The organism is Vibrio japonicus, assembly GCF_024582835.1.
GTDB lineage: Bacteria > Pseudomonadota > Gammaproteobacteria > Enterobacterales > Vibrionaceae > Vibrio > Vibrio japonicus.
Genome location: NZ_CP102096.1, coordinates 1153433 through 1384118, shown reverse-complemented (window position 1 = coordinate 1384118; position 230686 = coordinate 1153433). Strand labels below are relative to the sequence as shown.

At 44.2% G+C, this 230686-nt stretch carries 207 protein-coding genes, 2 tRNA genes, 2 pseudogenes, 1 riboswitch and 1 other annotated feature (2 of these 213 cut by a window edge); of the genes and pseudogenes, 93 read left to right on the top strand and 118 right to left on the bottom strand.

Translation table 11 applies throughout. The annotated features are described in order from the left end of the window. Positions 1-88 carry the 3' end of a DUF2955 domain-containing protein gene (locus NP165_RS06560; protein WP_257085515.1) on the top strand. Its footprint begins 923 nt before the window's first position, so 88 of the gene's 1011 nt are visible here — the last part of the coding sequence; its start codon lies beyond the left edge, outside the window; the stop codon is at positions 86-88. Between the two features lie 57 nt (positions 89-145). Here the strand turns inward: NP165_RS06560 and NP165_RS06555 are convergent, their stop codons facing one another. The 3 genes from NP165_RS06555 to NP165_RS06545 are packed head-to-tail and all read right to left on the bottom strand — an operon-like array spanning position 146 to position 3424. After that, a complete protein-coding gene (locus NP165_RS06555; RefSeq protein WP_257085514.1) occupies positions 146-1864 on the bottom strand; it encodes a response regulator in 1719 nt (572 codons plus the stop codon). 5 nt (positions 1865-1869) lie between these two features. Further along, positions 1870-3057, bottom strand: coding sequence for an FIST signal transduction protein (locus NP165_RS06550; protein ID WP_257085513.1), 1188 nt, complete (start codon positions 3055-3057; stop codon positions 1870-1872). Between the two features lie 4 nt (positions 3058-3061). Beyond that, positions 3062-3424, bottom strand: a complete 363-nt coding sequence (locus NP165_RS06545; protein WP_257085606.1) for a hypothetical protein — start codon at positions 3422-3424, stop codon at positions 3062-3064. A 258-nt stretch (positions 3425-3682) separates the two neighbouring features. On the opposite strand from NP165_RS06545, the gene ccoN reads away from it, so the two are divergent. The 11 genes from ccoN to ttcA all read left to right on the top strand — a co-directional run bounded on the left by ccoN (position 3683) and on the right by ttcA (position 13698). Beyond that, positions 3683-5110, top strand: coding sequence for a cytochrome-c oxidase, cbb3-type subunit I (ccoN, locus tag NP165_RS06540; RefSeq protein WP_257085512.1), 1428 nt, complete (start codon positions 3683-3685; stop codon positions 5108-5110). Between the two features lie 13 nt (positions 5111-5123). Then, positions 5124-5744: a cytochrome-c oxidase, cbb3-type subunit II gene (gene ccoO / locus NP165_RS06535; RefSeq protein WP_257085511.1), complete on the top strand. Its 621-nt coding sequence runs from the start codon at positions 5124-5126 to the stop codon at positions 5742-5744. Between the two features lie 16 nt (positions 5745-5760). After that, complete coding sequence (locus NP165_RS06530; protein WP_257085510.1) at positions 5761-5937, top strand: cbb3-type cytochrome oxidase subunit 3; 177 nt, start codon at positions 5761-5763, stop codon at positions 5935-5937. After that, a complete protein-coding gene (gene ccoP / locus NP165_RS06525) occupies positions 5934-6914 on the top strand; it encodes a cytochrome-c oxidase, cbb3-type subunit III (protein ID WP_257085509.1) in 981 nt (326 codons plus the stop codon). Before NP165_RS06530 ends, ccoP begins: the two co-directional genes overlap by 4 nt. 87 nt (positions 6915-7001) lie before the next feature. Beyond that, a complete protein-coding gene (locus NP165_RS06520; protein ID WP_257085508.1) occupies positions 7002-7481 on the top strand; it encodes a FixH family protein in 480 nt (159 codons plus the stop codon). Positions 7482-7490: 9 nt separating this feature from the next. After that, positions 7491-9863 carry a heavy metal translocating P-type ATPase gene (locus tag NP165_RS06515; protein ID WP_257085507.1) on the top strand — a complete coding sequence of 791 codons (2373 nt, stop codon included), beginning with the start codon at positions 7491-7493 and terminating at the stop codon, positions 9861-9863. After that, positions 9864-10028, top strand: a complete 165-nt coding sequence (ccoS, locus tag NP165_RS06510; RefSeq protein WP_257085506.1) for a cbb3-type cytochrome oxidase assembly protein CcoS — start codon at positions 9864-9866, stop codon at positions 10026-10028. Continuing rightward, entirely contained in the window at positions 10025-10699 is a 675-nt protein-coding gene (locus NP165_RS06505; RefSeq protein WP_257085505.1) for a sulfite exporter TauE/SafE family protein, read from the top strand. The genes ccoS and NP165_RS06505 overlap by 4 nt, the downstream gene beginning before the upstream one ends. Positions 10700-10786: 87 nt before the next feature. Then, a complete protein-coding gene (gene fnr, locus NP165_RS06500) occupies positions 10787-11536 on the top strand; it encodes a fumarate/nitrate reduction transcriptional regulator Fnr (protein WP_257085504.1) in 750 nt (249 codons plus the stop codon). 128 nt (positions 11537-11664) lie between these two features. Further along, positions 11665-12612, top strand: coding sequence for a universal stress protein UspE (uspE, locus tag NP165_RS06495; protein WP_257085503.1), 948 nt, complete (start codon positions 11665-11667; stop codon positions 12610-12612). 153 nt (positions 12613-12765) lie between these two features. Then, the gene (gene ttcA / locus NP165_RS06490) at positions 12766-13698 is read left to right on the top strand and encodes a tRNA 2-thiocytidine(32) synthetase TtcA (RefSeq protein WP_257085502.1); all 933 of its coding nucleotides are present in this window, start codon (positions 12766-12768) and stop codon (positions 13696-13698) included. 53 nt (positions 13699-13751) lie between these two features. Here ttcA and NP165_RS06485 read toward each other — a convergent pair whose 3' ends face one another. The 6 genes from NP165_RS06485 to NP165_RS06460 all read right to left on the bottom strand — a co-directional run bounded on the left by NP165_RS06485 (position 13752) and on the right by NP165_RS06460 (position 19601). Continuing rightward, a complete protein-coding gene (locus tag NP165_RS06485; protein ID WP_257085501.1) occupies positions 13752-14633 on the bottom strand; it encodes a hypothetical protein in 882 nt (293 codons plus the stop codon). After that, entirely contained in the window at positions 14623-17016 is a 2394-nt protein-coding gene (locus NP165_RS06480; RefSeq protein ID WP_306439758.1) for a fimbria/pilus outer membrane usher protein, read from the bottom strand. Before NP165_RS06480 ends, NP165_RS06485 begins: the two co-directional genes overlap by 11 nt. 77 nt (positions 17017-17093) lie before the next feature. Continuing rightward, on the bottom strand, positions 17094-17756 hold the full coding sequence (locus tag NP165_RS06475) for a fimbrial biogenesis chaperone (protein ID WP_257085499.1): 663 nt from the start codon (positions 17754-17756) through the stop codon (positions 17094-17096). Between the two features lie 3 nt (positions 17757-17759). Beyond that, entirely contained in the window at positions 17760-18479 is a 720-nt protein-coding gene (locus NP165_RS06470) for a fimbrial biogenesis chaperone (RefSeq protein ID WP_257085498.1), read from the bottom strand. A 46-nt stretch (positions 18480-18525) separates the two neighbouring features. After that, positions 18526-19026 carry a hypothetical protein gene (locus NP165_RS06465; RefSeq protein WP_257085497.1) on the bottom strand — a complete coding sequence of 167 codons (501 nt, stop codon included), beginning with the start codon at positions 19024-19026 and terminating at the stop codon, positions 18526-18528. Positions 19027-19094: 68 nt separating this feature from the next. After that, complete coding sequence (locus tag NP165_RS06460) at positions 19095-19601, bottom strand: hypothetical protein (protein WP_257085496.1); 507 nt, start codon at positions 19599-19601, stop codon at positions 19095-19097. A gap of 286 nt (positions 19602-19887) precedes the next feature. On the opposite strand from NP165_RS06460, the gene NP165_RS06455 reads away from it, so the two are divergent. Then, positions 19888-20535 carry a helix-turn-helix transcriptional regulator gene (locus tag NP165_RS06455; RefSeq protein WP_257085495.1) on the top strand — a complete coding sequence of 216 codons (648 nt, stop codon included), beginning with the start codon at positions 19888-19890 and terminating at the stop codon, positions 20533-20535. Positions 20536-20608: 73 nt separating this feature from the next. On the opposite strand, the gene NP165_RS06450 is transcribed toward NP165_RS06455, so the two are convergent. From NP165_RS06450 to NP165_RS06440, 3 genes are read right to left on the bottom strand one after another with little or no spacing between them, the layout of a single operon-like run. Further along, entirely contained in the window at positions 20609-21268 is a 660-nt protein-coding gene (locus NP165_RS06450) for a DUF2987 domain-containing protein (protein WP_257085494.1), read from the bottom strand. Between the two features lie 13 nt (positions 21269-21281). After that, the gene (locus NP165_RS06445) at positions 21282-22133 is read right to left on the bottom strand and encodes a glucosaminidase domain-containing protein (protein ID WP_257085493.1); all 852 of its coding nucleotides are present in this window, start codon (positions 22131-22133) and stop codon (positions 21282-21284) included. Further along, positions 22102-22911 carry a DUF2189 domain-containing protein gene (locus NP165_RS06440; protein WP_257085492.1) on the bottom strand — a complete coding sequence of 270 codons (810 nt, stop codon included), beginning with the start codon at positions 22909-22911 and terminating at the stop codon, positions 22102-22104. The genes NP165_RS06445 and NP165_RS06440 overlap by 32 nt, the downstream gene beginning before the upstream one ends. 379 nt (positions 22912-23290) lie before the next feature. On the opposite strand from NP165_RS06440, the gene potA reads away from it, so the two are divergent. The 5 genes from potA to NP165_RS06415 all read left to right on the top strand — a co-directional run bounded on the left by potA (position 23291) and on the right by NP165_RS06415 (position 28376). After that, positions 23291-24424, top strand: a complete 1134-nt coding sequence (gene potA / locus NP165_RS06435) for a spermidine/putrescine ABC transporter ATP-binding protein PotA (protein WP_257085491.1) — start codon at positions 23291-23293, stop codon at positions 24422-24424. Next, a complete protein-coding gene (potB, locus tag NP165_RS06430) occupies positions 24405-25265 on the top strand; it encodes a spermidine/putrescine ABC transporter permease PotB (RefSeq protein ID WP_257085490.1) in 861 nt (286 codons plus the stop codon). The genes potA and potB overlap by 20 nt, the downstream gene beginning before the upstream one ends. After that, complete coding sequence (gene potC / locus NP165_RS06425; protein ID WP_257085489.1) at positions 25265-26035, top strand: spermidine/putrescine ABC transporter permease PotC; 771 nt, start codon at positions 25265-25267, stop codon at positions 26033-26035. The genes potB and potC overlap by 1 nt, the downstream gene beginning before the upstream one ends. A 95-nt stretch (positions 26036-26130) precedes the next feature. Further along, positions 26131-27165 carry an extracellular solute-binding protein gene (locus NP165_RS06420; protein ID WP_257085488.1) on the top strand — a complete coding sequence of 345 codons (1035 nt, stop codon included), beginning with the start codon at positions 26131-26133 and terminating at the stop codon, positions 27163-27165. 173 nt (positions 27166-27338) lie between these two features. Then, positions 27339-28376: an extracellular solute-binding protein gene (locus tag NP165_RS06415; RefSeq protein WP_257085487.1), complete on the top strand. Its 1038-nt coding sequence runs from the start codon at positions 27339-27341 to the stop codon at positions 28374-28376. Between the two features lie 65 nt (positions 28377-28441). Here the strand turns inward: NP165_RS06415 and cobB are convergent, their stop codons facing one another. From cobB to NP165_RS06365, 10 genes are all read right to left on the bottom strand, one after another. After that, entirely contained in the window at positions 28442-29185 is a 744-nt protein-coding gene (cobB, locus tag NP165_RS06410) for a Sir2 family NAD+-dependent deacetylase (RefSeq protein WP_257085486.1), read from the bottom strand. Positions 29186-29396: 211 nt separating this feature from the next. Further along, positions 29397-29813, bottom strand: coding sequence for a hypothetical protein (locus NP165_RS06405; RefSeq protein ID WP_257085485.1), 417 nt, complete (start codon positions 29811-29813; stop codon positions 29397-29399). Next, positions 29797-30840 carry a formate dehydrogenase subunit gamma gene (locus NP165_RS06400; protein ID WP_257085484.1) on the bottom strand — a complete coding sequence of 348 codons (1044 nt, stop codon included), beginning with the start codon at positions 30838-30840 and terminating at the stop codon, positions 29797-29799. The genes NP165_RS06405 and NP165_RS06400 overlap by 17 nt, the downstream gene beginning before the upstream one ends. Before the next feature lie 14 nt (positions 30841-30854). Next, the gene (gene fdh3B / locus NP165_RS06395) at positions 30855-31463 is read right to left on the bottom strand and encodes a formate dehydrogenase FDH3 subunit beta (protein WP_257085483.1); all 609 of its coding nucleotides are present in this window, start codon (positions 31461-31463) and stop codon (positions 30855-30857) included. Positions 31464-31474: 11 nt separating this feature from the next. Further along, positions 31475-34330, bottom strand: coding sequence for a formate dehydrogenase subunit alpha (locus NP165_RS06390; protein WP_257085482.1), 2856 nt, complete (start codon positions 34328-34330; stop codon positions 31475-31477). A gap of 10 nt (positions 34331-34340) precedes the next feature. Then, a complete protein-coding gene (locus NP165_RS06385) occupies positions 34341-34538 on the bottom strand; it encodes a twin-arginine translocation signal domain-containing protein (RefSeq protein ID WP_257085481.1) in 198 nt (65 codons plus the stop codon). Positions 34539-34599: 61 nt separating this feature from the next. Then, entirely contained in the window at positions 34600-35235 is a 636-nt protein-coding gene (locus NP165_RS06380; RefSeq protein WP_257085480.1) for a TorD/DmsD family molecular chaperone, read from the bottom strand. An 8-nt stretch (positions 35236-35243) separates the two neighbouring features. Then, a complete protein-coding gene (locus tag NP165_RS06375) occupies positions 35244-36905 on the bottom strand; it encodes a 4Fe-4S binding protein (RefSeq protein WP_257085479.1) in 1662 nt (553 codons plus the stop codon). Between the two features lie 183 nt (positions 36906-37088). After that, positions 37089-37607, bottom strand: coding sequence for a DUF3306 domain-containing protein (locus NP165_RS06370; RefSeq protein ID WP_257085477.1), 519 nt, complete (start codon positions 37605-37607; stop codon positions 37089-37091). After that, the gene (locus tag NP165_RS06365) at positions 37597-38061 is read right to left on the bottom strand and encodes a DUF3305 domain-containing protein (protein WP_257085476.1); all 465 of its coding nucleotides are present in this window, start codon (positions 38059-38061) and stop codon (positions 37597-37599) included. The genes NP165_RS06370 and NP165_RS06365 overlap by 11 nt, the downstream gene beginning before the upstream one ends. Positions 38062-38252: 191 nt before the next feature. Between NP165_RS06365 and NP165_RS06360 the strand changes: the two genes are divergently transcribed. Beyond that, a complete protein-coding gene (locus NP165_RS06360; protein WP_257085475.1) occupies positions 38253-39083 on the top strand; it encodes a formate dehydrogenase accessory sulfurtransferase FdhD in 831 nt (276 codons plus the stop codon). Positions 39084-39186: 103 nt separating this feature from the next. Here NP165_RS06360 and NP165_RS06355 read toward each other — a convergent pair whose 3' ends face one another. The 3 genes from NP165_RS06355 to NP165_RS06345 all read right to left on the bottom strand — a co-directional run bounded on the left by NP165_RS06355 (position 39187) and on the right by NP165_RS06345 (position 44339). Continuing rightward, entirely contained in the window at positions 39187-40779 is a 1593-nt protein-coding gene (locus NP165_RS06355) for an ABC-F family ATPase (RefSeq protein ID WP_257085474.1), read from the bottom strand. 94 nt (positions 40780-40873) lie between these two features. Further along, a complete protein-coding gene (locus NP165_RS06350) occupies positions 40874-42901 on the bottom strand; it encodes a sensor histidine kinase (RefSeq protein WP_257085473.1) in 2028 nt (675 codons plus the stop codon). Next, positions 42891-44339, bottom strand: coding sequence for a sigma-54-dependent transcriptional regulator (locus NP165_RS06345; protein ID WP_257085472.1), 1449 nt, complete (start codon positions 44337-44339; stop codon positions 42891-42893). Before NP165_RS06345 ends, NP165_RS06350 begins: the two co-directional genes overlap by 11 nt. A gap of 259 nt (positions 44340-44598) precedes the next feature. On the opposite strand from NP165_RS06345, the gene NP165_RS06340 reads away from it, so the two are divergent. The 7 genes from NP165_RS06340 (at position 44599) to NP165_RS06310 (ending at position 52251) form a co-directional block, all read left to right on the top strand. Beyond that, a complete protein-coding gene (locus tag NP165_RS06340; RefSeq protein ID WP_257085554.1) occupies positions 44599-45417 on the top strand; it encodes an ABC transporter substrate-binding protein in 819 nt (272 codons plus the stop codon). Between the two features lie 6 nt (positions 45418-45423). Next, the gene (locus NP165_RS06335) at positions 45424-46122 is read left to right on the top strand and encodes an ABC transporter permease (RefSeq protein WP_257085471.1); all 699 of its coding nucleotides are present in this window, start codon (positions 45424-45426) and stop codon (positions 46120-46122) included. A 7-nt stretch (positions 46123-46129) separates the two neighbouring features. Next, positions 46130-46846, top strand: coding sequence for an energy-coupling factor ABC transporter ATP-binding protein (locus tag NP165_RS06330; RefSeq protein ID WP_257085470.1), 717 nt, complete (start codon positions 46130-46132; stop codon positions 46844-46846). Beyond that, on the top strand, positions 46824-47411 hold the full coding sequence (gene mobA, locus NP165_RS06325) for a molybdenum cofactor guanylyltransferase MobA (RefSeq protein ID WP_257085469.1): 588 nt from the start codon (positions 46824-46826) through the stop codon (positions 47409-47411). Before NP165_RS06330 ends, mobA begins: the two co-directional genes overlap by 23 nt. Beyond that, the gene (locus NP165_RS06320; protein ID WP_257085468.1) at positions 47408-49189 is read left to right on the top strand and encodes a bifunctional molybdopterin-guanine dinucleotide biosynthesis adaptor protein MobB/molybdopterin molybdotransferase MoeA; all 1782 of its coding nucleotides are present in this window, start codon (positions 47408-47410) and stop codon (positions 49187-49189) included. The genes mobA and NP165_RS06320 overlap by 4 nt, the downstream gene beginning before the upstream one ends. 59 nt (positions 49190-49248) lie before the next feature. Then, positions 49249-49515 carry a DUF2960 domain-containing protein gene (locus tag NP165_RS06315; RefSeq protein ID WP_257085467.1) on the top strand — a complete coding sequence of 89 codons (267 nt, stop codon included), beginning with the start codon at positions 49249-49251 and terminating at the stop codon, positions 49513-49515. A gap of 261 nt (positions 49516-49776) precedes the next feature. Beyond that, entirely contained in the window at positions 49777-52251 is a 2475-nt protein-coding gene (locus tag NP165_RS06310) for a putative bifunctional diguanylate cyclase/phosphodiesterase (RefSeq protein WP_257085466.1), read from the top strand. Positions 52252-52331: 80 nt separating this feature from the next. Here the strand turns inward: NP165_RS06310 and nagK are convergent, their stop codons facing one another. After that, a complete protein-coding gene (gene nagK, locus NP165_RS06305) occupies positions 52332-53240 on the bottom strand; it encodes an N-acetylglucosamine kinase (RefSeq protein ID WP_257085465.1) in 909 nt (302 codons plus the stop codon). A 152-nt stretch (positions 53241-53392) separates the two neighbouring features. Beyond that, a complete protein-coding gene (locus NP165_RS06300; RefSeq protein ID WP_257085464.1) occupies positions 53393-54130 on the bottom strand; it encodes a tRNA-uridine aminocarboxypropyltransferase in 738 nt (245 codons plus the stop codon). Between the two features lie 148 nt (positions 54131-54278). On the opposite strand from NP165_RS06300, the gene NP165_RS06295 reads away from it, so the two are divergent. Next, positions 54279-55067, top strand: coding sequence for a sterol desaturase family protein (locus NP165_RS06295; RefSeq protein ID WP_257085463.1), 789 nt, complete (start codon positions 54279-54281; stop codon positions 55065-55067). Between the two features lie 30 nt (positions 55068-55097). Here the strand turns inward: NP165_RS06295 and NP165_RS06290 are convergent, their stop codons facing one another. Continuing rightward, the gene (locus NP165_RS06290) at positions 55098-57131 is read right to left on the bottom strand and encodes a methyl-accepting chemotaxis protein (RefSeq protein ID WP_257085462.1); all 2034 of its coding nucleotides are present in this window, start codon (positions 57129-57131) and stop codon (positions 55098-55100) included. A gap of 142 nt (positions 57132-57273) precedes the next feature. On the opposite strand from NP165_RS06290, the gene NP165_RS06285 reads away from it, so the two are divergent. Further along, positions 57274-57798, top strand: coding sequence for an NlpC/P60 family protein (locus NP165_RS06285; RefSeq protein WP_257085553.1), 525 nt, complete (start codon positions 57274-57276; stop codon positions 57796-57798). Here NP165_RS06285 and NP165_RS06280 read toward each other — a convergent pair. Continuing rightward, the gene (locus NP165_RS06280) at positions 57795-58139 is read right to left on the bottom strand and encodes a DUF3802 family protein (protein ID WP_257085461.1); all 345 of its coding nucleotides are present in this window, start codon (positions 58137-58139) and stop codon (positions 57795-57797) included. The two genes, NP165_RS06285 and NP165_RS06280, sit on opposite strands and share 4 nt — an antisense overlap. A gap of 323 nt (positions 58140-58462) precedes the next feature. On the opposite strand from NP165_RS06280, the gene NP165_RS06275 reads away from it, so the two are divergent. Next, entirely contained in the window at positions 58463-59329 is an 867-nt protein-coding gene (locus tag NP165_RS06275; RefSeq protein ID WP_257085460.1) for a fructosamine kinase family protein, read from the top strand. Between the two features lie 123 nt (positions 59330-59452). Further along, a complete protein-coding gene (locus NP165_RS06270) occupies positions 59453-59656 on the top strand; it encodes a CPXCG motif-containing cysteine-rich protein (protein WP_257085459.1) in 204 nt (67 codons plus the stop codon). A gap of 71 nt (positions 59657-59727) precedes the next feature. Here NP165_RS06270 and NP165_RS06265 read toward each other — a convergent pair whose 3' ends face one another. Beyond that, on the bottom strand, positions 59728-60342 hold the full coding sequence (locus NP165_RS06265; RefSeq protein ID WP_257085458.1) for a riboflavin synthase subunit alpha: 615 nt from the start codon (positions 60340-60342) through the stop codon (positions 59728-59730). Between the two features lie 78 nt (positions 60343-60420). Here NP165_RS06265 and NP165_RS06260 point away from each other — a divergent pair, with 78 nt between their 5' ends. Continuing rightward, positions 60421-61875 (top strand): MATE family efflux transporter, encoded by a 1455-nt coding sequence (locus NP165_RS06260; protein WP_503169886.1) that lies wholly within the window; start codon positions 60421-60423, stop codon positions 61873-61875. A 107-nt stretch (positions 61876-61982) separates the two neighbouring features. Next, entirely contained in the window at positions 61983-62978 is a 996-nt protein-coding gene (locus tag NP165_RS06255) for a DUF3080 domain-containing protein (RefSeq protein WP_257085456.1), read from the top strand. A gap of 3 nt (positions 62979-62981) precedes the next feature. Here the strand turns inward: NP165_RS06255 and NP165_RS06250 are convergent, their stop codons facing one another. Then, the gene (locus NP165_RS06250; protein WP_257085455.1) at positions 62982-63833 is read right to left on the bottom strand and encodes a DNA ligase; all 852 of its coding nucleotides are present in this window, start codon (positions 63831-63833) and stop codon (positions 62982-62984) included. Positions 63834-64165: 332 nt separating this feature from the next. Here NP165_RS06250 and NP165_RS06245 point away from each other — a divergent pair. Beyond that, positions 64166-64242 (top strand) — tRNA-Val (locus NP165_RS06245). A 30-nt stretch (positions 64243-64272) separates the two neighbouring features. After that, positions 64273-64349 (top strand) — tRNA-Val (locus NP165_RS06240). Between the two features lie 552 nt (positions 64350-64901). Here the strand turns inward: NP165_RS06240 and NP165_RS06235 are convergent. The 6 genes from NP165_RS06235 to iolB all read right to left on the bottom strand — a co-directional run bounded on the left by NP165_RS06235 (position 64902) and on the right by iolB (position 71329). Further along, positions 64902-66416: a CoA-acylating methylmalonate-semialdehyde dehydrogenase gene (locus NP165_RS06235; RefSeq protein WP_257085454.1), complete on the bottom strand. Its 1515-nt coding sequence runs from the start codon at positions 66414-66416 to the stop codon at positions 64902-64904. A gap of 838 nt (positions 66417-67254) precedes the next feature. Continuing rightward, positions 67255-67473: a hypothetical protein gene (locus NP165_RS06230; RefSeq protein ID WP_257085453.1), complete on the bottom strand. Its 219-nt coding sequence runs from the start codon at positions 67471-67473 to the stop codon at positions 67255-67257. A gap of 10 nt (positions 67474-67483) precedes the next feature. Further along, positions 67484-67648 (bottom strand): hypothetical protein, encoded by a 165-nt coding sequence (locus tag NP165_RS06225; RefSeq protein WP_257085452.1) that lies wholly within the window; start codon positions 67646-67648, stop codon positions 67484-67486. Between the two features lie 543 nt (positions 67649-68191). Further along, entirely contained in the window at positions 68192-69361 is a 1170-nt protein-coding gene (locus NP165_RS06220; protein WP_257085451.1) for an iron-containing alcohol dehydrogenase, read from the bottom strand. A gap of 508 nt (positions 69362-69869) precedes the next feature. Beyond that, complete coding sequence (locus tag NP165_RS06215) at positions 69870-70325, bottom strand: methylglyoxal synthase (protein ID WP_257085450.1); 456 nt, start codon at positions 70323-70325, stop codon at positions 69870-69872. A 179-nt stretch (positions 70326-70504) separates the two neighbouring features. Continuing rightward, entirely contained in the window at positions 70505-71329 is an 825-nt protein-coding gene (gene iolB, locus NP165_RS06210) for a 5-deoxy-glucuronate isomerase (RefSeq protein ID WP_257085449.1), read from the bottom strand. 812 nt (positions 71330-72141) lie between these two features. On the opposite strand from iolB, the gene NP165_RS06205 reads away from it, so the two are divergent. The 3 genes from NP165_RS06205 to NP165_RS06195 all read left to right on the top strand — a co-directional run bounded on the left by NP165_RS06205 (position 72142) and on the right by NP165_RS06195 (position 75851). Continuing rightward, entirely contained in the window at positions 72142-73164 is a 1023-nt protein-coding gene (locus NP165_RS06205; protein WP_257085448.1) for a Gfo/Idh/MocA family protein, read from the top strand. A gap of 156 nt (positions 73165-73320) precedes the next feature. After that, the gene (locus NP165_RS06200) at positions 73321-74796 is read left to right on the top strand and encodes a sugar porter family MFS transporter (RefSeq protein WP_257085447.1); all 1476 of its coding nucleotides are present in this window, start codon (positions 73321-73323) and stop codon (positions 74794-74796) included. 149 nt (positions 74797-74945) lie between these two features. After that, positions 74946-75851: a sugar phosphate isomerase/epimerase family protein gene (locus NP165_RS06195; RefSeq protein WP_257085446.1), complete on the top strand. Its 906-nt coding sequence runs from the start codon at positions 74946-74948 to the stop codon at positions 75849-75851. A 63-nt stretch (positions 75852-75914) separates the two neighbouring features. Here the strand turns inward: NP165_RS06195 and NP165_RS06190 are convergent, their stop codons facing one another. After that, positions 75915-76934 (bottom strand): LacI family DNA-binding transcriptional regulator, encoded by a 1020-nt coding sequence (locus NP165_RS06190; RefSeq protein ID WP_257085445.1) that lies wholly within the window; start codon positions 76932-76934, stop codon positions 75915-75917. Between the two features lie 243 nt (positions 76935-77177). On the opposite strand from NP165_RS06190, the gene NP165_RS06185 reads away from it, so the two are divergent. The 6 genes and pseudogenes from NP165_RS06185 to NP165_RS06160 all read left to right on the top strand — a co-directional run bounded on the left by NP165_RS06185 (position 77178) and on the right by NP165_RS06160 (position 86088). Further along, a complete protein-coding gene (locus NP165_RS06185; protein WP_257085444.1) occupies positions 77178-78116 on the top strand; it encodes a sugar phosphate isomerase/epimerase family protein in 939 nt (312 codons plus the stop codon). Between the two features lie 255 nt (positions 78117-78371). Next, positions 78372-80279 (top strand): bifunctional 5-dehydro-2-deoxygluconokinase/5-dehydro-2-deoxyphosphogluconate aldolase, encoded by a 1908-nt coding sequence (locus NP165_RS06180; protein WP_257085443.1) that lies wholly within the window; start codon positions 78372-78374, stop codon positions 80277-80279. Between the two features lie 142 nt (positions 80280-80421). Further along, positions 80422-80661, top strand: a pseudogene (locus NP165_RS06175) (butanol dehydrogenase); the annotation flags it as partial. A gap of 324 nt (positions 80662-80985) precedes the next feature. Then, complete coding sequence (gene iolD, locus NP165_RS06170; RefSeq protein WP_257085441.1) at positions 80986-82917, top strand: 3D-(3,5/4)-trihydroxycyclohexane-1,2-dione acylhydrolase (decyclizing); 1932 nt, start codon at positions 80986-80988, stop codon at positions 82915-82917. Positions 82918-83325: 408 nt separating this feature from the next. Then, positions 83326-85233 carry a bifunctional 5-dehydro-2-deoxygluconokinase/5-dehydro-2-deoxyphosphogluconate aldolase gene (locus NP165_RS06165; protein WP_503169885.1) on the top strand — a complete coding sequence of 636 codons (1908 nt, stop codon included), beginning with the start codon at positions 83326-83328 and terminating at the stop codon, positions 85231-85233. Between the two features lie 114 nt (positions 85234-85347). Next, entirely contained in the window at positions 85348-86088 is a 741-nt protein-coding gene (locus NP165_RS06160) for a sulfite exporter TauE/SafE family protein (RefSeq protein ID WP_257085440.1), read from the top strand. Between the two features lie 99 nt (positions 86089-86187). Here NP165_RS06160 and NP165_RS06155 read toward each other — a convergent pair whose 3' ends face one another. Then, a complete protein-coding gene (locus NP165_RS06155) occupies positions 86188-87528 on the bottom strand; it encodes a GntP family permease (protein ID WP_257085439.1) in 1341 nt (446 codons plus the stop codon). 421 nt (positions 87529-87949) lie between these two features. Between NP165_RS06155 and NP165_RS06150 the strand changes: the two genes are divergently transcribed. Continuing rightward, a complete protein-coding gene (locus tag NP165_RS06150) occupies positions 87950-88792 on the top strand; it encodes a MurR/RpiR family transcriptional regulator (protein ID WP_257085438.1) in 843 nt (280 codons plus the stop codon). 76 nt (positions 88793-88868) lie between these two features. On the opposite strand, the gene NP165_RS06145 is transcribed toward NP165_RS06150, so the two are convergent. The 11 genes and pseudogenes from NP165_RS06145 to NP165_RS06095 all read right to left on the bottom strand — a co-directional run bounded on the left by NP165_RS06145 (position 88869) and on the right by NP165_RS06095 (position 98833). Further along, a complete protein-coding gene (locus tag NP165_RS06145) occupies positions 88869-89756 on the bottom strand; it encodes a DMT family transporter (protein WP_257085437.1) in 888 nt (295 codons plus the stop codon). A 38-nt stretch (positions 89757-89794) separates the two neighbouring features. Beyond that, positions 89795-90646 carry a MurR/RpiR family transcriptional regulator gene (locus NP165_RS06140; protein WP_257085436.1) on the bottom strand — a complete coding sequence of 284 codons (852 nt, stop codon included), beginning with the start codon at positions 90644-90646 and terminating at the stop codon, positions 89795-89797. A 282-nt stretch (positions 90647-90928) separates the two neighbouring features. Next, positions 90929-91597, bottom strand: a complete 669-nt coding sequence (locus tag NP165_RS06135; protein WP_257085435.1) for an HAD-IA family hydrolase — start codon at positions 91595-91597, stop codon at positions 90929-90931. 531 nt (positions 91598-92128) lie between these two features. After that, the gene (gene thiE, locus NP165_RS06130; RefSeq protein WP_257085434.1) at positions 92129-92749 is read right to left on the bottom strand and encodes a thiamine phosphate synthase; all 621 of its coding nucleotides are present in this window, start codon (positions 92747-92749) and stop codon (positions 92129-92131) included. Positions 92750-92803: 54 nt separating this feature from the next. Further along, on the bottom strand, positions 92804-93589 hold the full coding sequence (gene thiM / locus NP165_RS06125; protein WP_257085433.1) for a hydroxyethylthiazole kinase: 786 nt from the start codon (positions 93587-93589) through the stop codon (positions 92804-92806). Between the two features lie 12 nt (positions 93590-93601). Next, on the bottom strand, positions 93602-94267 hold the full coding sequence (gene tenA, locus NP165_RS06120) for a thiaminase II (protein WP_257085432.1): 666 nt from the start codon (positions 94265-94267) through the stop codon (positions 93602-93604). Between the two features lie 21 nt (positions 94268-94288). Beyond that, positions 94289-95203 (bottom strand): ABC transporter substrate-binding protein, encoded by a 915-nt coding sequence (locus NP165_RS06115; protein WP_257085551.1) that lies wholly within the window; start codon positions 95201-95203, stop codon positions 94289-94291. 72 nt (positions 95204-95275) lie between these two features. Continuing rightward, positions 95276-96001: pseudogene (locus NP165_RS06110) on the bottom strand (ABC transporter permease); the annotation flags it as partial. A 70-nt stretch (positions 96002-96071) separates the two neighbouring features. Next, positions 96072-96833, bottom strand: coding sequence for an ABC transporter ATP-binding protein (locus NP165_RS06105; RefSeq protein ID WP_257085430.1), 762 nt, complete (start codon positions 96831-96833; stop codon positions 96072-96074). Beyond that, positions 96820-97683 carry a bifunctional hydroxymethylpyrimidine kinase/phosphomethylpyrimidine kinase gene (gene thiD, locus NP165_RS06100; RefSeq protein WP_257085429.1) on the bottom strand — a complete coding sequence of 288 codons (864 nt, stop codon included), beginning with the start codon at positions 97681-97683 and terminating at the stop codon, positions 96820-96822. The genes NP165_RS06105 and thiD overlap by 14 nt, the downstream gene beginning before the upstream one ends. A gap of 121 nt (positions 97684-97804) precedes the next feature. Further along, positions 97805-97914, bottom strand: a riboswitch (TPP riboswitch). Between the two features lie 88 nt (positions 97915-98002). Then, the gene (locus NP165_RS06095; protein ID WP_257085428.1) at positions 98003-98833 is read right to left on the bottom strand and encodes an alpha/beta hydrolase; all 831 of its coding nucleotides are present in this window, start codon (positions 98831-98833) and stop codon (positions 98003-98005) included. 457 nt (positions 98834-99290) lie between these two features. Between NP165_RS06095 and NP165_RS06090 the strand changes: the two genes are divergently transcribed. Beyond that, the gene (locus NP165_RS06090; protein ID WP_257085427.1) at positions 99291-99485 is read left to right on the top strand and encodes a DUF2986 domain-containing protein; all 195 of its coding nucleotides are present in this window, start codon (positions 99291-99293) and stop codon (positions 99483-99485) included. Here the strand turns inward: NP165_RS06090 and NP165_RS06085 are convergent. After that, on the bottom strand, positions 99465-99947 hold the full coding sequence (locus NP165_RS06085; protein ID WP_257085550.1) for a LabA-like NYN domain-containing protein: 483 nt from the start codon (positions 99945-99947) through the stop codon (positions 99465-99467). The two genes, NP165_RS06090 and NP165_RS06085, sit on opposite strands and share 21 nt — an antisense overlap. Positions 99948-100338: 391 nt before the next feature. Here NP165_RS06085 and NP165_RS06080 point away from each other — a divergent pair, with 391 nt between their 5' ends. Both NP165_RS06080 and NP165_RS06075 read left to right on the top strand, forming a co-directional pair. Continuing rightward, a complete protein-coding gene (locus NP165_RS06080) occupies positions 100339-101883 on the top strand; it encodes a methyl-accepting chemotaxis protein (protein ID WP_257085426.1) in 1545 nt (514 codons plus the stop codon). Between the two features lie 382 nt (positions 101884-102265). After that, on the top strand, positions 102266-103300 hold the full coding sequence (locus NP165_RS06075) for a GGDEF domain-containing protein (protein WP_257085425.1): 1035 nt from the start codon (positions 102266-102268) through the stop codon (positions 103298-103300). Positions 103301-103344: 44 nt separating this feature from the next. Here NP165_RS06075 and NP165_RS06070 read toward each other — a convergent pair whose 3' ends face one another. The 3 genes from NP165_RS06070 to NP165_RS06060 all read right to left on the bottom strand — a co-directional run bounded on the left by NP165_RS06070 (position 103345) and on the right by NP165_RS06060 (position 106408). Next, positions 103345-104013 carry a DUF2726 domain-containing protein gene (locus NP165_RS06070; protein ID WP_257085424.1) on the bottom strand — a complete coding sequence of 223 codons (669 nt, stop codon included), beginning with the start codon at positions 104011-104013 and terminating at the stop codon, positions 103345-103347. Positions 104014-104102: 89 nt separating this feature from the next. Continuing rightward, the gene (locus NP165_RS06065; protein ID WP_257085423.1) at positions 104103-104792 is read right to left on the bottom strand and encodes a response regulator; all 690 of its coding nucleotides are present in this window, start codon (positions 104790-104792) and stop codon (positions 104103-104105) included. Next, positions 104789-106408: an ATP-binding protein gene (locus NP165_RS06060; protein ID WP_257085422.1), complete on the bottom strand. Its 1620-nt coding sequence runs from the start codon at positions 106406-106408 to the stop codon at positions 104789-104791. The genes NP165_RS06065 and NP165_RS06060 overlap by 4 nt, the downstream gene beginning before the upstream one ends. A 330-nt stretch (positions 106409-106738) precedes the next feature. Between NP165_RS06060 and NP165_RS06055 the strand changes: the two genes are divergently transcribed. After that, on the top strand, positions 106739-106963 hold the full coding sequence (locus NP165_RS06055; RefSeq protein ID WP_257085421.1) for a hypothetical protein: 225 nt from the start codon (positions 106739-106741) through the stop codon (positions 106961-106963). A 91-nt stretch (positions 106964-107054) separates the two neighbouring features. Here the strand turns inward: NP165_RS06055 and NP165_RS06050 are convergent, their stop codons facing one another. The 3 genes from NP165_RS06050 to NP165_RS06040 all read right to left on the bottom strand — a co-directional run bounded on the left by NP165_RS06050 (position 107055) and on the right by NP165_RS06040 (position 109863). Next, entirely contained in the window at positions 107055-107831 is a 777-nt protein-coding gene (locus NP165_RS06050) for an MBL fold metallo-hydrolase (protein WP_257085420.1), read from the bottom strand. A gap of 102 nt (positions 107832-107933) precedes the next feature. After that, positions 107934-108887, bottom strand: coding sequence for a lactate/malate family dehydrogenase (locus tag NP165_RS06045; RefSeq protein ID WP_257085419.1), 954 nt, complete (start codon positions 108885-108887; stop codon positions 107934-107936). A 103-nt stretch (positions 108888-108990) separates the two neighbouring features. Then, positions 108991-109863 carry a DMT family transporter gene (locus NP165_RS06040; RefSeq protein ID WP_257085418.1) on the bottom strand — a complete coding sequence of 291 codons (873 nt, stop codon included), beginning with the start codon at positions 109861-109863 and terminating at the stop codon, positions 108991-108993. A 142-nt stretch (positions 109864-110005) separates the two neighbouring features. On the opposite strand from NP165_RS06040, the gene NP165_RS06035 reads away from it, so the two are divergent. From NP165_RS06035 to NP165_RS06025, 3 genes are all read left to right on the top strand, one after another. Next, positions 110006-110707 carry a glycerophosphodiester phosphodiesterase family protein gene (locus NP165_RS06035; protein ID WP_257085417.1) on the top strand — a complete coding sequence of 234 codons (702 nt, stop codon included), beginning with the start codon at positions 110006-110008 and terminating at the stop codon, positions 110705-110707. Positions 110708-111008: 301 nt separating this feature from the next. After that, entirely contained in the window at positions 111009-111404 is a 396-nt protein-coding gene (locus NP165_RS06030; RefSeq protein ID WP_257085416.1) for a hypothetical protein, read from the top strand. A gap of 183 nt (positions 111405-111587) precedes the next feature. Next, a complete protein-coding gene (locus NP165_RS06025) occupies positions 111588-112691 on the top strand; it encodes a phosphoribosylaminoimidazolesuccinocarboxamide synthase (protein ID WP_257085415.1) in 1104 nt (367 codons plus the stop codon). 108 nt (positions 112692-112799) lie between these two features. Here the strand turns inward: NP165_RS06025 and NP165_RS06020 are convergent, their stop codons facing one another. From NP165_RS06020 to gyrA, 3 genes are all read right to left on the bottom strand, one after another. Then, positions 112800-114683 (bottom strand): methyl-accepting chemotaxis protein, encoded by a 1884-nt coding sequence (locus tag NP165_RS06020; protein ID WP_257085414.1) that lies wholly within the window; start codon positions 114681-114683, stop codon positions 112800-112802. Positions 114684-114838: 155 nt separating this feature from the next. After that, on the bottom strand, positions 114839-116665 hold the full coding sequence (locus NP165_RS06015) for a putative bifunctional diguanylate cyclase/phosphodiesterase (RefSeq protein WP_257085413.1): 1827 nt from the start codon (positions 116663-116665) through the stop codon (positions 114839-114841). Between the two features lie 200 nt (positions 116666-116865). Further along, positions 116866-119505, bottom strand: coding sequence for a DNA topoisomerase (ATP-hydrolyzing) subunit A (gyrA, locus tag NP165_RS06010; protein ID WP_257085412.1), 2640 nt, complete (start codon positions 119503-119505; stop codon positions 116866-116868). Between the two features lie 286 nt (positions 119506-119791). Here gyrA and ubiG point away from each other — a divergent pair, with 286 nt between their 5' ends. The 4 genes from ubiG to yfaE all read left to right on the top strand — a co-directional run bounded on the left by ubiG (position 119792) and on the right by yfaE (position 124751). Continuing rightward, entirely contained in the window at positions 119792-120499 is a 708-nt protein-coding gene (ubiG, locus tag NP165_RS06005) for a bifunctional 2-polyprenyl-6-hydroxyphenol methylase/3-demethylubiquinol 3-O-methyltransferase UbiG (protein ID WP_257085411.1), read from the top strand. Between the two features lie 469 nt (positions 120500-120968). After that, complete coding sequence (gene nrdA, locus NP165_RS06000) at positions 120969-123251, top strand: class 1a ribonucleoside-diphosphate reductase subunit alpha (RefSeq protein ID WP_257085410.1); 2283 nt, start codon at positions 120969-120971, stop codon at positions 123249-123251. An 88-nt stretch (positions 123252-123339) separates the two neighbouring features. Next, positions 123340-124473 carry a class Ia ribonucleoside-diphosphate reductase subunit beta gene (nrdB, locus tag NP165_RS05995; protein WP_257085409.1) on the top strand — a complete coding sequence of 378 codons (1134 nt, stop codon included), beginning with the start codon at positions 123340-123342 and terminating at the stop codon, positions 124471-124473. Continuing rightward, positions 124473-124751: a class I ribonucleotide reductase maintenance protein YfaE gene (gene yfaE, locus NP165_RS05990; protein WP_257085408.1), complete on the top strand. Its 279-nt coding sequence runs from the start codon at positions 124473-124475 to the stop codon at positions 124749-124751. Before nrdB ends, yfaE begins: the two co-directional genes overlap by 1 nt. 79 nt (positions 124752-124830) lie before the next feature. On the opposite strand, the gene NP165_RS05985 is transcribed toward yfaE, so the two are convergent. Further along, positions 124831-125094, bottom strand: a complete 264-nt coding sequence (locus NP165_RS05985; RefSeq protein WP_257085407.1) for a hypothetical protein — start codon at positions 125092-125094, stop codon at positions 124831-124833. Positions 125095-125337: 243 nt separating this feature from the next. Beyond that, the gene (locus NP165_RS05980) at positions 125338-126579 is read right to left on the bottom strand and encodes a CinA family nicotinamide mononucleotide deamidase-related protein (RefSeq protein ID WP_257085406.1); all 1242 of its coding nucleotides are present in this window, start codon (positions 126577-126579) and stop codon (positions 125338-125340) included. 166 nt (positions 126580-126745) lie between these two features. Here NP165_RS05980 and NP165_RS05975 point away from each other — a divergent pair, with 166 nt between their 5' ends. After that, entirely contained in the window at positions 126746-127636 is an 891-nt protein-coding gene (locus NP165_RS05975) for a DUF3943 domain-containing protein (protein WP_257085405.1), read from the top strand. A 190-nt stretch (positions 127637-127826) separates the two neighbouring features. Then, a complete protein-coding gene (locus NP165_RS05970) occupies positions 127827-128339 on the top strand; it encodes a glycine cleavage system transcriptional repressor (RefSeq protein WP_257085404.1) in 513 nt (170 codons plus the stop codon). 75 nt (positions 128340-128414) lie between these two features. Here NP165_RS05970 and nspC read toward each other — a convergent pair whose 3' ends face one another. From nspC to NP165_RS05955, 3 genes are all read right to left on the bottom strand, one after another. Continuing rightward, the gene (gene nspC / locus NP165_RS05965) at positions 128415-129548 is read right to left on the bottom strand and encodes a carboxynorspermidine decarboxylase (RefSeq protein ID WP_257085403.1); all 1134 of its coding nucleotides are present in this window, start codon (positions 129546-129548) and stop codon (positions 128415-128417) included. 113 nt (positions 129549-129661) lie between these two features. Further along, on the bottom strand, positions 129662-130915 hold the full coding sequence (locus NP165_RS05960) for a carboxynorspermidine synthase (protein ID WP_257085402.1): 1254 nt from the start codon (positions 130913-130915) through the stop codon (positions 129662-129664). A 15-nt stretch (positions 130916-130930) separates the two neighbouring features. Continuing rightward, entirely contained in the window at positions 130931-133819 is a 2889-nt protein-coding gene (locus NP165_RS05955; protein WP_257085401.1) for a pyridoxal phosphate-dependent class III aminotransferase, read from the bottom strand. A 104-nt stretch (positions 133820-133923) separates the two neighbouring features. Here NP165_RS05955 and NP165_RS05950 point away from each other — a divergent pair, with 104 nt between their 5' ends. Then, positions 133924-134157, top strand: coding sequence for a hypothetical protein (locus NP165_RS05950; RefSeq protein ID WP_257085400.1), 234 nt, complete (start codon positions 133924-133926; stop codon positions 134155-134157). A gap of 193 nt (positions 134158-134350) precedes the next feature. Here NP165_RS05950 and NP165_RS05945 read toward each other — a convergent pair whose 3' ends face one another. From NP165_RS05945 to NP165_RS05920, 6 genes are all read right to left on the bottom strand, one after another. Further along, on the bottom strand, positions 134351-135160 hold the full coding sequence (locus tag NP165_RS05945) for a hypothetical protein (RefSeq protein ID WP_257085399.1): 810 nt from the start codon (positions 135158-135160) through the stop codon (positions 134351-134353). A 310-nt stretch (positions 135161-135470) separates the two neighbouring features. Next, a complete protein-coding gene (gene nhaA, locus NP165_RS05940; protein WP_257085398.1) occupies positions 135471-136658 on the bottom strand; it encodes a Na+/H+ antiporter NhaA in 1188 nt (395 codons plus the stop codon). Positions 136659-136913: 255 nt separating this feature from the next. Then, positions 136914-138041 (bottom strand): lipocalin-like domain-containing protein, encoded by a 1128-nt coding sequence (locus tag NP165_RS05935; protein ID WP_257085397.1) that lies wholly within the window; start codon positions 138039-138041, stop codon positions 136914-136916. Further along, complete coding sequence (locus tag NP165_RS05930; protein ID WP_257085396.1) at positions 138042-140492, bottom strand: FtsX-like permease family protein; 2451 nt, start codon at positions 140490-140492, stop codon at positions 138042-138044. It lies immediately after the preceding gene. Continuing rightward, positions 140473-141144: an ABC transporter ATP-binding protein gene (locus NP165_RS05925; RefSeq protein ID WP_257085395.1), complete on the bottom strand. Its 672-nt coding sequence runs from the start codon at positions 141142-141144 to the stop codon at positions 140473-140475. The genes NP165_RS05930 and NP165_RS05925 overlap by 20 nt, the downstream gene beginning before the upstream one ends. A gap of 123 nt (positions 141145-141267) precedes the next feature. After that, positions 141268-142638: an MATE family efflux transporter gene (locus tag NP165_RS05920; protein ID WP_257085394.1), complete on the bottom strand. Its 1371-nt coding sequence runs from the start codon at positions 142636-142638 to the stop codon at positions 141268-141270. 106 nt (positions 142639-142744) lie between these two features. On the opposite strand from NP165_RS05920, the gene NP165_RS05915 reads away from it, so the two are divergent. After that, positions 142745-144178 (top strand): DUF2867 domain-containing protein, encoded by a 1434-nt coding sequence (locus NP165_RS05915; protein ID WP_257085393.1) that lies wholly within the window; start codon positions 142745-142747, stop codon positions 144176-144178. A 19-nt stretch (positions 144179-144197) separates the two neighbouring features. Here NP165_RS05915 and NP165_RS05910 read toward each other — a convergent pair whose 3' ends face one another. The 3 genes from NP165_RS05910 to rsuA form a co-directional block, all read right to left on the bottom strand. Beyond that, a complete protein-coding gene (locus NP165_RS05910) occupies positions 144198-144857 on the bottom strand; it encodes a DUF2913 family protein (RefSeq protein WP_257085392.1) in 660 nt (219 codons plus the stop codon). After that, positions 144857-146062, bottom strand: a complete 1206-nt coding sequence (locus NP165_RS05905) for a Bcr/CflA family multidrug efflux MFS transporter (protein WP_257085391.1) — start codon at positions 146060-146062, stop codon at positions 144857-144859. The genes NP165_RS05910 and NP165_RS05905 overlap by 1 nt, the downstream gene beginning before the upstream one ends. A gap of 160 nt (positions 146063-146222) precedes the next feature. Next, positions 146223-146924 carry a 16S rRNA pseudouridine(516) synthase RsuA gene (rsuA, locus tag NP165_RS05900; RefSeq protein WP_257085390.1) on the bottom strand — a complete coding sequence of 234 codons (702 nt, stop codon included), beginning with the start codon at positions 146922-146924 and terminating at the stop codon, positions 146223-146225. Positions 146925-146997: 73 nt separating this feature from the next. Between rsuA and radD the strand changes: the two genes are divergently transcribed. The 7 genes from radD to NP165_RS05865 all read left to right on the top strand — a co-directional run bounded on the left by radD (position 146998) and on the right by NP165_RS05865 (position 155321). Then, positions 146998-148740: a DNA repair helicase RadD gene (gene radD / locus NP165_RS05895; protein ID WP_257085549.1), complete on the top strand. Its 1743-nt coding sequence runs from the start codon at positions 146998-147000 to the stop codon at positions 148738-148740. A 70-nt stretch (positions 148741-148810) separates the two neighbouring features. Continuing rightward, a complete protein-coding gene (locus NP165_RS05890; RefSeq protein WP_371133696.1) occupies positions 148811-149212 on the top strand; it encodes a PepSY domain-containing protein in 402 nt (133 codons plus the stop codon). A gap of 4 nt (positions 149213-149216) precedes the next feature. Continuing rightward, positions 149217-149876: a response regulator transcription factor gene (locus NP165_RS05885; protein WP_257085389.1), complete on the top strand. Its 660-nt coding sequence runs from the start codon at positions 149217-149219 to the stop codon at positions 149874-149876. Next, the gene (locus NP165_RS05880) at positions 149866-151212 is read left to right on the top strand and encodes an ATP-binding protein (protein WP_257085388.1); all 1347 of its coding nucleotides are present in this window, start codon (positions 149866-149868) and stop codon (positions 151210-151212) included. The genes NP165_RS05885 and NP165_RS05880 overlap by 11 nt, the downstream gene beginning before the upstream one ends. A gap of 281 nt (positions 151213-151493) precedes the next feature. Beyond that, the gene (gene rplY, locus NP165_RS05875; protein ID WP_257085387.1) at positions 151494-151772 is read left to right on the top strand and encodes a 50S ribosomal protein L25; all 279 of its coding nucleotides are present in this window, start codon (positions 151494-151496) and stop codon (positions 151770-151772) included. A gap of 495 nt (positions 151773-152267) precedes the next feature. Then, positions 152268-153902: a methyl-accepting chemotaxis protein gene (locus NP165_RS05870; protein ID WP_257085386.1), complete on the top strand. Its 1635-nt coding sequence runs from the start codon at positions 152268-152270 to the stop codon at positions 153900-153902. A gap of 363 nt (positions 153903-154265) precedes the next feature. Then, a complete protein-coding gene (locus NP165_RS05865; protein ID WP_257085384.1) occupies positions 154266-155321 on the top strand; it encodes a formylglycine-generating enzyme family protein in 1056 nt (351 codons plus the stop codon). A gap of 55 nt (positions 155322-155376) precedes the next feature. Here the strand turns inward: NP165_RS05865 and NP165_RS05860 are convergent, their stop codons facing one another. The 14 genes from NP165_RS05860 to NP165_RS05795 all read right to left on the bottom strand — a co-directional run bounded on the left by NP165_RS05860 (position 155377) and on the right by NP165_RS05795 (position 170761). Then, entirely contained in the window at positions 155377-157854 is a 2478-nt protein-coding gene (locus tag NP165_RS05860) for a LysM peptidoglycan-binding domain-containing protein (RefSeq protein ID WP_257085383.1), read from the bottom strand. After that, positions 157854-158447 carry a DUF4123 domain-containing protein gene (locus NP165_RS05855; RefSeq protein WP_257085382.1) on the bottom strand — a complete coding sequence of 198 codons (594 nt, stop codon included), beginning with the start codon at positions 158445-158447 and terminating at the stop codon, positions 157854-157856. The genes NP165_RS05860 and NP165_RS05855 overlap by 1 nt, the downstream gene beginning before the upstream one ends. Beyond that, complete coding sequence (locus tag NP165_RS05850) at positions 158429-160687, bottom strand: type VI secretion system Vgr family protein (RefSeq protein ID WP_257085381.1); 2259 nt, start codon at positions 160685-160687, stop codon at positions 158429-158431. The genes NP165_RS05855 and NP165_RS05850 overlap by 19 nt, the downstream gene beginning before the upstream one ends. Before the next feature lie 447 nt (positions 160688-161134). Beyond that, complete coding sequence (locus NP165_RS05845; protein WP_257085380.1) at positions 161135-161482, bottom strand: PilZ domain-containing protein; 348 nt, start codon at positions 161480-161482, stop codon at positions 161135-161137. 208 nt (positions 161483-161690) lie between these two features. Beyond that, entirely contained in the window at positions 161691-163103 is a 1413-nt protein-coding gene (locus tag NP165_RS05840; RefSeq protein WP_257085379.1) for a basic amino acid/polyamine antiporter, read from the bottom strand. Between the two features lie 359 nt (positions 163104-163462). Beyond that, entirely contained in the window at positions 163463-163687 is a 225-nt protein-coding gene (locus NP165_RS05835) for a hypothetical protein (RefSeq protein ID WP_257085378.1), read from the bottom strand. Positions 163688-163768: 81 nt separating this feature from the next. Further along, a complete protein-coding gene (locus tag NP165_RS05830) occupies positions 163769-164371 on the bottom strand; it encodes a 2OG-Fe(II) oxygenase (protein ID WP_257085377.1) in 603 nt (200 codons plus the stop codon). 109 nt (positions 164372-164480) lie between these two features. Next, positions 164481-164819 (bottom strand): DOPA 4,5-dioxygenase family protein, encoded by a 339-nt coding sequence (locus NP165_RS05825; RefSeq protein ID WP_257085376.1) that lies wholly within the window; start codon positions 164817-164819, stop codon positions 164481-164483. Positions 164820-164875: 56 nt separating this feature from the next. Further along, positions 164876-165514 (bottom strand): response regulator transcription factor, encoded by a 639-nt coding sequence (locus tag NP165_RS05820; RefSeq protein WP_257085375.1) that lies wholly within the window; start codon positions 165512-165514, stop codon positions 164876-164878. After that, the gene (locus tag NP165_RS05815) at positions 165507-166862 is read right to left on the bottom strand and encodes a cache domain-containing protein (RefSeq protein WP_257085374.1); all 1356 of its coding nucleotides are present in this window, start codon (positions 166860-166862) and stop codon (positions 165507-165509) included. The genes NP165_RS05820 and NP165_RS05815 overlap by 8 nt, the downstream gene beginning before the upstream one ends. A gap of 89 nt (positions 166863-166951) precedes the next feature. Next, positions 166952-168235 carry a TRAP transporter large permease gene (locus NP165_RS05810; protein ID WP_257085373.1) on the bottom strand — a complete coding sequence of 428 codons (1284 nt, stop codon included), beginning with the start codon at positions 168233-168235 and terminating at the stop codon, positions 166952-166954. Between the two features lie 9 nt (positions 168236-168244). Beyond that, positions 168245-168784 (bottom strand): TRAP transporter small permease subunit, encoded by a 540-nt coding sequence (locus NP165_RS05805; RefSeq protein WP_257085372.1) that lies wholly within the window; start codon positions 168782-168784, stop codon positions 168245-168247. Positions 168785-168896: 112 nt separating this feature from the next. After that, positions 168897-169994 carry a TRAP transporter substrate-binding protein gene (locus NP165_RS05800; RefSeq protein WP_257085371.1) on the bottom strand — a complete coding sequence of 366 codons (1098 nt, stop codon included), beginning with the start codon at positions 169992-169994 and terminating at the stop codon, positions 168897-168899. 395 nt (positions 169995-170389) lie between these two features. Further along, positions 170390-170761, bottom strand: coding sequence for a MarR family transcriptional regulator (locus tag NP165_RS05795; RefSeq protein WP_257085370.1), 372 nt, complete (start codon positions 170759-170761; stop codon positions 170390-170392). 218 nt (positions 170762-170979) lie between these two features. Between NP165_RS05795 and NP165_RS05790 the strand changes: the two genes are divergently transcribed. After that, positions 170980-171648, top strand: a complete 669-nt coding sequence (locus NP165_RS05790) for a DUF2982 domain-containing protein (protein ID WP_257085369.1) — start codon at positions 170980-170982, stop codon at positions 171646-171648. Between the two features lie 82 nt (positions 171649-171730). Here NP165_RS05790 and NP165_RS05785 read toward each other — a convergent pair whose 3' ends face one another. The 17 genes from NP165_RS05785 to NP165_RS05705 form a co-directional block, all read right to left on the bottom strand. Further along, entirely contained in the window at positions 171731-172387 is a 657-nt protein-coding gene (locus tag NP165_RS05785) for an MBL fold metallo-hydrolase (protein WP_257085368.1), read from the bottom strand. A 128-nt stretch (positions 172388-172515) separates the two neighbouring features. Next, entirely contained in the window at positions 172516-173058 is a 543-nt protein-coding gene (gene mepK, locus NP165_RS05780; protein WP_257085367.1) for a peptidoglycan L,D-endopeptidase MepK, read from the bottom strand. Positions 173059-173237: 179 nt separating this feature from the next. Then, positions 173238-174791 carry a L,D-transpeptidase family protein gene (locus tag NP165_RS05775; RefSeq protein ID WP_257085366.1) on the bottom strand — a complete coding sequence of 518 codons (1554 nt, stop codon included), beginning with the start codon at positions 174789-174791 and terminating at the stop codon, positions 173238-173240. Between the two features lie 269 nt (positions 174792-175060). After that, positions 175061-176152, bottom strand: coding sequence for a DUF1513 domain-containing protein (locus tag NP165_RS05770; RefSeq protein WP_257085365.1), 1092 nt, complete (start codon positions 176150-176152; stop codon positions 175061-175063). Continuing rightward, the gene (locus tag NP165_RS05765; protein ID WP_257085364.1) at positions 176133-177158 is read right to left on the bottom strand and encodes an imelysin family protein; all 1026 of its coding nucleotides are present in this window, start codon (positions 177156-177158) and stop codon (positions 176133-176135) included. The genes NP165_RS05770 and NP165_RS05765 overlap by 20 nt, the downstream gene beginning before the upstream one ends. Positions 177159-177167: 9 nt before the next feature. Further along, positions 177168-178556, bottom strand: coding sequence for a di-heme oxidoreductase family protein (locus tag NP165_RS05760; RefSeq protein ID WP_257085363.1), 1389 nt, complete (start codon positions 178554-178556; stop codon positions 177168-177170). 114 nt (positions 178557-178670) lie between these two features. Beyond that, positions 178671-179933 (bottom strand): imelysin family protein, encoded by a 1263-nt coding sequence (locus NP165_RS05755; RefSeq protein ID WP_257085362.1) that lies wholly within the window; start codon positions 179931-179933, stop codon positions 178671-178673. Positions 179934-180100: 167 nt separating this feature from the next. Beyond that, positions 180101-180697 (bottom strand): GTP cyclohydrolase II, encoded by a 597-nt coding sequence (locus tag NP165_RS05750; RefSeq protein WP_257085361.1) that lies wholly within the window; start codon positions 180695-180697, stop codon positions 180101-180103. 198 nt (positions 180698-180895) lie between these two features. After that, positions 180896-181072 (bottom strand): hypothetical protein, encoded by a 177-nt coding sequence (locus NP165_RS05745; RefSeq protein ID WP_257085360.1) that lies wholly within the window; start codon positions 181070-181072, stop codon positions 180896-180898. Between the two features lie 257 nt (positions 181073-181329). After that, complete coding sequence (locus NP165_RS05740; protein ID WP_257085359.1) at positions 181330-181803, bottom strand: DUF2947 domain-containing protein; 474 nt, start codon at positions 181801-181803, stop codon at positions 181330-181332. 25 nt (positions 181804-181828) lie between these two features. After that, on the bottom strand, positions 181829-182416 hold the full coding sequence (locus NP165_RS05735; protein ID WP_257085358.1) for an HD domain-containing protein: 588 nt from the start codon (positions 182414-182416) through the stop codon (positions 181829-181831). A gap of 1 nt (position 182417) precedes the next feature. Continuing rightward, positions 182418-182996 carry a ribosomal protein S5-alanine N-acetyltransferase gene (rimJ, locus tag NP165_RS05730; protein WP_257085357.1) on the bottom strand — a complete coding sequence of 193 codons (579 nt, stop codon included), beginning with the start codon at positions 182994-182996 and terminating at the stop codon, positions 182418-182420. After that, positions 182997-184541, bottom strand: a complete 1545-nt coding sequence (gene tyrR, locus NP165_RS05725; protein ID WP_257085356.1) for a transcriptional regulator TyrR — start codon at positions 184539-184541, stop codon at positions 182997-182999. Between the two features lie 104 nt (positions 184542-184645). Then, entirely contained in the window at positions 184646-185698 is a 1053-nt protein-coding gene (locus tag NP165_RS05720) for a YcjF family protein (protein ID WP_257085355.1), read from the bottom strand. After that, positions 185695-187071: a YcjX family GTP-binding protein gene (locus tag NP165_RS05715; RefSeq protein ID WP_257085354.1), complete on the bottom strand. Its 1377-nt coding sequence runs from the start codon at positions 187069-187071 to the stop codon at positions 185695-185697. The genes NP165_RS05720 and NP165_RS05715 overlap by 4 nt, the downstream gene beginning before the upstream one ends. Positions 187072-187191: 120 nt before the next feature. Continuing rightward, positions 187192-187377 carry a hypothetical protein gene (locus NP165_RS05710; protein ID WP_257085353.1) on the bottom strand — a complete coding sequence of 62 codons (186 nt, stop codon included), beginning with the start codon at positions 187375-187377 and terminating at the stop codon, positions 187192-187194. Positions 187378-187492: 115 nt separating this feature from the next. Then, positions 187493-189016 (bottom strand): fumarate hydratase, encoded by a 1524-nt coding sequence (locus tag NP165_RS05705; protein ID WP_257085352.1) that lies wholly within the window; start codon positions 189014-189016, stop codon positions 187493-187495. Between the two features lie 192 nt (positions 189017-189208). On the opposite strand from NP165_RS05705, the gene pabB reads away from it, so the two are divergent. The 4 genes from pabB (at position 189209) to NP165_RS05685 (ending at position 194266) form a co-directional block, all read left to right on the top strand. Continuing rightward, a complete protein-coding gene (gene pabB, locus NP165_RS05700) occupies positions 189209-190576 on the top strand; it encodes an aminodeoxychorismate synthase component 1 (RefSeq protein WP_257085351.1) in 1368 nt (455 codons plus the stop codon). A 99-nt stretch (positions 190577-190675) separates the two neighbouring features. After that, on the top strand, positions 190676-191281 hold the full coding sequence (locus NP165_RS05695; protein ID WP_257085350.1) for a CoA pyrophosphatase: 606 nt from the start codon (positions 190676-190678) through the stop codon (positions 191279-191281). A gap of 283 nt (positions 191282-191564) precedes the next feature. Then, positions 191565-192818 carry an aromatic amino acid transport family protein gene (locus tag NP165_RS05690; RefSeq protein WP_257085349.1) on the top strand — a complete coding sequence of 418 codons (1254 nt, stop codon included), beginning with the start codon at positions 191565-191567 and terminating at the stop codon, positions 192816-192818. An 86-nt stretch (positions 192819-192904) separates the two neighbouring features. Further along, positions 192905-194266: an L-serine ammonia-lyase gene (locus NP165_RS05685; RefSeq protein WP_257085348.1), complete on the top strand. Its 1362-nt coding sequence runs from the start codon at positions 192905-192907 to the stop codon at positions 194264-194266. 82 nt (positions 194267-194348) lie between these two features. On the opposite strand, the gene NP165_RS05680 is transcribed toward NP165_RS05685, so the two are convergent. Further along, a complete protein-coding gene (locus NP165_RS05680) occupies positions 194349-195503 on the bottom strand; it encodes an amino acid permease (RefSeq protein WP_257085347.1) in 1155 nt (384 codons plus the stop codon). Positions 195504-195546: 43 nt separating this feature from the next. Here NP165_RS05680 and NP165_RS05675 point away from each other — a divergent pair, with 43 nt between their 5' ends. After that, positions 195547-195771, top strand: a complete 225-nt coding sequence (locus NP165_RS05675; protein WP_257085346.1) for a hypothetical protein — start codon at positions 195547-195549, stop codon at positions 195769-195771. A 274-nt stretch (positions 195772-196045) separates the two neighbouring features. Here NP165_RS05675 and queD read toward each other — a convergent pair whose 3' ends face one another. Continuing rightward, complete coding sequence (queD, locus tag NP165_RS05670; protein ID WP_257085345.1) at positions 196046-196408, bottom strand: 6-carboxytetrahydropterin synthase QueD; 363 nt, start codon at positions 196406-196408, stop codon at positions 196046-196048. Positions 196409-196703: 295 nt separating this feature from the next. Between queD and NP165_RS05665 the strand changes: the two genes are divergently transcribed. From NP165_RS05665 to NP165_RS05650, 4 genes are all read left to right on the top strand, one after another. Continuing rightward, a complete protein-coding gene (locus NP165_RS05665; protein WP_257085344.1) occupies positions 196704-198317 on the top strand; it encodes a methyl-accepting chemotaxis protein in 1614 nt (537 codons plus the stop codon). Between the two features lie 180 nt (positions 198318-198497). After that, positions 198498-199898 carry an asparagine--tRNA ligase gene (gene asnS / locus NP165_RS05660; protein WP_257085343.1) on the top strand — a complete coding sequence of 467 codons (1401 nt, stop codon included), beginning with the start codon at positions 198498-198500 and terminating at the stop codon, positions 199896-199898. A 120-nt stretch (positions 199899-200018) separates the two neighbouring features. After that, positions 200019-200258 carry a hypothetical protein gene (locus tag NP165_RS05655; protein WP_257085342.1) on the top strand — a complete coding sequence of 80 codons (240 nt, stop codon included), beginning with the start codon at positions 200019-200021 and terminating at the stop codon, positions 200256-200258. Between the two features lie 109 nt (positions 200259-200367). Then, complete coding sequence (locus tag NP165_RS05650) at positions 200368-200559, top strand: hypothetical protein (protein WP_257085341.1); 192 nt, start codon at positions 200368-200370, stop codon at positions 200557-200559. 48 nt (positions 200560-200607) lie between these two features. On the opposite strand, the gene NP165_RS05645 is transcribed toward NP165_RS05650, so the two are convergent. From NP165_RS05645 to NP165_RS05635, 3 genes are all read right to left on the bottom strand, one after another. After that, positions 200608-200817, bottom strand: coding sequence for a hypothetical protein (locus NP165_RS05645; protein ID WP_257085340.1), 210 nt, complete (start codon positions 200815-200817; stop codon positions 200608-200610). A 69-nt stretch (positions 200818-200886) separates the two neighbouring features. Continuing rightward, positions 200887-202299: an aminotransferase-like domain-containing protein gene (locus NP165_RS05640; protein WP_257085339.1), complete on the bottom strand. Its 1413-nt coding sequence runs from the start codon at positions 202297-202299 to the stop codon at positions 200887-200889. 210 nt (positions 202300-202509) lie between these two features. Continuing rightward, positions 202510-203979 (bottom strand): vWA domain-containing protein, encoded by a 1470-nt coding sequence (locus NP165_RS05635; protein ID WP_257085338.1) that lies wholly within the window; start codon positions 203977-203979, stop codon positions 202510-202512. A gap of 361 nt (positions 203980-204340) precedes the next feature. Here NP165_RS05635 and NP165_RS05630 point away from each other — a divergent pair, with 361 nt between their 5' ends. Beyond that, entirely contained in the window at positions 204341-205531 is a 1191-nt protein-coding gene (locus NP165_RS05630; RefSeq protein WP_257085337.1) for an amino acid aminotransferase, read from the top strand. A 99-nt stretch (positions 205532-205630) separates the two neighbouring features. Here the strand turns inward: NP165_RS05630 and NP165_RS05625 are convergent, their stop codons facing one another. Both NP165_RS05625 and NP165_RS05620 read right to left on the bottom strand, forming a co-directional pair. Next, positions 205631-206008, bottom strand: coding sequence for a transporter (locus NP165_RS05625; protein ID WP_257085336.1), 378 nt, complete (start codon positions 206006-206008; stop codon positions 205631-205633). A 205-nt stretch (positions 206009-206213) separates the two neighbouring features. Then, entirely contained in the window at positions 206214-208559 is a 2346-nt protein-coding gene (locus tag NP165_RS05620; RefSeq protein WP_257085335.1) for a helicase-related protein, read from the bottom strand. Between the two features lie 154 nt (positions 208560-208713). Here NP165_RS05620 and NP165_RS05615 point away from each other — a divergent pair, with 154 nt between their 5' ends. The 4 genes from NP165_RS05615 (at position 208714) to NP165_RS05600 (ending at position 212423) form a co-directional block, all read left to right on the top strand. Beyond that, complete coding sequence (locus NP165_RS05615) at positions 208714-210402, top strand: NAD-dependent malic enzyme (protein WP_257085334.1); 1689 nt, start codon at positions 208714-208716, stop codon at positions 210400-210402. Positions 210403-210453: 51 nt separating this feature from the next. Then, entirely contained in the window at positions 210454-210783 is a 330-nt protein-coding gene (locus tag NP165_RS05610; protein ID WP_257085333.1) for a DUF3392 domain-containing protein, read from the top strand. Continuing rightward, on the top strand, positions 210756-211520 hold the full coding sequence (locus tag NP165_RS05605) for a SanA/YdcF family protein (RefSeq protein ID WP_371133694.1): 765 nt from the start codon (positions 210756-210758) through the stop codon (positions 211518-211520). Before NP165_RS05610 ends, NP165_RS05605 begins: the two co-directional genes overlap by 28 nt. A gap of 78 nt (positions 211521-211598) precedes the next feature. After that, positions 211599-212423 carry a DUF2797 domain-containing protein gene (locus NP165_RS05600; protein WP_257085332.1) on the top strand — a complete coding sequence of 275 codons (825 nt, stop codon included), beginning with the start codon at positions 211599-211601 and terminating at the stop codon, positions 212421-212423. A gap of 33 nt (positions 212424-212456) precedes the next feature. Here the strand turns inward: NP165_RS05600 and NP165_RS05595 are convergent, their stop codons facing one another. Together NP165_RS05595 and NP165_RS05590 are read right to left on the bottom strand one after the other, a co-directional pair. Next, a complete protein-coding gene (locus tag NP165_RS05595; RefSeq protein ID WP_257085331.1) occupies positions 212457-213692 on the bottom strand; it encodes a cysteine desulfurase-like protein in 1236 nt (411 codons plus the stop codon). Then, positions 213676-214335, bottom strand: a complete 660-nt coding sequence (locus NP165_RS05590; RefSeq protein ID WP_257085330.1) for a 2OG-Fe dioxygenase family protein — start codon at positions 214333-214335, stop codon at positions 213676-213678. Before NP165_RS05590 ends, NP165_RS05595 begins: the two co-directional genes overlap by 17 nt. A gap of 380 nt (positions 214336-214715) precedes the next feature. Between NP165_RS05590 and trxB the strand changes: the two genes are divergently transcribed. The 3 genes from trxB to cydC all read left to right on the top strand — a co-directional run bounded on the left by trxB (position 214716) and on the right by cydC (position 219292). Beyond that, entirely contained in the window at positions 214716-215678 is a 963-nt protein-coding gene (gene trxB, locus NP165_RS05585; RefSeq protein ID WP_257085329.1) for a thioredoxin-disulfide reductase, read from the top strand. A gap of 112 nt (positions 215679-215790) precedes the next feature. Next, positions 215791-217578, top strand: coding sequence for a heme ABC transporter permease/ATP-binding protein CydD (cydD, locus tag NP165_RS05580; protein ID WP_257085328.1), 1788 nt, complete (start codon positions 215791-215793; stop codon positions 217576-217578). Further along, the gene (gene cydC, locus NP165_RS05575) at positions 217571-219292 is read left to right on the top strand and encodes a heme ABC transporter ATP-binding protein/permease CydC (RefSeq protein WP_257085327.1); all 1722 of its coding nucleotides are present in this window, start codon (positions 217571-217573) and stop codon (positions 219290-219292) included. Before cydD ends, cydC begins: the two co-directional genes overlap by 8 nt. Positions 219293-219411: 119 nt before the next feature. Here cydC and rluB read toward each other — a convergent pair whose 3' ends face one another. From rluB to rnm, 3 genes are all read right to left on the bottom strand, one after another. Further along, complete coding sequence (gene rluB / locus NP165_RS05570; protein WP_257085326.1) at positions 219412-220350, bottom strand: 23S rRNA pseudouridine(2605) synthase RluB; 939 nt, start codon at positions 220348-220350, stop codon at positions 219412-219414. Positions 220351-220456: 106 nt separating this feature from the next. Beyond that, positions 220457-221077, bottom strand: a complete 621-nt coding sequence (locus NP165_RS05565; RefSeq protein ID WP_257085325.1) for an L-threonylcarbamoyladenylate synthase — start codon at positions 221075-221077, stop codon at positions 220457-220459. Positions 221078-221150: 73 nt separating this feature from the next. Further along, positions 221151-222011 (bottom strand): RNase RNM, encoded by an 861-nt coding sequence (rnm, locus tag NP165_RS05560; RefSeq protein ID WP_257085324.1) that lies wholly within the window; start codon positions 222009-222011, stop codon positions 221151-221153. A gap of 82 nt (positions 222012-222093) precedes the next feature. On the opposite strand from rnm, the gene trpL2 reads away from it, so the two are divergent. The 7 genes from trpL2 (at position 222094) to trpA (ending at position 229091) form a co-directional block, all read left to right on the top strand. Further along, a complete protein-coding gene (gene trpL2 / locus NP165_RS05555; RefSeq protein WP_257085323.1) occupies positions 222094-222219 on the top strand; it encodes a tryptophan operon leader peptide in 126 nt (41 codons plus the stop codon). Further along, positions 222166-222269: a sequence feature (Trp leader region), on the top strand. It overlaps the preceding gene by 54 nt. 127 nt (positions 222270-222396) lie before the next feature. After that, complete coding sequence (locus NP165_RS05550) at positions 222397-223959, top strand: anthranilate synthase component 1 (protein WP_257085322.1); 1563 nt, start codon at positions 222397-222399, stop codon at positions 223957-223959. Positions 223960-223964: 5 nt separating this feature from the next. Next, positions 223965-224558, top strand: a complete 594-nt coding sequence (locus tag NP165_RS05545) for an aminodeoxychorismate/anthranilate synthase component II (protein WP_257085321.1) — start codon at positions 223965-223967, stop codon at positions 224556-224558. Between the two features lie 9 nt (positions 224559-224567). Further along, complete coding sequence (gene trpD, locus NP165_RS05540) at positions 224568-225566, top strand: anthranilate phosphoribosyltransferase (protein WP_257085320.1); 999 nt, start codon at positions 224568-224570, stop codon at positions 225564-225566. 40 nt (positions 225567-225606) lie between these two features. Then, positions 225607-227034, top strand: a complete 1428-nt coding sequence (gene trpCF, locus NP165_RS05535) for a bifunctional indole-3-glycerol-phosphate synthase TrpC/phosphoribosylanthranilate isomerase TrpF (RefSeq protein ID WP_257085319.1) — start codon at positions 225607-225609, stop codon at positions 227032-227034. Positions 227035-227094: 60 nt separating this feature from the next. After that, positions 227095-228285, top strand: a complete 1191-nt coding sequence (trpB, locus tag NP165_RS05530; RefSeq protein ID WP_257085318.1) for a tryptophan synthase subunit beta — start codon at positions 227095-227097, stop codon at positions 228283-228285. Further along, positions 228285-229091: a tryptophan synthase subunit alpha gene (gene trpA, locus NP165_RS05525; protein ID WP_257085317.1), complete on the top strand. Its 807-nt coding sequence runs from the start codon at positions 228285-228287 to the stop codon at positions 229089-229091. The genes trpB and trpA overlap by 1 nt, the downstream gene beginning before the upstream one ends. Positions 229092-229149: 58 nt before the next feature. Here trpA and NP165_RS05520 read toward each other — a convergent pair whose 3' ends face one another. Beyond that, entirely contained in the window at positions 229150-229284 is a 135-nt protein-coding gene (locus NP165_RS05520; RefSeq protein ID WP_257085316.1) for a hypothetical protein, read from the bottom strand. Positions 229285-229306: 22 nt separating this feature from the next. Between NP165_RS05520 and NP165_RS05515 the strand changes: the two genes are divergently transcribed. Together NP165_RS05515 and NP165_RS05510 are read left to right on the top strand one after the other, a co-directional pair. Continuing rightward, positions 229307-229609, top strand: coding sequence for a hypothetical protein (locus tag NP165_RS05515; protein ID WP_257085315.1), 303 nt, complete (start codon positions 229307-229309; stop codon positions 229607-229609). 494 nt (positions 229610-230103) lie between these two features. Next, on the top strand, positions 230104-230686 hold the start of the coding sequence (locus NP165_RS05510) for a dicarboxylate/amino acid:cation symporter (protein ID WP_257085314.1). Its footprint extends 674 nt past the window's final position; 583 of the gene's 1257 nt are visible here — the first part of the coding sequence; its start codon is at positions 230104-230106; the stop codon falls past the right edge of the window.

Genomic DNA, 230686 nt, shown 5'->3' with positions numbered 1-230686 from the left:
GGTACTATTAACAGCAATGGTAATGTGGGTCGTCCACCATTGGATTCGTGTGACCCTAATCAAACGCCACCAACACGAACTCGGCTAGAATTCTTAAATAAAACACAAATAGAAGCGGTTGTATTTTACCAATACTGGCGTTTGATTAGTAAATTAGAACCGTTTCTATTGCGCTTTGTATCTCTGCACTTCGAATCGGTTTGGATACAAAAGCATTCATGCCTGCATCTAAACAAGTTTGCTTATCTTGATCCATTGCGTGCGCTGTCAGCGCAATAATAGGTGTTTTAGTACAAAACTGTCTAATTTTACGCGTTGCGGTAATCCCATCCATAACGGGCATTGACACATCCATAAAAATCAGATCAACGTGGTGCATATTCTCTTTTAAATAGTCTACAGATTCTTCACCATTACTGAGCATGACTACCTTATGCCCTAACTTCTCCAAAAGTAACTTGATGACCATCTGATTGGTTTCTGTATCCTCGACAACGAGAATCTTTAGACTTGAAGTTGGAACATTAACGATGTTGTTTGCAATATGTTCTTCATTTAGCTCTGATTTAACAGACACAGGAAGCTTAATAGAAAATGTCGAACCTTCACCTAAAGAGCTCTCTAATGCGATCTCCCCGTTCATTAGTTCTACGAGATGCTTTGAAATTGTCAGCCCTAGCCCACTACCGCCATATTTTCGAGTGATAGAATCATCAGCTTGCTTGAATTGAGAAAACACGGCCTGCAATCGTGATTCGTCTATACCAATACCTGTGTCTTGAACGGTGATGGTCAAGTTCGAGTTAACTAGCTGCGCTTTTAAACTGACAGATCCTGATTCGGTAAATTTAACCGCATTACCAAGCAAGTTGAAAACAATTTGCATGACTCTTGCCGGATCTAGATGGAACAGCATATCTTTTTCGAACTCGATTGATGTGGAAAAGTCGAGCCCTTTGGCAGTGGATAAATGGTGGAAGTGTTCAAGAATATAAGTGAATTCGGAATGAAGGTTTACCCAACGAAGTTTGACTTGAAAACCGCCACTTTCGATGCGAGAGAGCTCTAATATGTCGTTGATAAGAACTAACAAGTGTTCAGCAGACGATTCCATTTGCTCTAATATATCTAGCTGAGTCGTCAGTTTTTTATCTTGAGATAACACATCAATATAACCAAGAACTGCGTTTAAAGGTGTTCTCAGTTCATGACTCATCATAGCGAGAAAGCGAGATTTCGACTTGTTTGCTTGTTCTGCTTTCAGTTGCGCTTGCTTTAGCTGCTGAGTTCTTACTTCAACCAGCTGTTGGAGTTGCTCTTTATGTTCGATATCCGTCAAGGCACGCTCTATTAGAGGACGAAATTTTGATAGGGTTTCACTCGAACTTAAGCTAAATTTTCCCGCTTTATCACCTACGAGAAGTATGATTGATTCTGTGACTGTCGTTTTAACTCCTGTAAGCAAGGCAGATTTAATCGCGGCTTTTTGAGGTTGCTCAAGGTTTGAAAACTCCGTCAGCTTCGCTGGTTCAAATAGAATAATCGACTCACCTTTCAGTGCTCGTTCAAATTTACTAGAGTTGAACCATCCCGCATTATCAAAAACGCTATTCGAGCTGAGTATTGTTCTAAAGGCTTTCTCATCAACGTTTTTACTAAGAACAATGAAATCCGTAAACTCGATATAAAGTGATAGAACTTTGTTCAGTTCGTGGAAGATCTGCTGTTTATTGGACGCGCTAGTAATACTTGAAATTGCATCGAGTATAGAACGGTTTTCGGAAACGAGCCGAGCTTCTCGTTCTTGGCTCTGTTTCAGTTCTATCAATGCTTCGCAAAGTTGTTCTTTAATTTTTAAGCACATAGCTTCTATTTAGATGAGTAAAACGTTACGGATGAAATCATTAAATTACCATGACCATTTTCGCCATTGATAAAACGGCCTTGCTCGCCAAAAGTAAACGGGCATATAAATGGCGTATCTTTCATTTCCTGCTTTATGATTCGATATACTTCGTGGATATCATCGCCCAGATATTTCATTGCGCCTGCGCATATAATGCATATTGCGCCAGAAACCTGAAAGTTGTTAATGGATTGTCTCTTCGCTTCTTTGATAACGCGCGCAGGACGAGAAATTAATTCCCTTTTATCTCCAGACATTAGCGTTACTTTATCGCCAACTTGTATGTCTGTGAATAAATGAATTCCACCATTTGGATTCACGTCAACTGGATGAGACAATTTGTAGTAAGGTTGGTCATACAATGAACCGGCAATTCTACCTAGTGGGTACTGTGTAACAAACTCAAATTTCAAACGCTTAGGTAATTTTTCGTTTACATGATTGTGTATCCATTGTCGATAAACGTCTTGAGCTGGAGAACCGTCGATTTCAAGCAACTCCCTTCCCGCTGCTTTTGTAACGGTTCCTTTTAGCAAGGTTGGCGAATAACCAGCACTAAATCCGGATGCCAAAGGTTTCGAGGGGAAAAGCAACTGAATAGCAAACCCTCGATTGGTTGAAGCGTCTTCGTTAAAAATAGACCATTGACCTTTGATTGCATTATCCGCTGCAGATGCGCCCATAATGGGGATTGGAGTCTGAAAAACGTTATCAATGTGGCGAATTAACGACTCTTCGAATCCCGGAGTACTATGCACAATCGCAAAACTGGGAACTTCTCCCTCTCTCCCTGCTTTATGTAGCGCAATGTTTATCGCTTTTCGGACCATGTCGCCTGATAACTCATCTTCTGAAAAGTTAATCAAACCTGAACCGTAAGCATCGGAATGACTGTCATAAATCGCAATGACACCTACTACACTACCAAAGTGAACGCCGCGCTCCGTTATTATACCTTTCGATGAGGAGCAACCAAGAATAGAGACATCAGGAAGTAGTCGGCTAAAAAGCTTGCTGAGTTTTTTCGCACTATATTCCTGAGTAAAATAGCAAATCACGCTAACGAGATTGGTCCTGTCCATGCCTTCAATGAGCTCTTCTATCGCTGCTTTCTCACTGGGCTCGAAGGATATGTGAGTTTTAAAGTCCATCTATTTACTTACTAAAGTTGAATGTTTTTGACTCGCCTGCATTTGAAGTAAACTTAACCATCATTTCTTTTTGAGTTTCTGGAAAATAAATGATCCAAGAATGCCCATTTCTTTCTATTGATGAATGACTAGATAAAGCATCTATTTCCCATGAGTCGTCTTCTGAAATAATGGAAATCGACCCTTCGCTTAAAGACGCTATAAATTGAGACTTTTCTATATGAAAAACACATTCATTTCCTAAGCGACAGCTGATATTTTCAGCAAAATCGTGATTAACCGTCCTCCAGAAAAACGCTGCTAAAAGTAGGGTTAACATGATGATTATTTGAACAAAACGACCCCGAGTGAGTTTCTGAGCTGCCATTGGTTGTGTTTCTCCGTGTAACAAACTTCAAAGTTTTAAAATAAAAGGTCAAAACCTGAACAAGTGTAAGGTTACTACTCTGTCATTGATTTGTTAAATGCAGTATAGTTGGCGGCTGAAAATGCCACTTTTTTTAAAAACCGACAAGACTATTTAACCGACTGAATTCGATTTTATTTTCTTTAGGTTTTGGGTGGCATTACGACATGTGTCGTGTTGGAAGTAAAGTGTAGTTAATTAGAAATTGGAAGCATGCAAATGAGCCAAGAAAAGCAGCTTGAACAAAACTACAACTATACGGTCGTTCGTCAATTTACCCTAGTGACCATTCTTTGGGGTATTGTCGGTATGGCTGTTGGTGTTTTGATTGCCGCTCAATTAGTTTGGCCACAGCTAAACTTTGATACGCCGTGGTTGACGTATAGTCGCTTACGTCCTCTGCATACTAATGCGGTTATTTTTGCGTTTGGTACAAGTGCTCTGTTCGCAACGTCTTACTACGTTGTGCAGCGTACCTGTCAAACTCGTCTATTTGGTGGCCCTCTTGTCGCCTTCACCTTTTGGGGCTGGCAAGCAATTATCCTAGCCGCAGCGATTACGTTACCTTTGGGTTATACCTCTGGTAAAGAATACGCTGAACTTGAATGGCCAATCGATATTGCTATTGCGGTTGTTTGGGTTTCTTATGCGATTGTGTTCTTCGGAACGCTTGTTAAGCGTAAGACGTCTCACATCTACGTAGCAAACTGGTTCTTCGGTGCCTTTATCATTACTGTTGCGGTTCTTCATATCGTAAACAGCATGGCAATTCCTGTTTCAATGGGTAAATCGTACTCGATTTATGCAGGTGCAGTGGATGCGATGGTACAGTGGTGGTACGGACACAACGCAGTAGGTTTCCTACTGACGGCTGGTTTCCTAGGTATGATGTACTACTTCGTTCCTAAGCAAGCTGAACGTCCTGTTTATTCTTACCGTCTGTCTATCGTTCACTTCTGGGCTCTTATCTCTCTATACATCTGGGCAGGTCCTCACCACCTACACTATACTGCACTTCCAGATTGGACGCAGTCGATCGGTATGGTTATGTCTCTTGTTCTATTCGCTCCTTCTTGGGGTGGTATGATCAACGGTATCATGACGCTATCAGGTGCGTGGCATAAACTTCGTTATGACCCTATCCTTCGTTTCCTAATCGTATCACTATCGTTCTACGGTATGTCTACGTTTGAAGGCCCAATGATGTCTATTAAGACAGTAAACGCGCTGTCTCACTACACAGACTGGACAGTTGGTCACGTACACTCAGGCGCGTTAGGTTGGGTTGCAATGGTATCTATCGGTTCGGTATACCACTTAATCCCACGTCTATTTGGTCAAGAGCGTATGTTCTCTGTTGGCCTAGTCAATGTACACTTCTGGCTAGCGACCATCGGTACAGTTCTTTACATCGTAGCGATGTGGATCTCTGGTGTAATGCAAGGTCTAATGTGGCGTGCGGTTAACTCAGACGGTACTCTGACTTACAGCTTCGTAGAGTCTGTTGAAGCGTCTTACCCATTCTACTTTGTACGTTTCCTAGGTGGTTTCATCTTCCTAAGTGGTATGTTCCTAATGGCATACAACACGTACAAGACTGTAACTGCGCCAAAAGCTAGTCTTAAAGCAATTCAGCAGCCGGCATAAGGAGATTTAAAGAATGAGTTCTAATTCTAACAATCGCCACGAAATTGTTGAACGCAATGTCGGTTTGCTAGCGATTCTAATTGTTTTTGCAATCAGTTTAGGTGCTTTGGTAGAGATCACTCCGTTGATTTTCCAAAAGCAAACGACTGAAGCAGTTGAAAACTTGCGCCCTTACACTGCGCTTGAAATGGAAGGTCGTGATATCTACACCCGTGAAGGTTGTAACGTGTGTCACAGCCAGATGATTCGTCCATTCCGTTCTGAAACGGAACGATACGGTCACTACTCTGTTGCTGGTGAAAGTGTATACGAGCACCCATTCCTATGGGGTTCTAAGCGTACAGGTCCTGACCTAGCACGCGTTGGTGGACGTTACTCTGACGAGTGGCACCGTGTTCACCTAATGGATCCTCGCGAACTAGTTCCTGAGTCAAACATGCCTGGTTTCCCATGGCTGGCTGACAACGTTCTAGACGGCAAGCACACAGAGAAGAAACTGCGTGTTTTCCGTGATCAGTTTGGTGTTCCATACACTGATGAGCAAATCGCAAACGCGTCTAAAGATGTAGAAGGTAAAACAGAGATGGATGCCATCATTGCTTACCTTCAGTCTCTTGGTCACGCAATGAAGTAATTAAAGGGGTGAAATTATGGATATCGGTACTATTCACAGTATTTGGACCATAGTTCTGTTCGTTAGCTTTCTGGGTGTAGTGTGGTGGGCTTACGGCAAGAGTCGCAAATCTCGCTTTGACGAAGCTGCAAACCTTGTTTTTGCTGATGAGGAAAATACGCCCAAAAAAGAACAAGGAGTGACTAAGCAATGACTACATTTTGGAGTCTTTGGATAATCATCATTACAGTCGGTACTCTTGTCGGCTGTGCAGCGCTGCTCGTTTGGTGCCTTAAAGATAAAACAGGCGTTGAAGAAAGTGCAGATATGGGCCACGAATACGATGGTATTCGTGAGTTGAACAACCCGCTTCCTAAATGGTGGACTTACCTTTTCGTTAGTACGTTTGTTTTCGCAGCGGTTTATTTGACTCTGTACCCAGGTTTGGGCAACTTTAAAGGTGTGTTAGGTTGGTCGAGTTCAGATCAAACGGTCACGACTTTAGAAGAGTCAAAAGCATCGATTGCAAAGGCTCAAAGCAATAAAGAACTTAACCAGTTCGCAAAAGAGCTAGATGATGCTGACGCTTACTTTGGTGAAGCCTTTAAGAGCCTTGCTTACGTAAACGGTTCAAGCGAACTTCGTCCGATCCCTGAGATCGCGGCAGACTCTGAAGCAGTAAAAGTAGGTCAACGTTTGTTCCTACAAAACTGTTCACAGTGTCACGGTTCGGATGCTCGTGGTCAGAAAGGCTTCCCTAACCTGACTGACGATGCATGGCTATACGGCGGTGAACCTGCAGCAATCGTAACTACTGTTATGCACGGCCGTATCGGTCAGATGCCATCTTGGAAAGATGCTCTGGGCGAACAAGGCGTGAAAGAAGTGGTTAGCTACACACTTAGCCTTTCTGGTCGTAGTGTAAATGCACGTGAAGCTGATGCAGGTAAAGCTCGCTTTGTTGTGTGTGCAGCTTGTCATGGTACAGACGGTAAAGGTAACCCAGCTGTGGGTGCACCTGACCTAACTGACCAAGACTGGTTGTTCGGCAGCTCGCGCGCAGAAGTAACTGAAACAGTAATGAACGGTCGTTCAGGCGTAATGCCAGCTTGGAAAGATATTCTAGGTGAAGACAAAGTTCAGCTTGTTGCAGCTTACGTTTGGAGTTTAAGTAACTCTGATAATAAGTAACTTTTCAATAACAGCCCCTTTTTAAGGGGCTGTCTTTCCTTTACAGTTAAAGCCCTATTTTTCATCTTACAAATTGAGAACTTTTTTATGGTAAAGCCTTGGTATAAGCAGTTTTGGCCGTGGTTTCTAATTATCCTACCACTGACTGTCGTTGTATGGACCGTTATCACTGTCGTGATTTTCTCTCAGAATTCAGTGTCACTTGTTACTGAGGATTACTATAAAAAAGGCAAAGGCATCAACGTCGACATCACAAAAATCAACGTTGCGAAAGAATTAAATCTGAGTGCTGCGGTTTCTTCTGACGGTAACAGTATCGTTATTGAGTTCAATAAAGGTCAGTTGGAGCACTACCCAGCCATTACTGCAATGTTTGCGCACCGTACTCTTCCAGACCGTGATTTTTCTAAATTGATTACATCCGACGCTAAAGGTACCTACCGTTTAACACTGGATCATGAACTACAAGGACCTTGGTTTATTGAACTGACACCTCATGATAAAAAATGGCTAGTTCAGGGACGAGTTACCTTCCCTTCATCTTCTCCTGTTCAACTATCAAATTAATCGTAAGCTATGTGTAAGTCGTGTTATCACTGCGGTGAAGAAGTACCAGTCAACACGGATTTTAAAGTTGAAATCCTTGGTGAAGTTCGGGGCATGTGTTGTCCCGGGTGTGAAACGGTGGCACAAACTATTGTAGATAGTGGTCTTGTCTCCTATTACCAATACCGGACTGCGCCGGCAGAAAAAGCCGATCTGGTTCCTGAGCAGCTTCAGGCGTTAATCCACTATGACAATGAAGAAGTTCAGTCAGAGTTCGTAAGAAACTCAGATGAACGCTCGGAAGTGACATTGTCACTAGATGGTGTATCTTGTGCCGCTTGTGCCTGGCTGATTGAAAAACAAGTTTCCCAGAAGCCGGGGGTGTTATCGATTCGTGTTAACACGACAACAAACCGAGCCATTCTCGCTTGGGATAAAAGTAAAACAAGGCTAAGCGAGCTACTCTCGTCTATCCACCAACTCGGTTACACCGCAGCCCCTTTTGAAGCTGATAAGCAAGAGGCGTCTTATCATCAGCAGATGAAGCAGTATCTTTATCGTTTAGGCATCGCTGGACTAGCGACCATGCAGGTGATGATGTTGGCTGTGGCGCTGTATCTGGAGGTATTTGGCGATCTCGAACCTGAATTCAAAAACTACTTCCGCTGGGTGAGTTTGATTTTTGCCACACCAGTCATGCTCTACTCTGCTCTGCCATTCTATATTAACGCTTGGCGCAGTCTTCGCAGCCGAACGCTGGGAATGGATGTGCCCGTATCACTTGCGATGATCTTTGCCTACTTTGCCAGTTTGGTCGCCACGGTGACGGAACAAGGCGAAGTTTTCTTTGAATCGATTTCCATGTTTGCTTTCTTCTTATTGGTTGGACGTTTCTTGGAAATGCGTGCAAGAAGAAAAGCGGCGGCGGCGAGTGGTAACCTACTGAAACTCATTCCCGCCATTGCTACAAAGCTAGATGGCGAACAAGTGCCAGTGAAGACTCTTACACTGGGCGATCAGATCCGAGTGTTACCCGGTGAACATATTCCCGCAGATGGCAAAATCATCTCTGGGCGTGTACACATCGATGAGTCCATGTTGACTGGCGAATCTGTTCCAGTAGTGAAAACGATTGATGACCACGTTTATGCTGGGACATTGAATGGAGAAGAGTCCTTCGAGCTTGAAGTTACCTCGTCTAAAGCGGATTCGATGATTTCTAACATTGTTCGCCTTCAAGATGAAGCTCAGCTATCCAAACCTAAAATTGCAGAAATTGCGGATGTTGTAGCGCGCTACTTCGTAGCCATTATTCTTGTGATTTCGGCTGGGACTTGGTTCTTCTGGCATCAGACTCGCCCTGATGACGCGTTTTGGATTATGCTTTCCGTTTTGGTCGCGACTTGCCCTTGTGCACTGTCTCTGGCAACACCTACGGCGCTCACTTGTGCGACATCTCGTATGGGCAACTACGGTATTTTGCTGCGAAAAAGTCATGTGTTTGAAACCTTGTGTAAAGTTAACCACCTTATCATTGATAAGACAGGCACACTGACACACGGTGACATCGTTATTAGTAACGTAGCTACACCATCTATCTACTCAGAAGAGAAGAGCCTTGCTATTGCCGCTGCATTGGAATCTCACGCCAACCACCCAATTGCACGAGCATTTAAAACGTACTCAGACCAACAGGTGTCGGTGAATGATGTTGAAAATATCATTGGCTCGGGCATTCAAGGTGTGTATGAAGGTAAAGTTGCCAAAATTGGCAGTTCTTCGTTTGTTTTAGGCAAAGGTGCCACTGCTGAACCTAATTCAGTCTACTTGTCAATCGACGATGTCCATATCGCAACCTTCAAGTATCAAGATCCTATCCGAAAAGAAGCAAAATCGTTTATTGAGCGATTTAAGCAAGAAGGCATCAAAGTCACTCTACTTACTGGTGATTCTCAGATGAACGCCGATAGTGTTGCTTCTGAAATTGGTATCGACAAGGTCGTAGCAGCAGCTAAGCCGCAAGATAAACTGAACTACTTAAAGAATGTCGATATCAGCGATGTCACTATGATGATTGGTGACGGCATCAACGATGCCCCAACATTAGCCGGCGCTCATTTATCAATAGCGATGGGTGGTGGCGCCGATGTTGCTAAAGCATCCGCAGACATGGTGCTCTTGGGTGATCACTTAGAACGTATTTTGGATGCAAGAAAACTTGCCCTACAAACGCGTAAGATTATCCGTGAAAACCTAGCTTGGTCTTTGGGGTACAATGTTTTCATTCTTCCACTTGCTGTTGCTGGGTTAGTCGCCCCTTATTTTGCTGTTGTGGGTATGTCTGCAAGCTCGATTATTGTAGTATCTAACTCTCTTCGTTTGCTTAAGGAACAAGGTAAATAGATGGAAAGTTTGTATATTCTCATCCCTATTGCGATCGTGCTTGTTTGCGTCGCGGCTGCCATTTTCCTCTGGGCGGTAAAAAGTGAACAATTCGAAGACTTAGAACGACAAGGCCACAACATTTTGTTCGATGAAGACGAGCAAAAAGAGAAAGATAAAAAATGACACCAGACTGGATTGGCGCGTTTTTTATTGGCCTTGTGGGTGCAGGCCACTGCATGGGAATGTGCGGTGGTATTGCCTCAATGCTGACCATGGGACAAGCCAATCCATCCAAACTGACTCCTTTATTCTATAACTTAGGTCGTCTATCAAGTTATGCTCTCATAGGTGGTATGGTCGGTGGTGCTGTATCTTCTATTTCAGAAGTAAGCCAGCTTAATAATGTTTTAGTTTGGCTAAGAATTACCGCTGCTGTGTTTATGATTCTGCTAGCCTGTTATATCGGTCGTTGGTGGCATGGGCTGCTTTATATAGAAAAGCTGGGGCAAGTCATCTGGCGAGGTATTTCACCTGCAGGCCGTTCACTCCTACCATTAAGACGCCCTGTTTATGCTATTCCTTTTGGATTCATTTGGGGCTGGTTACCGTGCGGCCTTGTTTATTCAACGCTCACTTGGTCTGCCGTGTCGGGCAATGCGTTAAACGGTGCTTCAGTCATGTTAGCGTTTGGGCTTGGCACCTTACCTGCCATGTTACTCGTAGGCCACTCCGCTGGCTCTTTATATAAGCTCCAAAACAATACGATGTTTCGTCATGTAGCAGCGACCGCTTTATTGCTTTATGGCCTGTATACCGGTTATGGCGCAATTTCCATCTTATCAATAACTTATTAGGGTGCTTTTGTGCCCTTTTTTTTGCACTACCCTTTAAGTCTAAGGGGTGCTAAAATATTGATGTATATCAAATAGTGAAAGGTTGTTATGATTTCTGAAAAACCTGCAACAAAGCGTATCCAATCGGGTGGCTGTGCTATCCATTGCCAAGACTGTAGTATCAGTCAGCTTTGTATTCCATTTACTCTTAACGAGTCAGAATTAGATCAACTCGATCAAATTATTGAGCGCAAGAAGCCAATCCAGAAAGGGCAAGAGCTCTTCAAGGCGGGTGATGAGCTTAAATCACTTTATGCCATTCGTTCTGGAACGATAAAAAGTTACACCATCACAGAACAAGGTGATGAGCAGATAACTGCTTTCCACCTCGCTGGAGATTTGGTTGGTTTTGACGCCATTACCGAAGATACTCACCCAAGTTTTGCTCAGGCATTGGAAACCGCTATGGTTTGTGAGATTCCTTATGAAACTCTCGATGACTTATCAGGTAGAATGCCAAAACTTCGCCAGCAGATCATGCGTTTGATGAGTAACGAAATCAAAGGCGATCAAGAGATGATCCTCCTGCTATCGAAAAAGAACGCAGAAGAACGCCTTGCAGCATTTTTGTATAACCTTTCTACTCGTATTTCTCAACGTGGCTTTAGTCCTCGTGAATTCCGATTGACCATGACTCGTGGCGATATTGGTAACTACTTAGGCCTTACTGTTGAAACCATTTCTCGTCTTCTTGGCCGCTTTCAGAAAGCTGAGATCCTGAGTGTCAAAGGTAAATACATTACAATTATTGACCATAGCGCCCTGATGGAATTAGCTGGCGTATCTTCAGAATCTTAGTAACATCAATGATGTAGCTCATATTGAGCTACATCATACTTCTCAGTTCCCCTCGCACATTTTCCTAAAACTCTTTCCAGAACTAAGCTACAGTAATCGTAAGCCCTCCTCATGTTTAAGGAGCAAATATGAGTATCTATAATAAAATCTTAGTTGTTGCTGACATTAATAAAGATGAACAGCCCGCTTTAGCCCGTGCAATGCAGCTTGCCGCCCAAAGTCGCTCACCTAGCCACGTCACATTTTTCCTCTCTATTTATGATTTTTCCTACGACATGACTTCTATGCTCTCGGTTGATGAGCGTGATGCAATGCGTCGTGGAGTGATTGGTCAAAGAGAAAAATGGATGCAGAAAATTGCATCAGAGTATCTGGTAGAGGGTGTGAATTTCGAAGTCCGTGTGGTTTGGCATAACCGTCCATATGAGGCGATTATTGCGGAAGTATTTTCTGGCGAGCATGACATCCTTATTAAGGGCACAAGGAAACATGATGTGCTTGAGTCAGTTATCTTTACACCTACCGACTGGCATCTACTGCGTAAGTGTCCTTGCCCTGTACTTCTTGTAAAGAATGCCAAATGGCCTGAAAACTCAAGTATTATTGCTTCGGTTCATGTCGGCTCTGAAAACGAAACGCATCTTGGTCTAAACGATAGTATGGTGGAACAATTGAAAAGCCTAACCGAGCGTTTAGGTGCAACCCCATACTTGGTCAATGCCTACCCTGTCACTCCAGCCAATATCACTATAGAACTGCCTGAGTTTGACCCCGCTACATATACTGATGCTGTCCGTGGTCATCACTTAACTGCAATGAAAGCGCTACGCCAAAAACATGGTTATGACGACGAGCAAACCATCGTCGAGCAAGGTCTCCCAGAAGATGTGATTCCTGAAGTTGCTGAGCGCGTGAATGCGGCGATGGTTATCATTGGTACGACTGGTAGAACAGGGCTTTCAGCGGTGTTTATTGGTAACACAGCGGAACATGTCATTGATAAGATCAATTGCGACGTTCTGGCATTAAAACCTCAAGGGTATATCAGCCCTCTCGATCCAAAAACGGCTATCTAAAGTTTAGCACTATAAATCTTCTAACAAATCCCTGCTACTTTTCGTAGAGCAGGGATTTTTATTAACTTCGTCGATTAGATCTGGTATCTGCGCTATTTATCCGTATCATACGCACTTCATTTTGTTTTGAAGACTGATTAAGACCGCAAGCTAATGACAGAGCAAATTCAAGAGCGTACTAAAGCTCAACAATACAACTTTAACAAGCTACAAAAACGCATTCGTCGCAATACAGGCCAAGCTATCCAAGACTTCAATATGATTGAAGATGGCGATCGCATCATGGTGTGTTTATCTGGCGGCAAAGATAGCTTCACGATGCTTGATATTCTGATGAGTTTGCAAAAGAGTGCTCCTATCTCTTTCTCCATTGTTGCGGTAAACCTTGATCAGAAACAGCCAGGATTCCCAGAGCATGTTCTTCCTGAATATCTGGAAACACTCGGTGTTGAATACAAGATCGTAGAAGAAGACACATACTCCATCGTGTTAGATAAGGTTCCAGAAGGCAAAACAACATGTTCTCTATGTTCTCGTTTACGCCGTGGCATTTTGTATCGCACAGCTAAGGAGCTTGGAGCAACAAAAATCGCGCTAGGGCACCACCGTGATGATATTCTGGAAACACTTTTCCTAAATATGTTCCACGGCGGCAAGATGAAAGGCATGCCACCTAAACTCGTTTCAGACAATGGTGAACATGTTGTGATTCGCCCACTGGCATACTGCCGTGAGAAAGACATCATTAAGTACTCAGAAATGCGCGAGTACCCTATTATTCCATGTAACTTATGTGGTTCTCAGCCAAACCTACAGCGTCAGAACATTAAGCAAATGTTGAACGATTGGGACAAGCGATTCCCTGGACGTATCGAGACAATGTTCCGAGCGATGCAAAATGTGGTTCCTAGCCACCTAGCCGACTTTGAATTGTTTGACTTTAAGTCCATTGACAAAGACTCTGGTGTAATTAATGGCGGTGATATCGGCTTCGACAAAGAAGAAATGCCAAAGCAAGATATACAAGATGAAGATTTGGTCCAAGAGTTTGACCCAAGCCTTCAGTTAAGTGTGACCAACATTTAACTCAGTGAATAGAATCAAAAGGGTCGCTACAAGTGCGACCCTTTGTGTTTGTGCTAATGTTGATTTGTTATGTGTGGCTCTATGGATATTTGTAACTCGTCTCTGTAAATGCCTGCTGGTTTATTCTGCGTATCACCAACGACAAACTTTATAGGGATTGAACGGCCAGATTCAGAATAAATACCATCCCAAAATGCAATAGCGTTGTTGATATCTATATTTTTGTTGTTTAGATACATTCGATAATTAATATCCCACCGTTTTTCCTGCGACTGGTGACGCAAGGCACCCAGGTTCATAGACTCCACAGACACCCTATAGTGAGTATTACTTTCGACCCAAAGTTTTGGCCCCATGTCGATGGATTTGTTGCTGGATAGCTCCCCAAGGTCCAACTCATAATGTCTTTGGGATAAACCATAAAATTGTATTTTGGTGCTTGGAGGTACGACAACCTTCACTTCTTCAGAAGTCAGTAACGTGCTCGTCGCAACATCGTTACTCTTAAGTGACACCTCCAGTTCACCAATAAATGTACCAGCTTTCATCCACTGATTACTCGGATATTTCAATTGGATAGTAGCCTCAGGTTTTTCTGTTGTTAGCGTCATATCCCATTGGTTCGCTCGCTGATATCCGATCTTGCTATGCCATTCAAACCGCAACATATTACGGTGTTCATTAGCTAAAAAATTTGCTCTATTACGCGTACCAATTTTAAGGTCAAATTGACACTCTTCCCCAGTTATATCTGCTTTTAAACGATAAGTTTGTACCAACGCGATTTTACTGGCTGAAAATACATCATAGTTTGATGGCACAGAAAGTGGCTCAATACTCAGCCTGTTTAAATGACACATTGCATGCGTAGAGAGTGAAACAAGGGTTAGTAACGTGGGTAGAATACATCGAGTAATCATCGTGTTAATCCACATATAAATCTCCGAGCATAATAAGTACGTCGCTACCTTCATCTAGCGTTATGTTTATAGCCTGTTGTTCATTTGTGTCTAAAGCAAGCCGGTATTGCCCAGGCCGAACGCCTGATAAAGCAAATCGCCCTGTTCGACTGGTAAAGAATTCGACGGGTGCTTGTTCTTCTTCACCTAAATACCACGCTGTTCCTGCGATTAGGGGGATCGGCTCATTTGTCGTTCGATAACGTAATGTACCCATTACTGTAAGAACGGAGTCTGAGCCTATTTTCAGCCTGAAGCCTTGCTTGTATCCAGGGTTCAGCCAAAAAGCGCCATCTCCTAAGTCATATCCCGGCCTTAAATTTTCGACGTCATAACCGACTATCTGGCCGTTATAGGCAACTAAATCAGGCAGCAAAATACTTTGGTTTGAAGTTAGGAATACTCTCGCATTTTGGCTGTTTTGTTCGGGATCTATCGCAATGTTATTGCCAGACAAACTTGCGTGTTTTTCTATGATCGCAAACGCGTCTCCGACTGGCCGCCCTACCGAAAATGAACGTCCAGAAAACGCCAATGCACTTGCAACTTCTAAGCGGGTATTATGTGTCTGTGCGCCCTCGTCGATATCTTCGACTCTTGTATTGTGGTCAAACAACGCACGGAAGCGATTTCCGGTGTATGTCGCCCCAGCATTGACATTGCTATCTGTACTTTCATCGGTATTCATAGACGCATATGCGGATATACCACCTGCACTTCCAACATCATTTTGGTAGGAAACATCTAATGTTCCCTGCTTTCTCTCACTAGAGTAGCGTCCTACTGAACGTATATTTTGACCAAGAGGCCAATTCAACGTAAATGAAGTAGCAAAATCATCATCACCATCGAGATACTTTTTGTAGTTGACTCTTGTGCTCCAACTCACCGGGGTATCAAACAAATAACCCGTTAAGCTTGGACTGACTGACCAGTAATCGTTAGTTGAGACCACACCCGAACTAAAAGTGGTATTTATAGAGGCTCTAAGCGATGGACCTACCGACACCGAACCAAATAACGCTACATAATGGTTAGTTAAGTTTACGGGATAATTTGTTGAACCATATTCACTAATACCTACAAAGTCCGGTGTTTGCTGCTCGTATATCAAACTCATTTGTGGTGAAGCTTGACCGCTATCTTCGAATGCAGCGTCAAACGCAAAGCGATAAGCATGGCCTGACTTTAAGTCAGGATGTTGACTTTGTGTCACAGAGAGTTCAGTAACCCCAAAAGGGAAGGCGTAGACAACTGAACTACCATATTGATACACATCCTCCCTACTTTGAGCATTCACCCCAATCGTCATAGAAGATGTCAGCCCGAAATCTAAATACCCATGGACGATCTTCTGATCGGTGAGATAATCGTTTTGATTATTGTTAATTTCCTTGGGGACGCCGACCATTAAGCTATATTCGTATTCCCCACTATCAAGCAACCCATTTCCTGTCGCTACAGAGAAATTAATCCGTTCCTCTTTACCTGTTGAGTCCGAGATGATTAGCTCGATTTCGTTGTTGCCTTGCGCAATCGGGATATCATTGAGGCTATAGCTACCCGCATTTAACGTCAGGCGTTGGACAACGATACCATCGACGACGACATTGACGTCTGAAGTCCGTGTTAATACAAAAGATCTTGCCGCTTTGGGTCTAACATTCTTCGTCGGTATTAAGCTGAAATCTCGTGTTAGGCCAATACCCAATATATCAGCGCCATCTTGAAAAGATTTACCCGCGTTATACATATCCCCTAGGACCAAGCGTGTTCCCTGGTTGGGAATATCAAAATTCAAACGAGTTCCTTCACGGAAATACAGTGAATTTTCACCGACTGTATGATGGTAGGACGACTCATACTCCAAGCTTGCTGCGCCAAAGTTAACCGCTGACTCTAATCGATGGTGATATTCACGTTGTGTTTTCTTACTTTGTGCTCTTGCCTCGTTACCGGACAAGTTTACGTTTATATAACCACTAATAAGTTCTGGCTCTAAATAGTTAGAGCTAGAATCTGCGGGGATTAAACTGATGTTTTGTGTAAGAGCAAGATGAGACGGGATAGAGATGACACATTCGAATGTTGAATAGTCAAAAGTAAAACCCAAACCGATAGACTCAAAATCACTCTGGGAAAGCGTTTCTTGGGGTTGTCGTTGTTCAAGTCTCGTCAATGCTTCTCGGGAAAGCACCGATTTTAATACTTCAATCGTTGATTCTTTCGGGAGTAAGATGTCATTATCCGCTGTAATCGTAATATTGACATCACCGACAACTCTATCACTTACTCTTAGTAATGTGGTTAACTCGATATCACGTCCTGTTGCGTTTATTTGAGACTGACTGGCCTGTATGGATGTTACACAGAACCACAGAGTTAAAAGGGAAAGGTATGTATACTTCAAAATTAACTTCTAACCTAAATTGTCTTTTACTGCTCATATCCAACATATTCCCCACTAGATAAATCCTCTAAGTTTGGAATATGGAAAGTACTTCTGGGAGGAAGAAACATTTCTTTCAGGTTGAGTTTGAGTTTTTGATGTTGATGAGCCGATGAAAACTCTAATAGACTCGAATATGTGTACTTACTGCCTTGATTCTCTAACGTAGCGGCCCCTTCATTATCTATGTTCAATACTATGCTTGGCTTATTTTGGTCGGAAGAAACATGCAGCAGCGCGTTATAGTGGATCTGTAACGCTATTCCAGTGCTGCTATCACTGGAATATAAGCTTGGTTGAGTAAAACGGACGAAGTAACTCTTTGACTCAGGGAGTTGTTCAGCCCCAATCCACTGAACGCGAAATACTTGCGTAGCGCCGGGCGTGAGTATCGCTGCTGGAGGAAGTACAATAAGGCTTTCGTCTTTAGGCTCTTTGGTGCCGTAGCTGCCATCCTTTTTAAACGCCAACTGTAAGAGACTTGTTTCTAACGGTAGTTTCTGAGTCGTATTGTTAACAACGGTAATTTGAGCAGAGCGACCGCTATTAACACTGTATTCAAGCACTGACGGAGAGAGGATAATTGAATATGTCGGATAGCTTGTTGTTAATAATGTCAGCCCAAGAATGAAAATCTTAAGTAATGCCATTATTTATTCCAGTGAATCCACTTCAATCGACAATGAACTTAGATCAAACCCTTCCAATGGTTTCATAGTAAAAATGCGTTTCTTTTGTGGTTGAACTAGCGTGCCGTCAATCAGCTTTCCGATCTCACTGCCTTTGAGACTTACCGATTGAACACCATCACTCACTTTCCAGTTTGTTTTATTAATCCGGCCATAGCTGTTGCCTGAATTGGTGACTTCAATGTGCCACGCTTCACCCTGAGCCTCTATATTTGTCACGGTTAAGTGTGGGTTGGTATTCTTAGGTTTAATGTTTATAAGAGTATTGAATTGCAGCAGTAGACCAACGTTTGCTTGCTCAGAGCTTGCTCTGTCTACTTGGACTTGTTTGACCGAAACGCGGTATGATTTGGACTCGTCTATTGCGGGCTCACCTAAATATCGAACCATAACGGATTGGGATCTTCCGGGTTCAATGACTGCTGTGACAGGTACAACCAACAGATCTGCGTCCGCTGGCTCAATTGTTTCATTACCGTACTCATCCATAACCATAGAAAATGGCAGTAATTCAACAGTAAGTGATTGAGTAGTCGTATTATCTACCCTCATTACCATCTGGGCTTTCTTCCCAAATGGTTCCATTTCAGACACCATAGGCTCTACACGATACGCATGTACAGACAAGCTACAACATATTGAAATTAAGCAACAAATGGTTCTGAACACGTTTTTAATCCTCATAAAGTTAATATGGAGACCAAATATGGCCTCCATTTATAAAGCTAAATTAGTTAGCAGTGATATTCATTGTGATCGTGTCAGAGTAACCGCCTGCCCAAGGTGCAGTGTCTACGTTGGTTACTTCAAGAACTGCTGCAACACCACTAGCAAGATCTAAAGAACCTGGGTAAGACATTGCACTTGATTCTAGGTTATTCGTGCCATTGCCACCTGGAGTCGTAAACTCAAGTGATGGAAGCCCAGTAGGTGTAAACGTCGCTTTGTAGCTTAGTGAGTAATCATCTGGGATACCGTCGTCTGCTTCTAATCCACCTTGGCTGCTAATCATGGTTACTTTAGCGCCATTAAAATCATTACATTTCATCGTCAAATTAGCAGTAGCGGTTTGCTGTGTAGACGGATTTTTAAGATCAAGAAGTAACTGATTACTGCTGATTTCACACACTGAAGGGTTCAGTGCTCGTACCTGAATAGACGTTGAATTCGCATACGCTTGCATCGCGAAAGTGCTCGATACCAAAACTGCGCAAACGGTTAACTGTTTCATAAAATTTCCTTAGATTGTTATAAATAGCTTACATACCGCCATAGACGTGAAATCATGCAAGTGTGATCTTATCTGCTGAAGTCGTTGATTGAAGGAAGCACATCAATCTCGACAACATCCTTGTATTCCCCTGCGTAGAGCAAAGGCCTTTCCAGCGTTACGTTAATTTCTCCTCTGATGGAAAATGGAGTAACGCCAGAGCTTTCAATAAGACGTGGAGTGGATAATTCTCGGCTTAAGAAATACGTATTAATTCCTAAATCGGGAATGACCAATCCTAAAGAGTAAGGTGCAACAGTTTGATCCGGAGAATGACTCATTCGTAACCCCCCATGTTTTGCAGACAGTGCAATTCTGAGTGGCTGATTGCAAAACAGATCAAATGAAATCGCGCTTGACAAATTTCTAGCCGAAAGTTCCAGAGCACTACCGTTCACTAATTCCATAGTGCAACGCGTCTTAATATGCCCTGAAATACCTATCGACAAGTTATTTGCCTGAACCTTAGCTGGAAATAATAAGTAAATACTCAATATTAAAGCTACTAAGTAATCTTTTTTACTTAATTGTTTCATTCCATACACTTCAGGTCTTACTGATTCGTTCGTAACTATACGTATTGATAAAAAATAGAAGTATGAAATAAGGAGTAATCAAGAAATAAGTATTAGAAAAAGTAGTACCGCATTACGATAAAAATCAACTTACTATTTACTAAATAAAAATTATAATTAGTTGAATTTTTGTGATTGAGTCCATTTCTATCGATAAATTATAATATTTGTATCAATTTAGATACACAATCGCAGATAAAATGCGGTGTATAATCCAACTCCCTACACTATCGTGCTGAGGTCCTAAATGGGAATTAAGCCAAAGACTTACAAAAACAAATGGCATATTCTTTTAGATGACAAAAACAGTTTTCACGCTCAACTTATAATACGAGAGCTAAGAAAAAACGAAAATTTAATCGTCACCAAGGGAAATGCCAATAATATTGACAAAATAGTTGATAAAAACAATGTTGATATAGTTTTACTGTCATTTACTTGTTTAAAAACTGGAAAGCACATAAACGACATATATTCAAATGGCCAAGGTGTTAGCTTAATTGTCTATGGAATACCTAGACAGATTAGTTATGAAGAACTGTCGTCTTGGGTGTGCATGAAAGGGATGATTTACGAAGACGCACCTATTGAGCACTTAATTAAGTGTATAGAGGCAGTAACTGCGGGGGGACTGTGGCTTCCTAGGCGTTTAATGGAACGGATGCTGGATCAATTAAGGCCTTATATACTTTCTCAACCGGATGGAGTGAGTGATTTAACAAAGCGAGAGAAGCAAATACTTAATTGCTTAGTTCACGGACACTCAAATTTAGAGATTGCAGATCGGCTACACATTGCTGAAAGCACCGTCAAAACACATCTGTATAAATTGTACAAAAAACTAAACGTCAGTAGCCGAAGAGAGGCGATACAAGTTGCAAAACAACATCAGTAATGAAACGTCGCTGATTCTTGGTTTTTCGTCAATGGAATTAGCAAGGCATACAAATGCCTTGCTCTATTTGAGGTTACTTTCCTTTTGGTAAGTACGGTAGAACTCGTGCTGTTTCTTGAGGCAATCGAATAAACCCACCCTCGCCAATCTCAGCTAAAGAAATTTGAACCTTACCGTCCACGATCTGTTTAACGTCGCCATTAGAAAACTGAATGGTTGAATTAAGTTTGTTCGCAAATTCTAGCGTGACACCTTCTACACTAGGGGTAAACCAGCTTGCAAACATGCCACCAAGATCTTCAAGCATGGCCTGCATTTGTGGCATCAATTTTTCAATTTCTTGGTAACCGACTTCACCTTTAAACGGTTCTATGGTCATCACCACCATAGAAAAATCACAACGTCGATCTTGTGGAGTTTGAACAAATACTAAAGGGTTTGCCTGACGCAAATTATTGTCTAACGGAACAATTAGCTCATTGTAATCTGAAGATTTCAGCTCTTCATAATGCTCTTCTTTTTCCATCCACGCTTTATCAATGGGACAAAGCTGCTTAGTATCGGCGTCTAAAAAAAAGAATCCGATTTTTACGTCATCGTGCCCTTCTTTTACATTTTGCTTCATGTGTGTATAGAGTTTGCTATACGTAAACATGTATTCTTGAGCGTAAACAGGGACAGCCGCTGTCGTTGCTAGGGCGGCTGTTAGAATAGCTAACGAGAGTTTCTTCATTGAATTTATAATCTTATTGTTTAGGAATTGGGCTTTCTATAAGCGTTCTATTATGGCGAATCATCGTTTTGATGTCGTTGACGTATGCCTCACCTCGCTCAGAGTATTTGAGCAAACCATTGGTTAAATGCAAAGCGGCTTCCATATCAATCAGGCTATCTCCGTTTACGTAACGTTGATAACGAGTTTCGCGTAACGCTTTATAGGCATCGTTTCGGTTTACATTCATGAAATAGCCATTAATCGATTCTTGAACCGCTGAAAATTTGGCAACCTCATGATCCATTCCTGACCTTCTTTTACGAGGCACTAACCCGCACCCTTTCACATAACACCACTGGCCAAAATAGTTATTGCCTTGTGTTGCGAATCGAGAGGTTCCCCAAGCAGACTCATTCGCCGCTTGAATAAGAACCAAGGCCGGAGGCAGCACATCCACTCTATGCAACATGGTGTCCAACCAAGCTTCATCAACACCTTGCTCTGGCAATTCCACGTTGTACAGATTACCCAAGTACCTAGCGTAGTTGGTTTGTTCTTGCGTCAATGGACCTTGTGAAAACGCAGAAGACATTGCCTCTAATCGCTGTCGTTCCTTCATTACGCGTTGATTCTCTAGTGCTATTCCTGGCTTTAGGTAGTCAAAAAAGGCCCGTTTCTTTTGCTGCGCGTTTTCAATCAAAGCAAAGTTTGGCGCTTTACCGACATCTGAGGCAGCGATTCCACTTATTGTGGAGCCAGTTGGATGGCCAATTGAATCAAAATTTTTCTTGTACTCAAAAAAAGCAAAGCTGGCAATAACGCCAGCTATAACTAATACGATGAACTCAATTTTATGCATCGAAAATTTGTGAATTCTTGTCATTGTTACTGTCGTTATCATCTTTATGGTTGTCGGAGGCGATAACTCTTAGCTTAATACCGAACATATTGCGGTAAATTACGCCTTTTACATGGAAGAAAAACGGCAATACAAAAATGAGTCCTATACCATAAAACATCATGCCAACAACAAACATCAGTGATACCAGCGCATAAATACCCGCAAGCGCAAATATCTTCTTATTTACTGCGCGAAGTGAAAGAAGCAATGATTGCATTGGTGGCACTTTTTTCTCACAAATCAGTAGAATAGAGTTACTGAATGCAAGCGATAGATACAGTGATAGAAACGGAAGTATCATCCCTGCGATTCCCTGAAGCAGCAAACTGAATAAGGTCGCAAGAATGACTGGAATCGTAAATTGAAGCCCCTTGGTGATATGGCGAGATTTCGTCGTTAAGCCTGCTGCATGACTCATCGCCATTAAACTAATGCCCGCATAAATAGGCGCGCTTATCACTTCGTAACTAAAGTTTGCGATCATGATGGCGCTGATAATATTCGGATCAAAGGCCTCTGGACTGGTGAAAGCATCAATAATCGCTAAAGGATCACCAAGCTGCATTTTGAGTGCGATGTAGAAGATCGCGAGCTGAATGGCGATTAAAGCCACAATAGCAGGAGAAAATGAAAGGAAGTTTTTGATGGTATGATTCCAAGCTTCTTTAAGGACATCACCTACTTTCAGTTCATAGTTTCCTGAAAGTGCACTCTCGACACTCCCGCCTAAATTAAAGTCTTTCTCTATGTCATTATTCATTATTGAATCCAGCGCTTAGTAACCACACTAAGCAAGCTTATTGATTAAATGTCACGTTGTAGTTGAGTGACATTATACTTAAACGTTTCCAAGTCTAAAATCAGATCTCGATTATTACCTCACTTTCTTGTCCATGTGATTAATAGTTGAACAAAAACACGTGATTGATAAGGTATAGAATCTTAACTCAGATATGGAATTTACGTGCGATTTGCGTCTACATCCGTTGTAGAACGAGTATGGTAAGAAATGTTTACTTTTACCTGCAAAATTTTTTCTGTTTCAAGTTAAGAAAATACTTTGAATTCACTATTTTGGTGATTATGATGCGCGCCTCTATTTTATATAACTGCGGGTCAATCACCAACCTTTGACCAATGTGGGAGAAAAACAGACGTTGAACGCTAAACAACAGGCAGGAAAACCAGTTATTCGTCTAACTGGCATCAGCAAAAGTTTTGATGGTAAGGAAATCATCTCTAATCTTAACCTTGATGTGAACCATGGTGAATTCCTTACCATTCTTGGCCCATCAGGTTGTGGAAAAACCACCGTTTTAAGAATGATTGCTGGTTTCGAGACCGTCGATCAGGGTGACATCATCCTTGATGACCAGAATGTAACGGATATTCCTGCTGAACATAGGCACGTCAACACAGTTTTTCAAAGCTACGCGCTATTCCCGCACATGACAGTGTTTGACAACGTTGCTTTTGGTCTGCGTATGCAGAAAGTCCCAGCTGCAGACATTGAACCACGTGTGATGGAAGCCTTGCGCATGGTCCGCTTGGAAAAAATGGCGCAGCGTAAACCGCATCAGCTTTCTGGTGGTCAGCAACAGCGTATTGCGATTGCACGCGCAGTCGTTAATAAGCCAAAAGTTCTTCTACTTGATGAGTCGCTATCTGCATTGGATTACAAACTCCGCAAACAGATGCAAATTGAGCTAAAACAGCTACAGCGTCAGTTAGGTATCACGTTTATCTTTGTTACTCACGACCAGGAAGAAGCACTCTCTATGTCTGACCGCATTATCGTGATGCGTGATGGTGTTATTGAGCAAGATGGCTCTCCACGTGAAATCTACGAAGATCCAAAGAACCTGTTTGTCGCCCGCTTCATCGGCGAAATTAATGTGTTCAACGCGACGATGATCGACCGTATAGATGAAAAACGCATTCGCGCTGAGCTTGAAGGCGTTGAGTCCGTTGTTTACTACGACAAAGAAGCGCGAGCGGGTGATAAGCTGCAAGTACTGCTTCGTCCAGAAGACCTAAGAATTGAAGAGATTAAAGAATCTGAACAGAAAGGCATTGTTGGCCATGTTACAGAACGTACCTATAAAGGTATGACTCTGGATTCAGTCATCGAGCTAGAGTCAGGCATGCGTGTGATGGTGAGCGAATTCTTTAACGAAGACGATCCTGATGTTGACCACTCTCTTGGTCAAAAGGTGGCGGTCACTTGGGTTGAAAGCTGGGAGGTAGTCCTAAATGATCAACAAGAAGTTTAATCTTCAGAACACAATCATTGCTGTGGTCGTTGGTTGGCTGACGCTTTTTGTTCTTGTTCCAAACCTGATGATCATTGGCACCAGTTTCCTCACTCGTGATGAAGCGAATCTGATTGAATTAACGTTCACGTTTGATAATTATCTGCGATTACTCGATCCCCTGTATGCAAAAGTGCTTATCCACTCTTTCTACATGGCGATTGTCGCAACCGTATTGTGTTTAGTGATTGGCTACCCGTTTGCCTACATCGTGGCAAAAATGCCGAGAAAGTGGCAACCAATCATGCTGTTTTTGGTGATTGTGCCTTTTTGGACTAACTCACTGATTCGTACTTACGGACTGAAAATTGTGTTGGGTACACAGGGGATTTTAAACAAGTCTCTAATGGCGATGGAAATCATCGATAAACCCATCCGCCTGATGTACACAGAAACCGCAGTGATGATCGGTTTAGTCTACATTCTGTTGCCATTTATGATTCTTCCATTGTACTCGGCTATAGAAAAACTGGACCACACCTATGTGGAAGCCGCAAAAGATTTAGGTGCAAACAAGTTCCAGATCTTTACTAAAGTCACGTTGCCTCTAACGATGCCGGGCATTATCGGCGGTTGTTTATTGGTATTGTTGCCAGCACTCGGTATGTTCTACATCTCTGACCTATTGGGTGGAGCGAAGAACCTTCTGATTGGTAACGTGATTAAGAGCCAAGTGCTCAACGCCCGAGATTGGCCATTTGGTGCGGCTACCAGTATCGCCCTCACGATAGCGATGGCCATTATGCTTTACGCCTATTACCGAGCGGGCAAACTGTTGAACAAGAAAGTGGAGCTAGACTAATGGGACGTACAGTTAGATTTAGCTTTATGACATTGGTGTATGCATTTTTGTATTTACCAATCATTGTATTAATTGTGAACTCATTTAACGCCAACAAGTTTGGTATGAAATGGGGTGGTTTCACGACCAAGTGGTATGAAACCTTACTGAACAATGACAGCTTAATGCAAGCGGCATGGCATTCGTTGAATGTTGCGGTATTTTCAGCAACAGCAGCTACAATTATCGGTAGCTTTACGGCAGTTGCCCTATTCCGTTATACGTTTAAAGGTAAAGGTGCAGTAAACGGTATGCTTTTCGTGGTGATGATGTCACCAGATATCGTTATGGCGATTTCATTACTTGCGCTGTTCCTTGTGCTAGGTGCTCAGCTGGGTTTCTTTACATTGTTGATTGCCCATATCACCTTCTGTTTACCTTTCGTTGTGGTTACGGTTTACAGTCGTTTAAATGGTTTTGACGTAAAAATGTTGGAAGCCGCGAAAGACTTAGGCGCGAGTGAATGGGTTATCTTAAAACAGATCATTCTTCCACTGGCGAAGCCGGCTGTTGCAGCTGGATGGTTATTAAGCTTTACCCTTTCACTGGATGACGTAATCATCAGTTCATTCGTGACAGGTCCAACTTATGAAATTTTACCATTGAAGATTTACTCAATGGTGAAGGTAGGCATATCACCAGAGGTGAACGCGCTTGCCACTGTCATGTTGGTTGTTTCATTAATTCTGGTCGTGCTTTCTCAATTGCTAGCCAAAGAAAAAGTGAAATAAAACCTGCATGAAATACACGAAACAGAATGGCTTAAGTCATTCTGTTTTACTATCTACGCTCAAGATGAGCAACGTTTGGTTTGGAGCTAACGTCAATGAAAAAATGGGCTACTTTATTAGCTGGTAGTGCATGTGCGCTTTCTCTGTTCTCTGGTTCAGTTACAGCAGAAGAAAACAAAGAATTAGTATTTATGAACTGGGGGCCTTACATCAACAGTAATATCCTAGAACAATTTACTAAAGAAACTGGCATCAAAGTTATTTACTCGACTTACGAGTCGAACGAAACGCTGTATGCAAAGCTAAAAACACATAATGAAGGTTATGATCTTGTTGTGCCATCGACCTACTTTGTTGCAAAGATGCGTGACGAAGGCATGCTACAAAAAATCGATAAATCTAAGCTATCAAACTTCAATAACCTTGATACGAACTACTTAGACAAACCGTTCGATCCAAACAACGATTACTCTATTCCACATGTTGTCGCAATCACTGGTCTGGCAGTAAACACGGATATGTATGATCCAAATGACTTCCAGAGCTGGGCCGATTTGTGGAACCCTGAACTTAAAGGCCAGCTAATGCTGATGGATGATACTCGTGAAGTCTTCCATATTGCATTGCGCAAGCTAGGCTACTCTGGTAACTCTACCGATCCTAAACAAATCGACGAAGCATATGCAGAGCTACAAAAACTAATGCCAAACGTATTGGTGTTTAACTCGGATAACCCGGGTGCACCTTACATGTCTGGCGAAGTCGGCGTAGGTATGCTTTGGAACGGTAGCGCAGCAGCAGCACAAAAAGAAGGTCTGAATTTAAAACTGATCTTCCCTAAAGAAGGTGGTATCGGCTGGGTTGATAACTTTGCGATTTCTTCTGGTGCGAAAAACGTAGATGCTGCACACAAGATGATCGACTTTTTGGTACGCCCAGAAATTGCTGAGCAGATTTCTGCAGACACGGGCTACTTAACTGCAGTTGCTGAGTCTAATGCTAAGTTTAAAGATGTTGCTCCTCTGTTCCCTTCTCAAGAAGATCTTGACCGTGTTGAGTGGCAAGATGCAGTGGGCGATTTAACCGTGAAGTATGAAGATTACTTCTTGAAACTTAAAGCTGGTCAATAAAACGACCCCACTTTAAAAATAGGCAGCATTCGCTGCCTATTTTGTTTGTTGACTGATATACTTTAGTTTTTGTATAGCTTGTCTTTCGACAAGCACTTAACCCACTGCTTAATCAGAATATTTCGTCCCGATTGATGCTCTGATGGCTAGGCAAAAACAAAAACGGAAAAGTAATGAAAAGTAAATTCTATGCAAGCGCACTGTGCGCAGCGACTCTAATCGCTTCACCTGCAATGGCTGCTGATCAAGAACTCTACTTCTACAACTGGTCTGAATACATCCCAAATGAAGTTCTTGAAGACTTTACAAAAGAAACTGACATCAAGGTTATCTACTCAACTTATGAGTCTAACGAAAGCATGTACGCAAAGCTTAAGACTCAAGGTTCTGGCTACGATTTAGTAGTACCGTCTACGTATTTCGTATCGAAGATGCGCAAAGAAGGCATGCTTCAGCAAATCGATAAGAGCAAACTTTCACACTTTGCCGATCTAGACACAAACTTCCTGAACAAGCCGTTTGACCCTAACAACAACTTCTCTATTCCATACATTTGGGGTGCAACAGGCATTGGTATTAACTCAGACATGCTAGATAAATCATCTGTAACCAAATGGGATGATTTCTGGGATAGCAAATGGGAAGGTCAGCTAATGATGATGGATGACTCCCGTGAAGTGTTCCACATCGCACTGACAAAGCTGGGTTATTCACCAAACACGACCAACCCAGATGAAATTAAAGCGGCATATGAAGAACTAAAAAAGCTAATGCCAAACGTATTGGTCTTCAACTCAGACTTCCCAGCTAACCCGTACCTAGCGGGTGAAGTTTCTCTGGGTATGCTTTGGAACGGTTCTGCTTACATGGCTCGCCAAGAAGGTGCTTCAATCGACATCGTCTGGCCAGAAAAAGGCGCCATCTTTTGGATGGACAGCTTAGCCATTCCAGCTGAAGCGAAGAACGTTGAAGCGGCGCATAAGATGATAAACTTCCTTCTACGCCCTGAAAATGCCGCTAAAATCGCTTTAGAGATTGGTTACCCTACTCCAGTAGCTTCAGCAGTTAAGTTGCTACCAAAAGAGTTCGCAAACGATCCAAGCATTTTCCCACCGCAATCCGTTATGGATAGCGGCACATGGCAAGATGAAGTTGGCGAAGCGAGCGTAATTTACGATGAGTACTTCCAAAAGCTTAAAGTGAACAACTAATCTGTTATTTGAGCATAAACGAAGAAAGCGGCATGAAGCCGCTTTCTTTTTGCCTATTAGTAATGCTAAGCCGTGGCAGTCTGAGAATCTGGATTTTGCAGCGCCAGTATTTCATCAACCAGCTTAGGAACCTGCTCGCTTGCTCTACCATAGCGTTTTTCTACAAATTCACTCTCTATTGCGCTTGGCTCGAGATTTATTTCTATCGTATGTGCCCCACGCGCCCTAGCATCATGAACAAACCCCGCCGCGGGGTAAACAACCCCAGAAGTCCCGATAGAAATAAACAAATCTGCTTTTTCCAACGCTTCGTAGATGTCTCCCATGCGCAGTGGCATTTCACCAAACCAAACTACATGTGGGCGTAATTGAGATGGGATTTGGCAGCAGTGACAAAGATCACCAGTTTTTATCTCGCCCAGCTCTTCAATCACTTGGTTCGATTCACTACAGCGAGCTTTAAGCAATTCACCATGCATGTGAATGACATTGTGACTGCCTCCTCGCTCATGGAGGTTATCAATATTTTGAGTGATGATGGTTACTGTGCCTTCCAACTCATTCTCTAAACGCCCCAAAGCGATGTGTGCAGCATTCGGTTCAATGTGGGGCTCTTGAAGTTTTAGGCGACGCTGGTTATAAAAATCTTGAACTAAATCGGGATCACGAGCGAAGCCTTCTGGTGTCGCAACATCTTCAATACGGTGATTCTCCCAAAGCCCGTCCTGAGTCCTGAAAGTTTGTATTCCTGATTCTGCTGATATACCAGCACCTGTCAATACAACTACATTACGATACGGAAACTTCATACTACGTCCTTGTTTAAATCCTTTTGTCTTAGCTTAGCATTTGGTAAATAACATCAGAAGACATAAGGATTAGACAATGGTCTAAAGCACGTATTCATTAATTACGTAATGTGAACTTGCACAGGGCCATCAGGGTGAGAAACATTGAAAGTTACGCATTTAAAAAGTCTTCAAACAAAAAAATAGCCCTGAACTTTCAGGGCTATCTTAGTTAAAGGTTTGGACCTTTCGAGAAGGTAAACGGTTGGTTGTCTTTGAGCTTTGTCATCCCTTGATACATTCGAATAAACCAAGTGAATATCGCGAATAAACCTAGCAGCATACCAACATAAGGAATGTAATAGGCGATGCTGTCTAGCATACTGTTCTTATACCAGTAATCGTTAACCCCTACTAACACGCCATTAGAGGTTGCGACAGTAATAATCAATACGACAAAATAGGTTAAATTTAGGAAGAAGGTACGAATCAAGCCGTAGTAATGCGAATCTAAGACCTCTCCATCTTCACCTTTATCCAGCCGATAACCTGCGTAAACAATAGCAATGACACCAGATATCAGACACGTAAAAGGCGTCAAACAGCTGAGTATATACGCAACCCAAACACCTTTATGAGGTTTGTTCATTCTTTTGAGCTCCTTGTGCTTCTTCCGCTGGTGCCTCACCGCGTTCCTTCGCCATCACTTCCTCATACCAAAGGTCGTGGTGTTCTTTGGCCCACGTTTCGTCGACTTCACCTGTTACCATTCCTTCAAGTGCGCCTTCCATCCCAAACAAACCAATGTAGATATGGAAAATGAAACCACAAATGAGGATGAGCGCCGCTAGCATATGGATCAGGTTAGACAGCTCCATGTCGCCTCGTGTTTGCCCAAAGATTGGGAAATCTAGAACCAAACCACTCGCCGCGACCACGCTACCTACGACGATAAGTAGCCAGTAGAGCGCCTTTTCACCGGCATTCGAGAAACCCGCCGATGGGTGCGACCCTTTGTGCTTACCTACCATGCCGCCGAGTTTCATAAACCAAACGAAATCGACTTTTGTGAACACTGATTTACGCCACCACTTCAACAAAACACAGACCAGCAGCACACCGAATATCGGACCCATATAGTTATGGTACTGCTTAGCGAGCATGATGATAAAACCCCATAGATCCGTTGGAATGTAAGGTTTAAGAAAATGCTTGCCGTAAACCAACATCAGACCACTGAAACCTAAGGTTAAAAAGGTGAAAGCCATACTCCAGTGCATTGCTCTATCCAGACGAGACCAACGCTTTATACGCTTTCCTGTCCTTGGGGCACTTAACATAATTGGCCCCATGAAAATATAAGCAAGACCGACCATAGCAATGCTTCCGAAGATTGCGATAGCCCCTGCTGGTGACATCCACTTCTCTTTCAAAATGTACCAAGCTTCACCCGGCTGGCGAATCAATACACCGTGCTCTGGAAATTGGGAGGTCGTGTAGCCCTCTTCGCCCTGGCGCACTTGACGCCAATAATCCGCTCCGGCCAATTGCGTGATTTCTCGTTGTGCAACATCAGACTCATTTTGCTCACCATACGCTGGCAACGATAAAGCAAATAGCAATGCTGCCATGAATGACAGCATTGTGAGAGATGCACGTTTAAATAATGAAAACATGACTCTCTCCAGTATTAGCTTTTCGTTGCGTCATATGACAAGTCATTACCGTCTGTCCAACCTGCGCCTTCAGCACCGCGCTCTACCACACGCTGACGGAAAATGTCTGAGACTTTATCCGCGTCACCCGCTAACAGCGCTTTCGTTGAACATAGAGAGGCACACATCGGTAACTTACCTTCTGCAATGCGGTTCGCACCGTACTTTTGTTTCTCCTCTAAACTACCCGGCTCGGTTTCAGGGCCGCCGGCGCAGAAAGTGCATTTATCCATTTTGCCTCTTTCACCGAAAGACGCTTGCTTAGGAAACTGCGGCGCACCAAACGGACAAGCAAATAGGCAGTAACCACACCCAATACACAGATCTTTGTTGTGCAGGACAATGCCATCTTCAGTATGTTCAAAACAGTCAGCAGGGCAAACCGCCATACAAGGCGCGTCGGTACAGTGCATACACGCAACAGAGATAGAATTCTCACCTGCCTCACCATCGTTGAGTGTTACCACGCGGCGACGCTGAATGCCCCACTCTAGTGCATCATCATTTTCGTTCTTACATGCAGTGACACAGCCGTTACATTCGATGCAGCGCTTGGTGTCACAAAGAAATTTCATTCTAGCCATCAGTAGACTCCTTACGCTTTGCGAATGTTACATAGGGTGACTTTGGTTTCCTGCATTTGCGTGACAGGGTCATAACCATAAGTCGTTGCAATGTTAGCAGATTCACCAAGTACATACGGGTCTGTGCCTTCAGGGTACTTGCCGCGAAGATCTTCACCTTGGAATTTTCCACCGAAGTGGAATGGAATAAATGCCATTCCCGGTTTCACGCGGCGTGTGACCATTGCTTTAACGTGAATACGGCCTTTCTCCGCACCTTCAACCCAAACCATGTCACCATCTTGGAAGCCGAGATCGTTCGCGTCTTTCGGGTTGACTTCGACAAACATCTCTTGTTGCAGCTCAGCCAGCCAAGGGTTTGAACGAGTTTCGTCACCGCCACCCTCATACTCAACTAAGCGACCAGACGTCAGTATGATTGGATACTCACCAGATTTATCTTGATCCTGAATCGATTTGTACATGGTTGGTAAGCGATAGATAGACTCGCTGTCATCCCATGTTGGGTAATCCGCAACCAAATCACGGCGTGGTGTGTACAGTGGCTCGCGGTGCAGTGGCACTCTGTCTGGGAATGTCCAGACGATTGCGCGTGCTTTCGCGTTACCAAATGGATTACACCCGTGTTTGATTGCCACACGCTGGATACCACCTGAAAGGTCGGTTTTCCAGTTTTTACCTTCTGCCGCTGCTTTTTCTTCTTCGGTTAAGTCATCCCACCAACCTAGATGTTTGAGTAGCTTGTCGCTGAACTCTGGGTAGCCATCTTCGATTTCACTGCCGAGTGAGTAGCTATCTTCTGCCAGCAAGTTATTGCCTTCGAACTCAACACCAAAACGCGCGCGGAACGTACCGCCACCTTTTGCCACAGGTTTAGACGTATCATAAAGAATGTGTGTACCTGGGTGCTTCATTTCAGGCGTGCCCCAACATGGCCAAGGCATTCCGTATGTATCTCCATGAGCAGGGCCACCTTCCGCTTCAAGCGTAGTTTTGTGGAAGGTATGCCAGTTTTGTTGGTGTTCTTTCAAACGTTCTGGACTTTGGCCGGTATAACCGATGGTCCACATTCCTTTGTTGAATTCACGAGTAATGTCTTCAATGAGTGGCTGGTTATTTTCGACCTTTATGTGTTTAAACAACTGCTCTGAGAAACCAAGCTTCTTAGACAGCAGATACATAATTTCGTGGTCCGGTTTGGAATCAAACAGTGGTTGCACGACTTGATCACGCCACTGAAGTGAGCGGTTTGACGCCGTCACACTGCCGTAGGTTTCAAATTGAGTTGTCGCAGGCAACAGATACACACCATCGGTACGGTCGTTCATTACCGCAGCCACGGTAGGATACGGGTCAACGATGACCATCATATCCAGCTTTTGCATCGCCTTTTTCATTTCAACGCCACGCGTCTGAGAGTTCACCGCGTGACCCCAGTAGAACATGGCGCGAATGTTATCGTTCTGCTCGATGTTGTCTTTGTTTTCTAAAACACCATCAATCCAACGTGACACTGGAATACCCATATTGTTCATTGGCTTTTGGCCACGGTATTCATTTTGATCGAAGCGGTCCTTGATCCACTCAAAATCGACATCCCAGACACCTGCCCAGTGTTTCCATGAGCCGTCCGCAAGTCCGTAGTAGCCAGGAAGTGTATGTGATAGTACGCCAAGGTCAGTCGCGCCTTGTACGTTGTCGTGTCCACGGAAGATGTTTGCACCACCGCCAGACTTACCCATGTTACCGAGCGCCAATTCAAGCACACAGTAGGCACGAGTGTTGTTGTTACCCGTGGTGTGCTGAGTACCACCCATACACCAAACCACGCAGCCCGGACGGTTGTCAGATAGGATTTTTGCCGTTTTGTAGACTTCTTCTTCGGCTACGCCAGTGACACGCTCCACTTCCTCAGGGTTCCATTTCGCAACTTCTTCGCGAATTTCATCCATACCGAATACACGTTGCTGGATAAATTCTTTATCTTCCCAGTTGTTTTTGAACACATGCCATAGAAGACCCCAAATGAATGCCACATCAGAACCAGGACGCAAAGAAACGTAGTAGTCAGATTTTGCTGCGGTACGTGTGCGGCGCGGATCTGCAACGACGATCTTACAGCTGTTTTTCTCTTTCGCGATTAAGATATGCTGCATGGCAACTGGGTGCGCTTCTGCTGGGTTTGAACCGATGAAAAGCATCGATTTGCAATTGTGCATATCATTAAAAGAGTTGGTCATCGCGCCGTAACCCCAGGTGTTTGCTACCCCTGCCACGGTGGTTGAGTGACAAATACGTGCTTGGTGGTCAACGTTATTGGTACCCCAAAGTGAGGCCATTTTGCGAAACAGATACGCTTGTTCATTACTGTGCTTCGCACTTCCTAGCCAGTAAACGGAATCTGGGCCTGACTCTTTTCGAATTTCGAGCGTTTTATTACCGATTTCTTCAATCGCTTGATCCCAAGACAGCTTTTTCCACTTTCCGTTTTCAAGCTTCATTGGGTATTTAAGACGACGCTCACCATGACCATGTTCACGCAGAGCCGCACCTTTAGCACAGTGTCCACCAGCATTAAATGGGTGATCAAATGCCGGTTCTTGCCCTGTCCAAACACCATTTTGAACTTCGGCGTAGATACCACAACCCACGGAACAGTGAGAACAGATCGTACGTTTGATCTCTGTTTTTGCATCAGGATCCACCGCTTTAGCTTCCGCTTTTTTGATCATTCCTGGAGAAAATAGAGTCGCACCAGCAACCGCTCCACCAGCAGCAAGCGAGGTGTTTTTCATAAATGAGCGGCGTGATATACCCAGCTGATTTTGCTCTTTGCTCACACTATCTGAGCGTTTCGTTAATTTCATTATTTAGCTCCTATAGTGACTCGTAATAATCGCGGATATGTTGGGTTTCTCTGTAACCCGTCTGCTTAGGTTTTTGTACCGTTTCTGTTGTTTCCGTCGCATTAGCTACTTGAGCGGTCCCCGCGACAACAGCGCCGCCAATTGCAGCAGTCGTCAAACCTTTCAAAAGCTCTCTACGGCTTGTATCTACCTTGTTTTTATCTTTCATATTGCTTCCTTACCTTCACGGTATGTGGAGAATCAAAACTCCAAATTTCGACGCGACGTTGTTATTGCTGAGACTGGTCGTACTCAGTGACGTTTTTCACATCAATTTTTCTTTTGTTTTTATTGCTATAAGTATTTTCACTAAAGCGAACCTGCTCTAGCGATAAATAGGTCGTCGTGAATTGAGCAACAGCTCGATAGAAATTAGCGTGTTCAGCTTGCTTAATCTGCTCGACTAACTTTTCAAACCAAGCTGCAATGTGGTGGTTAAAAAATGCTTGCTGCCGCTTTTCGTCTTCACTTGAGATTAACGCCATCACTTCACAAAGCGCGGCGATATGATCTTCCGGTTCTTTAACCCCTTCTTCACGTTGGAATCCAAGTCGTTCAAGATCGTGGCGGATGTCAGCAAGTGGCTTTTCCATAAGCGAGCCAGTACGATGCCATGAAGCAAATGGAACCACTTCGCCTCGGCCAATGCCTATAAACAAATCTTGATATTCGTCTTCGAGCGCATCCAACTTGGCATTTTGTGCGGCTTCAATAAGCCCTTGCCAAGCGCGTTGCATGTCACTTGGGGCGTCTTCTGTTTCAATGTCGGACAGAAAATCGAGTAGCTCTTGATCAGGGCACTTTCGATACAAGGTAGAAAGCAGAAAATAAATTTCAGCGCGTAACGTTTGTTGTTGATTTTCCACGGTCACTCCTAGTATTTCAGTTGCTTCATTGGGTCTTCCGCCATCGACTCAAACATGTCGATCACACGGCAGTCTTCACACATTGCAATTCGGTTAATGGCTGACTCGTCCTGGAAATGTGAGTGACCGCGTAACTTAGATTGAAGCATGTCAATCATGGATTGCGGTGCAAAAGGTTTGTGGCAACGAATGCACTCCGCCGCTTTTTCTTCATGAAGAACAACCGCGTTTTGGCGTGCCTGAGTATTCCAGTTCATACGAGTCGTCAGCGTTAATGCGTTTTCAGGACACGCCTTCTCACATAAGCCACATTGAACACAATCTTGTTCTATAAATTTCAGAGATGGTGAGTGACCGTCTGTATACAGTGCTCGTGTAGGACAAACACTGACGCAGCTCATGCACAAGGTGCAATCTTGACTGCTACAAGAAACGTTACCAAACGGTGCATTCTCAGGAAGAGGCGCAATAGTTTCTGCAGGGATTCGTTTAGTGGCTAGGGCGTCCAGAGCAGTCAACAAACGCTTACGTTTATTACCGCCTAATTCACCCACAGACAAATCAAAAGACTCAGTGCAAAGCGTTGGAAGCCCTTCTCGAAGCGACTCAACATAAAGGATATCAATCGTCTCATTGGCAATACCAAGCTGACTAAGAAGCTCTTGCGCCATAGACACTTCACTATTCAGAACTCGTAAAATAGTCGGTGGCATATAGCTGCTTGCAGCAAACAAAACCTGTGTTGCGCCATTTACGAGGGCGGCAAACCAAGAATCCATCCCTACCGATGGAAGTTCTTCCACAACAATCGGGATAACGTTATCTGGCAACGTTTTTAGCGCGCTTACATTGTGTGACTCATGGCGAGAGCTACAGAACATGATGATGGGATCAACACCGCCAGCTTTGAAGTAATTTGCCAGAGTCCGTTCGATGAATTTTTGGGTATCTTGTGGGTTGGGTAATGCGTAATGAATCGCTTCTGTCGGGCATGATGTGGCGCAAGTACCGACGCCTTGGCAAAGATATGGGTTAATCTCAATTCGATGACCAATTTTATCGTTGCCTTCACTCGATAATGCACCGGCTGGACAAGACTCAACACATCGTTCGCAACCTTTTACGCCACGAGAACTGTGCGCACAAAGATCGGTATCTAAACGGAAAAATTTGGGCTTATCAAATGTCCCCATCAGAGTCGGTATCTCTTCAAGAGCATCGGCCAGTTTTGGATGACCGCGCCCTACCGGATAATAACCCGGTACCGGAACTTCCTCTGTCATACAACTATTCAGACAAAGGTCGAGAACGATATCAAAGCAGTCATGATTGAGTGCAACGTTAGCTAGATTGGTTGAAATACCGTTATTTTCAACAAGGACTTCGAACGTTCCCAAGAAACCGGAAATTTGAATACTATTCGCAAAATAGAGGTTAGTGTGCTTTCCGCTTTCCCCATCGGTAGAAAGTAGCGTAAGGCTGTTCATCTGAGATAGCTGGTCAGCCGCGCTTTCAATAATGGCTGTAGGGCCAACAATGATGGTATTTCCGCCGCTTTCATAGCTAACCGTTGGAGGAATAAGGTTTGTCAGTTCGATCGTGTTTGCAAACGCATAAAAGCGAGCTTTACCATTCGATGACTTTGATTCTTGTAATAGTTGTTTAAGCATTGCTCTGTTCCATGTAGAACGCCATATTCACTGATATGACTAAAGCAATTGATATACCAACTTTTTTATCTTTTAATATCAGCTAGTTAATTACACAACTAACGATTAAAGCTCAAATAAAAAGAGAGTGAGACAAATTGTCGCACTCTCCCAATTGATGATTTGGTCAAAATGTACCTACATCTAATATGGTCTATTTTGTCCCATATCATCGGTAGTATCCGTTTCAGATTGAGGCTCTTCAGCTTGATGAGCGTCAATCACATCATCTGATTCAACAGACTCGATCGAAGTCTGCGCATCTTCTTCTGTCTCTTCTTCCGGTTGATTCATCCAATCTCTTAGCTTCGCAGCAACCTCACTCGATAAGCTCTTCACCGACTTATAATCATGGTCATAGTCATTGAGCCTATCGACTTCACTAAACTCTCCAGAGAGAAAGAGTTTTCTCAATGCCGCTTTCTTAATTGCAGATTCAGCCTCAGACGCCAATAACGCCGCAACAGAAGTCTCGTCATCTGCTGTCTGTTCTACACCTTCGGCCGCCTCTTTATCGTCAAGTGCAGCGCTGAGTGCTTCATCAGGCTTGGCATCCAGTTCGGTTCCTTGAGCATCTTGCTCCGAAGAGACAGTCTCTGGAGTATCGTCACTCTCACCATCAAGTTTGCGTTTAGACCAACGACTTATAAAGCTACTTTCCACTTGAACGCCCCGCTCCTTTTCGTTTTTTCTTTCTGGTCTCTAACAATTCACCATGACGGCCGATAAAAGCCTCCATCCACGCTTGAATGGGTAGTGGCATATCATTGGACAATACAAGGTAGTCACCATCCATATATTGACCGGCCGCACTTTGAGAAGCGGTAAGCGTGACAATCTTAGGATGCTGCTCATCTTCAACTATATCAACCACCAAAAATAGCTTCGGTTGTTGAGAGCTGAGATTGAATCGGTAATCGGTGCGTTCGTCTCGATGCAATTGCAACGTTGCTACTCGCTCATTAAACGAATCGGGCTGTAAATTAAAACCGGTCAACTGCCACTGAGTGGTCAGCCAGACTCCGGTGGTGATTTCATGAGATACCAGTCCGCATTCCATTGACCAGAACTCTTCACTCTTCACCAATTTTTGGTAAGCAGTTTGTTGATTTGACATGTTTTTCCTGCCTTGGTCTATACTCTTCTTCATACCAAGCAATATCTATACCTAGTATAGGCTCAATCTAGCTAAAGTTTGAGTCAAGCAGCACTCTTGCCGCATAAAAATAGGACACATCTGAATTAAGGAATAGTATTTGCTACTTATATGTTCCAGAAATAATAAACAAAAGATTTATAGGACGTCTCGTGGTGAAACCTAACATAATCAAAACCAGTGAAAATCCTCAACAGACTATCGAAGTGGAAGTCTATGATGAATATGGAGAAAGGCTCGTAAAGCAAATCGCGTGTGAGCGACCTCTTACCGTGATGTTGAACTGGAAAGAAGTGGTGACCCTCATGACGATTGGCTCTCGGCCAGAATCCTTAGTGTTGGGCTATTTGAAGAATCAGAGCTTTCTACACGACCCAACGTTGCTTGAGTCAGTGATCATTGATTGGGAAACCCATACCGCCGCGGTCATTACCAAAGAAAATACCGAACAAGTCGAGAGTGCGTTAAAGAAAAAGACGGTTACGTCTGGGTGCGGTCAAGGCACTATGTATGGCAATGTCATGAAGCAGCTAGAGAATTACCAAGTTCCGCAAGTGGCGCTCAAACAGTCTGAAATCTACTCCGCACTCGAAGCGCTTACCCATTACAACGATACGTATAAAAAAGCAGGAGCAGTTCATGGCTGCGCCGTCTGTAAAGCAGATGAGGTGCTCTCTTTCGTCGAAGATGTAGGTCGACACAACGCGGTTGATACGTTGGCCGGAGAAATGTGGATCAATGGCGAATCTGGCGAAGATAAAATTTTCTACACAACTGGACGCCTGACGTCTGAAATGGTGATTAAAGTTGCTCAAATGGGTATTCCGGTTTTATTGTCACGTTCCGGTGTTACCCAAATGGGACTGGATTTAGCGCGTCAGTTTGGCATTACGACAATTGCTCGTGCGAAAGGGCTTCGCTTCCAAGTGTTTACTGGCGCTGAAAAGATTGAATTTGATGTGAAAGGCAGTATGCAGGATTAAAGCGCATACTTCCGTTAGAACAGCTCGTTATAGCGCGATAAAATATAGAAACGATAAAAAAGAGCCTCGATTAAGGCTCTTTTTGTTATTTGTAACGCTTGGTTTAACCGTCAATACCGCGAGTTTTCAGGTATTCTGCATACGTACCACGGAAGTCATGGATCTTGCCATCACGAATCTCAAGAATACGTGTTGCTAGTGAGTCTACGAATACACGGTCATGAGATACGAAGAACAATGTACCTTTGTACTGCTCTAGTGCCGTGTTTAGTGATTCGATAGATTCCATATCCATGTGGTTAGTCGGTTCGTCCATTAGCAGCATGTTTGGTTTTTGCATCATTAGCTTACCAAGCAGCATACGACCCTGCTCACCACCAGACAGAACTTTGACTGACTTCTTAATGTCGTCTTGACCAAATAGCATACGACCAAGGAAGCTACGTAGCACTTGCTCATCATCGCCTTCTTGACGCCATTGACCCATCCAATCCATCAGTTTCAAGTCTTCTTCAAAGTCATGCGCATGATCTTGCGCGTAGTAACCGATGTTTGAGTTTTCTGACCACTTGTATGAACCTGTACGTGGCTCAAGAACGCCAGCCAATGTGTTAAGCAGCGTTGTCTTACCGACGCCGTTCTCACCGATAATGGCAACACGCTCACCGACTTCAAAAATCGCATTAAAGTCAGCAAACAGATCATTTTCAAAACCTTGGCTTAGGTTTTCAATTTCTAGCGCGTTACGGAATAGCTCTTTCGATTGCTCAAAACGAATAAATGGGTTTTGACGACTAGACGCTTTAACTTCATCGAGTTGGATCTTATCAATCTGTTTTGCACGCGATGTTGCTTGTTTTGCCTTTGATGCGTTTGCAGAGAAACGCGCGACGAAAGTTTGTAACTCAGCAATTTGTGCTTTCTTCTTCGCGTTGTCGGAAAGTAGACGCTCACGCGCTTGGCTCGCCGCAGTCATGTACTCGTCGTAGTTACCTGGGTAAACACGAAGTTCGCCGTAATCTAGGTCAGCCATGTGCGTACACACAGAGTTTAGGAAGTGACGGTCGTGCGAGATGATGATCATCGTACAGTTACGCTGGTTAAGCGTTTCTTCTAGCCAGCGGATGGTGTCCATGTCCAAGTTGTTGGTTGGTTCGTCAAGCAGCATGATGTGCGGGTCAGCAAATAGAACCTGAGCAAGAAGAACACGCAGTTTCCAACCCGGTGCAACTTCACTCATCAGGCCGTAGTGTTGCTCTTCAGGAATACCTACTGCAAGTAGCAGTTCACCCGCTTTTGAATCAGCCATGTAGCCGTCCATTTCAGCGAATTGCACTTCAAGGTCAGCGACCTTCATGCCATCTTCTTCGCTCATTTCAGGCAGCGAGTAGATGCGGTCACGCTCTTGCTTTACTTCCCATAGCTCTTTGTAACCCATGATAACGGTATCGATTACCGTGAATTCTTCATAAGCGAACTGGTTCTGGTTTAGTTTCGCCACGCGTTCATTTGGGTCGTAGCTGACGTTACCGCCCGTTGGGTCTAGCTCGCCACTTAGGATTTTCATAAAGGTCGACTTACCACATCCGTTAGCACCAATCAGACCGTAGCGGTTACCTTCACCAAATTTTACCGAGATATTTTCAAACAGTGGCTTAGCACCAAATTGCTGCGTGATATTGTTAGTGGAAATCAAAGTCTTTACCTATTAATTATGAAAATCCGCGCCACACTACTGATAACAGCCTCTAACTTCAAGTGTTGTTTTGAGTTAAAGGCTGCTTTGAGGATTAGAGGTTAGTAATTTTCAATTCTGATTCAGCACGTTGGGGAAGATAAACACTAAAAGTACTGCCTTGCCCCCATTCTGATTCCACTTTGATTTCGCCACCAGTTTGGCTAAGGATACTCTGAGACACAGACAACCCTAACCCTGTTCCTTCCCGTTTGGTGGTATAAAAAGGAGAGAAGATACGTTTCAGGTTTTCAGGCTTAATGCCACAACCTTCATCTTGAACATGGACTATTGCCCCAACGTTAATGCCGTTTTCAGTCCAGTCTTCCGTTCTTACCGTGAGTTTGCCCTCGCCTTGCATGGAATGAATGCCATTCATTTGTAAGTTGACCAATATCTGAAGAAGGTGATGTCTATTCACTTCCACTGAGCTTTTCGCCTGCAAATCCGTGACAAACTCAACCGCACGTTTCTTAGTTCCGGTTTTTACTAATGTAATGCTTTCTTCGACGATTGGGTTCACATGTTGCCATGTCACTTCATCTTGCACGCCGCCCTGACGACTGTATTGCAATAAACTGCGGGTGATGTTTCTAATTCGGTCGATTTGAGCATGAATGGCGTTGATTTCATCTTGTACTCTCTCGGCTTCATCTGCGAGTTCAAACTGAATCAATTCAATATTGCCAAGTATCACCGCACTAGGGTTGTTGATCTCGTGCGCAATACCAGCCGTCAGTTCACCCAGCGCCGCGAGTTTCTCATTCACGATCAACTTGTCGCGTGTCTGATTGAGAAGCTGGATATGAAGTTCCAGTTCTTCTGTTTTTTCCTTGAGACTAGCGGTTCGGTGTTCAACTTTCCCTTCTAACGCCACTGCAGCTTGTTCCAGTTCATTTTTTTGCTTTCTTAGCAAATCCAGCATCTGATCGAACTGTTTAGCCAGCTGAGCCAGCTCATGGTCATCATCCAAGTTTAATGGGCCAATTCGTGTCTCTTTGCCCAATTGGATCATTTTCACTACCCTGTGAATATGCTCAATGGGGTTAAACAAATCTCTCGAGCCGCGATAAACAAGAAATCCAGAGATAAGCAACAGCGCTAACGTGGTAATAAAGATTTCAACAATATTCGTCATGTAAGTTTTTACAAATGGCCAAAGCAAATAGCCGGTGTAAAGCATCCCTATGACGTTGTTATATTGATCATGAATGGGCTGATAGGCGGTGATGTACCAGGCGTCGTAGACATAAGCGCGATTCACCCACTCTTTATCTGCCCCTAAAACACTTCGGTTTACTTCTGATGACACTCGCGTCCCTATAGCTCGGCCGCTATGATCATCACTATCAAGGGGCACATTGGTGCTTACGCGCAAATCATCAAGAAAAACAGTCAACGTGCCCACTGGGCGTAAGGCATCGTCTTTAGACGGGTAAATCAAATCTCGAATCTGATCGACAAGGGTGGTGCTGTTATTTAATAGCAGTCCTCCATCGAGGAAGCCAATAATGTCATTTTGTTGATTGTATATCGCCACAACAGTACGACTGACAAGCCCGCGTCCTTCAACGCGTTGAGTATTATAGATGGGTATCTGCGCCCGCTTAGCTAAATCGTCCCCAAATTCTTTCAGTTCATCTTGGCTTAACACATCAAAGAAAGACTCCTTGCGCGTTAAATCTAAGTAATGGGATGTATCTATCCCTTGTTCTACCCGATGAAAACGCAAGAAATCCAAATTGTAGTTGCTTTTTTGCGCTGAGACCCAAGCTTGAAAATCGTCAAATTCAGAAGCCCTATTCAGCCTATCGACGAAGTCATAAGAACCCGCGAATGCTTTGACATGAATAGCCTGCTTATTCTGAATTAACTCGACACTGTTTTCTGCTACGTCTAACCGTTCAGACACATCAAGCAACGTACTTTGCCAAGTGTAATGAATCGACCAGTAGACTGTGATACCGATGAGCGCAACTAAGGTTAAGAAAATGGGCGCTGAAGTCAGTATCATCAGCCGGTAGCGAACCATGGTTTTAAATCGATGCCGCCACTTGGACCATAAAGCCCCGTTACTTGGCATAACTTGAATCCCCGGTTTCCCAATCTTTGAACTTTCTCTCTAACGTTTTTCGTGCCACACCAAGGTCTCGTGCGGCGGCAGATTTGTTACCATCATGAAAATCCACCAGCTGAAGAATGTGCGCCCTTTCGACCTCTTTTAATGACCAGTCATTGGGGTAACCATTTTGTTGCTCTGAGTCTTGGGGAAGACCCAGTATTTCACTACCGGTTGAAACCGTTACGGAAATACTCTTCTGAGAAGTTGTGCCGTTAATATCTCTCCAGTGGTGCGCTGGCGGCTTTCCAAGCAGAATGCAGCGCTCAATCAAGTTCTTTAGTTCCCGCACGTTACCCGGCCATTCGTACTCATTTATCGCACTCATATCCTCATGCGCCCACTTAGGTTCCGGAACACCAAGCTCCGCAGCGAGCATACGCGTGAAGAATGGAACAAGTTCAATCAAATCGGCCAGTCGCTCTCGAAGTGGAACCACATCAATTTTTAGGACGTTAAGACGATAAAAAAGATCCCGCCTAAAGTTTCCCTTCTCAACTTCTTGCTCAAGGTTCCTGTTGGTCGCTGCCACAACACGCACGTCAATATTTATCTCTTGCTCGCTGCCTACCGGACGAATAGTACGCTGTTCTAACACACGCAACAGTGCTGATTGCATGGAAATCGGCATCTCACCGATTTCGTCTAAAAACAAGGTGCCGCCGTTGGCAACGCGAAACAGACCTTCACGATTTTTTTTCGCTCCGGTAAATGCCCCTGAAGTATGGCCGAATAGTTCACTTTCAAGTAATTCAGGCGCAATAGCACCACAGTTAACTGGCACAAACGGTCCTTTTCGTTGGCTGGCGTCATGGACTCCGCGAGCCACTAACTCTTTGCCCGTGCCAGATTCTCCTTCGATTAGCACCGACGCTCGTGAAGGCGCGAATTGAGCAATCAGTTGTTTGAGTTGCTTGGTACGCTCGGAGCTTCCAACGATATCTGTCTTAATATGGCGTTTAAAATCATGTCGCAGTGCGTATTGATGCCTCTCGGAAAGACGCTTATCCATACACCTTTGCACCGCTTGAAGCATTTGATTCAAATTAAAAGGCTTAAGGATAAAGTCCGATGCACCCAGCTTTAAGGCAGAAATCGCGGTTTCCAGATCGGCGTAACCAGTCATAAATATGACATCGGCTTTTCGGTCATCATCGTTGAAGGCTTCTTCCCATTCTACCCCCGTTCGCCCAGGCAAATTAATGTCCAAGATGATCAAATCATAATGATGCGCCAATCTCAGTATTTCTGCCTCTTCAATGCTTCCCGCGGTATCGACTCTTGAGAACCACTTGCTTAACGCCTTATTAAGAATGGTTTGCATCCCTAGCTCATCATCGACAACGAGAACAGAAAATGCTTGATATTGTGACACTTTATTAGGATCTAAGATTGGCGACATAGTGACTCGGTATAATTTGTTGCAACTAGGACAGAGTGTACCAAGTATTATGCAATTGAGTGATAGAAATGTGCGACATTTTGTCGCTCCTCAAAGTTTTTATTGTGTAAACCCTTGGTGGTTCGTTTGAATGGAATCACAGATTATTGGCACTAAGATTGCTATATATGCTCGTGCGTTTATAAAAACGGACCTGAATGTCGGAGTATTTGGAATCGACATCACTGAGCAATTACCTCATAAATGGAACAATAATTATATGAAAGCAATCACTTTTACTCTTACAACAGCGTCTTTGGCTTTAGTCAGTTATTCTGCATTCGCAGCGGAAGACAATTCACAAGTTCGCTTGGCTACGACGACGAGCACTTACCACTCTGGCCTTCTCGATTACCTACTGCCTGAGTTTGAAAAAGATACCGGTTACAAAGTCAATGTTATCGCTACAGGTACAGGTAAAGCGCTTAAAATGGGTGAAAATGGCGACGTTGACCTAGTGATGACGCACGCTCCAAAAGCGGAAGCGAGCTTTGTTGAAAAAGGCTACGGCATGGAGCCGCGTAAGCTGATGTATAACGATTTCGTGATCGTTGGGCCGAAAGCCGATCCTGCGAAAATTGCTGACTCTAAAGAAATTGCTGACGTATTTAAAAAAATTGCCAATATGAATGCGACGTTCATTTCTCGTGGTGATGACTCAGGTACACATAAAAAAGAGAAAGGCATTTGGGCGCAAACTCAAATCGAACCTAACTTCGGTGGCTACCGCAGCGTCGGCCAAGGTATGGGCCCAACGCTGAACATGGCAAATGAAATGCAAGGCTACACAATGACTGACCGTGGTACGTGGTTGGCTTATAACAACAAACTGGATCTTAAAGTCTTATTCCAAGGCGATAACAGTTTATTTAACCCATACCAAGTAATTTTAATTAACCCTCAACGTTACCCAGCGATCAATCACAAAGGCGCAAAAGTATTCAGTGATTGGTTAGTAAACGATAAGGGTCAGCAACTTATCAATGACTTCAAACTCAATGGCCAACAACTTTTTGTCGCAAACGCAGACAAGAAATAGCCATTTATGAGCCTTTGGCAAACAACACTCGATGCGCTCGCCTTATTGGTGAGCTTTGACAGAGAGCTTTGGGAGATCGTTGCGGTCTCCTTTAGCGTTTCTGTGACGGCTATTTCCATCGTCATTTTGCCCGCTATTTTTCTCTCCTTTTTACTGGCCCATGCGGATTTTCGTGGTAAATGGTTTCTACTTTCTTTGGTTAACACGCTTCAGGCAATACCGACGGTTGTGATTGGTTTATTGCTCTATATGTTGCTTTCCAGAGCAGGACCTTTAGGAAATTGGGAGATGCTGTTTACGCAAAAAGCGATGATTCTAGGGCAAATGATGATTGGTTTCCCGGTTTTAGTCTCGATGATGCATGGCGCACTACAATCGAGTGATCGTCGGGCGATTGAAACTTCGATCACGCTAGGTGCTTCCATTCCACGTATAGCGACCACGATGATTTGGGAAGCGAGATTTCCACTCATGGCCGCCAGTATCGCGGCATTCTCTCGTATTGTCACCGAAGTTGGCTGTTCTATGATGGTTGGCGGAAACATCATGGGTCTCACCCGTAATATTCCAACCGCGATCGCCATGGAAAGCCATAAAGGTGCTTTTGCGCAAGGTGTTGCATTAGGGATTGTGCTACTGTCATTAGCTCTACTACTCAACTTCTTACTTACCAGCATGCGTGGAAAAGGCTACATGAGGACATAAGAGCGGTATGACCATTCAGATTAATGCACACAACTTGTCTATGCGCTTTAAAGAACGCGTGCTTTTTCACATCCCTGTATTAACGATTGGGCCAAACGAAGCCGTTTACCTCAAAGGCGATAACGGTGTGGGTAAAACAACGCTGTTAAAGATTTTATCCGGTTTATCCAAGCCAACAACTGGATTCGTTGACGCAACCAATGATGGCTGGTTTCGCCGTCTATTCAGTCGTGCCGGTCGCAAAGACGTCATCTATCTACATCAGTCTCCTTACCTTTTTGACGGTACAGTTTATCAGAACGTGGTTTATGGTATCCGCTATTCAAAAGAATCGACAAAAGATAAGCGAGCTCAAGTTATTACGGCTTTACGGATGGTAGGCTTAGAAACTTTGGCAGATGAACATATTTCAGTGCTGTCCGGGGGAGAAAAACAAAGAGTGGCGATGGCGCGAGCATGGATTCTCAAACCGTCGATTTTGTTAATGGATGAACCTAGCGCTTCTCTCGATCAAGAGTCTATCGACCGCATCGTGTTTATGGCAAAAGATTTGCTCAAGCGAGGGTCAAGTATCGTGATTACCAGCCATCAAAAAAACGCACTGACGGAACTATGCCGTAAGCAATGGTGGTTAAAAGACACGACTTTGGTAGAGTCTCCCCTGTTGCAAGTTATTACAGATAATAAACAAGAGAACAACTATGCTTCTTCCCACGCAAACTAGTTGGGTTATTTTAGCGGGTGGTCAAGCCAGCCGTATGGGCGGCAAAGACAAAGGCCTTATCGAGTTAAACAACAAGCCGCTGGTGCAACACGTTATCGAACGCCTTTCATCGCAAACTCCAAACGTATTAATTAATGCCAACCGAAATCAGGAAACATACGCGCAGTTTGGCGAAGTATTTAGTGATTCATTTTCTAACTATCCTGGTCCAATGGGCGGCATACACGCTGGCCTTATCCATGCACCAACGGATTGGGTTGGATTTGTCCCCTGTGACAGCCCACAAATCAATACCGACCTCGTAAAACGCTTTTGTGACGCGGCAGATGACACCACCGATATCTTGGTTGCTCATGATGGAGACCACCAGCAGCCCGTTTTTACGCTGTATCATAAGCGCGTACTTCCAAAACTAACGGCATTTCTTGAGCGTGGTGATAGAAAAATAATTCTTCTCTATAACGAGTGCAACATGCGCTACGTCGATTTCAGTGACTCTCCAGACTGCTTTCTAAATTTGAATACCCCAGAAGAACTCGAACAATTTGGAACATTAACCTCATGAATGACTCATTACCTATTCCAATTCTCGGCTTTGCTGCGTACTCGGGCACGGGTAAAACGACCCTTCTGGAAGCGCTGCTGCCTAAGCTGACGAAAGCGGGCCTGCGTATCGGTATGCTCAAGCACGCCCACCACAACTTTGATGTCGATAAAGAAGGCAAAGATAGCTATCGGTTAAGAAAAGCTGGGGCTTCGCAAATGTTGATTTCTTCTCGCAACCGTTTTGCGCTGATGACTGAAACCCCTGACTCAGAATCTGAATTTGAATATTTACTGGGTCGATTCGACACCTCTAAGCTGGACATAATCTTAGTCGAGGGCTGCAAAAACATCGCTTTTCCAAAAATTGAACTGCACAGAGAAATCGTCGGAAAGCCTTGGCTATACCCAAATGACGGTAACATCATTGCCATCGCATCAGATGCCCAAGCTACCGATACCGACTTACCACAAATGAACATCAACGATTTAGAGTCGATTTCGCAGTTTGTGGTGAACTACGCAGCTTCCCATAAGCCTGCAAAGCAAAGCAACAGCACGGACACCGCTTCCTGTGATACGCTATCTCCTGCTTTTCTGTCTGTAGAGCAAGGGGTAGCAAAGATTTTGTCTTTGGTCGGCACGGTAGAAGAAACTGAGGAATGTGCAGTTGAAGCGGCTTATGGTCGAGTTCTGTCTGATAACGTTGTTTCACCTGTTAACGTTCCGCAATATACAAACTCCGCAATGGATGGATACGCGATCCGTAGCGATGATCTACAACGCGAGACATACAAAGTGGTTGCCGAAGTCATGGCGGGTCATGCTTACGATTCCCCACTACAACTCGGCGAAGCTGTAAAGATCATGACGGGCGCACCGACACCGGAACATGGCGATACTGTTGTCATGCGCGAACAAGCCACAACAACCGGTGACACGGTCACGTTTAATGGCGTAAATATCAAGCCGGGTCAAAACGTTCGCCAAGCTGGCGAAGATTTAGCGATAGGAAGTAGTGTTTTCAATAAAGGGCAACGCTTATCGTCCGCTGAAATGGGCATGATAGCCTCACTCGGATTTGATGAGTGCTCTGTCTTCCGACAATTAAAAGTGGCCGTTTTTTCCACTGGTGACGAAGTTCAAGCACCGGGTACACCGCAAAAAGTGAACTCTATTTATGACTCCAACCGTTTCACCATTATTGGATTATTAGAAAAGCTAGGTTGCGACATTCTTGATTTTGGCATTCTAGAAGACAATGAAGAGATGATGATCCAAGCGCTTCAAGATGCCTCTGAACAAGCAGATGTCGTGCTGACTTCTGGCGGTGTATCGGTAGGCGACGCGGACTACATCAAACTCGCTTTAGAAAAGCTCGGCCAAATCGACTTCTGGCGTATCAATATGCGACCAGGTCGACCACTCGCCTTTGGTCAAATTAATGGTAAGCCGTTCTTCGGTTTGCCCGGTAACCCTGTCGCTGTCATGGTGTCATTCATTAACTTCGTTGAGCCAGCCCTAAGACAAATGCAGGGTGAAGAAGGCTGGCGACCGCTTAAAGTCAATGCTGTGGCTTGCGAAAATCTTCGCTCCCGCCAAGGCCGAACTGAATTTACTCGCGGCATATACGAATTGGATACAAACGGGCAGCTCACTGTACGAACCACAGGTAAACAAGGTTCGGGCATTCTACGTTCTATGAGTGAAGCCAACTGCCTAATTGAAATCTCCCCTGCGGTAGATACGGTAAAGTCAGGTGAAAGCGTGACAATCATCCCACTTCAAGGCAGAATCTAGGGTTAGAAGTTTGAGGCCAGCATCGCTGGCCTCTTTATTTGAACTGTATGAGAAACACTATGGCTCGCACCATCCTTTACACCTACAAAGGTGAAGACAAAACACTCACTTTTTCTTACGAACAACACCGTAATATCCATGAAGCCGTTGCTGAAGCAGAAGGGATCGATATTTCAAATTACCTGAAAATGGAACAGCAAATTGAAGCGGTATCCGATACCAAAGCTGTCCGTAATTATCGTGATAACCATTTTAGAAAGTTAGGTTTTGAAAAGCTCACGCTAAAACAAAAAGAAAACCGCGGCGTTGGTGAAAAGAACCGTTAACACGTCGACTTCACGCTCTCATAGCCATTATGTAGAGCGTGGGTCTCACACCGTATTCTTCTATACTGCAATGCTTGGCTAATTCTCAGCCAGTCACACTCCCTAGTCTCATATTTAATCTCATGTAACCGCTTTTTTCACAATTTTGTGCGTTTAATACAACTGTAACAATATACACGCAAAAAAAATGCTGTTAATTTTAGGCCCAGCTCAACAACAAAAAACAAATATAACAATTACATTCGGAATATAAGCCTTTTTATGAAAGCCCTTATACAGAAAATATTCAACGCTCAGGATGGTGAGGAGTTCAGCCTACAATGTTTAAACGAAATCTATACAAGGTATGCTCCCGATCACTGTTTGGTTGCGGAATATAACCAAGAAAAAAATATCGCTACCACCCTTGTTTACTTAGCACAAGGGAAGCGATTGGATAACATCTCTTATGATCTGTTAGGAAGCCCCTGTGAAAAAGTCATGAACAACGAAGTCATGTGTTCGTATTCTTCTGACGTCCAACAATCCTTCCCTAAAGACATAGTCCTGCAACACCTTGATGCAGAAGGCTACATCGGAGTACCACTACAAGCAAAAAATGGCCAGATCGTTGGTGTACTGGCTCTACTGTTTGATTCTCCGATTGATGAAAGCCAATTTGATTCAAACTGGCTTATCACTATTGGCGTGTTAATAGGTAATTCTGTCCTACGAGAAAGATTGACCAAAGAGAATAACAAACTACTCCAGCAATTTGATTATTCTGAGCAGATTACGGATACCTGCTCGTGGGCATGGAATGTCAAAAACAACCTGTTTTACTATTCCAGCAACCTGACTCGCATGTTCAACATCTCGCCAGATAGAAAGCTCAGTTTTTCAGACTTCTTTAATGACTATATTTTTAAAAGTGATGCGCAATATCAGGAATTCATTTCTCAAACGATGTGCCAAGATGATGTATCACGACTTATCGTTCGACAAAAAGAATGTCATTCCAACATGCAACTAGAGATGCGTTATTCCAAGCGCTTTAACGATTTCGGTGAACTGGAAAAGATAGAAGGTAACATCAAAAATATTACCGACCTTTCAAAACTCCAGTTAAACAGTTCAGTGGCGGATCAGATTATTCAGCTCTCTGATCGGGGCATCATGTTAACTGATCAGAACAACCACATTATGAAAGTGAACGCCCGCGTCGAAGAGATTACAGGGTATAACGAACAAGAGTTACAAGGTCAATCCACTCGTATTTTCAGTTCTGGCATTCACGATGCGGAGTTTTACCAAAAGATGTGGCAATGTATCCAGAGCACTGGCCGCTGGTCGGGTGAAATATGGAATAAAACCAAATCTGGCGCGATTTACCCAGAAAAGCTACAAATATCCGTGGTTGAAGATATAGACGGGAAAGTCACAAACTATATCGCCATTTTTGAAGACATGACCGCACATAAGATGATTCAAAACCAGTTAGCTCGCTATAAAAATAAGCGTGACTTTACTGGACTGATGACTCGAACCAAATTTATCCGTAATTTAGATGAACGCGTTGATCAAATGGTTGTTCTGATCGACATTTGCCGTTTTTCATCAATAAATACTCTCTATGGCGAAGCATTTGGGAATAAAGTGCTAAGACATGTTGGGCAAACCCTCACAGAGCACTTTTCGTCTTGTTCTTCTGACATTTGTCGTTATGGCGCGGATCAGTTTGCGCTGACGCTCGGTGAATCTTACTACGAACAAATCGACATTATTACAGAACGTATTCGCACGGTGTTAGAGGCAGAGTTTGCGATAGAGCAACGCAAACTGAAACTTTCTGTCAACATTGGGCATTCGAATCATGAGTACTCGGCTGCGGAATGTCACCCACTCACACAGGCTTACTATGCGCTTGATAAGGCAAAAAAGCGCCCTGTACCAAGCACCATTAAGTATTCCGCTTTGATGGAGCAAAGCATCAGTCGTAAGCACAAACTCGGCGTTCTGCTAAAAATGGCCATCGCAGAAAAAAGACTGCACGTTGAATACCAACCCATCTTCGACATTCAAGAAAATAGAGTCGTTAAGTTTGAAGCATTGGCGCGATGGACAGAAAATGGCGAAGTCATCTCTCCATTTGAGTTTATCCCTATTGCCGAAGAATTGGGTTATATCCGTGATCTCGGCCAGCTGGTATTAGATATTGCATGCACCGATATGCAAAGGCTGAAAGAACTTGGCCACGCCAATATGAGGATCTCTATTAATCGCTCGATTGAAGAGCTCAATCATGAGGAGATTAATAACTCATCGATCCTAAATACCATACACGAAGCTGGATTGAGCACCGATGACTTTATCATCGAAGTGACAGAGTCGATTCCTCTTGAAGACAAGCCAGAAGTTCAACGATTGCTAAAACATCTAAGACAGAACGGGCTTCGACTCGCACTTGATGACTTTGGTACAGGCTATGCGTCTTTTTCTAATTTGATGAAAAATACGGTAGACATACTGAAAATTGACCGGTCGTTAATTAAAAACATTGATACCGATAAGAACAATGCGGTGCTGGTAGAATCTGTGGGGCTATTGGCTAATCAACTGGGGCTAGATGTTATTGCAGAAGGCGTAGAGACAGAGGAACAACTTCAACTACTCAAATCTATGGGTTGTCGTTTTATCCAAGGCTACTACATCAGTAAACCAACGCCATTTGAGACAGCGATAAATCTACTTCAATAACGTTTCATGCAGCGTTAACGTCTACAACGGAAACAATAAGAGCTTGCCTAGGGCAAGCTCTTATTTTTTATGGGGTAAGCTTACTTAATATTTAAGAAAGCCGCACCACGAACACCACCTGAGTCACCGTGTTTTGCTTTGATGATTTTCGGGCACTTAGCCACTGAAAGGAGATATTTTGGTACGCGCTTAGGCATTTCTTCGTAAATCAACTCAAAGTTTGAAAGTCCACCACCCAATGCAACAACATGTGGATCGTTAGCAGTGAAGATATTTGCGAAACAGATAGCCAGTAGTTCCATGAAACGCTCAACATGCTCCACGGCTTTTTCTTCACCTTCTGCGTGAGCTTTGATGATCTCAATCGCTTTCTTATGCTCACCAAAGTAGTGTTCGTAAATCAACTCAAAACCACGACCAGATAAGTAACTGTCTAAGCAACCTTTTTTACCACAGCCACAACCTAGCAGTGGAGCGTTTTCGCCTAAATGGAACCAAGCGTCCAGCGGCAAACGCATATGACCAAACTCACCAGCAACGTGGTTACGGCCAGAAAAAACCTTGCCTTCGTAAATCAAACCGCCGCCAAAACCCGTACCTAAAATCAGACCCATTACCGATGGCTCGTCTTTTAACTCTTCATCCCATGCTTCAGAAAGCGCAAAACAGTTCGCATCGTTTTCAATTTTTACACTGCGGCCAATTTTTGCTTCAAGATCCGCGCGTAGAGGCTTGCCTTTTGCAGCGGGTACATTGACTGTTAGCACGGTTGCATCATCAGCGTCTTCCATTCCCGGCAGACCTAGACCAATTTTGCCTTCGCATGAGAATTCGTTGTCGTACTTCTCCACTAAGCAAGCAATGGTGTCGACTAACAATGGGTAATCGTCTGTTGGTGTTGGTACGCGCTCGGTTGCGACACGCTCTAGTTTTTCGTTAAATGCACCAAATTCAATCTTGGTACCGCCTACATCAAAACCGTAGTACATCAACTCTCTCCCAGAATATTCAAATCAAAAAAGTAAAAAATAAAAAACTGACTCATTATCCATATAGCTACGCCTACAATCCGTGACCGATGACATATTTAGTCTCGTGAATTATCTAAATGCTTATTCCCTAATCCGCAATTTGCTGGACTTTAGAGCAATCTCTCTTTTTGCATCGCAATGTATTGGTTAAGCGAAGGGCGTTGCTCATCCACCTTTCCACGGCTTTTGCTAAGCAAATAACTTTCTTTAAACACTGCAAACCAGTGTGTCAGCGTATTGGCTGCTTGCTGATCATCAAGTTCTGCAAACACGAGCGATGCCACTTCAGCCGTCGCAAGGTGCTGCTCGTTGTCAGAGCGTCGCATCATGTATTGAGAGATAGAATCGGGCTTGATGGACAGTACAGGTAATGAATCTAAGTAAGGGGATTTTCGGAAGATACGCCTCGCTTCTCTCCAGCTACCATCTAAAAAGATAAGTAGTGGCGTTTTGTGTCCGCAGTAATCACGAGCTTTACCGGTGATCAATCGTGTCGAATCATCGACATACTCATCAGGGAACACCACAATAGGCTGATAGTGTTCGTGATTGATCAGCTCAAGCATTTCTTTCGATGGCTCGGTGCGACTCCACTGATACACATACCCTTCTTGGACAGTATCGAGAATCAGTCTGCCTGTGTTGCTTGGCTTAAACACCTCATTCTCTGACACCAACAACATCACCGCGATATTCGTATCGATTTTCGGCTGGTACTCACAAATACAGTGCATCTCTGAAACTTGGCAATACTGGCAACGCTGTACCTTACACCCACGTGCATTGAAAGGTTTGGTCGACTTTTCCAGTCTGTCTTGGTATAGGCGGTGAAAAGCGTGGACTCTCATCGTGATTCATTGATAATGGAAAGGGTGCAAAGTGTACTCTCGATCTTGAGAGTTGCAAGCATAATGCTCATCTAACTCGGTGATTTTAGGGTGAATGACTTAGAGGTAAGTTGCACTACGTCGCCACGACCATATTGGGACACACAACATGCAAAACCCAGATGTCATTCGCTTTAGTTTCTTTTTGTCCGTGCTTATTCTCTGCGGCATTTGGGAGTGGGTAACGCCCAGAAAGACCTTAACTCAAAGCAAGGCCTATCGCTGGTTGAATAATCTTGGGTTAATCGCATTCAATTCCGTCTGTTTAAGCCTTCTGATGCCGATAATGGCGTTTGAGGCAGCCATGCGAGCTAACGACAGTGGCATAGGTTTTTTTCACTTAGTCAACCTCCCCTTTACAGTAGAGCTCATCGCCTCTGTGCTGTTGTTAGATTGCGCCATCTACGCGCAGCATGTGCTTTTCCATCGTATTCCTTGGCTCTGGCGATTGCACCGAATGCACCATGCTGATCAGGACATTGATGTCACCACAGGGACTCGCTTTCATCCGATCGAAATATTACTCTCTATGGGGATTAAGGTTGCGATTGTCTATGCCCTTGGCATTTCTCCCATCGCGATTGTTGTCTTTGAAATTATCTTAAATGCCAGTGCGATGTTTAATCACAGCAATGCAAAACTGCCTTTAAAGTTCGATGCGTTTCTAAGACGTTTGATAGTGACACCCGACATGCATCGCGTACACCATTCGATTATTGCCCGCGAGACGCACTCAAACTTCGGATTTTTCTTATCGATTTGGGACAGAGCGTTTGGTACGTATATCGACCAACCCGAACTTGGCCACGACAAGGTGGTTATCGGTCTGCCTATATTTCGTGAAACAAAAGAGCAAAGGCTGGATAAAATGCTTACCCAACCCTTTCGTGAACAATAAAAAAGGAGCTTTTCAGCTCCGTTTTCGTTGTTAGTGGTGTAATTCGTACTTGTGAAGCATCGTTTGCTGATGCCCTGCGATCTCGGCCACCTGCTCTGAACTCTCCACCATAGACTCTAACTGAAGGTTGGTCTGCTTACCTTGCTCTGAAACATGCGTAATTGAACGGCTGACTTCCGCTGTTGCTCTCTCTTGCTCTTCGGTGGCGACAGTAATCTGTTCAACGCGTTCACGGATCTGAGACACAGCATTCGCGATGTCTTCAAAGGTGTGCTTCACCTGTTCGCTAGACTCCAAAGCAAAGGTCATTTCTGTTCTGGTGTCGGTCACCGCAGAACGCGATTTCTCTGCCGCTGTGACCAACTCGCTCATGCGGTCACGTATTTTGCTTGTTTGTTCAGAAGTATCGCTGGCAAGTTTACGCACTTCATCTGCAACAACGGCAAACCCTCGTCCTTGCTCTCCCGCACGAGCCGCTTCTATGGCTGCGTTCAACGCCAGCAAGTTCGTGTTGTCTGCGATGCCGGCAATCATATCGACCATCTCACTGATCTGCTTCACACGGCTATCGAGTTCAAGCATCGAGGCTTCGTTCAAGTTCAGCGTATTTTCCAACGATTGCAGTCTTTTTTGATTCTGCTCGATGGCGGTGACCCCATGACTTGAGTGCTCTGCCGCGCGTTGAGACTCACTGTACGATTCATTGGTTACGGTAGCGATTTCGCGGATAGAGGCTTCTAATTGGCCAATAGTCGTGATCATGCTAGCCAGCGATTCATTTTGTTGAGTTAAACTTGAGCGTGATTTTTCAGCCGCACCATGGCTGATTTCCGCGGTTTGATAGAGTGTCTCGCAGTTTCTTGTTACCGTAGAAATCGATTCACGCGTTGAGTCAATCACTTGGTTTAGCTTACGCGCGACCTCTTTAAGCTCTAGCGGACCGCGAAGTTCAATATGTTGCGTAAAGTCGTGTTCTGTCAGGTTATTCAGATTCGACAGTATGTTTTTGAGCCCTCTATTCACCCACGCACGTAACGCAAGCCAAGTCACCACAATAATCAATACAAGCACCACACTGCTGATAATCATGGTCCAGATCATTTGATTCATTGTGTCGTTAACGACGGTTTTGCTGTCTTCAATCAAACCTTCTGCGGTTGATGATACGCGGCTCAGTAAGTCATTCGTCTTATTTGCTACGACTGCCGCTTGAGCAACCTGACCTTTTTGGATTTGTGTTAGCTCTAGCTTGTGCAGAAGCTGATCTAAAACACCATTTTCTACAAAGCCTGTCTTGACCATGTCATATGGTGCAGTCAGACTAGCAAACTCATTAATATCTGGGTGCCACTCTTCAAAGTCATCAAACGCTAAATTAATACCGGCAATACGGTTACGCATTTCTTTGTAATGACTTTGCGCTTTTTCAAGGTCAGACTCCATCATAAGTACTAAAAAAGTACTTTCCATTGACGATGCACTGGCAATAAAGCGGTTCGCGGCATCCGATGATTCTGGGTTATCAACGGCTAAGAACGAACTGATTCGGCTCATTTCCGGGCCCATTGAACTTAGACCATAACGAAAGCTTGCCACTTCTGAATCGATACCCTGTTGCATCACCAGTAGTTTTGACTGAACATCCAGAATATTGTCTGTTAGCGTGAAAAGCGTTGAGATGTTAGCGCTGATTTCTTGCTGTTGTTGCTCTGAAAGCGCGTTGTTAAAGCCTACTGATATATCGAAAACATGGTTACGTGATTGCTTTGTCTTTGCGACGAGTTGATCTATCTTAGCGCGGATCGCTTCTAACTCTTCGCTGGATTCAACCTGTGTACCGTACCCTAACTGCTTCACTTGCTCTAGAATGGTTTGAGTGAGCTTTGCATTGGTCATAGCTAGCGGTAAAGCTTTATCCGACAAACTGCTAAATTGAGTATCGACCCTATCTAAACCATTAATACTAGTGACAGCAAGTGTAATTACCAGTAGTGTGATGGTAACAAACACGGTACTAATTGTTTGGATAAGAGATAGAGAAGGTTTATTATTTTTGTTCTTCATTCTAAACAGCAGACTTCATACAAAAGTTTATAAAGCCGTCATTCTATTTAGGAAATATTACAGTTCAATGTCACTAAAAGAACAGTTACTTACAAAACAGTCACGTACAGAACAAAACATTAGCGTTAACAAACTCAAGCGTATGATTCCTGCTTCTATCATGCTGGCCGCTTTGTTTGGCTGTTCTTCGAGTCCGGAAACTCAATTTGACGAACCTGCTCCACCAATCGAACAGATCGAAGTTCCACCAGCAGTGATTCCCCCTCAATTATCAACAAAAGCGTCATTGATGCAGGTGTACAAAACGTGGGAAGGCGCGCCATACAGGCTTGGAGGCAGCAGTTTTAATGGCATTGATTGCTCTGCATTCGTTCAGGTAGCGTATCGCGATGCCCTAGATATGGAGCTCCCTAGAACAACATACATGCAATCAAAAATGGGCAAACAGGTAAAATACAAAGAGATAAGAGTGGGCGACTTGGCGTTTTTTAAAACAACGCGAACCATGAGGCATGTGGGAGTCTACATTGGCAATAAGCAATTCATGCACGCTTCTACATCTCAAGGCGTGATGATCTCAAGGCTAGATAACCCTTACTGGGCTTCGAAATTCTGGCATTTCAGGCGGGTGATTTCCCCACCTGAAAGTAATCTGCCGTCGAGTTAGTAGGACTGTGCGACAGCAGAATCAAATAAGTTCTTCAAAAGCGCAACATACTCATCTAAAAAAGCAATTTGCTCGTTTGTCGCGGGCTTGCTCCACACTCCAGCTAGCACCTCACTCAGATCTTCAACGACAGAGTCGGCTTCTTTTAGCAGTTTAAATCTAACGCTAGAGTGCATGTCTGGGTTCTGCTCGAAAATGGCCATAATATTACTGGCCACCATATCGGTAACGACATCTTCGACACTTTCTGATCCAGTGTCACTCTTGTCCGATGTAAATATATCCAAATTAAAAGCTAAATGTTCGATTAAAGCTAAATACCCATCGGTCTCTACTACCACAGCTTCTCTCCATTCTTGTGTTGTCGTTACAGTACAGGGTAATACTATGTCAAATCAAAGGCTTTAAACAACTTATGCAAGGTCATTTACTGACAAAACCCTCGATACAGATGTAATAATGACAAATTACTAATCTATTCTCACATTTACACACGGTTCGAATTCTTATGTAATTAGAATAGTTTAGTCGCGATTCACCTCACATTTTATCAACTCAGTCTTAACTTCTCTTTAAATCGTTGAATTTTTTGCACTCTGAGTCAGTTTCATCGCCGCTGTTCTTCTACAATTAGTGTATACCGCTCATTGTTCAGGGGAAAAGTATGTGGCAAGCCATTTCTCAACAGCTTTCTGAGACCCTTATGTTCACGTTCGATATCACCGAAAAGACGAAAGTAACAGGGGGTGATATTAACGAATGTTACATGATAACCGACGGCGAACAGCGCTACTTTGTTAAGATTAACACTCGTGAATTTTTGCCTAAATTCGAAGTCGAAGCAGAAAACATCCGCATACTACGTGAAAGTAATACGGTCTCTGTGCCTGAGTTTATTTTTACTGGTCAGTCCAAAAACAATTCATTTATTGTTCTCAACTACCTGCCAACCAAACCGCTTGAAGACGACTCAAACAGTTATTTGTTTGGTCAACAGTTGGCTCGGTTACATCAATGGGGAGAACAAAAAGAGTTCGGATTCGATCAAGACAACTATATTGGTGAGACTTTGCAACCCAATAAATGGGAGCGAAAATGGGCACGATTTTTCTCTGAACAAAGAATTGGTTGGCAACTTCAATTAGTCAAGGAGAAAGGAGTCAACCTTGTTAACATCAGCGAGTTTATCGAAGTAATCCATGAACACCTCGCAGGACATCAACCGCGCCCTTCTCTTTTACATGGCGATTTATGGAACGGAAACGCGGCACAATCTGTTTTTGGTCCAATCTGCTTTGACCCTGCCTGTTACTGGGGTGATCGCGAATGTGACATCGCTATGACGGAGTTGTTTGGCGGCTTCCAGCCAGAATTTTACCAAGGGTATGAAAGCATTCTCCCTCTCGATTACAAATACACTGAACGAAAGGATATTTACAACCTTTACCATTTGCTTAATCACTATAACCAGTTTGGTGGACACTATTTGGATCAGTCTCAGGTATTGATTAATAAGATATTGTCGTACTAATAAAGTCGGAATTTGTATTAATTCTTTGTCCAATCGTTTATTTCAGACTTATGATTAATATGACAGTAAGGAAATGTTCTATGACTCTGAGGAGTAATTCATCAGAAGAGAAGGTAGAGAATTATGCGAGAATACACGGAAAAATTCGTACCCTGCCCTCACTGTGGTCATTCCATTGCCGTCACACTGGATGCCTCAAACGGTAATCAAGAGTTCTATGAAGATTGTCCAGCATGCTGTAACGCCATCCACTTCAATATGATGGTGAACGAACAATTAGATACAATAGAGCTGTCAGTTGACGCGGATGATGAGCAGATTTTTTGAGCTTTAATCGCTCAAACTAGGGATACCGGATGCTGCTTTAAACCAGCATCCGGTTACGAGAGCACTCTCTTTTAAGATATGTGTTTTGCTGCAAGCACTCGCTCGACTGTGTCGACTATAGCTTGTGTCTGTGGATCAAATTCCACGTTTATCCTATCGCCCACTTTTCGCTTTCCAAACAGCGTGCGTTGCAGTGTTTCAGGGATCAAATGAACAGAAAAAAGGCGGCCTTCGACTTCACCAATTGTCAGAGAGCAGCCATCCAGTCCAATATAACCTTTGGCTAATACGTACTTCATGCTCTCTTCAGGTAGTTCAAACCAGATCGTTCGATTGTTTGGCGTATCGATAACGTCTGAAATGGTCGCAACCAGACTCACATGGCCAGACATGCTATGCCCACCAATCTCATCACCAAACTTAGCAGCGCGCTCGACATTAACAACATCGCCAATCTGCAAAGCACCCAAGTTTGTCAATTTTAGCGTCGCTTGCATCAGGTCAAATGAAATGTGTTCACCCGCTATTTTTGTCACCGTCAAACAGCAACCATTATGAGAAACAGACGCACCAATTTCTAATCCAGCACTCATCGACTCTGGCAGTCTGATAGTATGGGTTTGAAACGCTTCTTTCTTATCAATGGCTACGACCTCTGCCATGCCTTGTACAATTCCGGTAAACATAGAAATTCCGTCAGTTTTTGTTGGTGCTTAAATCAAGATTTCTTTATCATGCCATACAAAAGCAATCGCTTACATTAATTGTTCATTTCCTCTATTGGCTATCCCTCTACCCTCGTTAGATTCAGGTCAGTAGGAGCCCTTCACGTCGTTTGGAGTTCATGCGTGCATCGTTACAAACAAGAAACCAACAAGCTCATTAAGTTAGCTACTCCCGTGCTCATTGCATCTGTAGCGCAAACTGGGATGGGGTTTGTCGACACCGTTATGGCTGGTGGTGTCAGTGCTGTTGATATGGCTGCCGTATCGATCGCGTCCAGCATTTGGTTGCCTTCGATTCTTTTTGGTATCGGGTTACTGATGGCCTTGGTTCCCGTTGTCGCCCAACTGAATGGCTCTGGGCGTCGAGAGAAGATCCCTTTTGAGATACAACAAGGCATCGCAATGGCATTGCTTATCTCTGTTCCCATTATTGCTGTGCTTTTCCAAACTCAATACATCTTGGAGTTGATGGAGGTTGAGTCGTTAATGGCAGAAAAGACCAACGGGTATATGTACGCAGTGATGCTGGCCGTACCTGCTTTTCTACTCTTTCAGGCACTGCGCAGCTTTACAGATGGTATGTCTTTAACTCAACCCGCTATGGTGATTGGCTTCTTTGGCCTGCTGCTTAACATTCCACTTAACTGGATTTTCGTCTACGGAAAATTTGGAGCGCCAGCGCTAGGCGGTGTGGGATGTGGCGTCGCAACCACCATCGTGTACTGGATCATGTTCCTGATGTTGCTGGTGTACATCTTAACCTCTGATCGCGTGGCGAAAATCAATGTATTTGGTCAATTCCATAAACCTCAACTTAAGCCATTAGTTCGCTTGTTTAAGTTAGGATTCCCTGTTGCTGCTGCTCTATTTTTTGAAGTGACACTGTTTGCGGTGGTCGCTCTGATGGTTGCGCCTTTAGGGCCCCTCATTGTAGCTGCGCACCAAGTTGCGATTAACTTCTCTTCGCTTGTTTTCATGCTGCCGATGAGTGTTGGTGCCGCAGTGAGTATCCGTGTAGGGCACTGTTTAGGGGAGCAAAATGTCGAAGGTGCTAAGATTGCCTCGCACGTTGGGCTTATCGTGGCAGTCGCTCTTGCCGGCTTTACCGCGCTATTCACCATTGTATTTAGAGAACAAGTCGCACTGCTCTATACCGATAACCGAGCCGTCATCGACATCGCGATACAACTGCTGTTTTTGGCAGCGGTGTACCAGCTAACGGATGCCATACAAGTGGTTGCCGCTGGCGCGTTACGTGGTTACAAAGATATGTCCGCCATTTTTAATCGTACCTTTGTTGCGTACTGGATTTTGGGCCTTCCGAGTGGTTACATCTTGGGTATGACAGATTGGATTGTCGAACCTATGGGCGCTCATGGATTTTGGATTGGATTTATTATCGGCTTGTCCTCCGCAGCATTTCTGCTCGGTATCCGACTGCACTGGATGCATAAACAAGAGGATGATATCCAGTTAACACTTGCCGCTAAATAAGGCTCGCCTCTACACAAAGTATCCCAACCAATCAAAAAGGTCAGTTTGCTGGCCTTTTTCTTTACGGTGCATAAGATTATTACATTAGCTATCAAATGATGATGAAGATGCGTAGGACGTTAATTTTACTGTTCAGTTTTCTAATTTCCGGTTGCGATTGGGCGACTCATCCTGTGGACGCTAAATTTTCTACCTACCTAAACCGAATTGCTAATGTGCAAGACGCCGAGCCCCTTCCGCTCAACACGAATACCAATATTCTCTTACCGACGAAACGAGATTTAAATTTCGACATTCCTCTCGTCACGATTGGCTTACTCGACAGCTATGAGTTGAGAAAGTGCGAACTGTTCAATCTCATCGCAGAAAAGAATTCCGTACTAGGAAAAGTGCAAGATCAATTTCGAAACTTTGATTATCAGGTACAGCTCATTTATGGGATTGATCGCTGCCTATTAAATGAGGCGCTCTCACCGGCTTTGAAAGCGCAGCTAACTCAACTTGCATCCACAAAGCGTAATCAACTTCCCATGCATTTCAGCAACTTAGTGTACACAAGTGATGCCATGCGTTCTCAGCTCACCGCTTATGAATGGATAAACGCAGACAATGCATCCATCAGTTCTACCCTGTTACAAGCCATCAACCAAATAGATGCCGCCTGGCACACGACAAGTGAAGTGACATTCACTAACACCTTAAACAGTGTTGTACCCTATCAAGAAGTGTTAGAAAAAGAACCCGCAATAGGTGAACTCAGTTATTCAATGCTCAATGCAAGCATTAAACTCAACACGATTACTCAACAACTTAAAACGTACGATGAAAGGATTATTTGCGGACAGTCCCGCGATACCACCAAGTTCAAGTATTTAAGAAATGTATTTCAGCAGCTATTTATCGAAGACATTCAGGCGTATTTAGCCAAATTAGACAGCGTCTATTTACGCATCGAGCCCATGATTGGCTTTACTCAATCTGCGCACCCTAACTTTCGTTACCCAATACAGGCTTACCATGCTCAATTTCGCCAATCGATTTCTGCCCACGTCGACTATTGGAAATCGTTGTTTGCGCGATGTGGAGCGCTCCCAAGCAGATAGAGATTAATTAACGCGCTCACGAATAAATCGTGCAAATTTAGGCACTCCGTTTTGCGTGTAGCCGTTGTAACGAAAAGTAATGGTTGTGCCAATCTTTGGTGGATCTTGTCGTTGAAGATCGTTAAAGCCACTACCCAGGTAGAACTGCTGCCCAGATTCCAACTGCACCAGCAACGCACCCATCTGGCCGCGATACTTCCCTTTGCCCCCTTTGTATCCAATCACTAATGCTTCGGCATCTTGGAATTTCTTTAATTTCACCAGGTCATTGCTACGACCAGCCTGATATCGGCTAGTGATTTTGCGTAGCATGAGACCCTCGCCTTTTTTATCATCAACTTGATCAAGATAGTCGTAAAGGCTTTGCTCGGTTTCGACGGGAAGATGCTCAATGTACTTAATGTGATCTGACTTCGCCACTCTGGTGAAATAGACGATATTGTAATATCGCTTTGTGTAATCCCCTGCGGCTTGCGGCATATCAAACAGCATAAAATCAATCTGTTTCCATGCTTTATCTATCGGAGTTTGATCCAGTACCGTCTGCTGAACAAGATGAAATTTTCCTCTTCCCGCCCAAAGTTCACCTTCTAGAGGATAGTCAGGGAGCGGCTGGGTAAACCATGAGGGGGCTTTAATCTCGACACCATTACGGGTGAGCAACTTTTTTCCATTCCAAATTGCGCGTATACCATCCAGTTTCTCACTCACCCAGTAGTCTTTAACATCAACGTCATTACTGTAATTTTTAGCGAGTGTCACTGGCATGCTATGTGTGTCTGCGTACGCCAAATCCGTCACAGGGAACAAAACCGAAACAATAAAGATGGACAGTTTAGAAAGGTGAAATTGCATATTAAACTCAGCTCGTATCATTCCCTGCCATAGTGCTTTTAATTCGTTTAGAGGCGCAATGCTATAACACAACCTATACGAGTTAGATCTAGTTGTTTTGTGGATGATTTATGTATGTGTTCTCGCATTCGTGACGACCTTCACTACCCTAAACAGAATGAAAATCACCAATTCCCCCACTGTAGCCATGTGATTTAAAGCACATTTTCCGCATTAGACTGAATAAAAGCGCACCATTTAGAGCAGATATAAACCAAACAGATGAAATTCATGTAAATTGCTCTTGCACGAGCAAATAACTCTCGGTAATATCCTCCCCGTTCTTAAGGAATGCGTCTGTAGCTCAGCTGGTTAGAGTACTACCTTGACATGGTAGGGGTCGGTGGTTCGAGTCCACTCAGACGCACCATTCCTTCTTATGGATAAGAACACTAAATTTGGGTCCGTAGCTCAGTTGGTTAGAGTACTACCTTGACATGGTAGGGGTCGGCGATTCGAGTTCGCCCGGACCCACCAAATTTAAAACAAAGCCAAGCATTTAGCTTGGCTTTGTTGTATCTGAACTATCTATCTTTTTAACAAAAATAAATACCCTGCTCCCCTATTACTTCTAAATGTAAATCGCATTTTCATTCTCATTTATTCATTCTCGAAAAATCACAAAACTCTCAAAAAGTGCGCGGTGACCATCCGGTGTCCATTTAGGTAACCGAACGAAAATTGTCCAATGACTAAAGCGGTGGCCAAATGCCAAAATCAGGACTAATTTTTAATGTCGATAAAAATATGAGTCGCTATTTTTATCGACTTTCATGGAAAGTAACTCTGACCGTATCAGTGCACAAGAAGATTAAAAACTTACTGCATAAGAGTAAACCCAACTCATACGCATATAGTCGATCAGATCGTAAGTTCCTGATTAAATGTAATTGAATTACGCATCAAAGCCATTTGAGGAGTGTTTTTTATAAAAAAAAGCTGGCTATTCGCCAGCAAAAAATAAAAAGGTAGCGCGCTCTGCCACGCGCTTACCTATTAGGGCCCCTACCAAATAGTTAAAAAGTTTGATTAGCCTAATGTGGGCATATTAAATGCGCTTGAATGTTGCTCCAAGCGAACATCACTTGCAGGCCAGCGGCTAGATACTGTTTTCATTCTTGTGTAGAAACGAACGCCATCATTACCGTGCACATTTAATGGACCGAAAACAGAACGTTTCCAACCACCAAAACTGTGGAATGCCATTGGTACTGGGATTGGGATATTGATACCTACCATGCCAGCCTGGACATTTTCACTAAACTGACGAGCCGTTTCACCATCACGAGTGAAGATTGCCGTACCATTGCCATATTCATGGCGGTTAACCAGTTGGATAGCCGTTTCAAAATCCGGAACACGAACAATCGCAAGCACAGGGCCAAAAATCTCTTCTTTATAGATAGTCATCTCTGGTGACACATTGTCGAACAACGTTGGACCCACAAAATATCCATTTTCAAAACCATCGACACTTAAAGAGCGACCATCGATAAGCAGATCTGCCCCCTGCTCTACACCTGAGTCGATGTAACCAATGATTTTCTCTTTGTGAATTTGAGAAATTACCGGGCCCATATCGTTTTCTTTACCCTCAACAATACCAGGGCCAATGGTCATTTTATCAACGCCAGTACGTAGTTTATCGATAAGGTGATCCGCTGTTTCGTCACCAACGACTACTGCCACGGAAAGAGCCATACAACGCTCGCCAGCCGCACCAAACGCCGCACCGATAATCGCATTCGTTGCCATATCCAAATCTGCATCTGGCATTAAGATACAGTGGTTTTTAGCGCCGCCCAAAGCCTGGCAACGTTTACCATGTGCCGATGCCGTTGAGTAAATGTACTCCGCAATTGGTGTTGAGCCAACAAAGCTGACCGCTTGAACACGTGGGTCAGTTAGTAGTACATCTACCGACTCTTTATCGCCATTCACTACGTTAAACACGCCGTCAGGAAGGCCCGCTTCAGAAAGTAGCTCAGCCAGAATCAAAGAAGTTGTTGGATCCTTTTCTGACGGTTTTAGAACGAATGTGTTACCAGTCGCAAGTGCAATAGGGAACATCCACATTGAAACCATCGCAGGAAAGTTAAACGGAGTAATGCCCGCACAAACGCCTAGTGGTTGCATCAGTGAATGGCTATCAACACCAGTACCCACGTTAGCTGAATGCTCACCCTTTTGAAGATGAGGAATGCCGCAAGCAAACTCAACCACTTCCAGGCCTCGAGTTAGCTCGCCCATTGCATCTGAGTAAACCTTTCCGTGCTCAGTAGAAATCGTTTTGGCAAGCTTGTCCATATTAGCTTCCATTAACTCTTTGAACTTAAATAGGATTCGAGCACGTTTTAATGGCGGCATTTTCGACCATGCAGGAAATGCCTTAGCAGCAGATTCAATTGCCAGTTCCGTTTCACTCTTTGAGCTAAGGACGACTTGGCGAATTTGTTCACCAGTAGCTGGGTTAAAAATTGGAGCAAATTTGCCGCTTTGGCTTTCCTGAATGCTTCCACCGATATAGTTATGAATAGTCTCCATGACCAACTCCTATTTTAGACTGACTGAGCGACTTGTTTCGCGTTGTACTTATGGCTATTTCTGTTTTAAAAAGCGGTTTCTAACGTCAAATTCAGCTTCGTTTATTGATGTCAGGTTTGCTTTTCATTATCGAACGAAATCATTCTATGAAATTAATTTTTCATTTTCAATATATATGAAAAATTAATTTTATCTTTTAAAACGCCAGATCACAAAAAGAAACATACGTCAGCTAGAAACAGAGCAAGTCCTTTACAACTACGTTGGCTTCTCTAAGGGAGTAAAGGGTAATATTTAAGAATCACGGAAAGTATTTTGAAATAAGGACACTTCTTAGGTGCGGGTTAGCAAACGACTGAAACGCTGTATTCGTGGAGTCTGTACACTGAAGTCAGAACGTTTAATTCAATGTGAGTGGTTGGTGCTTGCCACAATGACTGACAGCAGGAACGTCCTTGATTAAATTGGAAATGAATAAACTCTGGCGAGTCATGTTTTGGGTGAGATACGTTATGATTCTTCTCGTAGTACATCCAGTATTTCATAGCGGACTGTGCCACTATTCTGCCCTGCTGCTTCTATCTGGTGGTAATTTAAGTTCATCATCAACACTAACATTGGCGTTTTGGTTCACCTGACTGTTGTGCTGTCCTTTGGTCATAGTGCCACCAGCTTTGAGACTCGCCTTAACACCCTAGTCGGGTAGACTACTCAACTTTCCACTATTCCCGCGAAGTATTACTGCCTGTTTATCTATTAAACTGCTGACAAAATGCGAAGTAAGCTTTTCATGTACCTCTAGATTTAAAACCACTTAATTAGCTGTTTTTATTGCCTTTTATATATGTAGCACTGTAACTGATGTCACCAGGAGTAACAGAAAATAAAACTCACTACCGTCACTATTAGTCAACATCGGCATGTTGTTTTGTACAAACTCATTGAAGAGAAGCTTTAAAGACTTTTGGTCCGCTTTCATCTTAATGCTATTTGTTTCTGGGTTTTCTTCCGCGTCTTTTACCATGTAGTACGCGTTGTAAGCGACTGCTCCGTACATTTCATTATCCTCATAAAGTTTGGGTTGCTTGTGGTACTGGTACTGCTTTTTTGATAAATGCCATAAATGAAAAACGCTTTTTCTCTGTCTTCACTGCTTCTACTTCTGAAGCGGCTTGATTCTCGCGCGCGTCTTTAACCATGTAGTAAGTATTATATGCGATAGCTGCGTACATAATTTATTCTCCAAATGTTTGTAAGTTTCCTACATCAACAGGAGTAAATATAGATCCAGCTCACACGAAATGCAATGTGTATTTTAAAATTACAGTCAAATAAAACAAACATTTCCACACCAGCGCATAATCAATTGAATTTATTGGACAATTGAATTTAAAGCCTACCGAGGCTATGTTTCAAAGCGTTCAAGACAACGAAAACAAAGCTCTTTTCAGCTAGAAAATGTCAGGCTATGTAAGCGCTCAGCCCAAAATATGCCGGAATGCCTTCTTGTAAGAAAAATACATTACGTAATTGAGCGAGCTTGAAACGAAAAGTTTGTTTATAAGTGGAGAGAACTGCAGGAAAGCACCGTCTCTCAACGAGTAAAGAGAAGTAATACTTGAGTGGTAAAGCAGTGAGTGTAAGTTAGGCAAGAGTAAGCAGGTTTAGGGTGAAAGACGCGCTCTTCAGCTACTAGAAAGCCATTTGGAAGAGCGCGTTACATGATCTGAAATAGTGAGACTTAGTTGGCAATCGATTGTCGACTACGGACTATTCTATTCGCCTTCGTTCCAAACCGTTTTGTAAAGCTCGATAGTTTCTTCTAAAGAAGGAACGCGAGGGTTATTACCTGGTGAACCAGAATCCAGTGCTTGTTGCGCCATGGTGGATAGAAGATCAAAGAAGCGTTCTTTATCAATACCATATTGAGACGGTGTAGGAACGGATAGCTCTGTATTTAGTGCACGCAGTTCATTGACTAACTTCTTACATGCAATCTCATTGGTGTCAGAGAGAGAGGCAACACCAATAGCGCGAGCACACTCCGCATAACGTTGTTCAGCGCTTGGAATGGAAAACTCGGTGATAGCGGGTAGCAACATTGCGTTTGATAGGCCATGAGGCACATGGAAAAACGCACCAATCGGTCGGCTCATACCATGCACTAATGCTACTGATGCATTAGAGAATGCCACTCCAGCCAAGGTTGCGCCAAACATCATATCAGAGCGAGCGGCCTCATCTTTTGGATTGTGATAAGCCTGACGAATACTCTTACCAATTTTTTCCATCGCGATCAGAGCTTGAGTGTCCGAGAACTGGTTCGCTTTTTGACTAACATACGCTTCAATTGCGTGAGTCAGCGCATCCAGGCCACAGTCAGCAGTGACACGTGGAGGAAGTGACATAGTTAGTTCGTAGTCCACCAGCGCAGCGATAGGCATAAATCCAAGACCGGAACACAACATTTTTTCGTCATGTAGATCGTCTGTAATCACCGTGAAGCGAGTGACCTCTGAGCCAGTACCTGCAGTCGTTGGAATGGCAATGATCGGAAGCCCTGCTTCACTAACATCACGAGGGAATTTGTAATCTCTTACTTGCCCACCAAACTTACCAACAATTGAGATGGCTTTGGCACTGTCGATTGGGCTTCCTCCACCAATAGCAATAATGGAGTCAAATCCACCTTCACGCACCATTTTTACACCGGCCTCGATTGAGCTTACTGTCGGCTCTGGAATCGTATCAGAAAATACGGAAGCCTCTATGCCCTGGGCAATGAGCACCTCTTGAACTTTTGCTACATAACCTAGTTGAACCATCATCTTATCGGTGACAATTAACGGACGAGATGCACCTACGCTCGCCATTACGTCCGAAGCCTGAAGTGATGCCCCTTTGCCTACATGCATAATCCTTGGTAATACGATTCGTGCGCTCATTCTATTTCCTTAATCATTACATTGATCGTGAAGTCTAAGAGTAGATGAAATACTTGTCCTTAAACGTACCATTCGAAACAAACTTATTGAAATTTATTTTTCATTTTATGTGAGGGATGAACAGGCTAAATACACTTTATCTATTATTTTACTGTCTTTGATCAATGCATTGGATGATTTTCCTACATGAACTCAATCTTTTACTTTATTTGTAATGAAATCAATATTTCAATTTAATCATACTTTGGAGGTGGAATGTTATTGCATATTGGAGATTACCGTGGACGTTGGAATATTGGGCATATTGCTGTCGTTAGTTTTGTTGATGTAGCTCGCGTACCGAGGCATGTCAGTCATTTGGTTAGCACCTATTTTGGCATTAGTTGCTGCTCTGTTTTCTGCCGGAACGTACATGATGGCCAGTTATACAGAAGTCTTCATGTTAAGCGCAGCAAACTATGTAAAATTTCCTATAACCGATTTTCTTATTCAGGGTCTGAGGAAAAGTCTAGGTTCGGTTACTCAAATATTCTTCATAATCAGGGATTTCGATTTCCACTTCTCCCGACATACACTCAGATGCAAACAAAAAATCCGCCGTCGCTTGATTTGTGGCAACAGGAATATTCCACACACTGGCAATACGAAGTAACGCCTTAACATCGGGATCATGTGGAACCGAGTTTAGCGGGTCCCAAAAGAAGATCAGCATATCCAGACTCCCTTGAGATATGAGGCTTCCAATTTGCTGATCGCCGCCCATTGGACCGCTAATCATGCTAATAATGGTTAAGTCGGTATTCTTCTGGAGCATATGCCCCGTAGTACCAGTGGCATAAAGTGTGTGAGGTTTCAGTTGCTCTTGTTTTGCACCAACCCACTTCAGGAGTTGGGCCTTGCAGTTATCATGCGCAACTAACGCGATATGTTTACTCGCAGGTATGATTCGAGTTGTCGTATCCATAACAGTCTTCTTCTAAAAGTAAAAGGGAGTGCTAAGCAGGTGTTCACTCAGCCATCGTTAGTGGGTATTTTTATTATTGATAAGAGCAAAGAAGCCATGAAAATCATGGCTTCTGGGGCGAACTTATTCTTCGTGATTCAGTTGGAGCCCGAGACAAAGTCGCCCTGCTCCAACACAGATTAACCATGTTTTTCCGCATACTCTGGGCCATTAACCCAGTTATGGTCTTCTTCCCAAGTAAATAACCACTTACGTGAAGGGCCGGCCATAACATTGAGGTAGTAGCTGTCGTATCCCGCAATAGTCGCAACAGGGTGATACCCTTTCGGTGCCTTCACAACATCTTTGTTATAAGCAGCCATACACTCGTCTAATGAGCGGTCATCGGTATAAACACGTTGCAGAACAAACCCTTGCTCTGGGTTTAGTCGGTGGTAATACGTCTCTTCAAGATAAGTCTCATTTGGCTCGTTTGCCGTGTCGTGTTTGTGGCTCGGGAATGAACTTGTACAACCTTCGTCAGTGTAAACTTCCACAACCAGCAATGTGTCTGCTTCGGCATAGTCAGGTAGAATGTTGTGAACATAGCGCTTGTTGTTACCAACGCCTCTCGCTTCAGCATCGATATTTTCTGGTGCTATCAAACGAGTAGGATAAGTGCCTTTACTTGGAGAGGTACACACTGCCAGCTCAATATCTGTCAATGCCCTCACTTCACAGTTATCACTTGGTGTCACATAAACTGCATAAGGTTTTTTGCGCTCGAATGGACACATGCGATCACCAATATTCTCGTATATTTCCGAGTCCGTCACGACAGTTGCCTTACCAGCAACCAGTACCAGGCAAGTCTCTACTTCTGAAGCTGGCAGAGAAAGGCTTTCGCCTGCTTTTAACTCATAAGCTTTAAATCCAACATATCCCCAATTAGCATTTTCTGGGGTAATGTTTTGAGTACAACCGTCAGATGGAGACGCTTGATATTTCGATAGTAGATTAGACATTCAACTGTTCCTTATGCGTATTAATGTGCACTTCCCAAGCGGGTTTTAAATTTCAATTTAATCCATAATATGAAATGAAGATTTCAAAAACAATGATAAAGATCGGCTAATCCCCTTATGTAGAGTCTTCTTTAAGATTTTTCCCTTCACAACTGAACATAGATCACAAAATGATGCTCAGCCTCTATTAACACATTTTATGAAATGAAATTTTCATATCGAAAGCTAACTTGAAGGCAACCAAGTGACTGATAACAAATAGCTTCTGGTCGTCGTCTGATCCATCGTACCTGTATAATGTAGGCCACCGATAGGTAGAGGTAAACAGCGTCCCATATACCCTTTATTTAGAATCAATAAAAAAATTCTCGCTGCTATTAATTCACTGCGAAAACCCGTCATGTCCAGAAAACAGGCCTTGTTGAGCAACTGAGTGACTATTTGTGACGCCGTACAATCAGAATTTTCTTACTCTCCTTTCAGCTTAAGGTCACATTTTGAACAAGCGGTTTATTGAAGAAAATACCCTTACCCCATTACTCTGTTTAAGTGCGGCAAACACCGTTGTATATAGCTATACGCTCTACTTTCAAGTCAGCGACTTGATGAAATACAACATTCGACTATAATAAAAATCAAAATAAATATTCCATTTTAAGTTCTACTTCACATTTGCTTGCCAACGCGAATGCTATATTAGCCTCCAGATTATCGGTAAATGAGTAAGTTACTTACTAATGCAATAATCAAAGTCTGAATGGTGGAACAAAAAATTCACTATCCACACAAAAACATAATTAAGGATGAATATCATGTCTTTAAACATTACTGATCTAAAAGTAGGTGTAATTGGTGTTGGTGCTATCGGTAAAGAGCACATCAAACGTGTGAACTATCTCACTGGAGCTCATGTGACCGCGGTATTTGACGTGAATAATGACCAAGTACGCTCTTGGCTGACTCAAGAAAATATTGAAGCAGAAGTTTTTGATAATGGTGTTGACCTAATCAATTCCGATATGGTCGATGCAATTGTTGTTGCGTCTTGGGGGCCAACACACGAAGAGTTTGTACTAGCAGCAATCGAAGCTGGTAAATACGTAATGTGTGAAAAGCCATTAGCAGTAACTGAAGAAGGCTGTCGCCGTATCATCGATGCTGAAGTGGCTTGCGGTAAGCGCCTTGTTCAGGTTGGCTTCATGCGTCGTTACGACAAATCATACCGCCAGCTCAAATCCGTACTTGATCAAAAGATCATTGGTGAGCCGTTAACGCTAAATGCTTGGCACCATGCGCCAGAAGCACCAGGATTCAGCGGTGACATGGCGATTACCGACTCATTCGTTCATGAAGCAGACGTCCTGCGCTGGCTATTGGATGAAGACTACGCGACAGCACAGGTTATTCTTCCCCGTAAAACTCAAATCTCTTCTGATCCAGAGTTACAAGATCCACACATCATGATTCTAAGTACTAAATCTGGTGTTCATATCTCGGTTCAGAGCTTCGTATTCTGTCAGTACGGCTACGATATTCAATGTCAGATTACCGGTGAGAAAGGTGTTGCTTCCCTTCCTGATCCTGCGACAACTGTGATTCGTACCAACGCGACACTACAACAAGAAATTTTTGTGGATTGGAAAGACCGCTTCTTTGACGCCTTCGACGTTGAATTCCAAGAATGGATTGATGGCGCTCGTGCAGGCCAATTAACAGGCCCAACGTCATGGGACGGCTACTGCGTATCAGTAACGATCGACGCTTGTGTGAAAGCAAAATACTCTGGTGGCATTGAGAAAATCGAACTTCCAGAAAAACCTGAATTCTACAACTAATCAATGACTTATAAATCATTAGGTTACAAATTCAAAATCTAAACAATTTATATCGAGTAAGACCTACAGTGTATACGGGCGCAAGAATTTGCACCCGGTTGCAACAAGGAAGTTCTGTTGCTCTACACAGCAAACAAAATCAATTTAGGAGGATTCATGTCCACTAATAATCAAACTGTAGATACAAGTTATAATTTACGTTATATCCTCGTCATCTGTGCTGTTGCAGCGCTGGGTGGCCTGCTACTAGGTTATGACACCGCCGTAATTTCTGGTGCAATCACCCCTATTACCACCTACTTTGAACTAAGTTCGATCGGCGTTGGTTGGGCCGTATCAAACGTTGCCATTGGTTGTATTATCGGTGCGTTCCTATCCGGTAAGGTCGCTGATAAATACGGCCGTAAAAAGGCCCTCATTTTATCCGCCATTTTATTTACTATTTCAGCGATTGGTGCAGCCCTTGTTAACTCGTTCTTCTGGTTCATCGTTTATCGCATGATTGGTGGAGTAGCGGTTGGTATTGCATCTTCCGTATCACCAATGTACATGTCAGAAGTGTCACCAAAGAAAATCCGTGGCCGTGCGTTAAGTTCGCAAAACTTTGCCATCGTATTCGGTCAAGTGGTTATCTTTGTTGTTAACTTCTTAATCGCTCAAGGCATGACTCACGAATGGCTGGTTGATGTAGGCTGGCGTATCATGATTGGTTCTGAAGCTATCCCATGTGCGCTATTTGTGCTTGCAGCATTCTTCATCCCTGAGTCGCCTCGTTGGTTAGTCCTAGTAGGACGTGAAAAAGAAGCGTTAGAAGTCACAGGTAAAATCTTCAACCCTGCTTATGCGCCTACGGTGATTAACGCGATTCACAACTCCATTCACGAAGAAGCAGCGAACAAAGAGCAAGTTGAAAAACTTCAAGTTCACAAACAACGCCGCTTTTGGGTTTTCGTTTTCATCGCAACCATGATTGTTATCTTCCAACAGGCAAGTGGTGTAAACGTAATGATGTACTTCGCACCAGTCGTACTTGAAAAAGTAACAGGTAACAGCCAGGTCGCGCTCTTCTTGACTATTTGGGTCGGTGTGATTCAGCTAGTGGGTACCTTAATAGGTTCTCTGCTCATGGACAAAATTGGTCGCAAACCACTGCTAAAAATTGGTTCATTGGGTGCCACGTTCGGCCTTCTGTTGACGTCTTACTTCATTTACCAATCTGCAGGTCTGCAAGGTGAAGCCGCTATCCAAATGGGTTACTGGACACTGTTTGGCATGATGGTGTTCATGATTTGCTTTGCGTTCTCATGGAGCTTAGGTGCATGGATTGTCGTATCTGAAATCTTCCCTAACCGCTACCGTGGCTTAGGTATGTCATTTGCTATCGGTGGTCTTTGGGTAACTAACTTCCTGATTGGGCTTATCTTCCCGATAATGAATGACAGCCCGCTTCTCAATGAGATGTTCCGTGGCGCATTCCCTATGTGGGTATTTGCTTTCTTCATGATTGTTTCTTATTTCTTTGTAAATCGCTACCTACCAGAAACCAATGGTGTAGCACTAGAGAGAATGGAAGAGCATGTTATGACTAACTGGAACGGCCAACAGACCAAAAAAGTAGACGTACCTGCTTAATAGGTCCAATTAACCCACTGGCAATTTGTCGCTCATACTTAGGAATGTATCGATGAGAGACAAATTGCCAGACTAACTAATAACGACTTAATAATTACACGTGAAATCAATAATAGGTTGATTGATATACACTTTATTTGGAGGTTTTTATGAAAATCGCATTCGACGTTGATGTACTAGCAAAACAAATGAGTATCCCGGATATGGTGCACAAAGTTGCAGATTGGGGTTACAAGTATATCGAGCAATCGCCTCATCCACGTATCAACCCGTTCTACAAGCACCCACTATTTTCTCGTGAGTGTGAAAGAGAATACAAAACTGCCCTACGTCAGGCTGGTGTTGAACTCTCTTCTTTTATTGTTGTTTATCGTTGGTCGGGCCCTACTGAAGAACAACGTAAACATGCAGTAGCAAACTGGAAAAAAATCGTAGAAATCGCTGTTAATATGGGTGTAGAAGTAATCAACACAGAACTTTCGGGCGATCCAAACCAACAAGAAATCTGTAACGGAATGTGGTTCCGCTCTATGGATGAATTACTACCTCTATTTGAAAGAGAAGGCATTCGTGTCGAAGTTCAATCGCATCCATGGGATTTCTGTGAACTGAATAATGAAACGTGTGACCTAGTTAAGTCCTACCGTTCAGACAATCTAAAGTACGTATACTCTGCGCCCCACGGTTTCTTCTATGATCAAGGCAAAGGTGACGTTCGCTCAATGTTGGAGTATGCAGGTGACGATCTTTCTCATGTATTGTTTGCGGATACCTTCAACCAAACATTGGATTGTCGTTATATCGCTAACCCACCTTGGTTGAACAATCAAGGGCGCAGTGATGTGGCTATCCACCAGCACTTAGCCATGGGTGAAGGCGATGTAGATTTCGATACTATGTTCTCAACGCTAAGAGATATGGAATTTGCGAATAAGAAATTCGCAGTTGGTGGTGATTCAATTGCTTGTGTCTCTTATTTTGGATTCCCAGAAAAGATGGACGTGCAAGCACCAGCGGCAAGAGAGCGTTTAGAAAAAGAATTCTTACTCCGATAAAATAATAGCTCGACCTATTATCCAGGTACGGGACAATATTATTTGTCCCGTAAAATTAAAACACTATAATTTTCGATTTATAAGATGTGATTGACGTGTAATTAACGTTCCAGGTATAAGTATTTTGTTGTTACTATTAATGTCAGAATTAAGTAGTTCAACAGATTTACTAACCAAAGGTATTAATTCCTGCCTGAATGTCGTGAGATTATATTTAGGAGATGATGCTAGATCTATATCATCAAATCCTACAATGGCAATAGTGTTATCAATTTTGTGATGATGTAATGCATCCAAAGCACCAATGGCTAAGATATCATTTTCACAAAAAATAGCGTCAACTCTTTGATCAACATCGGTCGTTTTTATGTAATCAGAAATACAGTTAAATGCAAGGTCTCTGGCATAGTGTTTGATATTAAATCTGTGTTCGAGTGGTATATCACACTCAGAAAGTCGACTGTTAAAACCTTGAAAACGTAGCAGCCCTGTTGATTTTTGTTCTGGGCCCGACATATAAGCCATTCCTTTATAACCTAATTGGATAAAAAGATTGGCAACTTGCTGACCTGCCGTTATGCCATCAGTACTGACAGAGTGAACGTTTGGCGTATCACAATGACGATACAGAGTAATGAGAGGGATATGCTCAATGTTTTTTTCAACGATTTCTTGAGGTAAGTCGGTGCCAAGGAATATGATACCATCGACTTGCAACTGACCAGCTAAAGTAAGGGCGTTCTTGTAATCTTTTTTAGAATGAATATTGAGAACTATTGGAATTAACCCTTTATTTTGTAGTTTTGATGTAAGTTCATCAAAAACAGTCAATACATTAGGGGAACCTAACTCTGAAATAAGTATGGCAATCATATTGGTTTTATTTTTTGCCAAACTTCTTGCCAGCAAATTAGGCTTATATCCAAGTTCTTCTGCTGCTTTTAGAACTTTAGTTAAACTAGACTCAGAAATTGAAGACCCTTGCGTAAAGGCTCGGGAAACCGTCCATTTAGATACACCTGCAAGTTTTGCTACATCACGAGCAGTAATATTTTTTGTGACTTTGTTTTTAGTTTCTTTCATTAGCTCAATAATTATATTGACAGTTTATTTTTATAGGACTTAAATTGATTTTAATATAATCATGACTCTGTGACTATACAAAATCACGGAATAATACAAAGTGTCATTAATCGTATGATTAATCAATGTTTTTGGTTAACAACACATTACAACCAGCCTTGCACCCGGTTGCAATGTGGTGCTAAGAGATTTATCCAATTTTTGAATCAAAAGTGATCAATTTAGAATATCGAGGTTAATACTATGCAACTAGCAATTTGTACTGATGTATACGCAGATCTTTCATTCACAGAGATGTTAGATAAAGTAAAGTCAATGGGTATTGACGCCGTAGAAATGACAGCCGGTGGCTGGGGCGCGCGTAAGCATGTGAACACTCAAGAGCTTCTAGGCGATGAAACCAAACTTCAGGAGTTCCAAGCTGAGCTAGAAAAACGTGGCATGCGTATTTCTGCTTTAAATACATCTTGTAACCCGCTTTGGCCATCAGAAACAGGCGAGCAATACTCGAAGAGCATGTACGACTGTGCAACACTGGCTGGCAAACTTGGCGTGAAGAAAATTGTAGCTATGGCTGGTCTGCCTGCGGGTTCTCCTGAGGACAGAACACCAAACTGGATCACATCAACGGTGTCTTGGCCCGATTTCATGGCGCCAGCTTACGAGTACCAATGGGAAGTCACCATCAAGTTTTGGTCTGAATATGTCGAACACTGTAAGAAGTGTGGTGTAGAACAAATCGCAATCGAAGAGTTTCCTGGCACTATGGTTTGGAGTGCGTCAACGCTGCTTAAACTGCGTAACGCGGTTGACCCAATGATCGGCATCAACCTTGACCCATCTCACATGATCATTCTTGGTGCGGACCCGATTGCAGCAGCTCGCGCATTAAAAGGCTGTATCTACCACTTGCACGGCAAAGATGCTCGTATCGAACGTGGTCTAGCTGACATTGATGGCCTACTAGAGCCACGTCCAGTTGAAGACAGTGCAGACCGTACCTGGAACTACGTTGCAGTAGGTTGTGGTCAAGATCTTCAGTGGTGGAAAGAGTTTTTCTCTGTATGTCATATGATGGGCTACAACGGTGATGTTTCACTGGAGATGGAAGACCTGACCATGACAGTGGATGCAGGTGTTGAAACCTCTATTGACGCTTTGAAAGCAACAATCAGCCAGTAACCGCTACTCTATGTTTAGGTGCTAAGCTATCAAAGCACAATAAACACGCTGAATGAAATTACATCGAATGGAGTAGCTCATACAAGTTACTCCATTTTTGCGTAAGTGGGTGTCGAGCGCTCATTCGGTCCCCTTCCCTAACTGACAGAAAGTAGTGAACCAATCTCTACTCCAACCTATCCGTACAATATGGAATAAAAATTCCATAAATTTAAAGCAGTTCGTTTTTTAACGCGATACCGTGAGAGGCTCAAAGTGAAAACTGAAAAGAAATTAGACCTGATTTGTATGGGACGAATCGCTGTTGACCTTTACGGACAACAAGTCGGCTCTCGCTTAGAAGATATGGGCACGTTCGCCAAATATCTCGGTGGTTCTTCCGGTAACGTTGCTTATGGAACTGCCGTTCAAGGCCTTAAATCTTCAATGCTTGCCCGCGTTGGCGATGAACATATGGGACGTTTCTTACGTGACGAGCTGGAAAAAGTGGGTTGCGACACCAGCCACCTTGTTACCGATAAAGAACGTCTTACTGGCCTAGTCATTTTAGGCATCAAAGACGAAGACACCTTTCCACTGATCTTTTACCGTGAAAACTGCGCTGACATGGCAATCAGCAAAGAGGATTTTACGGAAGAGTATATTGCCTCGGCGCGCTGTCTCGCTATCACTGGTACGCACTTGTCAAACCCAAAAACTCGCGACGCCGTTTTGACTGCACTTGAATATGCTCGCCGAAATGGGGTTAAAACCGCGCTTGATATTGATTATCGTCCGGTACTGTGGGGCCTAACTTCACTGGGCGATGGTGAAACCCGTTTTATCGCATCAGATAAAGTGACCGAAGAACTGCAAGACGTTTTGGGGTTATTCGATGTAATTGTCGGAACAGAAGAAGAGTTCCATATTTGTGGTGGCTCAACAGATACCGTTGAAGCACTCAAAGCCGTACGTAAGGTTTCTGACGCAGAATTGGTTTGTAAACGCGGTGCTCTTGGTTGTTCTGTTTACACGGATGCGATCCCAGAAACGCTGGATGAAGGCATTACCGTACACGGTGTGCGTGTGGATGTATTGAACGTTCTTGGCGCTGGTGACGCATTCATGTCTGGTCTTCTTCGTGGCTATCTCAACGGTGAAGGATGGGAAAAAGCGTGTACTTATGCCAACGCTTGTGGCGCACTTGTGGTATCTCGTCATGGCTGTGCTCCCGCAATGCCAACCAAAGTTGAGTTAGACAACTATTTAACTCGCGCTAACGATGTTAAGCGCCCTGATTTAGATCCTCAGCTTAACCACTTGCACAGAGTAACGACACGTAAGACAGGTGCATGGGACGAGTTATGTATATTAGCGTTCGATCATCGCAGCCAATTGGTCGATATGGCGAAAGAAGTCGGTGCAGATGTTGGAAAAATTCCAACACTGAAAAAACTCATTCTCGAAGCGAGTCGTCAGGTAAGTAGAGAAGCCGGTTTAAAGGGTCAGTCAGGACTCCTTTGTGATAGCACCTTCGGTCAGGATGTGCTTAATGACGTGACGGGTGACAATTGGTGGATCGGTCGTCCAATCGAAATGCCTGGCTCGCGTCCTCTAGAGTTCGAACACGGCAACATTGGCTCTCAATTGATCGACTGGCCTTTAGAGCATGTGGTGAAATGCCTGGTATTCTATAGCTCGGAAGACGATGAAAGCATCCGAACTCTGCAAGAAAATACAATAGCAGAAGCTTACCAAGCCTGTCTTAAGTCCGGACATGAACTGCTACTTGAGGTCATTCTGCCAGACGGCGTTGAGAAAGAAGACCGCTTATACATTGAAGCGGTAAGCCGCTTCTACTCTCTGGGAATCAAGCCAGATTGGTGGAAATTACCGGCGCTTCAAAGCGAAGCATGGGTCACATTGAACAGCTTAATCATTGAGCAAGATCCATATTGTCGCGGAGTGGTGATTCTTGGTCTGGATGCGCCTGTAGAAGAGCTTAAAAAAGGCTTTGATCAAGCATCTGGCCACGATTTAATTAAAGGTTTTATGGTTGGCCGAACTATATTTGGTGAAGCATCTAAAGAATGGTTGTCTGGGGATATTAATAACCAAGAATTTATTAATAAAACAAAATCAAACTACCACGAAATAATCCAACTTTGGAAAAACAGAGGATAATACTCCTGAAGATGATGTGCCCTTATATTGCACATCATCTTATCCAAACAGCTAGAGCGAAAAAATTGAACAAGTAAATGTAAAAAAGTTGTGCAACTCAGCACGAGGCGCGCGTGAACTTTCACACGCTTAATGGCATTCAAACATAGCTATCGTCGATGCGAACCTAGTAATGAGCATGCCTAAGTCTCTAACCGCATTCGGTGGTTACGATGCAGTGACTCACGCACTAGAAGCTTACGTATCCATCCTTGCGAACGAATACTCAGATGGTCAGGCTCTACAAGCGCTTAAGATGCTGAAAGAATACCTACCATCAAGCTACGCGAATGGTGCAAGCGACCCAATTGCTCGTGAAAAAGTACACAACGCCTATACGCTACCTATCTCATTAAAAGCCGATTTTTCACACGAGCTAACGGCAAGAAGTTGGCAAATGTAAATTTTCACCCTCCTTTATCTCATGAAATGAAAATTTCGTAATTTTGCAAAAAGTATCATCCATCACACCATTATTTTGTTTTTAGTGCATCAACACGCCACAATCTAATCAGGATCACAAAAACTAACAGCATTTCAGAAAAACATTGCAATGAAATAAATGTTCCATAATATCTAAATCATTAGATTTAATATGCTAGCAAGGCATCAGGTCACAAGTTTCGTCTCACCTGCTGTCGACTAAATTATCTGGAGTAAAGTGGTTATGAACACGATTAAAATGACGACCGCACAAGCGCTGGTTAAGTTTATGAATCAACAGTATGTTGAGTTCGATGGAGTAGAACACAAGTTTATTCATGGCATCTTTACCATCTTTGGTCATGGCAATGTTGTCGGTCTGGGACAAGCACTAGAAGAAGACGCTGGCTCACTTGAGGTATACCAGGGCTGTAACGAACAAGGTATGGCTCATATCGCGATGGGTTACGCAAAACAGAACAAGCGTAAAAAGATCTATGCCGTCACCTCTTCTGTCGGCCCTGGCGCAGCAAACATGGTAACGGCAGCAGCGACAGCAACAGCGAACCGCATCCCAGTGCTTTTCTTACCGGGAGATACTTACGCGACTCGTCAGCCAGATCCTGTTCTACAGCAGGTTGAGCAATATCACGATGCATCAATCAGCACTAACGACTGTTTCAAGCCCGTTTCACGTTACTGGGATCGCATTACTCGCCCTGAGCAATTGATGTCTGCGATGGTTAACGCGATGCGTGTATTGACAGATCCTGCCGACACTGGCGCAGTCACGATTTGTTTACCACAAGATGTACAGGGTGAGGCTTACGACTTCCCAGAGTATTTCTTCAAAAAACGCGTACACCGCATTGAACGTCGTCCAGCAACCAACCCAATGATTGATGACGCGGTTGCTCTAATTAAGAGCAAGAAGAAGCCGATGCTTATTTGCGGTGGTGGCGTACGTTATTCAGAAGCACACGATGCATTCCGTCAGTTTGCTGAGCGACACAATATTCCTTTCGGTGAAACTCAAGCGGGTAAGAGTGCGATTGTCCACGACCACGAACTCAACTTGGGTGGCGTAGGTACCACTGGTTGTCTTGCGGCTAACCGAATTGCGCGTGACACAGACTTAGTAATTGGTGTGGGTACTCGCTTTACCGATTTCACCACATGCTCAAAATCACTATTCCAGAACCCAGATGTGGATTTCTTAACCATCAACGTCTCTGAGTTCGATGCAAGCAAATTAGATGCAACTTCGGTTGTCGCTGACGCCCATATCGCTCTCGAAGCAATCGGTGAAAAGTTAGCTAAAATTGGCTACGTAAGTGGCTACAGCGACGAAATTAAAGCGGCTAAACAAGCTTGGGACAAAGAACTAACCCGCTTATTCAATGTTCAAATAGGCGAAGGTTTCGTTCCGGAAATCGGTGGGCACTTTGATGATGAGTTGGCGGAGTACCGTGAAGCACTTAATACCGACTTAGCCCAAACTCGCGTACTAGGCTTGCTTGATGAACATCTTGAACCTGATGCCATTATTGTCGGTGCAGCCGGTTCACTCCCTGGCGATCTGCAGCGTGTTTGGCGACCAAAACGTCCGGACACTTACCACATGGAGTATGGCTATTCATGCATGGGTTACGAAGTGGCCGCTTCGATTGGTGCAAAAATTGCGAATCCAGAGCAACCTGTTTACACCATGGTCGGTGACGGTTCCTACATGATGCTTCATTCAGAGCTACAAACATCAATTCAAGAAGGCGTGAAAATCAACGTACTCTTGTTTGATAATGCGGCATTTGGCTGTATCAATAACTTGCAGATGAACCATAAAATGGGCAGCTTTGGCACCGAAAACCGTTTCAAAGACCCGAAAACAGGCAAGATGAGCGGTGGATTAGTGCCTGTTGATTTTGCCAAAAATGCAGAGAGTTACGGTTGTAAAGCCTACCGCGTACATACTGAAGAGGAGCTCATCGCCGCATTGGCCGATGCTAAGCAGCAAACCGTATCAACCCTGATTGATATAAAAGTGCTACCGAAAACCATGACAAACGACTACGAGTCCTGGTGGCGCTGTGGTACGGCTCAAGTCGCTGCGAAACCAGAGATTGCAGCTAAAGCTCAGGAAAACGTAGAGAAGTTGAAAAAAGCGCGTCAGTACTAAACGATCCAGAGCTCGGGGTAAATAAAGTCTCACTCACTTCCCACCCTGAGTTCAGGATAAATACTAACAATAAGTTTAATCGAGCGGTTTGCCCGTCCAGCGAGACTCCTGAGACGGGCTTTTTTATTTGTCGTTGTTCGAAACGAACCACCAGCGCTTAAACCCTATCTTTCAGCTGCTCGAATCCATTTTTTCAACTTTCTATAACATTTGAAATTTATTTTCCGACTTGATCACAAAACGAATCAAATATCCCACTTTAAATTGAAAATGAAACAAACATTCCGTATAAAGGTTTTATTGAAACGTGAAACGCATATGGGCATTGCCTTAACGCAGACACAAAAACTTTAGCATTGGAAACATCCTAGTGATGACGGTAAGAGTTTAAGCTCTGAGGAGAAGAATGTGAGTATTGAGAAAAAGCTAGATGTCATTTGTATGGGCCGCATTGCGGTTGATCTTTACGGTCAACAGATCGGCGCTCGTTTAGAAGACATGGGATCTTTTAATAAGTACCTTGGTGGCTCATCAGGTAATGTGGCTTACGGCACAGCCGTACAAGGATTGCAATCATCAATGCTTGCACGCGTTGGTGACGAGCACATGGGCCGTTTCCTACGTGAAGAACTCGAGCGTGTTGGCTGTGATACTAGTCACTTGATCACTGACAAAGAGCGTTTGACGGGGCTGGTTATTCTGGGCATCAAAGACGAAGATACTTTCCCTCTGATCTTCTGCCGCGAAAACTGTGCTGACATGGCAATCAGCAAAGATGACTTTACTGAGGAGTACATCGCGTCTGCTCGCTGTCTGGCAATCACTGGTACTCACCTATCCAATCCAAAAACGCGCGAAGCCGTACTTACCGCATTGAAATACGCTCGTCGCAATGGTGTAAAAACGGCGCTAGACATCGACTACCGCCCAGTACTTTGGGGGCTGACTTCACTGGGTGATGGCGAAACTCGTTACATCGCTTCAGACAAAGTGACTCAAGAACTGCAAGAAGTACTCGGTCTGTTCGATGTTATTGTCGGCACAGAAGAAGAGTTCCATATTTGTGGTGGTACAGATAACACTATCGACGCACTAAAAGCAGTACGTAAAGTTTCTGATGCCGAGCTAGTGTGCAAACGTGGTGCGCTGGGTTGCTCTGTTTACAGCGACGAAGTGCCAAACGATCTTGATGACGGTCTGACTATTCATGGCGTTCGCGTTGACGTGCTTAACGTTCTGGGCGCTGGCGACGCATTCATGTCTGGTTTGCTACGCGGCTACCTAAACGACGAAGGCTGGGAAAAAGCATGTGCATACGCTAACGCCTGTGGTGCATTGGTGGTTTCTCGTCACGGCTGTGCTCCGGCAATGCCAACTAAGTTAGAGCTTGATAATTACATCACTCGCGCTGCTGATGTGAAACGCCCTGACCTGGATGTAGAGCTCAACCACCTACACCGCGTTACGACACGTAAAGCTCCTCAGTGGGATGAGTTATGTGTGATGGCATTTGACCACCGAATCCAATTTGAAGACATGGCTCGTGAAGCGGGTACAGACACTACACGTATCAAGACACTGAAAAAACTTATCTTTAAAGCAAGCCAACAAGTCGCACAAGAAGCGAACTTAGCGGGTAAAGCAGGTTTACTGTGTGATAGCACATTCGGACAAGATGTACTGAATGAAGTCACAGGACAAGGTTGGTGGATTGGCCGTCCTATCGAGTTACCGGGTTCACGCCCACTGCGCTTAGAGCACGGTAACATCGGTTCACAATTAATTGACTGGCCTCTTGAGCACGTGGTGAAGTGCCTAGTGTTTTACAGCCCTGAAGACGAGCTAGATATCCGTACAGAGCAAGAAGAACTGGTTCAAGAAGTCTACCAGGCATGTTGTAAATCTGGTCATGAGTTGCTATTGGAAGTCATCCTGCCTGCTGGCGTGAAGAAAGAAGACAGACTTTACATTCAAGCTCTAGAGCGTTTTTACGACCTGGGTATCAAACCAGACTGGTGGAAACTGCCTGCTCTTGAAGCCGATAGCTGGGACACGGTCAGTTCAGTAGTAACTGAACACGATGCATTCTGCCGTGGCGTAGTCATCTTAGGCCTAGATGCACCTCAGGAAGAGCTACAAAAAGGCTTTGATGCAACTGCGGGCAAAGAGATTGTTAAAGGCTTCGCGGTTGGCCGCACTCTGTTCGGTGAGCCATCACGTCAATGGTTGGCGAATAGCATTAACGATGAAACGCTGATCGAAAATATCAAGCAGAACTACCACAACCTGATTGCACTTTGGCGTCAGCGTGGTTAATTCGCAATAAAAACGCTAGAAGATAGGTATGACAGCTTTTTCTGTTGGGCTTAAGTACCTGTTCTTAGCAACCCCAAAGCGCCCATCTGGGCGCTTTTTACATGGAGCGAAGAAATGATCATCACAGACCCATGGTTTTATATCGTATCCATACCCGCAGTCCTCATCTACGGAATCGGTAAAGGGGGACTCGGTGGCGCCTTAGGTGTCATTTCAGTACCACTGATGGCTTGGACCATCTCACCAACCCAAGCCGCTGCGATACTGCTGCCGATATTATGTGTTATGGATTTCTTTGCTGTTAAGCACCACCGCCATTTTGCAGATACTCAGGTGATAAAACGCATGTTGCCTGCATCGGCCCTCGGAGTAGCTCTGGCAGCGTTGTATTTAGGAAGTATGACAGAGTCTAGCGTAAAGCTGATTGTCGGACTGTTATCGGTACTGTTCTTCTTTATGCACTTGTTTCAGCGAAAGCAACCAAAACCCAGAGGAACGTTTTCAGCCTGGTTCTGGAGTACCTTATGCGGCTTTTCCAGTACCGCCATTCATGCCGGGGGCGGCCCTGCCAGTCTTTACCTGCTCCCGCTACGGCTCGAAAAAACCACATTAATCGCAACGATGGCCGTCCTGTTTGCCATTATCAATCTATTTAAACTGGTGCCATTTACTTTGCTTGGCACCTTCGACAGCACCAACTTACTGACTTCTTTGGTTCTCATGCCATTGGCACCATTAGGCGTAAAAATGGGGGTGTGGTTGCTGGATAAAGTCCCTCAGCAGACTATCTACCAACTGTGTTACGGCTTCTTACTCTTATCCGGAACAAAATTGCTCCTTGAAGGGATAAGCTAAACTGTTCTTTCGCCCCCGATAACTCTTATTACAAAACGAAATGACAAAGGGAGCCAGTTGGCGGCTCCCTTTTATAGTATCGGCGAGAAATAAAGACAATTAACTCACGCCCATCAAGCCCAGTATAATGATGGCGACAACCGATGCTGCGGGTGCTGCGCACGTAGCCATAAACACTGGCATATAACTTTCTCGGTAAGAGCACTGAGAAACCGCCAGTACCGTAATGACCAACCCTGAGTGTGGCAGCGTATCAAGCAGGCTGCATCCAAACAGTACTAAACGGTGGATCAAGCCGTGATCAATCTGATGTTCAGCCGCCAGACGCAAAAAATCATCACCAAAGACTTCCATTATGATCCCAGTTCCACCCGATACTGATCCCACCACACCAGCTAACAAAGCCGAAGTGACAGTAATAGTTAGTAGCTTCGTCCCAGGTATTGCAAGTAGAAACCCTTTTATCAGAGCGAATGCTGACAAACTCTGGATAACATTACCGTAGCCAACCTGAACCGCCGTATTGAAGATTGCCAGCAAGGAGTCTACCGCTCCTTTCGACAACGTGTGTAATGTCGATTGCAAATAACGGCGCATCATATAAATACTGACCACTAAAGAAGCACTAATTGAAATGGTGATTGGCCAAATTCCTTTAACGCCACCATAAGGAGCGTAATACTCAATGACCTCTGGGCGAGAGAAATACTGAGTAAGCAAAAAGTTACCAACGATAACCATGATGATCGGAAAAAATGATGTAAACACACCCGGTGGATCGGCGCTCTCTGTCTGCTCACTTTCAAATGGGTACCCTTCCCCATTGCTCTTCGCTTTGGCAATGGCTCGGTTTAAATACAAGTTTGCAATCAACACCCATATCACGACAGCAATAATGCCAGGAATAATCGCGGCATAAATCGTCGTACCTAACACCGGAATTGGAATGGTATTAGAGAACTGAGCCGAGCCTGGTGCCACGTAAGCAGGCATGGCACCAGCAAGAATAGCGGCAGGAATAAAACGTCTCGGCAAATTAGCCATTGCAAACAAGTTTTGCGCCACAGGAAAAGCAGCAAAGATAACAACGTATACCGCTACGCCGCCGTAAACCAGTAAGAAAGAAGCGAAAATCACAGCCAAACACGCTCGAGACTCTCCCATATAAGCAGAGATAGAGTTAGCAACGGTTTTCGCAGCGCCAGAAGCGTTCATTACCACGCCAAATATCGCCCCAACCAGAAAGACCGGATAGTAAGCTTGAACAAAGTGCGCACTTCCCTCCATCAGAGGGCCCGTCCAAGCGGTCAGTACCGGCATATCATCACTGAAACTAACCGCAAACATTGCCATTAATGGTGAAACAACCAATACTGAAAAACCGCGATAAATCATCACAATAAGTAGTATCAATGACAGAATAATGCCTAAGAGATCCATTCTAAACTCCATGAAAACGTAATGACTCTCCTATATCGCTAAAGCCCTAGCCGTATAGAAAGAAGCAAGTTGTTAGAGAAAAAGCAGGGGCCCGCACTCCATGCTCAGCTAGTGCTTCCTGCTTGGTATATAGAATTGCATTGTATTTCATCTTAAAATAAAATGAAATTAATGTTTCATTTATTGATTTAGAGGAAATGAAAATTCATCTGACAGTAAATGGATGCCAACAAGGTTTGTGTCATGAAGAAACTTATCTAAAAACTATCAACTAGCACCGAAGATGATTTGAATTGATTCGTTAGAGGTAAATGAGAAATAGATCGAATTTGTCAGATATGACAGCTATATGAACGATTTCATTTTTAAGCTAAAATGAAACACTTAAAGCAAGTAACAGAATGAATCTATGGAGAACATAATGTCAGCACCAACCACACTAAGTGAATTGCAAGACCAAATCAGGAATCGCTACGGTGATTTAAGTAAACGTCTTCAACAAGTTGCAGCTTATGTACTTGATAATAAAAGCAGTGTCGCATTTGAAACTGTTTCTGTTATTGCTGAACAAGCTGATGTTCCGCCATCGACATTGATTCGTTTTGCCAGCGCTTTCGGCTACAGTGGCTTTAACGAAATGAAACAACTATTTCGTACAAACTTACTTGAAGAGACATCTAGCTACACTGACCGAGTGAAACTTTCAAAAAGCATGGATGCCAACGAAGAGCCACCAGAGCGCCCTATTGATATTCTGCAAGCTTTTGCACGCGCCAATACCAGTGCAATACAACAACTGTCGACTCAAATCGACGAAGACAGCCTTAACAAGGCGGTAAAACTGCTCTCTGAAGCAGACAATATTTACGTCATTGGCCTTGGACGCTCATTCAGTATCTCTTCTTACTTAACGTACGCATTCCGTCACCTTAACAAACGTGCGTTTCTTATTGATGGGCTTGGTGGCATGTTCAAAGAGCAAATCAACATGATTCGCGAGAACGACGTAGTAGTAGCGATCAGTTTCTATCCATACGCGCAAGATACCACTGATGTGAGTGATGCGTTAGCAAACACAGGCACAAAGCAGATCATTCTTACCGACAGCCAGATCAGCCCACTTGCAGCCTTTAGTGATGTCTGCTTTGTCGTGAAAGAAGGCAAAGTAGATGCATTCCGTTCTCAGGTGGCGTCACTATGCCTAGCCCAAACGTTAGCGGTTTCACTGGCCTTTCAGGAAAGCGAAAACAATTCAGCTGCATAGTCCGCTCGCAAATTCTGGGCGTATTGAGATACGCCCAATCACACGGGCGCTGATTGTTTTTAAAAAGCACATTGTTTTAAAAAGCACGCAGCCTCTTCACCTTCACTCGTACTAAGTCCCAGCATCGATAAACCATCAACGCGGTTAAAATAAGTACGATACCCAGAATTTTATTGGTCGACATCACTTCATTTAACCAAACAACGCTGATCAACACGGTCCATAAAGGCTCTAATGTCATCAACAGAGCAGCGTTCGTTGCATTTGTGCCACTTTGCCCTTTTATTTGAATGAAGAAGCGCAGACATGTCGCCGGAATAACGCTGGCAACAAACCACCCCAACGTACTCATGCTGATTGAGGTTGGCCAAGATTCTATACAGGCAGAAAAAAGAATTGCCAATAAGCCACCGGTAAAGAACTGAACACAAGTGAGGTAAAGCACGGGAATAGTTTGAGAGTGATGGCTATTACAAATGAAATGTAACGCCACAAAAGCCGCCGAAATAAAAAAGAACAACTCACCCGTAGACATTGAGAAACTCCCCGAGAGGGATAGAAAATACAGTCCCGCGCTGACGAATGGAAGAGAAGCCCAAAAAGGGCGTGTTGGTCGCTGTTTAAACAGCATCCACCCCCAAATAGGTACAAATAGCATAGAAAGGCTCATGATAAATGCGCCCACGCCCAGTTCGTCACTGACTGAGACGGCATAAATCCATAAAGATAAAGACAAACCTTGCAGCAGCCCTATCCATCCCGCGGTGAAAAACTGCTGGCGCTCGCCACGAACCAGCTGCTTCATGCCGAATGGCGCGATAATCACAGCGGCGCAAACAAACCGAAATCCAATAAACGCGAGTGGTGGTAACTCCGCAACAGCCTGCTTAGAAAATAACCACCCCAAACCCGCTAATATGGTGGCAGAAAACAGATACAATTCCGCTTTTTTATTTGAAGTCATTACCGCCTCTACATTTGTGGAAAACCAGCTACACCCTATTAAATATCCAGAGCGTCGACCTGCGTCTCTTCATTTGTATTGTAAATAAGTGCAACCACAAGCGACTGAACCAAACATTGGGTTGCGGATAAAGTCCGATACTTTGCTAACTGCGACTCTTTAATCACAAAACAGGCATCGCTATTGGTTGCGATAGGGCTTACCTGGCTGTCAGTAATCGCTATCTTCTTTACACCTTTTTCTTCAACGACTTCACTGACCATTACCGATTCGTCAGAGTAAGGTTCACTACTGATGATGACGACCACATCGCCTCTGTGTATCGTCTGCATTTGCTGCAGATAAATTGCTCCCAGACCATCAACAAGAAACACTCGGCGGTCAAGGCGTCTCAGTGCGTAGACAAGATACGATGCCATACTAAAGCTGTGTCCGAAGCCAACCACATATATATTATTCGCCTCATTAAGCAACGTAACCGCTACTTGGAGTGTGTCGTGTTCAATTTGCACGTTTAAGTCTTCAAGTGAGTTGATGTTCGCCTTAGCTAACAGAGCAAGAATATTCGCTGGCGTCTCAATATTCTGATTATCCTCTAAACCCACACAACTCCGGGCATAGCCGGTGTAACTCTCCGTCTGTTCAGCTAAATTAAGACAAAACACTTTCTTGATATCATTGAATCCACGATAATGAAATGCGTGCGCAAATCGAGTCAGCGTCGACGGGGGAACGTCTGCATTACGGGCAATCTCCGACACCGAGTCAAACGCGATACTTTGCGGCTTTTCAATGACATACTTAGCAACCTGCTGTAACCGTTGACTCAAGTCTTCATACTTTGTGTATATGTCCCTTTGCAGGTCTGTCACGTTTGTTGCTGCAATCATATTCCCTCCTTGGAATAAGCTGTGCTTTATGAAAAAGGCAACCATCAACCATCGCAACAAATACAATCCCAGTCAGAAAAACGTGTTGTCGAGAAGTTCGGGAATTACACAAAAGATGAGTGATTTTCAAACTGGTAGTTCTGATGTTGTTTCAGGAGCTTTTATGCTTATTGAGTGAGCGGCTCACCGACTTAGTTATGATTACAGATCTGGTTGTGAAACGAGTTTTCTCTAGCTACTTAGATTGAATGGATCTTTCTAACTAACTCGATTTACGTTGGATCACACAAATTTAAGAACATCGGTAAGATGATGTATCTTGTGTAACAAATGGCTTCGTTCAGCTGGTTCACTATCTGGATCGGCATGGGCAAAATACAGGGTCGTCACCCCAGCACCTACACCCGCTGCAACTCCTACAAGTGAATCGTCGACAAATAGACATTCATCAGCAGTGGCTTGCATTTTATCCATAACATATTCAATAAAAAGAGGATCAGGTTTCCATTTGTTGGCATCAAACGCGCTGAAGATCCTGCCCTCGAAATAATGCTGCAACCCGGTTAACTGTAACGTTGTGTTCATTTTTTCATGAGGGCCATTCGACGCAATGCAGACTTCAATTTGATTGCTGATCAGTGTATCCAACACCTTATTAACGCCTTCTATCGGAGTTAAATGATCAATAAAGAGTTGGTTGCATCTCATCCTGTATCTAGCAATTAACCGATCTAAACCGCCGTCAGAAAGCAGCAACTTATTCGATACCAAACTGCTGAAAATGTGATGGATTTTAATTCCTTGATAATGATTTTTGAGACACTCGTACTCCACTTCAACTCCCACAGATTTAAGGGTATCGACCTGAGCCTGAATACACCATCGCTCACTATCAATCAGAGTCCCGTCACAATCAAAAATAACATATTTTACCGTCTTTTTTTTATTCATCTTTTTTGTCTACGCTTTGAGCTGTTCCAGTAAATACCTAAACCTCATCCAACAACAACGGATTCAGAGTGCTCTTTAGGCGGTCATGAACACAAACTTATTGTTTCTTAATTGGCAATACGGATACTACAAGAAAATATACTTTCATAAAATGAATTGAATGAAATATATATTTCATTATGGGAGATAGATCAAACTCATCTAGCTTGAAAAAGTTTTTAAGCTAGTTAAATCTACATTTGTAGATGAAAGACTCTCAGTCTAACCCGAAAGTTCTCAGCATTTTTAGTTTTGATCATTGACCTTAGAGTTACTCTATAGTTTAAGCTCTCACTGAGCATGTTATCTAGCAGAGGTTGCAGCATACTAATGGACTCAGCCATCGAAAAAGATGATAAGATCTCCAAAGGGATTTCACCTATAACCCAATGTCCAAGCCGAAACTTAATTAACTCTTGATGAACTCCCATGTGTTGTAAATACAGGCGAAGATAATACCTACCAAAGTTCATAGGCAATTGGGATTAATGTTCAGCGGCTATCACATAAAGCCACTAACTTTTCAGCGGCATGCTTTGGGTTTTGCGCATGACAAATCGCCGAGACGATCGCGATTCCATCCACACCTGTTGCTATTAGCTCCGGGATATTCTGCTCATTGATGCCTCCAATCCCGACGATAGGTAGCTGTGTTTGGTTTATCGCGTTTCTCAACCCCTCGATACCCCAATGTTTTTGTGTATTCGTTTTGGTTGGAGTAGCGAAGATTGCACTTAAACCGATGTAGTCGATAGGTAAAGAGTTCGCTTCAGTCAGCTGCTGCTCATTCTCAACAGAAAGACCTAAGATTTTCTCTTGACCAATTAGCTCACGTGCTATGGTCGCTGGCATATCCGTTTGACCAAGATGCACGCCATCAGCGTCGACGGCTAGTGCAACATCAACGCGGTCGTTAATGATCAACGGCACACCCGTTCCCGCTAAAATCGCTTTTACGGCCTGAGCTCGTTCGATAAAAGCCCTCACATCACCATGCTTTTCTCGAACTTGAACCATAGTGACACCACCAGCAACAGCTTGTCTCACCACAGACTTAAGTGTCGCCAAATCTTGTTGATCATCGGTCACAAGATAAAGTTTATACAGGTTCATAATCACTCGCTTGTAAGATGCAGCGCCCTGACTGAGCGCTACTTGGCAGTTAGGTTATTGGAGTTTCAAACGCTTTGTTAGCACGCTTGAGTCGAGTTGGTAAAGTTCATCCAGAAGGTTCATTTGAAGGCTACCTGGACCACGAGATTTTTCTGCTGCAATCTCCCCTACTACGCCCAGCACGGCTGCTGCCGCGAGTCCGGTATCGTCACCAACAGCGGCGAATGCGCCAGTCAAAGCGGTGAGTGTGCACCCCATACCAGTTACGTACGGCATCATTTCATGACCATTATTGAGCTTTACGACTTGCTCTTTGAAAACCACATAATCGGTTGCTCCTGAAATCACCACGCTCGCGCCATATTCAGACACCAAACTTCGAGCCGCACCCAACGCTGTATCGCTACTGTCTAGTGCGTCTACACCTTTGCTTTGTGCTTGCTCACCTGCTAAAGCGATGATCTCTGATGCGTTTCCACGAATAATCAGTTTTTTAGCAAGGCGCGCAATTTCACGAGAGGTTTCCGTCCGTAGTTGACTTGCGCCACAACCAACAGGATCGAGTACGACGGTCTTACCATTAACGTTAGCTTGCTCGACGGCATAGATCATTCGTGGCGTCCAAGCACTGTCAAGAGTGCCAATGTTTATGACTAACGCACCCGAGAACGACATCATCTCGCCAAGCTCTTGTTGTGAATGCGCCATGATTGGTGAAGCACCGATTGCCAACAATGCATTAGCGGTGTTATTCATCACTACGTAGTTCGTAATATTTACTACCAAGGGCTTTTGTTTACGTACCGCATCGAGATGTTGAATGATAGTTTGAGTCAGCATTATTGTTCCTTTTTATCTCAGTGCGTTTAGCCCTTGCTGCCAAAATGCGATTTCCATACGAGTGGCGGTTTTAAAGATATGGATAAGGTTTTGACCACGCTCGCTATGAATATCAATTTCTTCAAGCAGCTGATTAAAGTACTCAGCCCCAGCGGCTACGCCAGACTGAAATTCTTCACCGCCATAAAGCTCGATCCAACTACGATATGGATTGCCTTCCAGAACGGTATCGGAGTGACCTAATAAAGCTTTGCCAATCACAGCATAACCAATTGAACAGGGCGCTAATGCGGCATATAAGTCCACGAGATCCCCTGCCATACCCGCATCGAGTACGTAACGGGTATACGCCACCGTACCGAAATCTTCCGGTTCGTTCTCAAGATCTAACTCTGTCAAACCCCAGTTTTCACAGTAGGTCACATGGTGTGCGATCTCTGAATCTAGCAGTGCATGGACACTAGGTAGAGCATGTCGCATATCCGATAAGGTCTTCGCCTTGTAGATAGCTAACGCATAAGCGCGAGCATATTGCTTTAGAAACAGAAAATCTTGTTTCAGATAATGCAGAAAACAGGGTTGTACGAGCGTGCCTTTTGCTAGTTGTTGCACGAAATCATGCTCAACATAATGCTGCCAATCTTCCTGACAAGCGTTGATTAAATCACGGTAATTCATGACTGATCCTTATAACCACGGTTAATTGAAGTCGGGTACGTAATTGGCCGCTTTGGGCTGAGACTTTATGATGCCTTGGTTATACATAAACTCGGCGTAGTCATCGTAGCGCTTAAGGTCAACCGCGGACGGACGAAGGGCAAATCGAGTCAGAGTATCGCTCCATGCGCGCTTGTTTAGTTCATTGTTGAGTGTATCTGGAGAGTAAGAAGCGAACTCGTTCCACGATGCTTGTGGATGGTTCACAATATAGGTTGTCGCTTGTTCCAAAGCCTTATTGAAAGCTTGTATTGCTTGTTTGTCATAGTTATTCGCATTGGCGACAAAAACGAGCTCATCATAAGTAGGCACGCCATGCTCTTCAGGGAAAAACGCATGTGCTTTGTAACCTTCTAGCTCAAGCTGGTTAGTTTCGAAATTACGCAGACCGCCCCAAATCGCATCCACTTTGCCAGAAGCTAAAGACGACGAAAGCGCCCAACCAATGTTGATGGTTTCAACGTCAGAGAACTTGACACTCTCTTGCGCCAGCATCGTACCGATCGTCGCCTCTTCATTCCCCGCGATAGCAATACCAATCTTTTTACCTTTCAGGTCTGCCAACGATTTAATTTTACCGTTATCGAGCACCATTAGTGTATTAAGTGGCGTAGCAATGAGAGTGGATGCTCGCACTAGCGGTAAGCCAGCCGCTACATCCATAGTCAGACTCGGTTGATAAGATACAGCTAAATCGACTTTACCCGACGCAACTAATTTGGCTGGTGTGCTCGGATCGGCTGGTTCTTGGATCTCAACCTTAATACCTTGTTGCGCAAAATAGCCACGCTCTTTCGCAATAATGATAGGACCGTGATTTGGATTGACGAACCAATCTAACATCAAGGTTAACGGTTTCTCAGTGGCAGATACGTTAGCAGATGTCAGTACTGCCATCACAGCAGCGGCAATAGTGAGTCGTTTGTTTTTATTCAAAATATTTTCCTTTTAGATGAATCAGGTTGAACGCTATTGGCTTTCCCACGGAATCAATTTCTTTAGAAGTCGATCAGTGACGAAATAAAGTGAGACTGAAAGGGCTGCGAGGATAAACAGCGCGGCGAACATCTCATCGATAATCATTCGGGCGTTGGCTTGCAACATCAGATACCCTAGCCCCGCACTAGAACCAACCCATTCGCCGACCACGGCCCCGATCGGTGCGATCACCACCGCGACTCGGACGCCAGAGGCTAATGTTGGGAGGGCGGCAGGTAGTCGAATATGGCGCAGTATTTGCCATTTGTTTGCTCCCATCGTTTTCGCAAGATCCAAGTAACCTGCTGGCGTGTTGCGTAGACCGTCATAACAACAGGTCGTTACAGGGAAAAAGATGATAATTGCAGCCATGACAACTTTAGACGCCATGCCATAACCAAGCCAAAGCATCAATATAGGTGCAATAGCAAAAACAGGAATCGCCTGACTCGCGATTAAGATAGGTAATAGCCAGCGCTTAAGCGGCTCAAATAAAAGCATCTGGAGAGCAAAGAAAGTACCCATTAGGAGACCAAGCACCAAACCCAACAAGATCTCTTGGGCTGTAACCCATGAGTGTTTGAGTAACACTTCATATCGCTCAACTAAGGTTGATAAGACTTCCAATGGCGCGGGTAAGATAAAACTTGGCACGTCAAAGACCACAACGATTGAGTGCCATAAGCCAAAGATAACTAAAGTGCTGATGGTCATGCGGACAACAAGAGCAATGGATCTCTGTTTCGAACCTTCTTGCTTTACAGTCGATGCAATGGTGGTCGTAATGTTAGACATAGTCCACCTCCAATTGCTCTAAAATCTCTTGTTGCAATTGAGCACATTGAACATCGAGAACTCTTGGCGTAGGCGTTGTGGGCACTGTCAATGACTCCGCAACAGCGGGAGTACCTTGCAAGACATAAAGCCTGTCCGCTAAGCGCACCGCTTCTTGCGGATCATGAGTGATCAGCACGACCGTTTTATCTCTGAGCAATTCACATGAAAGGGTTTGCAACTTATGACGAGTCACTGCATCTAGCGCCGAAAATGGTTCATCCATCAGCACAACGGGCTTATCTTGCATCAGCGTTCTTGCGAGTGCGACGCGTTGCCGCATTCCACCAGATAACTGGTTTGGAGTCGCAGCTGTGTAACCTGAAAGTCCCACCAATTCCAGAAGCTGCTTTGCTTTTTGCTTTTGCTCGCCTGCAACAGAGCCTTTGGTAAATTTGCAGCTTAAGCAGACGTTATCCAAAATACTAAGCCAAGGCAGTAACAGATCTTGCTGCGCCATGTAAGCGACCCGACCATCTAGAGACGCGCCATCAGACGTCTTCAGCTCCCCTCTAGTTATGACTTTTTCACCCAGTAGACCCGCTAAATAGCGCAGTAACGTTGTTTTGCCGCAGCCACTTCGCCCAAGCAGTACTGTCCATTTGGCCGCATCCAACTTGATGTTGACATTAGACAGCGTAGCGTATTCGCTCTCTTGGTATCGCAGGTAGATGCCTTTTAGCTCCGCGCCAACATATTGTTTACTGTTGCGCATCTGATTTTTCCGCTTGATTCCAAGCAAAGAAGTGGTGAACCGGACCATGCCCGTTGCCAACCTCTAACTCATCGGCATGAGTAATCGCTTGAGTGATATACGTTTTAGCAAGCTTCACTGCATCAATCAGATCATTCCCTTGTGCTAAATAAGACGCGATAGCAGAAGAAAGCGTACACCCTGTACCGTGCGTATTCTTGGTTGGGAAACGCTTGGCACTGATGAGTGTTGTGGTTTCATTGAGTATTAGAAGGTCGTTACTGTTTTCATTTTTCTCTAAATGGCCACCTTTGAGTAAAACCGCTTTAGCACCAAGCGCGCGAAGTTCATCGACCATCGCAGACATCTCTTGTTCCGTTTCAGGTGTGGAGCTACCCGTCAGCGCGGCTCCTTCAGGTAAGTTGGGGGTAATGATATCAGCCAGAGGAATCAGTTCTGTCTTCAGCGTGCTAATCGCCGAATGCTCAAGAAGAAGGTCGCCACTCGTAGCAACCATCACTGGATCGACAACAAGAAATTTAGGTTGGTATTGCTTTATCTTACTCGCAACAACTTGAATAATAGTGGAATCAGCAAGCATTCCAACTTTTACGGCCACGATATTGAGGTCTGTGAATACGGCATCAAGTTGACTCTCCACATGGTCTCGCGGGATGGGAAATATTGCCGAAACGCCCAAAGTATTTTGAGATGTAATTGCTGTAATAACAGAGCACGCATAACTGCCGGTTGCCGACATCGCTTTAATATCGGCTTGAATGCCCGCTCCACCGCCACTATCAGAGCCTGCGATCGTAAGTACAATAGGTGTATTAATAGGAAAAGGATGTGAATCTGTACTGGTTGTCATGGTCGCTCCATCTGTCAAAAAGACGCAGGAGAACCGACTTTACGAGCACATCACCATTGGAGATATTGGCAACAGAGACAGGATCAGGGTAGAACACTACCCTTGCAAGATCGAGCTTAAGTGTAAAGTACAAATAGTTCCCTACGTCAGTACTAACTGAATCAGGTTCAACGGGTCTCATTACGATCTCAGCAAAAACAGATAAATGTTCTTGCTCCCCGACTATTGGTTACTAATCTAATTGAAAATTAGCGTATTTGAAAGGTGTTTGTTGGCATTTAATGCTCCTCGCCCTTGCTAATATCCACAACACTCACAACTATAGCTCAACATTCCGGCTCCCAAGATTAGGGGTTCTGGTTTTGAGCACTTGCACAATATGCTGAAATGCAGGGCTTTTTACTGAATTTTTATCGAGGAAATAAGTATGACCTTTGGGGGTGTCAAAGGTGTTGTTGAACGCATCACAGTTAACAGAGTATACATTGAGTGGGGTTTTGCTTTGATCTTCTGGGCCTGTGTGTCCAATTCGACGACTAAATACCGCGTTTCTCGTATTCGCGATTTTGCTCGCTGGCATCGAAAAGTCATCATTGGCGTAGTAGCAGATAACCCGCTGAGCGGAACGAGCAATATGAATGCCCTCTTCGTCAGGTTGTAAAGCATGATTAGGAATATCCGACGCCATTAAAAAGACATTCTTAAACAAATACGGAACCCCACCACCACCAAATTTTTTAGCCCAATGGGATAAGCATTTCATTAAGACTCTCGCACCCATCGAATGTGCTAATACATGCATTCTTTTCATACATGGTTTATCTAAATTCGAGTCTTGCCAACTTACCAGCTTAGAGATAGCACGACTTAAATATTGACCTGAGCTCTCTGCGGACTCTTGATCGTCCCAATAGTCTTTGATAATTCCAAAGTCGTCGTCACATGGCCAAATGATAGGGACGACTTTGATTTGACTAAGGGAAGCATCTGACAACTGGTCGTGTATTTGCTTTGCACGGGGGAAAACGTGTTCATACGGTTGATTACTGAATCCATGAATAAAAAACATAATTTCGGATTCTACAGAGTTCATCACTTCACTCATGAATGCGAGACTGCCGATTTCTTCAAAATGGTGATCATCAAGCATTTTGCAATACCTGAGACTTTGGCTTAACTCATTAGACGCCTCAAAAACGAGTTTACCACCCCCTGTGTCTAGAACCCTTTTATTGGTAATAAAATACATAATCACAGTACTCCTTAACAGGCTTTCAACCGCGCTTAACGTATTACTAAGCGGCTAACGAAATGATGCCATCTCATGACGCTATATTTGAGTTATATATCAATAACCATGTAAGCATAAAACAAAAGCCACCGAGCATGGGTAGCGTATTGGGCATTTTACGGTAGAGTTATCATTTTGGAACGCAGTTCTTTTTCTTGCTTGCTTGAGAGAGGATGGATTCGACTTTTGTCTCTACCTCGACTAGCGAAGCGATAAGAATTTGTGGTGAGGTGACCTAAGTTCTGCTTCATGGTGTCATTAATGTATTAATTTGATAATATGCGCCTCCCCTAACGGCCGAATCCAGACGACACACATGAACCGTAAGAAAAAAATCAATCAGATTTTGAAAGCCAAGCAGAAAAAGCACAATGCTAAACTGCACAAAAGCAACAAGCCTCGCTACATCTCTAAAGCAGAACGAGCGAAGCTAGAAGCTCAAAATGAACAAGAGCAAAACACTGATGTAACAGTGGCTTCACCTGAACAATTAGATACGCCTGAGAAGTAGATCTTCTTCAATAGGTACAAACTTATCGCACACGTCAATCAGTGACTGTGCGGTAAGGCCAGGTACGGCGAATACATCTACTTTCGTACCAAACCGTTCTTGGATACGAGTCACCAAAATCTCAAAATCCCCATCTCCGGACAGTAGTATTACTCGATCCACTTTAGATGCAGCTTCATAGACATCGAGAGCGATACCGACATCCCAATCCCCTTTTGCACTGCCGTCCTGACGCTGTATAAAAGGCTTCAAATGAACTTTAAAGCCTATTCCGCGCAGAATATGATGAAACTGACGCTGTTTAGGATCATTCGATGCAATTGCATAAGCGTTCGCTTCTACTATTTCCTTTCCCTCAGTAGCGACATACCAAAACTGATTGTAATCGAAGTTCGATTTGTATTTTTCTCGCGTTGTGTAATAGATGTTTTGAACATCTACATATATGGCAACTTTTTCCATCATTTCACATTTATCTCATGAATGTTCCTATAAGAAACATATTCTATTTTATGACGCCCGTATGATATACGAGCAGACCAAGCAAGGTCTAATAAAGCCTTTATAAATCAACACATAAAGTAGGGCTTATAGTGCAACCATTATCTCACTTTAATGAAAGTGTAATATATGTTTTTCACAAAACCCTGAATATTTTCAAATTAAATTAACTAATCTCCCAGTAATAAGGTTGATTTGATTTGTGTCATTTTTGTATAACGACACAACCACTACGATAAATATTGTCTGCGGTATCACATTAATAAAACATATGCTTATATATGCTTATCCGAGGCACAAAATAAAGTTCAAGGAATTTAGAGAACTACAACTGCAGTGAGAATTAACAATAATGAAAGACAAGCATTTGAATAAAGATTTTTCCGCTAGCGCCGACTTAATTTCGACCACAAATCCGCAAAGCGATATCACCTACGCCAATGACGTATTTTGTGACATTGCTGGCTACAGCTACGATGAACTCGTAGGCCAACCCCACAACATGGTCCGCCACCCTGACATGCCAAAGAGTGCTTTTAAACAACTATGGACATACCTAAAATCTGGCCAAAGTTGGATGGGGCTAGTGAAAAACCGCTGTAAAGACGGAAAACACTATTGGGTGTCCGCATTTGCAACGCCGATTAAAGACGCGAGTGGAAATATTATCGAGTATCAATCGGTTCGTTCTCGGGCAGAGCCTGAACAAATAGAACGTGCAGAAAAGCTATATGAAGCACTCAACAACGGCCAAAAAACGTCACGTATTAGAATGAAGTTTCATACAGTGGCTATCACTTTGTCGTCTATAATGTTGCTTCTTGCTGCATTAGCGACAATACAAGCCCCTTCCCCTTTTAATATCGCGCTTATTGCTGTTAGCTTGCTTTCCATTGCATGTTCTTTTTTTCAATTTAAGCGATTTACCGTCATCAGAGATCTGGCAAGTGAAGCGTATACCAACACTCTTATGGAGCACCCTTACACCAATCATTTTGACGATTTCTCTCAAATTGAATTAGCGCTAATAATGAGAAAGGCGCAAATACGCGCGGTGACAGGCAGAGCAAGCGATACAACAAAAGATATCCATGCCGCGTCAGAGGAAGAGTTAAAGACGTGTGAACAGATTGGAAGAAGCCTTGATCAGCAGTGCCATGAAACGGATCAAGTTGCTGCCGCAGTGGAAGAATTGACTCACTCTATTAACGAAGTCGCTGATGCCGCCTCTGCCGCGTCTAAACTTGCTGAGCAAGCAGGAGAAGAGTCAACGAAAGGCTTAGATAGCATTCACTCCACAATCGATGAAGTGAACTTAATGGCTGAGACACTCGCTCACGCTCAGACGATCATTAATCAGCTATCAAAAGACACTCAACAAATTGACAGCATTTTGGAAGTGATTACTGCTATCTCTGAGCAAACCAACTTGCTGGCCTTGAACGCCGCGATTGAAGCTGCCCGTGCGGGCGAAGCCGGTAGAGGGTTTGCTGTCGTCGCAGATGAAGTCAGAAATCTCGCATCCAAAACGGGATCTTCTGCTAGTGAAATCCACACCATGATTCGTCAGCTACAGTCAACAGCCGAGAACGCTGTTGGAGCGATGGCGCAAGGCATCGACATTTCTGATGGCTGTAAGGAAAGAGCAGCACAGACTGGTAACGTCTTAAACACGATTTCAGAGAAACTAAACCTTGTGACAGACAGCAGTATTCAAATTGCCGCCGCGGTTGAGCAGCAAGCCAACGTTACTCAAGAGATAAATCGAAACGTGACAAACACGAAAACATTGGCGGACGACACCTCTGAAATATCTCGTACTTCAGTAATCAGAATTCAAAATTTGGTCGACCGCTTGGAAGGCTTGGATAGATTAATGAAGCAATTTAAAGCGTAAAGAGATTGTTTCTTTATTAAAACCACTTCCTCTATACCAAGAAAGGGAGTGGTTTTATCCCTTCTAAACAGAGTGGTTTATCCCAATGAAATGCATAATCCTATGATACATCAGCGTATATCTTCATTTTTGTAAGTGATACTTATTCCAAAATTAAACTTTCGCCTAATACCTTTAAAATTATCTATTTTCTCCACAAACAAACACTAAGCATTTGGTTTCATAAACTTAAATTATGAAGTTGCTCAATATTCAATCCGAACGATAAAAAACACAGCCATAAATGTGATCCTGATTCAGTTTGAATCTTGATTCCAGACAAAAAAGGCATACTATTGTGTGATATTCAAACTACAGCATAGTGACCAGTTGGACATACTTCATGGAACTAGACATTTTTAATCCATCAAGAGTACTCCGTAGTACGGTGTTGTTCTGGTTCAGTATGTTACTGTCTGTTATATCATTACTAGCAGCTACCTTCAGCCTCGCCATGACGTCACACCTTCACCTAGTGTTGGTGAACTTTGTGTTTGGTTGTTTTTCCATGTTTATCGCGTATCGAAGTTATTACAACCAGATACCCACTGCCTTATCAGCCATCTACGTTTATGTTTCAATTGGCGTGCTATACGTAACAACCGCTGCGTATCCAATCGAAAAAGGGCTTTTGTTTTGGAGCTTTCTTTACCCAGTACTTTTTTATCTCATCCTTGGTAAACGAAATGGTTTTTTTGCCACCAGCATCGGTTTTTTGGGTCAGTTCAGCTTAGTCATTGAAAAAGCGTTAGGTATCAATTCAGATAGCTTCATCGCTCTGAATCTTAATTTTATGCTTGCCTATGCGGCTGTTTGGTTGGCATCACACATTCTTGAGGTGAAAAGAAAGTCCTCTGAAGCCTCTCTCGGTCAATTGGCCTGCCGAGATGCCTTGACGGGTGTATATAATCGCCATGCGCTTGTTCATAACTTTGATCGGTACAGACGCGAAAGTGAGAAACTTCCACTTTCACTCCTTGTTCTCGATCTCGATTACTTTAAACAAGTGAATGATCTTCACGGGCATGACATCGGTGACAAAGTGCTGATTCAAACGGCTGCGCTGATTGACTCATTAAGTGATGAACACCTTGTCTACCGTATTGGTGGTGAAGAGTTTTGTATTGCTCTGCACAATACTGACGCACACCTAGCGACCAGGAAAGCAGAACAAATCAGGGAATGTATTGAAAAGTACAGCTTTAATGATCGCGACTGCCCTATTTCACTCACAACAAGCATTGGGATTTATCAATGTGATCATTATGACAATTTAGAAAGCGTGCTCAAACAAGCGGATAAAGAACTGTATAAAGCGAAAAAGAACGGCAGGAACCAAATTATGGTGTGTAATCAGAATTCGGTTGCCGCCGCTTAGCGACGAGCTTGCATTGGTTATCAAGCCTAATATCAGGTTTCGCCTTAGTCGTTTGTGAGCTCTTCTTCCGCAAAGACAACGTTATAATTTTCTGTGTAGGTACATTGCGGCTGTCGACTGCAAGTGAAGAATCGTCGCCCTTTGTGCTCTCCCAAACTGGCAATTTTGATCACCATAGGGCTACCGCAACGTTTGCAAAAACGCACTTCTTTGTCAGGCTCAATAAGATCAATATGGGCCGCCAGTAAACGTCTCAATCGACTCACTTGATAACTGTGTTTGATGCTTGTACCGATAAGAGGAATAGAAGCCGATTTGCACACGTGCATCAGTAACTTTTGACGCTCAATCTTGCCTTTATCAAGTGGTTTTCCATTATCAAACTCTATCACTACCCGCACTTCTAGCGTTCTTGGATCACACACCACAAAATCAAAGTAACTTTTAGCGATACGATTATTGGCAATAAACCAACGCTTTTTCTCAGTTTCGAGTGGAGAAATGACATTTGCCATGCTCACTTTCGCCAGGACAACCCCGTGTTGACCCACAGCGGAGACTAAAGCATTAAAAAAGGCAGACTCTTGCATTGAAAGAAGAGGACCTTTTTTCTTATATATACTGTCTTTGAGTTCTTCTTGCTTCAAGTAACGTTTTTGGATCACTAAAAAAAATATCACAAGCAATCCAACAACAATAAAAACACTTTCCATTTCTACTCACTCAGCCAACGCACAACGAAACACTCTATTTTATACAGTGACAAGATGGACACGCTAATAGTTTTCTGACTTTTATACCCTTATTTAACCAAAGCTTTTTTATAACTTCGCTCAGGTCTACCAACCGTTCCATATTTGAGATCCGCTTCTAGCTCTCCCGTACTAATCAAAAACTCTAGATAGCGCCTTGCCGTTGTACGACTTGCACCAATTTTCTCCCCTGCTTCGTCTGCCGTTAAGCTTTCTTTTCCTACAAAAAGGGCTTTGATTTTATCCAGTGTTACACCATCTATCCCTTTCGGCAGACGATTTCTTGAAGGCTCCGAGGCGGCTGATGATTGAAGCATTTTATCAACCAGGGACTGGTCTAAATCATCAACATGATTGAGTTGTTGTTTCTGCGCGATGTATTTTTTTAACGCAGTCTCTAACCGAGGAAACATCACCGGCTTTAATAAATAATCGACTACGCCCCCTCTCATCGCGGTTTGTAAGGTATCTACATCTCGCGCGGCGGTAATTAATATGATGTCACAGCTAATGTTCTTGGTACGCAAACCTTGCAGTATTTCCAACCCAGAGCCATCAGGTAGATGGACATCTAAAAGCATCAGCTCAGGTTTGAGTATATCCAGTTGTAACTGCGCTTCTAGCTTATTTGTTGCTATTCCGATAACGTCATAGCCTTCAATCTGTTCAAGGTATTTTTGGTGAAGCTGAGCTATCGCAATATCATCTTCTACAATCATAACTTTCGTTTTATGCGTCATGCCAAATCTTCCTTGGGTAGATAAACGGTCATTCTGGCTCCATTTTCCTGATTATTCGCCATTTCTAATTCACCTTGATAACGTAATGCGAGTTCACTCACTAAATACAAACCCACTCCACGCGTCTTGTTATCTTTACTCGACACACCTCGTTTGACGAGTGACGAAACACTCATGTCCTTAGGAAGCCCGCATCCTTGATCTTCTACTTCCAGAATCACCTCATTTCCAAAATCACTGATGGAAACTTGAATGGCTCTGCGCGTAGGCGAGAAGTTGTTATCATTCGCGATGGCTTCTTGTGTGGCGTCAAACGCATTATCAATTAGGTTACCTAGAATCGTCACAACATCTTCTGCATTAATTCGATCAGACAGTGGCTCAAGGCGCGACCCTTCTTCTACGACGAGCTTCAGTCCCAATTCACGAGCTCGCTCAGTTTTACCCAATAGCATGCCCGCGATTAAAGGTTCTTTTATCGTCTCGCGAAGAAATTCGATCAACGTTTGATAATGAGCCGTTTCCTGTCCTATGAGCTGCTGAACCGCATCCAACTCACCCATTTGTACCATGCCGCTAATCGTATTGAGTTTGTTACGATGTTCATGAGTTTGAGAACGAAGCATATCGGCGTATTCTTTCGTCTTTGCCAATTGCTCTGTTAGCTCGGTTAAATCGTCCTTGAGGCGGAAACTTGAAACCGCCCCGACAACTTTACCATCGACTATGATCGGGCTTCGGTTTGCGATAAGACGCTTCTGATTGAGATACAGATTGATATCGGTATCGGTTCTCGCCGTTTTAAGAACAACGTTTAAATCACTTTCGGGCAGTATTTGGTTTAGAGGTTGATTCAAACACTCATTTTTATTTAGCCCTAGAATTTGACACGCACTGCGATTAATGGAACGAAGGCGGCCTTCCCCATCAATGCTTAGTATCCCTTCTTTTAACGTTTCTAAGGTGACATCAAGCTCTACGTATAAACGACCTATTTCTTCTGGTTCAAACCCTAAAATAGCCCGTTGAAATCGGCGTGAAGCATAGCTGGAAACGATCGCATTCGCAGCAACAACAAGAAGTGCCATAAGCGTTAAATAAACCAAGAAGGGTTCAATTCTGTCTTCCAGTCTGTCGATGAGGTAGCCAACAGAAACAACACCGATAATATCGCCGTTTGAATCAAATACAGCCGATTTACCACGTACCGAATAACCGAGTGAGCCTTTGGCAATGGAGATATACGCTTCACCTTCCAATAGCGCGCGATCGTTATCACCACCTTTCATTGGTCGCCCAATTCGTTCATCGACAGGGTGTACAAGGCGTACTCCATCTTTATTGCCAATAACAATAAACGCGGCACCGATAAGTTCTGTCAAACTGCGGTATCGCTGTTGATACTCTGGGGTGGCTCCCGATTGGATCATGTCGATAACATAAGGAGATTTAGCTAAAAACGAGGCGACACCCAGCGCCTTTTGTCCTATCTCTTGTTCTTGTTCGTGCTTAACATACATAAACCCGGCAGCGACAAGCAACAGTAGCTCGATAAGCCCAGATAAAGTCATGATAATCAGCATTCTTTTTCGAAAGCTGATACTACTCCATTTCATACTTTCTCCTCATTTCCGGCACAGGCTAACACTGTCTCAGGCAAGTCACGAGCATACTTAGCCTGAAGTGTGAATGAGGTGTTTATATCGTTAAATTGTACAATTATTTTGTAGCTAGATTTTACAATCCATGCCCATTTGCAAGAGTTAGGTCAATTCCATAAAACATTGATTTTGATCAAGTGTTTTGTTGTCCAATTTTTGCACACTGCAATACATCGTCTAGTATATTAATTGAGCACAAGTGGAAATGTTCAACGTCAAAGGCTAACGACTAAATACAACTATTTTAATCATGCGTCGTTGTCTGAATAAGGGGGGCTTCTAATAATGGAAAGGGATATTTTTGGCATCTGCCTTTCTAAATCTATGCTGTCGAGGAACTTGTCAGGGACTTTCACTCACGTTAGGGCTTACGCAAAACCCGACCGAGATGAAGACGCAAAAGTAATGCATGCCTATCCTCAACTTTCAGGTAAAGAGGTGTTGGCAAATATGGAGCTATCTAAATCGTTGTTTTGGCGCGCAGAATTTGCTTGCTTAGAGCTAAGATAGAGATTGCACTCCAAGTCTAAGAGTGGAAGTCACGCTTCCCTCTTTTTCCTTTGCGAGTTTGTGACCACAACTCGCTCGAATGATACTGTTTTCATTTTTTATCGGCGAATCCAAACTGCCAAATCGCTCCAAGTAAACTTTTTAACTTCACTTTCGTTGCATTCCAGTGTGTCGCAGGAGTGCGAGGTGCGGTATCAATAATGTATTGGTAAGCTTGCTCATCCAGTGAGACTTCTCCGCCATGTGCAATCAGCAAGGTTTTAGGTTGCATCCCAAAAATACGCGCTACAGATGCCTTGTATTGATCAGGGTAAAAAACCGGGAATGGCGAAATGAGTTTACTCTTCACTTCCACAATCAAATCTGCAGCATAAAGAATATCTTGTTCTGAATGGTAAAGCGCTAAGTCTCTGTCAGTATGACCCGGCACTTCGTAGACCACCCAATCATCAAACATCGGGATGCTCTCGCCGTCACTGAGTTTGACGTCTGGCTTTAATTTTCGTGAATACCAAAGGATGCGATTCGGTTTTTTCAATCGGCTGGCCACCCACTTTGCAAGCGCGATATCTGCGAGGTGCATCAGCACGCCATTCATTCCCCGATACCAGTGGTCACGTTTATTGGCGGAAACGATCTTACAACCAGTCAGTTTACGTAGTTTGTGAGCAGCACCTGCATGGTCAGGATGCATATGAGTAACGACAACAGCAGACAACGCACTAAAGGGCCGATTTAGTGTATGGGTAATAAAGTGCTTCAAATAAGGGATATCTGCCCTGCTGGCTCCGTCTAACAGAAGAAGCTTATCTGGGTACTCCGCAAGATACATTTTCTGTATATAGCCATCTATTTTATGGAGCTTCATTATCACCACCCATTTAACAAAGTAATAACATGAACAATGTAGCAACATATCAAACAAACGAGAAAGAGCAGGTGCTCTAATTCGTGAACTCACACTTGACCATCACATTTTTAGCCCTGTTTTTAGTGCAATCTGCTCGGTTACCGTTCTGACATTTTTCGCAATCAAAGCAAGCGTATCGGCCTCTTCCTCTGTAAATGGATGGCTGAGGGTTTGTTCTGCGCCACTTTTTCCTATCACTGTCGGTAAACTCAAAACCACATCTTTCAATCCGTATTGACCATCTAATAACGTTGCGACTGGAAGCACTGAGCGCTCATTGATCATGATTGCCTGAATAATCCTGAATACACTTGCTGCGATACCGTGCGTTGTATTCTGTTTACGTTTAAAGATCTCATATCCGGATTGCTTGACTGATTCCAGTAGTTCATCCGAACAAATAAGGCCAAGTTTATGCGTATCACAATAGTAATCCGCTGGCTGGCCAGCAATAGAGATAAGGCTTTTAGGAGCAAAACAGTTACAACCGTGCTCACCTAATACGTAACCAAAGATGTTTTTTGGATCGAGATTCACCCTGCTGGCAACGATGGTCATAAGTCGAGCGGTATCAATAACACAGCCACTACTGATCACTCTAGAGCGTGGGAACGAAGTATTTTTCACAATGAAATGAGTGACAGTGTCACAAGGATTGGTCACAACGATCAATATTGCTGTCGATGCCACGCGTTCTAACTCTTTAGCGATACCAACACCAATTTTACTGTTTAACTCTGCGAGTTCGATTCTTGTCTGACCGAGTGTAAGTTGCTTGCCAGCAGTGATCACAACAATGTCAGCCCCAATCAAATTCAAATAATCGTCTGTTGGGGTTATTTGTGTATTCTTAGTGAAGGTAAGCGCAGTCGTGTGTCGAAAATCAAATACTTCCCCCTCTGCACGCTCTAGGTTTTGGTCCAGCAATACCAATTCACCAACGCTACCCAACGTGAGCAGATAGTTACATATCTCAACTCCCACCGCACCAGCTCCAATTACGCCTACCTTCATTGCCTTATCCTTATGCAGATAATCAGAAAGTGAGCTAAACCGATGCTGATCCCACCTCCACTCATTAAATTTTAGCAGCTGATTAAATGAGAGTTGGTGTAACTTACTGCTTCACTTTAAATAATCGACCATCTGTACGATAGAAAATTAGGGCAAAGAGAATAAGGCTACAGCCAAGTAGTTTGTTTCTTGATAATTCCTCTCCGTACCAAATGATACTAAGAATGACTGTCCATATCGGCTCCAATAACATAATCAAAGCAGCATTTGCAGAATTACTTCCTTTTTGACCTAGTGTTTGCATCACATAGCGCAGACTGGTTGCTAATAACGTACTAAGCGCAAACCATCCCCAAATCGATGTTTCTACATTGTCAGGGAGTTCTTCAAATAGAGCCGATGCACACAGCGCAATAATCCCTGTGACAAATAGCTGAATACAGGTCAGCAATAAGATTGGCATCTTATGCGCAAGTTTACTGTTTACGTTGAAGTGAAGTGCGAGCAAGCATGCGTTAAATAAAAACCAGATATGAGCACCAGAGCTTTGCCATTGTCCGGCTAAAGAGAGCATGGCAAGCCCAACGATGGCGATTGGCGTAGAAATCCAAAACGCACGCTTAGGTTTATCTTTAAATAACGCCCATGCGAAGATGGGCACGATAATCATTGAAAGACTGACGATAAAGGCACCTTCTCCTAGAGTTTCGCTGACAGAAATCGCGTACACCCAGACCAGAAGCGCTGCCGCCAGTATTGTTCCACCGCCTATTGCTTGTAGAAGCAAGTGCAACGTTAATTCCCTGAATTTTTTATAACTCAAAGGGAGCAGGAATAGAGAAGCAAGCAAAAATCTCAAGCCAACAAAACCAAATGGTGGCAGCCCTTGAATTGTCTCTTTGGAAAAAATCCAACCTAATGCGGCCAAAGCCGTCGTCAAAACCAGTATCCAAGCAGACTTATGTTCAGCGTTCAAAACAACTTCTCTTAACTTAATTGTTATTATTTGTGAATCTCGATAGTGTCAGATTTATCAAGTCAACTCCAAGAAATTTCTACCTGTCATTTAACATTAAGAGTAATCTGTTTTTATTCGATTTTATTAGGTTATCGCATCGATGATTATTGTGGGACACCGCGGAATTGCAGGTCAATTCCCTGAAAATACCAAGGCCAGCATAATGGCCGCAATTGAGCTGGGGTTGGAGTGGGTAGAAGTCGATATTCAACCAACGAAAGACAACCATTTGGTCGTTTGCCACGATCATACGATAGACAGGTGCAGTAATGGCGTTGGTCGTATTGATTCATTCACATTAAATGAACTTCGCGAATTCGATTTTGGTGGTTGGTTCTCTGCTAAATTCCAAGGAGAGACGATTATGACGTTAGAAGAACTCTTGATGCTCGCCCAAAAACACCAACTTAAGCTGAATTTAGAGATTAAATTGGACAAACAAAATGTGCATGACGTCTGCGAAACACTGAAACAAAACCTAAGCACTCTGAATATAGAAAGTGAATCCATTCTATTATCAAGTTTTAGCCCAGACGTGATTCGAGAGTTACACCGCACCTTGCCCGAATATCGTTTGGGCGTGTTAAGCGAACGACTCACCTCCCAGGTGAAGAAACTGCTGCATGAAGTGTCTGCCTATAGCTGTAACTTAAATCATGTTTGGACCAGAAAAAAGCACATAGAGTCATTACACTCTGAAGGTTTTCAGGTTTGGTGCTATACAGTCAACAACCCTAATCGGCTTAAGCACTTAGCAGCCCTAGATGCTATTTTTAGCGATTATCCAGACAGATTCTTGTAACAATTTAGACGCCACCTGCCTGGGTGGCTAAAAATTCTCGGTCAACTTCATACAGCACTGCATCGACCAAATACTGTATAGCACTGTTTATACGAACATGCTTTGTCTCACAATTCCTCATTTCGTCCCATCTAACTTCATCAAACACTATTTGTAAAATACCATTAGTTTTCAGTAACTTAATTTCAAACCAAAAGCTAACCCAGTTTACTCACCGACTAGTTCACATACAAAATCACTTGATCAGTATATTCAATTAAACTACTGTATACACATACAGCATGTATGAAAGGACAGTATTATGATTCAGCAGCAACCACACATTCGTTCAGTATCAAAATTCAATGTTCTCGCACAACCTACCCGCCCAATGAGCATTGATGACTCAGTTCTAACTCGCTTAGCGGGCTTGTCTAATCAGGAGCAATGGATCTTATTTACGGCTGAGTGTCCACGTCCTGACTTCGATCAGTTCTCTTCATACAAAGTAAGCTGCACCAAAATCATTCAAATGAAACCGTCACAAACACTTTCTGAACTAGAAATCGTCATTAAAGCGATTAAATCTGGTAACGCCAGTGCTGTGGTGGCTTCTAACGACATTACGAATATTGATCAGGTTTTACTACGAAGCTTAGGTCGCCAATATCAATGTGAAGTATTTTTTGTCGAGGGCAGTACACATAAGTATCACTAATAAGCTTGGCAATGACACTGTCTATTCGCCTCTCTATTCGAGAGGCATTTTTATATTTTTTAAAAATTAAGCAAACGTTTGCTTTTTCTGTGGCAGCACAAAATAGTTCTGGTATCATGCTCAACAAATCGAATGCCTCGATAGTGGCTTTCGCCCATTTTTGACAAAGATAGGAATGTCTAAATGAGTCTCGCTGATCAAGTTCTTGCCGTAAATGATGATCTTCCAATTCGTACTAACAAGCCCGTTCACAGTGGAAAAGTACGCTCTGTGTATTGGCTGACAGAAGAAGATAGCAAACGTCTGATAGAAGAAAAAGGTTACGATGTTGCCCCTGATGCACCTTTGGCTATCATGGTAATCAGTGACCGAATCTCTGCCTTCGACTGCATCTGGCATGGTGAAGAAGGGTTAAAAGGCGTTCCAGGCAAAGGTGCTGCGCTCAATGCCATTTCTAACCATTGGTTTAAGCTATTCAAAGACAATGGCTTAGCTGATAGCCATATCCTTGATATCCCTCACCCACTGGTTTGGATCGTTCAAAAAGCAAAGCCAATAATGATTGAAGCGATTTGTCGCAAATACATCACAGGCTCTATGTGGCGTGCATACGAAAAAGGTGAACGCGAATTTTGCGGAATCGAGCTTCCTGAAGGTTTAGAGAAAGATAAAGCACTTCCTGATCTTCTTATGACCCCATCAACGAAGGGCATTTTACAAGGGATTCCCGGCGTTCCAGAAGCGGATGATGTAAACATCACACGTAAAAATATCGAAGATAACTTTGCCGCGTTCAACTTCTCTAAGGGAGAAGACATAGCTCAGTATGAAAAGCTATTACGCGAAGGCTTTGGTGTCATTAGCGAAGCGCTTTCAAATGTAGGTCAAATCTTTGTCGACACTAAATTTGAATTTGGTTACGTAACCGATGCAGCGGGTAATGAAAAGCTGATTTACATGGATGAAGTTGGCACGCCAGACTCTTCTCGCATTTGGGATGAGAAAGAATACCAAGCTGGAAACATCGTTGAAAACTCGAAAGAAGGTTTCCGTCAGTTCTTGCTGAACTACTTCCCTGATCCAGATATTCTTTTAAACAAAGAACGCATGCCTGAACGTGAAGCGCTGGCACGAGATAATACGCTTCCACTTGAATCACTAATGGATATATCAAGAACATACACAGGCATCGCTGAAAAAATCACAGGGAAACCTATTCACTTAAGCGCTAATCCAAAACAAGAAATCATTGATATCTTAAGTGCTCAGTATGGGCTGATTGACTAAACCAGTCCCCCTTTCATAACGTGTTCTTAAATAAAACGCCCGGTATGACAACCGGGCGTTTTTTCGTTTCTATATCTGCAGCTTAAAACGTCTACCGCTTAAAACAGTCTATAGCTTAAAACGTTGAATCTCGTTTTCTAGCTCACGTGACAATTCAGAGAGCTGCGCAGCTTGAGCCGCCGCATCGTGGGCTTCATCTGCTAGATCATTAGACACATCTCGTATACCTACTGTGTTGCGGGTAATTTCTGATGTTACCGATGCTTGCTCTTCTGCAGCAGAAGCAATCTGAGTGGCCATATCACTGATACGTTCAACTGCAGTTTGGATCTGAGTCAGGCTGACTGCTGCAGAGTCCGCATCTACGACACTCGTGTCCGCAAGCTGTCGGCTGTCACCCATGATGCTAACTGCTTTAGAGGTTGTACCCTGCAAGGTTTCAATCATTTGCTGAATTTCCTGAGTAGAAGCATGGGTGCGTTGGCTAAGAACGCGAACTTCGTCAGCCACCACAGCGAAACCACGACCTTGCTCACCAGCACGCGCCGCTTCAATCGCCGCATTCAGTGCCAATAGGTTGGTTTGTTCCGCGATATCTTGGATAGTCGACAAAATCGTCGTAATACTATTTCCGTGCGCTTCAAGCTCTTGAATAACGTCGGTCGCTACCTGTACTTCTTGTGCAAGATTTTGAATTGAGCTTTGAGTTTGTACAACTTGCTGACCACCATGCACACAAGCGGTAACCGCTTCCGTTGAATTTTGCGCGGTATGATCTGCGTTACCTGCAATTTCTTGTGTTGCCGCAGCCATCTCATTAATTGCCGTTGCAACCATATTGATTTCGTCTTGCTGGTGGCGAATACGAGTGCTTCGCTCTTCCGCATGCTGCGCTGTCTGTTTTGACTGCTCAGACAAAGATGCAGACACCAAGCTAAGCTTAGACACCATTGAATGCATATTCGCAACGAATTTATTGAAGTTTTCTGCCAATTGGCCTACTTCATCATTACTACGAGGTTCTAAGCGCTGTGTTAAATCCCCTTCACCTGAAGCGATTTCTTCCAGTGCTCTTGATACGCGCGAAAGATCACGGAATAAGAAACTCACCAACCATGAAACAACAAGAACAACACCGAATGTAATCACGGCAGCGGTAACAATAAGCTCAAACAGTAGCTGGCTATACGCTGCTTCCTCGGTTTCACGATCCATTTCAGTTGCAAAATACCACTGTGTACCCGGCACTTTCTTAAAGAAATAGATTTTGTCTTTATTATCGCGTTGAATAGTTTTAACGACGCCTTCATTCGCCACTTTCTCGATGGCATGCATCGTCATACTTTCTGACAATGTCGTCACTGGTTTCAACAACAGATTCTTGTTCGGGTGTGCTAAAAATGTGCCATTTTGAGCATCAATCAACATTGCGTAAGCATTTTCGCCAACATCAAGATTAATAACGTCATCAATCAATTGGTCAATGAGTACATCCGCACCGACTACCCCAACGAATTGACCACCACGACGAATGGGTTCCGCGATAGTCACCAATAGGGCATTCGTAATGGCATCTTTGTAAGCCGTCGTAATGATTTGCGTACCGGCTGCATTTGCGTCTTTGTACCATGGACGAACGCGAGGATCGTAGTCGGCACGGTTGCGCTCAGGATGAGAACGATACATACCGCCTTCTGGCGTACCTAAAAAGATATCGTCGAACCCACCCGCTTTTCGAGCTTGCTGTAAGTAAGGCACCACATTCGCTTCTTCACTGTAACCATTAAACGCTTTTGCGATGTCTTTGCGAATAACCATCCAGTCAGAAATGCCAGCCGAAGCTGTTGTTGCTAGACTCGCGGCGCGAGTTTGAACACCCTGTCGGGTTTGGTCTAAAAGCTGGCTCGCAGAAAGCCATGTCAAGGCACTCGCCATTAGCACTACCGCTAATAAACTCGCCCCAATCAATTTTTGTTTGAGTGAAAATTGCATTGTTAGTATCTAGAGTGATTGATGAAATGAGAAGTGTGCCGAATTCTATATTGTAAAGGCTTGCTATGCACGACATTTCAGCCTGCTTAAGATCCTGAATAAATACTTTTTGGAGTGAATATCAAAGTTATTTACTGTTATGAAATGGAGAAAAATTAACCAGCCGATATACCAAATCGATGCGGAATACCTTCAGGTTCTATTGTTGCTTGCGAATTCGACTCAAGTAAGCGCGTAAATTGTTCAGGAAGAACTGGTTTGGAATACAAATAACCTTGGAATTGAGTACATTCTTCACGTCGAAGTAATTCAAGCTGTTGGTCAGTTTCAACGCCTTCGGCAACGACTTGCTTGTTTAAATTATGACCAATTTGAATAATAGTACGCACTATCATGTGATCGATTTCATCAGTGACACAGTCATCTATAAACGATTTATCAATTTTAATTGTATCTATCGGCAAATGTTTTAAGTAATTCAAAGAAGAATACTCGATCCCAAAATCATCGATAGCTACACTCACTCCCAGTTGCTGCAACTGCTTACAGGTTTCCGCTACTTTCGATCGTTTGTCCATCATCGAAGTTTCAGTTATTTCTACCTGAAGGTACTTAGCGGCTAAATCATGCTTTGCTAGATTTTCAGATATACATTGATAAATGTCGTCATGCGTAAACTGCACCGTTGACACATTAACGGCAACGCATAAGTCGTGCCCCTGACCTTGCCACACTTTGGCTTGTTTAATCGCCTGCTCTATCACCCAACGTCCGATCGGTATGATTTGGGCTGTCTTTTCTGCAACACTGATAAACTCTAGCGGGGATACCAATCCAAGCTCCGGATGCTCCCAACGAAGTAGCACTTCAGCGCCGATAATTTGGTTACTTTCAACATCGATTTTAGGCTGGTAAACGAGAAATAATTGGTTGTTAGGAATCGCCGCTTTTAGCTCAGATTCAATTTTTTGGTGACGAATCGTCTCCTCCATTAAGCCATCATCATACCATTGGATCTTACCTTCATCGTTTAACTTAGCTTTTGATTCAGCGGCATCGACATTTTTACACCATACGCGCTTATTGTTCTCAGCCTGACTTAACGTCGCTACACCTCCGTTGTAACGTAGCGTATAGCAGGTGTTGTATATGTTACATACGGTATCGTTTCGGCTTTCCAATGCAGCAATAATTTGCTCGACTTTGTAATTATCACCAACATCGAACTCAACCAAAATTGCCAGCTCATTACCGCCAAGGCGAAATACCCTACCGTGTTCACCAACGGCCTTTCGGATAAGGATTGCAAACTTACGCAATAACTCATCTCCATATCCGTGACCTAAGTTGTCATTGGCAGCTTTAAGCCTTTTTAACCCAATTTGAATAAGGGCATAGTCTGTATGTTGGTTCGCTTCTAAATCTCTTATCTGCTGAAAAAACGACTGTCGATTGGATAGCTTTGTCAAATAATCCGTAAGGCTCGCTTTTTTATAAAGCTGAACTTGTTTTATCGATTTTTGTTGGAAGTACGTCATGACTGTTGCAAACGTCGTGATAAAAATCACTTCAATAGCATCTTCCAAGAATTCGTCATGGGCTATAGATGAGTAATCAATCAAATAGCTGCAAACAAGCGCAAGGCCAACAGCAATCGGCCATAACGACCCTGGAAAAATGAATATGTAGCAAAGCGGTAATAAAATGAAGCTTTCTTCGACTGTATCAATACTCAGTGGGTCGGCTATGGAACCGGCAAAAACAACGAATAAAGAGAATAGAGAGCAAACAACTTTTGTTTGATGGCGACGAGCGAAATAGGCCATTAAAATGCTAATAGGAAATAGAATATACAGCTCGTTCAAATGTTGATGTTCGTTTATCAACGTATAAGAGATAGAAGCAACGGAAAACAGAAATGCACACCTTAGAGCAATAAGAAAGGCATTTCGATGATGAACTGACTTAATACTATTTTCCATAAGATTGTAGGGGCCTTTCTAATTATTGCTTTCCCGTATGATTCAATATCATAATCGTTATTGATTCAATACAAAACGGGAGGGTAGCAATTATTATTAGATTTAGGTCATCAAATTATCTCAATATTGCTTTCCACAGCTTAAAAACAAAAAAACCGAGCGCAATGCCCGGTTTTTAAATTAGAGTCTCCGCTTATAAATTAAGCGTCGTTGTCTTCTGCTGCGGAATCATCCGCTTTTGGTGCTTCAGATACTTGCTGCTCTGCGCCTGCTTCTGTTGCTTCTGCGTCTTCACCTTCTGGTAAATCTGCTTCGTCAACTTCGTCAATACGCTGTAGTCCAACCACTGACTCATCTTCTGCTGTACGGATAAGAGTCACACCTTGGGTATTTCGACCTACTTGGCTAACTTCTGCAACGCGTGTACGTACAAGAGTACCAGCGTCGGTGATCATCATCATCTCGTCGCCTTCCTCAACTTGTACTGCTCCAACAACTGGACCATTACGCTCAGAAACCTTGATAGACACAACGCCCTGAGTTGCACGACCTTTCGTTGGGTATTCTGCTAGCTCAGTACGCTTACCGTAACCATTTTGCGTTACCGTTAGGATGTCTCCTTCATTAGAAGGAACTATCAGAGATACCACCTGATCGTTATCCGCTAGTTTCATACCACGAACACCTGACGCCGTGCGGCCCATGGCGCGTACTTTGTCTTCGCTAAAGCGAACAACTTTACCCGCCTTCGAGAACAGCATGATGTCGCTGTCACCGTTAGTAATATCAACACCAATTAGAGAGTCGTCATCACGTAGGTTAACTGCGATTAAACCGTTTGAACGTACGTTAGCGAATTGGTCAAGAGATGTCTTCTTAACGGTACCATCACCTGTTGCCATGAAAATGAATTTCTCTGGAGAGAATTCATCAACTGGTAGGATTGCAGTGATACGTTCGCCTTCTTCCAGTGGAAGAATATTCACGATTGGTTTACCACGAGCAGTACGGCTCGCTAGTGGCAATTGGTAAACTTTCAGACGGTAAGTCTTACCGCGAGTAGAGAAACAAAGAATGTTGTCGTGGGTATTCGCCACTAGAAGACGCTCAATGTAGTCTTCATCCTTCATTCGAGTTGCACTCTTACCTTTACCACCACGACGCTGAGCTTCGTAGTCACTTAGGATTTGGTACTTCACGTAGCCTTCGTGAGAAAGTGTAACCACTACATCTTCACGAGCGATCAGCTCTTCCATATCGATGTCATGGCTAGCTGCTGTGATTTCCGTACGACGAACATCACCAAATGCATCGCGAACCATTTCTAGCTCTTCGCGGATCACTTCCATCAAGCGTTCTGTGCTTGCAAGAATGTGCATCAGCTCTGCGATTTCTTCTAGAAGCTCTTTGTATTCAGCAAGAATCTTCTCGTGTTCTAGACCAGTCAGTTTGTGTAGACGTAGATCTAGAATTGCTTGCGCTTGTTGCTCAGTCAGGAAGTACTGACCATCGCGGATGCCGTATTGCGGCTCTAGCCATTCAGGGCGAGCTGCGTCAGTACCTGCGCGTTCTAGCATTGCTGCTACGTTACCTAGATCCCAACCACGAGCAACAAGACCCGCTTTCGCTTCTGCTGGTGTCGGTGCTTTACGAATTAGATCGATGATTTCATCAATGTTAGCAAGTGCAAGTGCAAGACCTTCAAGGATGTGCGCGCGTTCACGAGCTTTACGCAATTCGTAAATAGTACGACGAGTCACCACTTCACGACGGTGATCCACAAAGCACTTCAACATATCTTTCAGGTTGAATAGCTGTGGCTGACCGTTGTTCAGCGCGACCATGTTGATGCCGAAAGTCGTTTGTAGCTGAGTTTGAGCGTAAAGGTTGTTTAGAACCACTTCGCCTACTGCGTCACGCTTACATTCAATAACAATACGCATACCATCTTTGTCTGACTCGTCGCGTAGAGCACTGATGCCTTCTACTTTCTTATCTTTTACAAGCTCTGCGATCTTTTCGATCAAACGAGCTTTGTTCACCTGGTAAGGAATTTCGGTAACGATGATTGTTTCTTTACCGTTCTTCTCTGTTTCGATTTCCGCTTTTGAACGCATGTAGATCTTACCGCGACCTGTTTTGTACGCGTCTACGATGCCTTTACGACCGCTGATAAGCGCCGCAGTTGGGAAATCTGGACCAGGGATGTAATCCATTAGTTCATCAATAGTGATTGCTTCATTATTGATGTACGCAAGACAGCCATCGATCACTTCGCCAAGGTTATGTGGCGGGATGTTGGTTGCCATACCTACTGCGATACCAGATGCACCGTTTACCAATAGGTTAGGAATTTTTGTCGGAAGAACTGCTGGGATTTGCTCTGTACCATCGTAGTTAGGTACGTAATCTACAGTTTCTTTGTCTAGATCAGCTAGAAGCTCGTGGGCGATTTTCGCCATACGAACTTCGGTATAACGCATTGCTGCTGCTGAGTCACCATCAATGGAGCCGAAGTTACCTTGCCCATCAACGAGCATGTAACGTAGTGAGAACGGCTGAGCCATACGTACGATAGTGTCGTACACAGCGCTATCACCGTGTGGGTGATATTTACCGATTACGTCGCCAACAACACGGGCAGATTTTTTGTATGGTTTATTCCAGTCATTGCCCAGTACATTCATCGCGAATAGTACGCGGCGGTGTACTGGCTTTAGGCCATCACGCACATCTGGAAGAGCACGACCAACGATTACGGACATCGCGTAGTCGAGGTATGAACCTCTAAGCTCATCTTCAATGTTTACGGGCGTGATCTCTTTAGCTAGATCGCTCATAGAGCCATTATCCCTCTATTTTTTGATCGTATGTACAATACGTTTAAGGTTCAAAAATATAACACACAAATCCACTCTTCGGCATTACTTTCCCTCGCCTTTTATCAGGTTGTGAGCTCGGTTGTGAATCAAATGCTGAGAAATTGAACACTCTGGATTTATGTTTCTGATTAGAGGCTACATTTTAGCCAAAACTAGATAAAATTGGCCTACTCTATGCGCTCGTCACCAATAGGGGGTATAATGCGGCTTATCTTATAAGGAAGCTTTAGCATACAGAGTAGTTATGACCCAATCACAAAACGTCGATCCAAAAGAAATTAAAAAGTTTGAGGAAATGGCCTCGCGCTGGTGGGACCTAGAAGGTGAGTTTAAGCCTCTTCACCAAATTAACCCATTGCGCTTGAACTATGTCCTAGACAAAGCAAATGGCTTGTTTGGAAAGACTGTTCTTGATGTTGGCTGTGGTGGCGGCATTTTAGCGGAAAGCATGGCTAAGGAAGGCGCAACGGTCACTGGCCTTGATATGGGTAAGGAACCATTAGAAGTGGCACGTTTACATGCCCTTGAAACTGGCACCAAGCTGACTTATATCCAAAGTACCATCGAAGACCATGCAAAAGAAAACTCGGGTAAGTATGACGTAGTGACATGTATGGAAATGCTAGAACATGTGCCTGATCCCCTTTCTGTTATTCGTTCATGTGCAGCCTTAGTAAAGCCAGAGGGTCATGTGTTCTTCTCTACACTTAACCGCAACATGAAGTCATACCTTTTTGCGATCGTAGGTGCGGAAAAACTGCTGCGCATTGTTCCAGAAGGTACTCACGACCACGACAAATTTATTCGCCCTTCAGAACTGATCAAAATGATCGATCAAACGGATCTAACAGAAATGGGCATCACGGGTTTGCATTATAACCCTTTGACAGATACCTATAAGTTGGGAACCAATGTTGACGTGAATTACATTGTGCACACACAAAGATTTTAATCACGTTTATCCATTTTTATGGTGCGGTTGTTTTTAAGGCGGTAGCACAAGAAACCCGCCTTTTTTAGTGCATTTTTAGGCGTTTTTTGTGCCACTGTTCCCAATTTAATCGATTGGTAAATCGGACTTATTTTTTACCAAAGATCAAGGGATTTTTTTTTATCAGAGGTTACTTCGAAACCGATCTTCAACTGGTAATTTTATACAATCTTGTGGGCTCTAATTTCATCGGTTAGTGACTACTTACAGATTTTTTTAAATTTATAGTTATCCACAAGTCATCCCAAGATCTGTAACTTGAAAACAACCACCAATAGCACTATCTTGTAACCCGCACTCAGATGCACCCCTATATGTTGTGTTTGAACTACAATATATAGATAGAGTTTGATCACAAAGCCAGTACAACTTTTACAAGAATTACACATAAATACGGCTTTTATCAGTTTTTCTAGGGAAATTAAGCAGAATGAACCAACAACTAACTGTCACTAAACGTGATGGCCGCAAAGAAAGTATTGATCTAGAAAAGATCCACCGAGTCATTACGTGGGCCGCTGAAGGTCTGGATAACGTATCGGTATCTCAGGTAGAACTACGCGCTCACATCCAGTTTTACGAAGGTATTACGACCACTGATATTCATGAAACTATCATCAAATCAGCGGCAGATTTAATCTCTGAAGAGACTCCGGATTACCAATACCTAGCGGCACGTCTAGCTGTCTTCCACCTGCGTAAGAAAGCTTACGGACAGTATGAGCCACCAGCGCTATTCGATCACGTAACGGACTTGATTGAGAAAGGCAAATACGATCAGCACATTCTTGAAGACTACTCAAAGTCGGAACTGGATGAGCTAGACGCCTACCTTGATCACAAGCGTGACCTTGATTTCTCGTACGCTGCGGTAAAACAGCTTGAAGGTAAATACTTCGTTCAGAACCGCGTAACGGGTCAAATCTACGAAAGTGCTCAGTTTCTCTATATTCTGGTTGCTGCATGTCTGTTTGCTAAGTATCCAAAAGATTCTCGTCTTGATTACATCAAGCGTTTCTATGATGCGACATCGACATTCAAAATTTCCCTACCTACACCAATTATGTCTGGTGTACGTACGCCTACGCGTCAATTCAGTTCATGTGTACTGATAGAGTGTGGCGATAGCCTAGATTCTATTAACGCAACGGCAAGCTCTATTGTGCGTTACGTATCTCAACGTGCGGGTATCGGCATTAACGCTGGTCGCATTCGTGCATTGGGTTCTGAAATCCGTGGTGGCGAAGCATTCCATACAGGTTGTATTCCATTCTACAAATACTTCCAGACAGCAGTGAAATGTTGCTCTCAAGGTGGTGTTCGTGGTGGTGCAGCGACCGTATTCTACCCACTTTGGCACGGTGAATCACAAGCGCTGATGGTTCTGAAAAACAACCGTGGTGTTGAAGAAAACCGTGTTCGCCATATGGACTACGGTGTTCAGTTAAACCGTCTGATGTACCAACGTTTGGTTGAAGGTGGAAATATTACGTTGTTCTCGCCTTCAGACGTACCAGGCCTATACGATGCGTTCTTCGAAGATCAGGATGAGTTCGAACGTTTGTACGTTAAGTACGAAAACGATCCATCAGTGAAAAAAGAGACGGTAAAAGCGATCGAGATGTTCTCTCTGTTAATGCAAGAACGTGCATCGACAGGTCGTATTTACATCCAGAACGTTGACCACTGTAATACTCACAGCCCGTTCGACTCTAAAGTTGCACCAGTTCGTCAGTCAAACCTATGTTTGGAAATCGCCCTTCCAACTAAACCTTTGACTAACGTTGAAGATGATTCAGGTGAGATCGCGCTTTGTACGCTATCAGCATTTAACCTGGGTGCGATTAAATCACTGGACGATTTCGAAGAGCTGTCTGACCTTGTAGTTCGTGCACTAGACGCACTACTTGATTACCAAGACTACCCTCTTCCAGCTGCATACAAGTCAACAATGAACCGTCGTACACTGGGTGTTGGCGTGATTAACTACGCGTACTACCTAGCGAAGAATGGTGTGAAATACTCTGACGGAAGCGCGAATGGTCTAACACACCGCACGTTTGAAGCGATGCAATACTACTTGCTAAAAGCATCGGTAGCGCTTGCAAAAGAACAAGGTAAGTGTCCTTCGTTCCACGAGACAAACTACGCGAAAGGTCTTCTACCTATCGACACTTACAAGAAAGATGTTGATCTGATTTGCAACGAAGAACTTCACTATGATTGGGATGCTCTACGTGAAGAAATCATGGAGCACGGTTTACGTAACTCAACGCTAACCGCGCTGATGCCTTCAGAAACCTCTTCACAGATTTCGAACGCAACTAACGGTATTGAACCACCACGTGGTTACGTATCGGTGAAAGCGTCTAAAGATGGCATCCTGAAGCAAGTTGTACCTGATTTCGTTAACCTGAAAGACAACTACGAGTTGCTTTGGAACATTGGGTCAAACGACGGTTACATTCATCTTGTTGGTATCATGCAGAAATTCGTAGACCAAGCAATTTCAGCCAACACCAACTACGACCCTAGCCGTTTCGAAAGTGGCAAGGTTCCAATGAAGAAGTTGATGCAAGACCTGCTTACTGCTTACAAGTTTGGTGTGAAGACGCTTTACTACCATAACACCCGCGATGGCGCGAAAGACGACCAAAAAGATGCAGTGCAGCCACAAGATGATGATTGTGCAGGCGGCGGTTGTAAGATTTAATCCATAACCCACACTTAAATAGGGTTAATCAGGTTTAACAAATTATTAGCCCCTCACCTTTGAGGGGCTTAAAAGGAATTGAGGCACTATGGCTTACAGTACTTTTAACAGAAACAAGAACGACCAACTAAAAGAGCCAATGTTCTTGGGTCAGTCAGTAAACGTTGCTCGTTACGACCAACAAAAATTCGAAATCTTTGAAAAGCTGATTGAAAAGCAGCTTTCATTTTTCTGGCGTCCAGAAGAAGTTGACGTATCTAGTGACCGTATCGACTACAACAAACTGCCAGATCACGAAAAGCATATTTTTATCTCTAACCTGAAATATCAAACTCTGCTTGATTCTATTCAGGGTCGCAGTCCTAACGTGGCACTGCTACCCCTTGTTTCTCTTCCAGAAGTAGAAACTTGGATTGAAACATGGTCGTTCTCAGAAACGATTCACTCTCGCTCTTACACTCATATTATCCGTAATATCGTTAACGATCCTGGTATCGTATTTGACGACATCGTTGAGAACGAGCACATCCTTAAACGTGCAGAAGATATTTCTCACTACTACGATGACCTGATCAAACTGACCAACGACTACCACCGTTACGGTGAAGGTAAGCACCAGATCAATGGTGAAGAAGTGACCGTTTCACTTCAAGCGCTGAAGAAACAGCTGTACCTATGTCTTATGTCTGTTAACGCACTAGAAGCCATTCGTTTCTACGTAAGTTTTGCGTGTTCTTTTGCCTTTGCAGAGCGCGAATTGATGGAAGGTAATGCAAAGATCATCAAGCTTATTGCGCGTGATGAAGCACTTCACCTGACAGGTACCCAGCACATGATCAACCTGCTGCGTAATGGCCAAGACGATTTCTCGTTCATGCAAATCGCAGAAGAGTGTAAACAAGAGTGTTTCGATCTGTTCAAAGCAGCGGCTGAACAAGAAAAAGAGTGGGCGGAATACCTATTCAAAGATGGTTCAATGATTGGTCTGAACAAAGACATTCTGTGTCAATACGTTGAGTATATTACCAACATCCGTATGCAAGCGGTTGGTTTAAGTGCGGCATATCCAAACGCAACGTCGAACCCAATTCCTTGGATTAACGCGTGGTTGTCTTCAGACAATGTTCAGGTTGCACCTCAAGAAGCTGAGATTTCATCTTACCTTGTTGGTCAAATTGACAGTGATGTTCGCGTAGATGACTTTAAGGACTTCGAACTGTAATGCCCAGTATCAAAATCAACGGTACCTCAACAATTCAGTCCAACCCTTCCAATACGATTTTGGAAACAATGGAGAAAGCTGGTATTGAGCCTGAATACAACTGCCGAGATGGCCACTGTGGCGCTTGTCGCTGCAAGCTAATTTCAGGTGAAGTGGAGTACGTTGGTTTTGCTATGGCGTATACACAAGCAGATGAAATCCTCCCCTGCATATCCAAAGCGAAATCGGATGTGCAACTCGAAGATGTCAATTATGCTATAAAAGAGAAGCGTGCTTAACGTTAGTTAGTAATAACGTTTTGTCGTCAAGACTTTTTACAAGTTGTCCATAAAAGCCCGGTATTCAATACCGGGTTTTTTAATATCGTGTTTCACTCGTCTTACTATTCCCTGAAAGCAAAGTATCTGCTGTCAACATTGAAACGGCTTTATTGGCAATCTGTCTTCCGTCATCATCGAACAAAGATAAACGATAACCTAATTCACCTGCCTGGTCTGTTTCTTCAGGAGCTGTCAACCACATAGATACCGCATCCAAATGCTGGCTGCTCACCGCCTCCCCTAAAATGATCTTTTGGCCAGCGATCTGATACCACACCAAAATTTTTGAGTGATGAAACATATCAATCTCTCCGAGTACAAACTTAGACGATTTATAAGTCTAAACCCGAAATGTTAAATTTTCTGTCTTCTTCAGAGAAGAAAGATAAAATACATTAAATATCAATAGCTTAACATTTATAACATTTCGTTCTTAGCAGCCGAATTTTGAGCAAGTATTAAATATGCCTTTTATTCAACCAGTTACACACTCATCGTACCAGGACAAATTGAATCAATGAGTAACACCCTTTAACAACCGCTGTCAGCATTGAATGGCACTTTGAGGCACAAACATATCTTTTACTCGTTTGAGCGCACTGTAGCTTGGAAACATAGGCTGACGAGACAAATAACGCCTTAGCATATCCGCCGCAATAGTGGTGATCACTAACACCTTCTCCTCGCGGGAGTACTTTCTATTTAGCGTTAAAGTCTGACCCCACTCTCCTTCTTTACTCGCAATCGCTATTGAAAACGTGTTGTCGTTAATGGTACCAGTCACTATCGATACATCTGTTCCACACTTCTCTTTTGTGGCGGCAGCAAGTGCAAATGCTGAGGCCAGAGCATCGCCTTCGTCTTGGCCAACGGTAACTTGCCCGCCTAGCACCCATCCGTGGCCACAGTATTGTGCGGCATTTTCGTCAAAATGAAGCCATCGCGCCAAATTACCATGTGTGGACTGCTCAGCCATGGAGATAGAGAGCTTTTTATCTATCATCAAGTGTGCCACATGCTGCTGCATTGACTCATCGACACTCACTACATGCTCTTCAATCAATTTATAAATCAATTGCAATAACTTAACTCGTCGGTCGACATCACTCTTAGGGCCGAATAGTTTTACCTCGATATACGGAATGTAGGAGCGATAACCGAGGAAGTACCCTTCTGGAAGCTCAACTTTATCCAATTTGTCAGAAAGTGCCGACTCAGAGGTCCCCAATGTATGCAATTTACTGCACTCCATACCAGTTTGAGTGGGATAGTTTTTTTGCAAATCTGGCAAGATTTCACTTTCTATCATCCGTTTAAACTCACTGGGAACACCGGGAGTAAAATACAAAGCGCAATCGTTGAGCTCAACCTTAAACCCACACGCAGTACCTACCGGGTTATCAATCATGGTTGAACCTCTAGGCAGCATTGCTTGCTTCAAATTGCTTTCTGGCATAACAACGCCGCGATCAGCAAAAAATGCACGTAAGCGCTCTACCCACTCTGTACACTCAACAAGATCCGTGTCAGCAGCAATGGCGGCCGCTTCTGCACTCAAATCGTCACTGGTCGGACCTAACCCACCATTAACGATGACAACATCATTATTGAAACTGAGCATAACCAGTTCTTCAACCAAGGAGGACTTTTCATCGCCCACTGTTGAACGCTTAATTAATGAATATCCATTCTCGAAGAACAACTGAGCCAACCAGGCTGCATTTGTATCTACAATGTCTCCATGCAGGACCTCTTCTCCTGTGCTTAACATTGCAATTTTCAACATAGTTTGTCCTTATTCATCTCACGTTATATAAACGTGTTAGTTTAATTTTGTTTGCTGGGTCGGAGTCAATTTCAGAGCATACTGTGCATCTAACATCTTGTCTTCGTTCATCTAACTATAATTACTAATCACAACCCCGATTAGTCTCAACTCTTTGGAGCACTCCGTGTTAAAGGCTGGCCTTACCGCTTTACTTTACTCAGCACTGACGAATGCCAGTCCGACTCACTCAGTCCAACATATTGAGTTGTCCTACTCGTTTGAGCAAGCCCAGAGTCACGTATTATATCCACATTATGATTTGTATCCTCTTACCTACTCAACCAACTTAGGCTTGGCAGAGATCACCTCTAATCTTGAAGAGCCCCCTCTACCAAAGTACTTAATCGTCCCAAATGAGCGAGACTCCGGTTATCTTAAAGAGCAAACGTACACAATTGTCGGACTTGGGGTTGCCACTATTGGACTGATGACACTCCTTCCTGAATCTGTCACAAACTGGGATGATGAAGACCGAAACCTAAGCAATCTTGTCTCTAAATGGAAAGACAACGTACGTGCTGGCCCTGAGTGGGATCGCGATGATCCTTTCTTAAATTACGTCATGCACCCTTATTTTGGTGGGGTTTACTATACCGTTGCGCGTCATGCTGGATATAACGAATTTGGTTCGTTTCTGTATTCCGCAGGTGTTTCTACGTTGTTTTGGGAATACGGTCTTGAAGCGTTCGCAGAAGCCCCTTCTTGGCAAGATCTTTTCATCACTCCAATCTTTGGCGCGGTTGTAGGTGAGCTGATGTTAGAGGCGGAACAAGATATCATCGCGTCAGGTGGCCAAGTTATGGGTTCGGCGAGTTTGGGAGACGTCACCTTGTTTTTCTTAAATCCAGTGGGGCATATCCATGGCTGGGTCAGTGACATTTGGGGAGGAAATGCAGAGCTGCACTACAGTAGCACACCGTGGTTCAATAACCGTGATGCAGCAAACTTTGCCCTACGTTCAGGCGCTCACTATGACGACTATTTCTACGGTGCGGAAATTATCATCAGATTCTAGGCGTTTAAAACGCTATCACACAAATTACTTACAAACCCAACGCCACTACATCTCCATTTTGTGCGCAGAGTATAAGAACTGTATAGCGAACAAATGATTAGCTCAAAACCTTGAACTCTATCATGCCTTATTTTAAACACTGCTCTACACTTTGTAGTGTCAGTAACCTTCCCTTTTCAGGAGCCTGAGCGTGAATACAACATTCATAGTTAACTTTGTCGGTAAAGCGTCACCCACTACTATAAAACAGCTCGCTGCCATCACTCACGAAAACGGTGGGAAGTGGTTGATCAGTAAAGTGAACTTTATAGAAGATCAAGTCGCGGCGGTTATCAAAGTTGACGTGCCATCTAAAAATGCAGACGTGGTGAAAAATGCGTTTCAAGATCAACAAGGGTTGATTGTTCAGATCGTTGATTCCCAAGCGCTTCATACTAACGCTGATACTATCTACCAGATTCGATTAGATTCGAATGATAGAGCCGGCATTGTCAATGAAATTACCCATATCTTAGATGGGCAAGGCGTCAGCATTCTGGATATGGATTGCCAGCGTGTCTTTATCGCAGGTGGTGGAGGCGTAAGCTCCAGCCTATTTACCGCCAACATGGCGATTAGACTGCCTTCCGAAGTGGACATTGATGATATTGCCAATGAACTGGAATCACTAAGTGAAGATACAAAAGTAATGGTGGAAGCCTAATACTTTGATATCAATCATCAATAAAAAAGAGCAGCTTAATTGCTGCTCTTTGTCATTTTTAAACGCGTGAAAACGTTACTTCACAGACCACTGTGATAGTGAGCGTTTGAAGTCTGAATAATCAAACTCGTTCAGCTTCTGAATTTCGCCACTTGAACGCTCACAATAAACTGAAGGCATGCGTAAACCGTTGAACCAGTTTAGTTTCACCATGGTGTAGCCAGCGCTGTCGAGAATATGCAGACGCTGACCAATTTCTAACGGCTGTTCAAAGTTCGCCACACAGAACTGGTCACCAGCAAGACATGAACATGAACCAATAACATATTCGTGTTCACCATTTTCTGATGCTTCAAGAATCGATGCTGGCTCGTTGTAAATCAACGTATCTAAGCGGTGCGCTTCGGTTGCAGAGTCGACAATTGCTGTTTTCTTTACGTTCTCAACGATATCAACCACAGTCACCACTAAATCAGTGGTTTTAGTAATGATCGCTTCACCCGGTTCTAAGTACATTTGTACGCCGTGTTTCTCAGCGAATGCTTTTAGCGCTAGACCTAGCTTCTCAATATCGTAACCCGGCCACGTGAAGAACACACCGCCGCCCATGCTCACCCAATCCAGCTTGTTTAGGTATTCGCCAAACTGCTCTGAAATCGCATCCAGTAGACCGATGAACGCATCGACGTCTTTGTTCTCACAGTTCATGTGGAACATCACACCATCAATGCCTTCGAAAACTTCAGGTTTGATGTGATCCGCTTGTACACCAAGGCGAGAGAATTTACGTGCAGGGTTAGCCAAGTCTTGACCCGCGTAGCTTACGCCTGGGTTCAAACGCAGACCAACCGACGCTTTACCTTCCACGATGTGGCGGTAAGCCGCAAGCTGAGATTGTGAGTTAAAGATCATCTTATCGCAGATGTCTGCCACTTCACGTACATCGTCTTCGCTGTAGCCCACACTGTATGCGTGCGTTTCACCACCAAACGTTTCGTGACCTAATTTTACTTCGAACGGACCAGAGCTGGTTGTGCCGTCTAGGTAAGGCTTGATGATGTCAAACACACCCCAAGTTGAGAAACATTTCAGTGCAAGTACAAGCTTCACGCCTGAAATTTCTTTGAGCTGTTTCGCTTTCTCTAGGTTCGCAATCAGCTTGTCTTCATTAATCATGAAGTACGGAGTTTTTAGTTCATTGTGTTGCATGTTAGTACCTTGAGTCCCCTCGCCTAAACGAAGGCACTATAAAATCGAACAAAGCCGACGCGGTTGCATCGGCTTAGAGTTAGTTAATTCAAGATAAGTCTTGGCTTAACGACTTATTTTTTAAGCTCGTGGATAACTGGTAGGCCTTGAGCAGGTTCCAACTCTTGAACATGCCAATCTAGACCGATTTCTGGCATTGTTTCTAGGAACGGATCTGGGTCTAGCTGTTCCATGTTGAACACGCCTTTGTCTGCCCACTTGCCACGGAAGAACTGTAGTGCTGCAGTGATCGCTGGTACACCCGTAGTGTAAGAGATCGCTTGGTGCTCTACATCTTCGTATGCCACTTCATGGTCAGCATTGTTGTAGATGAACACGCTACGTTCTTTACCGTCTTTCTTACCTTGAACCCAAGTACCGATACACGTTAGACCAGTGTAACCCGGCGCTAGAGACGTTGGGTCTGGTAGTAGTGCTTTCAATACATGTAGAGGCTGTACTACTGTGCCATCGTGCAGCGTTAGCGGGTCTGGGCTTAGTAGACCGATATCACGCATTACGTTGAAGTAATTCAGGTAACGATCGCCAAAGCCCATCCAGAATTCAATGCGTTTTGCAGGGATGAATTCTTTCATTGAACGAACTTCGTCGTGTGCCATTGAGTACACTTTGTGCGAACCACAGTTCGGGAATTCGAACTCAAGCATACGTGAGTGACAAGGTACTTGTTTCCACTCGCCATTTTCCCAGTAGAAAGAATCGCCTTGGATCTCTAGCATGTTGGTTTCTGGGTCAAAGTTAGTTGCAAACTTCTTACCGTGATCACCTGCGTTTACGTCCATTACGTCGATCGTGTCGATTTCATCGAACAGGTGTTTTACTGCGTATGCAGCAAATACCGAAACGACGCCCGGATCGAAACCTGCACCTAGGATACCAGTGATGCCCGCTTCTTCGAACTTCTCACGGTAGCCCCACTGCCAGTCGTACGCTTCTGGTACTTGCTGGCCTTCAGAACACAAGTCAACCGCTACTGATGTGTCTAAGTAAGACACTTTCGCTTGGTAACATGCTTCCATGATTGGCATGTTTACCCAAGGAGGACCCGCGTTGATCACTAGGTCAGGCTGTACTTCTTTAATAAGAGCAACCAATGAATCTACGTCGTCAGCATTTACTGCTCGAGCTTCTAGTTTCTTAGTTGAGTCTTTCAGATTGTTTTTCTTCTGAATAGACTCGATGATTTTCTCACACTTACCTACGGTACGTGATGCGATTGTAATATCACCCAGAACGTCATTGTTTTGTGCTGCTTTATGTGCAACAACCCAACCAACGCCGCCTGCACCAATCTGTAGAATTGCCATAGTTTTTCGTTACCTTTATTTAACTAGCTCAACTGCTAGAGTTTTGATTTTATTAAGTAAAGTTTCGAAATCCGAAATCTTCAAACAAGGGTTTAGGATAGTGAATTTCAGCGCAGATTTGCCGTCCACTACCGTTTCTCCAAGTACTGCAACGCCACGAACCAACGCTTCTAGTCTTAGAGTTTTGTTAAGTTCGTCTAAATCCACTGCGTCGCTATTCGCTGCTCGGAACAGAACTGTTGAAAGCGCTGGCTCGGCCAACAATTCAAATTCGTCACTGTTACGCACAAGATTCGCCACTTGTTGCGTTTGACTCAGTAGATGATCGTACATCTCACCTAGCGTGTTAGGGCCAACGTTTTGCATGGTCATGAATACTTTTAGAGCGTCAAAACGTTTGGTAGTCGCGATAGATTTATCAACCAAGTTTGGTAGCTCATCGTGCTCACGGTTTAGGTAGTCTGCATGATGAAGCAGGAACTTGAAGTTCGCTTTGTCATTCACCAATAGCGCACCACAGCTGATTGTTTGATAGAACAGCTTGTGGAAATCCACACTGACCGATTCGGCACGCTCAATACCTTTCAAGCGATTTTTGTGGCTGCTTAGAATCAATGCACCACCGTAAGCGCCATCAACGTGCATCCACATGTTGTGTTTTTGAGCCATATCCGCGATGAAATCAAGATCGTCGATCGCACCGTGATCGGTTGTGCCCGCAGTACCTACGATAGCAAACGGAATTAACCCTTCGGATTTCGCTTGCTCAAGTACAGACTCAAGCTTACTCACATCCATTGTACCGTCAGCATTTGCGTCAACGGCAAGAATTGCTTTTTCACCAAGCCCCATCCAAGACGCGGATTTTTGTACCGTGAAGTGCGATTTCTTCGAACATACGATACGTAACTTATCTGCGTAATCAGGAAGACCCAATTTTTGGATAGAGTGGCCGCTTAGCTTATCAGCAATCCAATCACGAGCCAGCATTAAGCCCATTTGGTTGCTTTGCGTACCACCACTTGTGAAAATACCGTCTGACTTCTCGCCTAGCTCGTATTTACCACATAGCCAATCCACTACTTTCTGTTCTACGTAAGTCGCAGACGACGCTTGGTCCCAAGAATCCATAGATTGGTTTAATGCCGCAATCATAGATTCAGCCGCTACTGCTGGCATCAGCGGTGGCGTGTGAAGGTGTGCAATGCAGTCTGGGTGCTGAACAAAGATTGAGTTTTTCGCAACTAAGTCTGCTGTCTCACCAATGACATCGATCAGTGACGCATTCTTGTTGTCTAGGTCAACCGCGTTAATCGCGTTCTCAAGCAATTTAGGCTCTAGACCAGAATACGGTGCGTTCACTTGCTCGAATACTGACTTCATCGCAGCCGTCGTGTGATTCATCACCTTAGCAAATTCTGCACTACCCATTTCACCGGTATGAATGAAATGCTTCTTCCAGTTTTCGTTAGCTTGCTCGGCGTCAACTTTGTTACCACCAGCGACTAAGATTGCTTCTTCTAGCACACGTAGGGCGAAGTCGATTTGCTCGAAAGAGATGATCAGAGGCGGCAAGAAACGAACTACCGAACCATCTCGACCGCCCTTTTCTACCATTAGGCCACGTTCTAGTGCAGCACGTTGAATTCTTAGCGTAAGCGCGCCATCAGAAACTGGCTCACCAAATTTATTTAGCTCACTACCCGGCTTGCGAATTTCAACACCTAGCATTAAGCCTTTACCACGAACTTCTGCAATGCAGTCGACGCGTTTTTGCATCGCTTCTAAGCCATGACGTAGGTATTGACCCGCAATGTTGGCATGCTCTACCAGATTGTCACGCTGGATAATCTCAAGTGCTTTTGCACCTGATACCATTGCAAGTTGGTTACCACGGAAGGTACCAGTGTGCTCGCCTGGTTTCCAAGTATCGTGTTGCTTGTTAATCACTAGCAACGACATTGGCATACCGCCGCCGATCGCTTTAGACAGACATAATACATCTGGCACAATACCCGCTTCTTCAAACGCGAAGTTGTAACCAGTTTTACCTACACCACATTGAATCTCATCAAAGATCAATAGGATACCGTGCTCGTCACAGATACGACGAAGTTCACGTAGCCAGAAAGCAGGTGCTGGGATAACACCGCCTTCACCTTGTACTGGTTCAACAACAATTGCAGCAGGTTTCATAATGCCAGCTTCATCATCGTTTAGAAGGCGCTCGATGTAGCGAATACTCGCTTTCGCGCCTTCATCACCACCAAGGCCGAACGGACAGCGTAGGTTATACGGGAATGGCATGAAGTGTACGTCTGACATTAGGCCAGTACGACGCGCTTTAGTGCCTAGGTTACCCATCATGCCCATTGTACCGTTCGTCATACCATGGTATGCACCACGGAATGCAAACATGGTGTTACGACCAGTGGTTTGCTTAGCTAGCTTAATTGCAGCTTCGACCGCATCTGCACCAGACGGGCCACAAAACTGTATTACGCAATCGTCAGCTAGCTTCTGAGGCAGAAAGCCCTTAACTGCTTTAATAAAGTTTGTCTTCGCTTCAGTCGCAATATCAAGCGTTTGATAAGGTAAGCCTGAGTCTAGTTGATCTTTTAGTGCTTGGTTGATCTCAGGATGGTTGTAACCCAGAGCTAACGTTCCTGCACCTGCAAGGCAATCTAAAAACAACTGGCCGCGGGTATCTTCAACCAGCGCACCATAGGCTTGTTTAATAGCGATAGGTAGACGACGCGGGTAAGAGCGCACTGCAGATTCGTGTTGCTCTTGATCCAGAAGAACTTGGTCTGGAGTAAGATCGTAAATACCTTCCACTACTGGAATTTGAGTAGAAAATGGGGTCGCGATAGCATTGTTATCGACTTCAAAGGCTGTGCTCATGATTTAATCCCTTGAAACGTAGTAAAGTCCTTCCTCTAGGCAGCAAGCCCTATCAGAAGGTGTGCAGGTCGTTCCACGCTTTAGTAAAAAACGAGCACGACAAAATGCTCCATCAAACAGATGGATTACATGGTAAGCAAACAAATCAAGGTTCAGTAATGCAACTGTCTTGTAAAACAGGGCATTCAGGAAGAACTAAGCTGATTAATGTGTGTGTGTTTGTTGAGTTCAATGTTGGGTTTCCCATTCACTTGCCGCACTGCGACAACAGTATCCCGTCTATCGATAAAAGGCCTTATCGATACCTACCCTACGTGATGTTCACTCAGCCCGAATGACGTCACGCGTCTCCCCCAGAATTATAGCTTGCGAGTTGCTTCCGAGATTGCGCGCGAAAGTATCACAAATCAAAAACCGCTTGCAACTATTTTCTTTATAAGTAACACGAATCTAAATAGGCCTCTTTGGTTACCGCGTAAAAAAAGACTGGCTTGAAAGCCAGTCATAAGCTTATCTCTTTTTATTTGTATTTTACGCTGCATCGATTTTCAGTACTTGCGCAAGAACATCTAGCTCGTTGGCAATCGTACTGTCCAAACCCAATTCAACATATGAGTCGATGATAACGGGTGATATTACCGCTTGCATATCGCCATTTACATTTGCCGCTATATCCACCTGGCTACTTTGAGCGCTTACCTCTATTTGAGCGAGTAACACATCAATAGACGCGCTTTGCTCTAATTGAAGAATGTCACTCAGATCGAGCAAGTCGTAAGTAACCTGCGCGCTCTTAATATCATCAGCGTTATCAATGAAATCATCCAGCCTCTTAAACAAATCGGCATAATCATCACTTTGTTCTTGATCAGTGTCATAATTAAAGGCCTTAGGCTCACCAATATCCCCGTCATTCATATCATTCGAATTGTCTGAGGAGCCATCCGAGAGCATATGCTGCTTAATCAGATCGAGCAGCATCAAACTTTGTGTTTCCGAAAGACCGTGAGATTGTAAATTTGATGTTTCAGCCGCTGGGATTTCACCCATTTCTTCACCTGCTGCTGTTGCTAGCTCTTCATGTTTCGTAGGATCGCCACCTTGCTCTATCTTGTGTAAAACACTGGCGATTTCATCATCTAGACTGATATTTGTTGTTGTGCCATCACTTCCAACCAGTTCCGCTTTAAAATCCGTTACGGCTGTCGCCCCATGCCCCAAAACAACGATGACCTCTCCTGGACCTGGGACTTCTCCTGGCAATAACTCCCTAATCTGTCCATTGATATCAATAACCACAGTCGTGTTTGCTAGAGCTAATAGTGTCGCAAGGCTACTCATAATCATACGTCCTAGTTTTCGCTCAAGATGCCATTCGATTGCGTCGTATTTCAAAACACCGATCAGTTTCTAAACATCAATTAAGCGCAATTGTGCATTTTATAAATGCTAGTGTTCCGTCGAGTGAGAATCCACCAGATGACAAAAAAGTCCTAACGAAAATTGATAATTCTATCATTTGAACAATGGTGAATTATGATGGCGTTTCCTTCTCATCATTTTTAAAGCTACAGCCTATTTGACTTTATACAGGACGATGAAAACAAAAACGCCCCTTCTCAATGAAGGGGCGCTGTGTGTATTAAAGTGATTAGTTGGATGACTTCACTTCTTTGCTCTCATTTGCTGAGGCCGCTTTTTTTGCTGGCAAAGACAAACTTAGCAAAATATATCCTAATATCGCGGCTGTTGTTGAGCCCATCAAGATACCTAAGCGAGCGTACGTATCAAACTGAGCGTTGACCGGACCAAACGCCAGTGAAGAGATGAATATAGACATCGTAAAGCCGATACCACACAACACTGACACAGCAAAAATATGCTTGAAGTTAATACCTTCTGGTAATTTCGCCACGCCAAGTTTCACTGCCGCCCAGCTGAACGAGAAAATACCCAAAGGCTTACCAACCAAAAGACCAAGCGCGATACCTAGAGGCAGCATCGAAGTTAATCCTTCTACTGACACCCCTTCCAAAGAAATACCTGCATTGGCGAATGCAAACAAAGGCAAAATACCAAACGCGACATATGGATGTAAGGCATGTTCCATATGTTTTAATGGAGAGCGTTCGCCACTATTACCTTTAAGTGGGATAGCAAAGCCGATAACCACACCTGCAAGTGTCGCATGTACTCCCGACTTCAATACCGCAACCCACAATATAAAGCCAACAATCATGTAAGGGGTCAGCTTGGTTACGTGCTTAGAGTTCAACATAAACAATGCGGCCGTCATAGCAAAACCGATCGCCAGTGCTGTTGTTGACAAGTCGCCTGTGTAGAAAAGCGCAATAATGACCACAACGCCTAAGTCATCAATGATTGCTAAAGCAAGTAAGAATACCTTCAGGCTAACTGGAACTCGCTTACCAAGCAGCGCCATGATACCCAACGCAAACGCAATATCAGTGGCCGCTGGAATCGCCCAACCTTGAATCGCCTCTGCGTTGCCAATGTTAAACATTACGTAAATCAATGCCGGAGCTAACATACCACCGACGGCAGCAATCGCTGGAAATACTGCGGTTTCTTTAGATTTTAGCGCGCCTTCTAGAAGCTCTCGTTTTACTTCAAGACCAATTAATAGAAAGAAGACAGCCATTAGACCATCATTGATCCAATGTGAAATTGACATTCCAAAAACGTAAGTGTGCAAACCACTTTGATAAACATCGTTTAATGATGTGTTAGCAATTGTCATCGCGATAGCAGCTGCTATTACGAGCAAAATGCCACCAGCAGATTCCATTTTGAAAAAATCGCGAATTATATCACTCATGATATCGTCCCTATATTTATTATGTTAATAAACGATTAACAAAGAATACTGACGAGTGTATCGACAACAAAACCGAAGGAAAAATCGCTTCTTTAGAGTTCTGACTTCGGTATTTCCGATGTTAATTAGGTTAATCCTATCTAATTTCCTTACTAAATTATAGGCAACCCGGATAAGTTACCTTACAGATATACAAAAACAGCCACTTTTGCTCAAAGTAGCTGCTCTTAAAGTACATTATTCGCGCGAACTAGGTTAATAACCTGTTAACTGCATAAAGCCTGTCGCATTGTGAGTTCCCCAAGCTTTTATTGGGCCTTCCCAATACGGAATGACAAATGGTAGAAAAAGATCAGAATTGATTGCTTGTGCAGTCAAACTTATTTTGTGCTTGGGAATTTGGATTAACCACTGTGTAGGGATCTCTTTTCCACCTATTCGATGATTAGGCTGTAAAGGTTTAAGTATCAGCTCCTGAGAGGTAATAGGAACAACTTTACCATCGTTAGTAGACAGCGTACCAAACACATAAGGCAGTTGTTTATCTTGGCGGTAACGACTCACTGACAAGGTTGCTTCATCATTCAGTCTTAAGACGAACCAATCCCAACCTTTCTGCCCCTCAGCCATTAGACCGCTTCCCCACTCTTTACTCAGCCAAGCATTCCCTTCTACCCGAACCGATTTGTCGTTTCCGAGCTTCAACGTCCCTTTCACACGAACAAATGGGGCGGTAAGATTGTATGAGGCAACAGGAAGTAAATCATGCTTCTTCTGGTAACCATACTCCCCGGGCAAAACATAGGGGCCAATCGCTGAAGAAATCAGGTCTATATCAAAGTTGTCTGTCGACGCTACCAACTGCCCTGGGAATGGCGTCGCACCCAGCGATCGCCAGTACCAGTTATCAATCCACACACGAAACGGCTTGTTCACCAGACCTGCTTGACCGATACCGCCACGCGCTATACGTTGCTCTTTCCAGACATCGTGTTTGTTCGAAACCACAACATGAGATACATAGATTTGGGGATTCAACCAGCCAGAGCCCGCGTTGTCACTTTCTGCGATGCGGAAATAACTCCACTGCACCCCATATTCTTCGCCATTGTCGTCCACGACATTTGCAAAAAAATGCCACCATTCGTGCTGAAAATGATCATGAAATGAAAAGTCTTGTGGCAATTTTACAGCAACATCAGGCAGCACAGGTTCGAACACTTCATCGGCGTGTGACGTCAGCATCGAGCTCACTTCGTTTATATCCGCCGTTGCAATAGTAGGCGTCTTCTCATCACGTTGAATCACATACACCAGTGCAGCAATAATACACACCACTGTCAGGAACGAAATCCCAACTATTCTCTTATTCAACTTACGCATTTACAACGAATCTCGTAGTGATTTCATTGGCGTATTTCTCACCATCCTATAGACAGGTATTGCACCTGCTAGCATGAGTGAAATCATCGCCAAAGTGATGGTTTGTAAATATTCAAAAGGAATGAGCTGCAGTTCCAACGTCCACCCGAATGACTGCTTAATAATGATATCAACGACCAACGTAGCTAAAACAAGCCCTAGCGGAATAGCAATAAGAATCGATATGGCTCCAAAAACAAACAGTTGCAAACTACCCATCAAAATAAGCTCTTTGCCCGACATACCTACGCAGCGAAGTAACGATATATGTTTTTGCCGAGAAATTTCCCCCGCGATAGTGGCAAAGAAAATACCAAATACTGCAATAACTAAAGTAATGTTTCCAAGCGTATCGGCAATCGAAAACGTCCTATCAAACACTCTTAGCGCTTGTTGATGAATATGATTGTTATCAAAGATACGCTCTGAATCGATACGGAATACGGATTCAAGTCGACGTTTCAAACCTATTGGGTTAACGCCTTCATTAATCACCGCGCCCAGTGCGACATTTCCGCTTCCAGCATAGGCATACAACCAATTGCGGTGCGAGAGCATAATCTGGTTATACGGGTTTCCGTAATCGTAATAAACACCCACAACCTGCCAGCCACTTCCTAGTGCTGGTACAGATATATCATCCCCCGGGCGAATCCCAAGCTTTAGTGCCATTGATTCACTCACCATCACCCCCTTAGAGTGATGCATGTGATACCAATAATTAGGCACGCCCAATTTAACGGTTAGGGAATCCAGTTCACGTTCAGACTCTCCGGTACTTACAACCTGCAATGCACCACTGGCTGTGCTCACCTCTTTTTCCCAACGCCAAAGCACCACTTCCACCTCTGGTTGTTCAGTCAGCCAAGCGTTGACTCTTCCTGCCGCACTATTATTGGGATAAATATACAGATCCGCAGCAAGCCTTTGACTCAACCACTTGTCGGTTGTGTCTCTGAAACTGCCGACCATTGTTTCAATGCCAATGTTCGCCGCCATTGCCAGCATAAAGCCCATGGTTGCGACACCACGGTAGCTCATGCTTGCTGCCGCATCTGCGAAGAACCAGCGCACTTTCACCCAGCGAAGGGAGTAAGATAAACCATTGAAGACTTTCCAAATCAAAAATGGCGTAAACAGCGCTACACCCAGCAACATGAGTGCAATAATGGCAAAACCAGATTCTTGTGTTTTCGGTGCTTGGTAAATAGCTGTCCCTGCAACGGCAAGCGCACAGGCAATCAAAGCCTGCATAGCAAACTCTGTGCCTGCAAAACGAACTAAAGAAAGACGAGTGGATAAGCGTATTGGCTGCGCACGCAGTAACCGAACTAAAGGCCACGCACAGGCGATAACCGCACCAAGTAAAGCCAACACTAAGCTGTAAATGCTTGCGCTCAAGCTCCAATGCACTTCAAGCCCGACGTTCGCATCGTACAAATCGCTTAAGCTGGCAGATACCGCAGGCATCAACTGATTGGCAAGGAACAAGCCAAATACGTTTCCACATACCCAGCTAAGCGAAACAAGAATTAACAGCTCTAGCATAAGAGCTTGCATTAATTGCCAGCCAGATACGCCCATTTGCCTCAAAATGCCCACAATCAGTTGACGTTGTACCAAAGACAAAGACATGGCTTGGTAGAAAATAAATAGACCAACAAGAAACGCGAGCATCCCCATCGCATTCAAGTTGATGTGAAAGGCTTGTGTAAGAGACTCCAGCTCTTGGCGCGAACTGCGGCTGAGTTCCATCCCCGCAGGCAAAATGGATTTCAGTTTATCCAGCTTCTCTTTTGGCATATTGCCACAAGCGATATAAGCCAGCCCTGAGCTTCGCTCAAGCATACGCAGCAACGCAAAATCAGCAACAATACGTGTACCATTTAGCCTCTGGTCTTTATCAATGGCGATAGGTCCAAGCTCACTGCCGTTATCTAGACGCAAATAATCCCCGTCTTGCCATTTCATATGGTTGGCGAGATCCATACTGACTAATATTGGAAATGGTGGCTGCATCAACTTCAGAGATGGCTCGTTGTGTAAAGCGACGTTGGGTTGAAAATTCAACATGGCAACGGGGTCGATACCCACAAGGGTGAGATCGGAGCCGTTTGCGGTATGAATGGTTAAGTTTTCGAACGGCGCACAATGTTGGAAGCCATCTCGGCGCAACTGAACGTAAAAGCCCTGTGGAATTTTGCTCGTCGCGTGTTTTGGTCGGATACGGTATGGGAGAGGATTAGAAAATAGCTTTTCACCATTCTCATAACTTTTAAGGGCATGATCATTGATAGAGCTGACGCCAACAAGTAATGAGACGCCAAGAGTCAAGCCAAGCCACACTAAGACAATTTGAAAAGGGTAACGCTTGTAATGACCGAGTAGCGCTTTAACTACGGGCCATAACATGTAGCTGCCCTCCTTGGAGACGAATCTTGCGTTCCATGTGCTCTGCAACACGCTGGCTGTGTGTGACTAATAACAGTGTGCAGTCTAGTTGTCTGGAAAGCGTCGTTAACAATCTCATCACTGCTTCCGCATTTCGCTCATCCAAACTTCCGGTCGGTTCATCTGCAAGCAGAATCTTTGGTTCCATGTAAAGAGCACGAGCAATTGCCGCACGTTGTTGCTGACCACCAGACACTTCTTCAGGGTAACGGCCCAACAGCGGCATCAAATCCAATGCAGACAAAATTTGTCGCCACAATCCCTGATCTTCAGGCAAGCCTTTTAACTGACGACAAAATCGGATGTTATCGGCAATATTGAGAGTTGGGAGTAAATTGAATTGCTGAAAAACCAAACCAATGTTGTTGCGACGATACGCGGTACGTTTGCTTTGAGGTACTTGGCTCATTGCGAAGTTAGGAAAGCCGACTTCTCCGGAATCTACAGTATCTAGCCCTGCTATCAAATTAAGCAAAGTACTCTTACCCGAGCCACTTTCTCCCATGAGAGCGACTTGCTCACCTTGCTTTAACGTCAACTCAGCACCTTGTAAAACTGGGTGGAACTCTCCGCCATCTAAGTAGCCTTTACAAAGGTCTTTCAGTTGAAGCATCAATACTCTCGCAAACGTAAAAATTCGGACTGTGAATCTACACCAAATCGCTCGCAGTAGAAAGTATTTTGGATACTAGATCACAAGATATGCATCAAAATGCTTTAACTTGCCGTTTTACGTCTAATTTTCGATCAAATTTCTAATCCATTTACGTGTATTCATACGATACAAAGAGCCTGCCCACTTAATGGCCTCTTCGGTCAAAAATAGCAAATAAATCCATTCCGGTTTCCACCCGAGTACAATAGCGGCAAACGCAGCCAGAGGAATACCAATCATCCACTGTGCAATGAGGTCTTGATAAAGGCAGAACTTTACATCTCCACCAGCTCGCAGAACCCCAACGATCGTCATCATTGGCACCGAACGGAGAATAATTGCGGCGCACAACACCAGCATGAATTTCTCAGCCAACACCCGAGTCTCGTCAGTTAAGGCACTGAACGCGTCCAGCACAAGCCCTTGTGTGATATAGAGAACGACAGAAACCACGATCCCAACCACTAAACTGAGTACGGTGACACCAATCGCCTGAAAATAGACTGCTTCATAGTTTTTTGCGCCAATCTGGTTTCCGACCAGTACGGCAGCAGCATTTGACATCCCAATCAGCAAGGCCAAGGAAATCGACTCCACAGGCGTCATGACCGAAAGCGCAGCCAAACCTTGTACACCAGACTGTCCCATAATGGCGTGATAAGCAAACAAACCTCCCGCCCAAGCCAAGAAATTGAACGTGGTCGGCAGAGACAACTTTAAAAAACGGACGATACGTTGCCACTCAATGACTGCGCGAAGATCTTGTAAGTGGAACGCCAGCAAGTGCTGTTTCAAATACAAATAGCCGAACAAGGTAAAGACTTCGATTGCTCCACTCAATACAGTCGCAAGCGCAGCGCCTTTAATCCCTAATGCTGGAAAACCAAAGTGACCGAAAATAAGGACCCAGTTGAGAAAGATATTCGACACAATACCAATCCCACTAAAAAATGTGCTGATGCCGGGTTTATGCATGGCTCGTAAACCCACGGACATACTCGCGACGCAGGCGACGGCAAACATAGTCACTGAGGTGATGACCAAATATTCCGCGCCAAGCTGAATGACCGTTTCTGACGATGTGGCGAGAGACATAATTTGAGTTGGGAACAAGATAAACAGCAACGCAGTAATCGCCGCAAAAATCATCGCGACTAGCCAAGTCAATGCGGTACTTTCACGCACGCCTTGCTTATTCGCCGCTCCCCAATACTGCGCGGTTAAAAGCGCACCACCCGTTGTTACGCCAACCAGCATGATCGTGGTGACAAATGTCGCCCTTGCCGCCACGCCCACTGCTGCGATTTCAGCTTCACCCAATTGCCCAAGCATAAGAACATCGACCAGGCTTCGGCTAGAAAACATGATACTTTGCAGAGTGATGGGCATCGCGATTGCCATCAAACGGCGAAAAAAATCACCTCTGGTGTGATATAAGATTTGAGAAACCATAGCGAACGACATACCTCACGCAACAACGGTCCGATAAAAGAACAATACGAATGAACATTATACGTTCAGTTTCATATTGAAACTACATAATAAACAGGATAACCAAATGAAAAGAGTGCTGGTTTTGGGGGCTTCTGGCTACGTAGGTTCTCAGCTACTGTTCCAACTTTGCGAAAAAGGCTACCAAGTTACCGCTGCAGCACGACAGATTGATTATCTTAATGCTCGAGTGATGCCTCATCCGAATCTCAAAATCACTTATTTAGACCTTGGGGATGAACAAGCAACATCAGACCTTATACCACATTTTGATCTGATTTATTTCCTTGTTCACGGCATGGCGCACGGGCATGACTTTCTCGACTATGAGATATCACTGGCAGAGAACTTTAGTAATGCACTCAAAGGAAGCTCGGTCAAACATGTCATTTTTCTTAGTGCGCTCCAACCACAAACCGGAAACTCTGAACACTTGATGGCCCGTAAAATGACAGGGGAAATTCTACAACGCTCAGGTGTACCTGTGACGGAACTCAGAGCCGGCGTCATCATAGGTGCAGGGTCTGCCGCATTCGAGATCATGCGCGATTTCGTCTACAACATGCCAATTTTAATCGCGCCCAAATGGGTAGATTCAAAAGCCAACCCCATCGCGCTGGAGAACTTGAACCATTACCTTCTAGCCTTAGCAAGCGAAACGCCGACAGAAAACACGCTCTATGAAGTCGGTGGGCCAGATACCCTAAGCTATCGTGAGCAATTCAAAGTGATCAGTAAGGTGACGAAAAAGCCCATTACTTTATGGTCCACGCCCCTACTTACCCCTAAACTCGCTTCCTATTGGCTTGGCGTTGTTACGTCTGTTCCATCCAGTATCGGCGCAGCTTTACTCTCTGGACTCGAACACGATTACATCGCGAACTCAGCGGCAATAAGGAAAAAATATCCCCAACCACTCATCTCGTTTGAGGAAATGGTGTCTGCCAGTATCGCTGCGGAAGGGACGTTCGTCAGAAGTGAAGTCTGGGGGTTCGACCCCGCTGCTTTAAAACGTTGGCAACCAGGATATGGCTATTATCCCAAACAAACCGGTGCGCGCATTTTGACCGACTGCACGGCTGAACAGCTTTGGCAAATCGTTAAGAAGATCGGTAGCCCACAGGAGGGGTATTTCTTTGCCAATATTCTTTGGCGAACGAGAGAGTGGCTCGATATATTTTTTGGCGGAGGTAAGCCAATACGCCGTTCACCTGCGGGGCCGGAACTTAAAGTGGGCGACAATATTGACTCTTGGAAAGTGATTCGATGTGAGGACCACCGTTTTATCTCACTGCTGTTTGGAATGAAAGGCCCTGGACTTGGCCGATTAGAGTTTACTATCGATGATCTTGGTGAAAAACGAAGGCTAAACGTGACAGCATGGTGGCATCCACAAGGGCTACGCGGCCTACTCTATTGGTTTGCGATGATGCCTGCACACCTATTCATTTTCAAAGGCATGGTTAAATCGATCGTGAGAAAAGCAAAAGAGCTTCCGTAGTGGAAGCTCTTAAAGATTGTTAGATCTGGAAGCTAAGCGGAATTTCCGCCAAGTGTTGACCTCGGTTGCACGGATAAACAAGGTATTCACCGTGATACTTCACGTTCGATTTGTAATCGGTCACCTTGTGTACCATAAAGCCAGCCGCTGACGCTTTTTCGATGAATTGAGCATGATGCCCGCGTACAAACCAACTCATAGGTTTGACCAACTCTTCGCCGTCAAAACAGCTTTCACACTGATTTGCACAAAGCGCGAGTGAGTTTTGACCTTCTGTAAAAATCTGCACCTTCCCGCAATCAACGAGTTCTTCTGATGTCGAGACTTCCCAGCCTTCTAGTTCCATTAAATCAAGAAACGCTTCGACATCGCTATCTTTGATCACACGGTCTTCTTTGTCGGCAGGGAAAAACTCGCCATAGAACTTGCTAATACGCTCAAACGTAAACATTAGCCCTGCATCATTCCCTTTTGAACGTCCTGCTTTTTGCCAGCGAGTCAAATCCTCACCGACACAGCGAGGAAATCGCTGAGATTTTAAAGCTCGTGTTACCCAACGAACCAAGTAGTGATTATTCGCGACTGGCGCATTTACTTGCTTACCAGATTTGTGTTCTGCTGCGAGTTCTTCTAAAGCAGCATTAACGAGCTTTTGTATTTCTATTGTGTATTCAGACATTACGCCTTTCTTCCAAACTTCCAGTAAAATGCGGCAGACAACACGGAACATGCCGACATCACCGTAATCATTGGCCAAGTTGCACCACCCGGTAGCATGGCAACCACAGCACCAATTATAGAACCTATGCCGAAACGTAACGTCCCCGCTAATGATGACGCTGTGCCCGCCATCGTTGGGTAGCCACTAAGTAGCAATCCCATCGAGTTGCTTCCTATTGTTGACAAGGTTCCGATAAACATAACCACGAAAGGTACCGTTCCCCACAGGCCAAGGTCAAGAAGCCAAGTAACAAACAACCCCAGACCGGCGATCAATTGTACAGTTAGACCAAATCTTAACATCGCATGCGATCCGACTTTTTTCACCAATCGGCCATTGATACTCGTCATGATGATCATAGCGACAATGTTTAGGCCAAACAGATACCCAAATTGGTCAGGTCTCACGCCATAAATATCAATATAGACAAACGAACCCGCGGTTAAAAAAGCGAACATGCCCGAGAACGAGAACGCACCCGACAGAATTAATCCCATTGCAACGGGGTTTGCGCACAATCGGACGTAATTACGTATCGTCGTGCGAAATCTAAGCGGCTGCTTTTTATCTGCGGTCAAGGTTTCTGGGATTTTCCAAAGAACCAACAAAATAACCACAATAGAAAAAACGGCAAGAATCCAGAAAATAGCTCGCCAACCAAACCAGACGGCAACATGACCGCCAATCATGGGCGCAACAAGCGGTGCAATGGTAATAACGAGCGTCACAAAAGACATTGCGCGTGCGAAGTCTTCGCGGTCAAACATATCTCTTACGACCGCTTGGATGATGACCGCAGCCGCAGCGCCCGCAAAACCTTGTGCGGTACGAACCCAAGTCAGGGCTTCTATCCCCGTTGTCGTTGCACTGACAATTGAAGCAATGCCAAAAAACAGAACGCCCAGAATAAGCACTGGTCGACGACCAAAGCTGTCTGCCAATGGTCCATGTATTAATTGCCCGATCGCAAAACCAGCGGTGTACGCTGTTAAGGTAATTTGCACAGCGCCTTCAGCAACGCCCAAATCACGGGCAATAGTCGGCATTGCTGGCAAATACATATCGATGGCTAAAGGTGTTAACGCACCAATTGCACCCAAAACGAGAAAAAGAAGAAAATTGATTTGCGGGGCTTTCGCTTGCTCCATTGCAGAACTAGACATAGGTCTCCTACTCGGTTGCGTTAGACTTGCAGCTTCCTTGCTGCAACCAAACAGAAACAGAAAGACACGGTTCCACGTGCCTTGAATTGACCTATATTCCGTCAATTGACAAAAAAAGACTAGTTCCTATTTGGAAATAAAGTATTTCCTGAGGCTCGTATTATTTCCAAACAGAGTCAATTTCTTCCTGAGTCAAATAGCGGTATTCACCCGGTTCAAGCGCTTCATCGAGTAGGATATGACCAATACGCTCACGGTGTAGGTGTTCTACTTTGTTACCCAAAGCAGCAAACATACGTTTTACTTGATGATACTTACCTTCTGTAATCGTCAGCAGCACTTCTTTTTCGTCTGCATCAACAATTTCGAGTGTCGCTGGTAACGTTGCTTGTTTCTCATTGCGAAGTTCAATCCCCTGAGCAAATTTCTCGATGTAATCCGCTCCAATCGGGTCCGCTAACCACACTCGGTACGTTTTCTCGCATTTATGCTTTGGAGAAGTAATACGATGTGACCATTTGCCATCATCGGTGATCAACACAAGGCCTGTGGTATCAACGTCTAGTCGACCTGCAAAATGAAGATCTTCCATTTTCACTTCATCAAGCAAAACAAACGCCGTATGGTTAAATCCATCTTCATGCGAGCACACAAATCCATCCGGTTTGAAAAGCATGATATAACGAGGCCCAGGCTTTTGGATTTCTCTCCCCTGCCATTCAACAACGCACTCGTCACTAACTTTACATGAACCACTTTTCTGAACTGCATCGTTGACGGTCACTTCACCACTTTTAAGGATTTTTGTAGCTTCTTTACGTGTCGCACCCAGTGCATCACACAAATATTTATCTAAACGCATGAATACCTCATCTTTGTTAGGTGAGGTATTATAGTGCGACTGGATCAAATAGTTGAGCTATTTCACACATTTTATGTACACACTTCGCCCCTATCAGGCCGACTCTGTAAAAGCCGTCATCCACTATTTTCGCAAGCACAGTTCGCCAGCCGTTTTAGTACTCCCCACTGGAGCAGGAAAAAGCTTAGTTATCGCCGAACTCGCTCGCCTTGCAAAAGGACGAGTACTAGTACTGGCACACGTCAAAGAATTGGTCGAACAAAACCACGCCAAATACGAAGGGTATGGTTTAAAAGGCGCTATTTACTCGGCAGGGCTTGGAAGAAAAGAGACCGACCAACAAGTGGTGTTTGCCTCTGTGCAGTCGGTCGTGCGTAATCTCGATGAGTTCAAAAACCAATTTTCGCTCTTGGTTATCGATGAGTGTCACCGAGTACCTGACAATAAGAATACCAGTTATCAGAAAGTCATCAGCCATCTCAGAGAGCTTAATCCCGGAATTAAAGTGCTCGGGCTAACGGCGACACCGTATCGACTTGGTATGGGCTGGATTTATCAATATCACACTCGTGGTTTGGTTCGTACGGAAGAGCCACGTTTTTTCAGAGATTGTATTTTTGAGCTCCCTATCCGGTATCTGTTGGATGAAAATTTCCTGACGCCTGCTCGAATGATGGATGCACCCGTACTGAGCTACGATTTTTCGCAACTCAATCCAGCCTCTACCGGACGCTATAAAGAAGCGGAACTCGACATGGTCATCGATAAGGCGAAACGAGCAACGCCTCAGATCGTAGAGCAAATTATTCATCTTTCTAGAGAAAAACTGGGCATCATGATCTTTGCTGCGACCGTTCGTCACGCTCAAGAAATCTTTTCCCTCTTACCTGAAGGTCAAACCGCATTGGTGATTGGTGATACGCCGACCGTCGAACGCGATCAAATCATTCAGAACTTTAAAGAGCGTAAGATTAAATTCTTAGTCAATGTGTCTGTACTGACGACAGGATTCGACGCCCCTCATGTCGATCTGATTGCCATTTTGCGACCGACAGAATCCATCAGCCTTTATCAGCAAATCGTAGGTCGTGGACTGCGCCTATCTCCAGGCAAAGAAGAATGCTTAGTTCTTGATTACGCTGGCAACAGCTACGATCTTTATCAGCCAGAAGTCGGCGATCCCAAACCAGATTCCGATTCGGAAATCATCACCATTCCCTGCCCTGCATGCGGTTTTAATAATAACTTCTGGGGCAAACTCGACAGCAATGGCTTCTTAATTGAACACTTTGGTCGTAAGTGCCAAGGTTTTTTTGAAGATGAAGAAACCAACGAGCGTGAACACTGCGATTATCGTTTCCGAGCAAAATATTGCAGCGATTGTGGCGCTGACAACGACATCGCTGCGCGCATTTGTCACGAATGTGATGCTACGCTCGTCGATCCAGACAAAAAGCTTAAAGAAGCACTGAATCTAAAAGATGCTCTTGTGTTTGAATGTCGGGATATGGACCTTTCTGTTCATAAAGATGAGAAGGGGAAAAGCAGCCTTAAAGTCACTTACGTTGGTGATAATCAGGCTCAAGTCCATGAGTTTTGGCCATTGAGTACCAAAAATCAAAAACAGAGATTCAAAGATCATTTTGTCCGTCCTCACTTAGCAGACAAACACCGCCCTTTCGAAGAGGCGTCTCCGAGTAAAGTGGTCAACAATCAACATCGATTTCGTCTCCCTCAATTTGTGATTGCGAGAAAAGTCGGAAGATTTTGGAAGATGCGCGACAAAATCTTTCAAGATGAACTAACAAATGGCTAGTTGGTTATTCACCTAATGTTCAGTTTCCACTCATTAAGATTGCGATATATCCATTCACTAGGAGACAGTAATGTTCAAACCAATCCCAGCTGTTTGTTTGGCTATTGCAATGACGCCTATCCATTTTGCCGTTGCTCATAATCACACCGCGCAAGATGACCATGCTCTCGTTCAGGATGTCTATAAACCCGGTACCGATATTGAGTTCGATGAAGATCAAGATGAAGTTTTTGCTGCATTGCAGCGGGGCTATGTGCGCCCTTTTTCCGAAATGTACGCAGCCGTTGAACGCGATTTACATGGGCGAATTATTGAAGTGGAATTAGAACAAGATGATGGTATCTGGGTTTATGAGCTCAAGCTAAACCATAATAACAATATCATTGAAGTGGAATATAACGCTCAGACCTTTGAAATGTTAAAAGTTAAAGGTCGAGACGTCGCAAACACGCTCAAAAGGCTAGAAGACTAATTATATGAAAATACTCGTTGTTGAAGATGACCCACGCTTGGGAGAACAAATTGTAGACGCTTTTGAACAAACGGGCTGGGTGCCGGAGCTGTCACAGGATGGAATCGATGCACTTTACCGCGCAACCTCTGAAGAGTGGGATGCGATCGTTTTGGATCTCGGCTTACCGAAATTAGATGGTTTAACGGTACTCAAAAGCATCCGTGATGAGAACGTCAATACGCCTGTTATCATCTTGAGCGCACGAGACACACTCACTCAACGCGTCGAAGGTTTAAACGCAGGCGCGGACGACTATCAAACCAAGCCTTTTGAAATGGTCGAGCTGATCGCACGCATTCGGGCGCAACTTCGCAGAGCGTCGGGGAATGCTTCTCCTATTATTCAAATTGGTCATCTTAGCTTAGACACCAGAACGTCCAAAGTGATGTGGAAAGAACAACCAATAACCCTGACAGCCCTTGAATACAAAGTTATCGCCTATTTCATGCATAACCCAGACAAAGTTATTTCCCGTAGCGAACTGGTCGAACACATTTACAAACAGGACTTTGACCGAGATTCAAATACCATTGAGGTTTTTATTGGCCGCATTCGCAAGAAAATTGCACCTAAGGTCATCAAAACGGTGAGAGGACTAGGGTATCAGCTAAATGCGAAATAGTAAGTTACAAGCGTTGAAACACCTCAGTTTGCGAAGTCGTCTGGTTTTCGCTTCCATTGTTTGGTTAACGGCCATGATCCTCGCAGCGGGCGTCACCGTACCTAAGCAGGTATTCAATTACATGGTCGAGGATACCACCGACCAACTTTCACTGTATTTGGACAAATTATCTGCATCGATCAATGTTGATGAAGATGGTCAGCTCACCTTGTCTAACGCATTAGCAGACCCAAGATTTAGCCAACCTTATAGTGGTCTTTACTGGTCAGCACAAACCGATACTGACTTGCTGCGGTCTCGCTCACTCTGGGATAAAAGGATCACATACACCAAACTTGACAAAGCACCCTTCGGCCCTAAGTCTGAACGCCTGATCCTTCTTGAGAGTACACTCTACTTCCCAGACTATGACGGCCCAATTACCGTGCGTGTCGGTATTGATGAGCAACCAATAAAAAACACGGTTGCCAGTTTAATGGGCCAACTCTGGATCATACTCGCCCTACTCTATTTTGGCATTCTATTCATCATCATCATTCAAGTCCTTTGGTCTTTAAACCCACTGACAAAAATGCGCAAAGAGCTCTCTCAAGTCAGAGCAGGCAATAAGAACAGCCTAGAAAATGATTATCCGAGTGAAGTATCACCCATGGTATCGGACCTAAACGCACTTCTTTTCCATTATCAAGAGTTGTTAGAACGAGCACGTAATCATTCAGGGAACCTATCTCATGCACTTAAGACGCCGCTTTCTGTTATCCGAAACGAAATTTCGGCGTTAGAAGATGAAGATATAAAAAAACGTTTTGAAGGGCCCATCAGCCAGATACAAAGCCAGATCGATTATCACCTTGGCCGGACTCGAATGGCAGGTTCCAAACACATATTGGCGGTAAAAACGAAGCCTTCAGAACGAATCGACGCCATATCGTTGGCCTTTGATAAAGTGTATGCATCACGCGGCGTGACTCTGATTAATGAACTCGACTCTGACATCGAAATTGCTGTTGAGAAGACCGACTTTGATGAAATGGTCGGTAACTTACTGGAAAACGCATACAAATGGTCAAACAGTCTTATTCGGGTCTATTCCCAACATGGTCAAGATGACAATATTCGGATTGTCATAGAAGATGATGGCCCCGGCATTCCCGATGATAAACTCGCTCAAGTTACGCGTAGAGGCTTTCGACTGGATGAAACCACACCAGGCAGCGGGCTGGGGCTAAACATCGTGAATGAAGTGGCGCACAGCTACCGAGGGGATTTAACCCTTTCTCGTGGTTCATTAGGAGGCTTAAAAGCCATCCTCTCTATTAAAAAGGCCCTTGTATAAACGTAAATAGAAACTCGACGTTTTTACTTCATGAAACCGTAAAAAGAGTGAAACGAAACCTAGATTAGAATTCGCTATGCTAGATTCGCTAACTATTTGAATAGATTTAATCAAAAGATAGTCAGTTGGCGCTATTTTCTATTGCTAGTAACCTGAGAGAGTGTTAGTATCCGCGCTCGTTTTATGAGTTACTACCAATTACTTGTAAAACGTGAAATACATTCGGGCAAGGTCGCATTGCCGAATGTGACATTAATTTATTCATATTTGAGAGTAATACTATGAAATTTGAAGCAGTAGTACGTACTGAACTAGGTAAAGGTGCGAGCCGCCGCCTACGTCACGCTGGTAAATTCCCTGCTATCGTTTACGGTGGTTCTGAAGCTCCAGTATCAATCGTTCTTAACCACGATGACATCGTTAACCAAATGGACAAGCCTGAGTTTTACGAAGGTATCGTTCTAGTGATCGATGGCGCTGAAGTAAAAGTTAAGCCACAAGACGTTCAACGTCACGCTTACAAGCCAAAAGTTGAGCACATGGACTTCATCCGCATCTAATTCCCTACCAAGGAATTAATCGGATTTAATCCAAACCTTTTGCATATAAAGAATATCGGCTTTACCAACCGAGACTTCTAAAAAATTCGAAACCCCAGAGACTTACCACCTCTGGGGTTTCACCTTTCTAAAGCCTCAAAATTCCATTCTGAACACACCACCAATATAGCGCTAATTCAGCGACCGCCATGCTTTAAGCTGTCAGCCCTACTTCAAAAACTCCGAAGCCAATACAACCGCTTTCCGATGCAGATCCGCCACTAATGACGATAAATCCAATTAAGTAAAGGTATTTTTTCACTTTATTCAAAAAGTTAGCCATGCGCTCAAAATGGAGACAAATTTTGCAAAAATGCCACAATTTCACCAACCTATGACATACCGTGGACTTGCTTAACAAAACGCAGTCATGCATTCTTTATACGCAACTATGCCCTCTTTGCCATGCAATAAGCAGTCGAATATTTTATTAACATCAGATGTTTAGGATTCACTATGCTAAATAGGCTTACCATCAAACACAAACTGTCCTTTCCTATCGTTTTACTGGCAGTCATCATTGCAATTATGACGGTCATCAACGTCCTTCAAGCGAACCGACAAGAGTCCCTGAACGAGCAACTCAATACCGAAGTTCAACCAGTTATGGATAGCTTAGCCGATGGCTACCGCGACCTATACCAAGTGGTCACTGCCGCACAAGGGCTGATGCTAGCGAAAAGCCAAGCTGAGATAGAGTACAACATCGAAGAGTTTAAAGATAACGCATACAAAGCGACACCTCGTCTAAGCAAAGCTAGCGTATTGGTCGACGCGGGTTATCTTCCTCAAAGCAAACAAAGTGATATTGATAAAGTTGCTGCTGCGACAACAGCATGGGTGAAGCTCTATGAACCAATGTTTGAAAATCCGGCACAAGCAGTTAGTTATTACGAGCAAAACCACACTAAATTAGACGCACAGTTTAAGACGATTCGTGAGCAACTTGTCACCATCACGGAACATGTCGAAGAGCTTCAACTTTCACTGCGAAAAGAATCAGCGGCATCCATCCAATACAGCAAAATCGTTCTTGAAGTCGGTGCTTTTATTGCGGTTTTACTTGTTGGCTTTTCATTCTGGATCTCACACCGCTTGGTACTCACACCCATTAACCGAATTAACAAGGCAATGAATGATATTGCAACAGGTGATGGTGACCTATCGAAACGAATTTCGGTACAAAGTAATGATGAACTGGGTCAACTCGCCAATGCATTTAACCAGTTTGTTGAACGTATCCACGCCACTGTAGGGCAAGTGATCGTGTCATCGAACGCGGTACGCGCTGAAATGGAAAACATTAAATCACTGACACAATCTGTTGCGGAGTTCTCTGGCCAACAGCAGCAAGAAAGTGAAATGGTTGCCACAGCAGTCAACGAAATGCAGGCAACCAGTCAAACTGTGGCGTCTAATGCTGAGGAAGCAGCCCTGGCAAGTACTAAGGCAAACGACGAAGCATCGAACACCGATCGCACTCTCAATAGCACTGTCTCCTCTATTGAAACGTTGGCAGGTGAAATTGATAACGCAAGCCAAGTCATCCACAATTTGGATGCTGACGTGAGCAACATCGCCTCTATTTTGGATGTTATTCGTGGCATTGCCGACCAAACGAACCTACTGGCATTGAATGCAGCGATTGAAGCAGCTCGAGCAGGCGAGCAAGGCCGAGGCTTTGCAGTGGTTGCAGACGAAGTTCGCTCGTTGGCTAGTCGTACCCAGGACAGCACTGGTGAAATTCAATTAATGATTCAAAAGCTGCAAGAAGGCGCGCGCCAGGCGGTATCCGTTATGGAAGCGAGTAAAGAAAGTGGTCAGCAGACGATTGTAAGTGCAGGCAGTGCGTCTGAATCGCTTAAAGAGATCATGACCTCTATCGCGCTAATGAATGAGATGAATACGCACATCGCAACCGCAGCAAGCGAGCAAAACAGTGTCAGTGAAGAAGTAAACAATAATGTGGTTCGCATTCTAGACAATAGCAACCACATGGTTGAGATGGTCAACAGCGCTGAAAATGCCTGTATCTCGCTTTCTGAACAGTGTGAGAACCTAGATAAACTGGTAGCGCAGTTTAAGGTATAAACGCTTATACAAAGCTGAAAGCCCCTTATATTTAACCCCATCTAATAATCCCCATTACAACAATAACCAAGGCGCAGTATATGCGCCTTGGTTGCGATGCTACTTTCTACATAATTTTGAACGTAAATAACTCCAGATAGTTCAACGCTTACTCGCATATCTCACTACCCTACAAATCACCCTATCAACACTAATCCGCAGGTTGCTAAAAACATCCGGCAGAATACCTTACTTACCCCCAAACACTAAAAAACCATATAAAGTAGTAACGCAGTCTTTATAACTAGGCATACCGTTCATTTGAAACTGTTATCACTTTTTGTTTATGCGTAAAATATGCACATAGACAAAAAGGAAGACCCAATGAAAAACAGATGGTTAGGAATGGCTTGTACGCTTCCTTTGTTAATGGCGTGCAATAGCGAAAGTTCAACAATCGAGGTTTCAAGTGAGACCGTCTCTCAAAAGCAAATTGATACAATCGTATCAAACATCAATAACCTTTACCCTGAAGCAACTCGAGAACAAAAACAGAATGCGGCTGAAGTGGTGGTGCGAGCTATCGAAGAGCTTGTCTTTGTTGAAGGCGGCAGCTTTGATATGGGAGACTTTGGTGCCCCCTGCGAAGCCCCAAGTGGTACGCTAAATCGCATGGATTGGTCTCCAGATGTGCAGTGCTTGAGTTCGCCATCTAGTGGTGAAACGGGTGCTTATCACCTACATAAAGTAACGTTAGATTCTTACTCTATTGCTAAATTTGAAACACGATTTATTGATATGGAGTGGATGCGCCAAATTACTGGCCTACCTGTTGGCCGTGATTTGTCTAAAAATGGGCCACATATTGAGAGAGGCTCAGAACGCTATGAAGTATTAATAACTAAGCGCAAAAACAATGCAGCGGCAACCAAGACCTGGCAAAACGCCAAAGATTACTGTCAATGGGTAAGTGATGTTAGTGCATTGCCATTTGACTTACCAACGGAAGCACAATGGGAATATGCGGCAAGGAGCCGCGGGAAAAAGGTATATTTCGCGACTAATAATGGCTATCGTCAAATGTACAACTCTCATTATTTCGTTCCAGAGACTAGTCGTTACGTGGACTACAAAGAGGATGAAGTCAATAGTTCAACAGATATCGAAGATGTTGACTCCTATCCTCCAAACCCGTTAGGAGTGGCTGGCATGTCCAATCAGGTGAGCGAGTGGGTAAATGACTGGTACTCGCCGACATATTACCAGAACTCACCGGAACATAATCCGCAAGGTCCAGAATCTGGCACGGAAAAAGTGCTTCGCGATGCCGGAGGAATGACTATGGTATTTTCACGAATCCATAGTCTTCCTGTCAAAGAGAGATATTTTCCTTCGGTGAGCTTTCGCTGTGCTCTTCAACAAACCATGCCAGCTAGGTAATGGCGTAAAGTCGGGGGGAATAGGCTATAACAGCCTATTCCCTTTCTTGGTAAGTTTATCTATACGGCAAATAGTCATCATCACGAGCAGTTATTTGGGCTTTCTTGCGTGTGAGTGCGTCACCACTAAGTGGCGTGTAAGGCTTACCAGTCGCACCACTCTTACCTTTTTCTGCTAGCTGAGTGACCCACAAGTTAAAGTCATGCTGCTGCGTGTTGTCCAATATAGCGTTAATGCGAGCAAGGTTATCAAACATCACTTTATCACCCAGAACAGCCTGACCCGCCGGGTTCATGCATTGCAAAATTTCTTCAAATTTATGCCAACTGTAAGCGCTCTCGCTAAGCAATTTATATATCGCACTTTCTTGCTGCTCATTAAAACTCAGCAAAAACTCTTCAACTAAGATATCGAGCATAATACCAACTGCTTCTGGTAACATTTGCTCAAATGGTACGCCTGATAACGTCGATTCATCGAGAATACGTGTAGCCAACGCATTTGCTTTTCTCTGACGGTCCATAATATCTTCAAAGTCTTGCTTCCAAGTTTCCACCTGAGTTTCACCTGCCAACAACACTTTTTCAAATGTCTGAGAAGGATCAACAACCAAATCTCTAGCAAAAGAAACTAACGTTGAGTTAAGCAAATGCTTATATGCTTCTTCGCTTATATTATTCAAGTAACGGTAATCGACGTATTGCAATGCCTTCAAAAGGATAAGCGTGAGCTCCCACAACTGCTCACCATCTATGAGTACACCGAAACCGCCGCCGCCGCCAACACCCCAAATAAGTTGACCTGAACACATCAAATAGAACTTACCGTCAGTTAGCGAGAGTTGAAAATCTGCCCCAAACCCTGCACCCGCTCCGATATTCGCGGCTACGCTAATCTGTGCAAGCGCATTGAATGAGACAGGTTTCTCGCCTTCTGGCGCTTGCCACTCAATACCACCAAGCACTTGACCGCTGACGTTCCCACCGGCAAACCCTTGCGCTTTGAAGCCGACTTGTCCCTTCGGTGACTTAGCTAAGTTAATGCGAGGGGTGAACAGCACACCCACACTTTCCCCGTTTTCATTCTGCTTAGCACTTTTGCCCGCTTTCCCTTCACCTTCTACGGCGGCGCCAATAAAGCACCCAATCGAGACCGTGCCATTGAGTCGAAAGCAACCAAATGAGTAGGTGGCATTTTCTCCATTGGCATCGCGGTAATTTAATTGAGCAGCAAAACCTTTTTCATGCGGTAAATACAGTTTGGCCTCTGCTTTCGCTTCCGCAAGCGACACGCTAGCATCCGTACCGATGCCTAAATCTATCCTGCCTTTTGCTGGCTCAAAATCACTCACTGCGGTGGCTTGAGCCCCCCATCGAAAAAGCTGCGCCTCTGCACTGACAGCAAAAATCGTCTTGCCTTCATATTGTAATATATCTTGAGTCGCTTTCCATTCTACCCATTTGTTACCTTCCGCCTTCCACTGTGCTAACTTTGACGTAATTTTAAGTGTGTTCTGACTTTCTTTGATGTCTTCAGCGACAGCTTTACCAAAGCCTTTATAATCCTTTTGTTCGAGAGCTTTCATCGCCTTCGTATGAGTATAAGAACGTTGCCAGCGTTTTTCTTCTCGCTCAAGAAAGCGCGAGCGTATATAAACATAACGACCGTGACTCACTGAATACACTTCCGCTACATGCCGTTTTATTTTACGTGTATGGAGCGCTGTTCCATCAGCATTTGCCTTAATCCCGACCTTAGTAACTGATTCCGGTTTTTTCTTTTCTGCCTCTGCTTCTAAATTGAGGTAATAATCAATTTCTTTCTGAATGCTCTCTAGGACGTGTTTTCTTAATGTCTCTGTCGAGCCTTCAGAGAAAAAAGTGTTGTGGTATTTTTCTACAAACGCTTTACGCTGTTCCAGCGCGCGCTTAGTCGCTCTTGCGCGTTTTAAGTTGAAGTTAGTTGGTTGCTGATTTGCCTTTATTTTCGCAACTCTTTGGCTAGCAGGATTATTCTGAACCTCTTCCGTTGCGAACATTTCGGCATAGTTTGCATCAGCAAGCCAGGCCTCTTTTTTACGCGCGTGTTCTTCCATCGCTTCATGGGTTGCATTACTCCCTTTTGGCGCAGACTCAAGTATTTCCTTGTAATTGTTAAGTAATAGGTCTGTCTTTTGACTCTCTTTCTCAAGCTCCTTTGCCGCTTTCTCATCCAATAACCAATATTCAAGCGGCCCATCGCCAGTTAAGAAAATAACATCATGAACATCAATGGATTGGCAGAGAGGTGGCGCAAATAAGGGGCTTGTTTCAGCCAGTTCTCGTAAATCTGAAACAGGTTCTACGGGATGTTTAGGCTTTACTTCTTCAAGAGGTGTGTTGTCAGGGAGCGTTAACGTTTCACCTACACGGATAAAGTCTGGATTTTCTTGATATTGCGGATTCAACTCAAGCAACGTGGGGAAATCCACTTGTTGTTCAATGGCTACTTGCCACAGGGTATCGCCGGGCTTGATAGTGTAAGTTTGACTCATTAGGCGTTCGCTCCTTGCCAGTAGTCAGAAAGTAAGTTCATGGTTTGTATTTGCTGTTCAGTTAAATCCCAAATCTGTGGAATTGTTTGGCTTTGCTCTGGCTTTTGCCATGAAGCACTTAGCCATTCACGGTCAAACCATTGGATACGAGTCAGTAATGGAAAGAACTGCTGCCTTTGATACGTATTCATTGAACCAATAAGCATGACAAGTTTGCGAGGCTCATAAAACCGCATCATCGCTTGCGCCTGACCATATTGAACAACAAGGCGATTTCGTAAAGACGTGGCAAGGCTTTCTATATCTATCGAACTTACTGCAACAATAAGGCAACCAGAAGGCGTTGCCTCTAAGTGGCTTTGTACAGTTTCTAGCTTCTGCTTGTCAGGGATTTCCACGACGACAGGGCCATTTCCTACGGCTGCGAATCGAGTTTTGGCAAAGAGTGGAACGGCTTCACTGTCCGATAACGACTCCTCCCATTCAGGCCATAACGTAGGTTCAAGCAGCACGTATAGCTTTTTATCAGCCGATGGGAAAAATGGTGGTGTCAGTTGGATGTCCCATTCAGGGTTTAGCTGTGCAATTGGCATGTTCTTCCACTCCCACAATCACAAATCTCTTGCAATAAACTGCCTTCTTCAACCAATCCGGCATAAGAAGTAGGTGACATCACAGGCATCGGTTTCATTGCTAATGACGGTTTCTTCGGGCGTCTAGTTGATACTCTGCTGCTGCCCTTTACAGCACTGCTAGGATTGATATCGACCTTACCGCCGATCGCCGTGACATTACTTGCGCCATCAATCGCAATGGAAGTGCCGTGTAAGTGGATGTTTCCACTGCTTTTGAGCACCAAACTCGACGCACCAACCTGAACTTTGATTTCTTCAGCAGACACTACAGCCGTTTCGCCATCAGAGCGGAGAGAGATATTTCCATTGACCTCGACACTGAGTTGATTACCGATTCTTTGTGTGTCATCTACGCCCACATCAATGGAGCGTGAGGCCAATACGACAGTACTTTGATCTTGGCCGACGTCCGTTATGTCATTTTTGCCAATAAGCGTGCGTCGGTTTTCGTCGATATAGAGGTCTCGATTGCTGGCTATCTTTTTAGACTCATTTGCGTTGTAGACCACCTGAACATCCTTCTCGACTTTCTCCATAAAGATTTGTTTGGTCATGGACGTTTTATGGCCATCAATCCCTTCTTTACGGTCTCCTAGGATGTTGTTTTCTTGGTTATTACCGACCTTTAGTTCTTCATCATTGCCGATGTCACGGTAGCGGTTATTTAGAATTTTGGTTTTCATGTCTTTTTGAGCACGGAAATACACCTCTTCTTGGTCATTTTCGTCCTCAAAGGACATTTCGTTATACCCCTCTGCTTTATGGCTTTGGGTTCTAAACACGGTGCGAGTTTTGTTTTCTGGCAGTGGGTATGGCGGCGTATGTAAACCGTTGTACACCGCGCCTGTCACCATTGGACGGTCTGGGTCGCCTTCAAGGAAGGTCACAATCACTTCATGACCGATACGAGGTAAATACACAGCCCCCCAGTTTGGCGCGGCCATAGATTGACTGACACGCAGCCAACATGAACTATGTTCATCGCTTTGCGCATAGCGGTCCCAATGGAACTGCACTTTAATACGTCCATACTCATCCGTGTATATTTCTTCCCCCGCAGGACCGACTACAACGGCCGTTTGAGGACCGTCCACAACTGGAGAAGCCATCTTGGGTGCGCGGAACGTCACATCACGGGGTAAACAGGAGAAATGGTTGTGATAGGTTGTCGGTTCCTCACTCGCTTCCTCTTCGTGAACGCGAGGGTTGAAACCAGTGTGTATCACCGACAGCATCAGATAGTCCCGATTGATTGCCGAACGTGGATGTTGGCTGATGTCGAAGCTGTAACCCGTCGTCAAACGCATGATATCGCTTGCTGCTTCAATCTGGTGGCTATCTACGGCATGTTCTGACATCCACTCACTAGTACGCTGTAGACCTAATTCTGGTGTGGCATATCGGCCCGGATAGTCATAACGTTGTAAGTCGAAGTTTGGTCCTTCCTCTGCATACTTACCCTGCGGAATTTTCGGTGTGAGGTAGTTGTAATCACCATAACTGACTAGTCCTGTTCGAGTCCGATGTATTTGCTCAAGGTCGGAGATGTGTTCTCGGTCAGAAACACCGCCACCTTGAGTATGATAAATCACAGGGCCTAAATACGAGGCATTTAGAGGAGAACTGATAAGCTCAGGTATTGCATCATTGCTGTCTACAATAACCATCGTATGCGTACTTTCGCTGTGCTCAAAATAGTACCAAAGCCCGTGCTCTGCCATCAATCGCTGTACAAAATGCTGGTCATTCTCTCGGTATTGCAACACGTACTCTTTCGCTTCGTACTGTGCCGACAACTCGAAGCGATAGTCACGAATTCCCGCATCGTCAAAAACATCGCGAATAATCTCCGGAGCCGTTTGCTTTTGGAAGATGCGACAATCTTGACGCTGAGTCAAAAACCAAAGTTGTGGAACCAGTGTAATGTGGTAACGAGAGAAACGACGCCCAGAACCCAGATAGCGCAGCTCAGAGATGCTACCATTGAACTGACGCGCCACCGCCATGCCCTGACCAAATAAACACAGCACACCTGCTTTTCTGCTCAGTGCTTCAAACGTAATAGCGTCATCTTCTGACAACACCGTCAGGTTCATTTCAAAGGGGGAAGATACAGCTTCCGTGACCCGAAAGCTTTCGACTTTAAACGCTCCGGAGAACCCTGAGACATCAAAAGTAAAATTTATATCATTAACCATACCATTCGGCTCTTAAGACAAGTAGGAGATGCAAGGTGAACGCTTAGTCCACCACGCATTAAATGCTCACACTGTATCAAGTTATTTTAGCGTGTGCATCGTGGCGATTTGATGGTTAAACTTATGAATTCACTTACAATTTATTCCATACTGATAAGCACATTGACTTTTAGAGCAGAAACACGCCTATTTGATTAGTGATACGAACGGCGTTTACTCGATTTGGGGGAGATGTTTTCGTGAAATAGTTGGCATTATATTTTCGTTGAACGTATCAGAGGCAGATCTAAGGTACTCGAATCAACAATCGGCTTAAGCAATAGCACAACGATACAAACCACCGCCGACATTAAAGATTTGTAGTTTATATTCAATGCATTAGTTTGCAAAAACTAAAAAACCGCCAGTTGAGGCGGTTCTTTAGGCGTACAATTCAAAACATTGATACTACGCCATGCGAAGGCGATCATAAAATGCGGGGTACTTACTGCGTATGTGACGCTGCTCATCGACCATATGTTTGAATGACGGCCCTTTATCAAGCTTTATAATAACTTCAGCCCCATCGAATCTCAAAACGGAGCCTACAATATTTACATCACGGTTATTATGGAGAGATAGTACACCTACCATCTCATCACCTATCTTCAGGTGTGACGCATCTTTCATGATGACACGAATGCCACCTTCAGACACCTCACTAACGCGGTATCTTTCCTTTTCGAAACAAACGCTTGGCCTAGCACGTGGTGGATATTTAAGGCGGTAGAATTGTCGTTTATCTACTGCGCTCATGCTTGAAGTCCCTATATTCATTATTTCCTTAGCCATCTCACGTTAGCGAAATTGTCCTTTAAGCGACATCATTTGATTAATACGCAAGGTGCTAACTCATATTTATCGACTTTATATCAAATTACTTAATATTTTTCTAAGCTAACTGAGGGTTCGAGCAACTTAACGCGCAAAACTTAATCAATAACGCATCCGCGAGCAGTAAAATCTATATACCTAGCATGCCATTCCACATCATTCCTACCGCGAGAAGAGCCACACTACTTAGCGCGCACGCACCTAACTTTTCTTTCCCAATAAATGGCATAGTCCCCTGCTCTCTCTTGGCTAAAACATAAAAATATAGCCCTGGAACATACAGTACGGCTGAAAGCAGTAAATAATTAAGCCCTGAAGCATAGAGGAGCCAAATACCGTAAATAGTCGCCCCTACCCCGATAAGCAGCAAACTGCCTTTGTTCTTTTCTGCTATTGCGAGCTTTAACACAAACGCACCTACCAGAAAATAAGGGACCAAAATCATTTCAGAGGCGATAATCAGCAGGGTATCGTACGTACTGCCCGCGAACATCACAACAATCAGAGAAATCTGAATCCAGATATTCGTCAACAACAGCGGTTTTACAGGGCTTCCTGCTTGATTCAATTTGGCATAAGCCTTAGGGAACATCTTCTCTTTAGCACACAAGTATGGCGCTTCAGAAGCAAGTACCGTCCAACTTAGAAACGCACCGCACACAGAGATTAAAAGACCGACACTGATGATGTATTGACCCCATGGACCAAGAATATGCGTCAACACTTTCGCCATAGAAGGGTTTTGGTACTCTGCAAGCTCTGTGGGCTTAATGACACCCATCGAAAGCAGCGTGACACATACATAAATAGCCAATGCCGTCAAAAGACCAAGTATGGTGGCTCTGCCAATATCCTTACGGTTGCGAGCGCGGCTTGAAACGACAACCGCCCCTTCTATCCCGATAAACACCCATACCGTAACAAGCATGGTGCTTTTTACCTGAGAAAGTAGGTCGTGTTCTTGACCAAAATGAACACCGGTAAAGTCGAGATAAAAGGTATCCCAGCTAAACGCGACTAACGCGCAAAAAACAAATATTAATAAAGGAATCAGCTTTGCGAATGTGGTCACCATATTGATGAGCGCTGCGGTCTGGACGCCTCGCAACACTAATGCGTGAACCATCCAAAGTAAGCAAGAGGCACCAGCAATGGAAACCCAGGTGTTACCCTGACCAAATATGATGGAATCTGGAGTGTCGAAGAGCATCCCCAACGTGCTGAATACAATGACAAGGTATGAAACGTTGGCAAGCATCGCACTCAGCCAGTAACCCCAAGCAGAACAGAACCCGACAAAATCACCAAAGCCAGCTTTTGCATAACCGAATACACCACTGTCTATTTCAGGCCTTTTGGACGCCAATTTTTGAAACGAAAGGGCGAGAAAAATCATGCCGACGCCGGTAATTATCCAGCCAATCATTACGGCGGCAGGGCTCGCCACAGAAGCCATGTTTTGTGGCAAACTAAACACTCCAGCCCCTATCATTGAACCAATGACGATGGCAGTGAGCGAACTAAGACCTAATTTGTTATCCATTATAATTATCCGGGTGTAATAGGTTTCTATTTTTCAGGAGAGGCATTTTACGCTGAATCTAGCGTGACAGGCAGAGCGACTGTGAGCTGTATCTCGGAGATAAGGGGGAAAAACCCACTTTCATTGTCACCGATCAAACCTCTAAGTGACATTATAGTAATTTACGTCTACTTATTGAAAACAAAACTTCCAGTAAAAACTAAATGAAAATGTTTTTTTGGAATATTAAACCAAAAATAAACTTATTATCCACATTATTAGAACAACTCTTTATCTAAACGGATGATCAAAAAAGGCAGCCTAATAGGCTGCCCAGATAAAATGAGTCAGGTGAATTTACAACAGAATCTCATCGCCTCTTAATGATGACGATCGTCATACTGATCAGAGAACTCGACTTGCTTATAGACATCGGCCAATGTTTTCGCTTTGGCCTTATGACTACGTTTACGTTTCTCAACACAGCAGCAATCCGCTTGATGTTGAATGGCTCTCTCATGCGCTTTGGCTGATTGAATAAACTCTGGATCTTGCAACGCCTTTTGACGCAGGCGGTTAACGCGTTCAATGGTTTCCCACAACATATGCCACCTCCTCTACCTGTTTATAAAACCAGTATAGACAAAGAGGCATAATCGTCAATAAAAACTGTCTATTTATACAGGCTAGGTGGCAATATTGAGCTGATTATTTGTCACACCATTCACTCTAAACCAGCCCGCAATACTATAGCGTTCTGTATTGGTAGGAAGAACTTCATGTGGAAATTGCTCTGAAAAGAATACAACCAACCGCCCTGCTTTTGGCGCGACTTTGACAAGTTGATTGTCGTTAAGATCATAAACCACTAACTCGCCACCATCTGACTCACACCATTCTTCGTTCAAGTAGAACACAATGGTCAATCTTCGGTTTCGGTTGTTCTGGAAGCTGTCTAAATGTTTTTGGTAAAAGTCGCCGATGTCATATTTAGCGAAATGAGCTTCAAACTCGAATAAACCAAGAAAGAAATGTCGATTGGCTTCTAAGCGGAGCGTTTCCATTTTATTTAGAAAACCACTGACAGACGGGGTCATATCAGTAGTTAGCCACTGAATCTTGTCACTACGAATACTCGTTTTTCGCACCGCTTCTTCATTTCGACCAATACGTGCTTGTTTCCATTCGTCTGGAATGCATTCCCTTAAACTGGCGACTTCTTTCGCGTCTAGAAAGTCATCCCAAACGTAATAGCCGTCGCCAAACAGAGCATCAATAAGCTGGTTCATTCGTAAAAGAATTCTAATTATTTGAAAATAAGAACAGCCTTATACAGAACTGTTCTTATTTGCTTCAAATCAGCTTTTTTGCCCTGACGACAATAATTACTTATGTCATCTATAAACGTGTCAGGTTGAGTTCGACTTCTGAGCCCAGCCAATAGGCGTAGTCTGTATGATCTTTGTAATCATCATCGGTGACAGCATGAACCAGTACAGTGAGATCCCCTCTTGCGCTATCTAACCAAGGGATTAATTGATCAAATTCGCTGCGGCTAAATTCGACCGCAAAGCTCCACATAAGATGAGGGCCAACAAGCTTCTGGTGGAAATTACCAACTGGCATGTTGAGCTCTGTGCTAATACGATTTCTTATCGAAGATGCGAAGTCGCTGCTGTCTTGATTGAAATAGACGTGAGCATGATATTTTTCGTGTTGATTGATTGGATATGTCATTAGCTTTGTTGCATAGGTTTAAACACGAAGATAATAACACTAATTCTCATTCTCGCCTAACTCACTAAGCCTCTTTCCACGGCATATTTCGCTAATTCAGCTGTACTGTGAAGATCGAGTTTGTGTTTAATGTTCTGGCGGTGCGTCTCAACAGTCCGATAACTGATATCGAGCAAAGAAGCGACTTTTTTACTGCTGTGACCTTGCGCGACTAACTTGAGCACCGCCTCTTCTCGGCGACTCAAAGGGTTCGGTTTTTCTGCCACAGGAAACACTTCCTGAGAAAATAGAGTCTGCGTGACCGATTCGCAAAAATACGTCGAGCCTTGATTCACGGTTTTAATGGCTTGAACCATTTTCTCTGCACTGATTTCTTTCAGCATGTAACCCACTGCGCCAACCTGCATCACTTTCATGATGTACTCTCGATTGTCATGCATGGTGAGCATCAACACTTTTGCGCTTGGGTTCTCTTCACGTATTAAACTGGTCGCTTCAATGCCATTCATCACTGGCATACTTACATCCATCAAAACCACATCGGGTTGTAATTCTCGCACCGTGTTTACGGCATCCAAGCCATTGCTTGCTGTACCAATAACTTCTATTTCTGGCTCTATCTGCAGACGCGCGATAAATCCATCCAAAACGACTTGATGATCGTCGACGATGACTACTTTGATTGTGTTATCCATTCACTAATCCATCCAACTGTAAAAGAACCGTAATTTCGGTGCCAAAACCCGGTTCACTTTCTATTTCGAAATCTCCGCCAATAAATTCCACGCGCTCACGCATGTTACGAAGTCCAATACCGTCACTTCGTATCGCATGGTTAACGTCAAACCCGACGCCATCATCACGGATAATCAGCTGAAGCATATTCCCCATCTGCTGCAGTATCACGCTGACTTTGCTCGCATTGGCGTGTTTTTCTATGTTTGTGAGCGATTCTTGCGCGATACGATACAACGTTGTCGCCACTTCCGACTTCAGCTTCCCCGCTTGAGTCGACAGCGACGCTTCGATGTCCGCCCCCGAATGTGCTTTGTAATCTTGTAATAAACTGTTTATTGCGGCTTGCAAACCAATATCATCAAGCGCGCTTGGGCGTAATTGATGTGAAATATTGCGTACTTCATTAATTGCTGTCGTTAAAGATTGCTGCGACTTGAGCAAATGCTGACGTAGCTGAGGGTTATCAATTTTGCTGCTCAATAGGTCAAGGTGACACTTGCTCGACACAAGCAGTTGATTAATACCATCATGTAATTCTCTGGCTAAGTGTTTTTTCTCATCTTCTTGAAACATCACGGTTTTATGTGCCAGTTCTTTCAAGCTTTTATCCGCGAGCCGATGTTCATGTAAGTTGACCGCTAAGGTGATCACCAAGATCACCGCTACCGTCACGATAACGATAATCACAACGGTAAAAAATGTGGTTTCGATATTGGTATTAATTTCCTGTTGGAGTCGGCTAACTTCATACGATATGTCTTCAACATAAAGTCCCGTACCGATCATCCACTGCCATTCATCCAGCCAAGCGGCATAGCTGAGTTTAGGAACGTTTTCACCTGTCGACGGTTTTTGCCACAAATACTGATGAAAGCCACCTCCACTTTTGGCCTGATGCAAAAGCGTTTCAATGAGGTAATCGCCACTCTCATCCTGAAGTGCGATTAAATTCTTCCCAACAAGATGAGGGAGAATTGGGTGAACTAAGTTTGTGCCATCTCCGTCATAGACAAAAAAGTAACCGTCTTTGCCATAACGCAGTTTGTCGACAATCTCTTTTACGCTTTGCTTGGCAACGTCTTCTGGAAGAGAGGGATCGTTGTAAATGTGCGAAATGGCATCAATGACTAAATCCACGCGATCTTTTAAGGCGGTCTCTTTAGAATTGATTAAGCCTTCCTTGAAAAGCTCTACCTCATTTTCACCCAACGTTTGCGCTTGATATATGGATATCCAGCTGGTCATGGCTGTCACTAACAACAACGGCAATAAACTGAGCAATATTAGCTTCGCCTGTAGATGCATTCTCTTCCCTTTAATACAACAAAAGCTGCTTACCCTACGATAAGCAGCTTCACTATATCAACAGTGGTTAATATTATGTAACTAAGGCGTCACATTCCATAAAATTCAGGGAAAACCAATAAGCTAGTGAGCACAACGATTTGGATAGCGATAAATGGCATCACACCTCGGTAGATATCTCGCGTCGACACGGATGCTGGTGCAACCCCTTTCAAATAGAACAAGCTAAAGCCAAATGGCGGTGTCAGGAACGAGGTTTGCAAGTTCATCGCAATAAGAATCGCAAACCAAGTCATGTTGATGCCTAGTATCTCCGCAATTGGCGCCAAAATTGGGACGATGATGAAACAGATTTCTACGAAGTCGATGAAGAATCCTAAAATCAAAATCACCAACATGGTAATGATTAGGAATCCCCATTTGTCGCCAGGTAACTGAAGCATCCATTCTTCTACCAGATAGTCGCCACCCGTGTAAGTAAACGCCATCGAGAAAGCGGTCGCGCCTAAAAGTATGGCGAATACCATCGCTGTGACTTTTACCGTCTCTTTAGACGCGTCGTACACCATACTCCAACTAAACTGACGGTATAAAATGGCCAGCACAATTGCGCCTGCACCACCCAATGCCGCAGATTCTGTTGGCGTTGCAATACCCGCAAATATGGAACCAAGCACAACAACGATCAAAGCTAAAGGCGGAATAATCGCTTTGAGTGCGGTTAGAACCTCTTGCTTACGACTCACTGAGCCATCACTTGGTATCGGTTGTGCTGCTTCTGGGTTTAATTTGGCGTAAATAAGGATGTAGATAACGTAAGCGCCAACCAAGACAAGACCCGGCCAAACAGCGGCTTGGAAAAGATCGCCCACAGGCACACCAAGCACATCCCCCAGAAGAATCAGAACGATGGAAGGGGGAATGATTTGCCCAAGCGTGCCAGACGCACAGATTGTGCCGCACGCTAACCCTTTATCATAATTGTACTTCAGCATAACAGGCAGTGAGATTAAGCCCATTGCCACAACAGAAGCTCCAACAACACCCGTTGATGCCGCAAGCAGCGCGCCAACTAAAACGGTCGAAATGGCGATACCACCACGTACACCACCAAACAGCCTGCCCATTGATTCAAGCAACTGCTCAGCAAGACGTGTTTTTTGCAGTACCAACCCCATAAAAACAAAGAGTGGAACCGCCATCAGCACGGTGTTTTCCATAATGGATTGAATTCGGTATGGCATAAAGGCAAACATTTCTATGCCCTCTGCCCACACACCAAATATTAGTGCGATACCACCAAAGGTAAACGCAACAGGAAAGCCAAGCAGCAACGCAAACAAGGCCACAAAAAACATTACTATACCGATCATGGACTTCTCCTACTGCTTATCGATGCTGTTGGTGTGCAATAAATGCGGGTGGATAATTTTATTTAATGAGTGCAATAGCAGACCAACACCGCTAACTGCCATAAAGAAGAAAGAGAGAGGAATCATGGCTTTGATGAACCATCTATAGGGTAAACCACCTGGATCGCCCGATGTTTCACCCAGCGCGTAGCTTTCTTTGGCGAAATCAATGCCAAACCACGCCACCAGCAAACAAAATGGGAATAGGAAAACAATCGTACCAAGCAAATCAATGACTGCTTGAGCCTTATGAGATAGGCGCTCGTAGAATAGGTCGACACGAACATGACCTCCCGCTTTTATCGCGTATGGCACACCCAATAAGAACACAGCGGAAAACAGATGCCACTCCATTTCTTGAAACGCGATTGAAACGTCATTGAAGACATAACGCATGACCACATCGTAGACTACGTTCACGAGTAGCAACAAAAACAGCACACTTGATAGCCATCCTAGAAAGTCGCCAAAGCGATTAAATAACCGCTCAATGTATATCAGACTTCTCATTCCCTACTCCCTGGAATTGTGATTTGCGCTACCCAAGTGGATAGCGCGATTATTATGATTTTCTTGGGCCTCCATTAAGTGACAGCGTCACCCAATGGTTTGTTGTATTAAACTATTCTACTTGTGCCGCTTGGTTGTTTAGATATGCGCGGTGAGAGATGTCTGTCCATGAGCGAACTTGTTTCAGGTAATCCGCTTGAGACTTTTGGATTTCCTTAGCCAACGCATCTTCCTCGGCGTGCTTCTTAAGCAGCTTCGCATTTGCCTCACGCATGGCTTGCATTACTGCAGGTGGGAAGTCTTTCACCTGAACATTCGGGTACTCAGTCTTGATGGATACCCAGTTTTTGCCGCTTTCGTGAGTAGCTTGCGTATACATGTCATAAGCTGCGGTTTTCATTGCTACGCGCAGGATCTCACGCAAGTCTTCAGGCAAACGCTCCCATGTACGCTTGTTTACAAGGAACTGAAGCTCTGAACCTGGCTCATGCCAACCTGTGTAGTAGTAAGGGGCGATTTTGTGGAAACCCATGCGTAGGTCCAGAGATGGGCCAACCCACTCCAGTGCATCGATTGTACGGCGTTCAAGCGATGTATAGAGCTCCCCAGGGGCAATATTGGTTGGTTTTGCACCTAGCTCAGCAAGAACTTCACCGGCAAATCCCGGAATGCGCATTTTCAGACCTTGAAAATCTTCAACGGTATTGATCTCTTTCTGGAACCAGCCACCCATCTGTACGTCTGTATTACCACCTGGGAACGACAGTAAGTTATGTGGAGAATACACTTTATCCATCAGCTCCATACCGCCACCATGGTAAAACCACGCGTATTGCTCCGAAGGCGTCATACCAAAAGGCATAGAAGTAAAATAGAGCGTATTCGGCACTTTACCTTTCCAGTAGTAAGAACCAGAGTGGCCCATATCGTACTGGCCAGACTTAACCATATCGAATACACCTAACGGCGCTTTGTGCTTATTGGCAGAGTCGATACGGATTTGTAAACGACCATTCGACATTTTTTCAGCCATCGCTGCCATGTTCTTCGTCGCATCACCAAAAACTGGGAAGTTTGGTCCCCAGGTTTCCGCTAATTTAAGGCGATATACTTTTTCCGCGGCTGTTGCTGAAGTAGCCATAACCGCTAATGCCGCCGCAACGGCAGTGCCTTTCAGCACACGTTTGATAGATTGCTTGATTAAACTCATGTTCACGTCCTTTGTTAAACGACTTCTTTCTTAAAGAAATTCCTGTTTCGATGACAGAATGAAACAAGTTGAAGAGAGAAAAAATCAGCGTGAACACGGAAACCATTAACAATCTAAGAAGCCATAAGACAAAATAGATACGTATTTGTACGTAGTACATATGGGACAACTGTTAACATAAACGTGTTATACAGAGAGTTATAGTATGTAGCGAAGTGACACTAAACGGGGATAGTACTTAGTTAACTCTTGAAGGAAAGAGTCTAAAAACATGTCATTTATGTGACATAGAAAGGAACAGCCATACTAGGCGTGAATAGCAAAAGCCTCGAATAACTCGAGGCTTTTTAAAGATATGTCCCTGATTATCAGCAATCAAGGTTTATCGGCAATACTTAAAGAGCTTTGTAGATAACTTTGTTACCTGCTAGTTGCTCTTTAACTACTAGGTTTTCATCTAGAAGTTTTTTTAGAGCACCTGTCGCCCATGAAGCCGCTTTAGTGTCTTCTTGGCCAGCTGCCAGACCGATACCTTTCGGATTGATACCTTCAGCATTCGCTACAACGATATCAAGAACTTGTTGCTGTTTTGGCGTTAAAGCAATGTCTGTTGCTTTCGCTACTACAACTTTCTCCGCTGCTGGTTTTACAGCTACTTTTTTCTCAACTTCAGGCTTCGCTTTCTTTGTTGCTTCAACATTTGCAACTGCTGCTTTAATGCGCTTTTGCAGTTTCATCTGTACTTTGCGCTTGTGAGCAAGTCTCATCGAGTATTTCTCCAGTTCACTGCATACGGAGCAGTGGTGAAAATTTGAAGCGCGTTTTATACCAAAATTTTGCCACCATTTACAGGGCATCGGCGGCTTATTCGGGGAAAAATACGCGATATGCCGTTATAAGACTACAATTTAAACAGACAAGTTATGTTCACCCATCGGAGTACTGAATAAATAAACAGAGGTTTGACCATTAAAAGAGAACACGTATGAAAACGCTTCATCTGAGCAATCAACCATTGAACCTTAACTCACCAGTCATGAAACTGATGATGTGGCTGTTTATCATCGTGTTGCTGTTTTTGATCATGTATTCGCCTGGCTGGCAACAAGCAGTCTTGACTGCAATTACCGTCCTCTCGATATTAGGTTTTGGCTACCTAATGATAAAAAAAGCGACCGTTTCTTACACGCTGACGCCCTTTCATTTCCAGCAACATCTGTTTAAGGGAGGTTGGGTTGTCAAATGGAATAACATTAGCGACATTGGTATTTGTCAATACGACCAAGACGGATGGCAATACCCACTGCCTTGGATTGGTTTCAAATTAAAACACTACACGCCATACCTAATGAGTATTTGTCCTAGGATTGCCACTGAATTGCTGTTAAGCCAACGAGCCCTTCTTTACTTAGGCGCTAAGCAGCATCAAAAGGAAATTCAGTTTGAAGATATCGTGCTCGACGCCAAGCCCTTCAGAAGCTCTAATGGCGAAGTGCTTTATGGGTTACAAGCGATGCTCGCGAATCGGATGAAGTATCAACGAAGTTATTATGGCTACGATGTCTTCATTTCGACCCGAGATTTAGACCGCTCTCCAGAAGAATTTGTCGGACTTATCAGGCGATATTTAGCGGCCGCAGAGCCTGACGAGTAGGTGCATTTTGTATAAAGAGTGGCTCTATAAGCAGAAAGCAAAATGGCCGCCGAAGCGACCATTATTAATCTATAGACCACGATTAGTAAAGTGGCATTTCATCTGCAACAAATGGGTTTGAAGCACGCTCATGTCCAAATGTTGATTCTGGGCCGTGTCCCGGAACAAAGCGTACGTCTTTGCCCAATGGCCACAACTTGCTTTTGATCGAGTTGATCAACGTATTAAAGTCACCTTTCGGGAAGTCAGTACGACCAATCGAACCATTAAACAGAACGTCACCAACAAACGCGAGCTTGGCTTCTTCACTGAAAAGAACAACATGCCCTGGGGTGTGACCTGGTGTATGGATCACATCCAAAACTTGCTTACCAAAGTGAATCTTATCGCCTTCTTGTAGCCATTTATTTGGCTCGAATGCCTTTGTAAGCGGGAAGCCAAACATTTGGCTTTGTCCTTCTAGCCCCTGTAACCAGAAGTTATCGTCTTTATGTGGGCCAACAATCTCCACTCCACCCAGTTCAGCGGCAAGCGGCTCTGTACCACCCACATGATCCAGATGTCCGTGAGTGAGTACCAAATTAACAACGTTAATACCCAGTTCTTTAATGATCACAACAAGCTGTTTTACATCACCGCCCGGATCAACCACAATCCCATCCATGGTTTCATCACACCATACGATAGAGCAGTTTTGCGAGAACGAGGTAACCGGAACGACTTGATACTTCAGTGACATACATTGACCTTAATAGAAATCATAACTAGCGAAACTATGACATCTAGCAAGGTCTTTGACAACCTTATGTTCGCGCTGAAAAGTTCGGTAACAGAGCAATGTAACGATGGCGTATTGGCTTTTTGTAGTTACGACCAGTACCGAACCGGACCGGTATCAATGTGGATAAAATTACTTCTAGGGTAGTATCCAACGCCACCTGCTTTCATGCTCAAAGCGGCATCACGCAATGTTTTTAGTGGGACGCCATCTAAACGAAAATCGATCGCCTGACCAAGAGTATGATAGCTTTTCTTCGCCACACTGGAAGACTTGGCTCTTAGTGAGGCATTGGTCGCAGGCGCGCGGTACGCAGAGATCACTAACACTTCTGCACTGACGCCTAACTTTGCCTGAATCAAAGAGATTTGGTCAAAAAGATGCTTATCCATTTGATGAACTTCATTTCGGCGATAATCACGACAGATATTATCAAGGCGAGTCAGCTCTTTTTTCACGTAGTTCTGACCATCGTAGTAGCATGTTTCTAACGCTTCACCAGTGTTGATATTGTTAAGCGCCAATTCGCGGCGTAGATCAGGATACGAAGCGAGAGCCAAACCCGGCGCACAACTCGCCACAGCCAACCCACAACCTGTTAACTTGAGAAAATCTCTACGAGAATAATTCACTGCTAAATGCCTTCAAACTTATTATTCATTAGGTGTTAGCCTGACACCTTACTGAACTCTAATATGAAGTGCAAATGCATAAAACGTGCACATTTGACGGATAATTCAGCACTTTTTTGCTTACCCATTGAACAGGTTAGAAAAAAGTGCCGCACTAAAATACACGAATTAAGTGATCATTATCCTTTAGATGCACTGAATGAATCGAGATGATAAATATCTTCTCGGTAATGGGTTTTGCCTTCTTCATACCACGCAGTTTGGTAGATGATATGAACAGGAATGCCTTTACGTAACGGAATGGCTTTGTTCGATTGTTGATTAAACTCAGCCACTTTAGTTTGGGATATACCTTGTGATTTAAGTAGTCGATCCGCAAACACGTCAGCATGTTCCACACGGATACAGCCAGAACTAAAGGCACGTTGATCGCTTTGGAACAAACCTTTGCTTGGCGTATCATGCAGATAGATGGCCCGACTATTAGGGGTATTAAACTTATACAAACCTAAAGCGTTGTGATAACCCGAGCGCTGCGTCATACGATAAGGAAAGGCTTTGGGATTAACGCTCGCCCAATTGATTTCTGTTGGATCAATCCTTTCCGAAGAACCCCACTTTGGCAAAATCTCTATATTTTGTCTGTACAAGTACATGGGATCACGTTTCACTTTAGGGATGATATCTTCCACCATGATTTTCCATGGTACATTCCAAGTTGGGTTCAGAATCAACGCATTTAAGTTGGTCACCATGACAGGTGTTGGCCGTGCCTTTTTACCTACCACAACTTTAGATTCAAACACTTGCTCCCCATTAGACCAATACTTCATATCGTAGCTTGGAACATTGACCACAATAATGGTGTCTCTGGCTTTAGGCCAATAGCGCGTGCGTTCTGCATTGAGAGCAAGTTGACTCAATCGAGAATCAATCGACATATTGATCCACTTGATCGTCTTAGGCCCAATTACGCCATCGGGTTTTAGGCCATGTAAACGCTGAAAACGTTTTACCGCAGACTCAAGCGCTGCGTCATACTCCATAAGATCGCGTGGTACATCACTCAGGTCTACGTCAACTAACTCCAATCTCGCCAGTAGTGTGTCTCTGTCTTCGAGAAGATCACCCTCTCTCTTTAACCCGGTCTGTTGGTAAAAAGGTAAATCAACCTTTTGGAAATTAATCAGTGCCAGATAGCTCTCGATCAACTGTTTATAATCTGGTGAATCCGGCGTGTAGGCATCAATGACTTCTGCTAGCTGCTGGTTTTCTATCGCACGTTCCAGTGTCATTAATGAGCTTTCTAAGATAGGTCGAATCGGCTTGTCCAACTGCGTGCCAAAAAACCAATCTTTGCCTTCTGACTTCGCTTTTTCGGCATAGTTTAAGTAGAGCAACAGTGTGTCTGTTGCGAGCAGATCGTATTCATGCCAACGATTGCTCTTTCTGAAGTACTGTAAATAGCTCAGCTGGCGCTCAAACAGCGGGCTAAACCCTGCACGCTGAATCACTTCCAGCCGAAACTCTAGGCTACTGCCCTGATGTAAATCAAACCAGATAAGTTGGTTGCCATTTTTCTGATACACCTGTTCCAACTCATCTTGGTAATGAATGAGATTGGTCAACTCACTTTGTTCCTTTACCCAACCGAGTTGCTCAAAGTAATCTGAGGCCGACACTGATAATGGCAGCAAGACAACTGTTAGTAACCACGTTCTCCATTTCAACATTGATGCTATTTCCCTTGTTATTCTTTTTTAACAAAGTATGGCAGAGATTGGTGACGTCGGCATGACTAGTTTTACAGAAATGCGAAAATGCACCTAGATTCATAAATATAGGTAAATTTAATTGAGCGTTTAATCGGTAGATAAGAGAGAAGTAACACTAAGAATGAAAGACAAAATGAGCAAAAACCAGAAGCCTTGTCGCGTTAAACTTTCCCGACAAGGCTTCTCCTATACAAGTGATTGAATTTACAAAGTAGCGTCCGTGATATTTATGAAGGAATAGCCGACCAGTGATTGTCCCACTGAACATCCGAACGAATCATACTTTTCTGATTTGGCGAGTTCTGCGTTACCACGCTCCCTACCCCCGAGCTGACTCGAAATTCTCCATTGCGAGCCACAACACCCGACGCATCAGAAAGTGAAGACAACTCGACCAGTTTCTGGGTTCGCTTAGACCAGATGCCATAGCAGTTCCCGCGTGGTGACGTTGCTAAAATCCATTCTTCTGTCGCCGCGATACTGGCAATGTAATGATTGAATCTAGACCACTCTTCCGGTTCTGCTTGAAGTGGGATCAACTCTCCTCCACGGGTATGCATTGCTAATAATGACGGGTATTCGTCAGGCTCGCCTCGATATTGCTGACCGCACAGAACCGTTTTATCTCCATCATGTGCCAAATGGCGAATGCTCAGGTGATTATCAGGCAATGCGTGCTGATCGATCAGTTCCCCGTTCGTGTTTAAATAACTTAAACTTGGCGTCATAGTTGCGATGTTAAGCGGTTCTCTGCCATTGGTGTGAACACCCCCGACGCCGATCACAATCGCGTCATCTGGCATGACAATCACCTCATGCGGGCCCAAGCCAAAGCCAGTAAATTCTGCGACCTTGGTATACCGTGCCTGCACATCATAAACACCAATGATGCCTCGACTCGTGCCACGCTCGCCTTCGGTCACGTAAAGCCACTGTCCATCGTTAGAATACACACCGTGACCGTAGTAATGTCGGTTGCTTGCAGCGGGTACGGCTTTCATCACTTCACCAGAATCATAGTCAAATACGACCATAAATGTGCCAGGTCGCCTAGCAAACGCCACAGCATGACGAGCAGTTGCATTCACTGCCACGCCATGACCACGACCTGGTAGCGGGACTTCTCTTATGAGATTCCCTTGATCATCAGCAACAACGGCGGAGAACTTATCCCTACCTTTCAGTGAACAACCAATAAGTGCTGAAGATGGATTTTCTGCTCTAGACACACACCCAAATGGCAGTACTGGTACAGCCGCCCCCAACAGCGCGGCTTTGAGCAAGTTACGCCTTGTATTATCAGTCACCATCTGTTGCATTGAATCCTATTACGACACCTAATTCGACCGCCACTTCTTCGTGGATAAGATATTTTAGCTGTTCGAGCTTGTTAAACTGCGCATACGCAATCCTGTAGCCCTCTTTGGTTTGCAACAAATCAAATAAGCTCTTGTCAGTCGGCCACGTGGATAATGTCACATCAAACTGATTTACAACCCTATCAGCCAGCTCTGCTTTCCCTCTCTCTCTCAGTAGGAGGTCAAGCCCTTTGCCTTTCGCAAAATAGAGTGATTGCATCGCTTTAACGTTTTCTTGAAGGTTAAGCATTGAGGTTTTGGAGCGCCAAGATTCAGAAAAATAAGGTCGAGGCTTGCCGAAGGTTGCTAACGGACGGCTAAGCTTTTTCATGCTGTATTCGAGCTGATTAGATAGCAACGCAATGTATTCCGATAACCACGCCTTTTCATCAAGCTCAGCCCAAGGGTTTTGCTGCCATGCCGACGCGATCGTGTTCGCATTTCGGCTTAAGTTCTGTGCGATAGCCACACCTGTCTGGCAACTGGTTGACTGCAAGCTTAGATCAGATGACGGGTCATACAACATCCATTCAATGGCACCCAAACCTTGAACGGTCACACTCTGCTGAGCAATTTCTGTTGCAGTCCATGTTTTTTCTTGTGTCGTTAAAGATGCCATCTTACGACCCGTTGTGTTTTTCTTGTCAGGCCAAAACTGAATATTCCAGCTCTGCTCCAATGCCGTTTCAGGGCCACGTTCTTGACCTTGAAGTGCCATCCAAGCAAGCATGGTTTCATGCCACTCTTTTTTCAGCCTATCAGCCGTCGCATCGTTTGAGCAGAACTCGGTAAAACGTGTTTGGAGGCTCTCAGCCTGCAACGCAAAGTGGTGAGCGTAAGCATACTCAACTTCATAGACGCTCTGGCTAGCATGAGACGTTTGTTCAGCCTGCGCAGCATTTGTGTTGTTAGACTGGCAACCCGTGATGGTTACAGCTGCCAGAATCGAGAGAGTGATTTTATTCATCGAGGTTCCTTACAATGAAATCAAAAACGCGATAAGTGCTTCACGTTCTGATTGGTTAAACTTAAGCACGTTCTGTTTTGCTGTTTCTGCTTCGCCGCCATGCCAAAGAACCGCTTCCATCATATTGCGAGCGCGTCCATCATGTAAGAAATAGGTATGGCCATTCACTTCTTGTGTGTACCCAATGCCCCATAGCGGTGCTGTACGCCATTCTTGACCGTTCGCCAAATATTCAGGACGATTATCGGCCAGTCCTTCTCCCATATCGTGAAGCAACATATCAGTGTACGGGTGAATGGTTTGTTCAGACAGTGAAGGTAATCCTTCTCGTTTCGCTGTTTTCACATCCGTTTTATGGCAACTTTCACAGCCAGAGTCCGCAAATAGCTGTTGCCCTAATTTCACTTGTTCATCGTTGATGTTACGACGAATCGGCACCGCGAGATGCTGAGAGTAAAACTCAACGAAGTTCAGAATTTTGTCGCTCACTTCTGGGCTTCCACCGTTTGGCAGATCTGCGCACAGCGATTGGTTTGCGGTACAGTTCTCGTGTGGGAACAACGTGCTGGTTAACCCAACGTCACCATTAAATGCTGCGGCATTTTGTTGCATGAGCGTTGGTTGACCCGCTTTCCAACCAAAACGTCCTATTGCAAAGTCTTTCTTCTGCACATCCCAAACAACATTCAGCTTTCCGGATATACCATCGCCATTAGTATCGTTTTCATCAGCCCACGTCTTTAACGTTTCGTCTGGAATGCTTTCTAGTAAACCCAAACCTATCATGGGTGGCGCAACGCGTGCGGACAGCTGAGTATCTGGGTGCATTTTTCCATACCCAAGATCGGTAATCTCTACCAAAGGTTTACGCAACGTCACTTCCGTTCCGTCTTTAAACTTCACAGGGACATCGGTATAGGTAATCTTAACTTGGCCTTCAGGCGTTTGATCCTGAAGGGCGAAATCTTGTAGTTGGCCGCCGTATGTTGGCTCTGGAATCACACCATCTTTGATATAGGCTTTCTTTTGCTCTGGCGTCATGGCTGGAATACTTAGGCGTACCAACATGGAAACTGCATGCAGATCATTCTCTTCTGGTGGATGACCACGCCCATCTTTAATGTGGCAATTTTGACAGCCGTTAGTATTGAACAATGGACCTAAGCCATCACGCGCTTCGGTTGTGGCTGGCGCTTGAACCCAAGGATTGCGGAAAAAACTGTTGCCGACACTAAAATCGAGTCTTTTAGTCATAGGCAAGTTACCCGCAGGCAGAGAATAGGCGTTGGCGCCATCCTTTTTCACAGACGTATCGCCACCAGACTTAACATCGTAGGCCAATGCTGAAGCACTGATGAAAAGCATCGCGGTCAGAGAAGATTTTATATACAAGCTCATGTCATCACTCTTAGCAGTGCCTTACCTAAATAAGAAAAGATCTCATTAAAAGTAAGGGTATAAAAACAGCAAAAAGGGCTCGTTGGGGAGCCCTTAAAATTCTTCAAGAAATAATTAGAATTCGTGATCGGCAGTATCTGGATTCAGGCTTGTAATGCCGACGATTTTAGCCGCTCGTTCAATGGATACCGTTTGTTCAACCAAAGACATAATGGTTTCATTCACCAATGCGTTGCCCTTAGTGTTACCCGCTGCGATCAATTGGTCGAAGAATTGACCATTTTTCTCTGCCGATGTCACTAACTGACCAACTTGAGTACGAGTCTCGTCGAACTGCTTTTGGATCTCATTCGCAGCTTGCTTGTCTTTTTGCGCAACAAGATCGTTTAAGCTTGGACCAGTAAGCATTGAGCCGTCTTGACGCTTGTAGCTACCCGTGTAAACGTTGTAGATACCCTGCTCGTTGTAGTAGTGAGAGTTGTGTGTGTTGTCTGAGAAACAATCATGTTCGTCTTCCGTAGAGTTGGCTTCAAGCGCAACTTTCATACGCTCACCCGCTAACTCACCTAAAGACAGAGAACCCATACCAAACAGCATCTTGCGCAGACCCTTATCAGCAGAGTCGTTAATCAACTCTTCACGGTAATTCCCTTCCGTTTCAGCGTTCCACTGGTTCTCCATCCACTCTAAATCTTGAACAAGAAGATCAGCAGCCGCTTTCAGGTATTCGCCGCGACGGTCACAGTTACCATTCGTACATGCATTACCTACAACAAAGTCAGTGTATGCACGTTCACCCGCACCCGCATTTGTTCCATTAAGATCCTGCCCCCAAAGCAAGAATTCAATGGCGTGGTAGCCTGATGCCACGTTTGCTTCAGAGCCGCCAATCTCATTTAGGTCAGCAATTGCTTTTGGCGTAAGTTGAGTCACATCGACAGTTGCTGCACCGATTTTTAGTTGCTTATTCGCTACGATGTTTGCACTCGCGCCTTCGTTACCTAATTCGTATTGATAGTTAGAATCCACGTAATCGATTAGCCCCTCGTCTAACGGCCAAGCGTTCAACTGACCTTCCCAATCGTCGACAATTGCGTTACCAAAACGGAAAACTTCAGACTGTTGATAGGGTACACGCGAAGCCAACCAAGCTTGTTTTACTTGCTCAAGTCCTTCAGCAGACGGATCTGCAAGGAAAGTTTCGATAGATTGATCGAGCGTTTTTGCTGTTGTTAGCGCATCAGAGAATACGGCATGAGCGATATCCGCATAATGTTCAACGACTTGTTCTTGAGTTACGTTTGCAGCAAAAACTGAGCTGCTAGCCAGTACCAGAGAAGTAGCAATAGACTGAGCTAATAGCGATTTTACATTCATTACAGGCGTCCTTGTTGAGCATGGTAATTATTCTTGAAAGGTTAGTGCTAATTGTTCTCATTTGCACTAATGGTCAAGATAATACAAACTTACAATTTTTTTGCAAGCATGAAACAAAAAAGGCCTCACATAAGTGAGGCCTCTGTCAATAAAGGTACGCCAAGGGTTTAGAGTTTTAAATCGTGCTTGCCATGAGACACTTTTGCTTTGAGGTAACCTTCATTACCGTCTTTTAGGTGCGCTGAGGTATTGACAACGCATTCTATTTCAATTCCATGCTCTTTTAGTTCACGAACCTTTTTAGGGTTATTGGTGACTAAGCGAATATTACTGACATTCAACGCATTTAGCATTTGCGCCGCTTCGGTAAAGTCTCTTAGGTCATCACCAAAACCAAGGTGATTGTTCGCTTCATATGTATTCATGCCTTGGCTTTGTAGCTCATAAGCATCAATTTTATTGTACAAACCAATTCCGCGCCCTTCTTGACGCAAATATAGAATAATTCCCCCAGATGTCGCCATGAAGTTAATGGTTTCGTCCAGTTGTTCGCCACAGTCGCATCTCGATGAATGGAACACGTCACCGGTCAGGCACTCAGAGTGCATACGAACTAGCGGCGTAGATTGGGTCTTGTCGGCTTGTTTAAAGATGACAGCGATATGCTCTTTGTCGGTTTTTAACCCTCGAAAAGAGAGAATTTCTGCATCTATGTCGCTATTCATTCCGACTTTGAATTTTACTCTGGCTCTTACTTCCGCCATATCCCTACTCACTTGAATCTACGTCTTTATTCGTTTCTATCTTAAAAGATACTGCTTCTGTGACTAACTATGGGGACTCAAACCTGAGAAATCAATGGTTAGTTCACAATTGTTATAATATAACAATTTGGATTTATGACAATAAAAAACCTCAGTGACTTCGCGTCCTGAGGTTTCAAACACCATATCGTTATACGACTAGTGGTTTTGCTTAGTCTTCCAAACGAAATGCTCTATCCACATTGCTTCTAATTCTTGAAGCTCTTCTTCTGTTAGCAACGAGAGTGTCGGTTTGGTCTGCGGCAACGTATACGCCTGTAAAAGGCTTATTTGCGCATAAAAGTCTTTTCTCAGCTGTGTTTTATTAATATCCACGACTTTCCCTGTACCCTTGTTAACTAAACAAATAACCATTTCATTTACTTTTGTGCGAAAAATGATAACAAATTACAAAATCCCCGCAAAAACTAATGTTAAAAGTGGGCTGAGAATCACATATTATTCAACCAGTTACACTTTACAATCCAAAAGGATCTTGGATCTATTTTGATCACTTTATTGATCATTCCTGGAACGGTTGATCTTATTTATCTGGTACATAACGTAAAAAAGCAGGATAAACCTGCTTTTTGCTATTTTCGATAACCTAACTTGACGTTACCTTTGGAGTCGAACCACAGGGCTTCATTACGCCTGCGTCCTATGAGGATCGGACCATCATCATAAAATAGAAAGTTCTTCCAATACTTCTTAAATGTTGACCACTTGGTTTCAATAACATTGTATTTTTCATAACAAAAATAAACAGTTACATCATCTTGCCAGTCTAGAAAGTCCAGAACTTCCGTTGGCATTGGCTCATCATCACTTTCCCAAGCAGCCATCCAATCCACCGTTTCTTTCCAGTTGGATTCTTTCATTGGCCAGTCGCTTGAACTTAAACGATCTGCATCAGGGCTTTGTGCACTGATATTTTCTTTCCAAAGCTGAGCTGATCTCGCCTGATCCATTGGCTTAATCGCGGCAAGATCCTTTTCAGGAACTGGCATTGATTGATGAGTAAAAATCCATTTTCTTTGGTATTCATCCAAAGTTAGATACGACATTCATTTTCCTCGTTAGTACTGGCTATCAAGCCTTAAGCCAGCCTTGTTCTGTAGCGTCTTCGATAACTTGCTGTGCTTTTTCCCACAGAGCTTCGGAGCCGTATTCAATTTTTCGATTGATCGTCATTGCTTGTTCACGAGTCACACCGTTCTCTTTCCAGCTTTGACCGTTATTATGGTAGTTGAGAAGCATAGGAATAAGACGATCCAACGCCTTGGCAAACTTGGCATCGGCAGATTGTGCGTTTTCGAACTCCGTCCAAAGTTCAAACAACGCTTGACCTTGATCCTCAGGTAGCATGCCAAACAGCCTTTTCGCTGCTTCCAGCTCTTTCTGTTCCTGCTCTTTGGCAGCTGACGTGTCATACACAAAAGTATCGCCAGCATCAATTTCTACGATGTCATGCAGCAGTAGCATTTTAACAACGCGAGCAATATTCACCGGCTCATTTGCATGCTCTTCCATTAGAATTGCCATCAGTGCAACATGCCAGCTATGCTCTGCACTGTTCTCTAACCGCCCGTCCGCACTTTTTACGCGCGATCGTCTTAGTACGGATTTCAACTGATCCAGTTCGATCAATAAAGACAGTTGCTGTTCCAAACGGCTCATTCTAATTCCCTTTCCAGTTTTCGTTAATTAAACACGTCAGATTGTGATCTTCCCAACGACCATTAATCAGCAAGTAGTCTTTGGCAAACCCTTCTTTTTCGAATCCTACTCTTTGCAGTACTGCTTCACTGCGTTTATTTCTTGGCATATAACCCGCCATGATTCGATGGAGGTTCTGTATAGAAAACATATAGTTGACTGCCATGCGAAGTGCTCGCGTCATCACGCCTTTTCCTTGCATGTCCTTCCCGAGTGAATAACCCACGTTGCACGCGTAAAAAGGAAAGCGGGTAATATTGCTAAACGATATGGTGCCGTACATTTGGCCTGTCTCACGATCAGTAATGATCAAGTAATAGCCTAACCCCATTTTGTGCAATTCGTTGAGCTTAATCAGTTTCTGCGTCCAACCTGTTTCCGTAAAGAAAGAAGGCTCTCTTATTGGTTCCCACTCTCGCAGGTGCTCTCTATTGGCGATGAAATAGTCTGAAATCAGTTTCCCGTCCATAGGCTCAGCAGTTCGAAGAATAATATCGCCGTCTGTCTCAAAAACTTGCTGAGGTGTGCTTACTCTGTCCATTTAGTTTTTTCTGATCCCATATTCACGTAATTTGTTCGCGACAGAAGTGTGTGAAACGTTCAAACGCTTGGCCAGTTTACGGCTGGACGGGAACGACTGATACAGACGCTCTAACACTTGTGACTCGTACTCTTTCATGATTTCATCCAACGACCCATCTAAGTTAATCGTTGGTAAATTCACCTCTGACGATGCCGCCTGAGGCAAATGGAACAAATCAGCAGTGAGCTCGTCACCTTCTAATTCGGTAATTGCTCGTAGAACCATATTTTCTAGCTGACGCATGTTTCCGGGCCATTGATAGGTCGAAAGCTGATCCACTAAGTTTTCATGGAATGAGGGCTTGGCGATACCGAGCTGTTTTACGTATTTGGCCACAAACAGTTCAAGCAGCGGTGTGATGTCGTTTGATCGATCACGCAGTGGTGGAATCGTCAGTGTCAGCACATTGAGTCGATAGAATAAGTCTTCTCGGAACGAGCCAGATTCAGAAAGATCAGCCAGGTTATATCGAGTAGACGCAATCACACGAACGTCTACGTGAATCTCGTCTTCTTCACCAACTCGGCGGAATGTGCCGTCTTGCAATAGTCGCAGCAGTTTAATCTGTAGATGCGGGCTCATCTCTCCAATTTCGTCAAGCAGCACCGTACCACCGTTTGCTTGCTCGAAGATCCCTTTGTGCCCTTGTTCATGGTTAAATGATCCCGGAGCATGACCAAACAATTCGGTTTCGGCCACGTCATCCGGCATCGAAGCACAGCTTAATACTAGGAACGGATTAGCCGCACGGTGTGAGCGATTGTGACAAGCGCGTGCCAACATTTCTTTACCCGTTCCGGTTTCACCTTGAATGAGTAGAGGCTGATCAAGCATAGATAGCTTCTTAGCCTGCCCCATTAACGCCTTGTGTCGATTAGAAATACCAACAAAATGCTCAAATCCCAAATTGTTGTGCAGCGGTAACATGTCATCAAACATGCGCTTCTCTTGCGCCGATCGAATCATGACTACCCCACTTGCCAGAATAGACTCATTGGATTCATCAGTGATGTATACTGGCATCACTTCCAATGTGTAATCTAATCCGTTGATCACTATGTTGTCTCTATGACGAGTGATGCGCCCTTCGGCCCATTTGGAGAAGTTGAAATTTGGCAAGAATGACGCGATAGGATGACCAAACATGTCATCCGCTTCGCAGTTGAACAAGCTTAATGCTGCGTGGTTCACCATATCGACGTGACCTTTGAGGTCTATAGACAATACGGGTTCAGGCAGGCTATTGAGCAGTGAGATAAGCTCAGTGTTGTGCCTCTCCATCGGCATAAACTGAATTTTACGCACATCTTTTACGCCTGAGATTCTTCGTATCTCAGCCATAAGTTCGCTAAACGTATTAAAATCGATATCTGGGCAGTTTAGGTAGATAATGCCAGTGATATCAATTTCAATACCTCGTAAATCGATATTTTTGGTTGCCAAAATATCGAGCAATTCACGAGTCAGACCCAATCTGTCTTCACAAAAAACTTCTAGACGCACGTATATGAATCCCTAACTTGAGGTGTCACGAAAAGTTGACAGTAGTTTCCCTTAAGCCTAGATCCTCGTCAAGCAAAGTGAGTAATACTTGCTTCACATTCGCGCTATTTGATTGTTATTGCGGCTAATTTTTCAACGATGCGCTTGCGAATTGTCCCAAGTTTTACTTTACGGTCCTGATGCCAAGGTATAGGTCGCAACAATGACATGGCTTTTAGCCCGAGGCGCGCTGTTAAAATACCGACACCCAAACCTTGCCCGGCTCGTGCTGACACTCTTCCTGCCAGATCCATCGACATCAGATCCATACCCGCGTCAATGGCCAATTCACTTGCACCTGCGGCAGCCATATTAATTAAGGTAGCTTTAAACAGCTTTAAACGCGACCAGTAACCCAGCTCGACTCCATACACCTGCGCTAAGTTGTCAATCATTTTAAAATTGCGCCATGCCACCAGCAACATGTCGGCAATCGCTAATGGACTGATCGCCACCAGCGCAGCAGATTCTGTCGCATGTTGAGACACTATTTTGGTCGCAACTTTATCTTGTTCTGACACGACCATCGCGTCATACATATCAATCACTTCTGCATCGCTATGAGACGAATTGACACTATTAATCCAACGATCGTAGCTGGCAGATTCCTGCTTGACACCACTTTGCTTGGCAATCGCTTCACAAAACGCTTTGCCTTTACCTACTCCATCCGCCAGCATCAGTGCTTCGCTCTGCTCTTGAACACTAAAGTGACGACGTAACGTTCTTAACTTCCATATCTCGCGTCCAATGACACTGATGCCTAACCCTGCAATGGTTGCGATGAATCCCGCCCAGCCCAATGCTAACCAATCAGAGCTTTGCACAGAGGTCACGATGGTATCGATCGCCTGCCACCCCACGAGACCAGTAAATGCAGTTAGTAAGCCGCTCGCAAGCCATTTAGGGCCTTTGTTGGGGCGTATAACGTGTTCTAGGCGATCTTCTTGCTCTGTCGCGGTTTCCGTAGATTCAATTTCTACCGGAACAAACTTCTCTTGCTCAGAAAATTGCATCTGCACATTTAAGTCAGGAGCACGATCTCGCTCTTTTTCTTGAGTTAAGCCTTGGTCGAAAACTTGCTTCTTTTTAAGCGTTGATTCTGTTTCTTTGCTCATTTCAGCTTGTCTCCAATCAAATAATCTAAAGCTTTATCTAATCGTATATGCGGCAATGGCTCATCCTCGGACAGTTCTAGAGGCCTGAACGCGGTAAACTCAAAACCTTGCGCGTCCCAATACGACTGATTCGGTAATTTTTTAGGCACTTCTCCAGGGAATACCGTGAGTGGCTGTTCATCTATGGTCACGCCCTGAAGCGCCGGAATCGCCTGATCTCCCTGACTGATAAACCCTGTTTGTGTCGCCTGTATTGACGCCATCGTCATACAACTCATTTCGATATTTTCATAAGAGGCACTCTGCCACGCAGGATGCACCATCTGTTGGAGAAGAGACACAAGGTGAGGATGTTGTTCGGGAGTGACGTGATCCGCTTTCGTCGCAGCAAACAGAACCTTATCAATACGAGGCGCAAACAATCTTTTAAGTACATTACTGCGGCCATAACGAAAGCTATGCATAATCTGCTCAAGTGCATCACGCATATCGTGGAAAGATTCATAGCCAGCGTTAAGGGGTTGTAAGCAATCCACTAACACAATTTGTCGATCAAACGTTGCGAAATGGTGCTTATAAAACGCTTTAACGACTTTTTGTTGGTATTCCTGATACCTTGCCTTCAGCATGGCTAGATTCGATCCTTTAACGACTTTTTTCTCAGCATCAAACCGACAAGGAAAGAACTGTAATACAGGCGCGCCTTCTAACTCCCCGGGTAACACAAATCGCCCCGGTTGAACCCAGTGCAATCCTTCTTCTTTGCATGCGTACAAATAACGTGTGTAGCTTTCTGCAATGTCAGCAAGTCGTTTTTCATCCACTTCGCTATCTAAATCGAAGTCATGGGCATCATTCAACCAACTTTCAGCCAGTGATTGTCGCTTGCCTTTAAGCGCAGCAAACTGACTCGCCGACCATTCTTGAAAGTCCATGTCGAGCAGCGGCAAGTCGAGCAGCCACTCGCCCGGATAATCGATAATATCGATATGGAGCGTCGAAGTACGGCTCAACAATCGCTTAGCTTTGCTGTTCGGCTTGTATTTCAGTGCTAAACGAATTTCACTGACGTCTCTGGTGGGTTCTGGCCACTTAGGAGGGTATGAGTGAATATGCTCCATTGACTCATCATACGCAAAACGTGGCACCATCATATTCGATTGAGGCTCGCGTTTAGCGCCAATAATTCTTTTATCCCTAGAGGCCGTCAGTAAAGGGAGATTGTCATGAGTTGAGGTATGAAGAAGCTGATTCACCAAAGAACTGATAAAGGCCGTTTTACCAGCTCGAGAGAGTCCGGTAACGGCAATTCTTACGTGCGAATCCATACTACGATGAATTAGGTCGTTCACTTCTTGCGTAATTTTCTTCATTCACTGTCTCTTTATATTCAAATCATTGAACATGCTAATAAATCTAATCTTAATCGTAGATGAATAAAAAAGCCCTTGATAAAAATCAAGGGCTTCGAGAGTCAGATTTGCTCTTTGAGTCTAATCGTCTTCAATCAGTTTGTAGACAACGAAAAGTGAAATTTCAACAAGTAGAGCCAGAACCAATGCGATTGTGACGTACTTTTCATCAAAGATACTGATTCCGTGAAGAATAAGGTCGTAACCCACAACTCCACCCACTACCACTGCAATAATCAGTTGTAGGATTTGAACAAAACGAGGCATGAACGCTCCAAACATTTAAAAGAATTAGAATATATGGACTAAAGGTGCGACTGAACCGCACCTTTGTCAAATGTTACCTAATTAAATCAGCAGTTTCTCACACTCCTGAGAATGCTTATAGCTGCTCTTCCATCTCTTGGATTTTCACTTTCCACGTATCTGGACCAATTTGGTGAGCGTTAGTACCGTTTGAGTCAACCGCCACGGTGACTGGCATATCTTCCACTTCAAACTCGTAGATAGCTTCCATACCTAAGTCTTCAAATGCCACGACACGCGCTTTCTTAATCGCTTTCGCCACTAAGTAAGCAGCGCCACCAACAGCCATCAAGTATACCGCTTTGTGCTTTCTAATTGATTCCACTGTCGCAGGGCCACGCTCTGCTTTGCCGATCATGCCCATGATGCCTGTCTCATCAAGCATCATGTCGGTGAACTTATCCATACGCGTTGACGTTGTTGGACCAGCAGGACCAACGGCTTCATCACCCACCGCGTCTACTGGGCCTACGTAATAGATAAATTTACCTTTGAAATCGACGCCTTCAGGTAAACCTTCACCATTTTGCAGCATAGTTTGGATGCGTTTGTGTGCCGCGTCACGACCCGTAAGAATCTTACCAGAGAGAAGAACGGTCTCGCCTGTCTTCCACTGCTCAACTTCTTCTTTTGTCACCGTATCAAGGTTTACGCGGCGAGTGTTGTCGCCCGCTTCCCAAGTGATGTCTGGCCACTCTTCCAATTTTGGTGGCGTTAGATCCGCAGGACCAGTTCCGTCTAGTGTGAAGTGTACGTGACGCGTTGCAGCACAGTTAGGGATCAGACACACTGGCTTTGACGCTGCGTGCGTAGGTGCGGTTTTGATTTTCACGTCAACAACAGTCGTTAAACCGCCCAGACCTTGGGCGCCAATGCCTAGTCGGTTTACTCGGTTAAAGATGTCCAAACGCAGTTCTTCTTCTGCATTTTGTGGGCCACGCTCGATAAGCTCTTGGATATCGATGTGTTCCATCAAAGATTCTTTCGCCAGTACTGCCGCTTTCTCAGCTGTACCACCGATACCGATACCTAGCATGCCTGGTGGACACCAGCCTGCACCCATCGTTGGCAGTGTTTTCTCTACCCACTCAGCAATGTCGTCCGATGGGTTGAGCATCACCATCTTGGTTTTGTTTTCACTACCGCCGCCTTTTGCCGCGATTTGGATTTCAACTTTATCGCCTGGCACCATATTGATGTGTACAACGGCTGGCGTGTTATCTTTGGTGTTGATTCGCTTACCTGCTGGGTCCATAAGCACCGAGGCACGTAGCGGGTTATCTGGGTTGGTGTAAGCTTGGCGAACACCCTCGTCAACCATCTGCTGAACCGTCATATCGGTAGAGTCCCATTGAACACCCATGCCGATGTTCACGAAACACGTTACGATACCCGTGTCCTGACAAATAGGTCGGTGACCTTCAGCAGACATACGAGAGTTAATCAGAATTTGAGCGATGGCGTCTTTTGCCGCTTGGCTTTCTTCTTTGTGGTAGGCCTTTTCCAGAGCTTGAACAAAATCTAAAGGGTGGTAGTAAGAGATGTACTGAAGTGCATCAGCAACACTGCTGATGACATCTTGCTTGCGAATTACCGTCATTGCATGCCTCGTTATAGTTATGCTTCCTTTTGTAACCACTAAGAAAACGTTTGCTTATCTCGCATTTGATGAAGATAAACTGCGCTATTGTTATTGTTGAACGTCATCTAGCAGCTTGGGTTCGCATTATGATACTCTTGCTTTCCCTCTGTTACCATGCAGTGATCGAACTCTTTGTCACAAATTACACAAATGAATAACAACACACCAAATAGCTTAGAAATCAAAACGATTAACTATCAAACTGACCTCGCTCAGCAACTTTTCAGCCGTATCGAGCATATGCCTTGGGCAATGTTGTTACGTTCGGCTTCCCCAAATCATATCGATAGCCGTTTTGATATTTTGGTGGCTGACCCGATCGCCACATTAACCACACTAGGAAGTAAAACGACTGTTGTTACTTCACGCGAGACTTTTGAGTCTGAAGCTGACCCGTTCACACTCTTACAGCAGTATCAGCAGCAGTGGTTACCAAGCTGTGCCTATGACGGTGAGTTACCGTTCATTGGAGGGGCTCTAGGCTATTTTTCTTATGATCTTGGGCGCAGAGTTGAACATTTGCCTGACATTGCGGAACACGACTTATCAACACCAGACATGGCGGTTGGATTGTTTGACTGGGCTGTTGTGATTGATCACAAAGACAAGGCTGCCTACGTCGTGGGGCAAGAGGTAGAACTTCATTATCAATGGCTATTAGAACAGTCCCCTACTCTAGCTGACGCTTTCACTTTGCATGGCAGTTGGCAATCAAACATGACCAAAGAGAGCTACAGCACCAAGTTTGCTCAAGTCCAAGAGTATTTGCGTTCAGGTGACTGCTATCAGATCAACCTTGCTCAACGATTTAAAGCCAAATACTCCGGCAGTGAATGGCGCGCTTACCAAAAGTTAGAAGCGGTCAATCAAGTGCCATTCTCCGCGTTTATTCGTACTGAGCAAGGCGCAATCTTGAGTGTTTCACCTGAGCGTTTTCTTGAGGTCAAAGACCGCGTGATTGAAACCAAACCTATCAAAGGGACAAGACCAAGATACGAAAACCCAGAGGAAGATCAAGCTGCTGCGACAGAACTAGCCAACGCAGAAAAAGACCAAGCTGAAAACTTGATGATTGTCGATTTACTGCGTAACGATATTGGTCGAGTCGCCAAACCGGGCACTGTTCACGTACCTAAACTGTTTGATATAGAAAGCTTCCCTGCGGTACACCACCTAGTGAGTACAATCCGCGCGGAACTTGACGCTCAATACAGCGCGGCCGATCTGCTTCGAGCGAGTTTTCCAGGTGGGTCGATTACTGGCGCGCCGAAAATACGTGCGATGGAGATTATCGAAGAATTAGAGCCTCACCGACGCAGTGCTTACTGCGGCAGTATTGGGTACATAAGCCGACATGGCCGAATGGATACCAGTATCACCATCCGAACTTTGATCGCGGAAAACAGCACTATGCACGTTTGGGCGGGTGGAGGACTGGTTGCAGACAGCCAATGTGATGCAGAATATCAAGAAACATTGGATAAACTAAGCCGGATTCTACCTGTACTGGAAAGTTAACCGTACAACGACTTTGTGGGTATGAACTATTATTACGTTATAAACAAATAAAAAGTAGTCAACCAATACCCTTTATTTACAGTCAGTTATGGAGTTAATGTGAGCCCAGAACTCAACAAAAGCCAGCTAATTCAGAATTTTCAACTTCACCAAACGGTGGATTACCATAAAGATTCGATGAGGCGTGTCGCTCATTTAAAATCGTATCCGCTGCGTAAAGCATCGGTGCTGATCGGTTTTGTGGAGCGAGACAACGGGCTCAACGTGATATTCACGCGCCGCGCAAAACATCTGAAACACCACCCTGGACAAATTAGCTTTCCGGGGGGCAAATACGAAGATGATGACATCAATTTAGCGCATACGGCTTTGCGTGAAACATACGAAGAAATTGGTATCGAGAACCAACAAATCTCGATATTTGGCCAGATGCCTGAACTGGTCACCATCAGCAAATTTAGCGTTACCCCTTTCCTCGGTTTTGTCGATAACTCCTATGTCACCACAATTGATAGAAACGAAGTCGATGAAGTATTCGAAGTGCCGGCACGCATTGTTTTTGATCGATATCAACTGCATAGTCACCAGTTTCAATTCGGGGAGTACACACATCGTGTCTTTGGGCTTTCCTACCAGAACCACTTTATATGGGGTATGACAGCACAAATCATTCAAGCACTTCAAAAACACATTTTGTACCGTTAGCCGTGTTGTTGCAGCATTATGCGGCACTCTTGTTTTCTCTTTACTCAGTAACAGTCACTCATACTGTGAAAAAGTTCTAATTTTGTTAACGCGAAATTAGAAAATCTAATCAAACTCATTAGTAAACCTCGCGCGTGGCACGTCATTTTCGTGACAATGCACATATTTTTGCAATATCATGCAACGTCACAACCCGATTCGTGATTTAGATCTATATGCGAAAGCATGTTTTTATGCAGAATTGCGGCCGACTTATTTCCTGTTCCCAAAATGAGTATCACAAATGAAAACTACTACTTCTGCGGTAGATACCGCACGATCGTCGAGTAAGTTTACTTACAAAGACTTCACTTGGTGCCTATCGCTATTCGGTACCGCTGTAGGTGCTGGCGTACTTTTCCTTCCAATTAAAGCGGGCGCTGGTGGTTTCTGGCCATTAGTAATCCTTGCTCTGATTGCCGCTCCAATGACTTGGTTCGCTCACAAATCTCTGGCTCGTTTCGTTCTTTCTGCGAAAAATCCTGAAGCCGACATCACTGACACTGTTGAAGAACACTTTGGTAAGACTGGCGCAAACCTTATTACTTTCGCTTACTTTTTCGCTATCTACCCAATCGTTCTTATTTACGGCGTTGGCATTACCAACACTGTAGACTCGTTTTTAGTTAACCAAGTTGGTATGGAATCTATCCCTCGCTGGTTGCTGTCAGGTGCGCTGATTGCTGCAATGACTGCGGGCGTAGTATTTGGTAAAGAGCTGATGCTAAAAGCGACTTCTGCTATGGTTTACCCATTGGTATTGGTTCTACTTGCGCTTTCGTTCTACCTGATTCCTGAGTGGAATGGTTCAATGATGGAAGTTGCACCAGACTGGTCTGCAATGCCAACCATCGTTTGGCTTGCGATTCCAATCATCGTGTTTTCTTTCAACCACAGCCCTATCATTTCTCAGTTCTCTAAAGAGCAACGTCGTGTTTACGGTGAGAATGCAGTGAAGAAAACAGATGCCATCACTGGTGGCGCAGCGATGATGCTAATGGGCTTCGTCATGTTCTTCGTATTCTCTGTTGTTCTCTCTCTATCTCCAGAACAACTCGCTATGGCGAAAGAGCAAAACATTTCGGTTCTTTCTTACCTAGCGAACATGCATGAGTCTCCACTGATTTCTTACCTAGGTCCTCTAGTGGCATTTGCTGCCATCACTTCAAGCTACTTCGGTCACTTCTTGGGGGCACATGAAGGTCTTGTTGGCTTAGTTAAATCACGCTCTAACGCTTCTGTAAGCAAAATTGAAAAAGCGTCTCTGTTGTTCATCGTTATCACTACTTGGATTGTGGCTATCGTTAACCCAAGCATCCTAGGTATGATTGAAACAATGGGTGCACCGATGATTGCCGGTATCCTGTTCCTAATGCCAATTTTTGCCATGAACAAGGTCCCAGCAATGGCGAAGTACAAAACTTCTGCGCTAGTACAAGTTTTCACAACAATATGTGGTCTTGCAGCAATTAGTTCTGTAATCTACGGCGCTCTTTAATCACGTTTTTTACGTGCTTAGGCCAAAAATATAACGATATTATAAGCCTCCCTACCCCTGGGAGGCTTACTTTTGAGGTAATCGATATGATTAGTGTTTTCGACATCTTTAAAATTGGCGTTGGTCCTTCAAGTTCTCACACTGTAGGCCCAATGAAAGCGGGTAAAGAGTTTATTGATGAATTAAATGCAATGGAAAAATTGCAAACCATCACTAAAATCACCGTTGATGTCTATGGATCGCTATCACTGACAGGGAAAGGTCACCACACTGATATTGCTATCATCATGGGTCTTGCTGGTAATACCCCTGAGAAAGTAGATATTGACTCTATTCCGGGCTTTATCGCTCAAGTAGAAGAAACTGAGCGCCTGCCTGTTGACAATAACTGTCACACAGTATCGTTCCCGAAAGACGGTGGTATGAACTTCCATACTACTAACTTAGAGCTTCACGAAAACGGCATGCAAATCCACGCTTGGAATGGCGACGAGAAAGTGTTCTCTAAAACGTACTACTCTATCGGCGGTGGTTTTATCGTTGATGAAGAGAACTTCGGTAAAGAAGTTGAGAACCCAGTTCAAGTACCTTACCCATTCACATCAGCAGACGAATTGGTTGCCCAAACGCGTGAAAGCGGTCTTTCTATCAGTGCGCTAGTGATGAAAAACGAGCGTGCATTACACACTGAAGAAGAGACACGCGAGTACTTCGCAAAAATCTGGAAGACGATGAAAGAGTGTATGGAACGCGGCATGAACGAAGAAGGTATTCTTCCGGGTCCACTTCGTGTGCCTCGTCGTGCGGCTGCGTTACATCAGCAACTTCTCACTTCAGAAAAAACCTCAAACGACCCAATGTCGGTTGTTGACTGGGTAAACATGTTTGCGTTTGCTGTAAACGAAGAAAACGCAGCAGGTGGCCGAGTGGTTACAGCGCCAACAAACGGTGCATGTGGCATCATCCCAGCGGTTCTTGCGTACTACGATAAGTTCATCCAAACGGTTACAGAAAAAGACTACATCCGTTACTTCGCAGCCTCTGGTGCGATTGGTGGTCTATACAAGCGTAACGCGTCTATCTCTGGTGCTGAAGTGGGTTGCCAGGGTGAAGTCGGTGTTGCATGTTCAATGGCAGCAGCGGGCCTTGCAGAGCTTATGGGTGGTAGCCCTGAGCAAGTGTGTATGGCAGCTGAAATCGCAATGGAACATAACCTAGGCCTAACTTGTGACCCAGTAGCAGGGCAAGTACAGGTTCCATGTATCGAACGTAATGGCATTGCAGCCGTGAAATCGATCAACTCTTCACGCATGGCACTTCGCCGTTCTTCTGCGCCGACAGTCTCTCTAGATAAGGTTATCGAAACCATGCTTGAGACGGGTAAAGATATGAATGCTAAATACCGTGAAACATCTCAAGGTGGTCTAGCAGTTAAGGTTATCTGCTAATATCAATGTTGATGTTATAGCTGAATAAAACAAGCCCGAGCAAATGCCCGGGCTTTTTAGTAACTGAGTGTTTTTTGCCAAGCTAGATCACTTGAGACGCCAGCAAAAACCCGCCGAACAGCAGTGAAAATAGTAACATCGTCGTACCACCTTCCGTGGTGTAACGCTCTTCTTCTGTACCCGCGAGTCTGAGTTTATAAACCATAGCCAGTGGGACAAAAATCGCCAACACTACCAAAATGATACCTGCGTAAGCTAACACAGATAAAAACTTGTCGGCCGCAAACATGGCACCAACCAAAGGTAAGATGAAGGTGATCACGTAAGTGACGACTCTATTTTGATTAAACATGTCACGGTTCTGATTGTACAGAGACATCGCCACGCCAAAAAACGAGGTCAATAACGCTAACCCTGTAAACACAGAAAGCAACGACGCAAACCAGCTTGAATGATGCTCAAACGCTGCAATTAAATCACTAATACCTTTGAGCTCGCCCAACTGTTCTGGCTTCAAGTTGCCCACGACAGCGAATAGCCAACACAAGTAACACACGAGAGGAATCAGCGAGCCCACAATCACCATATTTCGAAGTTGCTTATCCGTTGCCTCTTTGTTGTACGAAACCAGAGACGGAATTACAACCATGAACCCAAAGCTCGTAAACAGTACAGCACTCGTTTTGATCAGCGCAAAGTGGTCGTCATTAATCACTCGGATAAGATTGTTGCTACTGAATTCTGGTAGAAGGAAGAGTAAAGTTGCTGAAAGACTGGCGATCATCACGAAGAACAATGCGCGGTTTAATTTATCTATCACTCCTGTGCCAGTAGCAATAACCATACCTGACAGAAGTGTAAATCCGATTTGGCTTTGGTGATTCGTTAAATCCACACCAAATTTGAGTGCGAGTTGGTTTACGAGATCTGCAGCGCCAAGAATGTAAGCCATCAATAGGCAGATTAGGAGCGCATAAAGTAGTGCATTGGACACCAACTGCCCGCCTTTGCCCAATGTTTTGCGAGCGATTGAGTTAAGCCCTAACCCACCACCCGATTTAATCGTCGCTTCAAGCAACAACAACGCGGCGTATGTTGTTCCAAAGCAAATAAATATCATTAATAAAGTCCCATACCACAGGCCAAATTGAGCCAGTACCATTGGGATTGCAAGCATACCAGCACCTAAAGCCGTGCCAGAGATAATCAGGGAGCTACCTAGAAGTTTAGTATTCATATTGTCGTATTCTATTTTGATTGATAAAGATTGAGGTGCGCGTGTGCCTAGCGCTGTGGCTAACAATCAAAAGAAATACGAGCAGCGAGCTTTGAAATTAAAGAAGCGAGAAAATGCAGACGAGCAAAAAGAAGGGCTTTCGGAAAATGAAGAAGAAAATGGTTGTGCTGCCAGCCATGAATGTGGCGAACCTTCGGTTGGTTCAATAATTGGCGTGGTAATTTTTAAAATCATTATAATGTCCGATGTTGTGAAAGATTCCGTATAAAACGAGAGTCGCGGTTCGTGCGACCCACCTCTCAATAAGCGAGGTCATTTCATATTATCTATTGATTGAGGGAATGCAATGACAATATTTGACAAAACGCCATCATTGTAGACTTATTAACCAGAAAACCCTGTCAACTTTAGAGAAATATCGCCAGTAAATACTGGTAACTTTCACAAGTCTTAGGAACACAAAACCTAGATCCGCAAAGCATAGATACAAAAAAAGCGAAGCCTGAGCTCCGCTTTCACCTGTTCTCGGGAGATATTTACACTTATTCGCCCTTGTAAATACAGCCCGCAGTGCACGTTTCTTTAATCTCAACTTTACTCAGTAAAGGCAAGCTTGGCTTAAGCTCCTGCCAAATCCATTTTGCCAGCACTTCACTGGTTGGATTCTCTAAGCCTTCGATATCATTCAAATAGTAGTGATCTAAACGATCGTAAATAGGCTTGAAAGCGGCTTTGATTTCAGAAAAGTCGATAACCCAACCTGTGTGTGGATCAACGTCACCTTCAACATACAGACGGACTAAGAAAGAGTGACCATGCAGGCGACCACATTTATGACCTTCAGGAACATGTGGTAAGCGATGTGCCGCTTCAAACATAAATTCCTTGTAAAGTTCAGTTCTCATATTGGTTGGTTCTCGAGCTTTAAAAAAGACAGGCAATACTAAGGAATTACACCAAGTGTGACAAGCATCTCATCACGATAAATCTCGATCAATTGTGCACATAGATACACCAAACCTTGAGATGTGTCGTAAAAATGGCGTTGCGTCAAAACCTTGATAACGGCAGCGTCACATCACATTTACTTAAACCACACTTAGCCTGTGGTCACATTCCGTATCCCACCCCGTTGAATTGTCATATAATTCGGACATCCTCTTGAAATTTATTCCAATTTTAAAATCAAAGTACTTATAAATGAGCTCAACGATTACAACCAAGTTGCTGGTGACTCTTGTTACTGTATTTTCCCTTGTTTTGGCTGCTTCTACAGCGTACCAATATTGGCAACAGAAAGAGCTAATGAACTCAGTTCTCAGTGAACAGTTGCATGACAAGGCCAGTAACTACTTCGACAGCCTCAACATGATGATGCTAACAGGCACGATGGCGCAAAAAGAAACGTTGCGCCAAAAAGCGTTGGCACAAGATGGCATTGAGCAAGTCAAAGTATTGCGCTCAGACGTCGTCAGCAAACTTTATGGCCCAGGCCAAGAGAACCAAAAACCAACGGATGACATTGATCGACGCGCTCTAAACGGTGAACTGATTATTGAACCTATCCAAGCGGAATGGGGCAAAGGATTGGTTGTCGCACTGCCGATGAAGTCGAGCGAAAACTATCGAGGCACCAATTGTGTTTCTTGCCATATGGCACCAGAAGGAGAAGTGCTTGGCGCCATTCGCCTTGAGTACAATTTATCTCACGTGAATAGCCTTATCAGCCAACGCACATTTATTGCTGTATCTATCATGGCGACGTTGGGGCTGATTGGTTTTCTCGTTACCCTACTCCTTATCCGAAAATTCATTGTTCGCCCTATTCAGAAAACCTCTAGCTACATGCAGAGCGTGAGCGAAAGTAAAAACTTATCACAGAGACTTGAGCACGAAAATAAAGATGAAATTGGCCAGTTAGCCACCGCGATTAACTCTTTTATGGGTACAGTAAGCGACAGCCTTCAACAAGTTCAACATACCTCGCATAACCTGACTAGCTCAGCCACACAGCTAACGAATGTGGCGATGGTGACTGATCAAGCTGCGCACAACCAGCAAAAAGAAACGTCTGATGTGCAATCGAACATTGAGCAGATGCAATCGCAACAACTCCAAGTCGAACAAGCAACGGAAGAAGCCTCTGGTTTGATCAAACACACGACAAGCATCGCTGAACAAAGTGCCACTCAAGCACATGCTGCGAGCACTGAGATCAAAAGTCTGGTGACAGACATTGAGCAAGTCAAAGGCAATATTGTGGATCTCAACCAGCAAACGGCAGAGGTATCCACCATTTTGGAAGTGATCAAAGGGATTGCAGAGCAAACGAATTTACTCGCTTTGAATGCTGCGATCGAAGCGGCACGAGCAGGTGAGCAAGGTCGTGGATTTGCTGTGGTCGCCGATGAAGTCAGACAATTAGCGAGTCGCACTGCCGAAGCAACTGGAAGCATTGAAGCTATCATTTCTCAGTTCCAGAAAGACAGTGAAACATCACTCCGATCTGTCGATACTGTTTGCGAAACAGCCCATCAACGTTCAAACGAAATCGAAGCATTATCTTCCGCTATGTCTGAAGTGGTGTCTGAAATGCAACAGGCGCTACAACATGCGGAAAATATTCAGCAACAAACCAGCAATACAACGCAGGTCAGTTTGGAAGTTCAACATAAAGTCGAGACAATCACTCAGCATGCTGACGAAACGTCTCAATCAGCCGCACAGACTCGTGATATTAGTATGAATCTTGAACAGCTGTCTGAACATCTGGAACTACTTATCAACCAGTTTTCTCTTTCTCATAAGAATTAAGCCGATTTGCGCGATTTTTATACGAGGAATTGAGAATAAAGGTTGAAGCATAAGAATTGAAAGGTAATATGTTCCATTGAATATGTAGAATTCTACCCAACCCAATGTTTGCTCATTAGTTAAACAGTGAGTTACTGAAGCATTGGGTTGAATTTTTACTCAATGGAGAATATTTAAAACATGACTTACGCGCCTGTAAATGACGTACTAAGCGGTAAGCTAGCAGTAGACAGTGAAGTAACTGTTCGAGGCTGGATCCGTTCACGTCGTGATTCCAAAGCTGGAATTTCTTTCCTTGCCATCTATGACGGTTCTTGTTTCGACCCGATTCAGGCCGTGGTCCCAAATAATTTAAATAATTACAATGACGAAGTCCTAAAACTGACAACAGGTTGTTCTGTTGAAGTGACGGGTAAAGTTGTTGAATCTCCAGCATCTGGCCAAGATTTCGAACTAGCAGCGATAGACGTAAAGGTTGTAGGTTGGGTTGAAGACGCAGACACTTACCCAATGGCAAAGACTCGTCACTCTATCGAGTACCTACGTGAAGTTGCACACCTGCGCCCACGTACAAACGTAATCGGCGCTGTAGCACGTGTTCGTAACTGTCTATCTCAAGCCATCCACCGTTTTTACCATGAGCAAGGTTACTTCTGGGTTTCTGCTCCGCTAATTACGGCATCTGATGCGGAAGGTGCAGGTGAAATGTTCCGCGTATCTACGCTAGACATGGAAAACCTACCTCGCACAGAAGAAGGCAAAGTGGATTACAACGAAGACTTCTTCGGCAAAGAAACTTTCCTAACGGTATCTGGTCAGCTAAACGCAGAAACTTACGCTTGTGCATTAAGCAAAGTGTACACATTCGGCCCGACGTTCCGTGCTGAAAACTCGAACACCAGCCGTCACCTTGCAGAGTTCTGGATGGTTGAGCCAGAAGTCGCATTCGCGGAACTGGATGACGTAGCAAAACTGGCTGAAGACATGCTGAAGTACGTATTCAAAGCGGTACTAGAAGAGCGTCGTGATGACCTTGAGTTCTTCGCACAACGCATCGACAAAGAAGCCATTACTCGTCTAGAGCAATTCGTTTCTTCTGACTTCGCACAAGTTGACTACACAGACGCAATCCAAATCCTTCTTGATTCTGGTCGTGAGTTCGAATTCCCAGTTGAATGGGGTATCGACATGTCTTCTGAGCATGAGCGTTTCCTAGCAGAAGAACACTTCAAAGCGCCAGTTATCGTTAAGAACTACCCGAAAGACATCAAAGCATTCTACATGCGTCTGAACGATGACGGTAAGACTGTAGCAGCGATGGACGTACTTGCACCGGGTATCGGCGAAATCATTGGTGGTTCTCAGCGTGAAGAGCGTCTGGATATTCTAGACGAGCGTATGCGTGAAATGGGTATCGAACCTGAGCACATGGGCTGGTACCGCGATCTACGTCGTTACGGTACAGTACCTCACGCTGGTTTCGGCCTTGGTTTTGAGCGTTTAGTGTCTTACGTAACAGGTATGGGTAACGTTCGCGACGTGATCCCGTTCCCACGTACACCACGCTCTGCGAACTTCTAATTCGCAAAAAGAATGATATAAACCTCCGCATGCGGAGGTTTTTTTATGCCTGTAATAATTGGAACATGTGTCCTTTATCTACTAATTTTAAAGGTGTTTATTATGTTCAGGGAACGGACAATGAAAGTGTTCAAAATTGAAGACCTCAACTATAACGGCGTCCAAGACGGTGTACACAGCTGGGATCACCCTCAAGGTACACAACCGTATTACTGGCATCCTGACTGGCTTCACGTCGCAGAGGATCTAACCGGGATGCATGGTCGTAAAGAGTTAGATCTAGAAGAAGGTGAAACCCCGACAATAGAGCACGCAAAGCAAGCCATTGTCGATGATTTGAATAAAAAGAATCAGGACTAACCGCTCTCTATTGCAGGGATTCTGCGGATTTTTCGTTCAGCAAAACCTCACGAGATAAACCATACTTATTAGGTTCACTAAGAAAAGTTGTCTAGTGAGGAGACAAGTTATGAAAGTATTCAGACTTGATGACCTGTCATATTTAGGCAGGCACGAAAAAACACTGGAGTGGGATCATCCAGCAGGTAGCCAGCCCTATTTCTGGCATCCTGATTGGCTTCAAAATGCAGAAGACCTGATGGGTATTTACCCATCCGAGCAAGATCCTTCCGCTTCACATCCAGATAAAACATCACGCTAATTTTAGTGCATAAAGCCTCCTACCCGACTTCGGTTTAGGAGGCTTTACTCAATTGTCTTCATCAACTTTAGACGCGTAGCGGAAACCATAAATACATAGAGCAAACATAGCAAAGGGGATCGCGGCCGCAGTGTATTCAAGCAATGGCATGCCAGAAAAGGATTTAGATAAAATTAGGTGGCCAAAAATAACAAGTAACGCACTGACTATCGCCACCACAATCAGCCTATATTCATGCTTCGAACTCTGTCTTTGCATAACATTAACTCGGTGAATTGTCGTTTGGCTATTTCACTACAAGCCAGCCGAATAGTTGCAATACAGTTACTAAGATAAATCTCCAAACAGTTGAGTGTGTACCCGTTCCGCTATCCGCTGGAGGGCACTTTCGGTCTTCGCGTTCAACTCAAAGGAGATATTGAGGCGTATGTAATTTTGGTAACGCCCTTGCGCACTGAATAAGCTTCCATACCCAAACGAGATCCCTTCAGAAATTAACTGTTGATAAATCGCCGAAATCCTTAGCTGTTCAGGGAGCTTTAGCCAGAGAAAGTAACCACCATTTGGCGCAAATATTTGGGTACCACTTGGAAATGTGGCTTCAATAAACTTCGTGTACTGTTTTTGACGCAAGCAAAGCTCTTTTCGCAGCTTACGCAAATGGTTGTCATAACTTTCATATTGTAAGTAATGTGCAACACCTTGTTGAATGGGGAAACTGCTCGAAAGCGTAGACAGCAATTGCTGCTTTTGTAGACGCTCACTCAGCTTTCTATTCACGACCCACCCTATTCGATAGCCTGGACACAACGATTTAGAAAAAGAGCCACATAGCAATACTCTATCGTGTTCATCCCAATATTTTAGGGGCTTAGGCTGGTTGGCTGAGAAATGGAGTTCGGAATAAACGTCATCTTCAATAATGTTGACATCGTATTGATTTGCCAACTCAACGATCGTTTTTTTGCTCTTATCGCTATACAAAGCCCCTGTTGGGTTCTGATAATTTGGCATTAACCAACACACAGAAACACTTTTCCGCTGAAATGCATTTTCCAAGCCTTCCAAATCGATACCGTTGCATGGTTCAACCGTAACTGGGACAGCAACAAGCTGGTTTCTCTGAGTTGCTTCAATCGCGCCGTAAAACACCGGGTCTTCGATGACAACGTGATCACCAGGTTTAGAAACAACCTGTAAGCTAAGGTTCAAGGCTTCCATCGCACCTGAAGTAATCACAATATCTTGATGGGAAACGACAACACCGTTTCTCAGATAGCGCTGCGCTATCAATCGTCTTAATTGCTCATTTCCCGGTGGAAGATCGCTTACAGCACTATTGGCCGGCATTTTTCTCCCAGCACTTGCAAGATGCCGAGTCAGTGTCTGAAAAGGATACAAACCTGAGTCAGGTAGTGCCAAACCCAAAGGGGCATCAACTTGGCTGCTGTTACGCAGATATTCGTACAGCTCATCCTTATACTCGGTTTGAGAAAAGTGGTGCTCAACCGGTGGCGCGTGGCCTCTTTCCATATCAGGTGATACGAAATAGCCAGATTGGGGTTTGGCTTTTATCCACCCTTCCGATTCCAGCAATTGGTAGGCTTGTAAGACAGTAGAAGCACTAACAGAGACACTGCGGCTCATCACACGTACTGATGGGATCTTCTCCCCTGCACGCCATGTTTCGTTTTCTATCAACTGTTTGATGTCTGTAGCCAACTGCTGGTAGCGATTCATTGTTTTTACTTAGCTGCTTTTAAGAATAAGCCGCCGATTATAATCGCTGAGAGAGCGTTAGACCTAAAGTAGGATGCGATTAGTGCGTTCAAAGTAGCAAAACGGTAGGTGCTCACATTGATAAGGTCAACATTCAGTACAGGAAATACGCACAAACGAAAGCGCCCAGCCATGTGCTGAGCGCTTGCATTTTTATAAGTATATAAGCGATTACTGAATAGTCAGCTCACGCGTTACGGTTTCACCGTTGATATCTAGAGATAGCTTTACAACGTCACCCGCTTGTAAAGGCGTGTTCAAAGCCGCTAGGTAAGCGTACTTGATCGTTGTTTGTAGCGAAGAATAAATGCCTACAATATCAGATGTGTTAATAACCTTGTAATACGTGCCGCCAGTTTGTTCAGAGATCGCTTTCAGGTCTTCTTCATCTGCATCAGCACCAAGCGCAATAGAATGAACTGGGATAGAGTTTTGGTTAGCCTTTTCAATCACACCGGCTCTGTCGTTAAAATCACTGTGCCCGTCGGTCATTACAAATGCTCGTTTGATCGCGTTTTCACGGCTTATAAGAGCGATAAGCGACTCGTCTACAGCTTTTTCTAGTTCCGTACTGTATCCCCAAATAAATGAGTTTCCTATAGACGCAATATCGTCGTTTCGGCCTGAATGCTTTTGATCATACTGCGGCTCATCAGACCAAAGTCCAGAATGCGGGTTGTAAACATCAATAGCAAAGTGAAGCTTAGCTTGTTCCTTCAAAAAACCTGAGTCTGAGTAGTTATAACTTACCGACTGGTCATTGCTATCAACAAGATCAAAAGTGGTCAAAAGCTGATTTGTAATCATGAGAACGTCTGACGCAAAAGGAATCACTGCCACTTCATCCGCGGTGCTTTTTTCTGAGACAAATTGATGAGCCGCTAAAGCAGTAAGCCTGTACAGGTTGTACGCAATGCTGTTGTTATCATCTATTACATCATCGCCGTTTTCATCTGTCGCGCTATGTCGCATTGAGCCACTTCTATCCAACGTCAATACATTACTACTTGCAACACCAAGCTGATCAGAAGAGTTTAAATTAGAAATAGCTATCGGCTGGCCATTGATACTGACACTGAAAGCCGCTTTCGTAAGCTGGATAACCGCATTATTTGTTGATGAATCGGTGACAGAGAACATAAGCTCATCACCACTCGCTTTCTGGATCGCACTAATAATGTAATTGGCTGAAGCAGGAATCGTGGACGCAATAACCGTTGGAGCCTTATCGCTGTCTGTTTGAACAAAGTTATCTGCATGGGCTTTCAGTGTTTTGTAGCCATCAAGTGAAGCGCTGATTACGGGCTCCTGACCTGTCACGTCGGCTTGAGGAACCGTTAGCGTAAACACACCACAATTGTCTGTTGTGGTTTCTGCACCTAACGCCGTACCAATGTAATCTTCCAGAGTCACCTTGGCATTCGCCATAGGTTCATAGCCATCCGGTACATTTGGACACTCGGCACTATATGGACGAAATAGCTCCCTGCTTAATGCCCTAGCAGACTGTGCCGAGACACTTTGTGGAACGACGAGTGAGCCTGAGTAAGTCGTCGTTTTCTCTTCACTACTACTTCCCCCGCCACAAGCTGCAAGCGCAAATATTGAAGAAACAAGTGTTATCTTTTTATATTGTTCCATTTATCCTAAGTCCTAACGTTGTATAAATCGCCCAATAATGTAACTGGTTGCACAACATTTAAACATAATCACAACAAATATATTAAGCAGTTATTATAAATGAAACTATATGCATATTTGTTTCTAAAATATACAACTTTAGTTCCATTCTTTTTATCGCTCTTAGATTTGATGTATACACCAACAATGCCGATTCACTCATTCCCACATCAACCACTAAACTAGTGAAAACACTTACTTCACAGCATGTTCCTCATAAATTTTAATTTTGTTTATTTTTGTTCATGTAAACGGTTGTACCAACTGTGCGAGAAAGGTATAAATAGCGGTATACCCACGTCGATTAACATGGATGATCAATATGTTTGAAAAAGTAGTAGCTGCTCCTGCAGATCCTATCCTTGGCCTTACCGAAGAGTTTAAAAAAGACGCTCGTACTGACAAAATCAACCTTGGAGTTGGTATTTACAAAAACGAGCAAGGTGAGACACCTGTTCTAGCTACCGTAAAGAAAGCAGAAACTGCTTTGGTAGAAACAGAAAAAACAAAGTCTTACCTAACGATCGAAGGTACTGCTGAATATGGTCTAGCAGTGCAAAAGCTACTGTTTGGTGACGATTCTGACATTGTCGCGAATAAACTAGCAAAAACTGCGCAAGCGCCTGGCGGTACTGGTGCACTTCGCGTGGCTGGTGAATTCATCAAGCGCCAACTAGGTAATGTGAAGATTTGGATCAGCAACCCAACTTGGGCAAACCACAATGGTGTGTTCACTGCTGCTGGTGTCGAAACCGCTCAATACAGTTACTATGATGCAGAGTCTAAAGACAAAGATTTCGCGGCAATGGTTGCGGACCTAGAAAAAGCATCAGAAGGTGACGTTGTTCTACTTCACGGCTGCTGCCACAACCCAACAGGCATCGACCCAACGTTGGAAGAGTGGGAAACACTCGCTAAATTAGTTGCAGAGAAAAAACTGCTGCCTCTATTTGACTTCGCATACCAAGGTTTTGCGAAAGGCGTAGAAGAAGATGCCGCTGGCCTACGTATTTTTGCGAAATACAACAAAGAAATTCTAGTAGCGAGCTCATTCTCTAAGAACTTTGGCCTATACAATGAGCGTGTTGGTGCGTTTACCCTAGTTGCTGAGTCTGAAGAAGTGGCGACAACGGCGTTCTCTCAAGTGAAAGCGATTATTCGTTCTATTTACTCGAACCCACCAGCGCACGGTAGCGCAGTTGTAACATACATCTTGAGCAACCCAGAACTTCGTGCAGAATGGGAACAAGAAGTAAAAGAGATGCGTGATCGTATTCAGGCTATGCGTGAGTTGTTCGTTGCCACACTAAAAGAGCAAGGTGTTGACGCAGACTTCAGCTTTATCGAACGTCAAAACGGTATGTTCTCGTTCTCTGGACTCACTAAAGAACAAGTAGCACGCCTGAAAGATGAGTTTGGTATCTACATCGTAGGTTCTGGCCGCATCAGCGTTGCAGGTATGACTCGCTCAAACATGCTACCTCTGTGTCAAGGTATCGCAGCAGTGCTTTAATAAGCAAACCTGTTAGAAACAAAAAGGGTCAGCGATACTGACCCTTTTTGCTTATGTTTATTTTAGCTTCAGAGCTTATGTTGGCCGCTTACTGGGACCTTAGAACGTAATTTTTAGCTCGTCTTGATTTAATCGTTGAACGTTAGCATGAGCGCGTGAACAGACTTGTTTGAGTTGTTCGTTATCAAGCTCGTAAGGCATGACTACATTTAGCTCTTCTATCCCTTCGCTTTTCGCCAATTCTACCAATGTGATGATATTAGACTCATCACTCCTACTTGCGGAAAGAGACTTCATTGCCTGATCCCATAAACGATCTTCTACTGAGATCGAGTCTTTGATTGTGTTTTTCCACATCAGACTGAAAATAGGTGCAAACGTGCTCATTGCTTCCAAAAATGTCCATTTTTTAGAACACGACGCTCCGAGGAATGAGGTATAGTCAAATACCACTTTAGCCTTGATTTGATGCTCCATATCGCTTCCCCCGCATATATCGACAGCACAGTGTACTAAATATCATCCAACCGTTTAGATATAGCAATAGGATATAAAACTTTCGTCTTTTATACCCCTTTTACGTTTTAAAAAGCTATATAAAAATCAGTCTTGTAACATTGTATGTACATTAAAAACCCATACGTGATCGGTTGCTTAATATTTCACGAATGAAATAATTTTGCTATCTCACGTCTACAATCCGACTCGCTTTCTTGTACTGCACTCTCCATCCTTTCCAGCTTGGTAGTTCCCATCGCTTTGGATCGCCTTTGCGTAGCCCATCCCGATAGATCACGTAAACCAGTTTTTTCGCCACTATATATTCCACATCTAAATTGAGGTCACCGAGACTCAGCTCAAAAGGGTAGATTTCTGCAAAGTCTTGATACTCCCAATACGGGATACCCTCAAATTGAAAATCCTCTTCCGAGAACATTTCCAACTCTTCAGGGTCGGTAAGTTCAAGCATCTCAAGCTGTTCGCTAAACCAAGAGTCAAAGCTAATATTGGCATCAGTTTCATTGCCACCCCCATTGCCAAGTCCGATATAGAGTTTCCAGTGTTCAATTTGTGCATGTCGAGCTTTTGCAAAACCCGGCAATAGAACACCACTCTTTACCAACTCCAACAACGGCTTAACCGCGTATGCACCTTGCGCGGAAATCAGCTTAGTCGCTACTACTCGACCTGCATAGACCAATTCCATTTCAACATATAACGCATCGTCAACGGTTTTTGATTCACCTTGCTGCCATGTTCCCAGCTCAAGCGATTCAATAAGTTTGAAATCAGCAGGCATGACGAATGTGGCTAGGTTCAATGTCTGTTTTACACCTCGCCCTGGCAAACTGTGCGTGTCCAGCACGAGCGCCGCCGGCGTATTGGGTTTAAGTCGACTATTACGCCCTAGTGTTACTTCCATCAAACCATTTGCAAAGGCGTCTTGTCGTTTTTCTCTTCGCACAAACACCAGTTCTGGATGAAGTTGAGCGATCGATTCGACGAGGCGTCGATGGTCATATCGAGAAGCGACCTCAAGGTGAGGAAGTTCAAAAACCTCTCTCATCTGTTCGGACAAAGCCTGTGCTTCAAACAGAACATCGTTGTCTACAGCTACGCCTGAGAACGCTTCCCCTCGTAGCAATCGAATCGCTAACTGGCCATCACACGATAGAGGCTCTTCTTGACTGAGTTTGTCTAATGATTCTTCGTTGCTAGATAATCGATACAAGCTAGCCGGTGTCGCGAGTACGGCGGTCAAATCCACCATCGCTTCCTGCAATGCTCTGTTTGGCATTCGCGTAACCAAATCTGCATACAATGCGTCAATTGGTAATGGATAAATTCGTTTTCCGTGTTCGGTGGCTAAACCTTTGTCATCCAGCGCATTCATTCCTCTGAGGATTTCTTTGGCTTGATGTAACGATTTTTCTGGCAATGACTCAACAAAGGTCAGTGAGTCTAGCGCGTACCCACAACTTGCAGAGGCGAGCATCGCTTCCGTTAAAGATTCTCGGTGTAGCTCTGGTGGCGTAACTTCCGCAAGTGCCGCATGCTCACCGTATAGACGTATGCAGATGCCGTCCATCACACGTCCGGCGCGGCCGCTTCTCTGTTTCGCGCTCGCTTTTGAAATGTGTTTCAGGCTTAACGCTGTTTTACCGTTTCGCTGTTCCGTTCGCCTTTCTAAACCAGAATCAATCACGGCGACAATATTGGGGATGGTTAATGACGTTTCAGCAACGTTCGTGGCTAAAACAACCTTCTTACGCGCTTGAACATTCAGGGCGATTTCTCTTTGAGCATCCGTCACAGAAGCGTGAAGCGGAGCCACGATAATCTCTTCCAAACCAGACAGAACAGACTGGCACTGCGCAATCTCTTTACGCCCCGGCAGGAACACAAGAATATCACCGTCCATATCCAGCAGCGCTTCAACTTCTTGCTTCACTTTCTGTTCCAAATGTCGAGCTTCAGGTAACTGTCTGGAATCCAACGCTCGGTGACAGATAGCCACATCGAAATTTCGCCCTTCCGCGCGTAAACGTGTCGCACCAAAGTACTTCGCCAGCTTTTCCCCTTCAATGGTTGCCGACGTGACGACGACTTGATGTTGTTTGTGTTCTTTAAGCAGTGCCACCAACAAATCCGAGTCCCAACGGCGCTCATGGAATTCATCCACAATCACGATATCGAAATCCGATAACTGGCTTTCTGAAAACCATCGCAGTGCCACACCTGGCGTCGCAAACACAACCTGAGTATTGTCATCGCATCGATTGTCGAGCTTAATCGCATAACCGATGGATTTACCAAGTGGCTCTTGTTTGGTCTGTGCTAGAAATTGCGCGAGTGACGTACAAGCAATGCGTCTGGGTTCGACAACTAACACTCTTCCCTGCTCTGCGGCCCAAAGTGGTAAACGTGTGGATTTTCCTGAACCCGTGTCGGCCTCGACGATAAGGTGGGACGCTGAAAGTTGCGTCAGAAAGTGGGATTTTAGCGGATCAATCGGTAAGCTGGTCATCGTTTGCGTATCGTTTTTATTTTAGCGGTGAAGTATATATGGAATCAGGGATAGTTTGCAGGAATATCAGTTTACAACGCGGCATTGAATCCCTATCATTTTCGTAGTCCCAATTCCTTGGTCTATTAGCCTCTCACCCTACTAAAGGCATGTGATGAATAACGATAAACGCCCTTTATATATTCCCTATGCAGGTCCAGCCCTATTAAGTACACCTTTGCTCAACAAAGGCAGTGCATTTACCGCAGAAGAACGCAGCTCTTTTAACCTTGAAGGTCTGTTACCTGAAAACACCGAGACCATTCAGGAGCAAGTAGAACGTGCTTATCAACAATATCGTAACTTCGAAAGCGATATGGATAAGCACATCTATCTACGCAATATCCAAGACACAAACGAAACTCTGTTTTACCGTCTGGTTCAGAACCATGTGTCTGAAATGATGCCGATCATCTACACGCCAACAGTAGGCGCTGCGTGTGAAAACTTCTCGAATATTTACCGTCGTGGACGCGGCCTTTTTGTCTCTTACGCCAATCGCGACCGCATCGATGACATCCTAAACAATGCATCAAACCACAACGTCAAAGTGATTGTTGTCACTGACGGTGAGCGTATTCTTGGTCTTGGTGACCAAGGTATCGGTGGTATGGGTATTCCTATTGGTAAGCTTGCACTTTACACCGCGTGTGGTGGTATCAGCCCTGCTTACACACTTCCAATCGTACTGGATGTGGGTACAAACAATCCGCAACGTCTTGCTGATCCAATGTATATGGGCTGGCGTCACCCTCGCATCACGGGTGCAGAATACGACGCGTTTGTTGAAGAATTCATGCAAGCCGTTCAACGCCGCTGGCCTGACGCACTGATCCAATTTGAAGATTTCGCGCAAAAGAACGCAATGCCGCTGCTAGAGCGCTATAAGGATCGTGTTTGCTGCTTCAATGATGACATTCAAGGTACAGCAGCAGTCACTGTAGGCTCGCTACTGGCGGCATGTAAAGCGGCTGGAAGCCAACTTTCAGAGCAACGTGTTGCGTTCTTGGGCGCAGGTTCCGCCGGTTGCGGTATCGCAGAAGCGATCATTGCACAGATGGTTTCTGAAGGCATTTCTGATCAACAAGCTCGCTCTCAAGTTTACATGGTAGACCGTTGGGGCTTGCTTCAAGAAGGCATGCCTAATCTGCTTGATTTCCAGCAACGCTTGGTGCAAAAACACAGCAATACCTCAGAGTGGCAGGCTGAAGGCAACGGCTATTCTTTGCTAGATGTTATGCGTAACGCGAAACCTACGGTACTTGTTGGTGTATCTGGCGCGCCAGGGCTGTTTAGTGAAGAAGTCATTAAAGAGATGCATAAGCACTGTGCTCGCCCAATTATCTTCCCACTGTCAAACCCAACCAGCCGTGTTGAAGCGACACCATACGACATTGTTCACTGGACGAATGGCGAAGCTTTAGTCGCTACGGGCAGTCCGTTTGAACCTGTCGTGTACGAAGGTAAAACTTACCCAATTGCACAGTGTAACAACAGCTACATTTTCCCAGGTATTGGCTTAGGTGTGCTTGCGGTTAACGCAAAACGCGTAACTGACGAAATGCTGATGGAGTCTAGCCGCGCTCTAGCGACCTGCTCTCCACTAGCCATTAATGGTCAAGGTGCACTACTTCCACCATTGGAAGCGATTCACTCAGTATCGAAGAAGATTGCTTTTGCGGTCGGTAAAAAAGCCATTGAACAAGGCGTCGCGTTAGAAATTACTGATGAAGCTCTTCAAGAGTCTATCGACAGCAGCTTCTGGCAACCTGTTTACCGTCGTTACAAGCGTACCGCATTTTAAACCCTAAACATTGCAGCCCCCTCTTTTTTGGGGCTGCTTCATATACTGTCTATGATAATTTTTGAATACCTATCTCCCATTGGGAACTATATTGCCCCATACTTAACTGAAATATCGACCGCGTTAGTTGCTTGTTTTCTTGTCATGTTCGGTGGGGAATTCAACACTGTTTTGAGGCGTGTGCTTAGAAATTACCATTTTGTTATACGTACCTTCTTTTTTATCTTGATTAACGCGTTTGGTTACGGATTAATCATCGTAAAAGCAACACCTTACCTAACTCGGACATTAAGAAATTTTGATGCTGGCATTATGTTTGCCATCGTTACTGTTAGTTTTATTGTTATCGGCATATGGGCACAGCGAAATCGGCAAATTTAGTGAGTAAGCTTCTTCAGAGATACAAACCCACATTTCAGACAACGAAGACTCTTGTTAAGTACTTTTGTCTACTGTTTGTACTAATGGTAGCGGCGCTATTCTTAATTGATCGTTGGGTCTCTTACCAAGCGAAAGAGCAATTGTACATACAGCAATCTGAGGTCGAGAAATTCGACGTCGCTGTAGTTCTTGGCACAAGCAAATATCTGGGTAAGGTTCTTAATGAATACTATACGCACAGAATTAACGCTGCCATTTCGTTGTACCAAAGCAAAAACGTAGAAAATTTCTTGCTCAGCGGCGACAACGCTCACCGTTCGTATAATGAACCTTGGACAATGAAACGCGATCTACTCAAGGCTGGCGTTCCTGACGAGAAGATTTTCCTCGATTACGCTGGGTTTAGAACGCTGGACTCCATTGTGCGTGCCAAAGAGATTTTCGGCACCGATGACTTTCTCATCATCTCTCAGAAATTTCATTGCGAACGTGCTCTGTTCATTGCGAACTCTCACGACATCAATGCCAAATGTTTTGCCGTGCCGGATCCATTGGGACACTCTGGGTTAAAAGTCCGTATCCGTGAAGTCTTCGCAAGAGCCAAAGCGGTTCTGGATTTATACATCATTAACGCCCAACCAAGGTTCCTTGGCCCGAAAGAACCTATTATCAAGGATAATCAAGACGCACAGGCTCTGACCCTTCCTACGTCTTCTGCTGTCGATATCACTCAATAGTCTTTTTTACTGCTATACTGCGCATCAAATCACAAAAAACGGCGTTTAATGCCGTATATACCAATAAAGAGCAATGTCATGTCCTTAATCGCGAAAGGTACGCTAAACAAAATGCGTGCTTCTTTAGAGGGTGAAGTTCACTATCACCTACCTGTTGGTGATGAGTTAGTGGATCTTAAACCTTTCATCGGAAAATCAATTACGCTGACTCATACAGGAAACATCTATTGCTGCTCGTGCGGCAAAAAAACAAAAAAGAGTTACTCGCAAGGTCACTGTTTTGTGTGCATGAAGAAACTCGCGAGTTGCGATATGTGCATCATGAAGCCTGAAACTTGTCACTACGATCAAGGGACATGTCGTGAACCGCAATGGGGCGAAGAGAACTGTATGATCGATCACTATGTGTATCTTTCAAACACATCAAGCCTTAAAGTCGGTATTACGCGCCACACGCAAATCCCAACACGTTGGATTGACCAAGGTGCGACTCAGGCGCTTCCGATTTTCAAAGTCAAAACTCGCTATATCTCTGGGTTGATAGAGGTTGAACTTGCGAAGCATATCGCGGATAAAACCAACTGGCGCACATTGCTAAAAGGCGATGGTGAACCAATGGCACTTGAAGAAAAATTTGCAGAGTTACTTCCGCTAGTCGAGGAGAAAATCGCTGAAATTAAGCAGCAGTTCGGCGATGATGCGATTGAAGTGCTTAACGCGGATATCACACCTATCAGCTATCCGGTAACAAAGCACCCGACTAAAATCACTTCGCATAACTTTGACAAAAACCCAGAAGTAACGGGCATTTTGCAAGGAATCAAAGGTCAGTACATGATCTTTGATACAGGCGTAATTAACATTAGAAAATTCACGTCGTACGAAATCGAAGTCAGCGCATGATCAAAAATGCTCCCATTGCGGGAGCATTTTTCTTTATGATTTCAATATCTTTTGCAGTTCGTCGAACAAGATATCGACCTCTTCCAGTGTGTTGTAGTGCATAAATCCAATACGCACAACACCACCGGATGCTTCTAAGTTCAATTGCCGAACCAAACCAAGCGCGTAAAAATGACCATTCCAGACACATATATTACGCTCACCTAACTTTTTAGCGATGAACTCTGGCGTATGGTTATCAAACGTCAATGCAAATGTTGGTGTGCGCAATTCGCTGTCAGCGTCTGTACGTCCCCAAAGCGTAACACCTTCAAGTTCAGACAATCGTTTAAGGAAACGTTCGCTTAGTGCAGACTCGTGGTTATTAAACTGCTGAAACGACGCCACTAAACGAGCGCGAAGGGAATCCCCATCTTTACCCCACTGAGCAAGGTATTTAACAGCGGCAATCACCCCCGCTAATCCTTCAAAGCTCTGTGTACCCGTTTCAAAGCGTCCTGGGCCAATATCCGTTGCTGGCTCAACTTTGTACGGTTGAAGTGTTTGCAACCATTTCGGCGCAATGTAGGCAATTCCGACATGTGGACCAAAGAACTTGTAGGCAGAACATGCAAGAATATCGCAGCCTAGTTTCTGCACATCAATAAGATGGTGTGGCGCGTAATGCACAGCATCGACATACACCATCGCACCCACTTTGTGCGCTGCTTCCACAACACGCTTCACATCGACAATTGAACCCGTCGTATTTGACGCGAAAGTCAGTGCCACCAGTTTGGTGTTCTCGTTGATCAGTGACATAAGATGTTCAAGATCGAGTGTACAGTCAGACTCGTTGACTCGCGCTTGATGAACTTTAACGCCTTTGTCGTCCGCTGCTTGCTGCCAGCTCGATACGTTAGAATAATGGTCGAGCGCTGTTACAATAACTTCGTCACCCGCTTCCCAACCTCGGCTGATCGCTCGGCTCAGTTGGAACGTCAACGACGTCATATTGGCACCGAACACAATATTGTCTGAAGACTCAGCATTCACAAGCGTTCCTGCATACTCACGAGCTTCTTTCATCAGTTCGGTTGTTTTCTGGCTAGAGAAGTAATGACCACCCAAATTGGCATTGTAATAACCCAAATAGTCGGTCATTGCTTCTAGCACAGAATGCGGGACTTGCGATCCACCAGGCCCGTCCAAAAACATAACCGGAAGGTCATTGTGAGTCTGTTGCAGAGCACCAAACTGTGCTCTGACTAAATTAGGAGTGAAGTTCATTCACCGATTCCTTCGCTGTTAGTACAAACACATCCATGTAGCCTTCTTGGCCATCAATCACAGATTTGATCGGTGTTGCGTTGTGCCACAGTTTGTTGTCAGCAAGCATTGCAACTTCACCACTTTGTAGAACTTTTCTAAAAAATGGCGCTTCGTTAAAGCTGTTGTAAAGCATGATATCACCGCCTTCGACGTTATGACGACCCATGCCAATCAGTGCGATATGTTCAAAGCCATCTTGATGAACACCTTCAGGCGCAACCTGCGTTTCATCATAAATCGCTGAGATACGAATTTGGTGGATTTCTATTTCTTGGCCATTTTTCAATTTGTTGGAGTCTACGAACACTTCGCACAGTTCACGCATGCCGTCACTTTCTAGCGTCGATTGTTCGACTGGCTCAAACTGGCGTACAACATTGCCTTGAAAGCGATTGATATCATCAGTTTGCATGAACTCATTCTTGTTCAAATCAATCACTTTGCCATCTTTAAACTGAATCACAGAGTAACGGCGTAAACGGTACTGACCGTCTGCATGTTCTGTATTAGGTAACTTGCCAAAAGATGGCGCTAACTGTGCAATCGCATTATCACTTAACTTAGTTAATTGCAGAGTTGTTTCCCTGTTATGTAGCATCATCTTCTCCTTAATGAATGTACATATGTGTTATAGAGTTAACATATTTTTCACATATATTATTTGCGCACTTATCTTGCAAGATCAACTAAATTTAGTGATTACATCTAACATTAATACAAATTAAGCATATTTAATCAAAAAACAAAAGATGACTAGTAATAAACTCCAGTTTAGAAACGAGCAGTATTGAAAAACCAGTTAAGTTGACTAGCCAGCAACAAAATCGTAATTTCACTCAAAGACTTACATAACCAAAACGCGAACGTTTGCGTTCTAACCTATAACCATTTATTACACTGCATGCCCTTGTGAAGTGTTTGAATAGCCCCATATAATCACTAACGTAAAAAATTAAACGCATCATCGCTAATGGAGCCCAAATGAGCGACGTTAAACACAGCAAGCTACTTATCCTTGGTTCTGGCCCTGCAGGCTATACGGCAGCCGTCTATGCAGCTCGAGCAAACTTAAACCCTGTCCTTGTTACCGGAATGCAGCAAGGTGGTCAGCTCACAACAACGACTGAAGTAGAGAACTGGCCGGGAGATCCTGAAGGTTTAACAGGCCCAGCACTAATGGATCGCATGAAGGAACATGCTGAACGTTTTGAAACTGAAATCTTGTTCGATCACATCAACGAGGTTGATTTTAGTGAGCGTCCATTCCGCCTTAAAGGAGACAGCGGCGAGTACACGTGTGATGCTTTGATCATCTCGACTGGTGCCTCTGCGAAATACCTTGGCTTAGAGTCTGAAGAAGCATTTAAAGGCCGTGGCGTATCGGCATGTGCAACCTGTGATGGTTTCTTCTACCGCAACCAAAAAGTCGCGGTTGTAGGTGGTGGTAACACCGCAGTTGAAGAGGCACTATACCTGTCTAACATCGCTTCAGAAGTACACTTAATCCATCGTCGTGACAGCTTCCGTTCTGAAAAGATCCTGATCGATCGTCTGATGGATAAGGTTGAAAATGGCAATATTATCTTGCATACAGATCGCACTCTTGAAGAAGTGATCGGTGATGATATGGGTGTGACTGGCGTGCGCATTAAAGACACTAAGTCAGACGCGACAGAACAGCTGGATGTGATGGGCGCATTTATAGCTATTGGCCATCAGCCAAACACCAGTATGTTTGAAGGCCAGTTAGAGATGAAAAACGGCTACATCGTGGTTCAATCTGGCTTAGACGGTAACGCAACACAAACCAGCATCCCTGGTATTTTTGCCGCAGGTGATGTGATGGATCATAACTACCGCCAAGCGATTACTTCGGCTGGTACAGGTTGTATGGCCGCACTAGATGCAGAGCGCTTTTTAGATGCACTCGCAGACGCGAAATAATATTTTTCACTATTAGCTCAAATCCTTAAAGCCCTGCGGTATTCCCGTGGGGCTTTCTTTTGTATAATGCCCGGCTCTAACTCGCACTAATAATTATCATTAAGCCTTCACCATGGACAAAAAGAAACAGCGCGGCTTGAATAAGTGGCTCAAGCAGCAAAGTAAGCTAGCAAAACGCTGGCTAATGATTGCTGTCGGCCTTGGCGTACTTTCAAGCGTTTTTCTACTGGCTCAAGCAGCCTTGCTCGCCAATATTCTTCATTCGCTCATCATAGAACACGTTGATAAGCATGAGCTCATTCCTTACTTTGCTGGACTCGTGGTCACGGTTGTGGTTCGCGCGCTTTGTTCGTGGGGCAGAGAATTAGCCGGATATCGCTGTGGTGAACAGATTCGTCTTTATATTCGACAGCTGATTATTGATAAGTTACGCGAGCTTGGCCCGGCTTACATTAAAGGTAAGCCTGCTGGCTCTTGGGCTACGTTACTGCTTGAACAAGTCGAAGATATGCATGACTTCTTTGCGCGTTACCTACCGCAAATGTCGCTTTCAGTATTAATTCCTTTCGTTATCTTGATTGTTGTTTTCCCAGTCAACTGGGCGGCAGGTTTGATTTTCCTAATCACTGCGCCACTTGTCCCAATGTTTATGGCACTGGTTGGGATGAAAGCGGCGGATGCCAGTCGTAAGAACTTTAAGGCATTACAACGCCTTTCTGGTCACTTCTATGACCGTTTGCAATCAATGACGACCATTCGTCTATTTGACCGCACAGCAGCAGAAACCGAAGTTATGCGCGGCGCATCTGAGGTGTTCCGTTCTCGCACAATGGACGTCCTTAAAATCGCTTTCCTTTCTTCAGCCGTACTGGAGTTCTTTACGTCTATTTCCATTGCTCTGACTGCGGTTTACTTTGGTTTCGCATTCATCGGTGAACTAAACTTTGGTGATTACGGTGTCGGTGTCACGCTGTTCTCTGGTTTGTTTATTCTTATACTCGCACCAGAGTTTTACCAGCCATTACGAGACTTAGGTACGTTTTATCACGCTAAACAACAAGCCGTTGGTGCCGCAGAAAGCATTGTTGAGTTTCTAAATACGGATGTAAGTACCGTACGTTCCGGAAGCAAGACGCTTGACCAAGAGGCGCGCATCACCATTCGCGCAACGGATCTGGAAGTTTTCTCGGCAGAAGGTAAAAAACTATTAGGCCCTGTTAGCTTTGTATTGAATGAGCAACAAACCACAGCGCTTGTTGGCCCTAGCGGCGCAGGCAAAACGAGCTTAATCAATGCCATTTTAGGTTTTCTGCCTTATGAGGGTTCACTGACGGTAAACGGTATCGAACGCACTGAACTGGATCTCGCGAGTTGGAGAAAACAAATTAGCTGGGTGGGTCAAAACCCACTCTTACTACACGGTTCTATCCATGACAACATTACGCTCGGCAAAGATAACGTAAGCGAGAGCGTTATTCAGTCTGCCTTAAAAGAATCGTACTCGGCAGAATTTGTAGAGAAACATGGTCTGGACTACCAGATTTCCGATCGTTCTAGTGGTCTTTCTGTTGGTCAAGCGCAGCGTTTAGCTTTGGCACGTGCAATGATTCAAAACGGTAACTTCTGGTTACTCGATGAACCGACAGCCAGCTTAGATGCGCGCAGCGAAAGATTAGTGATGGATGGGCTTGCCGGACAGATTAGCGACAATACTGCGCTACTGGTCACACACCAGCTTACCCCACTTAAGAGTGTAGAAAACATCATCGTGATGCAAGAAGGTCAAATTGTACAATCTGGCTCATACGATGAGTTGTCTCAACAGGAAGGTCTTTTCCAATCAATGCTTCAATCTAACCAAGCATTAAACCAAGCAAATAAGGGGAATCTTGATGCGTGATTTAATTCCCTACCTAAAACTGTATAAGAAACATTGGTTCGGCCTTTCACTAGGTATGTTACTGGCGTTTCTTACTCTATTTGCCTCAATCGGCTTACTGACGCTCTCTGGCTGGTTCTTGTCGGCAGCAGCCATCGCAGGTTTAACGATCGCGCGCGAAACGTTTAATTATATGTTGCCGGGGGCGTTTGTTCGCGGCTTTGCCATGGGTCGAACCGCTGGCCGTTGGGGTGAGCGTGTTGTCAGCCACAATGCGACATTCAAATTACTAACGGATCTGCGCATCTTTTTCTTCTCTAAGTTAGCACCTCTGATTCCGGGACGTGTTTCAAACTTACGAGACGCCGATCTGCTAAACCGTCTGGTGGCAGATATTGGCGCGATGGACCATGTTTACCTGCGCCTTATTAGCCCGATGATTGTAGGCACATTGGGTATATTAGGTCTTACCGCCCTGCTTTGCTGGTTTGATCAAGACCTTGGCCTAACCCTTGGTGCAATACTCCTTGTGCTTCTGATCAGCTGGCCTGTTCTGTTTTATAAACTGGGTAAGCGCAACGGTGGTGAACTTACGCAGAACAAAGCAGATTTACGTATTGCGACACTCGACTGGCTACAAGGGTATAGTGAGCTCACTCTGTTTGGTGCTGAAGAACGTTACCGTAACGCCATTTCATCTGCGCAAGAACGCTTGCTTAAAAACCAAATGTTCAATGCGCATTTCGCGGGCTTAGCTCAAGCATTGCTTCTACTCGCCAATGGTTGGACGCTAGTACTCATGCTTTGGCTTGCGGCCGATGGCGTGGGCAGTAACATGCCAGATCCGATGATCGCTTTAGTGATATTTGCCACCATGGCAAGTGTAGAAATGTTGATGCCGATTGCTGGTGCATTTCAACACCTTGGACAAACGCTGACGTCCGCCCGACGACTGAATGAAATCATTTTGTCTGAACCTGATGTGACATTCCCACAGGAAAAAGCGGCACACAACGGCGAATTTTCAATCGAATATTCAAACGTTTCGTTCCACTACCCTGACGGCGATACAGACGTACTTAAAAAGGTCAGCTTAAACATTCCTGCAAAACACCGCATTGCGATTGTTGGCCAAACTGGCTCAGGTAAGTCGACGTTACTTCAACTGCTCAACCGCTATTGGAATGTTCAGCAAGGTGAAATCAAGCTAGCAGGTCAACCTATCCAAGCTTGGAATGAAAGCCAATTACGTCAGGCGATCAGTGTTGTTAGCCAACGCGTCGACATATTAAATGGCTCGTTGCGTGACAACTTACTCATGGCTCGTCCTGACGCAGAAGATTGCGTGTTAAATGATACCTTAGAAAAAGTTGGGTTAGCCAAGTTACTGGAAGATCAAGGGTTAAATACTTGGTTAGGTGACGGTGGCCGCCAGCTGTCCGGGGGCGAAAAACGTCGAATTGGTATCGCACGTGCGATGTTGCACAATGCTCCTGTACTACTACTTGATGAGCCTACAGAAGGATTGGATAAGCAAACTGAGCAACAAATCATGAAACTGTTTGAAACTCATTTTGTGGATAAAACCGTCGTGTTTATCACCCACCGCTTAGTGGATTTGGATAAGATGGATTCGATCTGCCTGATTGAGCAAGGTGAGATTGTTGAACACGGCAGCCACCAAGAGCTGTTGCAAGAGAAAGGCCGCTACTACGAGCTGAACCAAACTCTGTAATTACCCACGCTAAAAAGAGCCGAAGTATAATGCTTCGGCTCTCTTTTGATTGTTTACCTGATACAAAAAAGCAGCCAAATTTGGCTGCTTTCTCAATTATTTAATATGCTGTATTCGCTCTAGCGCTGCTTGTTGCGAGCGCCTTGCTCACCTGCACTTTTCTTTGGCTTTCGGCGTGCTGGATTGTTGCTACGACCACCGCCATTGTTCATGCGCTCTTCGTGGCGTTTCACTGCACGGCGAATCTTTTGGCTGCGAGAACGCTCACGCTTACGTGATGTGTTCGCTTTGTTTTCGTCTAGTAGTGTTTCTCTTTCTGGACGAAGTTCTACCAGCTCACGCAAGTAGTTAACCTGTTTAAGGTCAAGCTCCATCCAACCGCCTCGTGGCAATTTCTTATCTAGATAGATATCACCGTAACGAACACGCTTCAGACGGCTAACTGTCGTGTCTTGAGATTCCCATAGACGACGAACTTCTCGGTTACGACCTTCGTTAATTGCAACGTAGAAAGTGTGGTTCATACCATCACCACCTGCGTATACAACGTCTTCGAAACGCGCCATCCCATCTTCAAGCTCAACACCACGAACTAAGTTTTTGACTTTCTGTTCGTTGACTTCACCAAATACACGCACTAGATATTCACGCTCTACCTGACGGCTTGGGTGCATCAAGCGATTTGCCAGTTCACCATCAGTCGTGAAAAGAAGTAAACCAGATGTGTTCGCATCAAGACGACCAACTGAAATCCAGCGAGAACCACGGATTTTTGGCAGACGGTCAAATACAGTGCGGCGACCTTCAGGGTCATGACGAGTACACAGTTCGCCTTCCGGCTTATAGTACGCAAGAACACGACAAATCACTTCTTCCGGCGCTTTAGCAGAAACAGTGTGACCATCGATACGAACTATCGCGTTCTCATCTTCTAATCGCTCACCAAGCTTAGCGACAACCCCGTTCACACTCACGCGGCCAGCTTTAATCAAAGCTTCTAGCTCGCGACGTGATCCGTGACCTGCTCGTGCTAATACTTTCTGTAACTTTTCGTTCATCTATCTACCTATATGTCGTCTTCTCAGACGTCGAATAAAAATGTGCGACCCAAAATCGCGGTCGCACATTATTGCAAATACTGTGTCGAAAATCACGTATTTTTGATTATTCGAACGGAGTTGTATCACCCAAGCCTACGCGGGCAATAACGGGTTCACCTTCACTGAAATCAACAACTGTCGTAGGCTGCTCACCTAAATACCCGCCATTGAGAATACAATCGACTGCATGCTCTAGCTTGTCACGAATATCTTCTGGATCTGCCTCTGTTACATCACTACCTGGTAAGATTAACGATGTTGACATCAGTGGCTCACCAAGCGCTTCCAGTAAGTCTAGTGCAATTCGGTTATCTGGAACACGAATACCAATGGTCTTGCGTTTCGAGTTCATTAAGCGACGAGGGACTTCTTTGGTACCTTTAAAGATAAAGGTGTAAGGCCCCGGAGTATTGTTTTTCAACAAGCGAAAGGCTGCGTTGTCTACTCTTGCATACAGTGATAACTCCGAAAGATCACGGCAAAGAAGCGTGAAGTTATGCTTTTCGTCCAAACGTCGAATTTGACAAATTCGCTCTAACGCTTGTTTGTTCTCTAACTGACAACCAAGAGCGTAGCCCGAATCCGTAGGGTAAATAACTACCCCACCATTACGAATGATTGCTACAGCCTGATTGATCAAGCGAGCCTGTGGGTTTTCTGGATGAACGTAAAAAAACTGGCTCATTGTAATTCCTCATTATTGGGCCCATTGGCCCTATTGAATCTCTCGACTCTATATTCTTATGTATTGATATAATTCAAGCAGGTGTTTCTGCTTGTGAAGGCTCAATACCCCAATCTTTCCACACAGGCTCTACGCCTGATGGTAACCAAAGATTCCTGCCTAACTCCATCCAAGGAGATGGATAATGAAAATCGCTGCCTTGAGAAGCTAATAGTTTGTATTGTATCGCATAATCCGCCAAGTTGCGTCTTTCTTGTTGACCTTGCTGTGGTTGAGCAACTTCCATTGCGTCTCCACCCGCTTCCACGAATGCGGCAAGTAATCGTTTGATCCACTTAGCCGTTAAATCGTATCTGCCAGGATGCGCTAACACCGCGTGTCCACCAGCGGCGTGTATGGCTTGAACGGCCTCTCCCATGGAGCACCAACTTGGCGGAACATACCCTGGATTATTGCGTGTCAGATATTTTTTAAATACTTGCTGCATGGTTTTAGCATAGTCGTTATCCACCAGCCATTTGGCGAAGTGCGCGCGTGTGATTGGCGCATCTCCTGCGATCAATCGGACTTCTTCCAAGACACCTTCGCGTGTTGCTTTACTCAGACGGTGAGCAATGAGTTCGGCTCGGCCTTGTCTATGGGCTTTCTGTTTTTCAATAAGCGCTTTCAATTCAACAGATTCTGGATCGATATTTAAGCCAACGATATGGATATCTTTGTTCTCCCAAACGGTCGAGATTTCAATACCGTTAATGAGTTTAAGATCGTAACCTTGCTCATCTATATAACTCTGTGCTGCCGCCAATCCATCAACCGTATCGTGGTCAGTAATGGCCAACACATCTAAATCAAAGCTCAATGCGCGATCAATCAGTTGAGCAGGATCCAGTCTTCCGTCAGAGGCAGTTGTGTGGCTATGTAAATCAATTCTCATAAATCTGTTTTTTTAGTTGACTTTTTACCTCTGCACTAGTTAACTAGTACACAAATACGAAGTACCTGAATTAAGGCTCACTATGTTACAAGAAACTAACCAAAATCAGAACGTGAAAGTTGCAGTTTGCTCCCAGAGCACTCCTTCAACTGATCTATCTTGGTGGCGCACTTGGGCAAGTTCTTGGTGGGCTAACGTGTACTTCTAATTTATAGAATTAATGTTACAAAAGCCCGCACAACTAGCGGGCTTTTTTTGTTTTATCACCTTTTACACATTTACATGCTCAATAAAACGTCAAATTAAGATAAATCTCATTTGGGTGTCGCTTTTCTTTATGCGACTATGTGTAGAAGGCATTATTTACCTAAGGAAAGGAGGTCTTGTGAACAAGGCTATAGAAATCAGGAAGCTAGGCAAGCTTGATGTCATTCATGCTTCTGCTCCTTACACACAGGATCCAACTCGTCTGTTCCATACCTTATGTGAGAACAAAACAGACAGTTTACTACTTGAATCAGCTGAAATTGATTCGAAACAAGACTTAAAAAGTCTACTTATTGTTGATTCTGCCGTCCGCATTGTCTGCTTTGGACACACTGTCACGATGACAGCGCTAACGCCAAACGGTCAGCACCTTCTCGCTCACCTTCATAACAATGTACACACCGATATAGACAATGAGTTTGAAAATTCTGTCTTAACGCTGAAATTTACCGCGCCGTGTGACACTTTAGACGAAGACTCTCGATTGTGTGAAGCCTCTTCGTTTGACGCACTTCGTCTGATTCAACATAGCTTCGACCTTAGTGAGCATGACAAGCACGCGATTTTCCTAGGTGGGTTGTTTGCGTATGATTTAGTCGCAAACTTTGAACCTTTGGGTGAAGCGGCAAAAACGAATCAATGCCCGGACTACGTTTTCTACGTTGCAGAAACACTGATTGTGGTCGATCACCAAACCGAAACGTACGACATCCAAGCAACACTTTTCGCCAATCAAACTGAAAAGGCTGTCCTTCAAGCCCGTATCGAGGATATTGTTGCTCAGTGTTCAAACCTGAAAGCACTACCGCAAGCCAAGAAGCTGTCATCAGTTGACGTCGAGACCAATATCTCGGACACGAATTTCTGCCAAATCGTCAAAGATCTGAAGAACTACGTCGTCAAAGGCGATATTTTCCAGGTTGTGCCATCACGACGCTTTACACTACCTTGCCCGTCGCCACTCGCGGCCTACAAAGAACTAAAACAGAGTAACCCTAGCCCTTACATGTTCTACATGCAGGATGAATTGTTTACCTTATTTGGTGCTTCACCTGAAAGTGCGCTTAAGTACGAAACAGAAACCAATCAGGTAGAAATCTATCCAATTGCGGGAACACGTCGCCGTGGAAAACGCCCTAATGGCACCATTGATTTCGATCTAGATAGTCGTATTGAGTTAGAACTGCGCAGCGACAAAAAAGAAAACGCTGAGCATATGATGTTGGTTGATTTGGCTCGAAATGATGTCGCACGTATCTCAGAAGCGGGCACACGACATGTGGCTGACTTACTGAAAGTGGATCGTTACAGCCACGTGATGCACTTAGTTTCTCGTGTGGTCGGTCAGCTGCGCAGTGATCTAGATGCCCTACACGCCTACCAAGCCTGCATGAATATGGGCACACTGACTGGCGCTCCTAAAATCCGAGCGATGCAGCTTATCCGAGATGTTGAAGGCGCAAGACGCGGCAGCTATGGCGGAGCGGTCGGTTACCTAACAGGTGAAGGCACACTAGATACCTGTATCGTCATTCGTTCAGCCTATGTTGAAAATGGCATCGCTCAAGTTCAAGCCGGTGCGGGGGTTGTCTTCGATTCGGACCCGCAAGCAGAAGCAGATGAAACACGAGGTAAAGCTCAAGCTGTCATCTCTGCTATTCAAGCAGCACACAAGGAGTAGTTGAGATGGCTAACATCGTATTTATAGATAATTTTGACTCATTTACTTATAACCTCGTGGATCAATTCCGCTCATTAGGACATGACGTTAAGATCTATCGAAACAGCATTCCGGCTGAAACCATTGAGCAAGCAGTCACTGACTTAGATAACCCTGTCATCGTTCTTTCTCCTGGTCCGGGAGCGCCTTCTGAAGCGGGTTCAATGCCCGAGATTATTCAAAGACTCAAAGGCAAAGTGCCAATCATTGGTATTTGCCTAGGCCACCAAGCTATCGTTGAAGCCTATGGCGGTACCGTTGCGGGCGCGGGCGAAATCATCCATGGTAAGGTGTCGATGATGGAACACCAAAATCACGCAACTTACGCTGAGCTTCCATCACCGTTGGCGATTGCGAGATACCACTCTCTAGTTGCGACCAGTGTGCCAGAGTCACTACAAATCACAGCGGAAGTCGATAACTTAGTCATGTCTGTCGTGCAAGAGCAAGACAAAGTATGCGGCTTTCAATTTCACCCAGAATCCATTATGACTACATATGGTGCGACGCTGCTGACAAATGCAATTAACTGGGCTTTAGACGGAAAAGAACAACGATAAGGAAAAATCATGGAACAGATCATTAATAAGCTATACGACCAGCAATCGTTGTCTCAAGAAGAAAGCCAAACCTTGTTTGATGTCATTATTCGCGGCGAGTTAGACCCTATTCTTATGGCGTCTGCGTTAACGGCTCTAAAGATAAAGGGCGAAACACCTGATGAAATCGCGGGTGCTGCCAAAGCTCTGCTCGCCAATGCCAAACCATTTCCTCGCCCAGATTACGATTTTGCTGACATTGTTGGTACAGGTGGTGACGGCCACAATACCATCAACATCTCTACAACGGCGGCTTTTGTCGCAGCAGCGTGTGGCCTGAAAGTCGCAAAACATGGTAACCGCAGCGTTTCAAGCAAATCAGGCTCTTCAGACCTGTTGGATTCTTTTGGGATTAACTTAGCAATGAGCGCTGAGGACACACGCAAAGCCATCGATACATTGGGTGTGGCATTTCTTTTTGCCCCTCAATATCACGGTGGTGTGCGTCATGCGATGCCAGTTCGCCAAACCATGAAGACCCGTACTATTTTTAACATTCTTGGCCCTTTGATTAACCCTGCAAGACCCAATATCCAATTGATGGGCGTATATAGTAAAGAACTCGTACGCCCTATCGCCGAAAGCATGCTACAAATGGGAATGAAACGCGCAGCGGTTGTGCACGGAAGCGGTCTAGATGAAGTTGCCATTCACGGCGATACGATTGTCGCTGAAATCAAAGATGGTGAGATTACAGAATATACGTTGAATCCGGCTGACTTTGGTGTAGAGACTTATCCACTCGAAGCAATTAAGGGTGGTGACCCAGAAGAAAATAAAGCGATTATCACCAATATTCTGACAGGAAAAGGGACGAAAGCACAATTGAGCGCTGTTGCGGTAAACGTTGCCCTGCTGATGCGTTTGTTTGGTCACGAAGACCTTAAAACCAATACAAAGCAAGCCATTGATGTGATGAACTCTGGCAAAGCGTATGAGTTAGTCAAGCTCCTCGCTGACCACGCTTAAGCCTCTTTAATATTTAGTCACTTTGTTACAGGTAAGTAAGATGACTCAAAAAAACGAAAATTTGTCCGAACACATTTCAGTGAAAGAAGCACAAATGGCCGAAGTATTGGCAAAGATTGTGCGCGACAAATATGTATGGGTAGAAGAGAGAAAACAGACACAGCCGCTAGAACGTTTTAAGGACGATCTTGTCCCTTCAGATCGCGGTTTCTATGATTCACTAACGAGTGGGAAAACGGCTTTCATTACTGAATGCAAAAAAGCATCCCCTTCTAAAGGGCTCATTCGTGATGAGTTCGACTTGGATTATATTGCCTCTGTTTATAATGAGCATGCAGATGCAATCTCCGTTCTCACTGATGAAAAGTACTTTCAAGGTAGTTTCGATTTTTTACCTCAGGTACGCAACCAAGTGACACAACCCGTACTGTGTAAAGACTTTATGGTCGACACGTACCAAGTTTATCTAGCGCGTCACTACGGGGCCGATGCCATTTTGCTGATGTTGTCCGTGCTTAATGACGACGAGTATCGAACGCTTGCTGACGTTGCTCACTCATTAAATATGGGCATCTTGACCGAAATCAGTAATGAAGACGAGCTACACCGTGCCGTGAACCTTGGCGCTCAAGTCATCGGGATCAACAACCGAAACTTACGCGATCTGACAACCGATTTAAATCGAACCAAGGAACTATCTCCTTTAATCCGTCAACTTGCACCTCAAGCAACGGTTATTTCTGAATCGGGTATCTACAACAACCAACAAGTGCGAGACCTTGCCGAATACGCAGATGGATTCTTGATTGGCAGCTCACTAATGGCAGAAAAGAACCTCGAACTTGCCGTGCGAAAAGTCATTTTAGGTGAAAACAAAGTTTGTGGTTTGACCCAGCCAGAGGACGCAGCGAAAGCCTATCAAGCGGGTGCCGTATTTGGTGGACTGATTTTTGTGAAAAACTCCCCACGATATGTTGATCTAGAAACAGCTCGCTTGACCATGAGCGGAGCGCCCCTTCAATTTGTCGGCGTTTTCCAAAATGAGGCGATTGAATTCATTTTGGATACCGTGAATGAGCTTGGCTTGAAAGCGGTTCAGCTCCATGGCCAAGAAGATCAGCAGTTCGTTGACGATTTAAAGACGCAACTTCCAGAAAATGTAGAAATCTGGAAAGCCTATGGTGTAACGGATTCACTTCCTACACTGCTTAGCAGCAACGTAGATCGACACCTTCTGGATACCAAGATTGGTTCACAAACGGGAGGCACAGGATTGGTCTTTGACTGGTCTCTTATCGGTGACCCGTCGCGTGTTATGTTAGCAGGTGGGATTACGCCATTTAACGCTCAGAAAGCATCTCAGCAAGGTTGCCTTGGATTGGATTTAAATTCCGGTGTAGAAAGCTCTCCCGGCAAGAAAGACCTAACGAAGCTAAATCAGGCATTCGCAGCCATTCGTGACTACTAAAATTAATAACAAATAATATGTATTGGTAGCGATACCAAACTCATTTAAAGGAATAATACCATGGCAAAACTCGATGCCTATTTTGGCGAATACGGTGGTCAGTACGTACCGCAAATTTTGGTTCCAGCACTGGAACAGCTTGAGCAAGCATTTATTGATGCACAACAAGACCCTGAGTTTCACAGCGAATTTATGGGCCTGCTACAGGAATATGCAGGTCGCCCTACTGCGCTGACCCTAACGCGTAACCTGACTAAAGGCACTAAAACCAAAATCTATTTGAAGCGAGAAGATTTGCTTCACGGTGGCGCTCATAAAACGAACCAAGTTCTCGGTCAGGCACTGCTGGCTAAGCGTATGGGTAAAAAGGAAATCATCGCTGAAACGGGTGCGGGTCAACACGGTGTTGCCACAGCATTAGCTTGTGCTCTATTAGGGCTTAAATGCCGAGTTTATATGGGTGCTAAAGACGTAGAACGCCAAAGCCCAAATGTATTCCGAATGAAGTTGATGGGCGCAGAAGTTATCCCTGTGCACTCTGGTTCAGCAACGTTGAAAGACGCGTGTAACGAAGCGCTACGCGATTGGTCAGGAAGCTACGAAGACGCGCACTATCTCTTGGGTACTGCGGCAGGTCCTCACCCTTTCCCGACTATCGTACGTGAATTCCAACGCATGATCGGTGAAGAAACGAAAAATCAGATCCTCGCACGTGAAGGACGACTACCAGACGCAGTCATCGCATGTGTTGGCGGTGGTTCAAACGCCATCGGTATGTTTGCTGATTTCATCGAAGAAAAATCGGTTCGCTTAATTGGTGTAGAGCCAGCAGGCAAAGGGATCGACACTGATCAACATGGTGCGCCACTTAAACATGGTAAAACTGGTATTTTCTTCGGTATGAAAGCGCCATTAATGCAAGATCCAAATGGTCAAGTTGAAGAGTCTTATTCTGTGTCTGCGGGGCTAGATTTCCCATCAGTTGGCCCACAACATGCCCACCTTAATGCCATTGGCCGCGCTGAATATGACAGCGTCACCGATGACGAAGCTCTAGATGCATTCCAAGAGTTAGCTCGTAGCGAAGGTATTATCCCTGCTCTGGAATCGTCTCATGCGCTTGCACAAGCACTGCGCATGGCGCGCGAAAACCCAGAGAAAGAGCAGTTGCTCGTGGTTAACCTATCTGGACGAGGCGATAAGGACATATTCACTGTACACGCAATCTTAGAAGAAAAAGGAGTGATCTAATGAACCGCTATGAAGCTATGTTTGAGCGCCTAAACAAGTGTAATCAAGGCGCATTCGTACCGTTCGTAACGGTTTGTGACCCTAACCCTGAACTTTCTTTAGAGATCATGGAAACCTTGGTTGAAGCGGGCGCAGATGCATTAGAGCTAGGCATTCCATTCTCAGACCCTTTAGCGGATGGACCTACCATTCAAGGTGCAAACATACGCGCATTAGAGTCAGGTGCAACACCCGATATTTGCTTTGAACTGATTGCAAAGATCCGTGCTAAGTACCCAGAGTTGCCTATTGGTTTGTTGATGTATGCCAACTTAGTTTTCGCCCGTGGTGTGGAGAATTTCTACGAGCGCTGCGCTAAAGCAGGAATTGACTCAGTACTGATTGCAGACGTTCCGACCAATGAAAGCTCTGAGTTTGTTGCTGCTGCTAAAAAGCATGGCGTTGAACCGATCTTTATTGCTCCCCCTACCGCTTCTGATGAGACTCTTCGTTCAGTCGCAGAGCTTGGTGGCGGATACACTTACTTACTTTCGCGTGCAGGCGTAACGGGTGCAGAAACCAAAGCCAACATGCCAGTAAGTGATATGCTAGGAAAACTGAATCAGTTTGACGCGCCACCAGCCCTACTTGGTTTTGGTATCTCAGAACCAGAACAAGTGAAACTGGCTATTCAATCCGGCGCGGCGGGTGCAATCTCAGGTTCTGCGGTGGTTAAGATTATTGAGAGCAACGTGAGCCAACCACAGACAATGCTGAGCCAGCTATCTGAATTTGTGACTGCAATGAAAGCAGCGACAAGTAAATAACCTCAGCTCTTCAAACACAAAAAGCGCCCACCGATGTAAGTCGGTGGGCGCTTTTATTTTAATCTTTATAGCGAGGATCAATGCGGTCTAGTTTACGCATCAGCGCTGGCCAAATAAATGCGCCATCCAACCCTTGCGCTTCTACGGCTTTACCTATCGAATTCACCACATCTTGTTCAATATTTATAAGCATTTGTTACGACGTAGGGGCTAACTTGGTTAACCTACTCGCCCAAGCCGGAGCCGCTACCCTCACACTAAATATTGTCGGAATTTTAGCGGGATTGGCAATCGCAAGAATCAACCGATTACCGAAGCAAGATGGGTTAGCAATCGGTATTGAGCTTGGAGTTAAAAACAGTACGCTCGCGCTGTTGGTTAGCGTGACCCTTATCGGCTCAAATACTATGTCGATTCCAATTATCGTCTATAGCGTTAGCATGTTTCTGTGCGCTGCCGTCCTCACGGTTTATGGCCGTCGTCATTCAAGCAAGTCTGTTTCAGTGGAAGTTGCTTAACCCTATTTGATTGTGTTTCACCTAGTATTTAACAACCGTTAAATACTAGGTTTCCCTCCTACTATTCAGCCCCCGTTACCGCTCCGTTTACTCACCAATCTCGCTCTTTATATGCAAAGACGTTAACAATAATGTAAATAATTACCTTATATGAGGTCAGAGTTTCAAAAGGAATTAGCATCGAGCCATGAGGAATTGCCTTCATCTGAAAATGATCATTTTGTTAACATAAACCTACCCAGTAAATCCCTACAATCATTAATCGAAACAACGGGTAAATGAATCTCTCATCACCAAAACAAATGGCAATCGTTTGCTACCGAGCCAAAAATTTGATCCCGCCAAAAAATATCGATTGTTTTATCAGTACCACACCCATTCATATTGCTAATTGTAAAAATAAAGTGTAAAAACCAAGACGATATTATTGCCCAAGTTTGAGTTTTAACTCAGATGGTAATTCTAGAAAATTAAATTTTGTTAGCACAGAGGTTATGGAAGTGTTAAAGAAAAAGAGTTTACTAAGCAACATTGGTGTACAAGTCGTTATTGCAATGATCGTGGGTACTGTCGTAGGTGCCACGATGGGGAATAGCGCCTCAATGTTTGCTCCACTGGGTGCGATTTTTATCAACCTGATTAAAATGCTGGTTATCCCTTTGGTAGCGGTAGCGCTTATCTCTGGTGCAGCTGGTCTAGGTAACAGCCAGTCAGCAGGGAAAGTTGGCATAACAACTTTAGGTTACTTTGGTTTGACGTCGGCATTGGCCGTTGCTCTTGCTCTATTTATGGGTGAAGTTTTCAAACCAGGCATGGGTATCGATGTTTCTGGCGTCGAAGGCATGTTCTCGTCCGAATACGCTTCAAAAGGTGAATTGCCATCTTTCTGGGCTACCATCACAGGTATGATCCCAACCAACGTTTTCCAATCACTAAACGAAGCGAATATTCTTCAGATCCTTGTGTTCTGTATGTTCTTTGGTATTGCGATTTCTAAGCAATCAAAAGAACGCCGTGAGCCTATCATTAACGGCGTAAACTGCATCGTTGACGCGATGGTTTGGATGATCAACAAAG

Bases quoted from the DNA above. Each gene is read 5' to 3' on its own strand.
- nrdA (WP_257085410.1), top strand. From the start codon at position 120,969: ATGAACCAACAACTAACTGTCACTAAACGTGATGGCCGCAAAGAAAGT.
- NP165_RS05930 (WP_257085396.1), bottom strand. From the start codon at position 140,492: ATGTTATGGCCCGTAGTTAAAGCGCTACTCGGTCATTACAAGCGTTAC.
- trpL2 (WP_257085323.1), top strand. From the start codon at position 222,094: ATGTTACAAGAAACTAACCAAAATCAGAACGTGAAAGTTGCAGTTTGC.
- NP165_RS05620 (WP_257085335.1), bottom strand. From the start codon at position 208,559: ATGACCAGCTTACCGATTGATCCGCTAAAATCCCACTTTCTGACGCAA.
- NP165_RS06455 (WP_257085495.1), top strand. From the start codon at position 19,888: ATGGGAATTAAGCCAAAGACTTACAAAAACAAATGGCATATTCTTTTA.
- NP165_RS05830 (WP_257085377.1), bottom strand. From the start codon at position 164,371: ATGAACCAGCTTATTGATGCTCTGTTTGGCGACGGCTATTACGTTTGG.
- NP165_RS05595 (WP_257085331.1), bottom strand. From the start codon at position 213,692: ATGAACTTCACTCCTAATTTAGTCAGAGCACAGTTTGGTGCTCTGCAA.
- NP165_RS06195 (WP_257085446.1), top strand. From the start codon at position 74,946: ATGAAAATCGCATTCGACGTTGATGTACTAGCAAAACAAATGAGTATC.
- NP165_RS05520 (WP_257085316.1), bottom strand. From the start codon at position 229,284: ATGCTTATAAATATTGAACAAGATGTGGTGAATTCGATAGGTAAAGCC.
- NP165_RS06135 (WP_257085435.1), bottom strand. From the start codon at position 91,597: ATGAATAAAAAAAAGACGGTAAAATATGTTATTTTTGATTGTGACGGG.
- NP165_RS06060 (WP_257085422.1), bottom strand. From the start codon at position 106,408: ATGAAATGGAGTAGTATCAGCTTTCGAAAAAGAATGCTGATTATCATG.
- NP165_RS05860 (WP_257085383.1), bottom strand. From the start codon at position 157,854: ATGAGTCAAACTTACACTATCAAGCCCGGCGATACCCTGTGGCAAGTA.
- NP165_RS05810 (WP_257085373.1), bottom strand. From the start codon at position 168,235: ATGATCGGTATAGTAATGTTTTTTGTGGCCTTGTTTGCGTTGCTGCTT.
- NP165_RS05615 (WP_257085334.1), top strand. From the start codon at position 208,714: ATGAATAACGATAAACGCCCTTTATATATTCCCTATGCAGGTCCAGCC.
- NP165_RS06505 (WP_257085505.1), top strand. From the start codon at position 10,025: ATGACACCAGACTGGATTGGCGCGTTTTTTATTGGCCTTGTGGGTGCA.
- NP165_RS06235 (WP_257085454.1), bottom strand. From the start codon at position 66,416: ATGGAGACTATTCATAACTATATCGGTGGAAGCATTCAGGAAAGCCAA.
- NP165_RS06095 (WP_257085428.1), bottom strand. From the start codon at position 98,833: ATGCTTGATGATCACCATTTTGAAGAAATCGGCAGTCTCGCATTCATG.
- NP165_RS06310 (WP_257085466.1), top strand. From the start codon at position 49,777: ATGAAAGCCCTTATACAGAAAATATTCAACGCTCAGGATGGTGAGGAG.
- NP165_RS06265 (WP_257085458.1), bottom strand. From the start codon at position 60,342: ATGTTTACCGGAATTGTACAAGGCATGGCAGAGGTCGTAGCCATTGAT.
- nrdB (WP_257085409.1), top strand. From the start codon at position 123,340: ATGGCTTACAGTACTTTTAACAGAAACAAGAACGACCAACTAAAAGAG.
- thiD (WP_257085429.1), bottom strand. From the start codon at position 97,683: ATGACAACCAGTACAGATTCACATCCTTTTCCTATTAATACACCTATT.
- NP165_RS06080 (WP_257085426.1), top strand. From the start codon at position 100,339: ATGAAAGACAAGCATTTGAATAAAGATTTTTCCGCTAGCGCCGACTTA.
- ubiG (WP_257085411.1), top strand. From the start codon at position 119,792: ATGACCCAATCACAAAACGTCGATCCAAAAGAAATTAAAAAGTTTGAG.
- NP165_RS05980 (WP_257085406.1), bottom strand. From the start codon at position 126,579: ATGTTGAAAATTGCAATGTTAAGCACAGGAGAAGAGGTCCTGCATGGA.
- NP165_RS06460 (WP_257085496.1), bottom strand. From the start codon at position 19,601: ATGAAACAATTAAGTAAAAAAGATTACTTAGTAGCTTTAATATTGAGT.
- NP165_RS05605 (WP_371133694.1), top strand. From the start codon at position 210,756: ATGGGCACAGCGAAATCGGCAAATTTAGTGAGTAAGCTTCTTCAGAGA.
- NP165_RS05545 (WP_257085321.1), top strand. From the start codon at position 223,965: ATGGCTAACATCGTATTTATAGATAATTTTGACTCATTTACTTATAAC.
- NP165_RS05820 (WP_257085375.1), bottom strand. From the start codon at position 165,514: ATGGATAACACAATCAAAGTAGTCATCGTCGACGATCATCAAGTCGTT.
- NP165_RS06160 (WP_257085440.1), top strand. From the start codon at position 85,348: ATGATCATCACAGACCCATGGTTTTATATCGTATCCATACCCGCAGTC.
- NP165_RS05680 (WP_257085347.1), bottom strand. From the start codon at position 195,503: ATGAATACTAAACTTCTAGGTAGCTCCCTGATTATCTCTGGCACGGCT.
- NP165_RS06545 (WP_257085606.1), bottom strand. From the start codon at position 3,424: ATGGCAGCTCAGAAACTCACTCGGGGTCGTTTTGTTCAAATAATCATC.
- NP165_RS05835 (WP_257085378.1), bottom strand. From the start codon at position 163,687: ATGTTGTGGGAAACCATTGAACGCGTTAACCGCCTGCGTCAAAAGGCG.
- NP165_RS05865 (WP_257085384.1), top strand. From the start codon at position 154,266: ATGAAAAACAGATGGTTAGGAATGGCTTGTACGCTTCCTTTGTTAATG.
- NP165_RS06090 (WP_257085427.1), top strand. From the start codon at position 99,291: ATGAACCGTAAGAAAAAAATCAATCAGATTTTGAAAGCCAAGCAGAAA.
- NP165_RS06470 (WP_257085498.1), bottom strand. From the start codon at position 18,479: ATGAGGATTAAAAACGTGTTCAGAACCATTTGTTGCTTAATTTCAATA.
- NP165_RS05925 (WP_257085395.1), bottom strand. From the start codon at position 141,144: ATGCTTCAACTGAAAGACCTTTGTAAAGGCTACTTAGATGGCGGAGAG.
- NP165_RS05735 (WP_257085358.1), bottom strand. From the start codon at position 182,416: ATGAGCCGTTTGGAACAGCAACTGTCTTTATTGATCGAACTGGATCAG.
- NP165_RS06295 (WP_257085463.1), top strand. From the start codon at position 54,279: ATGCAAAACCCAGATGTCATTCGCTTTAGTTTCTTTTTGTCCGTGCTT.
- NP165_RS06520 (WP_257085508.1), top strand. From the start codon at position 7,002: ATGGTAAAGCCTTGGTATAAGCAGTTTTGGCCGTGGTTTCTAATTATC.
- NP165_RS05600 (WP_257085332.1), top strand. From the start codon at position 211,599: ATGTCCTTAATCGCGAAAGGTACGCTAAACAAAATGCGTGCTTCTTTA.
- trpCF (WP_257085319.1), top strand. From the start codon at position 225,607: ATGACTCAAAAAAACGAAAATTTGTCCGAACACATTTCAGTGAAAGAA.
- NP165_RS06315 (WP_257085467.1), top strand. From the start codon at position 49,249: ATGGCTCGCACCATCCTTTACACCTACAAAGGTGAAGACAAAACACTC.
- NP165_RS06015 (WP_257085413.1), bottom strand. From the start codon at position 116,665: ATGGAAAATAGTATTAAGTCAGTTCATCATCGAAATGCCTTTCTTATT.
- NP165_RS05840 (WP_257085379.1), bottom strand. From the start codon at position 163,103: ATGGATAACAAATTAGGTCTTAGTTCGCTCACTGCCATCGTCATTGGT.
- NP165_RS05815 (WP_257085374.1), bottom strand. From the start codon at position 166,862: ATGCATCTACAGGCGAAGCTAATATTGCTCAGTTTATTGCCGTTGTTG.
- NP165_RS06515 (WP_257085507.1), top strand. From the start codon at position 7,491: ATGTGTAAGTCGTGTTATCACTGCGGTGAAGAAGTACCAGTCAACACG.
- NP165_RS06345 (WP_257085472.1), bottom strand. From the start codon at position 44,339: ATGTCGCCAATCTTAGATCCTAATAAAGTGTCACAATATCAAGCATTT.
- fdh3B (WP_257085483.1), bottom strand. From the start codon at position 31,463: ATGGCTAGAATGAAATTTCTTTGTGACACCAAGCGCTGCATCGAATGT.
- NP165_RS06200 (WP_257085447.1), top strand. From the start codon at position 73,321: ATGTCCACTAATAATCAAACTGTAGATACAAGTTATAATTTACGTTAT.
- iolB (WP_257085449.1), bottom strand. From the start codon at position 71,329: ATGTCTAATCTACTATCGAAATATCAAGCGTCTCCATCTGACGGTTGT.
- NP165_RS06155 (WP_257085439.1), bottom strand. From the start codon at position 87,528: ATGGATCTCTTAGGCATTATTCTGTCATTGATACTACTTATTGTGATG.
- radD (WP_257085549.1), top strand. From the start codon at position 146,998: ATGTACACACTTCGCCCCTATCAGGCCGACTCTGTAAAAGCCGTCATC.
- NP165_RS06555 (WP_257085514.1), bottom strand. From the start codon at position 1,864: ATGTGCTTAAAAATTAAAGAACAACTTTGCGAAGCATTGATAGAACTG.
- ccoO (WP_257085511.1), top strand. From the start codon at position 5,124: ATGAGTTCTAATTCTAACAATCGCCACGAAATTGTTGAACGCAATGTC.
- NP165_RS05935 (WP_257085397.1), bottom strand. From the start codon at position 138,041: ATGCGTAAGTTGAATAAGAGAATAGTTGGGATTTCGTTCCTGACAGTG.
- NP165_RS05880 (WP_257085388.1), top strand. From the start codon at position 149,866: ATGCGAAATAGTAAGTTACAAGCGTTGAAACACCTCAGTTTGCGAAGT.
- NP165_RS06150 (WP_257085438.1), top strand. From the start codon at position 87,950: ATGTCAGCACCAACCACACTAAGTGAATTGCAAGACCAAATCAGGAAT.
- rnm (WP_257085324.1), bottom strand. From the start codon at position 222,011: ATGAGAATTGATTTACATAGCCACACAACTGCCTCTGACGGAAGACTG.
- NP165_RS06400 (WP_257085484.1), bottom strand. From the start codon at position 30,840: ATGTTTTCATTATTTAAACGTGCATCTCTCACAATGCTGTCATTCATG.
- NP165_RS05905 (WP_257085391.1), bottom strand. From the start codon at position 146,062: ATGTCTAGTTCTGCAATGGAGCAAGCGAAAGCCCCGCAAATCAATTTT.
- NP165_RS06275 (WP_257085460.1), top strand. From the start codon at position 58,463: ATGTGGCAAGCCATTTCTCAACAGCTTTCTGAGACCCTTATGTTCACG.
- NP165_RS05855 (WP_257085382.1), bottom strand. From the start codon at position 158,447: ATGCCAATTGCACAGCTAAACCCTGAATGGGACATCCAACTGACACCA.
- NP165_RS05795 (WP_257085370.1), bottom strand. From the start codon at position 170,761: ATGAGACTTGCTCACAAGCGCAAAGTACAGATGAAACTGCAAAAGCGC.
- NP165_RS06365 (WP_257085476.1), bottom strand. From the start codon at position 38,061: ATGTCAAATCAACAAACTGCTTACCAAAAATTGGTGAAGAGTGAAGAG.
- ccoP (WP_257085509.1), top strand. From the start codon at position 5,934: ATGACTACATTTTGGAGTCTTTGGATAATCATCATTACAGTCGGTACT.
- NP165_RS05635 (WP_257085338.1), bottom strand. From the start codon at position 203,979: ATGGAACAATATAAAAAGATAACACTTGTTTCTTCAATATTTGCGCTT.
- NP165_RS05755 (WP_257085362.1), bottom strand. From the start codon at position 179,933: ATGAATGTAAAATCGCTATTAGCTCAGTCTATTGCTACTTCTCTGGTA.
- NP165_RS06445 (WP_257085493.1), bottom strand. From the start codon at position 22,133: ATGACAAGAATTCACAAATTTTCGATGCATAAAATTGAGTTCATCGTA.
- ccoN (WP_257085512.1), top strand. From the start codon at position 3,683: ATGAGCCAAGAAAAGCAGCTTGAACAAAACTACAACTATACGGTCGTT.
- cobB (WP_257085486.1), bottom strand. From the start codon at position 29,185: ATGAAGTTTCCGTATCGTAATGTAGTTGTATTGACAGGTGCTGGTATA.
- NP165_RS05960 (WP_257085402.1), bottom strand. From the start codon at position 130,915: ATGGCAATTCTACAGATTGGTGCAGGCGGCGTTGGTTGGGTTGTTGCA.
- NP165_RS06465 (WP_257085497.1), bottom strand. From the start codon at position 19,026: ATGAAACAGTTAACCGTTTGCGCAGTTTTGGTATCGAGCACTTTCGCG.
- NP165_RS06330 (WP_257085470.1), top strand. From the start codon at position 46,130: ATGACCATTCAGATTAATGCACACAACTTGTCTATGCGCTTTAAAGAA.
- NP165_RS05625 (WP_257085336.1), bottom strand. From the start codon at position 206,008: ATGGAGCATCAAATCAAGGCTAAAGTGGTATTTGACTATACCTCATTC.
- NP165_RS05955 (WP_257085401.1), bottom strand. From the start codon at position 133,819: ATGAGCACAGCCTTTGAAGTCGATAACAATGCTATCGCGACCCCATTT.
- nspC (WP_257085403.1), bottom strand. From the start codon at position 129,548: ATGCAACACAATGAACTAAAAACTCCGTACTTCATGATTAATGAAGAC.
- NP165_RS06105 (WP_257085430.1), bottom strand. From the start codon at position 96,833: ATGCGCAACAGTAAACAATATGTTGGCGCGGAGCTAAAAGGCATCTAC.
- cydD (WP_257085328.1), top strand. From the start codon at position 215,791: ATGGACAAAAAGAAACAGCGCGGCTTGAATAAGTGGCTCAAGCAGCAA.
- NP165_RS05800 (WP_257085371.1), bottom strand. From the start codon at position 169,994: ATGAGTTTAATCAAGCAATCTATCAAACGTGTGCTGAAAGGCACTGCC.
- NP165_RS06085 (WP_257085550.1), bottom strand. From the start codon at position 99,947: ATGGAAAAAGTTGCCATATATGTAGATGTTCAAAACATCTATTACACA.
- NP165_RS06225 (WP_257085452.1), bottom strand. From the start codon at position 67,648: ATGTACGCAGCTATCGCATATAATACTTACTACATGGTTAAAGACGCG.
- NP165_RS06420 (WP_257085488.1), top strand. From the start codon at position 26,131: ATGAAAAAATGGGCTACTTTATTAGCTGGTAGTGCATGTGCGCTTTCT.
- NP165_RS06230 (WP_257085453.1), bottom strand. From the start codon at position 67,473: ATGTACGGAGCAGTCGCTTACAACGCGTACTACATGGTAAAAGACGCG.
- NP165_RS05720 (WP_257085355.1), bottom strand. From the start codon at position 185,698: ATGAGCAAAGAAACAGAATCAACGCTTAAAAAGAAGCAAGTTTTCGAC.
- NP165_RS06415 (WP_257085487.1), top strand. From the start codon at position 27,339: ATGAAAAGTAAATTCTATGCAAGCGCACTGTGCGCAGCGACTCTAATC.
- nhaA (WP_257085398.1), bottom strand. From the start codon at position 136,658: ATGAGTGATATAATTCGCGATTTTTTCAAAATGGAATCTGCTGGTGGC.
- NP165_RS06350 (WP_257085473.1), bottom strand. From the start codon at position 42,901: ATGCCAAGTAACGGGGCTTTATGGTCCAAGTGGCGGCATCGATTTAAA.
- NP165_RS06550 (WP_257085513.1), bottom strand. From the start codon at position 3,057: ATGGACTTTAAAACTCACATATCCTTCGAGCCCAGTGAGAAAGCAGCG.
- NP165_RS05845 (WP_257085380.1), bottom strand. From the start codon at position 161,482: ATGAGCGCAGTAGATAAACGACAATTCTACCGCCTTAAATATCCACCA.
- iolD (WP_257085441.1), top strand. From the start codon at position 80,986: ATGAACACGATTAAAATGACGACCGCACAAGCGCTGGTTAAGTTTATG.
- thiM (WP_257085433.1), bottom strand. From the start codon at position 93,589: ATGCTGACTCAAACTATCATTCAACATCTCGATGCGGTACGTAAACAA.
- NP165_RS06205 (WP_257085448.1), top strand. From the start codon at position 72,142: ATGTCTTTAAACATTACTGATCTAAAAGTAGGTGTAATTGGTGTTGGT.
- rsuA (WP_257085390.1), bottom strand. From the start codon at position 146,924: ATGCGTTTAGATAAATATTTGTGTGATGCACTGGGTGCGACACGTAAA.
- NP165_RS06035 (WP_257085417.1), top strand. From the start codon at position 110,006: ATGATTATTGTGGGACACCGCGGAATTGCAGGTCAATTCCCTGAAAAT.
- NP165_RS06300 (WP_257085464.1), bottom strand. From the start codon at position 54,130: ATGAGAGTCCACGCTTTTCACCGCCTATACCAAGACAGACTGGAAAAG.
- thiE (WP_257085434.1), bottom strand. From the start codon at position 92,749: ATGAACCTGTATAAACTTTATCTTGTGACCGATGATCAACAAGATTTG.
- trpB (WP_257085318.1), top strand. From the start codon at position 227,095: ATGGCAAAACTCGATGCCTATTTTGGCGAATACGGTGGTCAGTACGTA.
- NP165_RS05825 (WP_257085376.1), bottom strand. From the start codon at position 164,819: ATGACATATCCAATCAATCAACACGAAAAATATCATGCTCACGTCTAT.
- NP165_RS05630 (WP_257085337.1), top strand. From the start codon at position 204,341: ATGTTTGAAAAAGTAGTAGCTGCTCCTGCAGATCCTATCCTTGGCCTT.
- NP165_RS06285 (WP_257085553.1), top strand. From the start codon at position 57,274: ATGATTCCTGCTTCTATCATGCTGGCCGCTTTGTTTGGCTGTTCTTCG.
- NP165_RS06050 (WP_257085420.1), bottom strand. From the start codon at position 107,831: ATGAAGCTCCATAAAATAGATGGCTATATACAGAAAATGTATCTTGCG.
- NP165_RS06070 (WP_257085424.1), bottom strand. From the start codon at position 104,013: ATGGAAAGTGTTTTTATTGTTGTTGGATTGCTTGTGATATTTTTTTTA.
- yfaE (WP_257085408.1), top strand. From the start codon at position 124,473: ATGCCCAGTATCAAAATCAACGGTACCTCAACAATTCAGTCCAACCCT.
- NP165_RS05655 (WP_257085342.1), top strand. From the start codon at position 200,019: ATGAAAGTGTTCAAAATTGAAGACCTCAACTATAACGGCGTCCAAGAC.
- NP165_RS06030 (WP_257085416.1), top strand. From the start codon at position 111,009: ATGATTCAGCAGCAACCACACATTCGTTCAGTATCAAAATTCAATGTT.
- ttcA (WP_257085502.1), top strand. From the start codon at position 12,766: ATGACAGAGCAAATTCAAGAGCGTACTAAAGCTCAACAATACAACTTT.
- uspE (WP_257085503.1), top strand. From the start codon at position 11,665: ATGAGTATCTATAATAAAATCTTAGTTGTTGCTGACATTAATAAAGAT.
- NP165_RS05765 (WP_257085364.1), bottom strand. From the start codon at position 177,158: ATGAATAAAATCACTCTCTCGATTCTGGCAGCTGTAACCATCACGGGT.
- potB (WP_257085490.1), top strand. From the start codon at position 24,405: ATGATCAACAAGAAGTTTAATCTTCAGAACACAATCATTGCTGTGGTC.
- NP165_RS06115 (WP_257085551.1), bottom strand. From the start codon at position 95,203: ATGGCAGTACTGACATCTGCTAACGTATCTGCCACTGAGAAACCGTTA.
- NP165_RS06020 (WP_257085414.1), bottom strand. From the start codon at position 114,683: ATGCAATTTTCACTCAAACAAAAATTGATTGGGGCGAGTTTATTAGCG.
- NP165_RS05645 (WP_257085340.1), bottom strand. From the start codon at position 200,817: ATGCAAAGACAGAGTTCGAAGCATGAATATAGGCTGATTGTGGTGGCG.
- NP165_RS05685 (WP_257085348.1), top strand. From the start codon at position 192,905: ATGATTAGTGTTTTCGACATCTTTAAAATTGGCGTTGGTCCTTCAAGT.
- queD (WP_257085345.1), bottom strand. From the start codon at position 196,408: ATGAGAACTGAACTTTACAAGGAATTTATGTTTGAAGCGGCACATCGC.
- NP165_RS06075 (WP_257085425.1), top strand. From the start codon at position 102,266: ATGGAACTAGACATTTTTAATCCATCAAGAGTACTCCGTAGTACGGTG.
- NP165_RS05705 (WP_257085352.1), bottom strand. From the start codon at position 189,016: ATGACGGTAATTCGCAAGCAAGATGTCATCAGCAGTGTTGCTGATGCA.
- NP165_RS05945 (WP_257085399.1), bottom strand. From the start codon at position 135,160: ATGAGTAGCCTTGCGACACTATTAGCTCTAGCAAACACGACTGTGGTT.
- NP165_RS05750 (WP_257085361.1), bottom strand. From the start codon at position 180,697: ATGGCGGAAGTAAGAGCCAGAGTAAAATTCAAAGTCGGAATGAATAGC.
- NP165_RS05740 (WP_257085359.1), bottom strand. From the start codon at position 181,803: ATGTCGTATCTAACTTTGGATGAATACCAAAGAAAATGGATTTTTACT.
- NP165_RS06215 (WP_257085450.1), bottom strand. From the start codon at position 70,325: ATGGATACGACAACTCGAATCATACCTGCGAGTAAACATATCGCGTTA.
- NP165_RS06375 (WP_257085479.1), bottom strand. From the start codon at position 36,905: ATGCTTAAACAACTATTACAAGAATCAAAGTCATCGAATGGTAAAGCT.
- NP165_RS06475 (WP_257085499.1), bottom strand. From the start codon at position 17,756: ATGGCATTACTTAAGATTTTCATTCTTGGGCTGACATTATTAACAACA.
- nagK (WP_257085465.1), bottom strand. From the start codon at position 53,240: ATGTACTACGGTTTTGATGTAGGCGGTACCAAGATTGAATTTGGTGCA.
- NP165_RS06145 (WP_257085437.1), bottom strand. From the start codon at position 89,756: ATGACTTCAAATAAAAAAGCGGAATTGTATCTGTTTTCTGCCACCATA.
- NP165_RS05590 (WP_257085330.1), bottom strand. From the start codon at position 214,335: ATGATGCTACATAACAGGGAAACAACTCTGCAATTAACTAAGTTAAGT.
- cydC (WP_257085327.1), top strand. From the start codon at position 217,571: ATGCGTGATTTAATTCCCTACCTAAAACTGTATAAGAAACATTGGTTC.
- NP165_RS06255 (WP_257085456.1), top strand. From the start codon at position 61,983: ATGCGTAGGACGTTAATTTTACTGTTCAGTTTTCTAATTTCCGGTTGC.
- potC (WP_257085489.1), top strand. From the start codon at position 25,265: ATGGGACGTACAGTTAGATTTAGCTTTATGACATTGGTGTATGCATTT.
- NP165_RS06270 (WP_257085459.1), top strand. From the start codon at position 59,453: ATGCGAGAATACACGGAAAAATTCGTACCCTGCCCTCACTGTGGTCAT.
- NP165_RS06250 (WP_257085455.1), bottom strand. From the start codon at position 63,833: ATGCAATTTCACCTTTCTAAACTGTCCATCTTTATTGTTTCGGTTTTG.
- NP165_RS05985 (WP_257085407.1), bottom strand. From the start codon at position 125,094: ATGTTTCATCACTCAAAAATTTTGGTGTGGTATCAGATCGCTGGCCAA.
- NP165_RS06340 (WP_257085554.1), top strand. From the start codon at position 44,599: ATGAAAGCAATCACTTTTACTCTTACAACAGCGTCTTTGGCTTTAGTC.
- NP165_RS05790 (WP_257085369.1), top strand. From the start codon at position 170,980: ATGAAAACGCTTCATCTGAGCAATCAACCATTGAACCTTAACTCACCA.
- NP165_RS05910 (WP_257085392.1), bottom strand. From the start codon at position 144,857: ATGTCTGAATACACAATAGAAATACAAAAGCTCGTTAATGCTGCTTTA.
- NP165_RS05610 (WP_257085333.1), top strand. From the start codon at position 210,454: ATGATAATTTTTGAATACCTATCTCCCATTGGGAACTATATTGCCCCA.
- rplY (WP_257085387.1), top strand. From the start codon at position 151,494: ATGAAATTTGAAGCAGTAGTACGTACTGAACTAGGTAAAGGTGCGAGC.
- NP165_RS06320 (WP_257085468.1), top strand. From the start codon at position 47,408: ATGAATGACTCATTACCTATTCCAATTCTCGGCTTTGCTGCGTACTCG.
- NP165_RS06440 (WP_257085492.1), bottom strand. From the start codon at position 22,911: ATGAATAATGACATAGAGAAAGACTTTAATTTAGGCGGGAGTGTCGAG.
- NP165_RS05850 (WP_257085381.1), bottom strand. From the start codon at position 160,687: ATGGTTAATGATATAAATTTTACTTTTGATGTCTCAGGGTTCTCCGGA.
- NP165_RS06385 (WP_257085481.1), bottom strand. From the start codon at position 34,538: ATGAAAGATAAAAACAAGGTAGATACAAGCCGTAGAGAGCTTTTGAAA.
- NP165_RS05915 (WP_257085393.1), top strand. From the start codon at position 142,745: ATGAAAAGAGTGCTGGTTTTGGGGGCTTCTGGCTACGTAGGTTCTCAG.
- trpD (WP_257085320.1), top strand. From the start codon at position 224,568: ATGGAACAGATCATTAATAAGCTATACGACCAGCAATCGTTGTCTCAA.
- NP165_RS06405 (WP_257085485.1), bottom strand. From the start codon at position 29,813: ATGAACAAACCTCATAAAGGTGTTTGGGTTGCGTATATACTCAGCTGT.
- NP165_RS05665 (WP_257085344.1), top strand. From the start codon at position 196,704: ATGAGCTCAACGATTACAACCAAGTTGCTGGTGACTCTTGTTACTGTA.
- asnS (WP_257085343.1), top strand. From the start codon at position 198,498: ATGACTTACGCGCCTGTAAATGACGTACTAAGCGGTAAGCTAGCAGTA.
- NP165_RS05715 (WP_257085354.1), bottom strand. From the start codon at position 187,071: ATGAAGAAAATTACGCAAGAAGTGAACGACCTAATTCATCGTAGTATG.
- NP165_RS05650 (WP_257085341.1), top strand. From the start codon at position 200,368: ATGAAAGTATTCAGACTTGATGACCTGTCATATTTAGGCAGGCACGAA.
- NP165_RS06390 (WP_257085482.1), bottom strand. From the start codon at position 34,330: ATGAAATTAACGAAACGCTCAGATAGTGTGAGCAAAGAGCAAAATCAG.
- NP165_RS06140 (WP_257085436.1), bottom strand. From the start codon at position 90,646: ATGATTGCAGCAACAAACGTGACAGACCTGCAAAGGGACATATACACA.
- NP165_RS05920 (WP_257085394.1), bottom strand. From the start codon at position 142,638: ATGGTTTCTCAAATCTTATATCACACCAGAGGTGATTTTTTTCGCCGT.
- mobA (WP_257085469.1), top strand. From the start codon at position 46,824: ATGCTTCTTCCCACGCAAACTAGTTGGGTTATTTTAGCGGGTGGTCAA.
- NP165_RS05870 (WP_257085386.1), top strand. From the start codon at position 152,268: ATGCTAAATAGGCTTACCATCAAACACAAACTGTCCTTTCCTATCGTT.
- NP165_RS06025 (WP_257085415.1), top strand. From the start codon at position 111,588: ATGAGTCTCGCTGATCAAGTTCTTGCCGTAAATGATGATCTTCCAATT.
- NP165_RS05885 (WP_257085389.1), top strand. From the start codon at position 149,217: ATGAAAATACTCGTTGTTGAAGATGACCCACGCTTGGGAGAACAAATT.
- NP165_RS06055 (WP_257085421.1), top strand. From the start codon at position 106,739: ATGGAAAGGGATATTTTTGGCATCTGCCTTTCTAAATCTATGCTGTCG.
- NP165_RS05890 (WP_371133696.1), top strand. From the start codon at position 148,811: ATGTTCAAACCAATCCCAGCTGTTTGTTTGGCTATTGCAATGACGCCT.
- NP165_RS05690 (WP_257085349.1), top strand. From the start codon at position 191,565: ATGAAAACTACTACTTCTGCGGTAGATACCGCACGATCGTCGAGTAAG.
- NP165_RS05775 (WP_257085366.1), bottom strand. From the start codon at position 174,791: ATGTTGAAATGGAGAACGTGGTTACTAACAGTTGTCTTGCTGCCATTA.
- NP165_RS05785 (WP_257085368.1), bottom strand. From the start codon at position 172,387: ATGTCACTGAAGTATCAAGTCGTTCCGGTTACCTCGTTCTCGCAAAAC.
- NP165_RS06335 (WP_257085471.1), top strand. From the start codon at position 45,424: ATGAGCCTTTGGCAAACAACACTCGATGCGCTCGCCTTATTGGTGAGC.
- NP165_RS05710 (WP_257085353.1), bottom strand. From the start codon at position 187,377: ATGCCTCGTTTTGTTCAAATCCTACAACTGATTATTGCAGTGGTAGTG.
- NP165_RS05805 (WP_257085372.1), bottom strand. From the start codon at position 168,784: ATGAGAAGTCTGATATACATTGAGCGGTTATTTAATCGCTTTGGCGAC.
- NP165_RS06485 (WP_257085501.1), bottom strand. From the start codon at position 14,633: ATGTGGATTAACACGATGATTACTCGATGTATTCTACCCACGTTACTA.
- NP165_RS06045 (WP_257085419.1), bottom strand. From the start codon at position 108,887: ATGAAGGTAGGCGTAATTGGAGCTGGTGCGGTGGGAGTTGAGATATGT.
- NP165_RS06530 (WP_257085510.1), top strand. From the start codon at position 5,761: ATGGATATCGGTACTATTCACAGTATTTGGACCATAGTTCTGTTCGTT.
- NP165_RS06190 (WP_257085445.1), bottom strand. From the start codon at position 76,934: ATGAAAGAAACTAAAAACAAAGTCACAAAAAATATTACTGCTCGTGAT.
- fnr (WP_257085504.1), top strand. From the start codon at position 10,787: ATGATTTCTGAAAAACCTGCAACAAAGCGTATCCAATCGGGTGGCTGT.
- NP165_RS05640 (WP_257085339.1), bottom strand. From the start codon at position 202,299: ATGAATCGCTACCAGCAGTTGGCTACAGACATCAAACAGTTGATAGAA.
- NP165_RS06185 (WP_257085444.1), top strand. From the start codon at position 77,178: ATGCAACTAGCAATTTGTACTGATGTATACGCAGATCTTTCATTCACA.
- NP165_RS05770 (WP_257085365.1), bottom strand. From the start codon at position 176,152: ATGCAACAGATGGTGACTGATAATACAAGGCGTAACTTGCTCAAAGCC.
- NP165_RS05760 (WP_257085363.1), bottom strand. From the start codon at position 178,556: ATGAGCTTGTATATAAAATCTTCTCTGACCGCGATGCTTTTCATCAGT.
- gyrA (WP_257085412.1), bottom strand. From the start codon at position 119,505: ATGAGCGATCTAGCTAAAGAGATCACGCCCGTAAACATTGAAGATGAG.
- rimJ (WP_257085357.1), bottom strand. From the start codon at position 182,996: ATGGACAGAGTAAGCACACCTCAGCAAGTTTTTGAGACAGACGGCGAT.
- rluB (WP_257085326.1), bottom strand. From the start codon at position 220,350: ATGAACGAAAAGTTACAGAAAGTATTAGCACGAGCAGGTCACGGATCA.
- trxB (WP_257085329.1), top strand. From the start codon at position 214,716: ATGAGCGACGTTAAACACAGCAAGCTACTTATCCTTGGTTCTGGCCCT.
- trpA (WP_257085317.1), top strand. From the start codon at position 228,285: ATGAACCGCTATGAAGCTATGTTTGAGCGCCTAAACAAGTGTAATCAA.
- NP165_RS06065 (WP_257085423.1), bottom strand. From the start codon at position 104,792: ATGACGCATAAAACGAAAGTTATGATTGTAGAAGATGATATTGCGATA.
- ccoS (WP_257085506.1), top strand. From the start codon at position 9,864: ATGGAAAGTTTGTATATTCTCATCCCTATTGCGATCGTGCTTGTTTGC.
- pabB (WP_257085351.1), top strand. From the start codon at position 189,209: ATGAATAACAACACACCAAATAGCTTAGAAATCAAAACGATTAACTAT.
- NP165_RS05565 (WP_257085325.1), bottom strand. From the start codon at position 221,077: ATGAGCCAGTTTTTTTACGTTCATCCAGAAAACCCACAGGCTCGCTTG.
- tenA (WP_257085432.1), bottom strand. From the start codon at position 94,267: ATGAATTACCGTGATTTAATCAACGCTTGTCAGGAAGATTGGCAGCAT.
- NP165_RS05950 (WP_257085400.1), top strand. From the start codon at position 133,924: ATGCTCCATCAAACAGATGGATTACATGGTAAGCAAACAAATCAAGGT.
- NP165_RS06220 (WP_257085451.1), bottom strand. From the start codon at position 69,361: ATGAGCGCACGAATCGTATTACCAAGGATTATGCATGTAGGCAAAGGG.
- NP165_RS06290 (WP_257085462.1), bottom strand. From the start codon at position 57,131: ATGAAGAACAAAAATAATAAACCTTCTCTATCTCTTATCCAAACAATT.
- NP165_RS06450 (WP_257085494.1), bottom strand. From the start codon at position 21,268: ATGAAGAAACTCTCGTTAGCTATTCTAACAGCCGCCCTAGCAACGACA.